Here is a 230,686-nt window from a genome sequence, read left to right as displayed (position 1 = left end):
CCCCATCCTCGGTTTCATCGGAACGGTGCAGGGTCTGTCGGTTGCGGTCAGTTCCCTTTCCGCGGGCGGAACGGATCCGGAAGCGCTCAAGGCGTCCATCAACAACCTCACGGGCGGTCTTGGGGTCGCGTTCGACACCACCTTGCTCGGCCTCGTTCTGTCGATGATCCTTTCCTTCCCGATGGCGGCGATGCAGAAGGAGGAAGAGGAAACCCTCACCCTCATCGATGCGTTCTGCGCGGAGAAACTGCTGCCCCGCCTGAACGACTCCCGCAACACCGGCGCGGACCAGCTTTTCTCCGATGCGGAGAGCCTGCCTTCCTTCGCGGCCTCGTTGATGAAGGCGCACGAAACCTTCCTGGTGAACCTGAACCAGGCGACGTCCATGCTCACCCAGGCGGGGGATACGCTCCAGAAGCGGCTCGACACCCACCAGACCCACGTGGAGGGCGCGTTCATCCAGTCCATCAACCGGCTGACCACGGAGACACGGGAGACGCTCACCAAGCCTACGGTGGAGATGAGCCACTACCTGGAGACACTCGGGAAAGGCATCGCCTCGTTGGACGAGACGCTGCGGAAACTGGGCGGCGAGACCATCGTCGTGAAAAAGAAAGGGCTCTTCGGCCGCTGACCGGACATGGGCAGGCGCAAGTCATCGGGCGGGGGGGTCTCGCTCTTTCCATTCCTCAGCATCCTCTGCTGTCTGATCGGCCTGCTGACGCTGATGATCAAGATCATCAGCGACATCAAGGCGATGGAGCGCGGGCAGAATCAGGAGGAGATCGCGCTCGCTCTGGAGAACCAGAAGATCAAGAAAGAGGTCGAGAAGAAGCGGGAGGAAATCGCGAAGATCCGTGAGGAACTGAAGGAGAAAGGTGCGGCCACCGTGGAACTCAGCGAGCTGGAGGACAAACGGGTGGTGCTGCGCCGTGAACTGGACAGTTCCAAAAGCCCGGACCCGGCTGAGACGGATGCCGTGCTCCAGCGCCGGATCGAGGCGTTGATCCAGCAGATCGCCGCCATGATCAAGGAGCGGCCGCCGCTCGACCAGAAGATCGTGGAGCTCACCAAGGAACTGGAGGAGCGGAAAATCGACGCGAACGCCAAACCACCGCCGGTGGTCGTGCAGCCACGGGGGATCGGGACGGCGGATGTGAACCTCCGCTTCATCGAGTGCGAGGCGTCCGGCATCGTCATCCGCAAGAAGGATGGCGCGAAAGTGTCGGTCTCAAAGGCATCCATCACCACGGAGCCGGCCCTCGCGGAGTTCCTCAACGAGGCGAAGGCCGACCGCAAATCCATGGTTCTGTTCCTGCTCCGGAATGACGGGAACGAAACCTACAATATCGCCGCGGGCTGGGCCGAACACCAGTTCGGCCTGCGCACCGCGAAACTGCCAATTCCGAACAAGGGGGACATCGACCTCTCCCGCTTTGACCGCTAGGACACGATGGGACGCAGAAAGTCAGAAGACGGGGAGACGAGCATGGATTCGCTCATGGACGCGCTCACCAACGTGGTGGCGGTCCTCATCGTGATCCTGCTGCTGCTCCAGGTGGATGTGGAGAATACCGTGAACAAGATGTTCGACGAGCTGCCTCCCGCCACTCCGGAGGCCGTCGCCCAGTCAAAGCTCCTCCTCGCGGACACCGCGAAGAAGCTGGAGATCGAAAAGGAGATGCTGGAAGCCCCGGCTCCCACCCCTGAAAAGCTCGAGCAGGTCCGCACCGACCTTTCCTTGCTCGAAAAGACCATCGAGGAGAGCAAGGCGAAGCTGCTCGAACTCGCCAAGCTGAAGAAACTCGCGGAGGAAAAGGAAAAGGAAGCCGCCGGGGAAAAGAAGAAAACGGACGAACGGCTGGCGAAAATCCGGGATCTGGAGGCGCTGCTCGACCAAACCCCCAGGGCGAAGCCGCAGGCCGCCAGCGTGGTGAGCATCCCGGACAGCCGTCCTGTGCCGGACAATGCGGATGTTTTCTACTGCTTCATCGTGGAGGATCAGGCGCACCTCGTCGACGCCATCGAGGCGAAGGCGATGGTCATGAAGGTTTTCGATGCGAAGAAAAAGGATCTCAAATCCGAGCGCGACCGCCAGCCCGGCGCGCGGACGCGCTACATCTATGACCAGGAGGAAGTGGTGAAGTTCTTCGAAACCCAGGAGATGAAGGTCCGCAACCAGAAGATCATCGTCCCCTACAACAAGCCGTGGACCCGTTTGTCCTACCGCGTGACGTTCGACCCGAAGAACGGTGATGCTTCCGGCGCGGACATGGACCAGCCCGGAGGGCGCTTCCACCGGATGATGGACTACGTGAACCGCCAGTCACGGAAGCCCGTGCTGATTTTCAAGGTGCACCCCAACGGGTTCGCCACCTACCTGAAGGCCCGTCAGATCGCGGATGAGAAGCAGATCCCGGCCGGCTGGGAGGTGGATGGGAATGCTTTCCTGAGCGCACCTCTGGACGACTTCGGTGTCAACCGCCTTGAGGATCCACCACCGCCGCCAGCCGGAGGGCCGGCCCCGCCACGACCGACCCGGAAGCTGGACTGAGGTCACGCCATCGCCGGATAGTCGGTGTAGCCCTCCGGCCCACTCCCGTAGAAGCTCGCGGGATTCGGTGGATTGAGAGGGGAGCCGTCGGCAAATCGTGCCACCAGATCCGGATTGGCGATGGCAGGTACGCCGAACGCCACGGCATCGGCGGTGCCGGACGCGATGATGGCATCAGCGGATTCGCGGGTGAACTTTTCGTTGGCGATATAAGGCCCACCGAATGCGGCCTTCAGCGCCGGGCTGATGCTGTCAGCCCCCTCCGCCTCCCGGGCGCAGATGAAGGCGATGCCACGCTTCCCGAGTTCCGTGGCGACGTGGGTGAAAGTGGCGAGCCGGTCGGAGTCACCCATGTCATGGGCATCCGCGCGCGGGGCCAGATGCATTCCCACCCGGTCAGCCCCCCATACGGACACCACGGCGTCGGTGACCTCCAGCATGAGCCGGGCCCGGTTCCCGATGGAGCCGCCGTAGCTGTCGGTCCGCCGGTTGGTGGAATCCTGGAGGAACTGGTCGAGCAGGTAGCCGTTGGCGCCATGGATCTCCACGCCGTCGAAGCCCGCTTGCTTTGCGTTTTCCGCGCCCTTGCGGTAGGCTTCGATGATGCCCGGGATCTCCTCCAACTCCAGCGCGCGCGGGGTGACAAAGGCTTTCTCCGGACGCACCAGGCTGACATGGCCGGCGGGCTGGACGGCACTGGGGGCGACAGGGAGGTCGCCGTTGAGGTAGATGGGGTCGGAAACCCGGCCCACGTGCCAGAGCTGGAGGATGATCCTGCCGCCCGCCGCGTGGACGGAATCCGTCACTTTCTTCCAGCCGGCCACCTGTTCCTCGGACCAGATGCCGGGAGTGTCCGGATAACCGACACCCTGCGGCGTGACGGAAGTCGCCTCGGAAATGATGAGGCCGAACCCGGCGCGCTGGGTATAGTATTCCGCCATCAGGTCGTTCGGCACCCGGCCCGCGCTGGCGCGGCAGCGGGTGAGGGGAGCCATGATCACGCGGTTCGGAAGGTTCCAAGCGCCGATTTGGATGGGAGTCAGGAGGTCAGACATGGTTTGTTCGATTTGTGTCGAACCATAGGCGAAATCATCCAGCCGTCAAAAAGAAAACTTCGATGATTGTCGAACTTGATGGACGATGTATATTCGGGGCGGACATGAAAGTGTATGAGCATCCGGATCTCACCTCCATCAGCCTTCCAGTGGTGATGCAGGCGCTTTCCGATCCGTGCCGACTTTCAATTCTGAGGGAGTTGCTCGATCAGGGGCGTCCGATGGCCTGCAACCAGGTTCCGCTGGAGATATCCAAGGCGACCCGCTCCCATCATTTCGAGGTTCTGCGCAATGCCGGCCTGATCCGCACCGAAGTCGAAGGCACGAAGTGCATGACCTCCCTGCGGAAAGAGGAGGTGGAGGGGCGTTTCCCGGGACTGTTGGAGCTGGTTTCCTCCTCTGAAGCCGACTCTGAATCCTGATCCAGCCGGCAGCCGGAGGTGTGGGAAGCCTGTATTTCCTAGGAATAGGGGCGTTTTTATCAAATTTTCCGGATGAATCGGAAAATTTCTGAAAAAGTTCCAAATTAGGGCTTGCAGGGTCGTCCGCGGTACCTATCTTCGCCGCCCCCACGCGGCCTGCTGACGTTTTGACGAAGCTTGCCTCCACATCGGGAACATTATCGGGTGCAGCTCCGGAAAAAAGCTACTTCAAGGTTGCCTTGTCGTCGCTCCGGATTGTCCTCCGAAAGGAAAATCTGAAACCACCGCAAGGAAATCATGCCGACCATCAACCAGCTCGTTCGCAAGGGACGCCTCACTCCGGCCGAGAAGTCGAAGTCCCCCGCTCTCGTGAACTGCCCCCAGCGCCGGGGCGTTTGCCTCCAGGTTATGACCCGGACGCCCAAGAAGCCGAACTCCGCGCTTCGTAAGGTCGCCAAGGTTCGCCTCACCAATGGCTTCGAAGTCATCGCCTACATCGGTGGTGAAGGCCACAACCTCCAGGAGCACTCCATCGTTCTGGTCCGTGGTGGCCGGGTGAAGGACCTTCCGGGTGTCCGCTACCACATCGTCCGTGGCTCCCTCGACACCCTCGGTGTCGACAAGCGCCGCCAAGGCCGTTCCAAGTACGGCGCCAAGCGTCCGAAGCCGGGCCAAGCAGCCGCTCCAGCCAAGAAGCGGTAATTTTCACGTCCTCAACCTTACCTTTTTACTGCCATGCCACGCCGCAAGCGCATCTTCACCAAGCCCGACCGCAGCGATGCCCGCTACGCCAGCCCGCTCGTTGGTCACCTCATCAGCAAAATCATGCGCGACGGGAAGCGTTCCCTCGCACAACGCATCGTTTACGCTGCGATCGACCGTGCGAACGAAGGCATCGACACCGTCGATCCGCTTGAAGTCATCACCCGTGCCGTCGAAAACGCCAAGCCACGCGTTGAGGTCAAGTCCCGCCGTGTCGGTGGTGCGACCTACCAGGTGCCGCTTGAGGTTGCCGCTGACCGCTCCGAGTCCCTCGCCATGCGCTGGCTCGTCCAATACGCCCGCAACCGCAAAGGCACCCCGATGCACGTTGCTCTGGCGAACGAGATCAAGGACGCCGCGAACAACCAGGGCTCCGCAGTCCGCAAGCGTGACGACGTCCACAAGATGGCACAGGCCAACCGCGCCTTCGCCCACTTCCGCTTCTGATCTGACTGACAAGCGCTCCAGCGAAATCCCGTCGTGAACCCCAACAGTCCAAACCGCCAATACGTGCTCGAGCGCACCCGGAATATCGGGATCGCCGCGCACATTGACGCGGGCAAGACGACCCTCACCGAGCGGATCCTGTTCTACACGGGCATGATCCACAAGCTGGGTGAGGTGCACGACGGTGCGGCAACGACCGATTGGATGGAGCAGGAGCGCGAGCGCGGCATCACCATCACCTCCGCCGCCGTCACCACCGAGTGGTGGCAGCACGAGGAGGCTGGTGTGACCAAGCTCTTCCCGGGGCAGAAACACCGGGTGAACATCATCGACACCCCCGGCCACGTGGACTTCACCGCCGAGGTGGAACGCTCACTCCGGGTGCTTGATGGTGCGATCGTCGTCTTTGACGCCGTCGCCGGTGTCCAGCCCCAGACCGAAACCGTCTGGCGCCAAGCCACCAAGTACAACGTCCCACGCCTGGTGTTCGTCAACAAGATGGACCGCGTGGGGGCTGACTTCGAAAATGTCGTCAAGGAAGTCCGCGAGAAACTGGGAGCCAATGCCGTCCGCATCCTGATCCCGATCGGTTCCGAAGAGAACCTCAAGGGCCAGATCGACGTGGTGAACCAGAAGGCCGTCTACTTCTCCGACGACGACAAGTTCGGCTCCACCTACACCGTCAAGGATCTGGAAGGCGACCAGATCGGACTCTGTAAAGAGGCCTACGACGAACTCCTCAACGCCGTCGCCGATGTCGATGATTCCATCGGTGAAAAATTCCTGAGCGAGGAAGCCATCTCGCTCGAAGATCTCAAGAACGGCATCCGCCGCGCCACCATCGCCAACAAGCTCGTTCCCGTTGCCGGTGGCTCCGCCTTCAAGAACAAAGGCGTCCAATACCTGCTCGACGCCGTTGTCGACTACCTCCCGAGCCCGCTTGATATCCCCGCCGCCATCGGCATGGATCCGGACAACGAGGAGCACAAGATCGAGGTTATCACCTCCGACAACGAGAAGTTCGTCTCCCTCGCCTTCAAGCTGTGGGCTGACAAGTTCGTCGGAAAACTGGTTTTCTTCCGTGTCTATTCCGGCGTCGTCAAGAAAGGCGACACGGTCTACAACCCCCGCACCCGCCGGTCGGAGCGCGTCGGCCGCCTGATCCAGATCCAGGCCAACGAACACAAGGACATCGAGGCCTGCTACTCCGGCGACATCGCCGCCATGGTGGGCATCAAGAACGTCACCACCGGTGACACGCTCGCCGCTGAGAAGCACGACGTGGTTCTCGAACCCCCCACTTTCCCGGAACCGGTCATCTCGATGGCCGTCGAGCCGAAAACCAAGGCTGACCAGGAGAAGCTCGCCCTCGCTCTCGGCCGCCTCTCCGAAGAGGATCCAACCTTCATGGTCAAGACCGACGAGGAGACGGGTCAGACCATCATTTCCGGCATGGGTGAACTCCACCTGGAGATCATCGTCGACCGCCTCCGCCGCGAGTTCAAGGTTGAGGCGAACACCGGCGCCCCGCAGATCGCCTACCGCGAAACCATCACCGCCGCCGCCGGTGGCGAAGGCAAGCTGGTCAAGCAATCCGGCGGCCGCGGCCAATACGGCCACGTCGTCCTTTCCATCGCCCCCAACGAAAAGGGCAAGGGCCTCACGATCGACAACAAGGTCGTCGGTGGCACCATCCCGAAGGAATACATCGGCGCCGTGATGAAGGGCGTGAACGAGGCCATGACCAACGGCGTCGTCGCAGGCTACCCGGTCATCGACGTGCATGTGGAGATCCTCGACGGTTCCTACCACGACGTTGATTCCAACGAAAACGCTTTCACCATGGCGGCCATCTTCGCCATGAAGGACGCCTTCAAGAAGGCGAAGCCGATCCTCCTCGAGCCGGTCATGGCCGTGGAAGTCTCCACTCCGGACGACTACCAGGGCGATGTCATGGGCGACCTCAGCCGCCGCCGGGGACAGATCCAGAACACGGAGTCGAAGGGAAAGTTGTCCATCGTCCATGCCAACGTCCCCCTCAAGGAGATGTTCGGCTACTCCACCGCCGTCCGCACCCTTTCTTCGGGGCGTGCCTCGTATGCGATGACCCCATCGCACTTCGAGCAGGTCCCGAACAATATCGTCGAAGAGATCGCCAGCGACCGCCTTGGTTGAACCGATCACTCGCCCTGAAAACTGACAGTTAATCAACACACGCACCAACATCTCCTCATGGAAAACCAGAAGATCCGCATCCGCCTCCGCGCCTATGACCACCGCGCCATCGACCGCTCCGCCGCGGAGATCGTGGAGACCGCCAAGCGTACCGGTGCCCGCGTCGCCGGCCCGATCCCGCTGCCGACCCGCATCGAGAAATTCTCCGTCAACCGTTCCGTCCACGTGAACAAGAAGTCCGCCGAGCAGTTCGAGATCCGCACCCACAAGCGCCTCCTCGACATCGTCGATCCAACCGCCCGCACCGTTGATGAGCTGAAGAAGCTCAACCTGCCAGCCGGTGTCGACATCACCATCCGCATCTGATTTCCGGTTCCTCCGTTCCGAAATCTCCAATTCCTAATCTCCAATTTCCTTTTCGCAATGTCACTCGGCCTTCTTGGTAAAAAACTCGGTATGACCCGCCTGTTCGACTCGAACACGCAGGCCATGATCCCCGTCACCGTCATCGACGTCGCCGGCAACACCCTCCTCCAGTCCAAAACCGTCGAGACCGACGGCTACACCGCCGTTCAGGTCGGCTTCGACGACCAGAAGGAACAGCGCGTTTCCAAGCCGGATCTCGGCCGCTTCAAGAAAGCCGGTTCCGCTCCGAAGCGCTTCGTGCAGGAGTTCCGTTTCGAGCGCGGCGCTGAGCTGCCGACCGAGCTTCCCGGCCTGGACACCTTCAGCGAAGGCCAGTGGGTTGACGTCATCGGCACCAGCAAGGGCCGTGGCTTCCAAGGCGCCGTGCGCCGCCACGGATTCGGCGGTCTCCGCATGACCCACGGTTCCATGATGCACCGCCGGACCGGTGCGATCGGCTGCCGCTCCACCCCGGGCCGCGTCTGGAAGAACCAGAAGATGCCCGGCCACATGGGCAACGTGCCACGCACGGTGCAGAACCTCAAAGTTGTCGCCGTCCGCAAGGACGACGGAGTCATCCTCGTCTCCGGAGCTGTTCCGGGCGCGAAGGGCGGCTACCTCACCATCCGCCCCGCCAAGAAGAAGTCCGCGTGATCCGGACATTCCCCTGAACATTCACCAGCCTTTTAAGTCATGTCAGCCAAGACCTTTACCGAAGCAGACGCCCAGGCCGCCAACGTCGTCCTCGTCGGCCAGGAGCGCGGACGCCAGGCCGTCCACGACCTCGTGACCGCCTACCGCGCCAACCGCCGCACCGGCTCCGCCAACACCAAGACGCGTGGCGAAGTTTCCGGCAACAACAAGAAAATCTACAAGCAGAAGGGCACCGGCAACGCCCGTCACGGTGACAAACGCGCTCCGATCTTTGTCGGTGGTGGCGTTGTCTTCGGCCCACGCCCGCGTGATTATTCGAAGGATGTGCCGAAGTCGGTCCGCAAGCTCGCCCTGCGCCGCGTGCTGGGTGACTCCGTCCGCGCCGGCAAGGTGTCCACCGTCGAAAGCTTCAGCATCGGCGGCAAGACCAAGGACTTCGTGGCCGCCGTCGAGGCGATCACCCCGAACGACAAAGTGCTCATCGTCGGCAACTTCGACGACAAGACCCGCCTCGCCGCCCGCAACGTGGGTTGGACCCAGCTTGTGAGCGCTTCCGACCTCAACGTCGAGCAGCTCCTCCTCGCCCGCAGCATCATCCTCGTGGGTGACGCTGTCAGCACCCTCGCATTCCGCACCGCCTGAACCCCGGACCAGAAACCGAGACCATGAAAGACATTTACCAGGTTATTAAAAACGTCCGCCTCAGCGAGAAGGCCACCATGTTGCAGGAGTCCAACAACGAGATCACCCTCGAAGTGGACCGCAGCGCGAACAAGGTGGAGATCAAGCAGGCTGTGAAGGAACTGCTCGGCAAGACCGCCGTCTCCGTCCGCACCGCCAACTACGACGGCAAGGAGCGCCGCAAGCGCCGCGCCGACGCAGGTCGCACCAGCAGCTGGAAAAAAGCCATCGTCCGCCTCAAGGAAGGCGAAACCCTCGATCTCATCTGATCCGGGCTACTTCTAACCGCAACACTCAACCGTTCAGCGAGTCATGCCACTCAAGACTTTCAAGCCAAACACCCCGCCGGAGCGTTACAAGCAGCTTCCTTCGTTCGATGAGATCACGAAGAAGTCCCCGGAGAAAAGCCTCCTCACGCCCCTGAAGCGCAGCGGTGGCCGCAACAACACCGGCCGCATCACCACCCGCCACATCGGCGGTGGCCACAAGCGCCACTACCGGATCGTTGATTTCCGCCGCACCAAGCGCGACGTGGAGGCAACCGTGCTCGGCATCGAGTATGATCCGAACCGCACCTGCCGCATCGCCCTCATCCAATACACCGACGGACAGAAGTCCTACATCCTCGCCCCTATCGGCCTGGAAGTTGGTGGCAAGGTGTCCGCCGGCCAGAACGCCGCTCCAAAGGCAGGCAACGCCCTTCCGCTCAAGTCCATCCCGCTCGGCACCTCGATCCACAACATCGAGCTGACCCCAGGCACCGGTGGCAAGCTCGTGCGTGCCGCAGGCCAGTTCGCCGTCCTCTCCAACCGTGACGACGAGTGGGCGCTGGTGAAGCTCCCATCCGGTGAGATCCGCCGCTTCCATCTGGACGTGTTCGCAACCGTCGGCCAGGTCGGCAACCGCGACCACATGAACGAAGTTTCCGGCAAAGCGGGCCGCACCCGCTGGCAGGGTGTCCGTCCGACCGTCCGCGGTATGACCATGAACCCGGTTGATCACCCGAACGGTGGTGGCGAAGGCCGCTCCAAGTCCGGTGGTGGCCGCCAGCACCTTCTTTCCCCATGGGGCCACGCCAAGGGCGAAAAGACCCGCAAGCCGAAGAAGGGCACCAGCGTGTTCATCGTCGAGTCCCGCCACAAGAAGAAGTAATCCACTTCCCGAACCTTCAACCACAGCACGTTTCCCATGCCACGCTCACTCAAGAAAGGCCCGTTCGTCGATCAGAAGCTTCTCGCGAAGATCGACGCCGTTGCCGAAGCCGGATCCGACCGCAAGCCCATCAAAACCTGGAGCCGCAAGTCGATGATCACCCCGGACTTCGTCAGCCACAACTTCGCCGTCCACAACGGCAAGACCTTCGTCCCGGTGTATGTCACCGAGAACATGGTCGGCCACAAGCTCGGCGAATTCGCTCCTACCCGCATCTTCCGCCAGCACGGCGGTATCGGTAAGAAGTAATCCGTCTTCCTGTCAGAATCCTCCACGACCATGTTCGCCGTCCGCCAACTTCCGACACTTGCCGCCGCCCTCGGGCTGCTGGCCGGGACGGGTGTTGCCGCGGCCCAGCGGCAGGCCACCGTGGAGGAACTCCAGGAAACCATCCTCGACCTGCGGGAGCAGAATGTCGCCCTCCAGCGCGCCCTCGCCGAATCAAACAAAGGCGAGAAGCAGGCGTCGGAGCAACTCTCCCAGGTCCGCGACCGTCTGGAAGCCCTCGGCAAGAACCTCCTCGACGGCGGGAATGACCGCCTCGTCCAGGCCGCCGCGGATCTCCAGATCGCAAACGAACGCACCACCCGGCTCGAAAGTGCCGTGATGCGCCTCGTCTCAACCATCACCGACTACCGCAGCAAGGCGGTGGTCTCAGACCCGGACGCACTGCTTCGTCTGGAAACTTCGCTAAGAGAGCTTGACGACGTCCTCGGACTACGCCAGAAGCCCCGCCCCGATGTCCGCACCGGGTCACTTCAGGAAGCCCGCGTTGTCAGCCTCGACCAGGAAAGTGGCATGCTCGTTCTCAACCTCGGGGAGACCCAGGGTGCGAAAATCGGCATGACTTTCCGACTCAGCCGGGGACAGCAGCCCTACGGCCAAGCCATCATCGCCGACGTCCGCAAGGGCGTCTGCGGCGCGTTCGTCGAAAGACTGGACACGCCAAACGAAACTCCCCGCCCCGGCGACCTCGCCATTCTCGAACTACAAGCATCCGCGCAGTAACCACTCACCGTTGACACGACCATGGAAGTCAAGAGCACCACTAAATTCGTTCGTCTCTCGCCTCAGAAAGCGCGTGACGTAGCCCGTGAAATTCAAGGCCTCCCCGTGTCGAGCGCCCTCGATATCCTCACCTACACCCCGAAGAAGGCGGCGACCCTCATCGGCAAGACCCTCAAAACCGCCATCGCCGATGCTGAGAACAACTTCTCGCTCGACACCAACTCCCTGGTCATCAAGGAAGCCGTCATCGGCGCCGGCCCGACGCTCCGCCGCTTCAGCCCACGGGCGAAGGGTTCCGCCGGCCCGATCCTGAAGCGCACCAGCCACATTTCCATCACGCTCGTGGGTTCCGCCCCTGAGAAGAAAAAGAAACCCGCCCGCAAGGCGGCCGCCAAAAAAACCGAAAAAGCTCCCGAAGCCGCTGAAGCCGCCGCGGAAGAGCAAGCCTGATCCCCTTTAATCTTATCCATCACCGACCATGGGCCAGAAAGTAAATCCGATCGCATTCCGTCTCGCCGTCAGCAAAGACTGGCGCTCCAAGTGGTATGCCAGTGGCAAGGACTTCACTGACAAACTCCACGAGGACCTCGCGATCCGTGGTTACCTCAAGAACAAGCTCCAGAACGCCGGTCTTTCCCGCGTCGTGATCGAGCGTGCTTGGAACAGTGTCCGCGTGACCCTCCACACCTCCCGTCCGGGCCTCATCATCGGCCGCCAGGGCAAGGAGATCGAGGTCATGACCAAGGACATCACCGACCTCGCAAAAGGTGCCCAGGTCAAGATCGACATCGTGGAGATCCGCAAGCCGGAACTCGACGCCCAGCTCGTCGCCGAGCAGATCGCCGTCCAGCTTGAGCGCCGGATCAGCTTCCGCCGCGCCATGAAGCGTGCCCTGCAGACCGCCATGGACTTCGGTGCGGAAGGCATCCGCCTCCGCGTCGCAGGCCGTCTCGGTGGTGCTGACATCGCCCGTGCCGAAGGTTACCGTGAAGGCAAGGTGCCTCTCCAGACCCTCCGCGTGCCTCTCGACTACGGCTTCGCCGAAGCCCGCACCGTCTATGGCATCATCGGCGTCAAGTGCTGGATCAACAAGAAGGAAGACGACGGCAGCCGCCCTGGCGGTGAGCGTGGTGAGCGCCGCGAACGCGGCGACCGTGGCGGTGACCGCCGTGGTGGTGGTGACCGTGGCGACCGCCGTGGTGCCCCCCAGAACCGCAACTGATTCCTGTTCCGACGAACCAATTTCCAACAACACATCACACTTTTAGGAGGACCGAGCCATGCCTTTGATGCCCAAACGAACCAAGTTCCGCAAGAGCCACCGCGGAAGCCGCGCAGGTAACGCCCAGCGCGGAACCACCGTCGCCTTCGGTGACTTCGGCCTTCAGACGCTCGACCGCGGCTGGATGACCAACCGCCAGATCGAAGCCTGCCGTATCGCGATCAACCGCTCCCTGAAGCGGAAGGGCAAGGTCTGGATCCGGATCTTCCCGCACAAGTCCATCACCGCCCGCCCGCCGGAAACCCGGATGGGTAAAGGTAAGGGTGCCGTGGACGGCTGGGTGGCCGTCGTCCGCCCTGGCAACATCCTCTTCGAGGTCGGTGGCGTGACCGAGTCCGCTGCCAAGGAAGCGATGCGCCTCGCCTCCTACAAGCTGGGCCTCCGCACCCGCCTCATCGCCCGCAATCCGCACGCCTGATCCGGCAGCCAACCACCAACCAACGTCCGACCATGGCCAAGAACAAAGGCAAAGAAATCAACCAGCTCTCCGCTGACGAGCTCGCCAAAAACCTCCGCGACCTCAAGCAGGAAGCCCTCAACCTCCGCCTCCAGCGCGCCACCGGCCAACTGGAGAACCCGGCCCGCATCACGCAGGTCCGCCGTGACACCGCCCGGATCCTCACCGCCCAGAACGCCAAGAAAGGCGCCTGATTCCACCAAGCCCCTTAAATTGAACGCACCATGAGCGAGAACACTCAGGAATCCCAACCGCACCTTCGCAAGACCCGTGTCGGCGTCGTCGTCTCCGACAAAATGGAGAAGACCCTCGTCGTCGAGCACGTCGCCCGCGTCCCGCACCCGAAGTTCAACAAGATCGTCAAACGGTCCAAGAAGTACTACGTGCACGACGAGAGCGGCCAGGCCAAAATCGGCGACCGCGTCCGCATCGTTGAAACCAAGCCGCTTTCCAAGCTGAAGCGCTGGGCCCTTGCCGAAGTTCTTTCCCACTGATCCGGGATCCGCGGCGCTCCGCTCCGCATCTTCACCTTCCTACACAACCAATTCCTTAGATTTACTGCCATGATCCAGATGGAAACCATGCTCGACGTCGCCGACAACACCGGCGCCCGCAGCGCAAAAATGATCGGCGTGCTCGGCAAACGCACCCGTACCGCCCAGGTTGGTGATGTCATCACCGCCCACATCCGCGATTCCATCCCGACCGCTTCGGTCAAGAAAGGCAGCGTCGTCAAGGCTGTGGTGGTCCGCACCGCCTACCCCATCCGCCGCCCGGATGGCTCCATCCTCCGCTTCGATTCCAACGCGATCGTCGTGATCGACAAGGACAACAACCCGCGTGGTACCCGGATCTTCGGACCCGTCGCCCGTGAGCTCCGCGAAAAACAATTCATGAAAATTGTTTCCCTCGCGCCCGAAGTGCTCTAAGACGCCGCCCCGCGCCGCACGAATCCCAACCGAAACCATCTCCACATGAGCAAGACTCACGTAAAAAAAGGTGACCAAGTCCAGGTCATCGCCGGAAGCCACAAGGGCAAGACCGGCACCGTCACCCTTGTCAACGCGGCCAAGAACACCGTCGTTGTCGAAGGCGTCCGTCCCGTCAAGAAGGCGATCCGCCGTTCCGAACAAGAGCCCGATGGTGGTCTGAAGACCATCGACGGTTCCATCCACATCTCCAACGTCAAGAAACTGGGCTGAGACGGAAACGTCCCTGCCCGCGCTTAAGCGTCGCGCAGACGCTGACCCGCTGAAAACATGAGCACCAACGCACTACAGAAGCACTACAAGGATAAGGTGGTGCCGGCTTTGACCAAGAAGCACGGCTACGCCAATCCACACCAGGTCCCGCGTCTCGAGAAGATCGTCGTGACCTCCTGCATGGGCAAGGCCCCCGACCGCAAGGTCGCCGTGGACGACGCCGTGAACGAGATCGCCAAGATCACCGGCCAACGCCCGTCCATCACCTTCTCGAAGAAGGCCGTCGCGAACTTCAAGCTCCGTGAGGGTGAAGCCCTCGGCGCGCGTGCCACCCTCCGTGGCCAGCGCATGTGGGAGTTCCTGCACCGCTTCATCAACATCACCTCCCCGAACATCCGGGACTTCCGTGGTATCTCCTCCAAGTCCTTCGACGGACGCGGCAACTATGCCGTCGGCATCGCTGACCAGAGCATCTTCCCGGAAATCGAGATCGACCAGATCAAGCGCCAGATCGGTTTTGACCTGATCTTCGTCACCTCCGCCCCGACCGATGCAGAAGGACGCTCCCTTCTCACCGAGCTCGGACTGCCTTTCCGCGACGCCAAGAAGGCCGAAGAGGCCGTCGCAGCCGCCGAGTAATCGGATAACCCCACAACATTTCAAAGGAATCCATTACCATGGCAGTTCTCTCCGATCCAATCGCTGACTTCCTCACCCGTTTCAAGAACGCGGCCCGTGCCGGCAACGAGGAATTCACCGCTCCCTACTCCCGCATCAAGGCGGACATCGCCAAGATCCTCCAGGAGGAAGGCTACATCTGGAACTATGAAGTCGTCACCGGCGAGCGCACCGAGCTCAAGGTGAAACCGAAGTTCGTCGATGGCCGTCCGGTCCTCACCGATCTCAAGCGTGTTTCCAAGCCTGGCCGCCGCCAGTATGTCGGTGCCGGTGAGGTCCCACGTGTCATGTCCGGCCTCGGCATCTCGATCCTTTCGACCCCGAAAGGCGTGCTGTCCGGCGGATCCGCCAAGCGTCAGAATGTCGGCGGCGAGCTGCTCGCCACCGTCTGGTAACCCCTAACTCGCGAAAGGAACCAATACCATGTCACGAGTCGGTCTCAAGCCAATCACTCTTCCAGAAAAAGTCGCCGTCAAGCTGGACGGCCGCAACGTCACCGTCGAAGGCCCGAAGGGCAAACTCGACTTCACCCTCCCGGAAGGCATCAGCCTGAAGAATGAGGACAACAGCGTTGTCGTTTCCCGCGCTTCGGAGCAGCGTCAGGTCCGTGCCCTCCACGGCACCGCCCGCAGCCTGATCAACAACATGATCCACGGCGTCTCCCAGGGCTTCGTCAAGGACCTTGAAATCCACGGTGTCGGTCTCCGGGCCGCCGTCAAGGGCAAGGACCTGGACCTTTCCCTCGGTCGCTCCCACCCGCTTCTCCACCCCATCCCGGCCGGTCTGACCGTGACGGTGAACGAGAACACCAAGATCAAGGTGGAAGGCATCGACAAGCAGCTCGTCGGCCAGTTCGCCGCCGAGGTCCGTGGCTACTATCCGCCGGAGCCATACAAGGGCAAGGGCGTCCGGTATGCCGGTGAACACATCCGCCGCAAGGAAGGCAAGAGCGTCGGTAAATAACATAAGCCCGCCGCAACCAACACCAACCCCATTCCGGCCATATGAGCACCATCAATCGCAAGGGCATCCGCCAACGCATCCACAAGCGGATCCGCCGCAAGGTCACCGGCACCGCCGACCGTCCTCGCCTCGCCATCTACTATTCGAACCAGCACATCTACGTCCAGGTCATCGACGACTCCGCGGGCAAGACTCTCATCTCCGCGTCCACCATGGACAAGTCGATCGAGAACGCTTCCTCGAACGTCGCCAGCGCCCAGAAAGTCGGCGCCCTGATCGCGGAGCGCGCGAAGGGATCGAACATCAGCGCCGTCGTCTTCGACCGCGGCGGTCACCTCTACCACGGAAAAGTCAAAGCCCTCGCCGATGCAGCGCGTGAAGGCGGCCTCCAATTCTAAGCTTCCCACGTAAATGGCAATTACTCCAGACAACGCTCCATCCGGCGGTGCCGCACCGGCACCCCAACAATCCGGTGGCTATCAAGGCAATCGCGGCCAAGGCGGCTACGGTGGCGGCCAAGGTGGCTTCGGCGGTGGCAACCGCGGTCCACGCGGCCCACGCCGTGAAGAACGCCAGGCTCCGACGGACGCCGACGGCAACGAACTTTCCGAAAAGGTCGTCTTCATCAACCGTTGCGCCAAGGTCGTCAAAGGCGGCCGTCGCTTCAGCTTCTCCGCTCTTGTCGTCTCCGGCGACAAGGGTGGCAAGGTTGGCCTCGGTTTCGGCAAGGCCAACGAAGTCGCCGACGCGATCAAGAAGGCCAGCGAGAGCGCCCGCAAGCAGCTCAAGAGAATGAGCATCGTCGATGGCACGATCCCTCACGAGATCTACGCCGAGTTCGGCGGTGGCAAGGTGCTCCTGAAGCCCGCCTCCCCCGGTACCGGAATCATTGCCGGTGGTGGTGTCCGTGCCGTCTGCGAAGCGGTCGGCATCCGTGACGTCCTCGCCAAGTCGATGGGTTCCTCCAACCACGCCAACGTGGTCAAGGCGACCCTCAAGGCCCTCACCTCCCTCCGCACCCGCGACCAGATCCTCTCCGGACGTGGCAAGGCGAAGAAGGAGAAGGCAATTTGAGATGAGACATTGGAGATTGGGGTGACCGCCCCGATCTCCGATCAACCAATCACCAATATCTTTTGAATCTTATGGAACTTCACAATCTCAAGCCCAACCCGGGTGCGAAACACCGCAACAAGCGTCTTGGCTGCGGTGAGAGCTCCGGCCACGGCAAGACCTCCTGCAAAGGGAACAAAGGTCAGAAAGCACGCTCCGGCTCCGGCACCCGTGTCGGCTTCGAAGGTGGCCAGATGCCACTTCACCGTCGTCTGCCGAAGCGTGGTTTCAACAACTACGACTTCCGCGACAAAACCGGCGTGATCAACGTCGGTGATCTGGATCGTTGCTTCGAGACGGGTGCCACCGTCGATGAAGCGGCCCTCCGCGCTGCTGGTCTCCTCAACAACCGCTGTGACATCGTCAAGGTGCTCGGCGACGGCGAAATCGAAAAGGCCCTGACCCTCGTGGTTGGCAAGGCCAGCGCTTCCGCCCGCGAGAAGATCGAAAAAGCCGGTGGTTCCGTCCAGGTCCCCGCTTGATATCCTTCGGGATCAGTCTTGTTTTCCGGCGAGGAAGCGCTTGCGCGCTTCCTCGTCGTCTTTATAACGCCCGCGTCATTTCTTCTCCTACCTCCCTATGATCTCTGCCTTTGCGAACACCTGGAAAATTCCGGAACTCCGTGACCGGATCCTTTTCACCCTCGCGCTCATCGTCATCATCCGTCTGGGTGTCCACATCACCCTTCCTGGGGTGGATGCCTCCGTCATCAAGGCCTATCTGGACAGTGTCCAGAACGCCGATCCGACGAATCCGGCGGGTGGCATCACCGCGATGCTCCAGGTGTTCTCCGGTGGTGGTCTCCAGCAGGCGGGTATCTTCGCCCTCGGCATCATGCCTTACATTTCCGCATCCATCATGGTCCAGCTCATGACCGCGGTGGTGCCGAAGCTTTCCCGTCTCGCCCGTGAGGACGGCGGACGTCAGAAGATCACGCAATACACGCGTTACATCACCATCGCCATCGCCCTTGTTCAGGGCTTCTTCGTCGCCAAGACGCTGACGGATCCGGGGAATATCCCCTACATGCAGGGCATCGAGAAGTTCGGTACGCTGGTGCCGAACCCCGACATCTGGTGGTTCACCCTGACCATCATCACCATCGTCGCGGGAACCGTCCTCCTCATGTGGATCGGTGACCAGATCACGGAAAAAGGCATCGGCAACGGCACCTCCATCATCATCACGGTCAACATCATCGCCGCACTTCCTGGCGCGCTGATCCAAGCCTGGAACTATTTCGTCAAAGGCAACAGCGCCTACCTCTCCATCATGATGGTGGTGATGATCGCTCTCCTGCTGTTTGTCATCGCCGCCACCATCGCCCTCACGCAGGCCCAGCGCCGCATCGCGGTGCAGTATGCGAAGCGCGTGGTAGGCCGGAAACAGTTCGGCGGCCAGACCCAGTATCTCCCTCTCAAGGTCAACTATGCCGGCGTGATGCCCATCATTTTCGCTACGGCTGTCCTTTCCCTTCCGCCGATGATGCTGCAGTGGTTCTTCCCGGACGCGGCCTGGGCGAAGAACCTCTATGCCCAGCTCTCCGGCGGCGGTACGGGTTACTACATCCTCGGGGGTGTGGGTATCTTCCTGTTCTCCTATTTCTGGGTGGCCATGATGTTCCAGCCTTCGCAGATCGCGGAGGACCTGAAGCGCAACGGCGGGTATATCCCGGGCGTCCGTCCCGGCAAGCCGACAGCAGACTTCCTCGATTTCACCATGGCACGCCTTACCTTCGCGGGCGCCATTTTCCTCGCCATCGTCTTCGTCCTTCCTGTGGGCGTCGGCAAGGCCGTCGGCCTGCCGCCCGGCTCGCTGGTTCTCCAGTTCTTCGGCGGCACCTCGCTGCTCATCATGGTGGGTGTCGTTCTTGACGTGATGCGCCAGGTTGAAACCCAACTCCTGCAGAAGCACTACGACGGCTTCCTCCGGAAGGGCAAACTCAAGGGCCGCTATGACCGCCTCGCCAATGCGGGTGGTGGCAGCGCTCCGAAGACCGCCATCGTCTTCCTCTGGGTCGTCATCGCCATCATCATCGTGGTCGGCGGCACCATCGTCATCTACAACAAGACGCATTGAGCGCCCCCGCCCCCAGACCTTCCCGCATCGTCCTCCTGGGTCCTCCCGCCTCCGGCAAAGGCACCCAGGGCAGGCGGCTGGCGGAGGCCTTCGGGCTTGGCTATCTGAGCACCGGGGCCTTGCTCCGGGAGCAGGTGGAGAATGGCACGGAGCTTGGCAGGCAGGCAGAGCCGATCCTCGCCCGCGGCGGCTATCTGCCGGACGATCTCATGAATCCGATTCTGGCCGACTGGCTGGAGCGGAAAAACGATGCCGGATGGGTGCTGGACGGTTTTCCCCGCAGTCTCCCGCAGGCCCTGTTCCTGGAAGAATGGTTGGCGGACCACGGGCACTCCCTGGATGCCGCGGTCTCCCTTGAAGTCCCGTTCGGAGATCTGCTGGAACGCACCCGGAACCGGGTGGAGTGTCCCGCATGCCGTTGGTCCGGCCAGAAATCGCAGCTCGTCTCCGGGGAACTGTGCCCGAAGTGCGGATCCCCCGCCGGTCCGCGTGCGGACGACGACGAGGAGAACTTCCGCAACCGGCACTCCGAGTTCACAACCCTGACCGGTCCGGCCATCGAACACTTCCGCCGCGCGGGCATCCTGCATGCCGTTGACGCCACCGCTCCGCAGGACCAGGTTGCTGCGGACATCCTCGCCTCTTTCGCCTCTGCGGAGGCCCCGAACTGAACATTTTTCCCATCGTGTCATTCCGTCAGCGCATTCCCATCAAGACCGCCAAGGAGATCGAGCGCATGCGGGTGGCCGGCTCCATCGCGGCGAAGATCCTGCATGAAGTCGCCATGGCGGCGAAGCCCGGTGTGACCACCGGTGATCTGGATGCGCTTTCCCGGGAGTTGATGCGCCAGCATGACTGCAAGAGCGCGTTCCTCGGCTACCGTGGTTACACGGGGAACATGTGCATCTCCGTGAATGAGGAAGTCGTGCACGGCATCGGTGGCCCGCGCCGCCTCCTGCCGGGTGATATCATCAGCCTTGATGTGGGTGTGGTGAAGAGCGGCTTCATCGGGGACAATGCGACGACCGTCGCGGTGGGGGACATTCCTCTGGAAACCAAGCGCCTCCTCGCCGTCACCGAGCAATCGCTCTACGAAGCCATTAAGTTCGCCCGCGCAGGCACGAAGCTGGCGGATCTCTGCGGTGCCGTCGAAGAGTTCGTGAAGCCCCGCGGGTTCACCATTGTCCGCGAATTCGTGGGCCATGGCGTCGGCCGCAGACTGCATGAGGAACCGCAGGTCCCCAACTACCGTCCGCAGGGAAAGTCTCCGACGCTGATGCCGGGGATGACGCTCGCCATCGAGCCGATGGTGAATGCAGGCGTCGCTGGTGTCCGGATCCTGGACGACGGCTGGACCGTCATCACTGAGGACCGGAAACCGAGCGCGCACTTCGAGCATACCGTGCTCATCACCGCCGGCGAGCCGGAGATCCTCACCGACCGGCCCCGCCTCGCGGAGCCGGAGATGCTGGGTCTACCTGCCTGGTGAGTGACGCTGCGGGTCAGCCGATCCTGGGTTGTCCGGCGGACATGCAGCGACAGGTCAGTTCATTCCGGTCCTGATCCCGTCTGGATGCCCGTTCCAGCCATCCGCTGAACGCACCCAGCGCCACCCCGGAGAGCCCGCCCCACACATGGGCGCTGACATCCGTGTTTTCACCCGCCGTGCCGAACATGCTGAAGATCAGGGAACCTGAGATCAATGGGACCGCGAGCGATCTCAGCCTCAGATAGCGTCCTTTCAGTGTTTCGTTGGCGAGTGCCAGTCCGACCAGAAGTCCGAGCGCGGCAAAAGTCGCGGTCGAAGCACCGATGGACGAAAAGGATTCTCCCTGGTGGAAGAGTGCATTGACAAGGTTTCCGACGGTCCCGCCCAGCAGGATCAGCGGCCATGATTTCCATGCTCCCAGTGACTTCGCAGCCATGATGCAGAAAAGTCCCCCGATCAGGAGATTCCCGAGAAGGTGGGCCAGATCACCGTGGAGAAAGAGAGCGGTGAACGGCCTCCACCATTCTCCCTGTTCCAGAAGAGGGACGGTGGAGTTGCTGAACCGGTCCGTCAGGGCGGGATCCGCCAGTTGCCTGGAGAAGACCGCGGTCAGGATGATCCCCCATGCCAGAAGCCACATGATGCCAGCGGGATGATCCGCGACCGCCGGTTCCGGCAGGGGAGTTTCGCGGGACTGTTCTGCCGCATATAGTCCGAGTTCTCGCGAGGCATGCTCCGCGTCACCGGCCGCGGTGAACAAAGCATAGCCGTCCGACACAGGATGGACGCTGCAGTCCCATCCCATGGCCAGAAGCACCAGCGCATGTTCGTGGGCCTCGTGGATGGAAGTCCAGACACCCACTTCGCACAGGGCTGGGAGAGTTTCATTCCACGGCGTCAGCGCTTCCATGATGGGGCAGACTCGGCGTGGAACGGCCCCATTGCAAATCCCCGGTCGTTTCCTCTTTTCTCTGGAATGTCCGGCGGTGCGTTCCAGTATCAACGTCATGAAACGGAGAACCTTCCTTACCCTGGCGGCCGCCTGTTCCGGAATCCCGCAACTCGGCGCGATCGAGCCTATCTCCCGCAAGGGCAAGCCGAGGCTGGTGCTGGGCCTGGCCGCCTATTCATTCCGCAAGAGCATGAAGTGGATGAAGGGGAAGGCGGTCACCGCACCGGAGGGCTGGCCATCCTGGGGTCTCTTCGACTTCATCGACTTCTGCGCGGACCACGGCTTCCAGGGTGCGGAGCTGACCAGTTACTTCTTCCCTCCGGATGTGGATGAAAAATACCTGCTGGAGATCAAGCGCCACGCATACCTGCGCGGGGTTGCCATCGCGGGAACGGCGGTGGGCAACGTCTTCACCCACCCGGAAGGGCCCAAACGCCGGGAGCAGGTGGAGTATGTGAAAACCTGGATCCGCCACGCATCCGTGATGGGCGCGCCGCACATCCGGATCTTCGCCGGTGACGTGCAGAAGGGCAGCACGCAGGAAGAAGCGGAGAAGAATTTCCTCGAGTGCTATGCGGAGTGCCTGGAGCTCGCCTCGGAAAAAGGCGTGTTCCTCGGGCTGGAGAATCACCACGGCATCGTCGCGGAGGCGGATGCCATCGTGCGGCTGGTCCGCGCGGCGGACAGCAAGTGGGCGGGCGTCAATCTGGACAGCGGCAACTTCAAGACGGAGGACCCCTATGCGGATCTGGAGAAGATCGCCCCCTATGCGGTGAACGTGCAGTTGAAGATGATGCTCCAAAAGAAGGGCGCGCCGAAGAAGGAGGAGACGGACATCCCGCGCGTGCTCGATATCCTGAAGAAAGCGAACTACCAGGGATGGTTCACCCTCGAATACGAAGAAGAGGAGAACCCGCACGAGGAAGTGCCGAAGATCCTCACCCGTCTGAAGCCGCTGCTGGATGCGTAGCGAATTTCGTGAGAAATTCGGCTGGGGGGAAGTCCACCGAAGGCCGGAGCTTGTTTGCCCATGGTGGGATCACCCCGCCCAAACTCTCACAGTCTTCGCTATCTCTCCGGTTGGAGCAGCAGCAGGCGGCCGGGTGTTCCCATGCCGGCGGCGAGGGTGGTGGCCCGGTTGTACTCCGCGACGAGCAGGCGTTGGCCGGGCAACTTCAGGATGTCCACCGGTCTGCCCAGCGGGGACAGGATGCGCTTCGAGGTGAAGCTGCGGTCCTTGAAATCGACATGGAGCTGCAACAGGTCGAAGCCGACATCCCCGCCGTCCAGCTTGAGCAGGTTGCCGAACCGGGTCGTCAAAAAGCTGCCGCCGAATGGCGCGGGCCACTCTTCCCCCAGCCAGACGATGCCGCTGGGGCAGGAGTGCGGGTCGAAGCTGGCAAGCCCGCTGCCACCGTGCGGTCCCTTGTTCCTGAAAGGATGGGTGATCTCCAGCCCCTGAGGCACGTCAGCGGTGTGGGGGTAGGCTTTTTCCGTCCAGTCGGAGAACTGGTAGGGAAAGCCATAGTGCCTGCCCTTTTCGATCAGGTTCAGTTCCTCCGGCGCATGGGCATCCGGCCCGTTCTCGGTGGCGACCATGTGGCCGTCATCATCCCAGCAGAAGCCGTAGTTGTTGCGGAGGCCGCTGGCCAGGATTTCGATCTCCGGCTTCTCCGCCTCCGGGTCCATCTTCCAGATCACCGCGGTGGTGGGCTCCTCGCCGGTTGTCGCGTAGTTCGGTTGGGTGCCAGCTTCGCCGCTGTCCGTGCGCGCACCGCTGTTCACATAGAGGAAACCATCCGGTCCTTGGGCGAGGTGGGACAGGCCATGGTTGTAGGGTCCGATGCCGTAGGGTGCCTGGGTTTTGAACCACGGCTTGGGTGCCGCCCATTCCTTGGCGGAGGACCAGGCCTCCGTGCGGAAGATGGTCATCTCATTCCGCACCGGGGAGGCGTTCTTGTTGCACTGGTTGCTGGCGATGTAGAGCCGTCCCTTCGTGTCCATCGCCATGCCCATCACCAGTTGGTCGCCCAGGTTTGCGTCGATGTAGGTCTCGTTCCGGAAAAGCGGGGTGAGGTCCGTGGTGCCCGGCTTCCACAGCCAGACATCGCCACGGGTGGAGAGGACGATGACCTGGTGGCCATCCGGATGGAGCGCGAGCCGGGAAGGGGAGAAGGACAACTCGCCGCCCACCGCCAGCTTCCATCCGGCAGGGGGATCGGGCAGTTTGTCCCCGACCATGGATGCCTTCAGCGCGTCCAGGGTGGGGAACTTGCCCGTCGCCCGGATGGCGGTGATTTCCTCCGGGCTCGTCTGCTTCACCACGTTGCCCCAGGAGGTGAAGACATGGTTGAAGACGGCGCTGAGCTGCTCGTCATCCAGAAAGGCGGGTGGCATCGCTCCGTTGTATTCCTGCCCGTTGACGGTGATCTTTCCGCTTAGGCCCTCCAGCGGTCCTTTCAACGCCCTTTCCCGCTCGTTCACCAGGAAGTCGGCCTTCGCCAGCGGAGGAAAGACACCAGGCATCCCCAGTCCCTCCTGGCCATGGCACATCGCGCAGTGCTGCTGGTAGAGGGCGGCGCCATCCGGGCCTGCATTCAGCGGGGTCGCCAGGATGGAAAGGAGAAATGCGGGAAGTCGCATGGGTTGGATCGATGATTGTGGAAAGTTCCGCACGGATGAAGCGTTTAGTTCATATGTTTCCGAAAGCCCTCTTGTTCTCGCTGGCCCTCGTTCCGCTCCAGATCCACGCGCAGGCTCCCGCGCCCGCAGCTCCGGAAAAGCCGGTGAAGCCGCTGGCCTATGACAACCCCTCCGCCACGGACGAGGATTTTCCTTTTCAGGGCGAATACGTGGGTGAGATGGATGGTTCGAAATTCGGCGTGCAGATCATCGCATTGGGCCGGGGCGAGTTCGAGGCAGTGGGATATCCCGGCGGACTGCCGGGCGACGGATGGGACGGTGACCGGGCGAAGATCGTCCGGAGCAAGGGACAGCGCGGCGAAGGGGCGGTTTCCGTCAGGTTCGAACACGATGACGTGGTGGGTGAAGCGGATGGGGTGAAGATCCATGTTTCCAAAAAAGACGCGGGTCAGGTCGCGGAACTGGAGCGCGTGGACCGCAAGTCGCCGACGCTGGGCGCCGCCCCTCCGGCAGGTGCGGTGGTGCTGTTCGACGGGAAGGAAAACAATTTCCCGGGAGCGATGGTGACGCCTGACGGACTGCTGACGCAGGGTGCGACGAGTTCGGAAAAGTTCGGCGACTGTTCGATCCACATCGAGTTCCGGTTGCCCTACATGCCATCCGCCCGGGGGCAGGGACGGGGGAACAGCGGCCTCTACGTGCAGGGCCGCTACGAGATCCAGATGCTCGACAGCTTTGGTCTGGAGGGAAAAGACAACGAATGCGGCGGACTCTACAAGATCGCCGCGCCGAAGCTGAACATGTGCTTTTCTCCACTGACCTGGCAGACCTATGACATCGACTTCACCGCCGCGAAGTTCGATGCGGAGGGCAAGAAGACCTCCAACGCGAAACTCACCGCGAAGCTCAACGGCGTGGTCATCCATGAAAATCTCGACCTGCCCGGAACCACCGGCGGCGCACAGTTGAAGGAAACCGCGGAGCCGGGTCCGTTCCATCTCCAGAACCATGGAAACCCGGTCCGCTACCGGAACATCTGGGTGGTGAGGAAGTGATCGCCGCGTCATCACCGGCCCGCCGAACAAATGCTTTCGATGCGGAGCTCCGCATCCGGATCCGCGCCATCCCACACCGGTTCGATGCGGAGCGTGTGTTTTCCATCCGGCAGATCCCTCGCGATGGGCTGCCACACGAAAAGGTTCCCGCTGCCCTTCTTCGGCGGGGCGAAGCGCGACGTGTCGAGACGCCAGAGGGTATCCCCATCCTTTGCCTGCGGTGGCAGGACCGGCTGGCCGTCGATCCAGATCCGGACAGGGGGAGTGAGGCCGTTCCGTTCACCGAAAAACCCCACCATCGATCCCTCGAAACCAATTTCGAGCGCTCCGGACTTTTCCTTGGCTGAAGCCGTGGCCACATCCCCCATCCAGCGGCTCGACAGACCGTCGTACCACAGGGCGGTCCGCCAGGTTTTCTTCATCCTCCAGCCGGAAGGAAGATGTCCGGCGAGAAGCCCGCGGTTGTGTTTCGGGTAGAGGTCGTCAAAGATGGTCGAAGGTGGGGCCGACTGCGGTCTCCGGTCCTTGATGGCGGCTTCAAAGGTGTCCCTTACGATCCCAAAGAAGAGGCGGTAGCCTTCGTCCCCGGGGTGGGCGCCGTCCCCGAGGTTCCAGATTTCGGCCGGATTCATTCCCGCTTTTGCCATTTTTTGGATGGCACCGCAGACATCCGCAACCGGCAACCCATATGCCTCCGCGAGCCTGCGATGGTCCGCGTGCCGGGGAGAAATGATGTCCGGTTTCTCAGCGTGCCACCTGAACAACATGAGAACCGGCACCACCGTCACCTCTTTTTCCACCAGGGTGCGGACGATCCGCTCATAGGAAGCGAGCGTTTGGACATCGGTGCCTTCGGCATCATCGTTGACCGTGAAATCCAGGAAAACCAGATCCGGATTGTGGCGCAGGACATCCCTTTCGAGCCGGAACATCCCGAGCTGGGAACCTGTTCCCCCGACGGAGGCATCGTGGAAGGTGAAGGGTGTGGAGGAATGGCGCGAACGCAACCATTCCATCATCAGCCCCCTGTAGCTGGTCGTTCCAGGGTCGCTTGCATTCGCGCCGAAGGTCAATGAACCTCCGAAAAAGACGACGGAGATCGGTTCACCACGTTCCGCCTTCCCGAGAAGCTGGCTGAGACCGGCCCTCGCTTGGGAACCGACGGAGAGGGCAAACGCGAACAGGATGCTGATGAACTGGCACATTGACTTGCCAATGATTGGTCGCCCATTGCCATTTTCAGCCAGTTGTCGCAGATTTCCGGGCAATCGAGGGCATTTTTGGCTTCCTGTTATAATTGCAGGCAACTAGGCTCGTGGCGAGCCGTCATTCGTTATGAAAATCACCTCACAGATCCTTGGACTCCTTGTTCTCTCCCTTCCCATGGCAGGGGCGGCAATCATCGCCGATGATTTCTCCACGATGCCGGCAAATCCCAACGATTTGGGATGGTACTCATCCTCAGGTGGAGCGAGCGTTTTTTCCGCCTCGAGCGGTGGCCTCCAATTCACGGCATCGACGGCGAATACCAACCAGTCGGTATTCAAGCAATTCTCCCAGACCCAGATTCCCGTGGGGCAGGTGATGACTCTCACCCTTCAGATCACTGCGCTGAGTTCGGTTCCGAACAGCTCCGCGATCTGGAGAATCGGCATGTACGATACCAACAATACATTCACCTCCAATCAGAATGCGGCTCCATGGTCGACGACGAACGAGGGCTACATCCTTGGGATTTCCACGGCACCATCCGACGGGGGTGGCACGTTGCTGACAAATATCTACCACAAGGCGAACAGCTCCGGCATCGTTTCCACCAGTGGAGCGAATTCGGTGACTGTTGTGGACCGTAGGATGCCACCTTCGGGGGTAACACCGGTCACCATGTCGATGTCGGTGGAAAGACTTTCATCCAGCGAGGTTCGTGTCTCAGGTTACTGGCTTGAGAATGGAGCGGCCGCAGGGACATTGCCGGCGGTCATCCTGAATTCCGCGAACAGCAACTACATCGATACGTTCGACACGATCTACGTTGCCTACGGTGCGGGAGGCACCGGACAGGGCTTTACCATCGACGACGTGAACCTGTCAGTCGATCTGGTTCCGGAGCCATCCACCTTCGCCCTGTCACTGCTCGGCGCGTTTGGCCTGCTCCGCCGCCGTCGTTGATCACTTTCCGGTGATCTCCAGATAGGCGGCCGCGTAACCCTGTGCGAACCGGCGCAGTGTCGGTGTGTCGAAGTGGAGATGGTCGCCGATGGACTCCGGATCCGGGATTTCGACAAAGCGGACGTTCTTCACCTTGGCCGCCACCTCGCGCTGTGCGGCATCGACGGCTTCGCGGTTCTTGTCCCACGGCTTCGCCGGGAAGCGGCCGAGCTGGCCGATGATGAAGGGGAGATCCGGCGCATCCAGTTCCTTGCGGAAGCGCGTGATCATGTCCTCCAGATTCTTCGCGTAGTCCGGGGCCTTCTCCGCGTTGGAGTCGCTTTCGCCCTGGTGCCAGAGGATGGCTTTGAGCGTCCCGCTTTTCATGGCCAGCTTCGCCCGGGCGATAGAGTCGTCCCATGGGTGGCTCTTGGTCTGTCCCCAGTGCTGCCCCGGCTTCCAGGTGCTGATAGGGGAGCCGCCGCAGGCGGAGGGAATGAGGCCGATGGTGGCTCCGGGATTCTTCCCGGCGATGATCTCCGCGAACGGCTTTCCGATCCCGGTTCCCGCCGCTGGCTTGTCCCAGTGCAGGGGATCCATCGCCACCTGCCACGCGTTCTGTTTGTTGAGCGCCAGGATCCGGGGATCCGCCTCGCGGGCCTTGGCATCCAGCTTGCCCCGGCCCGCCATGTTTGACTGGCCCGCGAGCAGGAAGAGTTGGAAATCCTTCTTCTCCGGCAGCTTCACCTCATCGGCGTGGGAGAGCATGGGGAAAAGGGCGGCGAGCAACAGGCAGAGCGGGCGGATCTTCATGGGCTTACCTTCTTATGGGAAGGTAGTTCACCTTCCCCCAGCAAGGCCCGTTTTGGAAAAAGATGTAGGGCGGGATGCCATCGATGGCCGCCGGATCCGGATTGGTCACGTCCACGAGCTGTCCGCGGCAGACCCGCCCGGCTTCATCGCTCCAGTGCGCCATCCATAGCCCCGCGAGCTGGTCGCCTGCCTGCGGGGGATCTTCCCCGCAGTTGAGGAGCGTCCACGGGATGCGGTACTCCAGGGTGTAACCATGGCCGTCCGGATGTTTCCGGAAGACACCCTCCCAACCAGGAGGATTGATCTGCCTGCCCGCCGAGCCGAATCCGGAGAGAATCTGGATCTGCGGCTGGCCGGACTTCGCGTCATACCACATCACGATGCTGGAGATTTTCCCGCTGGTGGAATCCGGCGATGGCTCGGGCGAGCGGGCGTCCGCCTGCGTCCCTTCCAACGGCCAGCCCATGGCGCGGTCCGCGCAGATCCGGACGATGACACTGCCTCCCGCGAATTCGGCCCCGGCCCGCGACGTGTTCCTCATGGGGATAGGATCCCCCACCTCCGCGGAGAGATAAAGGTTCCGCTTATCATGCATCATCATGCCGTTGACGAAGTAGGTTTTGTCATACGGTGGCTGGCACGCGCTGAGAAAGGCGACGGACCGGTCCCACTCCATGAGGCTGCCGTCGATGGTGACGGAGGGTGGGGCGGCGGCGGCATCCACTTCATGGAGGGTGCTGCGGTTGTACAGCGGACCGCCTTCCTGGTAGTTCGGTGCCACCGGCGGGAAGGTGCGGATGAAGCGGTCTTCCTGGAACTCCGCGAAGGCCATCCGGCCATCCGTGGAGCAACTCACGGTCTCGCCTGCGGCCAGTTCCTTGCGCGGGGATTCCTTCGATTCCGCGCGGACCTTCCCGTCGTACACCTGCACGCGGGACTCACCGTCGGAGGAAACGCTGACGCCGAACTCCGTGCCCAGGTCGGTGATTTTCATCTTCGGTAGATCCACCACGAAGCCAGATCTGCCCTTTGGCATCCGGACCACCAAGTTGCCGGAGATCAACCGGGCATGGAGCTTGTCATTGAGGCGGATGCTGGCCGGGCCTTCCAGCAGCAGCGTGGTGCCGGTGGAGGTTTCCAGTTCGACGAGGCCGCTCTGCAGCTCCCAGATACCGGCGGTCAGCACCGCCTCCATCCTCACCGGGGAGCCATCCGCCCACAGGCCGTGGAGATTCGCCCTGACCGTTGCGATGCCGGTCGGGGAAGGAGCGCTCCTCAGGAAGAGGAACGAAAGCACGGCCAACAAGGTGACCAGCGCCGCCACCGGCAGTGCCCATGCCCGGAAACGCGACCTGACGGCGGTGGGGAAGGGGATGACGCTTTCCTGTGAGCCGCGGCTTTCCCAAGCCAGGCTGGAATGAATCTCCAGGTAGGAAAGGAAAGCCAGCCGATCCTCTTCGGATGCGGCGAGACGTTGCTCAAGGTGGGCGAGCTGGCTGTCATCGAGGGTGTCCGAGATGTAGCCTTCCGCGAGGTCGTGGAGTTCCTGGTCCATCAGATGTTCCCTCCGGTGACGGATTTGCGGATGCAGTCATGCAGCAGGGAGCGGATGCCGCGGAGGATCTTGTAGAGTGCGTTCGGCGTGCGCCCGCGGTCCATGGCCGCATCCTTGATTTTGCCATCCCCTCCGTAGCAATCCTCCACGATGGTACGCTGATGCGGGGTGAGCCGCTGCATGCAGAGCCCCAGCGCCCGGTGCCATTCATCCATGAGGGATGAATGGACCGCCCGCGTCTCGATCAACATTCGCTCGATCTCCCCGCTCAGGATGTTGCGGCGGGTCGATTCCTTGCGGCGGAAATTCCGCACATGGTTGTGGGCGATCGCGCACGCCCAGCTCGTGAAATCCCCCGCTGCCGGATCATACTTCGCGCGGCTGCGCCACAGCGTGATGCTGGTCTGCTGGAAAAGGTCCTCCGCATCCTCCCGGCGCGGCACCAGTGTCATCAGGAACCGGAAGATGCGGTTCTGATTGGCGATCAGGAGGGCCACGAAGGCCTCATCGTTGGATTCCCCGGACATGGTTCTCTTTCCTGATTGGTCGGCGGTCCGGGGAATCAGCCGGAGAATTTTTCCGGAGTCCGGATTATTTCCGGCGGCGGCAGGCGAGTCCACAGGCGCTTGCGAGATCCAGCGGGGCAGCGAAGATGGCGCTCACTTCCCGATGGAAGCCGCGTAGGCGGACGGAAGCATGAAGGTCCAGCCTTCCGCTTTCAGGAAATCGACGATGGAGGCGAAATCCTTGAAACCTTGCTCGCTGAACGCGGCCGGGTGGAACTGGATGGATGAAAGGGTCAGGTTGGGATCGGCCTTCTTCTTCTCATACTCCTCCTTGAACTTCGCGAAGTTCGGCTTTCCTGTGCCGTCGTTTTCGCCGCGCAGGACCATCGGCAGGAGGATCTTGTCCTTCATCTCCTTGGTCGGCTTCGCTCCGGGGTAACAGAAGATCATCTTCAGTTCGGGGATCTCGTTGAGCGCCTTGGCCGTGTCGGAATCCATGGCGTTGAAACCGCTGCCGAAGGTGTTGAACGGCTTGCCGAGCGCTTCCTTCGACGCGGCCTGCACCTTGGTCAGGTGGCTTTTCTGGTGATCGTAGCCGGAGCCGCCGAACTCGGATTTCTTTTTCCCTTCCTCTTCCCACATCCTGTGGTCCCAGCCGTGGTTCCAGAACTCCACCTTGCCGGTGGCTTCCCACTTCTTCAGCCACTCATCGTATTTTTCGTCCTGCTTCTCGAAGGAAACGGCGATCACCCCGGCGGATACCGGCACATCGTGCTCCGCCGCCAACTTGAAGAAGCGCTCCCACTTCGGGTTCACACTGGTGACGTCATCGGCCTTGATGATGGCGATGCGTTTGGTCTGGGCTCCGGCGGGGAGCACCAGGGCGGCGAGCGAAAGGAGGATGAGTTTCTTTACGGACATGGGGTAATAAGAGCGCAGCCGCCCGGTGGCTCCAGTCAATTCTGGAGGCGCACCGGCCCCCACTGGGAGGGCGTCAGCTTCGACTCGCTCGGGACGTCGGAAACCAAGCCGGTCGATTTGGAATGCCAGTAAAGGCGCGCGGCGCGGTTCGTCCCGCTGGGATCGGAAAAAATCACGCCGATGATGCCCTTGAGGTCCGCGGCCTGTGTGGGGTCGATCCCAAGATCGGAGAGGGGGATGGTCATCAGCGCGGAGTAGCCTCGCATGCCGGGTTTCACCGAGAGCTTCGCGTCGGGCAGGCGCTTCACCACGTCGAATTGCTGGGCGTTGGCCTCGTTGTTGGACACCACGTAGGTGGTGGGGTTTTCCGGCTTGTCCGCCTTCCGTTGCCAATAGGCCACCGTGTCCTTGCCGGAAACGGTAGCGCCGAGAATGCGGATGGGGCCGCGCCCCGGCACGTCGAGCTGGAGATCGACCGCGTCCCCGCCGATGAAAGCGTGGGTGAAGCGTCCCTCTCCGTTCTTCCACGGGCTGGTGTCGCTGACCTGGTACATCACCGCCAGGTTCTTGCCATCATGGGAAAGGGCGGCGCGGAACCAGCGGAGCGGATCTCCCGATTCCTGCACGCGGAGGGTCTCGACGCCATCGACCAGCGGCGTCTTCCGGTTGGTGTCCGGTTCCACGGGCTGGCTGGGATTTCTGGAAATCTTCGCGACCGTCAGGCTCTCCGGCTCTTTGCCGGAGGCGGCGAGCCGGGACTGTGCCAGCTTCAGTCCCTCCGCGATCTGGCTGTCGGTGAGCGTCACCGGAACCGTCTGCTTGCGGGTGGAGTCCAATCCCTTGATCTCCATGATGCGGTAGGAAGCCCCGCCCAACTGCGCCAGGATGCGGCCCTTCTCATCCCGCCACATGAAGCCGCCGAACGACTCCTGTCCCACATAGGTCTCATCGAGCGTCACATCGCCCTTCGAGTCCTGGAGGATGGAGGAAAGGAAAAGCCCGTCCATGGTCATGAGGAACCACTCCCCGCGGTCCCCTCCGATGGCGGTGACGGCCCCCACGCCGGGGACGCCCTCCACCACGCCATTGGTCCGGAAGGGGGCGATGAGCAGCCCGCGCCGCGCGGCGGGTGCATCATGTCTGCCGAAGGGATTCGGGTAACTGCCGGTGCGGCCGTCCGTGGTGGCGTAGTTGATGCCGTCGGAGACATTCCCCGCCATGTCCAGCGCGACCGTGCCGGAGCGGTTCGAGCGGTAGTCCGGCGCGAAGTGGTTCGGCAGTTTCTCCGGCTTGGTGAAATCATACAGCGGCACACCCCCGGGAGTGAACTTCTCCGGACGGAACACCTGTTGGTCGGGGGTGATGAAGGTCAGGTCCGGCCGCATCCAGCCGTTGCTCCAGTAGTGGGCGCGGGAGGAGAAGCCGGTGGTGGTCTCATCCGCATCCACGGTGCCGTTGTCATTCCGGTCCACCCACGTGCCGCCTGGTGTCGGGTTCTTTCCTGACTTCGGATAGACCACCCGGACCACGGTCCGGAACACGCCTTCCGCATCCCGCTTCGCGACGATCATTTCCTCCGGCTTGTTGTAGCCGGGAACGGACACCGCGTATTCATGGCCGTTGTGGCGATAGACCAACCCGCGGGTCTCGCTGAGCTCCGGATGGAAATACAACGGCTTCTCCGCCGTCGGGCGGTTGAAGACATCCGGTTGTGGATCGAGCTGGAACTCCACACCGTGGGCGATGAAGCGGGACGAGTCGTAGGTCAGCGGAAAGCCCGCCATCGCCCCGTAGTCCGCCCCACCCCAGAACTGCTTGTCGAGGGAGCCATCCTGCTTCCAGCAGGTGATGCGGCGGCACGTGCCGGCGGCCTCCGCCAGCCAGAGGCGGCCTTGCTGGTCGAAGGCCAGGCCGAGCGGATTGATGAGATCGGTGTCGATGAATTTTCCGGCGGGACGCTTTCCATCCCCGGTGGCGTGGGGTTTGCCGAAGACCTGATGGGCGGATCCCGTCTTGCTGAAAAGAATGAACACCTGGTGGGTTTCCTGGTCACTGACCGCGATGTTCATGCCGTCCTGGCTGAATGCGAACCGCACCGGCTTCCGGAGGCCTTCCGCGGTAATGACGGTGCGGGTCGCCCTGCCTTCGCTGTCTAGTTCGGCAATGGTGCCGTCATTGAAGAGACCGAAAAGCTTGTCGTCATGATTTTCGATGGCCAGCAAACCGGGAGTACCGCCGGAGAACTCCACGGCACCGGTGGCAGGAGTCATCCGGTAAAAGAGATCGCCGGGAATGAAGGCATACACCTTGCCCTTGCTGATGGCGATGGTGGAGGCGTCCGGCACCTTGGTGTTTTCCACGGGCAGGATCGCGTTGGGGCTTTTCGCCTCGTCCTCGAAGGTTTGGATCACCCCGTCGGCCACCTTGTAGCGGCGCATCACCGTCTGCTTGATCCAACTGTCGCGCGACAACGCATAGACATATTGGTCATCCAGCGTCACGTCGATCAGCTCATACTGGTCCGCCCAGCGGATGATGCCATCCGGTTGGATGCGGATGAGGCCGGAGCCACCCTCCGTCCCGGTGAAGCCGATGAGGGTCACATCCCCCCGTGTGGCGGCGGTGGTGGGGTGGCCGTGGTTGCTGCCCCAGTATTTGCGGCCGTCCTTGGTCGCCCACGGTGGGGTGGATGCGTTGTAGGCGCTGTTCACGAACTCCAGTTGCACCGGCAGATGGTCCACGATGCGGGCGTGGTACTCTCCGGCAGACACCGGGTTCCCTTGGTCATCCATACCGTCCCAGCGGTCCGTGTTCTCACCCTTGGTACGGGGATATTGTCCGAAGAGATTGCGGACACGGCGCCCCTGTGCGTTGTCGATGGCGATGGTCACGTCCCGGTCGTCCGGCAGCGTGTAGCGGATATCGACGGGGCCTGCCGTGTCGTAGTTGACGAACTGCTTCAGGCGCTGGGCCTGCAAAGCTTTCTGCCCGGCGGTGACCTCCAGGTTTCCTTTTGAGGAAATGACCGCCCGTCCCCAACCGTCGCGGGCGCGGAAGAAGAAGATGCGGTTCACCTTGTCATCCTTCAGGTTGTCGGCGAGGCGGTGGGTCATCTCCGAGCCATCCTCGTTGCCCCACATGGCCTCCAGTCCGAAGACGAAGCTGTCACCCGCCTTCAGGGATGTGCCATTGGTCCGCACGTAGGACCATGGCCAGAACGCCTCCATGTTGTAGCCCCGGCCGTCATCCCACGGACTGAAGGCGATCTTTCCGCCCGCCTTCTCCATGGTGGTGCCGTATTTCTCCTGTTGGTCCGGACGGTCCGGGCCGGTGGCATCGTAGGGCGGCTTCGCCTTGAAGCCGCCATGCTTCACGATCATGTAGGAGGAGTTCTCGGAGGAGGAGTGGAACAGGTTGATGTGCATCTGGTGTTCCTCCGGCGTCCGGTCGTCGAGGATGATCCGCGCCTGCATCGCGTCCGCTTTCCAGCTCAGCATGAAGTCTTTCCCCCGCGTGGCGTTCTTCATGGGGGAGGGGTCGCTGTAGCGGCCCAGGACATAGATGCCCTTCGCATCCCACATCAAATGCGTCCACAGCGAGTGCTTCCCGACCAGCGTGGGATCATTGTAGCTCCAGATGCCCGCGCTGAGATCCCAGTCGTTGTCCTTGCCGTCGATCACCACTTCACCTGGCGCCGGGAGCACCTGGATCTCGGCGTTGTTGGACGTCGGGCTTTCCGGATCATTCTGGGCGAAGGAAAGGACGGAGAGGGCCAGCAGGGACAGGATGGGTTTCATGGAAGGCGGAAGGGATTATTTGAACTCGAATGTCCCCCAGAGGGCGGGGTTGAGCATGGCTTCATCGGGAACATCGGAGACGATGCCGGTTGCCTTGTTGCTCCAGTAGACGCGGGCGGTGGTTTCACCGCCGGTGCCACGGAGGACGCCTATGTCGCCGCGGATCTTCGCTCCCAGGGACGGCTTGAAGCCGAGCGATGCAAGCGGGATGGACACCTCATAGTTGCCCCCGCTGCCGGAGAACTCGATCAGCGACGAAACGTCCTCCACCTTGTCAAAGGTGATGGTCCGCCATGGCGAGGAGAACGGCACCTTGTCCGCGTCCTTCGTGCCGGGCACCACGGCGCGATAGAGCAAGGCCAGAGGCTTTCCGTCCACCAGCGTGACGAGCAGCCGCATGTCCCCGGCCACGGGCTTCTTCCGGTCGCCGCCCGGTCCCAGCATCAGGTCCAGCGCGTCGCCGGTCTTGAACGGGGCCATGGGCGTTTCGCCGCTGTTTTTGAGCGGCTCCGTCGCGCCGGTCTTCCATGCGGCATAGAGCCGGTCACCGGACACAGCCACCGCGCCGGTGATGTCGTAGGGCTTCGTGTTCGCGTTGAAGTAGGCTTTCACCCCGCTCTTGTCGATGTCCACCCAGTCTGCGGATGTCCACTCGCCGATGTCGCCATCGACCACCGGCTTGTCCGGACGGATGGCGACTTTCATGATGCCGCTGCCATGCACCTTCTGCCGCGCCAGCTCCACTTCCGACCTCCAGGCGCGGCCCTTTTCGAGATCATCGGCGGAAACACTGATGTCGGATGCAGGCAGTCGCTTGATGGACTCCAGGCCGTCCAGCCGGACGATCGCGCTGCGGGCGCCGTCCACCAGATAGACTTTCCCGTCAGATGCGTGGGTGAGCGTCGGCCAGAAATTCTCCTCGCCCAGCGTGATGCCCTCCAGGTCGGTGTTGCGGATGGCCACCGGCATCTTCCAGCTTTTGCCGCCGCGCATGTCCTCGAACAGGTTGGCGACGAAAATGCCGTCCTGGGTGAAGACCGCCATGCGGCCATGGTTGGTATGCAGCGCCCACAGCGGGCCTGCTTCGGATCCCTTGATCTCGAAGAACGAGCCGGGCAGGCGTGTGGTGCCGATCAGTTGGCCCGGCGCGCCTGGACGCGGCGCGCGGTGGGAGGCGTGGAGGCCCGGCCACGGGCTGGGGTAGCTCCATTTCGCGATGCCGTCCTTCGCTCCGGAAATGGACAGTCCGTCGAACGAGCCGATGCCCAGCGTCACCACCGACCATCCATCCGTCCCGGCGAGCGCCTGGTCTCCGCCGGATGATTTCGGCGGCTGGACATCCGCCGCCAGAACCTTGCTGGTGGCGAAATCATATAGAGGCACACCGGATGGGGTGAATCCCTTCACCGGGAACTGGACGGCCTTCCCATCCAGACGGGAGACACAGATGGAAAGGTCCTGCATCACCGTGAGTCCGCCGCTCTTGCCTTTGTGAATCGTTACCTCCTCCGGCTGCGCGGTCGCATCGTCGTTGAGATCGGTCCAGATGAAGAACGCCTCGGGTTCCTTCTTTGAGCCGGGGTTCAGACCTTCCGGCCAGCGGGTGAGGAACGCTCCGGATTCCAGCAAATCCCAGCGGATCGGGTTGCCCATCGCGGCGGAGGGCCGGGCGATGCCGTCCTTCTCCGCGAAGATGAACACGGTGCCATGCCCGCCGGTGGGGCTGGAGTTGTAGGCATTGGTGAAATAGCGGCGGCCATCCCGGTACACCGCTTGTTCCGGCCCGCCCGCGCGGAAGGACAACTTCATCTCATCCGGCACCCGGCGGTAGAGCACATTCTCCAGCGACCAGCTTCCTTTCTGCCAATCCAGCTTGAACTCCAAGGTGCCGTGGCCCTCGTCCGCGTAGTAGAACTTCGACTTGTCCACCGGGTCGAGCGCTCCGCCCCCACCGTATTTGCCCGGCCCGTAGAACGCGTTCACCAGCTTGCCATCCAGGGTCCAGACGCTGACCCGCTTCGGCATGAAGTCGTGTTCCGTCACCCATACCTGGCCGCGGTCATCCACCGCGATGCCATGGGGGTGGTTCATGTGCAGCGGGTCATATTTTCCCGCCGCCGGCTTTCCGGCTTTGCCGATGATGCCGGTGGCTTTTCCATCGGCGGTGAAGACCTTCACCTGGTGGCTGCCACCCCAGTCGCTGACGAGGATGTTGCCCTTTGCATCCGCGGTGATGCCCTGCGGATCTTCAAGGCCCGCACCGACGATGATCGCAGGTTCCCCCTGCCCCTGGGAAAAGCGGAGCAGCCGGTTCCCGGAGATGACGAGCAGGTCACCTTTCGCGTCGAAGATGATGCCCTTCGGATCGGCCACGGAAAGCGTGCGCGCTTCCTTGCCGTCGGAAACGCCGAAAAAGCGCAGCTTGTTCTCCTGCCTCATCGCGGCCACGACGATGCCGTTGTGAACGGCGATGCCACCGAGCAGATCCTCCTTTCTCTCCCCCGCGCCGGGGGACTGCTCTGCCAGCTTGCCGAGTTGGAGCTTCACGATCGGCTTGTCACCTTTTCCCGTGAGCGCGGTGATGCGCAGCTCGCCGATGCCGGAACCTTTCTCCGTTTCCCAAGTGGAGCCGACATAGACGTGGGTTCCGGGTTCCGCATCCGGTCCGGCGTCCCGTGCGAGGAAAGGGGCGGCGGTCCAGTGCCCGCCCACCCATTTCTTGCCGCCGAGTTTTTTGCCATCCGCCGGGTCCACCCACGCGAGGCCGGAAGGGCCTTCCGTGACATAGCAACCGAGATAGACTACGGGCTTTCCAGTAGGAGATTGCGCCGCGGGTACGAACGCCGCCGCCTGGGGTGGGGAGTGGTTGGCGAGCCACGCACCCGTGCTGTCCTCCGTGTTCCATGGCGGGTTGCCGGTGGTATAGACGGAGAATTCGTAGTGCGGCCGGATCTGATCCCTCACAATGCCCCGGACGCGGTAGGAGCCAGGTTCGATGAAATGGACGGGGATGTTGAAAACACCGTGCATGGCCGCATCGACATCCCGTTCGAGATCATCGGAGCCATCCCACCAGACGACATTCTCCCCTGCCGGAAAGTGCGTCTCGGACACCAGGTTGCGGACACGGAAACCATCCGGCTTCTCCACCACCAACGAGACGTAGCCCGGCTTCGCGAGGGTGAAGCGGATGGGGATGGGTGCTTTGGGAAGAGTCTCCGCTGCCATCTGTGGCGCCGCTTTGAGCGGTTCCCCACCCAGGTTCCTCAATGCCATCAGTTCACCGAGCCAGGCGCGCTTTCCGCCGTTGTTGTTCGCATGGGAAAGGTTCGCCCCCGCTCCGGTGATCCGCAGGCGGATGGCGCGGGTCTTCACTTCCATGGGGAAGGAAAGCAGGTTCGGCCAGAACTGGGCCGGGTAGCTGTGCCGGAGATTCCCATAGGTGGCGACGGGCTTCCAGTCGGTGTCGGAAGCATCCTTCGGATGGCGGTCGGCGGGGCCTTGGAATGACTGGACCTCGGCATCGGAGATGCCCGCCCAGATGGCTGCGAGTCCGTTGAGGGAAACCGGCTGCCGCCAGCTCAGGGTGATCCACTCCGGTTGATCCGCGGAGATGACCGCCGCATCCGCCGGTGCCTTTCCCTTTTCCTGCGTCTCCCAGGCCCCCCACCCGTCATGCTCCCCGTTGAGCACCTTTCCCGCATGCTGGCTCTGGATGCTGGCGGCGGCGGTGGCGTTCCACGCCTCATTGATGAACCGGGTGGGGCTGACCACCACGCCGGACAAGGCGCCCCGGTAGTCCGTATCGGTGGTTTTCGCATTATGGGTGAAACGCAGCGCCCGGGTGCTGGTACCCGGAGGAAGGATCCACAGGGAGAGATTTCCTTTCTCCGGCCCGGCCGCGACCGGAGCGCCATTGTCGTACCTTTGCGCGGGCAGCCATTGGGAATCATCCGCCGGATCGCCCGGGTACGTTGCGCCCGGCTTCAGCACGCTGACCGTGCCACCGTCCTTGGCCAGGATGCTGCCGACCGGAAGACTCTCTTTGAAGCCGATCCGCAGATGCCGCGGACCCGGGTTTCTGGAGTCCCCGAAGTAGAGGGTGGCGTGCCCGGGATTCGAAGTGGGCGTGCAGAGGATCGCCAGCGCTCCCTGATCCTGCTTTCCCGGAGCAGCCTCCATTTTCCGGATGGAACCGTCCACCCACTCCGCGAAGGCATCCGCATCCAGGTTCCCTGCGTTGGCTGGACTGGCGAAGGCCTCGCCGGGAAATTTCGGGAGCTGGATGACATCCGCGTGCAGGGCAGTGACGGACAGGATGGCGACGGACAGCGGGTGGCGGATCATGGGTTTGCGGGCGGATGGTACCGGAAAGGAAATCGTTCCGGGATCGGGCAGGTTATCAGGAGAAGGAAAAAATATCAGCGGCGTTCCTCCCGGCGTCGCTGGCGGGTGAGCAAGGCCAGCCCCGGCAGCATCAGCGCCAGGCTGGATGTCTCCGGAATGGGGGAGGCGGTTCCCTCCAGGCTCACGTCATCGATGGCCATCCAGCGGGTTTCCGAATTGCTGTTGTCGTAGAGGTAGATGCGGAAGGTGACGTCGGACATGATGTCCTGGTAGATCGCCGCGGACAAATCCAGCACATGCTCCGTGAAGGCGGGGTCCGTGCTGTTGACGTGGGTTTCCGAAAAGACGCTGCCGATGTTCGCCGCGAAGCCGTCCCGGCTGGAACGGACGAAATACCAACCCGTCAGGTTGAAGGTGCCGCTGCTGTGGAACGCGGTGGAGAACTTCAGTTGCGTCAGGCTGAGTGCGAATCCGGAGGCCGGCGTGACGGTGAAGGAAAAATGATCATTCCCGGAAAAGGAAGTGGCCTCCGTCCCGGGAACCCCGCCCGTCCCGACGATTTCGGAAGTCGGGGCCGCAGCCCAGCCATTGGTTCCGGAGTTCGGATAGATGACCGGGCGGTTGATGTGGTTGATGCTTCCGTGGGGGATGATCGGCCCGGTCAACACATCTGGATCGGATGCGGTCGCGGTGTTGTTGCCACCATTGAAATCATAGGCCACGAGGATGGCGGCGTGGGCAGGCAAGGTCAGGATGGTGGCGAGGCATGCGAGGAGGGTTTTCATGAATCGTGTCGGATTGGGTTCCGATACGATTGGTGGGCTGCTCCGGGAATTGGCCGGAAAATTTTGGGATCCTGCGGTCAGCGGGCGGCCGCGGACCTTGTCGTGCGCCAGCCACCTGTCCGGGACTTGCGGGCGGCGGATTGAAGGGCCTCCAGATGCCGGCGGTGGCTGGCCGCTTTCGTGCCATCGGGCAGGTCCGCGGGTTTCGTCTTCAGGCGGGCGAATCCCTTTTCCAGCAACACCTCGTGCAACCAGCGCGGCCTGCCACCGTCCTCCACCTCGATGAACGCGTGATAGCGCTGGTCCCGGAACGGGCTGTCCCACTCCGTGTGGAGCGTGAATGGACGCTTGCCGAGGAGTCCGAGGACAAACTGCTTTCCATCCTTGCCGACTTCGACCGCTTCTTCGGAAGTGATTCCGAAGTGTTCCGCCTGCTCCCGGATCCGCTGGTGGTTGTTCTCCCCGTTGCGGTAGGATTTGAAGGCACTCTCCGGTGTGTCCACGAAGTAGAGGCGGAAGATCTCGCGCCTGCCGTCCGGCAGCAGCACGCGGAAGCTGTCGCCGTCATTGCTGTTGTCCGCAGCCAGCTTGCAGTTGCGGTGGAGTTCGTAGCGGCCCTCGCGGTGGCCTGTCCCAGGGCGGCCCGCGGTCTTGCCGGACGGGAGCGGCTTGGAGGAAGGAGGAGGGTTGGCGGAAACCTTCTCATTCCGTTGGGGGCGCGGGCCTTCCTCGGGGCCGGACTTCCGCTGGTCCAGCGCCCACATCACCACCGCCGCGACGATGATCAGGAGGACAAACCACGGGCTCTGTTTCTTCGCTCGGACCGCCATACCTCACAACCCCTTGCGGCCCGCGTACTCCTGGTAGGTCCTAGTGGGGACCTCGACGGCGCGCCATTCGCGGTTCAGCCGCCGGTATTTGTTGATGAACTGTGTGGGATCCGCCCAGTGCTGAAGGGTGGCGGGGACCGAGCTCCGCTGCATGCCGATGGTGATGTTGTGGCGGATCTCGAAATGGAGGTGGGCCGGATACATGCCCCGGTTGCTGCCGATGGTGCCGATCTGCTGACCCCGCTTCACCTTGCTGCCCACCGTCGTCATGATCTTCTGCAGGTGGCCGTAGAGGGCGTCGCAGTATTTCACCTGCCCGTTCGCCGGATCCCGGTAGGCATGGCGGATGATCACCACGTTGCCCCAGCCCTGCGCGACGTCGTAGGCGAACGTCACGATACCCTCCCCGATGTTATAGACGGGGTCACCCAGATCACTGTCGCCGCCACTCCGGCCGTTCCAGTCCTCACCGAAGTGCTGGGGGGAGCCAAGGCGCAGCCCCCGCGCCTTGTAGTAGCCGGACGCATCCGGCTTCCCAACGGGGAAGTCGAACCCGTCCGCCAGGTTCACCTTCACCTGTGCCGACACGCACATCGCGCCCGAAAACAGCGTGAAAAGCAGCAGGAGAAGGAGTTTCGGAAAATTGGAACCACCATGGGTCATCGCTCCACAGTCCACTCCCGGAAACCCACCGTCGCAAGTGCAAAAAGAAACGGCCCGCCGGGATGGCGGGCCGTTGGATGATCAGGATTTCCGAAGGAATCAGGTCAGTTCTGCTCGTCCACGGTGAGTGGACGGTAACCGCCGATGGCCTTGAAGTAGAGGAGCAGGAGGAGATAGCCGACCGCCATGGCGGCGGGGATCAAGGAGTCCACCTTGAGCAATTTGCGGTTACCCTTCACGTCCGCCTCTACCACCGTTTGCTTTTCAGCCGTATGAGTGGCAGCCAACGCGGCTACCGCTGGGTCTTTCGAGCCTGCATCAACCTGCTTCTTTGCCAAGGCGGATGCTTTCGCCTCGCCGAGGCGCGCAGGATCGATCGATTGCACCGGTTCGAAGACCGCGAATTGGCTCGGGTTGCCAGTGCTCTTCCAGGATTCATAGAGAGCTGCATCCTTGGCTTTCAGTTCTTCCGCAGCGAAACGGTCGCGGCCATAGCCCAAGCCAGGACCACCGAAGAGGCCAACGGACATCATGCCGATACCGCCCATGAGGCTCATTGCCACCGCACCTGTGCGGGGGAAACGGTCACCGACCACGGCCAGCATGGTTGGCCAGAAGAAGGTCTTGGCGAAACCGTAGACCAACAGTGCACCAACCGCGGCACCGAAGCTGGAGACGGCGCTGACGAGGTTCAGGCCAAGGACGCCCAGCATAGCGCAGACCAGCAGCAGGCCGATTGGCTTGAGGCCGATGCGGGTTTCGATGAAGTGGGCGCAGAAGCGCAGACCGAACATCACCAGAGAGGTAAAGACGAATAGGATCTTCCCTTCAGTCGGGTTGAGAATCGTGCCGGTGATATTCTGGATCCAGCCGTCGGTGCCCAGTTCGACGCTGCCGACCAGGGCATGGATGATGAAGAGAACAAAGAGCAGCCAGTGACCGATTGCGAACTTCGTGATGGATGCGACCCAACCCAAGAGAGCAAGGGCGACAACGAGTGCGGCACCGTTTGCTGCGATGGCGTTACCACCGAAGAGAGGAGTGAAGACATCGCGGCGCAGGAAGAGGAAAAGCATGGCAGACACGATGAGCGTGCCGAGAAGGCCGATGTCCTTGAACATCTCGCCGAGCTTGAGGCCCTTGGCAGAGGCTTCTGATTTTGGGAAGGATTGGCCGAGGAACATCACACCGTAAACCAGCGTCGGGATAAGATAAAGGGCGAGCTGGGCCTTCCAGGACCAGGCGAAGGTGCCACCGAGGAACCAGCCGATCAGGCCGCCGAACACCATTCCGAGCGGCCAGCTAGCATGTAGAATGTTGAGGTAGTGGGTTCGGTTTTTCGGGAACAGCGTGGCCACCAGTGGGTTGGCAACGGCTTCCAGCGTTCCGTTCGCCAGACCGAAGAGGAAGGTGCCCCAGTAGAGGAGCTGGAATGCGGCGTCCGTGGACATGCCGGGCTTGGCGGCGAAGGTCACAAATGCGGACAGGACATGAAGTAGGAAGGCGGCGATGACCAGTTTGCCGTAACCGATCTTGTCGACCACGATACCGCCGATGATGATGCCGAAACAGAAGCTGATGAAGCCTGCTCCGAGACTGATGGCACCAAGCTGGGAGCCATTGAAGTTGAACTGGGTTGCCCAGGTGTCGAAGAGGCCGCCCCGGACGCCGAAGCCCACGCCAGCGGCGAGGATGGCGGTGAAGCCGGCCCATAAGAGCCGTTTGGCGTTTGGTGCGATTGCGTCGTCTGCTGTACTCATAGGGGTTTGTCGGATCTAAACGTGGAGAAGGGGATTATCGGTTGGGGCGGGTGATGGCAAGGAGAAGAAAATCGCGATTGCAAACGGTTTTTTGATAGAAACCGCCAACTGCAGCGAATGCGGGGGGATAGCGATCTCGTGAGAGATTCGGCGGGGAGGACGTTCCCATGCCATGACCACTCCGGTCCTTCATGGACTGCCCCCCAGCCGAAGGTCTCACGACCTCCGCTACCCCAAAAAAAAACGCCCGCGTCCCTTGCGGGAGCGGGCGTCTCGGAAACAGGAAGCGGGATTACTTCGAGGAGGAAACGTAGGATGCCTGGGAGGCGCCCTTCTTGAGTTTCTTCTGTTTGATCCAGCTCATGGTGGACCGGAGTTTCTCACCGGTCTTCTCGATCTGGTGGGCGGCTTCCTCCTTGCGGATCTTGTTGAAGCGTGGGTAGCCGTTCTTGTACTCGGCAATCCAGTCCTTGGCGAACTTGCCGTTCTCGATGTCCTTGAGCTGCTTGGCCATGCGCTTCTTGACGCCGGCGTCGATGATCTTCGGTCCGACGGAAACGTCGCCCCACTCGGCGGTCTCGGAGATGGAGAAACGCATGCCGGCCAGGCCGGACTCGTTCATGAGGTCCACGATGAGCTTCAGCTCGTGGAGGCACTCGAAATAGGCCATCTCAGGCTGGTAGCCAGCCTCGACGAGCACTTCGAAACCGGCCTTCACCAGGGCGGAGGCACCACCGCAAAGGACGGTCTGCTCACCGAAGAGGTCGGTCACGGTTTCTTCGCGGAAGTTGGTCTCGAACACACCGGCACGGGTGCAGCCGACGCCGCGTGCCCATGCGAGAGCGGTTTCCTTCGCCTTGCCGGAAGCGTTCTGCTCGACGGCGATGAGGCCGGGAACACCCTTGCCGTCCACGAACTGGGAGCGGACGGTGTGGCCAGGTCCCTTTGGCGCGACGAGGATCACGTCGATGTCCTTCGGCAGTTTCAGGCCGCCGAAGAGAACGGCGAAGCCGTGGGAGAACAGGAGGGTCTTGCCCTTGGTCAGGTTGGCGGCGATGTCCTTCGCGTAGATGTCAGGGATCGCAGTGTCCGGGGTGGCGATGAAGATGACGTCCGCTGCCTTGACCGCATCCGCGGTGTCCATGACTTCGAAGCCCAGCTTCTTGGCGACTTCGCGGGACTTCGACTTCTTGTAGAGGCCGATGATGACCTTCAGGCCACTGTCCTTGAGGTTCAGCGCGTGGGCGTGGCCTTGGGAGCCGAAGCCGATCACGGCGAGTGTTTTCTTTTTCAGCGGAGCGAGCGAGGCGTCCTTGTTGGTGTAGATCTTCGCGGCCATGGCGGATCGTTGGATATGTTTCGGTTTGCACGCCGCGGCCATCGGGGACGCAGGCGGGCGGACAAGCTGTGGGGAGGGGGAAAGAGAGTCAAGAATCAAGAATAAAGAACGGGTCCCGCAGGATCACGCCTCCGTTCCGTATTCCGCGCAGCGTTCCACGAAGGTTTTCTGGCACGCCGCCTTCACACCAGCCACATGCGCCGCGACCCTGTCCTCCAGCGCGCTGCTGCTGGGAGTCTCGAACGTGAAGGAATGTGGGCAGCCTTTCTTGATCAGGTAGATGGCTTCCGGCCAGCCTTCCGGGATATCCGGCTCCGACGCGTGGTAGATCCAGCCCGGCTCGTAGGACTCGTGGCCGTCGATCATCGGCCCTGGCTCGGGTTTGAACCACGGCTCCACCGCCCGCAGGATGCTGGCGGCATGGCTGGTGGGGCCGCCTGTCAGGTTCAGCTCGTAGAAATAGAAGCCGGACGTCTCCCAGTCCTCATGTAGGGAGACGAAAAGCACCGGCTTGCCGATGGAGTCCAGCCAGCGGACATGCGCGTCCGCCTCCCTGGACTCCCGGGTGAAGTAGTCGCGGTTCAGGTCGATGCCATCCGCATTCCCGCGCGTGTGCGCCGCCAGTCCGTCGGGATTCAGCGCGGGGCAGATGATCCAGTGGATGGACGGGCAGAAAAAGTCCGCCCGCATCAGCTCCAGGACCGCCAGAGGCCCGGCGGGTTCGTCACCGTGGATGCCCGCGGAGAGATAGACCAGCGGGCCGTCCGCCTTCCGCTCCCATGCCTCGATCGGGCCGGTTTCCGTTTCGAGGATCACCGTGGGGGTGAAACCACGGGCCTGCGCCTCACGGAAGAAATCCGCGTGGAATGGGGTCCAGTGGAACGCGTCGCTCATGCGTGGGGAAGGTGGGGCAGTTCCGCAGGAAGGGCAACCGTGGAAAGCGGCCGGAATCCCAGGGCCGCCACCTTGACCCCGCAGGTGAGGGATGCCATGGTGACTGCCAATGAAACCGATGCTGCTGGCGGCCATTTCCGCCCTGGTCCTTCCGCTTTCCGCCCAACAACCGGTGTCGCCTGAGGCACTGCTGGACAAGATCGTCACCTATCCGGGTTCCTACGCCCAGGTTTGCGATGTGATGACCGCCCCCGCGGACATCCCCTACCGCGCCTATCAGGTCACCAGCTTCGCAGGGGCGTCATTTTCCAAGGCGAACCTCGCGCAGATGGAGGGCAACCGCGATGGATTGGTAAAGGCGTTGCGGAAGCGTCTGCTGGAGATCGACTTCGTGAGGCAGGCGGCGGAGCCGAAGAAGGATCCCGCGCCGGAGGAAAGCCACGATGGTGAGGATGTCGGTTGTGATCCCCATGTGCTCAGCCCGCTCCTGCTGGAAATCATCCTCCATCTGAAGGCGACCGAGGCCCTGCCGGAGTTGCTTGTGCTGGAGGAAAAACTGGTGAAAGGCATCGCCGTCGCAAAGGACAGTGTGAAGGCCGCGCCGCCCGTTGTGACCGGCTGGTGGGTAGGTCAGGAAAACTTCGACTATGATGAGAACGAGCCGGAAGCGAAGCGGGACCGCCGTGTGAACCTGTTCCAGGCCCGTGTCGCGCAGCGTGATCTGGTGCTGACCATGGGCCGCCTGTTGCGGGAGGCCGGATATGAACCCTACCGCACCACCGCGATCGAGAATGCCTACGTTGTGGGACTCAAGAAGGAAGCGAAGGCGGAGGGTTACCTCGACTACAAGCCGGGCGGCAAACTGCCGGCGGGGAAGGAATACCTGGAACTGGTCATCGACCCCTTCAGCAACGTGCCGCGGGATATCTTCGCTTCCGTCGCGATTCCCTACTCCCGTGAGTCCCGGGATGAAGTGAGGGCGATTGCCTCGAAGTGGATCTCCGAACATTGATGTCGCCACCCATGTTCGTTAGGACGCTGGCATCGGTCCTGGCCTGCGCGGCCATTTCCTCCGCTGCGGAAAAAGGGCCGAACGGGCATGTCCTGATCGCCGTGCCAGCGGGGGAATACGCACTCGGCTCCACGGACCACAAGCTGAACCGCCCGCACCGTTTCAAGACGGAGGGCTTCCGGATCTCAGATGCGGAGACGACCAATACCCAGTTCGCGGAGTTCGTGAAAGCGACCGGCTACCGCACCTTTGCAGAGCGTGCGGGGTGGAGTCTCTCCGGAGGCGAAGGTAGTGCGGAGTGGGAATGGAAAAGGGTGGAAGGAGCGAACTGGCGGCATCCGTTCGGCCCGGATGGTCCTTCTGCGGAAACCTTGCCGGACCACCCTGTCACCCAGATTTCAGGTGAAGACGCACGCGCCTACTGCCAGTGGGTGGGGGGAAGGCTTCCGACGCTCGATGAATGGGAAACGGCGGCCCGTGCCGGATCCACCACCGCCTATCCATGGGGAGCCGCATTTTCCCCAAAGGCCTGCAACATCTGGAACGGTGCCAGCCACCTGAAGAACACCCGTGAGGATGGCTTCGTGCTCACCTCCCCGGTCCGCTCCTTTCCGCCGAACGCATGGGGTCTCCATGACGTCATCGGCAACGTCTTCGAATACTGCGAGGGATCACCCCCGTGGATGACCAGCGACCTCCCGAAAAAACGCATCTGCGGCCGCGGCGGCTCCTGGTGGTGCTCCGCCCACTCCTGTGACTTCTTCAACCTGCTTGATATAGGAAGCATGGTCAAAACCGCCTCCCTTCCGAATCAGGGCTTCAGGGTGGTGTTCTGAGTAAGGAGGGGGGACACTCTTGTTCCCCGGCTGCATTGGCAGAGAAATTTTCAGTGTTCAGTTTTCAGGGAAGAAGGAAAGCTGACCGCGAATCTTACAAATCTTGAAGGAATCAATTTGCCTTTGCGCTTTCTTTGCGACCTCTGCGGCTTCGCGGTAGGTTTTTCACATTTTGCCAATGCCGCCGGTGGACAGGAGTGTCCACCCTCCTTACTCGGTTGCAACGGAACGCAGAGCAGAGGCGACCGACGGACTGGGTCACCCTACGGCCTCTTTCCCTTCGGCAGCGACGCCACCACCAGGTCATACGAATGCCGGATCAAGTCCTGCAGGAGCGCGCCTGGCACCGAGCGGTCGATCCTTACCGTGTTCCAGTGCCGCTTGTTCATGTGGTAGCCGGGGATGATCGACTCGTATTCCTCCCGCAGCGTGACCGCCCGTGCGGGATCACACTTCAGGTTCATCCTCGGCGGGTAATCCCCGGGATCCGTGAGCGCGAACACTTTTCCGGCCACCTTGTAGACCAGCACATCGGGGCCGAAGGGAGTGGTCTCTTCGGCCCCGGGAAGTGAAAGGCAGAGGTCGATGGCCTCCGGGAGATCCATGCCTGTCGGATTATTTGAAGATCTCGGCGAAGAACACCTTCATCGCCTCCCAGGAGCGGGCATCCGCCTTCGCATTGTAGGCGGAGCCTTTCGATGGATCGTCACCGGCCATTTTTTGGGTGAAACTGTGGACCGCGCCGGAGTAGGCGGTGAGCTGCCAATCCGCCTCCGCTTCGTTGAATTCCTTCTCGAATCCGGCGACCTCCTCCGGCTTCACGTGCGGGTCGATCGCTCCGTGGAGCACCAGCACCTTCGCTCCCACCTTGCCCTTCTCCGCGGCGAAGCCGGGTGTGGATGCCAGGCCGCCGTGGAAGCTGACCACCCCGGCGATATCCGCTCCGGAGCGCGCCAGTTCCAGCACGCCCGTGCCGCCGAAGCAGTAGCCGATCGCGGCGATTTTCGAGCCATCGGTGCGCTCGTCTTTCTTCAGTTGCTCCAGCGCGGCATCAAGCCGGGCGCGGAACAGCTTGCGGTCGGACTTGTATTTGCCCGCTTCCTTGCCGGATTCCGGCGGCACCGGGCGCACGCCCTGGCCGTAGATGTCCGCGACGAAGACATTGTAGCCCAGCTCCGCCAACTGGCGGGCGCGGCCTTTCTCATAGTTGCCCGGTCCCGTCCACTGGTGGATCACCAGAACGGAGGGCCGCTTGCCGGAGGTGGCATCGTCATAGACATGGAACCCTTCGAGGGTGACGCCGCCCTGTTCGTAGGTGACGGTCTTTTCGACCGGCGCGCCGTGGGCAACGGACAGGAGGAGGGAAGAGAGGAGAAGGAGGCGTTTCATCATGACTATCAAAGCGTGGAACGCGGCGGAGTCAAATGCGCGATCACCTGCCGCTGGGAGCGCCACCAGGCTTGTATCCCGCTCCGCCCCGGCAGACGCTCCCCGCGGATGAGTGCGAATGTTTCCTGGTTCCGGGCGAATGGTTTCCTGCTGGCTCTCATCGGCGCGGTGATCCTGGCCTTCCTTTTCCCGGCGGGGGGAGGGAGCGGGGCATGGATTCCGCCCGTGATCGTGACAAACGGCGGCATCGCCCTGATCCTGTTTTTCCAGGGCCTTTCGTTGGCATTCGGGAAAGTGAAGGCGGGCGCGGGGAACTGGCGGCTGCACTTGGTCATCCAGGCGTTCACCTTCGGCGTGTTTCCGCTGCTGGGCATTCTGCTGGATCACATCGTGCCGTGGTTCTGGTCCTCCCAGCCGCGGGCCATCCGGCACGGACTGCTGTTCCTCTGCGTGCTGCCGTCCACCATCTCCTCCTCGGTGGTGTTCACCGCCATCGCCCGGGGCAACACCGCCGGCGCGTTGTTCAACGCAGCGCTTTCCAACATCATCGGCGTGGTGCTCACGCCCCTGTTGGTCTTCCTGCTCATGCGTGGGACGGGTAGTCCGGTCACCACGGAGTTCGGCCCGCTGTTGCTGAAGATCACCTCGCTCACACTATTTCCCTTCAGCCTCGGCATGGCGTTGCGGTCCTTTGTGCGGGACTGGGCGGACCGCTCGAAGCCTTGGTTCACCCGCATCAGCAACGCGGTCATCGTCTACATCGTCTATGCCGCGTTCTGCGATTCGGTGCAGGGCGACATCTGGCAGAAATATGGCGCCGCCATCACCTGGCCGGTCATCATCATCGTGGTGCTGCTTTTCGTGGGGGTGTCATGGCTCACCCATGGTTCCTGCCGCTTGCTGCGCATGAACCGGGAGGACCGCATCGCCGCCTACTTCTGCGCCGTGAAAAAGACCCTGGCGATGGGCGTGCCGCTGGCGGCCATGATCTTCGGCCGCGGCTCGGAACTTTCGCTGATCCTCCTGCCCACCATGCTCTACCACCCCCTCCAGCTCCTGGTGAACGGCGTGCTGGCAAACCACTGGGCGAAACAGCGCCCATGAAAAGAAAAACGCCCGGCCGCATACGCAGCCGGGCGTCCTGAAAGGGTGGGTCGATTACTCGCCGAGTCCGAAGCGGACGAAGCGGGTCACGGTGATGGTGTCACCCAGGGACTTGCCGGTTTCTTCGACCAGCTTGTTGATGGTGACCTTGTCATCCTTCACGAAGCCTTGCTCCAGGAAGCAGCTTTCGGCGAAGAACTTGTTCATCTGGCCGACGAGGATGTTCTCGATGATGTTGGCAGGCTTGCCGCTTTCCGCCAGGCGGGCGCGGTAGATTTCCTTCTCGGCGTCAGCCACTTCAGCCGGGATATCCGCGCGGGACAGGCCCTTCGGTGCGGCGGCGGCGATGTGGAGGGTGAGGTCCTTGATGAGTTCCTTGAAGGCGTCCTGGGAAGCGGTTTCTTCCTTGGTGGTGCCCACTTCGAGAAGCACGCCGACCTTGCCACCCATGTGGATGTAGGAAACCACGACTCCGCCGGGAGCGGCGTCGAAGCGGACGTACTTGCGGAACTGGATGTTTTCGCCCAGCTCGAGAACCTTGGTCTTCACGTAGTCACCCACGTTGATGTCACCCTTCTGGACTTCCAGAGCGGCGTCGAGATCGGCGGCCTTCGACGAAGCGACGGCGTCGGCGACTTCGGCGACGAAGGCCTGGAAGTTCTCGTTGCGGGAGACGAAGTCGGTCTCGCAGTTGATTTCGAGCAGGACGCCGGACTTGCTGTCGGAGGCGACGCGGGAGGTGATGATGCCTTCGGTGGCGGCGCGGTCGCTTTTCGAGGCGGCCTTCACGATGCCACGCTCACGGAGGAGCTTGATGGCGGCTTCGATGTCGCCGTTGGTTTCGTTGAGGACCTTCTTGCAGTCCATCATGCCGGCGTTGGTTTTGTCGCGAAGTTCTTTGACGGTGGCAGCGGTGATCATGTGATGAAAAATGTGAGCGGTTGGTGGGAAGAAAAACGGGCGGCGTGCCGGATCGACAGGCCGCCCGTGTGACAGATTCGGTTAGTTCTTGCGGGCTGCGACCATGCCATCGACCAGATTCTGGAGGATGATGCGGATCGAGCGGATCGCGTCGTCGTTGCCGGGGATCGGGTAGTCCACCACGGCCGGGTCGGCGTTGGTGTCCACGATGGCGACGATCGGGATGTTCAGGCGGCGGGCTTCAGCCACGGCGATGGTTTCGCGGGCGGAGTCCACGATGACCACGGCGTCAGGCTTCTTGTCCAGGTCGCGGACGCCGCGCAGGTTGCGCAGCAGCTTCTCGCGCTCGCGGCCGAGGGCGGCGAGTTCCTTCTTGGACATCGCCTTGAACTCAGGCTGCTTCTCGATGTTTTCGAGATACTTGAGGCGCTCGATGGATTTGCGGACGGTGGCGCTGTTGGTCAGCATGCCGCCGAGCCAGCGGTGGTTGACGTAGTGTTGGCCGGTCGCTTCCGCGGCTTCGCGGATGGCGTCCTGTGCCTGGCGCTTGCAGCCGACGAAGAGGATCTTTTTGCCCTTGCCGACGAGGTCAGCGAGGAAATCGGAGGCCTTGTCCAGTTGTTGGACGGTCTTTTCCAGGTTGATGATGTAGATTCCGCCTTTGTCCTTCATGAGGAAGGGCTTCATGCGCGGGTTCCATTTTTTGGTCTGGTGGCCGTAGTGGACGCCGGCGTCCACCATCTCGGAGATGAGTTCGTTGATCATTGGTATTTAGTGGTTTCCCGTCTTGATTCAGAGCGGGCGATGCTGAAAACTGGCCGCGTATGAGGTCCCTCCGGGTCTTCGTTGGTGCGTAAGGCGGCCTGAAGAGGGGCGGGGAAACTCGGAAAATCCCCCCGTCTTGGCAAGGGAAATCCTTCCAGAAAAGGGGAACAATTGCGCTATTGGAGGGACATCACCTTGAGAGGCTTGCGGAATCGGTGGGAAAAGATGTAAAGTCCAGGCATGAAGTACGCTCCGGCGACCGTCGATGCGATCTGGCTGGCGAAAGTACGCCAAGCCCGCTCCATGAGCGGAGAGGAGCGCGTTCTGGCAGGTCCGCGATTGTTTGCCGGGGTTTGCGAGAGGATGAAAGAGGGTCTGAGGGATGAGAACCCTGCGGCGACGGAGGAGGAGATCCACGGGCTTTTGCTTCGCCGGTTGAGAAAGCTCAGGAAAATCGAACCGTCAGCCCCTCCGATTCCGTGAAGCAGGGAGAGGAGGCGGTTGCGATCCTGCTGGATGCGCTGAATGAGTGCGGCGTGGATTATATGGTTGTGGGTTCATTTTCGTCGAACCGTTACGGGGTTCCGAGGGCGACGAAGGATGCGGATTTTGTGCTGAATGTCCGGCGGGAGGATCGGGAGAGGCTGTTTGCACGGTTGCCGGAATCATTCAAAATCGATCCGCAGGTTTCTTTCGAGATGATCACCGGCACGTGGCGGCAGATCATCAATGTGCCGGAAATCCCGTTCATGATCGAGTTATTCGAGTTGAGTGCTGACCCGCATGACCAGGAGAGGTTTCGGAGGCGGAGAATGATGGGGTTGGTGGGAAGGAAAGCGTGGCTTCCTTCCCCCGAGGATGTGGTGATCCAGAAGCTACGATGGTGCGTGGGGGGGAAACGGACAAAGGATTTCGAGGATGCAGTGGCAGTACTCGGGGTGCAGGGGAAGGAGGCGCTGGATTGGGACTATATCGTGAAGTGGTGCAAGGAGCACGGCACCCTGGCGGTGCTGGAAGAGGCAACCGAACAATCGGAGCCTGCGTGGGACGAGGACTGAACGTAAGGAGTTGGGCGGAAAAGGCGAACCACGGAAGGCAGGGAAATTGGCCGCCTGGGAAAAGCGCATCAGGCGGGGCCTTGCCGGGGATGCGGCCGCTACGGAACATCTCCAGCCAGCGGAGCGGAATTCTCCTGCGCCCATCCCGGATCTCCGGATGCCTTCCGCCGGTTCGTGAGCCACGCCCCGGCACCTGCCAGCAGAACGCACGACATGGAGATCAGGTTCGCCTTTGAATTACGTTTTTCGGGTTCCCGGTTCTCATCCACGAAGCGCGCTTCGAAGATCACATCCGGAGCGGACGTCAGCGGGGCACCCGGCACACCTTCCAGTCCCAGCGATACCGACAGCTCCTCATAACGGCGGAATCTCCGGCTGAAATCCTCATCCTCCACGACCGTCTTTGCTTTGGCGGATCCGTTCACGGCTTTCGGCAGGATCTGGAGAAAGTCAACGTAGCCCGCACGGGCCGCCTGGTCGTGGAGCAGCCCCTTCAGCTTGCGGGCGTCGATCGCCAGCTTCCGGTCCTGCGGCGAGAAAGGAGGGATGTCCACCGGGACCGCGGCCACTTCCTTTTCCCGGGCGACTCCCCGGTAGATCCGGGCAATCTCCCGGGCCAACCCCCGGTTCTCATCGATTTCCGGAACGTCCACGGTGATGCGGGTGCCGTCCTTCTCCGCCTGGATGCGCACATGCTTTATCAGCTTCTCCGGCTGGTCCCGGATTTTGTCCGGCAGCGGATGGAGGAAAAAGCTCCGCAGGACGATGGCGGCATGGGTGGACGAAAGACGGGTTTCCTCACCGGGCCTGTCTCCGGCCGCCACCAGGATCTCAGCGGCACGCGGTCTCTTCACCTCGGGCCTTTTCACCGAGTCCGTGATTTCTCCGGTGATCGCGCCGAGCGCGATCCCTCCAACCATCCAGCAGGCGATGCGGATCCAGCGTGCGGCTTGTCCCGGATCGCTCATGGCGGGTCAGACGGGTCTGAGGAGATATCCGGCCACCCATCCCTCGTTTCCGGCTTCATTCCGGCACCAGTGCCAGCCATGGATCTGCTTGAGGGAATCAATCTTGTCCCCGCGTTTGATGGTCAGCACCGTCGGGTTGAAGTCCTCCATCAGTGCGAAGCGGCCTTCGCCGGTCGGCTCCAGGATTTCCTCCGGGACGTAGCCATGGCGGCCCTCGTTGTCCTCCGCCCATACCCAGCCGGGCCAGGCGCGGTCCGCCGGGCCGACGGTGATCTCGTCGCCCGCCGCGAGTACGAGCGGATTGCGGTCTTTTTCTTCATAGTCGGCGTTTGCGGTGAAAGCGGGCATTGGCGTGAAGCTAACAAAGCCGCCGGGAAATGCCACGAATTTGCTCTCCGGGTTTTTGTGCCGCCATCAGGCGGGCGGACGGATTTCCATTGGCCCCGCCGGAGTTCCTGTTAGGGATGTCATCCCTCATGAAAGCGTTGCGGATTCTTCCCTTCCTGCTGCCCATCGGATCGTTGGCTGCCGTTCCTCTCCCGGAGGCCCGCGTGGTCACCACGGACTACCACGGCGTGAAAGTCGATGATCCCTACCGCTACTTCGAGGACAAGGATAACCCGGAGGTGGCCGCGTGGGCGCGGGCGCTGACGGAGAAATCCCTTGCAGCGCTCTCGCAGGTCCCTGAGCGGGCCAAGATCATGAAGATCATCGAGGAAGCGGACAAGGTGCAGGGTGACCGCGTGGGCTGGACGGCCCAGCCGCGGCCCGGAGAGTATTTCTTCCTCATGCGGCGGCAGGGGGAACAGGTGGAGCAGCTTTTCCACCAGAAGCCCGGCGGAAAGCCGGAGCTGGTGCTGGACCCGCGGAAGATCGTCGATGGAAAGGGATCCCCGGTGACCATCAAACACTTCAGCATCTCGCCGGATCTGAAGCACCTGGCCGTCGGGATCACCTCGGGCGGTGGTGAGGATGCGGACCTGTATGTCGTTTCCCTCACGGACGGAAAAGTCATCGAAGGACCGTTCGACCGCTCCCGCTGGGGGCCGGCGGAGTGGCTGCCGGACAGCTCCGGCTTTCTCCACACCCGCCTCCAGGATCTCGGCCCGGACGCGGATCCATTGCAGAAGTTCCAGAAATCCCGGGTGTACCACCACCGGCTGGGGACCCCGGAAAAGGATGACCGGGCCGTATTCGGCTTTGGCACGGAGGATGGCACCGGTGTGAAGCCAGCGGACATCGTTTCACTTTCCCCCATGGGAGCCAGTGGCTGGGTCCTGTCGTCGAATGGAACCGGCGTTTCCTCAGATGACATCCACCACATCGCCCGGCTGGACGAGGTGCTCGCGGGCACCGCGAAGTGGCGGAAAATCTGCGACCGCTCCCATCTCGTCGGCTCCATGGGCGGCGGTGCGGTGGAGCTTCACGGCGACCACCTCTACATCCTCAGCCGGAAGGATGCGCCCAACGGCCGTGTTCTCCGCATGAGCCTGGACAACCTGGATTTCGCGAAAGCGGAAACCATCTACATGGCTCCGAGTGGTGCGATCCAGGGGATCAAGGTGGCGCGGGAGGGTCTGTATGTCCGCTATCTGGATGGGGGTCCCAGCCGCCTCGTCCGCCTGCGCTGGGGCGCGCTGGACAAGCCGGAATCCATCACCATGCCCGATGACGGCAGGATTTCGCTGCACGGGAACATCGGCGCCTATCCGGACCTGGCGGGCATCAACGTCTCGTTCAGCTCATGGACCGGACCCACGCGGCTCATGCGGGTCCCGGCGGACGGGGCCGTGGCGCAACCGCTGGATCTGCCGCAGGTGGCGGAGCCTCCGATTTCAAAGGAACTCACCAGCCGGGAGATCACCATGCCGGGGCATGACGGCGTGGCGATCCCGGTGTCCATCATCCACCGGAAGGATCTGCCGAAGGATGGCAGGCGTCCCGTCCTCCTGGGGGCCTATGGGGCCTATGGCATCAGCATCGAGCCGGGATTCCGCCCTTCGGACGCCGCCATCTATGACATGGGTGGCATCCGCGTGGTGGCCCATGTCCGCGGGGGAGGGGAGCTGGGGGATGAATGGCGTCTCGCCGGTTTCCAGAAAACCAAGCCGAACACCTGGAAGGATGTGATCTCCGTCGCGGAGGGACTTGTCCGCGAAGGTTACACCACGCCCGGGCGCATCTGCATCCAGGGCGGCAGCGCGGGCGGCATCACGGTTGGCAGGGCGATGACCGAAAAGCCGGCGGCGGTCGGCGCGGTCCTCTGTGGTGTGGGCTGCATGGATGCCATCCGCATGGAGAACTCACCCAACGGGATCCCGAACCTCGCGGAGTTCGGCAGCGTGAAAACCAAGGAAGGCTTCGAGGCATTGCTCGCGATGAGTGCCTACGCCCACGTCAAGCCGGGGGTGAAGTACCCGCCCATCCTGCTCTATCACGGCGCGAACGACACACGGGTCGAACTCTGGCAGTCGCTCAAGATGACCGCGCGCCTCATTTCCGCCCAAGGGCCGGACGCGCCGGTCCTCCTGCGCGTGGACTACCACCTGGGCCATGGCAGCGGGTCTTCCCGGAAGCAGGAGAACGAGCAGCAGGCCGACCTTCTCACTTTCTTCTTCTCCCGGTGCAAATGACCGCTGGGGCTTGAAAAAGGAAATGGCCATGACCGCAGGATGCGGCCATGGCCCGGGAAACGGGGCTCCGGCCGTTATCTCCGGCGGCGGAACGCCAGGGAGGCGAGGGACAGTCCCAGCAACGCCGCACCGGAAGGTTCCGGGACAGGCAGTGTGCCTTGGAACTTGTAGTTATGGTACTCCCCTTGGCCGGTCACGTTGTTGGCGATGAGGGTTCCTTCCACGTTGCCGTTGCTGAAGGTCACGTTCGCCAGCGGGGCGAGGACGCTGCCCTGCACGCTGATGCCGGCGATGGTGAGCGCGGTTGCCTCGTAGAAGTTGTAGAGGACCCGCTGCTTGTCGGTGTTGGCGATGGAGATGCCGAAGTTGTCGAAGAAGATGTTATCGCCTCCGATGTTGATGACCACCGTCGAATTCGCCGGTGCGTTGATCTGGATGCCGTTCGCCGAGTTCACCGAGGGGGCGGTGACCGTGAAGGTGTTCAGGGATGGGTCCGAACCCACGAACTGGAGGGTGCCGTAGTAGTCGTTGAACGAACCGTTGGCTGCCATTCCGGCGAGACTTCCGGAAAGTTGGGTGAGCTGGGATTGGGCGGCGGAGAAGTCGATGGGGCTGCCTTTGACCAGGCTTCCGTCCGGGATGCCGAAGTTCGAGGTGGAGGCGGTGTTGCCATACACCGCGTCGCCTTTGTTCACCTGGCCGCTGGTGAACGTCAGGTTGTTGCCAACCACCAGGGTGTTTCCTCCGCTGGTGGGCAGTGAGGAACCGACGCTGTAGTTGGTGAGGTCGGCGTTGCCACCGACGGCGAGCCTTCCTTCCGTGTCCGAACCGGACGAGGTGAAGTTGCCGAAGATGAAGACATTGTAGTCGCTCGCCGCTCCCAGTGACTGGGCGCTGGCGGAGGGAGTGAACGCCGTGAATACGGCACATGCGGTGGATACGGCCGCGAGCGTACGTGCTGCGACCTTGCTGGATGCGAGGTACATTTCGGTTGGGGGGGTGAAATGTCCGGGGGGGACGGCGGGAACCTGCATCCAACAGGCCGTCCGCGCAATTGGAATCTTCAGTGACTACGTGAATGCGTGGGATCGATTCATAACACCTGGAGATATATAATATTTGTTAATTAAATCGAATCCCCCGGGGGCCCGGATGGGGAGCGGCTTTCGCCCGTTGCTTGTCACGGGGATTTCCTCCGGGCGGGGAGGTGGATCCCTTTACATCCCCCCTGCGCCATGTACGATCGGTGCGCTGTTCCCCCCAAGCATGTTCCGCCAAGCCCGGCCCCCCGACCCCGACGAAGATCTTGTCTCCCGTGCCAAACATGGGGACACGCGTGCCTTCGACGCCCTCATTCTCAAGTATGGCGACAAATTGTATGGCCTCGTCTACAACATGACCCACCACAAGGAGGACACCCATGACCTCCTGCAGGACATCTTCGCGAAGGCCTACCATTCCCTCCGGAAATTCAAGGGGCACTCCACCTTCTACACGTGGATCTACCAGATCGCCGTCAACCAGACGCTGAACTTCCTCAAGAAGCGGAAACGGCGCTCCGCCTACAGCCTGAATGACGAGGAATCCGGCATCCAGCAGGACCCGGCGATGATCGACACCACCCATGCGGCGAACCCGGAGGAAACGACCCGCATCGCTGAACTTCAGAAAAAATTGAACGATGCGATGATGAAGCTGTCTGAATCCCACAGAATGGTGGTCACCATGCATGACATCCAGGGAATTGCCCACGGCGAGATTGCCAAGGTCCTCGGGGTTTCGGAAGGAACCGTCAGGTCCCGCCTGCATTATGCCCACCAACATCTCCAGTCATGTCTTCAGGACAGTTGGGATGAAAGATTTTGAAATTCTTCTTGCTGATCTCCCTGATTTTTTGTAAATCCTAACCATCAACTGAGGTGAAACCGACTCTCGAACAACTTGAGAATCTGATGGCCCTCCGGCGCGAAGAGCGGCCGGATGAGGGTTATTGGAAGGAGTTTCTCTCCGAGTTTCACCAGCGCCAGCGCGAGGAAGCGGTGATGAAGTCCGGTTTGCTTGGCAAGCTGGAGGATGCCAGAAGCTGGTTCACGAATCTCGGACCCTCCAAGTGGGCGTATGGTGCCGGGCTGGCGTATGCCGCGGTTACGATTGGTTTCCTGACCCTTCCACGTGGAACGGACTATCATGCTCCTGCACCCACACCGGTGAACCGCCAGGTCACTCCGGATTCCGCGCTCCCCACCGAACAGCTTGACCAGTTGGATCTCAGTCCGGCGGGCCAGGGATCGGCAGGTGAGCAAGTATTCTAACCCGGGAGGAGATCCGCGGTGGACTCTTCGGGCGTACGTGGGGGTACGATTTTTGTGAAATTGGCCGTTGTGCTGGCCGTGTTCCATGGATTTTGCCTGTTGGCGTCTGCGGAAGAGGCGCGCTGGAAGGTTAGCTTTCAGAAGGGGGATCGGAATGTGGAATCGGCCGCCGTTGCCATGGCGACGCCGGATGGCCCTGTTCTGGTGGCGGTCGCGCTGCAGGGGGCGGATTTTTCAGCCACTTCCCTCGTTCTCGGCGGGAAGGCCGTGGCGGCCAGATTCATCGGTTATGATGCCGTGTCCCGGCTTTGTGTTTTCAAGCCGTCGGAACCTATCCGCGAAGGCATTCTCACATGGGCTGACAAGGCTCCGGAGCAGGGTGGGACCCGCATCGGGGTGGGAGCCGGGGCTGTCCGGAGAACGGGAACCTTGAAAGGAAAGGTGAATCGCATCGGTGAAAAAGTCCTCCCGTTCGCTCTCCTGGAAGCGGAAGCCGCGGGAAAGAACCCCGAGGCTGGTGCGTCTGTCACCAGTTCGGACGGCAAGGTGATCGGAATCGTTTTCCATCCAGCGGATGATGGTGGGGGAGTGTACGTGATCCCGGCACAGGCAGTGCATCGGGTGGTGAAGGACATCATGGCAAACGGAAGGCTGATCAGGGGATGGCTGGGGATTTCCCTGATGGTGGGGAACTCAGAGCCGCGGATCACCAAAGTGTGGCCGGGCTCCCCTGCGGCGGATGCCGGACTGCGGGAAGGGGATCTGATCAACCGCATCGGCAACACCGATGTCGGTGGCTACGAGGACGTCGCGGACACGTTCTTTTATTTGATTCCGGGTAACCCGGTTGAAGTGACGCTCACCAGAGAGGGCAAAGCTTTCCGTTTTTCCCTCACACCGACAGCCGCCCGGCCGAATTGATCCTCATTGGCGATTGAAGATCGCGGGCAGGCGGGGGACTGTCGGGGATGAGAATTTTGCTGGCTTCTTCTTCCCCCCGGCGGCGTGAACTGCTGGAGCGTGCCGGACTGGTGTTCCAGGTGGCGGCCTCCCCGGCGGAGGAGATCCATGATGAGACGATGGAGCCCTGGCGGTTGTGCGAGGAGAACGCGCTGCTGAAAGCCAGGGCGGTGGCTCCGGATCACCCGGAAGAAACCATCATCGGTGCGGATACCCTCGTCTTCAGTGATGGCCGGGCATTGGGAAAACCCCGGGATATGGAGGAGGCCCGGGCCATGTTGCGGGCGCTGTCCGGAAAGACCCACCGGGTGTGTACCGGCGTCTGCCTCATTTTCCCAGGAGGCGTTGAAGAGGTGTTCCATGACCTCACGGAAGTCATTTTCCGGGAGTTCGGGGACGACGTGATCGGAGAATACTTCGCGGAGGTGAACCCGTTGGACAAGGCGGGCGCCTATGGGATCCAGGAGCATGGGGAGATGCTGGTCTCGGAGATCCGCGGAAGCTTTGAGAACGTGATGGGGCTGCCCGTCGGAATGGTGGTGGAGCGGCTGATGTCCTCCAGCCCGGGCTTGCGGACGACGGAGGGATGACGGATGATCCCGGCATGGAGCCTCTCCACCGTTATCCCCTGATTTTTAACCCGAAGGCGAAAAGCCAGAAGGGGGAGAGGACCCTGCGCTTTCTCATGGAACACGCGAACCGCTTCGCGCTGTATGCGACGAACCATGGGGATGAAGCGCGTGAGCTGGCCGCCAGATTCGCCGCGGAGGGTGAGCCCGTCGTGGTCGCCGCAGGGGGGGATGGCACGCTCAACGCGGTGGTGAAGGGCTTGGCCGGGAGTGGGACGGCGCTGGGGGTGATCCCCGCCGGAACCATGAACGTTTTCGCCAGGGAGCTGGGCATCCCGTTCGACAACCTGCCCCGCTGCTTCGATGTCATCGAGCGCGGTCATGTCCGTGAAATCGACTTGTTCGAGGCGAACCGCGCGCCGTTCATCCAGATGGCCGGCGTGGGCTTCGATGCCATGGTCATCGAGGAAACGACGTGGGAGTCGAAGAAGATGCTCGGCCCATTGGCCTACCTGCTGGCCGCTGTGAAAGTGCTGGGGGAGAAGCCTCGCAAGATGGAGATCATCTGCTCCGACGGTCGCCGGGAGGAGGGCGTGGCGGTGTTGGCTGGGAACGGCTCCCTTTATGGCGGGCAGTTCAGGCTTTTCCGGGCCGCGGACAACCAGGACTCGAAGCTCGACGTGTTGGTCTTCAAGGAGGCCGGCTACAAGCTGGTGCTGGATTCCATCAAGGGTCTCGCCCTTGGCGGGGTGGATCTCGCGGCATCCACCAGCTATTTCCAGGCGGCTGCCTTCACCGTGAAGGCGGAGGGTGAGGTGCCCGTGGAGGTGGATGGTGACCTCCTGGGCCGCTTCACCGAGGTAAGGTTCGCCGCCGCCAGCCGGAAGCTCCGGGTCATCGCGCCGGAGGTTGTCACCGGCAGCCGTTTCGTGGATGCGGTGAAGGCATTGCTCCAGTGGACCCGCCGTCCTCCGGAGCTGATGGAATCCCCGCGTGCATGAAGAAGAAGGTTCACAGGAGCGCTTTCGCCAGATGGTTCCGGCGGGTGGTGATCACCGGCATCCTGCTCGTTTTCGCGGGAGGTGGGTTCGTCGCGTATGTGAACCTCATCCCCATGTGGGTCTCACGGGGTCAGCTTTTCACGGACGTCACCTCGCTCCCGAAGGCCCGGGTCGGCCTGATATTCGGGACCACGGACAGGGTTGACGGGCGGGAGAACCTGTATTTCCGCTACCGGATCGACGCTGCGGAGAAGGTCTGGAAGGCGGGGAAGCTCGAAACCATCATCGTCTCCGGAGACAACCGGGAGAAGAACTACAACGAACCCCGCAAGATGAAGGCCGCGCTCGTCGCACGCGGCGTTCCCGCCGACCGCATCGTTTCGGACTACGCCGGCCTGCGGACCTTGGACTCCGTCGTCCGGGCAAAGGAAATTTTCGGCGCGGATCCCGTCATGTTCATCAGCCAAAGATTCCAGAACGAGCGCGCCATCTACCTCGCGGAGGCCCATGGGATCGGAGCGTTCGGGTTCGATGCCGAGGACGTCCAGGGCAGGGGTGGTCTCAAGACAAAGGCACGTGAAGTCGCCGCCCGCGTCCAGATGTGGCTGGATGTCCATTTCCTGAACACCCGGCCGAGGCATCTGGGGGAAAAGGTCGAACTTCCCGAATGAACGGACGCCTTCCGGCGGCTCAGGCATTCCGCCTGCGGCGGAGCGACAGGCCCAGCGCCGCGGCCAGCAGGGTGGCGGTACCAGGTTCCGGAATCGGGGTGAAGTTCAGGAAGACATTGCCCGAGGCATCCGCCAGCGTGGTGAAGGAACCCGTGGTGTAGTCCGCGTTGGTGATCTGGCTGAAGTTGGTGGCTCCGGAATTGGTGCCCGTGCCCGTGCTGTTCACGATCTTCCAGCTCCGTGCGGTGGTCCAGAAGGCATCCGCCGAATTGGGGTCCGCCGCCCCTCCGCTGAAGGAGAGCGTCAGGCTGGATGTTCCTCCCAGAGTGAGGCCCATGGCTCCGGCCAGCGTCAACTCATCGTAGTCCGTCCCCGCTGCGGACTCCAGATCCGTCAGGGCGGTGATGCTCCATTGGAGGTTGCCCCCGGTGCTGAAGTCCGCCGTGCTGACCACGGAACTGTTGAACGTCATCTTGCCTGCCGCGCCGTTGAGGGCACCCGGGGCTACGGTTCCCGAAATGGCCAGCGCATTGTTGATGGTGCCGGTCCCTGCCAGCGTCCCCGCCGCTTGGACGATTGTGGTGGGAACCGTGGCGGTGCTCGCCGCGATGGAGCCATTCACGACCAGAGTCCCGGCCTCGATGGTGGTCGTTCCCGTGTAGGTGTTCGTTCCCCCCAGGGTCCAGATGCTGGTGCCGCTTTTGATGATGGAGGTGCGGTTCGTCACCGTCGCGTTCGGGTTCGCCACGGTGCCGCTGATCACGTTGCCTGAGCTGGTGCCGGACAACCTGAGTGTGGGACTCGCGGTCTGCGAACCTCCGGACACTCCGTTCAAAAGGAGGTTCGCGGTGGTCGGATTCATTGTCATCACCGAGTTCGCAGTTCCACCGCCGCCGAGTTGGAGCTGGTTGAGGCTGAGCGAATAACCGTTGCCTCCGGTGAGGTTCATCGTCGTGTTGGCGCCGATGTTATGGCTGCCGAAGGCGATGATTTTGTTTGTGCCGCCGGTCGCCGAAGCCTGGTCCACGTTGATGTTGTAGGTCGCCCCCGTGGAGGAAACCTGGACCTGGTTTCCGTAGGTCAGGGTCTGGGAGGAACTGTCATTGAGTCCGTCGGCACGGGCATCCAGCGTCGCGTTGTTGCCGACCTGGACCGTCCCGGTGCCGAAGATTTTCTGGAGGGTGTTGCTGCTGGCGGTGTAGGCGGTGGAATCCACCCCGCGGAGCGTGCCCGCGCTGATGTTGGTGACGACCGATCCATTCGTCATCGTGCTGGCGGCAGTCAGGATCAGCGTGCCGGACCCGGTCTTCGAGAGCGTGCCCGTGGAACTGTTGATCCCACTGGCGAAAGTGACCGTCTGGCCGTTGGTGTCGATGATCACCTGGTTGCCCGCCGCCGTGCTGAAGCGGGAGGAGTAGTCCGTGGTGTTGGCCGAGGAGTATTGGAGCGTTCCGCCGTTGAAATGGATCGTCCCGGCGGGGAGGCTGGCTGTGCCCCCGCCCAGGGGTCCGCTGGTTTCCCCCTGGGCCGCGCTGAGCCGCAGGGTTCCTCCGGAGATCAGGGTGTTGCCGGTATAGGTGTTCGCCCCGGTGAGGATCAACGTGCCCGCGCCGAGCTTCACGAAGCCGGTCACATTCGCCCCGGCGTTCGCGTTGGCGATGACCTCGGCGTAGGTTCCCGTGTTTCCAGAGGCGACCTCGATCCCCAGCCGGGAGCCCGCGGTCAGGAATGCCCCATCGTTGAATGCCTTGATTTCGGCCTCAGAGAAACTTCCTGTCCCTCCGTAGCCCAGCCCCAGGATGCCCGCTGCCGCCACCTGGATGTTCGCCGGTGTCCATTGGGTGGTGTTCGCGTTGTAGAGGGCGGTCCGTGTGGCGAAGGAAAGGGCGCCAGAAGTGATGGTATAGGCACCGGCGTAGTCGTTCGCACCCGAGAGGATCAGCCGGGAGTTCGTGCTGTTCTGCACCACCGAGCCGACGAAAGTCCCCAGGTTTCCGGAAATGACCACCGCTCCCGTTCCGTTCGTACCGAGGTTGGAAATGTTGATCAGCCCTCCGGTGACTCCCGTCACGCCGATGGAACTGCCGATGTTCATGTTCCCCGTCCCGGCGTTCAGGCGGAAATTCAGCGCACGGGCGGTGCTGTCCGCGTTGGTGATGGTGTTTTCGTTGGCCGTGGCGGCCCCGATGTTGATGGCTGCGGCTCCGGACCCGGTCATGCCGATGTCCAGGTTCGTGTTCGTCATGATCAGGTTCGGCCGCACCGTGAGCGTGCCTCCGGGACTCGAGTTGACAATGGATGCGGTGCCGGCGTTGGAGAACCGGTTGTTCGCCGCGCTGATTCCCGTCCCGTCCATGGTGAAGGCGATGCTTCCGGAGGAGGAGATGCCCCAGGTGGAGGTGTTCGACATCGCCCCCCTCAGCACACCGATGGTGACCGCGCTGCCCAGGGAAACCGTGGAGTTCGACCCGCCGCTGTAGGTGGCGATATCACCCGGGTTCACGGAAGGTGTCCCGTTGGTCCAGGTTGCTGCCGCCCATGTGCCGCTGGTGGACGAAAGGACGTGATCCACGTCTGCGGAGAAGGCCGCTGGACCGGTGAGGCAGATGGCCGTGACGAGCCCGGGGCGAAGGCCGCGGGAAAACATGCGGAGGATGGAGGGTTTCATGGGTTTGGGGGCCTGTTACGAATGCCAAGGCGGAAAACAGGATCTAATCCATCAGGTGAATATCCTGAATCCCGGCGGTGGCAAGCATCATTGCTGGCGGTTGCCGCTCACTCCCGGGCGTGCCCGCTTTCGTTCAGGATGACCAGGCCCTGGCGGACATACGCGACCGTGGACCACACCGTGAACACCGCGGCGATGACGCAGGGATAGATGGGAGGCAGCAGGTAGATTCTCAGCATCACCCAACCCAGCGCGAACATCTGCGCCACCGTGCAGACCTTGCCGCTCCAGTGCGGCTTGATCTGGATCTTGTGGTGGGTGAAGTGGAGGAACGCCAGCCCGGCCACGATGATGACATCCCGCACGATGACCAACGCGCTGAACCACACCGGCAGGCTCCAGCCGTCCGGACCCCAGTCCACCGCGGCCAGTACCGTGATGCCCGTCAGCAGCAGCGTCTTGTCCGCCAGCGGGTCGATGAACGCGCCGAATTTCGAGCGTTGGTTGAAGCGTCGCGCCACCCAGCCGTCGATGCCGTCGCTCGCGGCCGCTGTCACGAAGGTCGCCAGTGCCGCGATGCGCAGCCATTCCACCGGTTCTCCCGCCGCGATGGTTTTGCCGTAGTAGATCGCCAGAACCGCGAAGACCGGCACCAGCAACAAGCGGGTGAGCGTGATCTTGCTGGCCAGGTTCATGGAACGAATTATCGGTGGAAAGTGATTGGTTTGAAAGGTGAAAACACCGACAGTCCGGAGCATGAAACCTGCACCGGGCGCCCCCGCCCCCGACTTTGAAGCGACCGTGGTGGAAGGCACCCGTGAAGGCCGTGTGAAACTCTCCGACCTGCGGGGGGAGAAGGTGGTGCTGGTATTCTACCCGAAGGACAGCACCCCTGGCTGCACCCTCCAGGCCTGCGCCCTGAGGGACGGCTGGGAGGAGATCCGTGGGAAGGCCCGCATCTTCGGCGTGAGCGCGGACGGGGTGAAGAGCCACCAGAATTTCATCCGCAAGCGGGAGCTGCCCTATCCCCTCATCGCGGATGAGGACCGCGGCATCTGCGGAGCCTACGGCGTATGGGTGGAAAAGTCGTTCATGGGCAGGAAATTCATGGGCATCGAGCGCACCACCTTCGTCATCGGCGCGGACGGCCGGATCTCCGCCGTGCTGGAAAAAGTTTCACCCCCCAAACACCTGGCGCTCCTGAAGGAAGCGCTTGCTTGAACCGATGAAAGAGTCCGCTAGTTTCAAGCCATTCATGAGTTCGTACCGTGAGAGCGAGGGGCATGTCCTGATGCCCGGGCTGGCCATCGGCAGCCTCGCGCTCGTCCTCGCCGCGGGCTTCGGTTCCGTCGGCATCATGGACCGCGCGAACGACGGCATCGCCGGGATCATCCAGGTCGGGGGAGGTGTGGCGAAATCCCTGCCCGTCTGGGCGGTGTGGGCTTCCGCCGCCGTGGGGGCGTTCAGCCTGTCTTTCCTCATCCTCTCCGTGCCGGGTACCTGGAGGCGGGTGGTGCTGTGGATTTCCGCGCTGGTGCTGGTCGCCGGGTGGGGGCCGGTGCTTGTCCTTGCCGGTCGTTTCCCGGTTGTGGCGGTTCCGCTGCTGGCCACCTTCTGGGCCGGGCTCTGCGCCTTGGTCTATGCTTCCCGGCACCGCATGGCGGCGGACAAATAACCAATCTCATGGGCAGAGCGGATTTTCCAGAGCCGGTGAAGGCATTGGTCGCGGAGCTGAAGCGCCTTCCCGGCGTCGGTCCCCGCAGCGCGGAACGGATGGCCGTCTGGCTGCTCCGGAACAAGAAGGCGGATCCCGTTTCGCTCGCCGCCGCCTTGGTCAAAGCGGAGGAGGAGATCATCTCCTGCCCGGTCTGCGGCTTCTTCGCCACCCGGGACGGGTGCGGCATCTGTGATGACCCCCGGCGCGACGATCACCTCCTCTGCGTGGTGGAGCAGGCCACGGATGTCCTCCCCCTGGAGCGCTCCGGGGCGTTCAATGGCAGATACCACTGTCTCGGCGGAAAACTCTCCCCGCTGGACAGGGTATCCCCGGAGGATCTGGAAATCCCATCCCTGCTCAAGCGCATCGGCGATGGGGAGATCGAGGTGATTCTGGCCCTGGGCTCGGATGTCGAGGGAGAGGCCACGGCCAACTACCTGGCGGATCTCCTGCGAGGCCGGAACTGCCGCATCACCCGCATCGCCCAAGGGCTCCCTGCCGGTGGTGGCCTGGAACATGCCGACGAGCTCACCTTGCTGCGCGCCCTCCAGGGCCGCCGCAGCTTTTAAGGAGGGAGTACACTCCTGTCCTCCGGCGGCATTGGCGAATCAGAAAAAGGCATTGCGACAAGGATCAGGCGAGAGGGCCCAAAAGATTTCAGCAAAGATAAGAGATCTATCCTTTCTCTGCGCTTCTCCGCGATCTTTGCGTCTTGGCGGTGAATCTTACGTGATCCGCCAATGCCGCCGGAGGACAGGAGTGTCCACCCTCCAAAAAAAGAAGGGCCGCCGGAGCACCCACTCCGACGGCCCAAGTTGAAAACTTCAAATCGCAGAGCGACTGAGGCTAACAACTGCTGTTCACCCTTACATGAAAACACAAACTAAGTTGCAGTTTTCATGGGTTCAGACATTGCAGCCTGCCGGATCGTTCAAAGATTTCCGGGAAAATTTTCCCGCCGGATCCCGTGGTTTTCCAATTTGTTTGAAATCAGTGGGGTGAGCCGCGGAAGTTATGGTGCGGGAACGGCTTTTTCTTCGGGCCGGGGCCGATGATCACCGCCCGGGGACTCTTGCCCGCCTTGTCCGACACCGGAATGACGTCCGGTGGGGGGAGAACTCCGGGACCGTTGCCCAATTTGAGGACGTCATCGGAGACCTTGTAGCGGGAGTTCATGTCATCCTGGGCGAGATCCAGCGTATTCTGGCCGCTGACAATGCTGGGCTGGATGAAGATCAGCAGCTCGGAGCGGGACTTGTCCTTTTCGGTCCGGGAAAACAGTCGTCCGAGTCCCGGGATGCTGCTCAGGACGGGAATCCCGCTTACAGACTTGGTATCCCGATCAATGATCAAGCCTCCGAGGACGATCGTCTCGTTGTTGGGAACCGTGACCTGGGTGAGGATCTCCCGGGTGGTGATCCGCGGGACGGAAAGAGCCGAACCATTCGGCCCCGCTCCCGCGAGGATCTGATTTCCATTCAGTTCGTCGTTGAGAAGGGCGATCTGGAGGGTGATCTCGTTGGGGGAGTTCACCAGCGGGATCACTTCGAGCTTCAGGACGACGTCCTGGTATTCGATGTTCGTGCTTTGTCCGCCTGATGAAAAGCTGTTGCTGTTCGTGGGAATCGCCACCCGCTCGCCACTGGAGATGATCCCCTTCTGGTTGTTGGAGGTGAAGATGCTGGGGCGTGAGAGGATCGTGAAGTTCGAGTCGTTCTGCAGGGCGTTGAGGTAGATGTGCAGGTTGTTGCCGATCTTGCCGTAGAGCGACAGTCCGGTGCCCGCTGCAATGTCACCTGGGTCAAAGGTCGCACCGGAAGGGAGGGGAATGGTGGTGCCACTGCCGCCGGAACCTCCTTGGCCCGCGATCCTGTCACCACCGAGCGCTTTCACGTAGTCCACTCCGAGATCGAACTCATCGGTCAGCGTAAGCTGGCCGAACACCGTCGAGATCATCACCTGGTCCGCCTTCACGTCGATCTGGTCGAGCAGGTTCTCGATGATTTCCACGCCTGCGGGTGGTCCCTGGACCACGATGGAGTTGGTGATCTGGTCCGCGACGAGAAGGGTCCGTCCGACGAGGAGGGAGACCGGTGCGGTATCCACATCCGGATCGTCCAGACCGACGGATCCGCCGCTGCCACCACCGCTGCCACCCCCTCCGAAGCCGGATGAACCGCCGGTGCCGAAGCCGCCGCTGGAAGCCGCGGTCCGGCTGTTGCTGTTGGTGCGGGAGTTTTGGTTGGTGCGGGATTGGGCGCCGGTCCTCTGCGCGCCTTGTTGGCCACCCGCGGCACCACCGGCCGCCCCCCCTTCGGTGGCGGTTCCCGCCGAGTAGGCCCGGGTCAGAGCGTTCTCCGCGATGCCCAGAAAGTCGGCGACCTTCACGAAGCTCAGCTTCCTGCGCATGAAGTTCCGCTGGTCCGTCTGGACGTCGAACTCGCGGACCAGGCTTTCGATGAACACCAGGTCATTCGGCCGGCCCATGACAAAGATGCGGTTGGTGCGCGGTTCCGGAACGATCTGCGGGGGATTCTCCTCACCGCCTGTTCCTCCGCCACCGCCACCGTCGCCCACTGGCATTCCGGGAACGGCGGGCGCATTCTGCTGGCCGCCGGTGCGTTGCACGCCTGCGGTGCGCTGGGCTTGCTGCTGGGCGGTGAAAAGCTCGTTGAGCGTGGTGGCCAGCTCGGTCACATCCGCGTATTCCACTTTGATGAAGCGGGTGGCCACCTTGCCACCAGGAACGTCGATCTCCTTTTTCAGCTCGATGAGCCTGCGGATGAGGGAGGTGTTCTCCGTGATGATGACGGAGGAGGCGTTCGCCACAGGGGCGATGGATCCGTAGGCCCCGAACTGCCCGACCACCTGGTTGAAAGTGGTGACGGCGGCTTCCGGCTTCAGATACTGCAGGTTCATCACGTAGGTGATGACCGCATCCCCATCAGGCAGTGTGGAACCCTCGGTATAAACTGGTACACCGCGGCTCTTCGGGGTGATCGTGCCGGCGGAAAAGGTGAGGATGTCCAGATTCGGGTCCGTGCTATCCGGAACGAAGACGAAGTTTTCGATGGTGGCGGCCTTTTTCAACAGCTCCGCGACCTGGGCATACGTCAGTGGATCGGTGGGGCTGGCGTCCTGCACGAAGGCGAACTCCGCCAGAGCGGCTTGGGCGGAGACGATCACACGCCGCCCCGTGTATTTCCGGTAGAGACCCGCAAGGGCGGTGCCGGAAAGCTTCGGCTCGATGATCGCCTCGGTCACCTTCTGCTCCGCGAGCGGAATCTCCCCGGCGGCGGGAGGAGCCGGAGGAGGCACCGGTTGGCCTGGAGCCGCGGGGACTGCCGGACGGGCAGGGGGCTGTGGTGTGACGAGCGGTTGTTCCGGAGGCTGTGCGAGCCCGGTGGTGATTCCGGCGAGGCCGAGGGCGGCAATGGGGCGGAGGAAGCTCATGGGAAAATCAGGGAAAGTGGATGAGGCGGACGGGGTGCGGGAAATGGAGGGTCAGCGGCGCTGGATGCGCTGGTTCGGTTGGGACGTTCCTTGCTGGGTGTTGGGGGCGACCCCTGGCGGAAGCGTGCCTGAGCCCTGGTTGGCGGCGGGCTGGTTTCCGGGTCCCGCCGGAGGCACCACCCGGGGGCGGGGCGCGCGGGGTGGTTCAGTCCCCGGTGCGGCGGCCGGCTGGCCGGGGACCGGCTGCGGAGGCTGGCCCTGTTGCGGTGGCGGAGGCGCGGGCGCCGCCTTGAGGGTCAGCAGCTTCTCGTCGAAGGCCACCGTGCCGCTCTTCGAGCCGGTGGAAACACGGACGGTGGTCCCCAGCGGATTGCCCGGCGCATACTGGACGGAGAGAACTTTGAAATCCTGGTTCTCCGGCAGGATGATGCGTTCCTCCGGATTTTTGCGGTTCAGCAGGGTGACGCGGTAGCCACCGGGGATGGGTGAGATGCCGCCCAGCGCGTAGTCCTCCAGGGGATTGGCCACTTCCGGGGGCGGTGGGGGCGGCGGTTTCGTGGTGAATGGAGAGTCCGTCCACAGCCGGGTGTATTTCGTCGTCGGCACCACCCGTGGCGGCTTGGCCAGGGCGGTGGCGGCGAGGGCGATGAAGAGGATGATGACGGTTTTCATGGCCGGGGCTATTGGACAACCGGGACGAACCATTGCTCGATGATGGCGGTGCAGTCGATCTTGGTGTCGTCCGTGTTGTCGGGTTTGAGGAGGAGGTTGGTGGCGGCGCGGAACTGTTCCGGGTTGTTCAGGCGGCCCAGCCAGGCGTCGAAGAGGGCCTTTTCGGTGCCGGTGACGGTCACCTGGATCTTCACCCGGTGGTAGTGGTTGCCGTCGGTCTGGTCGGTGGGAAGGAGTTTCTGGGAGTTGGGCTTGATGGTCAGTCCGGCGATCTGCGCCTCACGCTCGACGAGCTGCTGCAGGCTGGACTGGACGTCCTGGTAGGCGGCGGGGGCCGGTTCGTGCTTGGCCAGCCATTCCACGTCATCCAGCACTTCGTCGCGGCGATCGCTGATGATGTGCGCCTGTTCGAGCGCTTGCTCCGCCACCACCCGGTTGGCGGTGATTTCGTTCCGTTTCTTGGTGTAGAGTTTGAAGGCGAGGACGTTGAGGATGATGAACCCTGCGGCGCCGAAGATCAGGAGCAGGTTTTTTTCGCGGGGTGACATTGTGTGGGCGGAAAGTCGGAAAAAAGGGATGATGGAGCGGAACCGGCTGGCGTTGGGAGCGTGGAGGTGTGCGGGTTCTTCCTGTTGAATGCCGGCCGGGGGGGAATTTGTCGGTTCAGCGGGCGGTGCCGTTGAAGGTGAACTCCCAGCCGCGGGTGGAGGTCTGTGGCGCGGGTGTCTCCCAGTCAAAGCCGATCAGCTCGTTCTTCTTCTTGATGTTGAGGTTGAACTGGTTGACGGGGCCGGGCTGGGGGGCCTCGCCGATGAGCTTGACCTCCGCGGCGGAAATCTCCGCCGTGCGGAGCCGGAGGCCGGTGTTCGGCGGGATGGAATTGGCGATATGGAGCAGCAGTTCCACCGGGGAGTTTTCCTCCCGGGTCATGGCCAGTTCGTCCCATTTCTGGCTGTGGATGGTGAAGGCGGCGGCGTCCGGTGCGGCTTCCGCCGCCTGGGCACGGAGATACTTGGTGCGGGAGACGTCCTTCCAGATGCCGTAGCCGAACCAGCCGATGGCACCCAGGTAGGCCAGCACCACCGCGGCGACCGCGAGGGTGATGTTGCGCTTTTTCTCCGCCGCCTTGCGCGCGGCGCGGACGTCGGCCGGGAGCAGCTTGCTGCGGGTGGCCGGCAGCACGGGGGCGGGGCGGGGGGCGACTTCCGCCGCCACACGGAACTCCCCGGTCAGTTCCGCAGCGGAAGTTTCACCGTCGGAGGTCCAGACGAAAATCTTCGATGGCTGGATCTCGATGCCCTGGATGGAAAGCTGGATCAGCGCCAGGCGGATCTCCCGGGCCAGCGCCTGGTCCGGCGCGTGGGTGGAGATGGAGGTGGCCTGGCAGTAGGCAGTGTTCCCGCCGGAGGAGAGGGAGAAAACCCAGCGTCCCAGTTCCTTCCAGACGGCGAGGCTGTCTCCTGCCAGGGGAAATGCCCGGGCGGAAAGGTCGAACTCCTTCGGCGTGCGTGCCGGGATCTCCCCTTCTCCGGGAGAACGTAGGAAGACGGAGAGCAGTGCGGTGCCTTCCGTTTCCTTTTCGATCACGAACAGGTCCGTGAGCTGCCCGGCCATCGGGTCCGGGCGGATGCCCAGACGTTCCGCGTGGAGCAGGGCCAGATCGGGAAACAACGCTTCATCGTCGCTGGTGACCCGCATGGGGATGGCGGTCACGGACTTGACCGGGAAAAGCTGGATGAGGTCCGTCCCGGGCAGGTCAGGGATGTCCCCGGCGAGCTGGGCGTCGGTCGCCTGCTTCAGTGTGAAGCCGGCGGTGGCGGTGCCGGTCCAGATTTCCCAACCGGATTCTCCGGGAACGATGAGGGTGGTTTCGGCGGCCTTACTCACTGGGCAGGATTTCTACGGATTTTTCTAACAGGGCGGGTCTTCCGGAGCGGTTGCGGAGGATGGCATTCACGCGCCGGCGCGCGCCGTCCGCGGAGCCGGTGCTTTCGACGCGGACGGTCGAGTCATTCGCGCTGAAGCGCGCAGCTATATCGGGTCTGCTTTCCGCGTCGATACCTAAAAGCAGCAACGCGGCCGGTGCGTTCTGGAAAGGGGCGTCATCATCCGTGTCCCGGATGCCGTCAGGACCGCGCACGGTCTCCACGATGGTCTTCGCCTGGTCCACGTTCACCTCCGCCGCCGCCGCGATGAGTTCAACCTCCGCGTCGTTCACATCCAGCCCGCCGCCGGAATAGATGGTGAACCAGTCCCGCCAGTCCGGCCGGACGGCCTCCACCAGCTCCATCCCGCGCACCAGGCGCACTTCATCCAAGTTGTAGAACGGACGGTTGAACGGCTGGTTGATCCGTCCCTGCTGCTCATACCATTCCCTTTCCGCTCCGTTGAGCGCCGCGTTGTCGTCGGAGTCAACCCAGTCCCCGAGCGCGTCCGAGATCGCTCCGGCCGTGTCGATGTCCAGACCCCAGTCGATGAAGATGGAGCGCAGCAGCGCCTTGTCGTCCCGCAGGATGATCGAGTTGATGTTGAAGCGGCCCGCTTCGGAAATGATCCGCACGTCATACCGTTCCCCGGTTTCCTCGTTGAAGTAGTGGAGCAGTGGATCACTCCGTTTCACCGAAGGATTCGAGCCGATGGCGATGCCCATCTCTGCGACCTGCTTCGCTCGGGAGCCATGGATCTTCGCGGTGGCGATCTCCATGTCGAACGACACGACCCGCAGGGTGGTCATGGTCGCCATCGCAAGGATGGCGATGAGCAGGATGACGGCGAGCAGGGAAGCGCCGCGGGGATGTCTGCGGCGGCGGGTCATTGGGGGTTCTGTGATCCTCCGGAGTTTCCTCCACCGGAGTTGTTGTTATTGTTTCCTCCGCCGTTGCCGTTGTTGTTTCCCCCGCCATTGCCGCCGGGGTTGACGATGGTCCCACCGCCGGAGTTCTGCATCATCTCCCGGGCGAGGATCTCCGGGTTCTGCTTCGGTGGGAGCCAGAACACCTGGCGGATTTCCTCCCCGCTGGCGCCGATGGCGAAAACCAGCTCGATCTGCAGTGGCAGGCGGCCCTGCAGGTCCCAGTCGTAACGCCACTCCAGGTTCGTCCCGTCGAGGAAGCGCCATTCGAAGTAGCGGAGGTTGGAAAGCAGGACGATCTGGGCGAAAGGTTCCTTCGACAGCGCGACCGAGCCGCTGGTGCCACCGGTTCCCCTGGAACTGGCGTCGTCCAGGATTTCGTTCTCATAGTAGCTGAGGACGATGTCGAAGTAGCCGCTGCGGGTGCGGACCGTGCTCAGCGTCACCGCCTTCGCCACCCGTTCCTGGTTGCCCCAGGCGAAACTGAGCGGGACCTTCTGGAGGGTGATGGTGGACTCATACTGGCTGCCATTGTCCGTTACCTTCACATCGAAGCGGGTGTTCCCCGGCAGTGACGTCAGCCGGCGGTCCAGCAGCTCGATGAACGACTGGCGGAGCATTTCCTCGTTCTGGCTCTTCACCACGGAGTTCCCCAGTTGCAGGGAAGTGTTCGCCGTCTGCACGACCATGCCGATGAGCAGCGCGCTCATCGCGATGGAGATCACAAGTTCCAGCAGCGTGAAGCCCTGCTTCCGGGAAATGGAGGGGTGGCGTTTCACGGCTGGTACATCCTCCCGTAGCGCCAGGTTTCCGCGGACCGCTGCTGCCAGGCGTTGTCCGCGAACCAATGGGCGGTGACATTCACCCGGTACATCTCCTGCAGGAACTGGCCGTCCTGATTCTCGATTTCCTTCAGCAGCTCGACCGTGGTGTCGATCTCGATGTCGGTGCCCGGTACCTTGGCGCTGGTCACCCCTTCCTCAAGGGTGGGCATGGATACGGCCTCATCCAGCGCGCTTTCCAGAACGCGGGTGATGCGCAGGCCCTGGCGGGCCGTTTCCGCGGCCTTTGCCGTCTGGTTGATGGCGACGGCGAAGCCGGTGGCGGCGATGCCGAACACCAACAGGGCGAGGATGATCTCCAGCAGGAGAAATCCGCGTCGGTGGGTGGTTCGGGCCGTGGGTTTCATCGGACTTCGAGGAGGAAATCGCTGACCGTGGCGGTCAACGGGTGGAAGGTGCTCTCCGCCACGCCTTTCTCGATGGCATAGCGGACGGTGACAGGTTCGCAGAGGCCGTCGGGATCGAAGCGCCAGATCTGGATCACATCCCGCACCAGCGGGACCCACGCCGTGGTGTTCCAGCGGAGGACGGAAACCTCCATCTCGTCCGGAAGGAGGAACTCCTCCCTCACCGGCGCGATCTTGTCAGGATCCTCGACTTCGACGGTCCGTCCGCCGATTTCGTTGCCCATGCCGGTTGTCCGTTCGATGCCGCCCGCCTCCGCCAGCGGCAGCAGGCGCACACGTTCCTTGCGGAACTCCAGGGCGTAGGGGGTTTGCTGGAGGATGGCCAGCGTCCGTGCCCGCTTTGCCAGCAGCTCCACCTCGCCGGAGGTGTTGCGCAGCACGCGTTCATCCGACGAATAGACCATGTAGGTGACCGCGCCGCCCGCGATGAGGGCGGCGAGACCGAGAACCAGGACGATCTCGATGAGGGTGAACCCCCGTTTCAGATCATTCCGGATCCTGGCTGCTGAGGTCATCTGGGGTGTTTGGAATGCCGTCAGGTCCGTTGCTGAGGAGCTCGAACTCGGCAGGGTCCTTGCTGCCGGGGAACTTGTAGAGATAGGCGTTCTGCCACGGATCGACGGGGATTTTCTTGGAAATCCGGACCCAGTCGCGCGGAACCGGCGTGGAGGTGGGCTTGTCCACCAGGGCGGCCAGGCCTTGCTGGGTGGTCGGGTACCTGCCGGCGTTGACGCGGTAGGTGTTCAGGGCGGAGCCCACGCTCTGGAAGTCGGCGCGCACCCGCTGGAGCTTGGCACCGTCACCCACACCACCGATCAGGGCGATGGAACCGCCGAGCAGGATGGCGATGATGCCGAGCACGATGACCATTTCGAGAAGGGTGAAACCGGCGGCAAGGCGGTGGCGGATGGATGGATGTTGGTTTTTCATCAAGGGGAGTCGGAGAGTTGTCGGGCGGATGCTTTCAAAGATGAAAACGCCGGGCGACTGAAAAGTTGTCGGGAAAATTTTGGATTTCAGGGGCATCGTCACGGGGAATTTCTTGCCAGAAGGGAGAGATTTCCCCACCCCTTGTCGCTCGTCATCATGAACAAAGTCCTGATCATCGGAGCCGGCGGAGTCGGCAGTGTCGTCGCCCACAAATGTGCCATGGTGCCGGAGGTGTTCGGCGAGATCACCCTTGCCTCCCGCACGGTGTCGAAGTGCGACGCCATCGCGGAAGAGGTGAAGCGCCGCACCGGCCGGGACATCGCCACCGCCGCCATTGATGCGGACGATCCGGTCCAGACCGCCGCGCTGATCCGGAAGACCGGCGCGAAGCTGGTGATCAACGTGGCCCTGCCCTACCAGGACCTCACCATCATGGACGCCTGCCTGGATGCGGGTGTCGATTACCTGGACACTGCGAACTACGAGCCGAAGGACGTGGCGAAGTTCGAGTATTCCTGGCAGTGGGCCTATCACGAGAAGTTCGTGGCCGCAGGGCTTTCCGCGCTTCTGGGTTCCGGATTCGACCCCGGCGTTACCAACGTGTTCACCGCCTGGGCGCTCAAGCACCACTTCGATGAGATCCATACGCTCGACATCATCGACGTGAACGGCGGCAACCACGGCAAGGCATTCGCCACCAACTTCAATCCGGAGATCAACATCCGCGAGGTCACCGCGCCCTGCCGCCACTTCGAGGACGGTGACTTCGTCGAAACGCCGGCCATGTCCCTCCACCAGGCGTTCACCTGCCCGGACGGCGTGGGGACCTACGAAATCTACCGCATGTACCATGAGGAGCTGGAGTCCCTCGTGAAACACATCCCGACGATCAAGCGGGCCCAGTTCTGGATGTCATTCTCCCCGAACTACCTGAAGCACCTGGAGGTGCTCCAGAATGTCGGCATGACCCGCATCGATCCGGTGGCGTACAACGGGGTGGAAATCATCCCGCTGCAGTTCCTCAAGGCCGTTCTCCCAAATCCAGGGGACCTTGGTCAGACCACCAAAGGCAGGACTTGTATCGGTAATGTGATCACGGGTGTCAAAAACGGCCAGCCGAAGGCCATTTACATCTACAATATCTGCGACCACGAAGCCTGCTTCGCAGAGGTGGGATCCCAAGCGATTTCCTACACCACGGGGGTCCCGGCGATGATTGGCGCCAAGCAGGTTCTGGAAGGGAAGTGGCAGCATCCTGGGGTCTGGAACATGGAGCAGTATGATCCGGATCCTTTCATGGCGGACCTCAATGTCCACGGCCTCCCATGGCAGTGGGTGGAGCTTTCTCCGGAAGCCGCCCGTAGTTTCAAAGTGGTCTAAATTGCGGTGAATTGGCCGGATCATGTAAATACTTTGCCAATTTTTTAAATTCCGCTTGTCACCCACAAGACTCTTTTCCATCTTTTGACCGTGAACTTAAAAACCCTCTCATTCACAACCCTCACCCTTGCCGCGGCATTGCTGCCCGCGGACGCCTACTTCCGGGCAGGTTTCAAAATCGACAAGGAATACCGCCAATTTGGTTCAGAACCTCCCACTTTCCGATCCGGTGAGGGGTTCATGTACATTGTTGACGGTACCTTCACCCAGACCGGATGTGCGCTCAATGACATCTCGCCCAATCCATTCCCGATCGACACCCAGCTCGGCTGCAACATCGGTTCGAATGCGGTGAGGTTCATCGGTTCCTCCCTGGTGCCCCAGTTCTTCGAGCTGGTTGGCGTGGAGGCGGCGACTGTGATCGAGCCGGGTCGGCACGATCTGGTCAGCCTCTACGCGCGCCCGAGTTATGAATTCCCGGTGAACGGGCTGAACATCGCTAGCCGGACCACGGTCATCTTCTACAACCTTCAGTCCACCACTGGTGACGTGAAGGAGTACCGCCTGGCGGGAACCGGTCTGAGGGGGAATACCTTCGATCCGGGTTATGCCTTCAGGAGGTTGTATGGGCCGACTGATCGTTCCCGCATGGAACGGGAGATCACCAACGGGATCTACCAGTTCAGGGTTCCTTCCCTCGGGCGTCCGGAGAGACCTCTCTATCTGAATTTCCCGGTCACACCGACGGTCGAAGGTTACGTGGAGGGGCCGATCCGCGGAGGATTCCGTTTCATCAATGTCGGACCGATGAATACCACCGGGTTCGCGCAATACGACATCAATCTCATCGCCCAGTTCCGTTGGGAGGGGCTTACCAGTGGTGTCAGCAGCGGGGACCGGCTCTACATCGGCTTCCGCAGGCTTGATACCGCGCTCGATCCGGATTCGACCCTGATGGTGAATGGCCGTGGTGAGCCGGTGTTTGATTTCCCGCCTCCCGGGGCTGACATCAACCTGTTCCCTGGCACCCGCATCCGTCTGGACTCTCCGGTCCAGAGCTTTTACAACCTTCCTCCGGGATTCTTCACTCCTGCACGGAGCACCACCATGCTGGAGCTGACGCTGGAGCGTGACCCGGGTGTCGGCCTTTCCTCGGTGAGCACCAGGCGCTTCCAGTTGCCGATCCGCTTTGTGGCTGGATTCCCGGGAGCGATGGCGGCTGCCTTCCCCAAGGATACGCCTGCGGCCTTGATGGACAAGAATGCCGACCCTGATGGTGACGGTGTTTCCAACTGGCTTGAGTGGCTTTCCGGAACGGATCCATATACGGCGAATGCTCCTGCGGCTCTGAGCCAGCTTGCCTATGTTCCTGCTTCCACCCGCCGCTCCGGCCAGACCATTCCAGGCTACTGGCACATGTCCATTGATCGCAGGGCGAATCTTCCTGCGGGTGTGACCGTGACCGTCGAGTCCAGTACTGATCTTGAAACTTGGGCTCCGGTGAGTGAAAACGACCCGCACTGGATTGTTGAGGACATCAACGAAGAGCCCCGCATCCGCATTCTCAGCCGTACCCCCGAGCTTACCGACAAGCGTTATTTCCGTGTGAAATACAACGATCCGGGTTGATTCTTCCGGGGATCCGGTCCGAGGGGGCCGGATCCCCGAATCAAAGTTCGCGGGGACGGATCTGCCTGTTGCGAAGTTTTCCATGTCTGCGAGCTTGATTGATAGTACTGAAGAGCTTTCCGCTTACCTTGCCGGGCATTCCGGCGGCCAGAATCCCCCGGTTTGCGCGATTGATACGGAGGCTGACAGCCTTCACCGATACCGTGAGTCCCTCTGTCTCATCCAGTTTGCGGATGACTCGGACTGTGTCCTGATCGACCCGCTGGCGATCAAGGACTTGAATCCGTTGGGTGACTACCTTTCCGGATCCGTTGTCTGGATGCATGGAGCGGACTACGACATGACCATGCTGAAGCGGCAGTTCGGCCGCCTGCCTGGAAAGGTCTATGACACCCAGATCGGTGCGCGTCTGCTGGGAGCCCGCAAGTTCGGGTTGGGGGATCTGGTGAGCCATTATTTCGGGATCGAGCTTTCCAAGTCCTCGCAGAAGGCGGACTGGGGCAAGCGTCCGCTGTCCGAGAAGATGGTGGAGTATGCACTCAACGACGTCCGCTATCTGCTGGAAATGGGCCGGCGCATTGTTGCGGAGCTTCAGGAGAAAGGGCGTTTGGAATGGTTTGAGGAGAGCTGTGATGCGGCTCTCCGGAAAGTTCTGGAGCGGGATGATTCCAAGGAAGAGGGATGGCGCGTCCAAGGCTCGGGAAAACTCGAAAGACGGGGGCTGGCCTTCCTGCGTGCGCTGTGGCAGTGGCGCGATGAAGAGGCGAAGGCCTGGGATCGTCCGTCATTCATGGTGGCGCCGAACCGCCAGTTGCTTGAGTGGAGCATTGATTTGTCCGGCGGAAGGTCCGTGACGTTGCCGGGACATTTCCGCGGTGACCGGGTCAAGAGATTCAAGGAAGCGCTGGCGGCTGTTGCCGCGTTGCCTGAGTCGGAGTATCCGGAGCGCCCGCAGGGCAAGCGCCGCAAGCGGGACAGGGACTTTGACCGGAAGTTGGATCAATTTCTGAAGGTGAGGGAAACGGCGGCGGTCAAGCTGGATATCGAAGGCTCGCTCATCGCTCCCCGGGCGGTTTTGGAGAGTCTCGCCGCCGGTGAAGTGGTGGTGGAGGATGTGCTTCTGAAATGGCAGCGGGAATGTCTCCAGCTTCCGTGATTTTCTCCCTGGAGGGCTTCCCTCCATGATCCGGCGCGGCTGCGGTCCGCCCGGAATCGAGGGGATTTCCACAGGGATTCCGCGGTGGTTGGGGAGGGGTTCTCCGGAGTTGGGTTTTTTCTGATTTATCTCATTGGTTTGAAATGGGTTGCGGGATGGCTTCGGGTTCGCTGAAAAGTGCGTTTGCCGGACGAAGTTCCTTGTGTCGGAGGCGGGAATTTCCGACCTTTTCCGGGCACCATGTCAGAGAGTCCGGAAGAGCCGAAAAAAGCCGAAACACAGGTCGGGGCGCAGCAGCAGTACGATGCCGCGCAGATCGATAAATTGGAAGGTCTGGAGGCTGTCCGGAAGCGTCCGGGCATGTACATAGGTGATCCGGACGAACGTGGCCTGCACCATTGTGTGTTCGAGGTTCTCGACAACTCCATCGACGAGCATCTCGCAGGCTATTGCAGCGTCATCAAGGTGTCGATCCACGTGGATGGTTCGGTCTCCGTTGCGGACAACGGCCGGGGCATCCCGGTGGACATGCACCCGAAGTTCGGCATTCCCGCGGTTGAGCTGGTGCTGACGAATCTCCACGCCGGCGGCAAGTTCGGCCAGGGCGCCTACAAATATTCCGGTGGTCTCCATGGTGTCGGCGCGAAGTGCGTGAACGCGCTTTCGGACTGGTTCAAGGCGGAGATCATGCGGAACGGCAAGGTCCACCTCATCGCGTTCGAACGCGGCAAGACCACCCAGCAGCTCCATGTCATCGGCGATGTCGATCCGTCAAAGACCGGCACGATGATCACGTTCTTCCCGGACGCGACGATCTTCGTCGATACCATCGAGTTCAAATTCGACCGCCTCGCCACCCGTCTCAGGGAGCTGGCCTTCCTCAACCCCGGTCTCATCATCGAGCTTGAGGACGAGCGTCCGGAGTCGGCCAAGAAGGCAACCTTCTACTATGCGAAGGGCATCGAGGAATTCGTGATCCAGCTCGGCGAGAACAAGACCGTCATCCACGACGAGCCGGTCGTTCTCAACGGCAAGCGCCAGATCGAACTCGACTACGATGGCAAGAAAACGACGGACGACGTCTTCGCCGACATCGTTTTCCAATACAACGACTCCTACAACGACCAGATCCTCTGCTTCGCCAACTCCATCCCGAACGGCGACGGTGGCACCCACCTCACTGGCTTCCGAACGGCATTGACCCGTGGCATCAACCAGTACGCGAAGGCCAACAAGATCCTGAAGGACAAGGATCCCGCGCTGTCCGGTGACGACGTGCGCGAAGGTCTGGTGTGCGTCATCTCCGTGAAGATGCCGAGTCCTCGCTTCAGCTCCCAGACCAAGGACAAGCTGGTCAACTCGGAGATCGAGGGCGTCGTTTCCTCCATCGTCTATGAGGGTATCATGCAGTATTTCGACGAAAACCCGGCGCTCGCGCGCAAGGTGATCGAGAAATCCGTGAACGCCGCCCGCGCCCGCGAGGCCGCGCGGAAGGCCCGCGAGACGGTCCGCAAGTCCGCCCTCTCCGGCGGTGGTCTGCCCGGCAAGCTGGCGGACTGCTCCGAGCGCGACCCGTCGAAATCCGAGCTCTATATTGTCGAAGGTGACTCCGCAGGTGGTTCCGCCAAGCAGGGCCGCGACCGCCGCACGCAGGCGATCCTGCCGCTGCGGGGCAAGCTCATCAACGTCGAGAAGGCCCGCCTCCACCGCGCCCTCCAGAACAAGGAGATCCAGTCGATGATCACGGCCATCGGCGCCGGCATCGGTGACGGGGAGCAGGAAGGCTCGTTCAACATCGAAAAGGTCCGCTACCACAAGATCATCATCATGACCGACGCGGACGTCGACGGCTCGCACATCCGCACGCTGTTGCTGACGTTCTTCTGCCGCCATATGCCGGACCTGGTGAAGCGCGGCTACCTCTACATCGCCCAGCCGCCGCTTTACCTCGTCAGCCGGAAGAAGCGGCACGAGTACATCCAGGACAACGACCAGCTCAACAAGATCCTGATCGATCTGGGAGCAGGCGAAGTGACCCTGCGCAGCCACGATGGCAGCCACAGCTACAGCGCGGAGGAACTGAAGGACATCCTCGAGATCCTTTCCTCTCTGTTCCGCTTCTCGGACTCCATTGAGGGAAATGGGGGCAATTTCCGCAACTACCTCGAAGCCCGCCTCAACGGCAAACTGCCCGAGTTCATGGTGCGCATCCGCACGGGCAATGATGAACAGGTCACCTATTTCCCGGATGAGGCTTCGCTGCGGAGTTTCGCCGCGGACAACCGCGATCTGCGGCTCTTCGACGAAGTGTTGACTCCAGAGGAACTCGCTGCCTGCTCCGGTCCTTCACGCCGTGCGGTGCTGAAGGAACTCCACGAGTCGAACGCGATCGAGCGCATCTTCTCCCGCCTCAAGGAGCGTGGTTTCGACACGGCGCAGTTCTTCTCCGATGACCGCCCGCTTTACGAAATCGTGGAAGGAGATGGTGAGAAGCAGCATGTCTCTCCGGTCTTCAGCGTGCCGGAAATCCTTTCCCGTGTCCTGGAGATCGGACGCAAGGGTATCCAGATCAAACGATTCAAGGGTCTGGGTGAAATGAATGCCAAGGAGCTTTTCGAAACGACGATGGATCCCGGCAAGCGCCAGTTCCTCCGCGTCCGGCTCGACGAAGACAACGCCGTGGAGGCTGACAAGATGTTCGACGTCCTGATGGGCGACATCGTCGAGCCCCGCAAGCGGTTCATCGAGGACAACGCGCTCAACGTGAGAAACCTCGACGTCTGATCCAACAACCCATTTCCGATTTCAACAACAGATGTCTGACGACCATATCAAGCCGATCAACGTCGCGGAGGAACTCTCGAAGTCCTTCCTCGACTACTCGATGTCGGTGATCATTTCCCGCGCGCTGCCCGATGTGCGCGACGGCCTCAAGCCATCCCAGCGGCGGATCCTTTTCGCCATGCGGGAGTTGAACCTCGCGCCCGGAAAGCAGCACATCAAGTGCGCGAAGATCTGCGGTGACACCTCCGGTAACTACCACCCCCACGGTGAATCCGTCATCTACCCGACGCTGGTCAACATGGGCCAGAAGTGGTCGATGCGCGACACGCTGATCGACGGCCAGGGCAACTTCGGTTCCGTTGAAGGCGACCCTCCTGCAGCGATGCGTTACACGGAGGCCCGCCTCACCCACCTGGGCATGGCGATGATGGACGATCTCGACAAGGAGACCGTCGATTTCGTCCCCAACTACGACGAACGCCTGACGGAGCCGACCGTGCTCCCCTCCGCGTTCCCGAACTTCCTGGTCAACGGTGGTACCGGCATCGCCGTCGGCATGGCGACGAACCTGGCCTCCCACAACCTCGGTGAGGTGGTGGACGCCATCTGTGCCCAGATCGACGAGCCGGACATCGACCTGCCGGGCCTGATGCAGTACATCAAAGGGCCGGACTTCGCCGTTCCGACGGAGATCCGCGGCATCCGCGGCATCGAGGACTACTTCCGCACCGGACGCGGCTCCATGCGGATGCGCGGCAAGATGGAGATCGAGGAGAACGAGAACGGCCGCTCGATGATCATCATCCGCGAGGTGCCGTATGGCGTGAACCGCGCGACCTTGCAGGAGCGCATCGCGGAACTGGTCAACGAGAAGATCCTCACCGGCATCTCCGGCATGCGCGACCTTTCCGACGAGGAAACGCGGATCGAAATCGAACTGAAGCGCGACGCCCGTCCGCAGGTGGTGGTGAACCAGCTCTTCAAGCTGACGGCGATGGAGACCTCGTTCAGCGTGAACATGCTGGCGATCCACCAGAACCGTCCGAAGCAGCTTTCGCTGAAGGAGGCGATCGACGCCTACATCGAGCACCGCCGCGAGGTGGTCATCCGCCGGACCCGCTACTTGCTGGGCAAGGCGGAGGAGCGCGCGGAGTTGCTGGAAGCCTTCCTTCTCGCGCTCGGTCACATCGATGATTTCATCAAGATCATCCGTGAATCCCGGAACCGGGATGAGGCGCGCGAGCGTCTGGCCGCCTATAGTTTCCCGACGAAGACCGCGGAAAACCTCGGCATCCTCATCCGCTCGCAGGCATCCGTGCAGGGTGACCGCTATGTTTTCAGCGAGCGCCAGGTGAACGCCATCCTGGAGCTGCGCCTCTACCAGCTCACCGGCATGGAGCAGGACAAGGTGAAGGGCGAATATGACGGCGTGCTGGCCGACATCACCGACCTGATGGACATCCTCGCCCGCGAGGTCCGCGTGCTCGGCATCATCAAGGATGAGCTGCGCGCGATCAAAGACAAGTACGCGACCCCGCGGAAGTGCCCGATCGTGGCGGAAGCCGGCGAGGTGGCGATGGAGGACCTGATCGCGAATGACGCGATGATCGTCACGCTTTCCCACCGCGGTTACGTGAAGCGCACGCCTTCCTCCGAATACCGCCTGCAAGGCCGCGGCGGCAAGGGCCTGAAGGGGATGGAGACGAAGGCGACGAAGAAGGACGAGGCGGATGATTTCGTCGAGCACCTCTTCAGCGTGCAGGCCCACGACTATCTGCTGTTCTTCACGAACACCGGACGGGTTTATGTGGAGCGCGTGTATGAGCTTCCGGAAGGCTCCCGCACCTCCACCGGTCGCAGCATCAAGAACGTGCTGGATCTGAAACCGGAGGAGAAGATCACCGCGCTGCTCCGCCTGGAGCGCACCGTGGATGAGGACGGCAATGACATCACCTTCCGCGAGGGGGCGGGCTTCGTGTTCTTCGCGACCCGGAACGGCAAGGTGAAGAAGACCGCGCTGAATGATTTCCGCAACTACCGCAAGGCGGGTCTGACCGCCATCAACCTCGAGGAAGGCAACGACCTTATTGGTGTGAAGCTCACCAGCGGTGAGGATGAGATCATCCTTGTCACGAAGAACGGCCTCAGCATCCGCTTCACCGAAGGAGTCTACAAGAAGCCGCAGGGTGAAACGGAAGACGGCGAGGAAACCTCCGATGCGGACACCGCCGCCGAAGGCGCGGAAGCCGAGGACGACGGCACCCCTCAGATCCGCCCGCAAGGCCGTGCGACCGCCGGTGTCACCGGGATCCGCCTCGGCAAGGACGACGAAGTCGTCGGCATGGCGATCGTCACGGAGAACTCCACCCTGCTGGTGGCCGCTGAAAACGGCCTCGGCAAGCGCACTGACTTCAAGAGCTACCCGTACCGCCGCCGTGGCGGAAAGGGTGTGAAGACCATGAACGTCACGGAGAAAACCGGTCTTGTGGTCAGTGCCGTGACCGTGACCGCCGAGGACGAACTCATGCTCATGACCTCATCCGGCCAGAGCATCCGCATCCGTGTGGGCGAGATCCGGGAAACCGGTCGCGTCGCCCAAGGGGTGAAGCTGCTCACGCTGAAGGAGGGTGAGAAGCTCCAGGATGTGTCGCTCGTCATCCCTGATGGAGATGATTCGCAAGGTGGCGATGCCACGGAGGGATCGGGCGATGTTTCCGGCGAGCCGGAAGCGGACGCCGCGGAATGATCCGCTGATCCGAAGATGGGCACCGGCTGATCCAGCCGGTGCCCTTTTTCGTTGGAGGTGGATTGGGCTTGGGAAGGATCACTCCTCCTCCAACCACGCGTCGATGCCGCCTTCGACGTTCTTCACATTGGTGAAGCCGTTGGCCAGCAGCAGATTGACGGCACGGGCGGAGCGGCCGCCAGCTTTGCAGTGAATGATGATTTCCCGGTCTTTCGGCAGGTCGCCGAGTCGGTCCTGCATCGTGCCGAGCGGGATCAAAACCGCTCCGGGGATGCTGGCGATGGCGTATTCATCCGGCTCGCGCACATCGATGAGCAGGGCTTGGAAATTCCCGGCGAGGCGGGTGCGGAGTTCGGCGGTGGTGATGGTTTCCATGTGATCGTTGGGAATGTCGCAGTAGGCGGGTGCGAGGGTTTCGGGATTGGAGACGCCGGAGATCTCCGGAGTGTCGCCGCACAAGCGGCAACCCGGATCGCGGCGGAGTGAGATCGTCCGGAAATTGCTGTTCAAGGCGTCATAGACGGTGAGCTTGCCGAGCGGCGGATTGCCGATACCGAGGATGAGCTTGATCGCCTCCATCGCCTGCAGGGATCCGATCACCCCGGGTAGCACGCCCAGGACCCCGGCTTCATTGCAGGACGGCACGGATCCGGGAGGAGGCAGCTCCGGAAGCAGGCAGCGGTAGCACGGCCCGCCCAGATGGGGGGCGAAGACGGTGGCCTGGCCTTCGAAGCGGTGGATGGCACCGTAGATCAACGGCTTCTTCAGGAAATAGGCCGTGTCGTTGGAGAGAAAGCGGGTGGGAAAATTGTCGCAGCCGTCGAGGATGATGTCGTAGCCTTCCGCCAACTCGAGGGCGTTATCGGGAGTGAAGCGGACGGCATGCCGGTCGATCTGCAGATGCGGGTTGATCTCGCGGAGACGGCTTTCCGCGCTGTCCAGCTTCGGCTTCCCGATCCAGGACTCCCCGTGGAGGATCTGGCGCTGGAGGTTGGAGACATCGACGGTATCCGGATCGATCAGGCCGAGACGGCCCACGCCAGCCGCGGCAAGATAGAGGGCCGCCGGGCAGCCCAGGCCGCCGGTGCCGATCATCAGAACGGAAGCGTTTTTCAGCCGGAGCTGGCCTTCCACACCCACCCCTGGGATCAGGAGGTGGCGGGAGTAACGCAGGAGTTCTTCCTTGGACAGGCCGCTTGCCATGATGGGCGGAAAGATGCCCGGGGACGCCCCCGCGTCAAAGGTGAAAGGGTGTTGCGGGAGGGGATTTTGTGGTAGGTTGGCCGGATGGCCGAGGTGCTCTCCACATTCCAACTGAAACAGGGCGACAGCGCTCCGGAATTCTCGCTCCCGGACGCATGGGGGAAGATTGTTTCCCGGGCTGAAACGGCGGGGAAAAGGGGACTACTGGTGATCTTTGCCTGCAACCATTGCCCGTTCGTCATCCACCTTGCGGATGCGGTGGGTTCCCTCGCGGAGGAGATTTCCGCGGAAGGGGTCGGCACGGTGGCCATCAATTCCAATGATCTGGCGAACTACCCCCAGGATGGGCCGGAATTCATGAAGACCTTCGCTCCTGAACACGGGTGGAAGTTCCCTTACCTGCTGGACGAAAGCCAGGACGTCGCGCGTGCCTATGGTGCGGCTTGCACGCCGGACTTTTTCCTTTTCGATGGGGGAGGGCGGTTGTTCTACGCCGGGCAGTTCGATGACACCCGCCCGAAGAAAGGACAGGAGGCGCATGGAGGGGATCTCCGCGAGGCGGTCCGGCGGATGCTGGCGGGGGAGTCCGCGATGGAGCGGCCGTATCCGAGCAGCGGTTGCAACATCAAGTGGAAGGAAGGAACCCGCCCGGTCTGGTGGAATGCGGGTGATGGTGGCGGGTTGTCTTGACCGTGAGGAACTCCGGAGTCCACGCTCCGCCGTGCGTTCGATCTTGATCACAGGCGGAAATGGCGGGCTGGGGCTCGGCATCGCACGTTACTTTCTCCAGAAGGACGGGGAATGCCGTATCTGGCTGGGTGTGCGGGCGAACCGTGATGCCGCGGATCTCCTGGCCGCGGAGTTTCCGGAGCGTTGCCGGACCGTGGCCCTGGAGGTGACGGACGCCACCGCATGGAAGGACGCCGTGGATGCCATCACGGCGGAAACGGGCCGGATCGACGTGCTGGTGAACAACGCCGGCATGCACCGGGACCACCTGCTGGCGGCCATGCCGGACGAAGCGTGGCACGGCGTCATTTCCTCGAATCTGGATTCCGTTTTCCTCGGCTGCCGGGCCGTGGTCACCCCGATGATGCGGCAGCGTTCCGGGAGGATCATCAACATCGCATCCCTCAGCGCGTTGCTGCCGCCCCTGGGGCAGACGAACTATGCGGCGGCGAAGGCGGGCGTGGTCGCCCTGACCCGCACGCTGGCGAAGGAAACCGCCCGCGCGGGAATTACGGTGAACGCCGTACTTCCCGGATACGTGGAGACGGAGGCGCTCGGCGGCATGGACGACGACGCGAAGAAGCAGGCGAAGGCGGGCATCCCGATGCGCCGGTTCGGAAAGCCGGAGGAGGTGGCCGCGGCCGTCTTTTTCCTGGCATCCGCGGAGGCATCTTATGTCACCGGAGCTTCGCTGAAGATCGACGGTGGAATTTTCTGAAAGATCATCCAAAATATACGACATGCAAGGCGCTGAACTGCGGCAGAAGATCAAGGAAGTGATGGTGGAGGAGCTGATGCTCGACTACGCCCCGGAGGAGATCGGCGACAAAACGTCGATCTTCGGAAACCATGGACTTGGGCTGGATTCCGTGGATGCCCTGCAACTGGTGGTGGCCCTGGAGAAACACTTCGGCCTGAAGATCGGGAACTCATCGGAGGCAAAGGGAATCCTGGAAAGCGTCGAAACGATCGCGGTGGAGATTGAGAAAGCCGCGTGAAGGCGGCCCTGATTTTCCTGCTGAAGCTGGCTTTGACGGTCGCCTGCCTTTGGTGGGCGTTTTCCGGGATCGATGGCAAGGGGACGATCCTCGCCCGGCCCGGTGACATCCACTACGGATGGTTGTCCGTCGGGGTGGGCATAGCCGGAATTTCCATGGTGTTGTCCGCCCTCCGCTGGTGGGTGCTCATGAGGGTGCTGGACATCCGCGTGGGGATTGCGAGGACCATCGAGCTGACGATGATCGGAAATCTTCTCAGTCTTTTTTCGATAGGCAGCTTGGGAGGGGATGCTGCCAAGGTGATCCTGCTGAACCGCGACCATCCGGGGAAAAAGCTGCCGGTCACGATGAGCGTGCTGATCGACCACATGGCGGGGATGGTTTCGATCGGGCTTCTGTTCTTCTTCATGTCGGTGCGTGGGTTCGAGGAACTCACCAGCCGGGAGGTATTGGGCGCGCAGGGCGAGAATATCCTCCGGCTGGCGTGGCTGTATATCGGCGGAGGATTCCTGTTGGTGGCGCTGTTTTTCCTCTGCGCCAGTCCCCCGTTGCACCGGCGGATCCATGCGAACGGCCGGATGGACCGCTGGCCGATCATGAGGCGGATTCCGGAGATCTACGATACTTACCGGAGGAATTGGAAACTCACCCTGGCCGGGCTGGGATTCTCCATGCTGATGATGCTGACCTACTTCGCCTCATTCTGGTGCGGACTGCGCGCGGTGGGCGGAGAGGCGGCGCTGGGACCTTTCATGACCGCCATGCCGGTGATCGATGGCCTCAGCTCGATCCCGGTGTCGATCAGCGGCATCGGCATCCGGGAAAACCTGTTCATGATGCTGATGCCGGCATTGGCGGATGTTTCGAAGGACATCGCGCGGGATTCATCACTGGCTGGCTTTGCCTGCAACGTCTTATGGGCGGTGCTGGGGGCGTTGTTCTTCCTGAAGAGGCGGGACAGGATCTCCGTGAAGGAAATGAAGGAAGTCTGACGGACGGCGGTGCCCCTCAGCGGGTGAGGTAGCGGAGGCGATAGAATGTGCCCGGAGCCGTTGTGGGAAGACGGACGGTGAGGGTCTCGATGCCGCCGGAGTCCACGTTGCGGTTGAGGATGGTGGCGGCGGCGGAGTCGATCTCGATGGAGACCGGCCAGTTGGTGAGGTCGGATGATTGCTCGATGAAAAACCTCACCGCATCAACCGCGGCGAAAGGCCGGCGGAGAGTGATGGAGTCCGTGCCAGCTCCACGGGTGATGAGGGGTGCGGTCGGTTGGTCGGCGGGTGGGGTCGCTGTCGCGTAGTGCAGCAACGCTTTCATTCCGCCGGGGGCCGGGGACGCCGCGCTGGCGAATTGGTGGGACGACAGCCACGAAGCAAAAGAGGCGGCATCCGGGGCGTCCGGGGTGCCGTGGAAGGCGGAAGAAGCCCGCCAACTGTAGGCGGAATCTGCCTGCAGGGTATGGTGGATGCGGACGAGCGAGGGACCGTCGCCATCAGGCGAGGTGGGCCATGGCGGGACGTCGGCGTAGGTGAGGCTCTCGATGATGGAATTGTCAGCGGCCCGCAGTTCGATGGTTTCACCGCTGTTGGCGAGGTTTCCGTCCCATACTCCCGCCACCTTCGGGATCTGGCCGTAGAGGGCGCGGAATACGCCGAGGTTTTTGACCGCCACGATGCGGGCTCCCGGTTGGAGCAGGACCGATGGGAAGGCAAAGGTGATGCCGGTGGTGATGCGGACGCCCGTGAGATCGACGATGGAGGAGGATGGGTTGTGGACTTCGATGAAGTCACGGGTGTCGAGGCCGTCGTCAGGATTGTAGTGGAGTTCGGAGAAGTAGAGGTTTCCCGGTGCGGCGGGGACGGGAGGATGGGTGAAGGTGGCCTCGGTCAGGGTGCTCCACTCGCCGGTGGTGTTGTGCCTGACCCGTGCCTTCACCATGACGGAAGCACTGTCGAGGGGGATGGATCCGGTGTAGGCAACCGCTGTTCCTCCGGAGGGATCCGTGCCATCCAGGGTGTAGAAAATGCCCGTCGATGCGGGGCCGGTGATGGTCAGGCTGGAGCCGGGGGGAACCACTCCGCCGGACAGGGAGAACACCGGGGCGGTGACATCAGTGCTGGGAAAGAGGGCATAGCCGCGGGAGGTGCCGCGCAGCAGGGTGATGAAGCTGTTGGGCCTGCTCACCAGCGTCCCCGAGGAGTTCGTAGGATTGAAGAACACGTTGCAGCCGCTTTCCCAGTTGGCGACCGTCCGCGGCACGTATCCCGCGGTTCCACGGGTCTCACCGTAGGAGTCCCCCCAGCGGGCGGACTCCGCGAGCATCGCCGGGGCCAGCACCGCCCGCATGGCGGTCCAGCGGGCGGTGGAGGCGGAGGCGGTGAGCGCGCCGCTGCCGAAAAGATTCCGCTGCACCCGGTCGCCGAAGCGGCGGAGGTAGTTCGGGTTCTGGACCAACTGGAGGTGGAGCCAGCGCGGGTTGAAATAGACCAGCGTGGCTCCGGCCACGGGATGCTTTCCGTCGGTGGTCAGATGGCCGGTCACGTCGGTGCCGCCGAAGGTGTCCTCGAAATCATGGGCGACGAAACGGAACCCGGCGGAGCCATCCCGCGGGCGGAAGCAGAAGAAATTCTTCGGCACGTTCTTGTCCCCCGGGTTCACCGGTCCGTCGGTGTTGCTGGCGAACATGTTCAGGATCATGTAGTCGATCAGGTTGTCGATCTCGACCAGCGGCTTGAGGGTGGCGGAGGGCGTTCCGTCCGGGTTGCGGCCCTGCACGGCGTAGTAGGCGGCATCGCTGGAGAAGCCCGCCGTGGCGGCGTTGAAAAGCTGGGTCCATGCAACGGCGTCACCGTCCGCGGCCTCCACCCGGTGGGGAAGGGTGTAGGTCTTGATGATGTCGTATTCTTCCTTTTCCCCGCCGAAGTAGGAGGCGGCCCACGCGTTGTCAGCGCGCTCCTGCGTCGCGTAGATGCCCCAGTACTGGCCGTTGATGTAGAGGTGGACGTAGCGGCTGCGGGCATGCGGGTGGCCCATCGCCCCCTGGGTGGCACGCGACCATTCGTCCTGCATGTAGTTGGCTGCGGTCGAGCCGGAGGTATGCCATGACTTGCTGCCCTGGGTGGTGCGCAGGTCGATGCGGTCGAACTCGGCGGCACCGTCGCCGTCGAAGAGCGGGTAGTTGAGTTTCCCTTCCCCGTATTCACTGCGGAAGTAGAAGTGGAAACTGTGCTTCGGGTTGGAGTCATCCCGGCTCACTCCGCCCCGCATCCTCATACCGCAGTCGATCTGGAAAGCGCTGGTCCCGTCCGGCCGGATCATCTCCATGGAGGTGGGGCGCTCCCATTCCTTTTCCCGGCCATAGGCGTTCACATAGATGCCGGTGAGCGGATCGAAGAAATGTTTGCGGTCCGTCACCAGGGAGAAGGTCGGCAGGCTGCGGAGGGCGGCTTTCAATTCCTCCGCCTTTGCCGGGCTGTTGATCACCTCCGGGTCCATCCCGTAGTCCAGCATCTGGCCGTTGACGGAGTTCGTCGGCCAACCTTCGGGCGGCAGGCCGTTGGCGGATTGCGTCACCAGATCGTCCGGAAAAAGGTAGGTATGGGTGACGGCGGGCGACGGCAGATAGCCCGCCTTGAACGCGACGGCGCGGACCACCGAGGAGGTCGGGATGCTGATCGTTCCCGAAGGAAAAGCGGAGGCGTCCGCCGCCGTGATCAGCGTGCCGTTGGTCGCGGTCGGCAGGGAGCCGTCCAGGGTGTAGGAGATGCTCGCTCCGGCCAGGGGAGCTTCCAGGGTGAGGCTCTGCGGGGAGGTGAAAAATCCACGCTGCATGGAGAACGCCGGATTGGCCGCGAACGACACATAACCCTCCGCCGGGTTCGCCGCTCCGGGAGTCGGTGGGGAAAGGTAGCCACGAGACTGGTAGTCACCCCATACACCATAGGACGCGCCTTTCCGCTGGGCGGGATAGTTCGTGTATTCGCTGGCGATGGAATTGTCCGGCCGGACGAGCGCGAGTTGTCCCCCGGCATCCGCGGAAAGCTTGAAGTTGGCGTGCAGTTCCGGGCCGGTGCGGTTCTTGTCGGAAGCGAACACCACCAGATGTCCGAAGGGGGGGAGGACGGTCCCTGCCGGGATGGTCCATGATGTCTTGTCGTCCCTCAACTTCCACCCTCCGAGATCCACTGGGTCTGGATCCGCGTTGAAAATCTCCAGCCAGTCGGAATCGTCGCCGTCCTCATCTTCCAGCGCGCCATTGTTGGAGGCCACGAATTCGCTGATCATCACCCCGGAGATTCCGAGCAACTTGAGGGGGAACTCCTGCACCGCTGGCGCGCCGTTGGAATCGTCGGCCCACACCTTCATCAGGAAAGAGCCGGTGAGTCCGGCGGGAGGTGTGCCGCTGACGGTGGCGGTGCCGTTGTGGTTGTCCGTGAGTGAAAGCCAACCGGGAAGTTCCACCGGAGAGAAACCCACCGTCCCTCCGGAAGTCGAGGTTGCTCCGAAAGTGGAGGAGTAGGGAGAGCCAGACCGGGCGTAGGCGGCGGGAGCGCCGGTGAAGTCCACCAGCGAATAACCTCTCAGGGAAAAGTCATCGAAATCCGCACCGATGGTGGCGGATGTTCCCTCGCTCCTCACGCGGAACCCGAAGAAGGAACCGGTGAGGGGCGTGTCATCGTCGAACGCGTGGATCGACTGGTTCGCGTTCTGGGAGACGATGATCCGCAGCCTGAGGACGGGTCCGTCGTAGGTTCCTTCGACCGACAGTTTGAACGGGGTTGCCGGATCCAGTGTGAAGGCGAGTGCCTCATTGTTGATGAAGAAAACATTTGTTGTGCCCACCTGCACGAGGCGCAGCCTGCTGGTGGCCGGACGCACATCGACCAGGTAGTAGGGAGAAGTGCCGCTGAAGCCCGCCGCCGCACCGAGAAAGCCAAAGCCGCAGGAGTTCGTTCCCCCCGTTCCGGTGACACCGGAGATCGACGTCTCCATCCGGAAGCCGTCCGGAAAAGCGGGGGCTTCGACCGAGCTGCCGGAGGACGTTCCGTTCCCGCTGATGGCACCGCGATATTTCCCGCCCGTGTGGGTCCATCCGGAGCCTCCGGAGAAAACGCTGGAGCCGGAATCAAAGTTCTCCGTGAACGGGATGGCCACCGGTGCGGCCGTGGCCACGGTGAACAGGCATCCGGCGAGGGCACACCGGAACGCGGACCGTATGGACGGCCCGGGGGAGGGTTTTACCATCCCTCCGTTATTGGTCCGAAAGTTTCCGAATCAAGGGGAAAGTGAATTTGCCGGTCGGGGTGATTTGTGGAAGATCGGCGCATGGCACACGTTCCCGGTCTCCTCAGCCCCTATGACCGCACCGGTGGGATGGTCTATTTCCCCCGCATGCTTTCCAAGATCCGGCTGCATGCGGAAGGAAAACTGCCGCAGGACTACGTCGACTTTCTGGGGGCGAAGGAAAACACCTTCGACTGGCGCTGCTCGCTGTTCCTCGGAGTGGACTACGGCGCGGTGGTGGAGAGAACCCTTCAGGGCGGCAGTGATGAGGACGTGCTGGAATGGGTGTTCCTGAACGGCCGGCGACCCACTCCCCAGGACATCGATCTCTGGAACGGCTTCATGACAAAGAGAGGCTGGAAGGACGAGGCGAGCGACCGCCTGAGGTTCCGCTGCGAGGAAGCCGGGTTCGGCCCGGAGGCGGGAATCGAGACCATGTTCCAGTTCCTGGATGCGGACGAGGGGCGGTGAGTTTCGGGCAACAGCCGTCCCCACGCATCCGGTGTGCGACTCCGGCGGGGTTGAATGCAATTTTTGAAATGTGGTGATGCGCGCCACGTATTCCGGGTGTGCGCAACATCCTGCTACCCGCTATTGCTTCGCTTGCCATCCTGATTTCAGGTCCTCTCTCCGCCGCTCCGGAGGGTTTCGGAACAGATACCCCGGGAGGCGTCGGAGGGAAGGTGGTGAAGGTCACCACCCTTGCCGATTCCGGCCCCGGCTCGCTTAGGGACGCACTCCAGAATGTGAAGGAGCCGCGTCTGGTCGTGTTCGAAGTGGCGGGCTACATCGACCTTGAGAGGGATCTCTCGATCCACAGCCCGTTCGTGACCATCGCCGGGCAGACCGCCCCGTCACCGGGTATCTCCCTCCGCAATGCGACCTTGCGCATCCGCACGCATGACGTGGTGGTGGAGCACATCCGCATGCGCGTGGGGAACAAGCCGGGCAAGGAGTCGATGGAGGACCGCGACGGCATCCAGCTCGTGGGCGAGGACAAGGTTCCCGCAGGCCAGTTTCCTGATCCAAAGGTCTACAACGTGGTGATCCGCCATTGCTCGGTCGCTTGGTCCACGGACGAGGGGATCTCGACCTATTTCAAGGGCATCAGGGACGTCACCATCAGCGACTGCATCATCGCGGAGGCGCTGGACAAGGCGGGCCATCCGAAGGGCGGGCACTCGATGGGGCTGCTCGTCGGCGACCACACGCAGAACGTGACCATCCTGAGGAATCTCTTCGCCCACAACCGCTACCGGAACCCGGTCGTGAAGGGGAACACCAGTTCCATCGTGGCGAACAATGTGATGTATGACATCGGCAGCAACGCGCTGCACAGCTATGGCGCGGGTGAGGGGCTGCCGACGAAACTGACTGCCGTGGCGAACGTGCTGCTGGAAAGCCCCACCCGGGCGAGGGAGACCAAGGGCAGGAGCAAGGTGGTGAATTTCTACTCCGACAAGACCACGAAAAACGGCTGGACCAACGAGGGGAGCCAGATTTTCGTGAGCGGCAACCTGGTGCCGGAAGGCAGTGTCGAGGCGGCGAAGCTCCTCGACTATGATGTCTTCGTGAAGGAAGCGCCGGTGAAGATCGACGGCCTGCGGATCATCCCGGTGAACGAGGTGAAGGATGCGGTTCTGGCGAATGTGGGTGCCCGTCCGAAGGACAGGGATCCCGTGGACGAACGCATCATCCGGCAGGTGAAGGAAGGCACCGGACGCATCCCGGACACCCAGGAGGATGTGGGTGGCTGGCCGGAACTGAAACAGGCGGAGCGCAAGCTGGAGGTGCCGGAGAATGGCCGTGCGGAGTGGCTTGCGAAGTTCTAAAGAAGCCGCATGAGATTTGCCGCGGTCCTCTGCCTGGGTTGGGTCACTGTTTCCGCCGCATGGGCGAAGCCGATGAACATCGTCCTGCTCTACGCGGACGACTGGCGGCATGACTCGCTCGGCGTGGCGGGAAATCCGGTGCTGAAAACACCCGTGCTGGACACGCTCTCCGCAAAGGGTGTGCGCTTCACGGAGAACCGTGTGACCACCGCGATCTGCGGGGTGAGCCGCGCCACCCTGCTGACCGGCCAGTGGATGTCCCGGCACGGCAATGAGGCATTCCAGATGTTCCGCACGCCTTGGGAACAGACGTTCCCCGGTGTGCTGCGGGAGAGCGGCTACCATCTCGGCCATGTGGGGAAATGGCACTGCGGGAAATTCCCGGCGAAGCGGTTTGATTTCGCGCGCGCCTATTCCGGCAAACACTGGATGAAGGACGAACAGGGGAATGACATCCATGTGACCGCGAAGAACGAAAAGGACTCACTGGAGTTCCTGCGCGGAAGGCCGAAGGACAAACCCTTCTGCCTCACCGTCGCATTCTTCGCCACCCATGCGGAGGACGCGAACCCGGAACAGTTCCTGCCGCAGAAGGAGAGCATGGGCCTGTATGCGGATCAGGTGATTCCCGTGCCGCCGAACATGACGGATGAATCCTTCCGCAGGCTGCCGCCCTTCATCGCGAATGAAAAAAATGAGGGCCGCGTCCGCTGGCACTGGCGATTCGACGAGCCGGAGAAATACCAGCGGATGATGAGGAACTACTACCGCATGGCCTCCGAGGTGGACGCCACCTGTGGGCGTATCCTTGAGGAACTGGACCGCCAGAACGTGCGCGGGGAGACGCTGGTGATCTTCACCACGGACAACGGATTTTTCCACGGCGAGCATGGCCTGGCGGACAAATGGTATCCGCACCAGGAAAGCATCCGTGTCCCTCTCATCGTGGATGATCCGCGCATGGGTGCGGCGGTCCGTGGAAAGACCAACGTCGCGCTGACACTCAATGTCGATCTCGCTCCCACCATCCTGTCCGCCGCCGGAGCGGAGGTTCCTGAAGGCATGCAGGGCAGGGACATGGCCCCGCTCTACCTTTCGTCCGATCCGGTGGATTGGCGTTCGGAATACTTCTACGAACACGCGACGATCCGGAACACCGACTTCATCCCCGCGTCACAGGCGCTGGTGCGGAAGGACTGGAAGTACTTCCACTGGCCGGACTTCCGGAAAGAGCAGCTCTTCGACCTCACCAACGATCCCCGCGAGGAAAATGACCTCGCGGGGGACCCGGCCCAAGCGGGGCGGCTCGCGGAAATGCGGGAGCGCTTCCGCGAGCTGCGTGAAGCGGCGAAGTGACCCGGATCAGGCGTCGCCGAGGCGCGCCTTCGTACGGTCGATCTCCTCGGACAGCGCGCCCCACCGCGAGTAGCTGGTCTCCAGCGCGGATCCCACCTTCGCGACGTCATTGGTCGCATTGCGGAAAGCGGTCGGATCGCCGCTGACGGCGGGGTCGGAGAGTTTCTCGGTGAGCTTGGCCTGCTCGCTTTCCAGCTCCGCGATCTTGATCTCAAGGGCTTCGAATTCCGTTTCGAGCGGCTTGAGGACCTTGGAGCGCAGTTCGCGTGCCTCGGCTTCCTGTCGGCGTTGTTCCTTGCGGTTCACGCCGGGCTGGGACGCTGGTGGTTGCGAGGCTGCAGCAGCGGCCTCCACCTTCGGCAGGACCGTTGGCGCTGCCTTTGCGGCGGCGGCTCCGGCTTTTGCCGCGGAGAGTTCGAGCGCCTTGTCCTCGGCTGCCTTTTCGATGTAGTAGGTGATGTTGCCGACGTAGGTCTTCGGCGGCTTGCCGGGACGGAACTCCAGCGTCTTCGTCACCACCGGGTCGAGGAAGTCGCGGTTGTGGGAGACGATCAGCACGCTGCCGGGATAGTCGGCGAGGGCGCGCTTGAGGACGTCCTGCGATTGCATGTCGAGGTGGTTCGTCGGCTCGTCGAGGATCAGGAAGTTCGCCGGGCGCAGGAGCATGCAGACCAGTGCGACGCGGGAGCGCTCACCACCGGAAAGGACGCCGACTTTCTTGAAGACGTCGTCACCGCGGAAGAGGAAGCAGCCCAGCAGGTTCCGGGCGTGGGGCATGGACTCGCGGGATGCGGCGGCCTCCACCGTCTCCAGCACCGTGCGGTCAGGGTCCAGTTCGTCCGCGTGGTTCTGGGAGAAGAAGGACGTCGCCACCTTGTGGCCGAAGGTATGCTCGCCGGAGTCCGGTGCTTCCTGCCCGGTGATCAGGCGGCAGAAGGTGGACTTGCCCGCGCCGTTCGGACCCACCACGGCGAACTTCTCGCCCTTGTTGATCTCGAAATCATAGCCGCTGAAAATCTGCAGCGGGCCGTAGGCCTTTGAGACGCCTTCCAGCTTCGCCACCATGTGGCCGGAGTTCGGCGGTGGCGGGAAGCGGAAGTTCATCACCGCGTCCGCTTGCTCGGGAGCCGGGATGCGTTCGATCTTCGCCAGCATCTTCACCCGCGACTGCACCAGCGTCGCTTTGTTGGCGGACGCACGGAAGCGGTCGATGAAGCGCTGGATCTCCGCGATCTCACGCTGCTGGGCGGTGTATTGCTTGAGCTGGATTTCCTTCCGCAGCACGGACTCGCGCTCGAAGTAGGAGAAGTTCCCGGCGTATTCCTCCGCACGGCCGTGGGCGAAGGCGATTGTGCGCGTACAGAGCGTGTCCAGCAGGCCGCGGTCGTGGGAGATCAGCATGATCGCTCCCGGGTAGTTGATCAGGTACTGCTCCACCCAGAGCTGGGTGTCGATGTCCAGGTGGTTCGTCGGCTCATCCAGCAGCAGGACTTCCGGCTCCTGGAGGAACAGCTTCGCCATCGCGATCCGCATCTGCCAGCCGCCGGAAAACTCCGCGCAGTCGCGGGTGAAATCCTTCGTCTGGAAGCCGAGGCCCTTCAGCACGGACTCGATCCGCGGCTTCATGCGGTCCGGGTCCATCGTATCCAGCCGGATCTCCAGGTCGCCGATTTCCTCCAGCAGGTCACCGTAGGGGGAGGAACGTGGGTCGAGCGTTTCCAGCTCCGCGGAAAGGCGCTCGATCTTCTCCTTCATGGCCACGGCCTCGCTGAAGGCGGACTCGGTTTCCTTCCACAGGGTGATGCCCTTCACGTGGATGCCCTCCTGCGGCAGGTAGCCGATGCGGGTGCCCTTCGGCGCGTTGATCTGGCCGCCGGATGGCTTGATGATCCCGGCGATGCATTTCATCAGCGTCGATTTCCCCGCACCGTTGTGCCCGGCGAAGGCGATGCGCTCCCGCGGCTGCACCGAAAAGCCGAGGTCGCTGAAAAGGACGCGGGCGCCATACTCGACGCGCAGGGATTGGACGGAAATCATCGGGGGCGCAGGGTGCATGAACCTGCGCCGGGGTCAAGCCCCGGAGGCGGGTCAGAAGTCTTCGCCAGCGACCGGAACAACGCGGATCTGGCCGGAGTCCGCACCTTTCAAGTCCCTGGGATAAACCGCGTTCCCCAGGGAATGGAGCACGGTCGCTCCGCCGTGGATCTCCTCCCGCTGGATCACATGGGGATGGGAACCGGCGATGACAGCGGCTCCCCGCGCGATGAGCCACCGCGCCCAGCGCCGCTGTTCGTCATTCACCTTTGTGGAGTATTCGTCACCTCCATGCAGCAGGATGATGATCCTCGCGCCCGCCTTTCTGGAGGCGCGTAGGGACTCCTCCAGCAGACGCGAATGATGGGGGAGCATCGCGATGCCCGGTGAATCCGGCCCCGCCGCACCGTCGCCGACGATGGATACCCCGTAGAGCGCGATTTTGGTGCCGTAGGGTTCGATCATCCGCGGCATGCACGCCTCGCGCTCATCCGCTCCGGCACCGACGAACGGAAAACGTCGCTCGCGGAGGGCTCGCATCCCCTCCAGCAGACCATCCAGTCCGGCATCCAGAGCGTGGTTGTTCGCCAGGGAGATCGCGGAAAAATTGTGCTTCTTGAGCAAGGCGATCTTCTCCGGGGCGAAGCGGAAGTCGTAGCGGGGCTTGGCCGCAGGTTCGAGCATCGACGGGATGCCCTCGAGATTGCCGAAGAAGAGATCGAAATCCCGCCGTCCGAAATCCGGATGAAACACCGGATCGTCACCGGCGAGAACGACGTCACCCGCGAACGCCACCCGGAGAGGATAGCTGTTGCGTGGCGTCAGCAGGGAGAACTGTGGGCGGTCGCTCAACAGCTTTCCCAGAGGAAGGATCTCCGGCTTGCCGCCCAGATGGTGCATCACCAGGTCACTCCCGTCGAGCTGCCCCGCGGGCGGACGATCCTCCCACAGCGCGGCCACGTGGGAGCCGAAGTCGATGGCGATGCCGCGACGGACTTCCGCCGGAGTGATGGCGGTCTGCGCTTCGATGACGGTTTTTCCAACCTTTACCGCCAACTGCCGCCGGAGCCTGCCCGGATCCCCCCACGCGAGGGGAACGCCATTCCTCCGCCACGCGTAGATCAGCAGGTTCGCGCAATCGCTGCCCCATCCGGTTTCCACACCGGTCAGGTCGTCCTTTGCCAATCCGGCGATGCCGAAAACGTAGGGCATCCCCAGGCATTCCGAAAGCGCACCGTGGAAGCCTTCCCTGTTGCGGATGCGGATGGTGGTGATGCCGGCGGGGAGCCAACCGGACGGCGTTTCATATTCCGCGGTGATCCGGAAGGAACCGCCGGTCGCTGTCCTCCAAGATGCGGGATCGAGCAGGAAATCTTCCGCGGCATCCAGGCTGACGCTCACCTCATGGATGTGGCGGGCGGCGTTTCCGGAGAAGCCCTTGCCGAGACCGGTTTGTGGCAGCAGGTCGTAAGCGTCGGATACGGGGCGCAGCAACTGCCAGCGGACCCTGCCCGTCGCGTCTCCGGGTGGGCTTAGCCGGAGGATCGGTTCCTGGCCGATGGGAAAACGCCAGACGCCATCGATGTCGATCTCGCCCGCGGTGGGGGCGATGGTTGCGGGACGCGGGAAATCCTCCCCGGACCATTCCCGCTTCCGGTCCGTGATGCGTGCGGCGGGGTGCATCAATGCCAGCTCCGCGGTGATCTGCGCGGGGGCGGTGCCGAGATCCCAGCGGGGAACCGGCCTGCCATCCTGACGGAGTTCAGCCGCGTTCAGGGAATCATCCGGTCGGTCATCCACGGAGGCATCCCACTCGAGGGTGGCACCACGGGTGTGGCGAACCGCCCGCAGCGCCATCCGGACGAGGTGTGAGGCCTGCCCGTCGTCCTTCAGCCACGGACGGGAAATCGCGAAGGCGACCCCGCGGAGATCCGGCAGGGTCATTGCGTGTTTCCAAATCCCTGCGAAATTTTCCTCTGCCTCCGCTGCATCCATCTCCGCGAAGGTGTCGAGGTCGATGGCCAGGATCACCGGCTTCGGTCCCGGCTGCCATGTGGCGAAATCCCCGAGGACGGAGGTCTGCCAGCGTTCCGCGAAAGAACCGGAAGATCTCGGTTCCACCTCCAGCCTGCCATCGAGCGAGGCAACCGCTCCGCTGTTCAGCGTTTGCGGATCACCGGCGGCGGTCGGGAAAAACCACCGGACGCGGTCGAGCGGTCGCGGCATCAGCGGCTCGATCCAGTTGAATGCCTGCAGGCGGTGTTCCTTTCGCCATTTCTCGACCGTCCCCGCACGGCTCGCCAGATCCGGCACCCTCCGGAGCTGCTCGCGCATTTCCTCCGATCGCTCCGCGGCGGACGCATCTGAGTGCGCGTCGATCAGCACCAGGGTGAACGCGTCATCCGGATCGAACGTGCGGGTGATCCAGCCGAACGTCTCCGCATGATTGTCCGCGATGAAAACCGGGAGAGCCCGGGCCAGCGGCAGACACAGGACCCCCAGTGCCGCCAGGCTAGCGGGCAGGCTGGATCTTCGGTGCTTTGTCCAGGGCGACATGGAGGCGGAGGCCGGTGACGCAGAGATCTTCGTGGCGGGAGCCCTTCCATACATTCTGGAAGGTCAGCTTCACCGTGTTCACCGGTTTGTTGTAGCCGGTCACGGGAAACTCGAACAGCTCCGGGGAGTCCGGAATCTCCACGGTGAACTGATGCTCCTCGTTGAGTTCGATGAGGATCTCTCTGGGCCGCGCGTTGGCTTTGAAAAGGTCATCTTCTTTCACATAGCCGGGGATGATGCTGATGGCGGTCAGGGGTTTTGGCACCTGGGGCTTAACCTCCAGCCATTCACCGATGCCAGGCCCTTTGGCGCCCTCACTCCAAGCGTCTTCGCTCCAGAGGTTCTTCAGGTTGCCGGCGGAGTAGTTCGTGTCCCCGCTGGCCGGGAGGGTGGAACTGGCGGCGATGGTGTAGTTCGTATGGGCCATCGACCATTTTTCCGCCCGCTGGATGTAGTCGGCGAGAGGTTCCTCATACTTTCCCGGGTTGGCGGCGGACCGCATGTAGGAGCGTTCCTCCGGAGTCGCCTCCACTTCGAAGTCATCCGCCAGCGTGGGTTCCAGGTCTTTGAAATCCCAAACCCAGGTGTCGCCGTCCTTCTTGAAGCGGTTCGCGGGTTTCAGTACTTTCAGGTCTTCCGCAGGAATCCCGTCCGGTTTGAGGGTGATCTTTCCGTTGCCGATGGTTCCGGCCCATACGGCGGCGGATGACAGACGGTATTTGAAAATGGAGGCGGTCCTGTGGGAGTCATCACTCACGCTCCAGTCTTCCGAGACATAGCCGCTGCGGAACCGGATGGAGACGGGGATTTCCTGATCCGGTTCGAACGTGATTTCAGACACCAACCAACCGGCGATGCCCTTGAACCGCTCGTCCTCGGACTGCTTTTCCTCGCCCTGCCATTTCGCCGTGATCTTCTTGTCGCGCGCGGTGATCACGTAGTCCTGGCAATACTTCGGGGTGACCTGTGCCTTGTTCCCTTCCGGATGGGCGGTCCTCTCCTCGTCGATCATGTCGTTGTCGAACACCTCCTCCACCGGGAAGCCGAAGCGCACCTTGACCTTCTCCTTCGTCTGGTTCCTGAGGAGGTAGTGGATCTCCACCTTGGCTTCCTCCTTGCCGAATCCGATGTTGAGCTTCTCATCCACCATGCGGATGTTGCCCGTCGCCTGCGGCTCGAAGGTGGTGAGGTCACCGGCATGGGTGATGCCGCCACGCAGGTATCCGCCGCCATTTGCCAGCAGCGGAGCGGTCGATGTGAGGAGCAGGGAAAGGACAGCCCATGGTTTCATCGATGGCACTCTCCACCGGATCTCTTCGCGGATCAATTTCGGAAAGTTTGATTGAGGTAAGTTTTTATCAAATGCAAAAAACATACAAAGGTAGTTGACGGACGGTTTTTCGCTGGATGAGAGTCAGCGGCACCACCTCCATGAAGATCTCCCGTTTCCTGATGTTCATCCCCGCCGCGTTCCTGGTGCCCTCGGTGGCATCCGCTCAGACCACCCCGGAAGCTCCGGAACTGGGGGAGATCACGGTGAGTGCCAGCAGGCTCGGGGAAAGCGCGTCCGATCTGGCGCAGCCGGTCACCGTGCTGGAAGGGAGGGACCTTCTCCTCAACCTTGAGGCAACCCTCGGCGAAACGCTGGCGACGCAGCCCGGCGTCCGTTCGACCTACTTCGGCCCGGCGTCCAGCCGCCCGGTGATCCGTGGCCTGGACGGCGACCGCATCCGGGTGCTGCAGAACGGCCTCAACACCATCGATGCCTCCGCGACGAGCTTCGACCATGCGGTGAGCTTCGATCCGGTGAGCGTCTCGAAGATCGAGGTCGTCCGCGGCCCGGCGACCGTGCTTTTCGGGCCGAATGCCATCGGCGGCGTGGTGAATGTCACGGACAACCGCATCCCGTCCGAGAGGATCGGCGAATGGGTGAGGGGCAGCGTGGGCACCCGTGCCAGCTCCGCGGACAACGGCATCGCATCGGACTTCGAACTGGAGGGCGGCGTCGGCGGGTTCGCGTGGCACCTGGAAGGTTACAAACGGAACATCGAGGAACTGGAGATTCCCGGCTACGCCCGCTCGAAGCGTTTCCGTGACGCGAATCCGGGTGCCCCGGAAAACGATGAACGCGGAACGCTGGAAAACAGTTGGTTCAACACGGAAGGCTTCTCCGCGGGGGCGTCCTATGTCTGGGATGGCGGCTACTTCGGCCTGGCCTACTCCGGTTTTGACACGGACTACGGTTCACCGGTGGAGAAGGAAGTGAGCATCGACATGCGCCAGCGCCGCTGGGATTTCCACGGGGCGTTCTATGAGCCGCTCCAGGGCATCCGGGAGATCAAGTACCGCTTCGCCACCTCCAACTACGAACACACCGAGTTCGAAGGACCGGATCCGGGGACGACCTTCACCAACGATGGCTATGATGGCCGGGTCGAGCTTTCCCATGAGAAATGGGGACCGCTGCAAGGCACCTTCGGTTATCAGGTCCAGCGCAGCGACTTCGAGGCGGTGGGCGATGAAAAGTTCCTCCCGCATGTGCTGACGCACGGGCACTCCGCTTTCCTCTTCGAGGAGATGGAGCTTTCGGATCACTGGAGGTTGGAGGGCGGCCTCCGTTACGACCATACCAACGCGAAGGCGAGCGCGGATGTGGACTTCGGCCCGGACCGGGAAAGGAACTTCGACACCCTGAGCGGATCGCTCGGGATCGTCTTCACGCCGAACGACAACTACAAGGTCGCCCTTTCCGCCTCATGGACGGAGCGCGCGCCGACCTATCAGGAACTCTATGCCGGTGGCCCCCATGTCGCGACGGGTGCCTTCGAAGTGGGTGATGACGGACTCCGCACGGAGAAGTCGCTCGGCTTCGATCTTTCCTTCCGCAAGGTCACCGGCAGCGTGACCGGAGCGGTGACCGTGTTCTACAACCGCTTCAACGACTACATCGGCCTGTTCCCGACGGGTGGTGTTTCGCTCGGCGGTCTGCCCATCTACGCCTACCAGGCGACGGATGCGGAGTTCTTCGGCGCGGAGGTGGAGACCACCTTCCATCTGCTGGGACCGGTGATTGCCGGAGAGACCGCGGAGGACCACCTGAATGTGGATCTGCGCGCCGACTATGTGCAGGCCAACGACCGGAAAACGGGCGACCCCCTGCCACGCATCTCCCCCTTCCATGCCAGTGCCGCACTGGACTACAAAAAGGGTGCCTTCGGGGCACGTCTTGAAAGCGTGTTCTCCGCCCACCAGGCGGAAACGGCGGACAACGAGCTGCCCACGGACAGCTACGTGATGTTCAACGCCGTCCTCAGCTACACGATCACCAGCGGTCCGGTGACCACTGACCTTTACATCAAGGGGGTGAACCTCACCGATGAGGAGGCGCGCGAGCACACCTCATTCCTCAAGGACAGTGTTCCGCTCCATGGCCGCGGCGTGGTGGCCGGCGTGAAGGTGAATTTCTGATTGGAACCGTTGCCTGGTTGGCTGGTGGCGGGGCATCGCGGATCGCGGTGCCCCGTTTTCCATTGTCAAGCGGCGAAGGTGTCCCAGCTTTTCAGGAACGCCTCCACCTCCTGGAGCACCGCCTCGCAGCGCTTGTCCCACTTCTTCGCGCTGCGGAGGATCAGCACGCATTCGCGCAGGCCTGTAAAGCGGATCTCTTCCGCGCCGTGGCTGCGCAGTTCCTCCAGCTCCGTGCGGAGTTTCTCGAAAAATGCCAGCTCGTAGCCGGTGCCGGCCTCCATGGCCGCATGGACCAGAGAGATGGTCAGCGGTGGCGCCAGCGGCTGCAGGTGCTCCGCGATGTGGTGGCAGCCGATCTTCACCAGCATCTTGCGCACCTTTTCGAACAGGTCATGCAGGTGCAGCAACCGCAGCTTGCACGCCTCCTCCAGGTATTGGGTGATCCCGCTGCGGATCTCCGTGACAAACGGGAAATCATTCTGGTCCGCCGCCTTCGCCGCGCGGATGATGGCGTCATCCAGCCACGCGGGATCGTAGTCGAACACCTGGTGGCGTCCGATTTGGATGGCTGGGCGGTTGCCAATGAATGAAATCACGGGGAGGAAGCTGTCGTGGTCAGGGAGAGGGGGTGAGAGGTTGGGTGGATGCGGGGGTGAATGTCAGAGGGGGAGACGGCGTTGCATGGTGTCACGTGTCGCGCGACGGGAGAGGGACTGGATTTCCTGGATGAACTCGTTCACATCCTCGAACTGGCGGTAGACCGAAACGTAGCGCACGTAGGCCACGGGATCGATCTGGTGCAGCTTGTCCATCACCTTGGAACCGATGATGTGGGACGGCACCTCGCTCACGTGGTCCTTGTGCAGGTCGGTCAGGATCTCCTCCACGGCGCGGTCCAGCCGGTCCATGGAAACGGGGCGCTTTTCGCAGGCTTTGATCAGGCCACCCATCAGCTTCTCGCGGTTGAGGGCTTCGCGGGTGCCGTCGCGTTTCACGACCCGCAGCTCCGTCCGTTCGATCTGTTCGTAGGTCGTGTAGCGGTAGGTGCAGTTCAGGCACTCGCGGCGGCGGCGGATCGACGTGCCATCCTTCGACGACCGGGAGTCGAGGACTTTGTCTTTGAGAGAACCGCATTGAACGCAACGCATGGAGTACCGGAAGCAACGGGCCGATAATATGACAAGATGTGGTAGGGTCAAACCGAAAACTACGGCTGATTTAGTAGTGGGTCCGGATAGTACGGAGGGCCGTACTAATCCGTTAAAATTTTCCACCCACCCGATTGATCCTCCAATGGCGACTTTGAAAAACGATGCCCTGCGGGTCGGGAAAAATTCAGGATCATCGAAATTTTTTGTCCCTCCGGAAGGGTGACAGGACAGATAACAGGTGAATGGCGAATTCCGAACCCACCGATGGCGAGCTTCTCGCGGACTGGCTGACGACCCGCAGGGAGGCGGCGTTCCGGTCGCTGGTGGAGCGCCATGCCGGGATGGTCCATGCAGCGGCACGGCGGGTGGCAGGGGATGACGGGGCGGCGGCGGAGGTATCCCAGGCGGTCTTCATCCTGCTGGCGCGGCGGGCCGCCTTTCTCCACACACGCCCCACCCTTGCCGGGTGGCTCTACATCACCGCCGTCATGCAGGCGAAGAATCTCATGAGGAGGAACCTCCGTGAGATCAAGAAGCGGCAGCGACTTCTCGATGAAATGAAAACGACCCCGGCACAGGAGGGTGGAGACGGTTGGCGGGAATTGCGCCCCGTCATCGACGACGCGATCGCCTCGCTTCCGGAAAAAGACCGGGAAACCGTGCTGCTCCACTTCTACCACGCCATGAGCGTCGGGGAGATGGCGGCGAGGCTGGGGATCGCCACGGATGCGGCGAGGAAGCGGCTCGAACGGGCGACGGCCCGCCTGCGCTCGAAGCTCGCCCGCCGTGGATATGAGCCGGGCGGGGCTTTCAACATGGTCCTGACGGCTGGATTCGCCGCGGAGCTGAACGCCCCGGTTGGCACTATCCATGCCCTTTCCTCAAAGGCACTGGCAGCCTGTGCCGCACAAGGCCCGGTCTCCACCGCCACACTGGCCACCGCCACCACCGTTATGAAAGCCACGCCATTCGTCCCGCCCGTCATCGCGTTGATCGTGGTAGGTTTCTGGATTTCTCCGAAATGGGAGGCCCTCGCGGCCGTCGGGAAGAAAGAAGTGTCAACTCGTGCGGGCCACCTGCGTGGTTCCGGCGGGACGGCTGGAGATGCCGTCCGGTCATCCCGGAGGAATGTCGTTCCGATGGGTGGAGGGAAGTGCATCGCATGGGAGAAGATCGGAGCGATGATGACGGAAAAGCATATCAGCGGGAGACTCGTGACCATGAGCACGATCGAAGATACCTCTCTGGATTATCTTTTGGGAAAGCTTTCCGTTGAAGGGTTGGTGGCGGAATTGGACGAAGTGGCAAAGGTGGACATGGAGGAGACGGCGCGAATCATGATAGAATCGAGTATCCTTTACCTTCTGATGAAGAAAGATCCTGCTGTCGTGTTGGCCCTGGCGGAGGAAAAGGTGGCCAAGCCCCGGTACAGTTACATGATGAAGGATGCGGTGCTTGCCATGGCGAAGAAAGATCCCGTGGCGGCTGCTGCATGGCTCGACCGGCAGGTGGCGGAAGGCAAACTGGAGACGAAGCGTCTGGACGGGAAGAATCCTCTCAGGATGCGGCTGGAAGTAGCGTTGCTGGAGCAGATGTCTGTGAAGGATCTCGAAGCCGCATCTTCCAGGCTGGAGGGAATGTCCCCGAAGACAAGAATGGAGGTGATGGGGATGATCGGCGAACTGTCGATTTATGATCAGGCCAGTGAGGCTGCCTATGTCGGGCTGGCCCGAAGGCATCTGACGCCTGAGGAATGCCGGAAGACCCTCGGTATTGTCGCTTGGAATATGGAATCCCGGCGGGTGGATTCCTATTTGGAAAGGATCAAGGCGACGCCGGACGAGCGCAAGGTCATCTGTGAGATGGCGGCCATCGGCTCGATTTCGAACAAGCCGTTGAACGGGAAGCTCACCATGGCGGATCTGGCGGAGACCCGCGCATGGTTGGAGCGGACGGCTCCGGTGGAGGCGGACCGGGTGATTGGTGAAGCATTGGGGAAAGCCCTGGAACACGGCCCGGCCAGCTTTTCCGAGATCGCATCCCTGGCGGCGGGGTTCCGTGGGACGGATGGGAATGACGAATTTCTGGTCGCCTTTCTCTGCTCAAAGGGGGCGCGGGGAAAGAAGGATGAGGCGAGGGCAATGGCGGCGGAGATAACGGATCCCGTCCGAAGGGCGGAGGTGTTGGAAGCACTGGAATGAACGTATGGATCATCCGATGAAAGTTTCGCTGCTCGCGGCAGTGGTGATCGTCGCCGGCGGGCTGTTCGCCGGTTGGCGGATCGATTCACTGGCGCACGTAGCCCGGGCAAGTGGGGCGGATTCGCCGGCCAGGTTTTCAAGGTCCGGCGGCCCTGATGATGCCGGGAGGAGAGACGACCGGGGTGAAGTGGCGAAGCGATCGGCAATCGAATCGATGGATTGCTATCGGAAATTCGGTGCTCTTCCGGACGACAGCGCGGATCGGAAGGCGGCATGGTCACACGTGCTGGAGCGGCTCCTGACCATGGATGCGGCAGAAGCGGAGTTCATCGTACGGGAATACATGACGGGAAAGGTCCCACATGAGCACCCATGGGGATTCGTTCTCCAGCAATGCATGTTGAAACTTGCGTCCTACCGACCGGAGCTTGCGATTGGATTTTTGTCGGAGGCGTCCAACCGGGAAGCGGAAAAGTCATGGTCGCTTTTCAGGGATATGGAGGGGCAGGTGATCGGGGACTCATTGATCTCCATGGCGAGGGATGATCCGCGGAAGGCGATCACCTGGTTGAAGTCGGAAAGCGCCCGCTTCGATGATCACATTTCCGGACAGACCAGGCGGGTGGTGCTTTATCAGATCGCGGCCAGGGATCCAGTGCTGGCGTTCCAGTCGATCCGAGACCTCGGGCTCCAGGCGGATGACAAGTCGGTGGCATCCATTGTGCGGGCGGCGCGCACGCCGGAGGAAAGGGATCGCATGCTCGGAGCGCTCCGCGGGTATCTGCAGGGCATGGGCGGAGCGAAACAACGGAACGAGGCGATGGCTGGTGGTTTCGGCGCCTTTGCCGATCAACTGGTGGCTGCGGGAACCTCCGGGGCGCAGCGATGGATGGACGGTGCGCATCTCGACGGTCCCGAACTCGATGCACTGACGGCGGGGATGTTCGGGAAATTGAAGGGAGAAACCGCGGGGAGGTGGATCGGATGGGTGGAGCGGAATATCCCTGTGGTTCAGTCGGAAGCGGAGATCGGCGGGTTGTTCACCTCGTGGGTGGAGGCGGACCACATGGCTGCCGGAGAATGGCTGCAGGAGGCATCCGCAGGAACGATGAAGGACGTCGCGGCGCAGGCGTATGCGGAGGCGGTGGCGCAGTATGACCCTGAAACGGCGTCGCAGTGGGCGGAAACATTACCGGCGGGCGAGCGGAGAGACCGGACGATCCGGAAGGTTTATGAACGCTGGCCGAAGGATGATCCCATCAACGAGAAGGCCGCAGCCTCCTTCGCGGAGTGCCACGGCCTTCATTGAATTTTCCGGAGAGGGAAATCAGCTTTCGAAATACGTGTAGCCATTCAGGCCCTCGCGGTAGCGGTCGAGGATCTCGCGGCGTTCCTTCGGTGAGATGCGGCCTTCGGATACGGCCTTCTCCGCGAAGTTGCGGAAGCGGCTGATCAGTTCCTTCGGGTCGTATTCCACGTAGCTGAGCACATCGGCCACGGTGTCGCCCTCGACTTCGTGGGTGTAGACCGGCTTGCCGTTCTCAAGATGGACGCCGACGACGTTGGTGTCGCCCAGCAGGTTGTGGAGGTCGCCGAGGGTCTCCTGGTAGGCACCGACGAGGAAGATGGCCACGTAGTAAGGCTCATCCGGCTTCAGGTCGTGCAGCGGGAGGATCTTGGCGACGTCTTCCTTGTCGATGAAGCGGTCGATCTTGCCGTCGCAGTCGCAGGTGATGTCGGCCAGCACCGCGCGGTGGCGCGGACGTTCATCGAGACGGTGGATGGGCATCACCGGGAAGAGCTGGTCGATGGCCCAGGAGTCCGGCAGGGATTGGAACAGGGAGAAGTTCCCGTAGTAGTAGTCCACCAGCGTGGAGGACAGCTCACGGAGGTCTTCCGGAATTTCATCCAGATCCGCGATGAGCTTCGAGATGCGGGTGAGGATGTGCCAGAACCAAGCCTCGCCCAGACCGCGTTCGCGCAACGTGGCCGCGCCGTAGAAGAACTGCGCGCGGAGCTGGTCCCGGTAGTAGAGCGCGTCGTTGTAGCTTTCCTGGAGGTTCTTCGTGGAAAGCGTCTTGTTGATGTCGATGATGTTGATCAGGTTTTGCGGCGCTTTTTCCGGGATGGCCGGTGCGGCTTCACTGGTCTGCGCGCTGGTCACATCCAGGATGTTGAACACCAGCACGGAGTAGTAGGCGACGATCGCGCGGCCGGACTCCGAGATGAGGTTCGGGTGGGCGATGCCCGCCTTGTCGCAGACCTGGGAAACCGTTTCCACGATGTCCGTGCAGTATTCGGCGATGGAATAGTTGCAGGACGAGGCGAAGTTGGTGTGGGAGCCATCGTAGTCCACCGCCATGCCGCCGCCGATGTCCAGCACGCCCATCGGCGCGCCTTCCTTCACCAGGTCGCAATAGACGCGGACCGCCTCCGTGCAGCCTTCGCGGATGGCCGCGATGTTCGGGATCTGGGAACCCTGGTGGTAGTGGAGCATCTTCAGGCAGCCGAGGTAGCCCGCATCCTTCAGTTGATCGACCACGTCGATGATCTGGTTGGCGCTGAGGCCGAAGACGGATTTGTCACCCGCGGATTCCTGCCAGTGGCCGGAGCCTTTCGTCGAAAGACGGATGCGCACGCCGAGGTTCGGCAGCACGCCGATCTTGCGGGAGCGCTCGAGGATGAGGCCGAGTTCGGACGGCATCTCCAGCACCAGCATGATCTTCAGGCCCATCTTCTGGGTGGTCAGCGCCAGGTCGATGAATTCCTCATCCTTGTAGCCGTTGCAGATGATGTAGGCCTCCGGATCGTGCATGTGCGCCAGCGCGGCGATCAGCTCCGGCTTCGAGCCCGCTTCCAGGCCATAGTGGTACTTTTTCCCGAACTCGGAGATCTCCTCGATGACCTGCCGCTGTTGGTTCACCTTGATGGGATAGACGCCGCGGTATTCGCCGCGGTACTTCACGTCCTTGATGGCCTTGCGGAAGGACTCGTTGAGTTCGGTGATGCGGGAGTGGAGCAGGTCGCGGAAGCGGAGCAGCACGGGAAGGTGGGTGCCGCGGTCGCGCAGGCCTTCCACGACTTCATGCAGAGAGACTTCCGCAGTGGTGTCTTCATCCGTCAGGTTGACGGTGACATGGCCTGCCTTGTTGACGCCGAAAAACCCGTGTCCCCACGAATCAACGCCGTAGAGGTCGGCGGACTTGTCCGGTGACCACGCCTTTTCAGCGGGACGTTTCGAGGATTTACCGGTGGCGGTGGCAGGAGGCGTCATGGGAAGAAGCGAATCGTTAGCACCGCTGGGCGGTGGATCAATGACGAAGATGTGACTGGAATGGGAAGAAATCCGGCGGAAACGCGCCCGCGAGGCGTCACTTTTTCCCCGCCATCTCATGGGCGGAGAGGATGCTTTCCAGCTCGGCAATCCGTTTCGAGAGACCCCGGCGTTGGAAGGCGGTCATCAGCAATCCCACCGCGAACACCAGGGCGGAGGCGGTGGGAAGCCAGTTCCAGAACGTGAAGTACACGATCTGTGGCAGTTCCAGAGGCTCGTAGCCCTTGTTCGCGTGGTAGTCGATGAACTGCGCGAGCGCCTGCGGGATCATCCCGACCAAGGAAAGGATCGAGCCAGCCAGCATGATGCGGGGGCCGGCACCCTTTTCACGCAGAAATGCCACCGACGCGGAGATGGCACCCGCCAGAGCCAGCAGCAGGACGCAGAAACCCAGCAGCTTGATTTCGGGCGAAGCGAGGTCCATAGGTGGAAATTGACCGGGAGGAGGAAGTGAAGGTCCCAGGCCGGATCAAGGAGCGTTGCCTGGAGGCTTCCAGTTGGGGAACTCCTTCTGGAGCTGCTGGCGGAGCTTGTCCGCTCCAGCTTTGTCGTCGGTGCGTTCGCGGAGCTGGATCAGCTTGTGGAGGGCCAGTGGCTTGAGTTCCGCATCCCCCGCGAACTGGACGATCCTGTTGTAGGCACCGGCGGCACGGTCGAGCGCTCCCTCCTTGTCAAAAAGATCCCCGTTTAGAATCCCGAGCAGAACACTGGTGCGGCCGGTTGGATGGAGATCCTCCGACTCATTCGCAGCCACCCGCGCTTCCGCGATGCGGTCGAGGGCGAGCAGTGCACGTCCCTTGTCCACCAGTCCATCGGCCTTCCAGCTTGCGTTGTCCTCCACGGCCAGCACGTTGTTGGCGGCGGTGAGGGCCCCTTCGTAATCACCGGTCTCAAAGCGCGCTTTGCCCAGATAACGCCAGATTTCCTTGGCGGTTTCCCTGGGCTCCTCAGGGTTGGCGATCAGGTTGAGGAAGCGGGCGGTCGATTTGTAGTCGCCTCCGTTGTAGGCCTGCATGCCTGCCCACTGGATCGTTTGGTCCGCCAGTTCCTCGTTGTATCCACCCTCGATGGCGAGGTTGATTTCGGCGGAGAGTTTCTGTGCGTCCAGCATCGCTCCATAGGCCATGCACAGCAGGAGGCCGGAGTGCTTGCCATAGGTTTTGGCGTCCAGGGCGCGCGCCTTTTCCAGGAAGGCGATAGCCTCGGCGTGGGTGTTCTGTTTCACCAGGCCCCAGCCGATCCGGAAGTTCGCTTCCGCGGACTGGTTGTCATTGATGTTCTTTTTGGCGAGGAGCCCCTTGTAGCGGACGATCATGTCGGGGACATTGTCCTCCGTCCTCCGCAGGCGGGCGGACTCGATCCACGCCGCGGTGGAAAGGTCATCCGGCATGCCTTCGGCGGTGAGCTGGTCGAAGTCGGCGATGGCTTTCGCGTTATCCCCGCTCTGCGCATAGGATTGGGCGCGTTTCATCAGCGCGGATGGCGCGCGTTCGTCCTTGGGATACTTGGCGATGAACTCGCTCAGGGAGCGGATGGCGCCCTGGAGGTCTCCCGCTTCCGCCATGCACCAGCCACGGTTGTAGAGCAGGCCGGGGCGGTTCTGTTCGCTGATGGCGTTGGCGTCGATCTCGGCGAATGCCTTCGCGGCTTCCGCATTCTTGCCGCTGGAGAAAAGGGTCTCCGCTTTCAGCAGCAAGACGGTCTGGATCTTCGGGTCATCCGGGGGGCGGGTCCGGCGGTAGATCTGCAGGAATCCATCCACCTGGTCTGGCACGTGGCGGCCTTCGATCTGGAAGAAGCAGTGGAGGCGGTAATACGCGGCGAGGAAAGCCAGGTTGCTCTCCGGCACGAGTTTCTCCACCTCCCGGAAAAGCTGCATCGCCTCCTGCGGCTGCTTGTTCTCCATGTAGGCGCGCGCGGCCAGCGTCAGCCGTGCCGCTTCACGTTCCCCTTCGGCGGGGGCGCTGTTGCGTTGGTAGATCTCGATGACTTTCTTGTATTCCTTCCGGTCGAAGGCCTGTCTCATCAGCGTGATCTGCGCGTCCGCGCGGAATGCTTCCATGCCCGGCTGGGTGAGGATGAACTGGAGGTACTTGTCCGCCACGTCATGTTGCTCCAGTTTCGCTGCCGCGTCGGACGCCGCCAGTGCGGCATCCCCCCGCAGTTCGTTGGGGTTGCCGCTGTTGCCGGCCACTTCCTCGAAGAGGGGCAGCGCCTGTTTCGCGTCACCGGACTTCAGGAGGATCTTGCCCGTGAAGAACTTCGCTTTCGGGACCATTGGTGCACCCGCCGGGTCGTCGATGACTTTCCTGAAGGCGGCCAGAGCCTCGCGGTCCCGGCCGAGCAGGCGGTAGCAGTCGCCCGCATTGTAGTTTCCCCGCGGACGCTCCGATGGCTTCGCCGCGTTGAGCGCGTAGCGTTCGAAGAGAGGCGCGGCGAAGGCATACTCGCGGCGGTTGTAGTGTTCGAGTCCCAGCTTGTAGGCGGCGAGCGCCGCCCAGGGGCCGTCCGGATAGCGGTTGAGGAGCGTGGAGAACCTTTGCCTTCCCGCGTCAGGCACGCCGCTTTGGTAGAGGGATTCCCCCAGGAAATAGTAGGCGCTCTCCGTGTTCTTGTGGTTCGGAAACTGGCTGATGTAGTTCTCCAGCAACTCCCCGGCATGCTGGAAGATCAGGATGCGGTTTTCCACGTCCGCGGCCTGGACGCCCTGGTTGAAGCGGTTCTTGCATCGCTGGAAGAACGCCTCGCCGGGGTCCTGTTCGAGGACTTCGTTCACCGTTTCGGCACGCGGCGGCTGGGCCGAGAGGGCTCCGGCGGTGAGGAAAAGGAAAGGTAGCGCGCGGTTCAAGGGATGCGAAGGGGTTCGGGGATGCCACCCGGAGGTGGCCTCATTGATTCTCTTTCGGAGCTTGGGAAGCGAACGAAATGTTCCAGATCCCCGCTTTTTGGCAGGTGTCGATGACATCCACCATCCGCTGGTAGGGGACGGTTGCGTCCCCCCGCAGCCGCACCGGCTGGTTTTTGTAGTCTTTGGCCAGGGAGGTGAGTTTTTCCTGCAGCTCGGGGAGGGTCACGGTGCGGCCCTCCACCCGGATCGAAAGGTCCGCGAGGATGTTGATGATGATTTCGCCCCGTTGTTGCTCGGAGTCCGCGCCTTCCTCCGCGGTCGGGACGGAGACGTTCAGTTCCGTCTCGGACTGGGAGAACTGCCAGGAAATGATGAAGAACGCCAGCAGCAGGAACAACACGTCGATCATCGGCACCAGATTCATGGGTGCCGGAGGAGGGAGGTGGCGGTTGAACTTCATGATCGGTGCGGGGTTCAGATGCCGTGCAGGTCCGGACGCTCCGCGCCCAGCGGTGCGGGCGTCGGCATGGCGAAGTCATCACCCCGGCCGCCTCTGGCTGCGGGGGTGGCGTAGGAAGGCCCTGACGGCTGGCGCTCGATCTGGCTGTTCAGGATGGCCATCAGGTGGGCGGAGGCCGCTTCCAGCTCGGAAACGTAGCGGAAAACACGTCCGCGGAAGAAGGAGTAGAACACCAATGCGGGAATCGCGATGATCAGGCCGGATGCGGTGGCGATCAGCGCTTCGGAAACACCGCCCGCCAGCTCCATCTGGCGCACGCCTTGGCCGGCTCCGCCGGAAATGTGGATGAATGACTTGATCATCCCGAGCACCGTTCCCAGCAGACCCACCATCGGCGCGATGGCCGCGATGTCAGCGAGATAGGTGATGCGGGAGGTGAGGGTGCCCGCCTGCCGGGAGCCTTCCGCCTCAGCGAGGCTGCGGACTTCGATGAACGGGGCGTTCGGGTTCTTCGTGAGGAATTCCAGGGACTTCTGGATCACACGGGCGATCGATTCGTTCTGCCGGTGGCAGTAGGCGATGAGACCCAGATAGTCCCGGCGGCGGATCATGGCGTCCGCGGCGCTCATGAACTTGTCACTCACCACGGCGTTGCGGCGGATGGTGGCGAGGAAGACCAGGATGAACAGGACGAGGATCACGGAAATCACCAGCAGGGCGTACATCGTGTATCCGCCGGAGGCGAACAGCTCGATCAGTCCTTTCTCTTGTGGGGCGCCGGTTGCGACGGGAGCAGCGGAAACGGAAAGCGCGGAGATCAACATCCCCGCGATGGTCAGGAGGCGGCACTTCATGAAGTTGTCTGGGAGTTTAGCGACCACGAGGGTCAACGCAAGCCCGGGGTGCAGGTGCGGATTACGGGAAAAACGGTGATTTCTTTCATAGGAAAGGCGTCACCGGATTTACGGTTTGTTTTTTGAATTTCCGGCGGTTGGATGAAGGATCGACCGCGGATGGCAGGGAGTGACTTGAGATCAAGGCTTGGCGAGGTGCCACATCAACCCGGCGTCTACCTGATGAAGGACCGCCTGGGTTCCATCATTTATGTCGGGAAGGCGCGGGATCTCCGGAAGCGGATGTCGAACTATTTCATGGCGTCGCGGAAGACCCGGGCGGACCTGAAGACACGCGCGCTGATCGATTCCATCGCGGATTTCGAGTTCCACGTCGTCCGCAACGAGCAGGAGTCCCTGCTGCTGGAGGGCAAGCTGATCAAGGACTACCGCCCGCGCTACAATGTCGCCTTCCGGGACGACAAGCGGTTCCTGCTGGTGAAGGTCCGGATGGAGGATCCGTGGCCGAAGTTCGCGACCACCCGCCTGAAAAAAGAGGACGGTGCGCGGTATTTCGGGCCATTCCCCCATTCGGGGGCGCTGCGGGAGACCATCTCCTGGATCAACCGGGCCTGCGGGCTGCGGGTCTGCCGCCCGGTGGTGCCGGGGGAAAGCGACTACAAGCACTGCAATGCGGACATCATCCGCAACTGTTCCGCGCCGTGCATCGGGCGGATCGACCGTGCCGCCTATTTGCTGAAAGTGGAGGAGGCCTGCCGGATGCTGGAGGGGAAGGGGCGCAAGGAGATGTTCGACAACCTCCGCGCCGAAATGGAACGCGCCGCCGCGAACCTGGATTTCGAGAAAGCGGCGAACCTCCGTGACGTGATGCTCAACCTGGAGAAGACGCTGAGCCCGACGCGCCAGTTCACCCGTGGCCGCGGGGTGCCCACCACGGTGAAGCCGGTGGAGGATCTGGCGGATCTCGGGGAGGCGTTGCACCTCTCCGGTCCGCCCCGTGTCATGGAGTGCTTTGACATTTCCAACGTCTCCTCCAACCACATCGTCGCTTCGATGGTCCGCTTCACGGATGGCAAGCCGGACAACCAGAACTACCGCCGCTACCGCATCCGCACCGTGGAGGGGCAGGATGACTTCGCCTCCATGGCGGAAGTCATCCGGCGGCGCTACTCCCGCATCCTCATGGAAAATTCCGCCGCGGACCCGGATGCGGACATTTCCCAGGAAGATGTCGTTGAGGCCCAGCGGCGGCTCGCCCGGGAGGGGCGGGCGAAGATCGTGCTGCCGGACCTGGTGATCGTGGACGGCGGCAAGGGGCAGCTCGGCATGGCGGTGAGGGAGTTGGGCAACCTCGGCCTGCATGACCTGCCGGTGATCGGTCTGGCGAAACAGCGGGAGGAAGTGTTCGTCCCCGGCCGCAGCGAACCGATCCTCATCCCGCACGACCGCGGTGCCCTCAAGCTCCTCCAGCGCATCCGGGATGAGGCCCACCGCTTCGCCAACGGCTACAACGCGCTGCTCTACCGCAGGCGGATGAAGGAAAGCCTGCTCGACGAGGTGCCGGGCATGTCACCGCGGAAGAAGAAACTCCTGCTGGAAAAGTTCGGCAGCGTGGAGCGGGTGAAAAAGGCGACTGCCAAACAAATCGCGGAAATCCCCGGTATCTCGGAGAAATCCGCCGCTGCCATTCTCGATTGGCTTTCCTGATGGCGGGGTGCCGGTCGTTCAATTCGGCGCGGGAGGAGCCTTCGCCGCCGCCGCTTGCGCCTTTTTCTTCTCCGCCATTTCCTGCACCTGCGCATGGATGGGGGAGTCCGGATTTTCCTGGAGCCATCGGTCCACCGCCGCGTGGTCCCGCTGGAGCGCGAAATCGACGGCACTGTTCCACTGGCGTTGGCTGAACTCCTTGCCTTTGAAAACCGGTCCCCGCGCGAGCTCGTCGAGAAGCTCGATTCCTCCGGTGACTTTCCTGTCCCGGATCTGTCCCATGCCACGGGTGGTCCAGTCGGCATCATCCGGAAACGTCGTGATCAGGCTTTCCAGATCCCTTGCGAGGGAGGCCGCATTCCGGCGGTTGGCGCCTGACCAGAGGATGCGGTCGAAAAGGGAGGTCGCCGCCCGCCGCACATACGGATCATCTCCACCGCTTGCTTTGAGATCGTGGAGCCACTGCACCCCGCTTTCCTTCCCCGCCACCTGGACGATCTGGTTGGTGAATGTGGCCAGGGCCCGCTCACGGTCTTCCCCCTGGAGGGAACCGTAGAGCCGTGTGGCGGACGCCGGATCATTGATCATCGCTCCGGTGAGGAGAGCGTTGAAGAGTTTGCTCCTGGTGCTTCCATCGAAATCGGGATTCGCTTCCAGCCAGCGTCGCGCGGCTTCAGGATCCACTTGCGCCCAACCCGTGAACGATTTGGAAGCCGCTTCGGTGGTGATGCCGTTTTTCTTCCAATCTTCCATCACCGTCTGACCGGCGATCTGGCCGGCGCGCATGCTCATCAATAGATACTCCTCCGGATACTCCCGTGCCGTGGCATTGGAGACCTCCAGGATCTGGTTCATCATCTCCCGGTAGTTCGTATGGTCCATCCGGGAATAGAGATCGGACATCAGTTGCCTGCGCAGGATGGGATCGCCCGTTTCGAGGGCCCGGAAAACCAGTTGCGGGATCCGGTCGGCCGGTTGCGCCCGGATTTCCTGCCTCAACCGCGCTCCTGGAGTGGAGGGGCGTTCCACCGGTGGGCGTTCCGCCACGCGGGTTTTGAGGGCGGCGGTCCGGTCGGCCGATCCGCCGTCGCCACGATCATGGGCCGTCTCCGATGAGGAAGTGATCCGCCCAACCATGAATCCTGCGGACAGGGTCACGAGCAGCCCGGCGGCGATGGTTCCATTCCTCATGGAACGATATGCCTACCTCAGAAGGCCTCCGGGTGTCAATCGGTCGCCGGGCAGGCGGGGAGAGCCGGAAACTCCCAGCCTCACCTCATCGGGCCGGCATTCATGCCCGCCATGTGGCTGAGGAGCTTTTGGTTGAACTCGTCCGCCATGTTGTAGCCCAGGCGGCGGAGCTGTTGGTCCAGCGCGGCGATGGACACCATCCGGGCGGTGTCCCGGCCGGGGCCGACGGGGATCTCCACGTGGGTGATGTGCTGGCCCAGGATCTCGTGGGTTTTCTGCTGCAGGCCCAGGCGATCCACCTCATTCAGGTCCGCCTGCGGCTTGAGGGTCACGACCAGATCGACCCGCTTCTCCGGACGGATGGAGGCGAGGCCGTAGAGGTTCGCCACGTTGATCACGCCGATGCCGCGGATCTCCATGTAGCCGCGGGAAAGGTCGGGCGCGGTGGCGGTCAGTTCCCCGCCCACCAGCTTGATGCGCACCATGTCATCCGCCACCAGGGATGCCCCGCGTTCCAGCAGGCCGATGGCGGTTTCCGACTTTCCGGAACCGCTCTTGCCGATGATCAGGACGCCGACCCCCCGCATATCAACCATGCAGCCGTGCAGCGTGACGCTTGGCGCGAACTCGTGCTCCAGGCGGATCGTCGCCGCGTTGAGGAACTTCATCGTCACCTGCGAGGTACCGAACACCGGGATGGAATGCTCCCTCGCCACCGCCATCAGGTCTTCCCCGATGGTGGCTCCACGGGCGATGACGATGCATGGGATGTCACGGTCGCACATCCGGCGGAAGCGGTCGGCCCGCATCGCCTCCGGCAGCTTCTTCAGATAGGAAAGTTCGGAGTTCCCCAGCACCTGCACCCGCTTGGGCGCGAAATAGGAAAAGAATCCGGCGAGCGCCAGGCCGGGCCGGTTGATCGCCGGTTCGCTGATCGGGCGGTCAAAGCCGACACTTTCACCGTGGAGGGTGAGGCCGAGGGCTTCGGCGTGGTTCTCGAAGAACTTTCCGACGGTGATGGAGGCAACGGTTTTGACGCGTGGGGTCATGGACTTGCATTCACTGAAGCAAACCGGAGGCAATGCGGCACGCGAAAAGAAACTGCCCCGCCGGACGTATGGATAGGTCGCGGCGGCCGGGAAAAGGCCTTGTGCATCCCCATCCCATTTCCCCTAATCCCCGAAATTCCATGAAAACCCTCCTCACCGCCGCCGCCGTTTGCTTCCAGCTTGTTGGAGCCGGAGTTTCTGAAGCCGCTTCGGTTCTTTACACCACGGACTTCCCCGGGACGGCGACCCAGCCTGCCGACTGGACGGTGATTGCCGGAGGAACCGCCACAGGAACCGGGACAGGCTGGCGCATCGATGACAACGGTGCCTACCGCTACCAGAACCCGAATACCGGGACAAATGCCCTCTCCCATTACACGGGTGCCCTCGAGGGTGGGATCGCCTACAACGCGCTGACGGATTTCACGATTGAGGCAACCGTAAGGAGATCGGCGGGTTCGGTGGTGGGGCTAGCGGGACGAATTTCATCGACCGATACCTTCTATCACGCGCGGATCTTCACGGTGAACGATCTTCCGAGCCTGCAATTGTACAAGTTCGTGAGCGGTACCGCCACGCAACTTGGCTCCACCACCCCCCTGGATCCGGCCTATGTCGCGGATTCGGCGTGGCGGCTGGTGATGGATTTCAACGGGACGACGATCTCCACCTACGCGTATGACGAAAACAACACGTTGGCTGGTTCGATCGTTGCGACTGATACGTCCATCGCATCGGGTTCCGCCGGGGTGAGGACGCAGGCCACCGGTCGTTACGAGAGTTTCACCATCAGCATCGTGCCGGAGCCTTCGTCCGCCCTGCTTGCCGGGCTGGGACTGCTTGCGGCGGCTGCGGTCCGCAGGAGGATCTGAGGCCAAACCGACTCTTCACTTGAAGAGGGCATCCACGCCCATCGCCGATTTGCGGAGGAACTTCGGCATTTTCCGTTTGTCCCGTGGCTTGAACACCCGGAAAGCGAAGCCGAGGAGATTGAGGGTGAAAATGTGGTCGATCAGGCGGTAGCCGCGCTTCCTCCGCAGCAACAGGGAAGTCGCCAGGCCGAGCGTCCGGCCCGTGATCCTGACAGGATCGAAGGAAGTCTTGATGCGGTAGCGTTCGCGGGAGCCTTTCGGCCAGCGTTGCTTGTATGCCTTTTTCGCGGCGCGCAGTTCGGCGGACAGCTCTTCGTCATACGGCAGGAGGTAGTAACGCCGCGCGAGCAGCAGGATGCCGAACAGGTCCCGCATGTGTTCCACATCCTCCACCGGCAGGCCCGCCTCGCGCGCCAATCCGATCATTCTTGGGAAAAGGGAGAACGCACCTTCCGCGGATCTCAAGGCCCGTTCCGGATCCTTCACGAAATGCCGCAGCACCTTGCGGACCGCATGGTTGATGAACAGGGAGTCCCAGTAGGCGTGCAGCAGCGGCGGGATGCGCACCCGCCGGAAGAACAGCTTCTGGCGGGCGAAGTCCTCGATGTAGAGCAGCTCGTGGATCACCGTGTCCGCCAGCGTGAGGAACTCCATGACGGTGGGATTCCCCACGGATTCCTCCACGGATCTGCCATGGCGGAAGATGTCGATGGCGGCGGTGGCGTTCAGCCGGATCCAGGTGTCATCCCCGGTGTTTTCCAGAAATGGCAGCCGGCGGAAGCGGTGCCAGCCGCCCGTCTGGCACCAAACGGAAATGCCCGCCATGTTTTCCGCCGTGGCGAGTTCCCTGGCGAAACGTCCGCAGTCACGGCCGATGTAGGAGGGATATTCCCCGGCCCCCTCGTATTCCCGCCGGGCCTGGAGTTCCAGCAGCTTGCGCTGCGGCAGGTGGAAGAACGCCCGGTTGAGCGGAAGGTAGCGGAAGAAGTCACTCTCGCCGTGTTTCATCGAGACGATGAAGTGCGGAGAGTCGATGCCCTGGAATGTCTCCGCCAGGGTCCGGCGGTGCCAGATGAGATCCCCGATCTTGTGCGCGCCGACGGTCCAGGTGCGGAGGATGAGGGTCCGGTCGCGGGCTTCGAATTCAGGCAGCAGATTTTTCAGGAACCGGTTCGTCTCCGCCGCCCCGCGCAGGTGGAGGCGGGTGCGGATGGGGTCGCGCACGTCGTTGCCATCGCTCTCACCGATGCGGAGGATGAGGCCGTCGAGCTGCGGGAAATCATCGAGGATGCCGCGGACCAGATCCCGGTAGTAGTCTTCCCATGCCACGGCATTCCCTCCGAACGCCGCATCCAGCGCGGGGGTGGACGGGATCACATCCGAGGTCAGGAAAATCTTCAGCCCGTATTCATTCTTCAGGAGGTCGAACAGCTTGGCGAATTCCTGCCGGAACACGGTGATGCGCTCCCGGATCTCCGGCTCATGGAGCGGATGAGGGGCCAGATGGGCCAGATCATCCAAAGTGACCGCATTGTAACCGAGCCGGACGACCTCTGTGGCGAACCGCTCCAGATCCCGTGCGATCTCCTCCCATTGCAACGTCCTGTCATCCCCGGTCCGCAGGTGGGTGAACGGGATCTTCGACCAGTTGATGCGGCGCTTTCCATAGCCCCTGAAAAACGGGCCGATGGCGTCGATGAGGAACAAATCCATGGACGCGGCGATTCTTTCTCCGCCCATGCCATAGGATAGTCCGCCGATGTGGCGGAATCGTCACCGAAGGGGTCCCGCTCAATCCCGGTCTGCGATGAACAGCGTATGGGTGAAGCGTTTCGCCTTCGGGTAGGCCTTGGCGCTGATCGCCTCGACGTTCCTGAACGTCCGGGACAGCGTTTTGACGAAGGATTTGTCCTGGTGGGCGGACCAGAAAATGACGCGGCCCCCGGGCTGGAGGGCGGCCTTGATCCGGACGAGGCCGGAGCCTTGGTAGAGGCGCTCGTTGCCTTTCTGGACGAAGGGATCGGGTCCGTTGTCAACGTCCAGCAGGATGGCGTGGTAGCGGTCGGGGCCGGATGCCTTGCCGATGATGTCATAGACGTCACGGACGAGGGTGGTGACGCGCGGGTCGTCGAGCAGCCTGCCGTTGACCGCGGCCAGATACTCGCGGTTCCAGGCGACGATCTCCGGCATCAGCTCGGAAACGTGGACGGCGGCATCCGGGCCGGTGAGTTCCAGGACGCGCTTCAGCGTGAAGCCGAAACCGAGGCCACCGATGAGGATGCGGGGCCGGGGCGGAAGCGTGGCGCAGGAAAGCTCCGCCATCTGCTCCTCGGACGAGGAGGCGGTGGTGCTCATCAGTTGCAGGCCGGCCACCTTGAGGAAGTGTTGTCCGTCGTGCTCGTGGAGGGTCATGGTCGCCCCGTCCGGGGTGCGGGTGGTGGCGAGGGTGACGGTCGGCTTCATGGCGACGCTAGGTAAAGTCTGGGAGCGGTGCGGCCAATCCTTATCGGGCAATTCGCAGAATTGCTCTCCTTTCCCTCACTTCGGGATCTCGTTCAGGGTGTACCATGCCTCCGCGTGCCACAGCGGCGTGCCGGATGCGGACTTCACTCCTTTCGCCTCCAGGTGATGGACATGGCCCTTGGTGAGGCCGTCGATCTTGAGGCGGACGGACTTCTTGTCCGGCGAAAGTGTGGCGGCGGTGATCTTCGGAACCGTCTGATCGACTTCCGGGCTGCCATACTTCGACTGGTAGATGTAGGTCCAGGCGTCCATCGAGTAGCTCGCCGGGTCCCCGGCGGAGTCCCCCGCGGGTTCGGTGAAGTCGAGGGTGAAGCCATCGCTCTCCGCTTTCATCGTACGGATCTCGAACGGCGTGGTGCCGGTCCAGGTGACGCGCTCGAAGGTGAACGGCTTGCCGCCGCGGGACGCCCAGCCCCGGCTGGAACCACCGGCGAACAGGTGGCCTGTTTGCGTATCGAGACGCAGCGGGATGATGCCGGAGCCGAAGCCGGCCAGAAACTTGAAGACCGCCCCTTGGTAGATTCCGTTCACCTGTTCCAAGGCGACGCGCTGGACTTCCGAGTGGGTCTGCTCACCCACGTAAAGTTGGTTTTCCCATGGCCCGAATTTCCCGCCGGAGACATCCGCGGCGATGCCGGTGGGCGATTGGCCTACCTTCGCATGCGGGAAAATGACGGCGGGCGGAACGAACTCCGGGAGGCGTTCCCGCTCGGTGACGATGCGTGATCCATCGGTGGGCTTCGGCGGTTCCGGCAGGTTGGCCAGGGTGTGGTATTTGTTACCCGTGGGATTTCCCTGGAACGAGCCGGGCTTCAGCCATTTGAGGGAGGAGGATCCGTTCCATGGCCCCTGGTTGTCCGTGTAGAACACGTCCCCGGCATGGTTGAAGCCGATTCCGCCGGGAGAGCGGATGCCGGAGCAGGTGGGAATCATCTTCCCATCAGGTGTGATGCGCATGCACCAGCCGCGCCAATCGGAGGCGGCTCCGCCGGAACCGGTCAGGCAGAGGACCACCCAGATGTTGCCCTCCTTGTCCGCCGGACTGCCGAAGGCGTATTCGTGGTAATCCCCGTTGATGCCCCAGCCGGAGTTGATCGTCTCGAAAACATCCGCCGTGCCATCCCCGTCCGTGTCCTGCAGGCGGGTGACCTCCGGGCGCTGCGTGAGGTAGAGGGAACCATCCTTCCAAAACGCACCGAGTGGTTCGTGGAGACCTTCCGCGAATTTCTTCCAGGTGACCTTGGACAGATCTTTTTCATAGGCCCCGGTGCAGATCCAGACGTCACCGCGGCGGGTGGTGACGGCGATCTTTTTCTCCGGCAGGAGGGCGATGGATCCGAGTTCCATGATCCCGCCATCGGGGAGCGGGATGGGTTCGCGGAGATAATAGTCGGCCTGGGCCGCGAAGGCGGAAGCCATGATGGCGAGTCCCGAACCAAGCGGGATGAACGTGCGCGAAGAGAACATGGTGTTTGGCGGGTAAGGAGTCTCAGGGGGCGAACGAGTAGAAGACCCTGCGTGGTTGTCCCGGGTTCAGTTCCACTTCATGGCGGCCTGCGGTTCCCCGGACTCCGTCCTGGGTGCCGCTGATCCGCAGCCGGTCTCCCGGCGGGAGGCTGTTGAGGAGGAAAGGAAGCTTTGCCGGACCACCGTTGAGCGTGAGGGTGCGGATGAGCGTATCCTTTTCCCCCCGCTCCCAGGCATCCGTGAGAATCTGGTCACCGATCTCGATCCGGAATGCCGGATTTCCCGCGGAATCGAGAACGAAGCCTTTGAAGACCGCATCGTCGGGCAACAGGCGTTTGTCCGATAGTTTCACGACCGTTTTGCCGGCAGGTTCCTGGTTGCCCTGGCCACGGTCCGTCCAGTGACGTCCGGCATCGATGAAGTCCCCTTTCCAGACCAGAGCTGGTCCCAGATTATCCGCGGACCAAACGAGATTCACGCCTCCGGGGAAACCCACACCGATCGCGCGGGCGGTGCTGCCCGCGATGAAGTTCCGGTAGATGATGGGGCGGTCCTTCGGGGTCAGCAGGATCTCCTTCCACTTCTTCGTGTTGGAGGCGGTGTCCTTCGACACCCATTTGAAAGTCTTCATTCCCGGCCCTTTCCAGCCGAGCTGGATACCGTCGTTCTGGGTCACTTCGTAGTATTCGATGCGGATGGGGTGCAGGCCCTTCGCCAGCGTGACCTTCACGGTCTTGGAGCGGCTGCCGTTCATCGGGCCGAGGCCTTTGATCTCGGCGATCCTTTTTCCATTGATGACTACCCGGCCGCCGTCGTCCGCGTCGAAGTAGAATTCGTAATCGCCGTCCTTCTCCGCTTCGAAATCCGCCTCCCACACCATGCCGAAGTGCTCGCCGCGCTTGGTGGCCTGGTCGAGGCTGATGATGCCGTCGTGTTCCTCCTCGACATTGGCGGAAGTGAGGGTGGAGAAGTCGGGCTGGTCCCTCCAGTTGCCGAAGTAGGTCCGGGAAATGAGGTTCTTGAGGGCGGACGGCTCCTTTGGCAGCGGGTGGAGCTTGAGGATCTCCGGGGCGGACCAGGCTTTCTCCCGGTTGGATGTCGCGGCACGGATGGATTTCACCAGATCGGCGGACACCGCGGACTCCGCGTTGCCGAAGGAGGACCGGACGTAGGTGAGGATCGCCGCGACCACATCGTCCGGCAGCACCGCACCTTGGGGCGGCATGGTGAGGTTGTAGGATTTGCCGAGGATCTCCACCGGGCCCTCCAGCCCGTGCAGCACCACCTTGACGGCCCGGTCCGGCGGGCCTGCGACCCACGGGCTTTCCGACAGGGGAGGGGAGTTCGCCGCCGGGACGCCTTTCCCGTCAGGGCCATGGCAGGCGGAACAGTAGGTGGCGTAGAGCTGGCCACCGTCCTGGGCATGGAGATGGCCGGCAAAGAGGAGAGAGAGGTAGAAGAAGAGCGGCCGCATGGATTTCACCGGAATGCCTCGGGAATAGGACATGAAACCGGGTCTATGGAGTTCCCGCTGAGCACGCAAGCATCCAGCGCAGGCCAGCAGGGCGGAGTGCGAAATATTCAGGCCGGATGGCCGGATCCGCATAAAATGTGTCCGCTCCCCGATAGGTGGGGAACCTCAATCGGTCTTCGCCCGATTGGCCGAGTAGTGCCGGCGCAGTCCCTCGGCGAGGGCGTCCGCGTATTCCCTGAAGATCGACGGGCGGAACTGGCCTTCGATTTCCTTCACCCCGTCATAGTCGCCGGCCTGGATGCGGGCGTAGTCCAGAGTGGAGTTCATGACGTAGGGCTCCATGTAGATGACCGGGCAGTCGTAGAGGCGGTTGGCGAGGAGATTGCGCGCCCACAGGAATGGATGGCCGTCCACGGAAACCACGCTGCCTCCCGGGGGATAGACGTAGGGAGGGAGCTGGCTGATCTCCGCGAAAGTGTCCGCGACCGTCCGGCCGACGAGGGCTTCCTCCTCATGGGTATGGGAAAGCAGCTTCTTGATCATGGTGAAACGCTGGTCCGCCAGGGCGACTTCCTCATTGTTGTAAGCTCCGTTGAGGATGAGGTGGAGGTGGGTCCGGGGGATGAGCGTCGGGGTGTTCGGATCTCCCCACGCCTCCGCATTGAAATGGAGGCACAACACCAGATCGGGCTTGATCTGGTTGTTGACGATCTCCGCGCGCGAATGGATCTCGGCGGTCCGGTAAAAGAGCCGCTGGGCAAGCCGGGAGATGGACTCCGGCTCCTGCGGGGTGGCCGAGGCGGCCTCCGCATCCTGGACAAGCGCCTCCGGACGTACGGTCGTGACTGGTTCCGGCTTGTCCCGGACGAGGGAGACACGCGCACCGAGCGCCTCCAGCTTCGGTTGCAGCAACTTTGCCACCGCGAGGGTCATGTCGCCCTCGGTGACCGGTGTCCCGCCATTGTGGATAAACCAGCGTTCCTCCATTTTCGCCCATTCTCCGCCGATGTGGCCGGGGTCGATCGCGATGTGGAGATCCTGGAGAGGCTTGTCCGCTGGTGCTGCCGGTAGCTCGGAGGTGCCCTTCCAACTTTTGGGAATGGGGGCGGCTTCTTCGGCGAACTGGAGGATGAAGATCCCGCCGTCCGTTGTCTTGATGACGGCGTTGGTATCGGTGAGGAGGATGAAGTTCTTCCAGTTCTCTCCGATGGTGAAGACGGTGGTCAGCAGCCGCTCGAAGTCCGCGCGGGTGATGCTCCTCTGGAAAGGAGCCAGCGCCTGCCAGTCCGGTGGCTGGGCCAGCGGGGAGAGGGTGTTGCCTTCCGGGACGCTCTTGGTTTCAGCGATTTCCGGTGGCTGTGGCGGTGGTTCCGCGTTCCCCCGCTTGATCTTGAGATAGAGGCTGACCACGGCCACGAACGCCCCGATGAGCAGGAAAAGTGGGAAATAGCGGCGCAGAAAGGACGACATGCGGGAAATAGGATTGAGGCGGGAGGGCCGGGAGTAAAGGATCGGTCGCGGGCCAACAGGCACCGGATTACACCAATGTCATCGATTCGTATTTTATTTCTGGGGGATGTGGTCGGTGAACCCGGCAGGAAAGCGGTCATTGCGCAGCTCCCTGTCTTGAAACAAGAGAAGGGCATCGATTTTATCATCGTCAACGGTGAGAACGCCGCCGGGGGCAGGGGGATCACCCCGAGGATCACGATCGATCTTCTGAGGGCGGGGGCGGCGGTCGTGACGACCGGCGACCACGTCTGGGACCAGCAGGAAATCGTGGAGTATTTCCCCACGGAGCCCCGTCTTCTGCGCCCCATCAACTATCCGGAAGGAACTCCCGGGCAGGGCAGCGTCGTTCTGGAAACCGCGAAGGGAAAGGTGGCTGTCATTCAGGTCCAGGGTCGCTCTTTCATGCAGCCGCCGCTGGAAAATCCGTTCCTGGCGATGGAGGCGGAAGTCGAACGCCTCCAGGGATTGGGTGTGAAGGTGATTGTCGCGGAAATCCACGCGGAAACCACGAGCGAGAAAATCGCCATGGGCCGCATGTTGGACGGAAAAGTTTCCTTGGTCGTTGGAACTCATACCCATGTGCAGACAGCGGACGACGTGATCTTCCCGGGCGGTACTGGATACCTCACGGATGCCGGGATGTGTGGGCCGGAGGAGTCGATCCTGGGGCGCAGCATCGAATCGGTCGTCTGGCGCTTCAAATCGAATATGCCCACGCGATTCCCTGTGGCCAAAGGAGTTGTGAGGATCTGTGGCGTGATCGTCGAAGTGGATGTGGAGGCTGGAACCTGCCAGCACATCGAAAGATTGTCGCTTCTGCTGAAAGATGAAGTGGATGAATCCGCTTCAGCGAATGCGTAATGTTCTCATTTCCAACGATTTTCCAAGAAGGTGGAAATAGACGATATTTTTTTTGACAGAGGGGCGGGCTTTGTTACTGTCCGCCCGCTCTTCCCCACATGAAGTCAGGGGTGCCGCGGTCAGTCCGGAGCGGACAGGTCGCGGTTCTTTTGTCGGAAGTAGGAAGGGCGGACATCGTCATATTGCTCGTGTAGCTCAGGGGTAGAGCGCATCCTTGGTAAGGATGAGGTCGGGGGTTCAATTCCCCCCACGAGCTCCATGATGATCGGATACTCTCAGAACTCACGCGAAACCACAACCACCATGGCCAAAGAAGCATTCAAGCGCAACAAGCCGCACGTTAACATCGGAACCATCGGTCACGTTGACCACGGCAAGACCACCCTCACCGCAGCGATCACCAACACGCTGGCGGACAAAGGCTTTGCTGAGAAGAAAAGCTATGCGGACATCGATGCCGCTCCGGAAGAGCGCGAGCGTGGTATCACCATCAACACCGCCCACGTCGAATACGAAACCGACAAGCGCCACTACGCCCACGTTGACTGCCCCGGCCACGCCGACTACGTGAAGAACATGATCACCGGTGCCGCCCAGATGGACGGTGCGATCCTTGTGGTTTCCGCTGCTGACGGCCCGATGCCGCAGACCCGTGAGCACATCCTCCTCGCCCGCCAGGTCGGCGTGCCTGCTCTGGTTGTCTTCATGAACAAGGTTGACCTTGTTGATGACGAAGAACTCCTCGAGCTGGTTGAGATGGAAGTCCGCGACCTCCTTTCCTCCTACGAGTTCCCAGGCGACGACATCCCGATCGTCAAGGGTTCCGCCAAGGCCGCCCTCGAAGGCGACGCCGCCCAGAAGGAGAACATCTTCAAGCTCATGGACGCTGTGGATTCCTACATCCCTGAGCCGGAGCGCCCGATCGACAAGACCTTCCTCATGCCGATCGAAGACGTGTTCTCCATCGAAGGTCGCGGAACCGTCTGCACCGGCCGTGTCGAGCGTGGTATCATCAAGAAGATGGAAGAAGTCGAGATCGTCGGCATCCGCGACACCCAGAAGACCACCGTCACCGACATCGAAATGTTCCGCAAGCTGCTCGACGAAGGTCGTGCAGGTGACAACGTGGGTCTCCTGATCCGCGGTCTGAAGAAGGACCAGGTCGAGCGTGGCCAGGTCATCGCCAAGCCGGGCACCGTGAAGGGCCACACCGTCTTCAAGTCGGAGATCTACGTTCTCTCGAAGGAAGAAGGCGGCCGCCACACCCCGTTCTTCTCCAACTATCGTCCTCAGTTCTACTTCCGCACCACCGACGTGACCGGCAGCATCAAGCTCCCGGAAGGTGTCGAAATGGTGATGCCAGGTGACAACATCAACCTGGAAGTCGAACTCATCACGCCGATCGCCATGGAGCAGACCATGCGCTTCGCGATCCGTGAAGGTGGCCGCACCGTTGGCGCAGGCCGCGTCGGTGAGATCATCAAGTAATTCAAAGCAGTGAGGCATCCGGCGGGTCCGCCCGCCGGAATGCTGGACCCCGGGGCATCCCGCTCTTCAAAAAGCGAGATGCCCCTTGGTCGCCTCTAAAACGGCAGTAGTTCAATTGGTAGAGCATCGGTCTCCAAAACCGAGTGTTGGGGGTTCGAGTCCCTCCTGCCGTGCCACTTTCCCTAGATTCCCGCCAAACGAAACCATCGATGCAGTTCCTGGAGTACATCAAGATTGCCGACAGTTGGGTCGCAACCGGAATTGTGTACGCGATCCTCATCGCGGCCGTCGTCCTCCTTGCCAAAAACTTCGCCAAGGTTGGCACCTTCGTCAACGAGGTGAAGGGCGAACTGAAGAAGGCGAGCTGGCCATGGGAGTCCGACCCGAAGATCAAGGGCTTCCGCAAGTACAAGGAGCTGGTCGATTCCACCGTCGTCGTGCTGATCGCCATGATCCTGCTCGCCGGCTTCGTCCAGCTCTTCGACTTCATCCACGTTGCGGTGATCACCTTCCTCACCAACCTTGGCCGCTGAGGCCGCTTTTCTTTTCCCATTTTCCTGATCCATGCCCGATACAGCGCCATTCAAAGACCAGTGGTATGTCGTCCAGGTTCTCTCCGGCCAGGAGCAGCGGGTCCGTGACCGGATCCAGCGCCAGGCGAAGGAAGAGGAGATGACGGACTACATCCGCGAGGTGCTGGTTCCGACGGAAATGGTTTCCGAAATCCGCCGCGGCAAGAAGACCGAAACGAAGCGGAAGTTCTTCCCGGGTTACATCATCGTCAACATGCACCTCATTTCCGAGGACAACCAGCTCGTCGAGAAGACCTGGTTCTTCATCAAGGAAATGGAAGGCGTGATCGGCTTCGCCGGCACCAAGGATCGTCCGATCCCGATGCGTCCGCGCGAGGTGGAGGCGATGCTTTCCCAGATCCAGGAGCGGGAGCAGAACGTCCGCCCCGCCATCAGCTTCGAAGTCGGCGATACCGTCAAGGTGGCGGATGGTCCGTTCCAAAGCCAGAACGGCATCGTCGAGGAAATCGACCCGGAGCGCGGCAAGCTGCGTGTCTCGGTCACCATCTTCGGCCGCAGCACGCCGGTCGAACTCGAATACTGGCAGGTCGAGCGCGCCTGATCCACCCACCCCAATCCCTCTCATCTAGTCTCAACACCGCATCACTATGGCCAAGGAAGTCGTAAAAATCATCAAGCTCCAGATCAAGGCAGGAGCCGCCAACCCTTCACCACCCGTCGGTCCCGCTCTTGGTCAAGCCGGTGTGAACATCATGGGTTTCTGTAAGGAATTCAACGCCGCCACCCAGGCCCAGGCGGGCGATGTGCTTCCGGTCGTGATTTCCGTCTACAAGGACAAGTCCTTCTCGTTCGTCACCAAGAAACCCCCGGCCGGCAACTTGCTGAAGAAAGCCGCTGGTCTGGCTTCCGGTTCGAAGGAGCCGCACAAGATCAAGGTCGGCAAGATCTCCAAGGAGAAGCTCATGGAGGTTGTCGCGATCAAGATGCCCGACCTCAACACCAAGGACCCTGAAGCGGCCGCCCGCATCCTCGCAGGCACCGCCCGCCAGATGGGCCTCGAAGTCGAGGGTTACTGAGAATCTCGGCCGAGGGGTCATTGATCCCGGAGCCCGCAGGAGGGAGCCAGCCGCTTCCGCCAGAACTGCAAACCAAAACAACAAATGGCCAAACACCGCAGCAAACGCTACAAAAAGGCAGCCGCCCTTGTCTTCACCGGCAAGAGCTATTCCCTCACCGATGCGATCAGCACCCTGAAGGAATTTCCGGCTCCAAAGTTCACCCCGACCGTCACCCTTTCGTTCCACCTCGGCGTGGATCCCCGGAAGAGCGACCAGATGGTCCGTGGTTCCGTCTCCCTTCCCCACGGCACCGGCAAGAACGTCCGTGTCGCCGTGTTCGCCTCCGGCGCGGCCGCTGAAGCAGCCATTGCCGCTGGTGCGGAGCACGTCGGCTTCGAAGACCTCATCAAAAAGGTCCAGGAAGGTTTCACGGACTTCGACTCCGCGATCGCCACTCCTGATGCGATGACCGAAGTCCGGAAGATCGCCCGGGTCCTGGGACCTCGCGGCCTCATGCCGAACCCGAAGACCGGCACCGTCACCGACGACGTCGCGAAAGCCGTCAAGGAAGTGAAGGCCGGCCGGATCGACTTCAAGCTCGACAAGAACGGCAACGTCGCCGGTTCCATCGGCAAGTCCAGCTTCAGCCCCGCCGAGCTCGCTGAGAACGCCCGCGCCTTCGTTGACGGCGTGGTCCGCGCGAAGCCTGCTTCCGCAAAGGGCAACTACATCCAGTCCGTGACCCTGGCCGGCACCATGCTGCCAGGCCTGCCGCTGGAAGCAGCCACCTACACCAAAGTCACCGCCTAATCCTCACGCCCTGTAACATGAGCAATCCCGATAAGAAAATCATCATCGACGGTGTGCTGGAGCGCGTGAATGCGTCCCCTTATCTCATCGTTGTGGACTACACCGGCCTGACCGTGACCCAGTTCACGGAGCTGCGCAACCGCCTCGGTTCCGCTGGTGCCAAGGCCCTCGTCGCCAAGAACAGCTATGTCAAGAAGGCGCTCGCCGAAGCGGGTCTCCCGGACATCGCCGAAAGCCTGGTCGGCCAGACCGCTTTCATCACCGGTGACAGCGAAGTCTTCGCCGCCGCCAAGGTGGTGAAAAACTTCGAAAAGGAGTTCAAGAAGCCGGAATTCAAGGTTGGTATCCTCGACGGTGCCATCCTCTCCGCTGAAAAGCTCCAGTCCATCGCCGACATTCCTTCCCGCGAAGCGGTTCTTGCGCAACTCCTCGGCCTCATCAACGAGCCGGCGACCCGCATCGCCCGCGTCCTCAACGCGAAGTTCAACCCGGATGCCAACGAGGCGAAAGCCGACGAAGAGGCAGCCGCGGAATAATCCGAAACAATCTGAATCGACGGCGTCCGCGTCTCCGCGCGGGCGCCTGAACACATAATGGTTCCTCGTCGGGGCGGCGGCTGCCGCACTGAAATCTCCGGAGGCTCCGGAGGCGACGATACCGAACAGGAGAAAACAAAATGGCCAACATCGAAACACTCGTAGAAGAACTCGGCAAGCTCACCGTTCTGGAAGCTGTCGACCTCGTTAAGAAACTTGAAGAAACCTGGGGCGTGTCCGCCGCTGCTGCTGTCGCAGCCGCCGGTCCAGCCGCTGGTCCAGCCGAAGCAGTCGAAGAGAAGACTGAATTCGACGTCGTCCTCACCGACGCCGGTGGCAACAAGATCGCTGTCATCAAGGCAGTCCGTGAAGTTGCTCCAGGCCTTGGTCTTGCCGATGCGAAGAAGCTCGTCGAAAGCGCCCCCGCGAAGATCGTGGAAGGTGTCGCCAAGGACGCTGCCGAAGCCGCCAAGAAGAAACTCGAAGAGGCTGGCGCCAAAATCGAGCTCAAGTAACTTATTTTTGGATTTCTTCCCGGAGCGGACCTACGTTCGCTCCGGGAAGCTCCAGAAACACCGCCGGAACCGGCGGGAGATTCCACGAAAACTCCGGGCTTTCCCGCCGATTCCGACCTCCATTTCACATTCCTGAAACTCCACTCGCCTGAGACCGTTCGCGGCTCGGGCTTCACTTGTCATTAGCAGAACACGAAAACACCATGGCTGAACGTCTCTATTTCGGTAAATTTGAGGAAGTCATTGAACCCCCGAACCTCATCGAGGTCCAAAGCCGCTCCTATGACGAGTTCCTTCAGAAGGATGTCACGCCAAGCGAGCGCACCGATACCGGTCTCCAGGCCGTGTTCCGTGAAGTGTTCCCGATCAAGAGCTACGATGAAGCGATCGAGCTCGACTTCGTCGCGTACGACATCGAGGACCCGAAGATCACCTCCTTGGACTCCCTCCGTAACAGCGAGAGCTTCAGCGCCGCCCTCTACGTGACCTTCAAGCTGAAGGACGAGACGGGTAACAAGAAAGAGCGCGTCTACATGGGCGAGCTGCCGATGATGACCCGCCGCGGTACCTTCATCATCAACGGTGCGGAGCGTGTCATCGTTTCCCAGCTCCACCGTTCCCCGGGTATCTGTTTCGAGACTTCCCAGCACCTCAACGGCAAGCTGCTGCACTCCTTCCGCATCATCCCGGACCGTGGTTCCTGGCTGGAAGTCCAGTTCGACACCAACGACCTGCTCTACGTCTATCTCGACCGCCGCCGCCGCCGCCGGAAGTTCCTTGCGACCACGTTCCTGCGTGTTCTGGGCTACCCGACGGACCGCGACATCGTCGGTCACTTCTACTCCCCTGAAGCGCTCGCGCTGAGCGACAGCATGGACGAAGGCGAACTCGGCCACAAGGTGCCGTTCGAGGACGTCCTCGACGGTGAGCTGGTCGTCGCCAAAGCCTATGAGCCGCTGACCATCGGCATCGTCCGCCAGCTGCTCGCCCTCGGCCACAAGTCGATCGAAGTCATCGACGGCCGCGAGGATGAAATCCTGCTCAAGTCGCTCCGCAAGGACCCGGCGAAGGACGAGGAATCCGCCCTCAAGGACATCTACCGCAAGCTGCGCCCCGGCGACCCGCCGACCGCCGCCAACGCCCGCGCCCTCCTGAAGCGCCTCTTCTTCGACGCGAAGAAGTACGACCTCACCCGCGTCGGACGTTACAAGATCAACCAGAAGCTCGGCATCCAGGTGGATTCCGACCAGCGGATCATGGTTCCCGAGGACTTCCTCGCCGCCGTCCGCTACATCCTGAAGCTGAAGAAGGGTGACGGTGTCATCGACGACATCGACCACCTTGGCTCCCGCCGTGTCCGTGCGGTGGGTGAACTCCTTGCCAACCAGTGCCGCGTGGGCCTCGCCCGCACGGAGCGTCTGGTCAAGGAGCGCATGACCCTGTTCGACGTGAACATCGAGGGCATGACCCCGCAGAAGCTGATCAACCCGAAGGCACTCTCCGCCGTCGTGCGTGACTTCTTCGGCCGGTCCCAGCTTTCCCAGTTCATGGACCAGACCAACCCGCTCGCGGAGCTGACCCACAAGCGCCGTCTGTCGGCCCTTGGACCGGGCGGTCTGAACCGCGACCGCGCAGGCTTCGAAGTCCGCGACGTCCATCCGTCCCACTACGGCCGGATCTGCCCGATCGAGACTCCGGAAGGTCCGAACATCGGTCTGATCAACTCGATGTGCACTTACGCCCGGATCAACGAGTTCGGCTTCATCGAGACCCCTTACCGCCGCGTCGTGAAGGGCAAGGTCACCAACGAGATCGAATACCTCACCGCCGACCAGGAGGAAAACTTCCTCATCGCCCAGGCGAACAACCCGATCACCAAGGACGGCTCCTTCACCACCGAGCGCATCACTGCCCGTGAAAAAGGCGGCGAGTTCATCGAGTCCCTTCCGGTCGAGGTCCACTACATGGACGTTTCGCCGAAGCAGCTCGTCTCCGTGGCTGCGGGTCTGATCCCGTTCCTCGAGCACGACGACGCCAACCGCGCGCTCATGGGTTCGAACATGCAGCGCCAGGGCGTGCCGCTCCTCGTTTCCGAGGCGCCGCTCGTTGGCACCGGCCTGGAAGGCAAGGCCGCCCGTGACTCCCGCGCCGTGGTTGTCGCCGAGGCTGACGGCATCGTTGCCGCCGCCACCGCGGAAATCATCATCACCACCCCGGACGGCAAGCTCCCTGTTTCCGATGAGAAGTTCCTCTCCGACGCCGAGTCGGTGAAGACCAACATCGAAAAGGGCATCCTCGCCTACCCGCTGCGTAAGTTCATGCGCTCGAACGCCGGCACCTGCATCAACCAGAAGCCGATCATCAAGAAGGGCCAGAAGATCAAGAAGGGCCAGGTGCTCGCCGACGGTCCGAACACGGAGGATGGCGAACTCGCCATCGGCCGCAACGTGCTGGTCGCGTTCATGCCTTGGAACGGCTACAACTTCGAGGACGCCATCGTCATCTCGGAGCGCGTGGTGAAAGAGGACGTCTACACCTCCATCCACATCTCCGAGTTCGATGTCGCCGCCCGTGACACCAAGCTGGGACCTGAGGAAATCACCCGTGACATCCCGAACGTCGGTGAGGAAGCGCTCCGCAACCTCGACCACGACGGCATCATCCGCATCGGTGCGGAAGTGAAGCCCGGCGACATCCTCGTCGGCAAGATCACTCCGAAGTCCGAGACGGAGCTGGCTCCGGAAGAGCGCCTCCTGCGCGCCATCTTCGGTGAAAAGGCCGCCGACGTGAAGGATACCTCCCTGCGCGTCCCTTCCGGTTGTATCGGCATCGTCCAGGACGTCCGCGTTTCCTCCCACGGCTTCGCCAAGAAGCGCGCGGAGAAGGTGGATCCGGTCGAGCTGAAAAAGCAGCTCAAGAAGATCAACGACGAGCACAAGAAGAAGGCCGACAAGCTGACCGACGACCTCACGGAGCGTCTGTCGGACATCCTCCTCGGCGAGAAGATCCCGCTCGACGTGGTCAACGCGCAGACCGGTGAGATCATCATCCCGGCGAACCGCAAGATCACCAAGACCCTGCTCCGCAAGCTCGCTTCGGTGCACGACCACATCGAGATTGACCCATCCCCGATCCGCAACAAGATCCTGGAGATCATCGGTTCCTTCGAGGGGCGCTTCCAGGAGCTGGACACCGAGCGCGAGCGCAAGCTCGACTCCCTCGAGTCCGGTGACGAGGTCGATCCCGGCGTCATCAAGGAAGTGAAGGTCTTCATCGCCGCCAAACGGAAACTCTCCGTGGGTGACAAGATGGCGGGCCGCCACGGTAACAAAGGTGTCGTCGCCACCATCGTTCCGGAAGAAGACATGCCGTTCCTCCATGACGGAACGCCGGTCGATATCTGCCTCAACCCGCTCGGCGTGCCGTCGCGGATGAACGTCGGACAGGTTCTCGAGACCCACCTCGGTGTCGCCGCCAAGGCGCTCGGCTTCAAGGTTGCCACCCCGATTTTCGACGGCATCAAGGAAGAGGTCATCTGGGACTTCATGTCGAAGGCCAAGAAGGTCGACGGCGTCAAGTTCGTCGGCGACAACGGCGACCTCCGCGAGCGGAAGAAGGACGAGAAGGAAGGCCGCGGCTACACCTGGATCGGTGACGGCAAGGACGGCACCACCGGTGGCAAGTCGACCCTCTATGATGGTCGCACCGGTGAGGCGTTCCACAACCCGGTCGTGGTTGGCTACATCTACATCCTGAAGCTCGGTCACTTGGTCGCTGACAAGATCCACGCCCGTGCCGTCGGTCCATACTCCCTCGTCACCCAGCAGCCGCTCGGTGGTAAGGCACAATACGGTGGTCAGCGCTTTGGGGAAATGGAGGTCTGGGCCCTCGAAGCCTACGGCGCCGCCTACACCCTGCAGGAGCTCCTCACCGTCAAGTCGGACGACGTCCAGGGCCGTACCCGGATCTACGAGGCGATCGTCAAGGGCGACAACAACCTCGAGGCAGGCACGCCGGAATCCTTCAACGTGCTCATCAAGGAAATGCAATCCCTCGGACTCGACGTCCGTCCGGGGCGCAAGGGATCTGGCCATGGCTCCGGCATGACCGGTGGTCTGGACGACTTCTCCCTCGATGACCTCACCCTCTGATCACGTAACGCGAACCCAACTACTGACCTAATTTACTACCCTATATGAGTGTCGATAACAACCTTCGCGAACTTTTCGGCGTGGACGAACGCCCCGAGGCATTCGATCAGGTCTCCATCACCGTTGCCTCCCCGGACGTCATCCGTTCGTGGTCCAAGGGCGAGGTGAAGAACCCCGAAACCATCAACTACCGGACCTTCAAGCCGGAGAAAGGCGGTCTCTTCTGCGAGCGGATCTTCGGACCGACCCGCGACTGGGAGTGCGCCTGCGGCAAGTACAAGCGCATCAAGCACAAGGGCGTCGTCTGCGACCGCTGCGGTGTTGAGGTGACCCTCAGCCGCGTGCGCCGCGAGCGCATGGGCCACATCGAGCTGGCCGTGCCCGTCTCCCACATCTGGTTCTACAAGTGCATGCCATCCCGCATCGGCCTCATGCTCGACATGAGCGCCCGCCAGCTGGAGCGCGTGATCTACTATGAAGACTACGTTGTGACCGAGGCCGGTAACACCGCCCTCGAAGTCGGACAACTCCTCACCGAGACCGAGCTGCGCGAGGCGGAGGACACCTACGGTGACGGATCTTTCCGCGCCGGCATGGGTGCCGAGGCCGTGCAGGACCTGCTCAAGCAACTGGACCTCGCCGAACTGGCCGTCGTCCTGGAAGGCGAGCTCGCCACCACCCGCTCCAAGCAGAACAAGAAGAAGCTCAGCAAGCGCCTCAAGATCACCCAGGGCTTCGCGAAGTCCAAGTCGCGCCCGGAGTGGATGATCCAGACCGTTCTTCCCGTGATCCCGCCGGACCTCCGTCCGCTGGTTCCCCTGGAAGGCGGCCGCTTCGCCACCTCCGACCTGAACGACCTCTATCGCCGCGTCATCAACCGGAACAACCGTCTCAAGAACCTCCTGCTCCTCAAGACCCCGGAAGTCATCATCCGGAACGAGAAGCGGATGCTCCAGGAGGCCGTTGACGCCCTCTTCGACAACGGCCGCCACGGCCGTGCCGTCACCGGCGCCGGCAACCGTCCGCTCAAGTCCCTCAGCGACATGCTCAAGGGCAAAGGCGGCCGTTTCCGTCAGAACCTTCTCGGCAAGCGGGTCGACTACTCCGGACGTTCCGTCATCGTCATCGGTCCGGACCTCAAGCTCGGCCAGTGCGGTCTTCCGAAGAAGATGGCCCTGACCTTGTTCGAGCCATTCATCATCCGCCGCCTGAAGGAGCTGGGCTACTGCCACACCGTCCGTTCGGCCAAGAAGATGATCGACCGCAAGACCACCGAAGTGTGGGACATCCTCGCGGAAGTCACCAAGGGCCACCCGATCCTCCTGAACCGCGCTCCGACCCTCCACCGCCTGTCGATCCAGGCGTTCGAGCCGAAGCTCATCGAAGGTGAGGCCATCCGCGTCCACCCGCTCGTCTGTACCGCCTACAACGCGGACTTCGACGGTGACCAGATGGCCGTGCACGTCCCGCTCTCCGTGGAAGCCCAGATGGAAGCGCGCCAGCTCATGCTCGCGCCGAACAACATCTTCTCCCCGGCGTCCGGCCGTCCGATCACGGTTCCTTCCCAGGACATCATTCTCGGCACCTACTACCTCACCTGGGCCGGCGTCCGCACCCAGGTGGACCGCGAAAAGCAGGAGCACCTCCCGCTGTTCGAAAACTCCTCCGAGGTCGAGTTCGCCATCGCTTCCCGCAAGATCTCCTACCACTCCTGGATCCGCATCCGGAATCAGGACTTCGGCAAGAAGACCACCTTCGGCGACAGCGAGGTGCGCATCCTCGAAACCACCCCGGGCCGCGTCCGTTTCAACGAAATCTGGCCGTCCGAGCTGGGCTTCATCAACCGCACCGTCGGCAAGAAGCAGATCGGTGACATCATCTGGCGCTGCACTCAGGTGTCCGGCAAGAAGAAGACCGTCGAGGTCCTCGACAAGCTGAAGGCACTCGGCTTCATGGAAGCCATGCGCTCCGGTATCTCCATCGGTATCGTTGACATGCTCATCCCCGAGGAGAAGCCGGAAGTCATCGCCAAGGCCTACGAGGAAGTCGAGAAGGTCACCAAGCAGTACCGCAACGGTGTCATCACCGACGGCGAGCGCTACCAGAAGGTCGTCGACGTCTGGACCCAGGCGACCGACACCATCGCGAACGCGCTCTACCGCAAGATCGAGTTCAACGAGGGCAAGAACACCGCGTCCCCGCTGTTCATGATGGTGGACTCCGGTGCACGGGGTAACAAATCCCAGATCAAGCAGCTCGGTGGTATGCGCGGTCTGATGGCCAAGCCGTCCGGCGAGATCATCGAACGCCCCATCATTTCGAACTTCCGCGAGGGTCTCTCCGTGCTCGAGTACTTCATCTCGACCCACGGCGCCCGGAAGGGTCTGTCCGACACCGCGCTCAAGACCGCGGACTCCGGATACATGACCCGGAAGCTCGTGGACGTGGCCCAGGACGTCATCATCACCCAGCAGGATTGCGGTACCGTCAATGGTATCTCCGTGGCCGCCATCTATGACGGCGACGAGGAAGCCGCCTCCCTCGCGACCCGCGTCTACGGCCGCGTGTCCTGTGAGCAGATCAAGGATCCGATCACCGGGGATGTCATCGTCAACATCGACGACGTCATCAACGAGAACCAGGCGAATGCCATGGAGCGCATCGGCGTCCTCAAGCTGAAGATCCGTTCCGTCCTCACCTGCGAAAGCGACCGCGGTTGCTGTGCGAACTGCTACGGCCTCAACCTCGCGACCGGTTTTCCGGTCAAGATCGGTGAAGCGGTCGGCATCATCGCCGCCCAGTCGATCGGCGAGCCCGGCACGCAGCTCACCATGCGGACGTTCCACGTCGGTGGTGTTGCGGCGGCGACCTTCAAGCAGCCGATCATCAAGGCGAAGAACGGCGGCCGCCTGGTCTACAAGGACCTCCGCACCGTCCAGTCCGCCGATGGCACCTGGGTCGTCCTCAACAAGAACGGCTCCATCTCCATCCGTGACAAGGGCGGCCTCGAGCTCGAGAGCCACAACATCGTCATCGGATCCATCATCTCCACCAAGGACGGTGAAGAGGTCAAGAAGGGCGACACCGTCGTCACCTGGGACCCCTACAACGTGCCGATTCTCACCGAGAAGGGTGGTAAGGTCGAGTTCCGCGACATGATCTCCGGCATCACCGTTGCTTCGGAGACCGACAAGGAAACCGGCAAGAAGGGCATGGTCGTCACCGAGCACAAGGAAGACCTCCATCCGCAGGTCGTCATCGTGGACGAGAAGACCAAGGAAATCCGCGCCAGCTACTCCATCCCTGTCGGCGCCCACCTTTCCGTCAAGGAAGGCGATGTCGTCACCGGAGGTACCCAGCTTGCCAAGACCCCACGGAAAGTGGCCCGCACGAAGGACATCACCGGTGGTCTTCCACGGGTGGCGGAACTCTTCGAGGCCCGCAAGCCGAAGGACGCCTGCGTCATCGCGAAGATCGAGGGTGAAGTCTCCTTCGGCGGCAACGTCCGCGGCAAGAAGAAGGTCATCATCACCGACTCCCAGACCGGCGAGCAGATCGACCACCTTGTCCCGATGGGCAAGCACATCGTCGTCACCGACGGCGACGTCGTGAAGCGTGGTGACCAGATCACGGAAGGCCCTGTCTCCCCGGAAGACCTCCTCGAGGCTTGCGGCGCGCAGGAACTCCAGGAACACCTCGTCAACGAAGTGCAGTCCGTCTACCGCGTCCAGGGCGTGGAGATCAATGACAAGCACATCGAAGTCATCATCCGTCAGATGCTCCGCAAGGTGAAGATCACCGACCCGGGCGACGCGGAGGACATGGACGGCTCCGGCTGGCTGTGGGGTGACCAGGTGGACCGCACCGCCTTCAAGCGCGAGAATGCCCGCATCCTCGCACAAGGTGGCAAGCCCGCCGAAGGCGAGCCGGTTCTCCTTGGCATCACGAAGGCCTCGCTCGAGACCGACTCGTTCATCTCCGCAGCTTCCTTCCAGGACACCACCCGTGTCCTTACGGAAGCCGCGACCCTCGGCCGCGTGGACTACCTCACCGGCTTCAAGGAGAACGTCATCATGGGTCACCTCATCCCCGCCGGCACCGGCTTCGACACGCACCGCGATTCGGAGTTCGAGTTCACCGTCGAGGAGCCTGAGCCGATCGTCGAGGAAACCGAAAGCTTCGACGACGACGAAGACGCCGCCTCCGCGTAAGCGCCGGTAGCAACCAACTCAAACGGAACACCCCGTCCCGCGAAAGCAGGACGGGGTGTTTTGTTTGGAATGTTTCCCAATGGAGCGCGGACTTCAGTCCGCCCCCCGGGAGAATCCGGACTTCACGGGCAGGTGCCTCGAAGTCCTCGCCCCGTTCCGGCAGTCACCTACGGGCAAGGGGATAGATCAGTTGCCTGTTCGGAGACGTCTTCTCGGGGAGATCACTTGTCCTTGTTGAACTGCATCTCATTCCGCTTCCCGTCCGGCAGCCGGTTGCCGGGCACGGTGGCTTCCTTCATCCAGCGCATGGCCTCCAGGATCACCTCCGGGGGCGCGACCACATGCCCTCCCGGGAACGGGAAGTCTTTCACGTTCGCCTTCGCTTTTCTGAAAACTCCATCCTCTGCCTCGATCCACGCATTGGCATTGGTGTCCTTGTCGCCATTCACCCGGGCCACTGCCATCTTCGCCGGGCTGCCAAGAGCTTCCTTGCGGCCGAGCCAGCCACCAAAGGCGAGCACGCCTTTCCATGGCCGGACGGTCAATTCCGAGTAGTCATAGGATCGAAGCGCGCCGCCCGACATTCCCCCCATGTAAAGGAGATCCGGATCATGGAGGACGGTCTTCTCGATGGCAGGCAGGACTTCCGCCCACTTGGGATCCAGCACCGAATCATCGACCCCATTCTTGAATTCATTGCAGCCGACACCGATCCACCCCAACTCCTCGCAGGCCGCGCGAACGGATGCCAGGATGTCTTTGCCATCTCCGCCGGGACTGAACATGATGATCATGGCGGGCGGCTTCGATGGGTCGAAAGACGTGGGATAATACACATGATAGGCGACGGCCTCCGGTCCTTCCGATTTCAAACTCACCGTCTTTCCGGCGTTCTTCCGCAGCTCGGTGACCCGTTCCTCCTGCTGGCGGAGGTGATCGGTGACCCATGTCCGGTCGGCCTCGCTGAGCTTCGCCAGATCGATGAAGGGTTCGCTGCCGTTCGCCAGGCGGACCTTCACCTTGGAGGCCGCGGCGTCGAATGAGACGAACTCCGCCTCGATCGTTCGTCCCTGCACATCTGTCCAGGATCTGGCCGAAGCGCTTTCTCCGGAAAAGATCAGGATTGTGGAGAACGTGACAATCGTGCGGCGGATGGCGAACGGGAGATCCATCAAGCATCGTTTGCATGAATGCCTCCTGATGTTAAGTCGGAAATGAGAAGACCTTAAGCGGTGCTAGGTTGGGCCGTTGCCGGATCAAAGCCTGAGGATCGCTTCGGCGATGGCTTCCTCCGTGCCGGGCTCGGTCCGGATGAAAAGCTCCTGCAGTCCCTTGGTGGACTGGGTGACGGCCTTGATGCCGCCGGGCACCTTCCGCTGGATCTTGAGCGAGCCGGTGCTGCTGCCCGCGCCCAGGGATTTCCCGCCATACGATCGGCCGATGATGACACCGATCACGCCGTCGAGCGCCTCGATCCGCCGCATGATGCGATGGCATTCCTTCGATGAACTCTGGTGGCGGCCGCGGGATGGCATGGCAGGAGGCTCAATGGGATGCACCCCATCCGCCGCCGCCCGGCGTGCGGATGATGATGCGTTCATGGGCGCTGGCTTCATAGGTCACGGCACCGGGGAGGGGCAGGGTGGTGCCGTCCGGCAAGATCCGGATCTGCCCGCCGCTCTCACCGTCCGTGCCGCCGGCCATTCCTTCCGGACGGGTGCCGCGGCGTTCCGTCAGGAGCGAGACGGTCATGGGGGTGAGGAACTCCACTTCCCGGACCACTCCGTCACCGCCGTGGTGGACGCCCTTTCCGCCGGATTCCCTCCGGATGGAAAACCGGTGCAGGCGCACGGGGAAGCGGTGTTCGAGGATCTCCGGATCGGTGATGGCGGTGTTCGTCATGTGGACGTGGCGTCCGCTTCCACCGTGGAAGGAAGGCCCGGCACCGGCTCCTCCGGCGATGGTTTCGTAGTAGCCGAAGGCTCCGTTGCCGAAGAGGAAGTTGTTCATCGTGCCCTGGCCGTTGGCGCAGAGGCCCAGCGCCGCCAGCAGCAGGTCGGTGAGGCGCTGGCTCGTCTCCACATTGCCACCGACCACGGCGGGACATTTCTCCGGATCATCCGGAAAATCCGGGTTGAGGAAACACGGCGGCAGGATCACCCGGGTGGAGTCCAGTAGGCCTTCGTTGAGCGGGATGTCCTCATCCAGCCAGAGGCGCAGGACGTAGAGCAACACGCTGCGGACGATGGCCGGGGTGGCGTTGAGGTTCCGCGGATGGACGGGACCGCTGCCCGTGAAATCCACCGTCATGCTTCCGCCCCCGACGGTGATGGCCACCACGATGGCGGTGCCATCATCCAGCGTGCCGGAGCGGTGGAACGTCCGGCCCTCATGGTGCCGCAGCAGGCTTTCCATGAGCGTGGCGGAGCGGGAAAGGATACCCTCCATTTCGGATCGCACGCGGTCACCTCCATGGGAAGCGGCCAGAGCTTCCAGCGTGCGGATGCCATGCGCGACGGAGGCGGCCTGTGCTTCCAGATCGGCGAGGTTTTCCTCGGGCCGCCGCGATGGATGGGGGGAGTGGCGGAGGAGATCCTCCAGTCCGGATGGATCAGGCGTGCCCGCCGTGATCCATTTCATCGGGGGGATGACCACGCCTTCCTCCGCGAGGTTGCGTGCGGCGGCTGGCATGGATCCCGGCGCGATGCCGCCGATCTCCGCGTGGTGGGCGCGGTTCGCCACGTAGCCGATCCGCGTTCCGTCTTCATCAAAAGCGGCGGCGATCACCGTGATGTCCGGCAGATGGGAGCCGCCCGCAGCAGGATGGTTGGTCACCACGACATCCCCAGGGCCGAGATCGATCCTCGCGGCGACCTCCCGCACGCACACACCCAGCGCACCCAGATGGACGGGGACGTGCGGGGCGTTCACCACCAGCCGCCCTTCGGCATCCAACAACGCGCAGGAGTAGTCCAGCCGCTCGCGGATATTCGGGGAGATGGCCGTCCGGCGGAGCAGCGCACCCATCTCCGTCACCAGTCCTTCGAAGCGGTTGCGGAAGAGCGCCGCGCGGATCTCTGGGTTGCCGTTCTCCATCGGTCCTCCGGAAGCCGCGGTGATTTTCTCCAGCAGAAGCGTGCGCCGTGTCCCTCGTTTCATCTCCCATCCCGGGGGGATGAGGCAGGTGCTGAACCGGTCCTGGAGCAGGTGGGGGCCGGTGAGTTCCACCGCGCCGAATGTCTCCGCATCCAGCAAGGTTTCCGGCTCCTCCGCGATTACCCGCAGCGTCACGCACTCGATGGTGCGGGCGGTGGATGGATCATAGCCATAGAGTTTGCGATAGGCGTTCCGGAAGCGGTCGGTCAGGAAATCCCCGCCCGCATCGGCGGATGGAGCCTCCACTTCGATGGGCGTGTCCTGCCCGGCAAGCCGCAGCTCGGCCAGCCAGCGGAAGGATGGCGCGGGGATGGACAAGGCGGATGACGCATCCACCGCTAGCGCGTTCCAAATCTCCCGTGTCGTGATCTCCGCCAGCGGTCTGAGGATCTGCCGCACTGCCTGTTCCTGCCGCCGGGCCTGGTGCAGTCCCCACGCGCTCAGCAGGCCGGCATCACCGGGCACCAGCACGGTGCGGATGCCCAGATTTTCCGCCACGGCGCAGGCATGCTGGGGCCCCGCCCCGCCGAATGCGAACAGCGCGAAATTCTCCGGATGGTGGCCTTCGGAAAATGAGATGGCACGGATCGCCTCCGCCATCTTTCCGACGGCGATGTTCCGCAGTCCTTCCAGCAAATCCTGGATCTGAGGCGGGATCACGCCGTCCGCTTCCATCGCGTTCATCAGCTTGCGGAGTTCCGTGCGGGCGGAGGCTGGGTCAATGGGAATGCCCGCACCCTCCGGGCGCATGTGCCCGAGGAGGAGATTCACATCCGTGACGGTCAGCGGGCCGCCACGGCCATAGCACGCCGGACCGGGATCGGAGCCCGCGCTTTCCGGACCCACTTCCAGCCTGCCGAGGTGCCAGCGGCAGATCGATCCGCCGCCTGCGGCCACCGTTTCGATTTTCATCGCGGGAGCCAACACCCGGGCCGGTCCCACCTCCTGTTCATAGCGGAATGAAAATGGTCCGTCGATGCGCGCCACATCCGTGCTGGTGCCCCCCATGTCGAAGGTCAGTACCTTGGGGAATCCCGCCGCCCGGGCGATGGCGGCCGAGCCGACCAGTCCACCCGCAGGACCGGAAAGCAGCGAGTCCTTCGGCTGGTAGGCGGAGGCGGCGGACAGGCCTCCCGCGCTGGTCATCATCCACGGTTCTCCGGTTTCCATGGCTGCGGCCACCTTCGCGGTGAAGTCCCGCATGATGGGGGCGAGCCAAGCGTCCGCCAGCGCCGTCTCCAGCCGGGGAAGGAAACGGATCACCGGTGAGACGCCGGAGGAGGTCGTCACATGGCTGAAGCCCTCCTCCAGCAGCCAGGCGGCGACCTTCCGCTCCAGGGATGGATCCCTCCAGGAGTGGATGATGGCGACAGCGGCCACCCGGATGCCTGCCACCACGCAACGGCGTGCCTCTTTCCTGACCGTTTCTTCGCCGGGGGCATCTACTGTCTTTCCAGTAGATGAAAGGCGGGCGGAAATTTCCACCACCTCCTCGCAGAGGATCTCCGTATCCGGTTGCGCGAGGGAGAACAGCAGCGCCCGGCGTTGGTCGCGGATCTTCGGCAGATCACCGAAGCCCTCCGTGATGAAAAGGGCGGTGGGTGCGCCCTTCCGCTCCAGCAGGGCGTTCGTTCCCCGGGTGGTGGCGACCCGGAAGTCCATTGGCGGGAGCTTCCTGTCGGCCGGGGTTCCCGTCAGCAGGCGTGCCGCCAGCACCGGGGCTTCCTCGCCGCTGCGCAGGATAAGCCGGCCGCCGGGAAAGGGGCGGGAAAGCCGGATGAAGCGTCCGTTCTCCCGGTCGGCGGTCACGGTCAGCCCGTCTCTGGCGGAGAAGCCCGTGAGCACACCATCCTCAGATGCGGGTGCGCGGCCCAGAGCATGCCATCCCTCCGCATCCGGTGGGCTGATGTCGAAGACCAGCGAGCCGTCGGAGAGGACCTTGCACCGGCGTTCCTCCCCGGAGGGGGTGAGTGCCCACGCGTCGGTGAATGTGCCGCCGGTATCCACCCGGACTTTCCATGTTCCTGCCACGCGGGCAGTGTGTCCCTTGCGGGACAAAAAGAAAAGCCGGCGGATTAGGCCGGCTTTCCATCAACAAGATGCGATGCAGGAAAACATTCAGGAACGGCTCAGCTCGCGCGCGACGATCATGAGCGTTTCACGCACACCCGGGGCGAAGCCACCGTCCGTCTGGACAGCGAGCAGCACGCCGGATTCGCGGATGAACTCGATCGGCACGGAGCCTGCGTAGAGTTTCAGTCCACCGGAGCCGAAGCCGAGGTTGGCCACCACTTGCTTGAGCGCGTCCACGGCGGCGACGTCAGCCGCGCAGACGCGTGCGATGTGGCGGATGCCTGGCAGGGCGCGGGCGCGCTGGAGGATCTCATCTGTGCTCATTTCGCGGTCCACACCGAAGATCGCGCGAAGCTCCAGTTGGCGGATGGAGGAGGAATCCGATTCGCTGGCGGCGGGAGCCGGAGCCGGGGCAGGTGCCGGAGCGATGGATGGGGCTGCGGCTGGTGCCTGGACGGGAGCGGGAGCTGGCGGAGCGGCGACCGCGGCCGGAGAAGGTGCCGGAGCGAATGAGCCGAAGGCGCTGGAAGCAGCCGCAGGAGCTTGCTGCCAGGAGGGCGCCGGAGAGGACTCAACCGAGAACGGAGAGGGAGTTGCGGCGGGACGGGCCACCGGCTCGGCGGGTGCGATGGCGAACGGGGATGGAGCAGGCTCGGGTGCCGCTGCGAATGGAGATGGTGCCGGTTCGGATGGAACGGCGGCGAAGGGAGATGCCTGTGGAGCCGCCTCAAACGGTGCCGCGGCGAAGGGGGATGCCGTCGGCTCGAAGCCGAAGCCTTCACTGTCGTCGGCAACCTGGAAAGGGGAGTCATTTCTCCGGCGCTCCGGGATTTTCACGCCTTTGGAGGCGGAGCCATCATCCGCCACGCTGAACGGAGAGCTTTGGCGCGGCGCTGCGGCGAACGGGCTGTTCGCTGCGGACGGTGCAGGCGCGGCCGGATCCTGGACGACGGAGAATGGACTCGCGGATGGTTTGCCAGGGAGATTCTCGAAAATGCCTCGATTATTGCTCATGATGAAGGAGTACCTGCTGTGGCACCGCAGTCATGAATGCCGGATATTCTAAAAAAGTCGAGCCACAATCGATTGAAAATCTACATTCCCGTATTTTCCGCCAGCAGCTTTTTCAGGCGGTTCTTGAGCGCGACCTTGCTCGCCGCTGAAAGTCGCTCCGTGAACAGGATGCCGTTGAGGTGATCCGTTTCATGTTGGATGGCGCGGGAAAGGAGTCCATCGGACTCGATGACCAGGACGGATCCGTCCAGTTGGGGGAGGGTGGCCTTCACATCCATCGGGCGGCGGACTTCCGCGCGGATGCCCTGGATGCTCAGGCATCCTTCCTGGCCCCATTCCTTTTCCTGGCCGAATTCCAGCTCCGGATTGATGAACACCAGCGGCATGTAGTCCTCCAGGTTCGCGTCCTCCCCGTTCACGCGGAAGTAGGAGATGCTCTCCGGGTCGTGGGAAATATCCACCACCGCCAGACGGAGATCGATGCCCACCTGCGGGGCGGCCAGGCCGACACCGTTGGCATCCACCATGGTTTCGAGCATGTCGTTCACCAGTTCGACCAGGGAATCGTCAACCACGGTGACAGGTTGGCAGCGCTGACGGAGGACGGGGTGGCCGTATTGGACGATTTCACGGATCATGGGCGGACACCAGAGTATGAGGCAACGGCAGTGCAGGTCAAACCCCGCTTTGGAAATGGCCCTCTGCCACCACCCCGGGGGCCGGAATCATTTTTTGACAGCACTCCATATTGTTCTATAATCATCGAACTATGGAATACAGACAGCTTGGCGGATCGGGATTGATGGTGCCTGCCCTGACCTTCGGGGCGGGGACGTTCGGAGGAACCACGGAGTTCTTCAAAGCGTGGGGTTCTTCCGATGTGAAGGAGGCCACCCGCCTGGTGGACATCTGCCTGGAGGCGGGCCTCAACATGTTCGACACGGCGGACATCTATTCAAAGGGCGACTCCGAATCGATCCTTGGCGAGGCGCTCAAAGGCCGCCGCGACCAGGTGCTCATCTCGACCAAGGCAACCTTCCGGTTCGATGACGGAGTGAATAATGTGGGCTCCTCCCGCCACCATCTCACCCGCACCATCGACGCTTCATTGAAGCGTCTCCAGACGGACTACATCGACCTTTTCCAGCTCCACGGATTCGACGCGATGACGCCTGTTGAGGAGGTGCTTTCCACCCTGGATGGCTTCGTGAAAGCCGGGAAGATCCGTTACCTGGGTGTCTCGAACTTCTCCGGCTGGCACCTGATGAAATCCCTCTCGGTGGCGGACCGCTACGGCTGGACCCGCTACGTCGCGAACCAGTCCTACTACTCCCTCATCGGCCGTGACTATGAGTGGGAGCTGATGCCGCTGGGTGTGGACCAGAAAGTCGGCGCGATGGTGTGGAGCCCGCTCGGCTGGGGCCGCCTGACCGGGAAGATCCGCCGTGGCAAGCCGTTGCCGGAGGGCAGCCGCCTGAACTCGCAGACCATTGTCGATGCGGGGCCGCAGGTGGATGACGAGTTCCTCTATCAGGTCGTGGACGCGCTGGATCAGGTGGCTGGGGAAACCGGAAAATCCGTGCCCCAGGTGGCACTGAACTGGCTGCTCCAGCGGCCGACCGTTTCCAGCGTGATCATCGGCGCGCGGAATGAGGAGCAACTGAAGCAGAACCTCGGCGCGGTCGGCTGGAACCTCACCAAGGAACAGGTCGCGAAGCTGGATGAAGCCAGCAAGCGCCCCTTTGCCTACCCCTATTTCCACCAGCAGGGATTCGCGGAACGGAATCCGTTCCCGGCCTGACGGCTCACGCCTCCAGCACGTCGGAGTAGGAGTCGATCACATGGTCGGCCCCTGCTTCGAAAAGCGCTTCGCGGGGGAACGTCGTCGTGAGGGCGATGACCGTGCAGCCCGCCGCGTGGCCGGAGCGCACGCCGTTGATGGAGTCCTCGATGACGATGCAGTCCGCGGGATCAAGCCCCAGCTTCACCGCGGTCAGGAGGAACGGTTCCGGGTCCGGCTTTCCTTTGGTGATGTCCTCACCGGTGATGATGGTGTCGAAGTATTGGCCGAAGCCGAAGGTTTCGAAGGACAACCTCTGCGTCGCGCGGGAAGCGGAGGTGGTCAGGCCATGCAGCCGTCCCGCTGCCCGGGATGCCTTCAGGAAGTCGATGGCCTGCGGGATGAGTGTCACGTGTTCCTCGAAGAGGGCGGCATAGAGTTCCACCTTGCGTGCGATGAGTTCCGGCGAAGTCCGCGTCTGTCCCGGATAGATTTCCATCAGCCGCTTCGCCATGAACTTCTCCGGCGCGCCTTTGAACGACTGGATGGTCGCGTCGTCGGTCAGTTCGTCGCCCAGCTCCCGGGACAGCGCGATGATCGCCTTCTCATGGGTTGGCTCGGAGTCGATCAGCACGCCATCCATGTCGAATAGGATGCCACGGGCATTCCGGAGGGCGTCGCGGGGAGTCGTCATGATTCTTTGTTGGTGATGGTCGTACCGAGGAAGCGGTTTCCGAAGGCGGCGATGAAGAAGGCGAAGGCGACGACCAGCGCGAAGGCCGCCGGCAGTCCCGCCTGGTGGCTGATGCCGCCGACGAGCGGTGGGCCGATGAGGAATCCAAAGTAGCCCATGATGGACACGGTGGCGATGCCATTTCCCGCGCCGCCTTCATGCGCCCGTCCACCCGCTCCGAACAGGATGGGCACCAGGTTCGCCAGTCCGAAGCCGGTCAGCGCCAGGCCCAGGAAGGTGGCGGGCCAGTGGTGGATGCCGGTCACAACGGCGAGGCCCACGGTGGTGAAGATCCCGCCCACCGTCAGCATGCCGGAGGATCCCAGCCGGGAGATCAGCGGGCCGCCGAACAAACGCCCGAGCGCCATGCAGCCGGAGAACACGCCATAGGCCACGGGGGCCAGCCAGGCCTCCGCTCCGGAGATGGTGCGCGCATAGACCACGCTCCAGTCCATCATCACCCCTTCCGCGAACAATACCATGAAGGTGACGATGCCGATGCGCAGGAGCTTCCCATCCGGAAAGCGGAACTTTCCTTCCGGGGCGGCCTGCGGCGTGGCATCCCCGCCCAGCAGGTGGGAATGGAATATGGTGACCACCACCAGCAGCACCGCCGCGGTGCCGATGGCGATGGATGCCGGGGACAGCCCGGCTTTCAGGGCCGCGCCCACCACCAGCGCGGCGGACATGCCGCCCAGGCTCCACAGCGCGTGGAAGGAGGAAATGATCGGCTTCTTCGCCGCATTCTCGATCGCGATGGCCTGCGAGTTCACCGACACGTTGAAGGCTCCCTTCACCGCGCCGAAAAGAAACGCTGCGGCAATGAACAGCGCGAAGTGCGGGCTGAGGACCAGCAGTGCCAGCGAGACGCAGAATGCCGGGGCGTAGATCCGCAGGTTCGCCCGGCTGCCGTGGCGGGCGACGGTCCGTCCCGTGGCGGGCATCGAGACGATGGCTCCGGCGGCGATGGCCAGCAGCACCACGCTCAGTTGAGCCTCGGACAAGGCGAATTTCGATTTGAAGGAAGGGATCAGCGCCGCCCACGTTCCGAACACCATGCCGTCGGTGAGGAAGTAGAGGGACGCGGCCAGCCGGGGATTGCGCGGCTTCCCGGCGACGTCCTGGATTTCGTCGAACCGGAGATCGGTGGCTTCCGCAACGGGTGGTGGCATGCGGGGAGATTCCCATTTTCGTGAAAATTCTTCCAATGGTATGAATTCATGAGTGTGATAACTTCCGGTTATGGACATCCGCGAACTGAGATCCTTCGTGCTGCTGGGGGAGCAGCTCCATTTCAGCCGGGCCGCCCGGTTGATGAACCTGAGCCAGCCCGCCCTCACCAAGCAGATCCGGCGGATGGAGGAGGAGCTGGGCACCCCATTGTTCGAGCGGAACAAGCAGGGAACGAAGCTCAGCGCTTTCGGCGAGCGGTTCCTGCAGGAGGCGCGGGTGACCGTCCGCTCCTTCGAGGAACTGATGGACCGTGGGAAGCGCGCCGCTATCGGGGAGACCGGGCGTCTCAGCATCGGCTTCGGCTTTCCCGCCTTCGAGCTGGTGCCACGGCTGGTCGTGAAGTTGCGGGAGGTCGCGCCGGGCATCGAGGTGAGCCTGCGGGACATGTCCACGGCGGAGCAGATGGATGGCCTCGCTTCGCGCGTGGTGGACCTCGGTTTCATGCGCCTGCCGGTGCCGAAGCATTTCAACAGCCTGCCGGTGGTCGGAGACCGGCTGGCGCTGGTATCTTCCTCACTCTCCCGCTTGCCTGCGGACGCGGGTCTGGCGGATTGCCGGGATGAGCCGTTCGTGGCGCTTTCGGAGAAGCGTGCCCCCGGCTTCCACCATCACGTCCTGGCCATGTGCGGGAAACACGGCTTTCACCCGAAGGTGGTCCAGCAGGTGCCGGAACTACCCACCGCCATGGCCCTGGTCCGTGCCGGACTGGGTGTCGCGGTCATCCCGGAGTCATTCTGGAACAGCCGCCTTGAAGGCGTGCGGCTCCACCGGCTGAAGGAAAAGGATGCCGGGTGGAAGGTCGGTGCCGTCTGGCATGCCGGGGACACCAATCCCGCGCTGGCCCGCTTCCTCGGCCTGCTCCGGCAGGACATGAAACGGAAATGATCCACTCAGAAGGAAAGCCGCAGCCCGACCAGCGTGGTGAAACCCTCATAGTCCCCGCCATCCCCGCCGCCATCCATCGACTGGTATTCCGTCCCGGCCATCACCTTCAGCTTGTGGCCGTGGACGTAGTAGTTGAGTCCGAGGTAGGCGGCATCGAATGAGGAACCCCTGCCGCCGTCGGTCAGGTCCGGAGCCAGCCGCTCGTAGCGGGACAGCAGTTGCAGCGCGTCGTCCTCGCCGTTCGCGTGCTGGTAGCGGAACACCAGCTCCAGCTTTTCCGTGAGGCGGTAGGAAGGCGTGAGCGTGAAGCCGATGACGTCGCCCTGCCCCTCATGGCCCATCCCCGCGAGCAGGTCCGTGTAGAGGCTCCAGCGGTCTTTCTGGATCAGGATATTGATGGAGTCGGCGTGCTTGAACCGGCCTGCTCCCGCCGAGTTCTTCGTGCTGTCGCTGAACTGGTGGTCGAACTTCACGATCGCGCGGTCCACGTCGAGGTAGCGCCCGAAGTCATAGGCGAAGCTGAACTGGACGATCACCCCGGCATCGAATTCCGTGAACTCCGCCTGGTGGTCACCGGCGTAGACCGCCAGCGCGTAGAGCCGGTTGTCGCGGGAGCCGCTCGCCCAGATGCCGGTGATCTCCCGCGGCACCAGCGCGTCCACCAGCAGGCTGCGCTCGAAGACGATGAGATCCGTGGACGATTGGTAATACTCCGCGCTGAAGAACTTCGGCGTGATCTTGCCGATGCCCATGTGGAATGCCGGGGAGTAGGTATAGACCAGCGAGAACTGCTGGATGTCCCGGTAGAACCCGTGGCTGAAGGAGTCATCATAGCTGGGGTCCAGCCGCCCGTCCGGGTTGATGTTGAATTTCACCTGCAACCGCCACTCGTCGGAATACTGGGCGCGGAAGCCGACATCCATCCGCCGCACCTCGATGCCGTCCCAGGTGCTTTCGTCCGTGCGGTCGCGGGAGCCGAAGGAACCGCGGTCACTGTCGCCCTCCGCCCAGTTCCACTGAAAGTTTCCCGCCAGCGTGAACTCGCGGAATCCGTCATGGGACGTATTCTTGTAAAGCAAGGGGAGCTTCCACAGTTCCTCCAGCGTCTCCGCGGCGGTGGCCGCCTGGAGCAGGAGGAGGGGAAGGAGAAATCTCATGGCCGAAGGGGGGGGCGGCGCGGAACCGGGTCAACGACGCGAGCGGATCTGGAGGAGCTTTTCCCCCGCCGCGTGCAGCGTGGATGCGTTCTTCGCGAAGTGGAACCGGAGCAAATGCTTCACCGGTTCCCGGAAAAAGCTCGAGCCCGCCACGCCCGCCACGCCGAGTTCCTTGATGAACCACTCGGAGGCCTCCGTGTCGTCCTTGAAGCCCAGCGGCGAGATGTCCACCAGCACATAATAGGCGCCCTGCGGTTCCGTGAAGGACAGGCCGGTGCGGCGCAGGTAGTCCAGGAAGATGTCCCGCTTCGCGGTGTAGAGATCCCGCAAGCCGGTGTAGTAGCTGTCCGGCAGTTCCAGTCCGGCGACGGCCGCCTCCTGCAGCGGGGCCGCGGCACCGACGGTCAGGAAATCATGGACCTTTTTCGCTTGGGTGATGACCTCCGGCGCGGCATGCACGTAGCCCAGCCGCCAACCGGTGATGGAGTAGGTCTTCGACAGGGAGTTGCAGGTGATCGTCCGCTCCGCGGCACCGGGCAGCGCGCACATATAGGTATGCACCTCCGGGTCATAGACGATGTGTTCGTAAGGCTCATCCATGATGATGAACGCATCGTGCCGTTCCGCGAAGTGGAGGATCTCCAGCAGCTCGGAGTGCGTGAAAACCTTGCCCGTTGGGTTCGAAGGGTTGCAAACGATGATCGCCTTCGGATTCTGGGCGAAGGCGGCGGCCAGCTCCTTCGAGTCGTAGTTGAAGTAGGGTGGGTGGAGCGGGACGTAGATCGGCTCCGCGCCGGACAGGATCGCGTCCGCGGCGTAGTTCTCGTAGAATGGGGAGAAGATGATGACCTTGTCCCCCGGGTTGCAGGCCGTCATCATCGCCACCATCATCGCCTCCGTGCTGCCGCAGGTGACCACCAGATGGCGGTCCGGCTCCACGGTCAGTCCGGTGAAGCGGTGGATCTTCTGTGCCAGTGCCTCGCGGAACCGGGGTGCGCCCCAGGTCACGGCATACTGGTGGTGCGGCCCGCGGGTGGCCCCCTCCAGTGCGGAAAGCAGCTCCTCCGGCGGATCGAAATCGGGGAAACCCTGTGACAGGTTGATCGCCCCGTGGAGGTTCGCCAGGCGGGTCGTCCCCCGGATCACGGACTCGGTGAAGACGGACAGGCGGCTGGCAGTGGCTGGCATGAGGATGCCGCGCAGGTTACATCAAATGGTCGGGATTTGTCGAGGATGGCGGTTTGTCCGCTTGCCAGCCGCCCGATGGGGGCCAGACTCCCCCCTGTGAACGTGCTAGTCACCGCCGGCCCCACCCGGGAGCCGATCGATCCCGTCCGTTTCCTGACGAACCGTTCGTCCGGAAAGATGGGCTATGCGCTGGCGCATGCCTTCATCCACGCGGGCCATCATGTCCTGCTCGTTTCCGGTCCCACCGACCTCGATGTCCCGGACTATGTGGACTTCATCCCGGTGACCACCGCCGCGGAGATGAATGAGGTGGTCGCCCAGCACATCGGCCGCATGGACATCGCCGTTTTCGTCGCCGCCGTCGCCGACTACACGCCCGTGCTGACGGAGGCCCAGAAGATCAAGAAGGACGGCGACCGGATGACCATCGAGCTGGTGAAGACCCCGGACATCCTTGGCTCCGCGAGGAACACCTTCGGTTTCGGTGGAACTCTCGTAGGCTTCGCGGCGGAGACGGAGAACCTTGAGGAAAACGCCCGTAAAAAACTCGTGGGAAAAAGCTGCGACCTGGTCATCGGCAACGACGTTTCCTCGCCTGCCCACGGCTTCGACTCCGACCGCAACGAGGTCGTGCTGGTCTATCCGGACCGGACCGAGTTCATCTCGTCCGCTCCGAAGTCCGAGATCGCGCATGACCTGGTGGATGTGATCCTGGAGATCCACCGCACAAAGGAATCATCCTGAAATTTTCGAAACATGACTGATCTTGAACTCGCCACCCATGCCGCCCTTGAGGCCGGCAAACTGCTCCGTGAACATTTCGGTGTGGAAGCCGCCGTCGATGAGGCGACCCACCACGACATCAAGCTGGCCCTCGACAAGGAATCCCAGACCCTGATCACCAAGATCCTCCTCGAACAGCGCCCGGGAGACGCCCTCTACGGCGAGGAAGGCCTTGCGGGCAACCTGGACTCGGAGCGCCAGTGGATCGTCGATCCCATCGACGGCACGGTGAACTACTACTACGCCATCCCGCACTTCTGCGTCTCCATCGCCCTGCGCGTCGCCGGTGAGATCACCGTCGGCGTCATCCATGACCCGATGGTGGGCGAAACCTGGACCGTCGAGCGCGGCGGCCCGGCCATGCTGAATGGCAAGCCCATCCAGGCGAGCAAGCGGGAGCGTCTGGAGGAATCCATCCTGTTCGTCGGTTGCGGCAAGGATGAGGAAGCCCTGAAGACGGGCATCGAGCGTTTCCGCAAGGCATCCCTCAGGGCGCGCAAGATGCGCATGATGGGTTCCGCCGCACTGGGCATGGCCTACATCGCCAGCGGACGGCTGGATGCCTATGTCGAGTCACGGATCTCCCTCTGGGACATCGCCGCGGGCAAGCTGCTGGTGGAGACCGCAGGCGGAAAGGTCGATCTCGTCTCCAACGGGGAGAGCGACACCTGGGCCATCGTCGCCACCAACGGCCGCATCCCCATCCAGGAGATCCTCTGACCATGACCGGCATCGGATACGACGTCCATCGGTTCGCGGAGGGGCGCCCGCTCGTTCTCGGCGGGGTCACCATCCCGCACACCCACGGTCTTGATGGTCACTCGGATGCGGACGTGCTCAGCCACGCCATCGCCGACGCCGTACTGGGGGCGATGGGCAAGCCGGACATCGGCTATTATTTCCCTCCCGGAGATGCTTCCTGCGCGGGGATTTCCTCGCTCAAGATCCTCGAAAAATGCCGTGAACTGGCGGCGGAGGAAGGGCTGCGCATCATCAATGTCGATTCCAGTCTGGTCGCGGAGGCTCCCAAGGTGCTGCCTCACCGCGAAGCCATGCGGAAAAACATCGGTGAAGCGCTGGGCATCCCGCCGGAACGGGTGGGCGTGAAAGCCACCACCAACGAGCTGATGGGCTTCATCGGCCGCCGTGAAGGCATCGCCGCCATGGCCGTCGCCCAGCTTGAGTAAATTCTTACCCTTCCCAAAAGAAACGGCCGTGATCATCGATCACGACCGGCTTCTTCCTCAGGGTGCGTCTGACTCAGAGTACCACGTCCTTCATTTCTTCCTCCTGGGCAGGCTCCTCGGCCGGCACCGGTGCCGGGATGCCAAGCAGATCGCGCACCCGTCCGGCGATGATTTCCGCCAGTGCGACATCCCCTTCGGAAGCGAGGAATGAACAATAGTTGTCCGCCACCGCTTCCAGGTCGTCCGCATAGGCAGGTCCCAGCGCTTCGTAACCGGCGAGGGCCTTTTCGAAATGGCGGCGCGCCCAGGCACGGTCGCCGGTCGCCAGCAGGGCCAGCGCCAGATTGTTGTGGGACTGCGCGGTGTCCGGATCTTCCTCGCCCAGCAGGGAGCGGCGGGTTTCCAGGGCCATCATGTGCATCTCGCGTGCCTGTTCGTGGAACCCGGCGGTGTGGTAGAGTGCGCCCAGGTTGTTCGATACGGAGGCCGTTTCCTCATGGTTCTGGCCGAGCTGCGAGTGGAGGATCTCCAATGCTTTCAGGAAGTGGGATTCAGCACCATCGATGTCGCCGCCTGCTTTCTTCAGGAAGCCGAGATTGTTCTCAAGCCCGGCCACATCCAGCAGCAGTGGCGGAGTGTGCTTCTCGAAATGCTGGATCGCATTCTCCCAATAAACGGCGGCCCGCTCGGGTTGGTCGAGGGCATCCACCGCAGCTCCCAGGCCCGCGTACAGGCGGCCGATCTGGTCGTGGCGGTCCGGACGGTTGTCGAGCTGATCGATCGCCTGGCGGTAGTCATCCCGCGCCGCGTCATGGCGGCCCAGTTCACGGAGGATCTCCGCGCGGAGCTCGAGGGCGGACGCGAATGCGTCGATGCTGTCCAGATCGGTCCCGAGCGACTGCTGGGTCTTCTCAATGGCAGCACCAGCCGCGTGCAGGGCTTCTTCCAGGTTGCCGGCAGCGCGGAGCGTCTCGATCCGTTCGCGGAGGATGCTGATGAGGGTGGCGGTCGGAGAGTCCATTTGTAATATCTATGAATCTATCAACCGGATTCTGGAAAAGACTAGCGGAAAGATGGATGTTTCGTGAGAAAAATGTATGGACGGTGTATTCTCATGTCTGTGGCAGGCGATCCAGCAGTTCCGCCCGTGCGGGGGGTAGGTTCCCCAATGACTCTTTGAGCGAAAATTCCGCCGAGTGCTGGTGGTGTGCGATTCCCAGCAGTCGGACGAGTTCCGACTCGAAATGGAGCAGCGCCCGCCTGCTCGCCCCGGCTTCATCCACGTGATTGAGCGCGCGGTTCAGCAGGTCATGGAGCGGAGGGTCCGGGTGGGCGGGCTCGACCGCCGCTTCGATGAGCTGGCAGCAGTAGGCGGCGAGCAGTGTGGACAGATAGTTCTTCCGCAGCCCTTCCCGCCAATGGCTGATGGAAACCTCGCGCAGGCTGTGGAGTTCCCCGCGCCTTGCCGCGGTGAAATCGATCTCGCCGCTGAAAAAAAGGTCCAGTTTTCCAGCGAAGGCACTCTTCGGGCGGAAGGCTCCCTTTGCCACCGTCTTGATCAATCCGTGGTCCGCCGTGAACCAGTGGACGATCAGGCTGGTGTCCGTCAGACGGGTCAGGCGTGTGATGATGGCAGGCACCGGCGAGAGGATGAAGCACACCGCAAATCCTGTCCAAGAGGGAATCTCCTGCCAGGGTGTCAGATTTTAATTGCTATTGAGAATCGTTCGCAATAAATGTTCCGGCATGCGAGGCGAATCCGATTACATGAGCGGCTTTGAGACTCCGCGTGTCGGAGAGAGCTGGTGGGGTGAAGCCGGTGGCCTGCGGTGTGGCCGAGTGAAGGGCAGGACGATCTCCGGTGGATGGAGATGGAAGGTGGCCTCGCAGGGATCGGTGTGGCTGTGGCTGAACCGCGAGGGGAGCGGACTGCTGTGGGGGGATCAGGATCGTTTCATGCTGAAGCCGGGGATGTATGCCATGACCGGCGGCGGTGGCCCCGGCGAGTGGTCCTGCATGCGCTATCCCGGTTCCCACCTGGTGGAGGTGGTGGTGCTTTCAAAAGCATGGTTGACGGAACGTCTCAAGCGCGGTGGCGAATGGCTGCACCCTGACCTGGGGAAATGGCTGGAAGAAGGCGGCTCCGTGGCGTTCTGCGGACTCATGGGCGTGTGGGAGAAGGATCTTTGCGATGCCCTGCAGAAAGCGGCGGAGGAAAAAGGCTCCACCCGCCTGCTGGCGGAGGCTCGCGTTCTGGAATGGGCGGCGGTCAGATTTTTCAGAGGGCATGGGGAGGGTGCTGTCTCCGGCGGGATCCGCGGGCGGGACCCGGTGCGCCGCGCGCTCGATCTGCTGCGCTCCCGGCTGGACCAGCCGCTGGACCTGGTTCCTTTGGCAAAGGAGGTCGGCGTTGCACCGCACCATCTTTCCCGCCGCGTCAGTGCGGAAACCGGGCGCACGCTCCAACGGCACCTCCGCCGCCTGCGCGTGGAGCGCGCCTGCGAGGCACTGGACTCCCGCAGGATGAATGTGACGGAAGCCGCCCTCGAAGTCGGCTACCAGAGCCTCAGTCATTTTGCGAAAGCCTTCCGCGAGGAAACCGGCAAAAGCCCCAGCGAGTGGCTGGCGGAGAGCAGGAAGTGATCTGTTGCTGATCCGTGCAGGGTTCGGTGGGTCTTGCTATTGGACACGATTTTGGATCATGATCTCCCATGCATTTGGGTCCGGGTGTCCTTGTGGGAATCCTCATGGTTTTCTTTTCGATCCATGCGATGGGCTATCCGTTAGTGGCCGATCACAAAGCATCGCGACCGATGCCCGGACCGTATCGCGAGATTTGGCTTCGCTTTTACAATGCCGGTGAGGAACCGTTGATCTCACCAGCGCTGCAGGCGGGAGGGCGTGCGATGGTGCCGCATATTTGCCGTGCCGTTCGTGATTCGCGGATGCACCTCCGCCGCTATGCGGTCCACGCCTTGGGACATCTCAAGGACCGCCGGGCTCTGGTGACTTTGGAATCGATTTATTCCGACCGCGATGAGGAGTCACTGTTCAGGGGAGATGCCCTTGAGGCAATTTTTGTGATCGATCAGAACTTGGGTCGTTACTATGCGGAACGGGTGCTGGCGTCCGGTTTGCCGGATGGGCATTTCTTGCATGCGGCGGCGAGCCGTATTTTCGCTGAACCCCATCTTATTTTGGTCCCGCCGGTTGCATCATGACCCGGTTCCTTGATTCATCTCCTTTTCGGTGTTCGATGTTGGACGTTCGATGTTCGATGTTCATGTTCTCGCCATGATTCTGGGCATTGACCTCGGTACGACGAATTCAGCGGTAGGCGTGGTGGATTCCGGCTTCCCCATCCTGCTTGCGGATGAGGACGGTCGGAGGATCACGCCGAGCGCGGTTTGGCTCGGTCAGGACGGTTCCATCGAGGTGGGGAGAAAGGCGCTCCGCCGCCGGGCGGTGGACCCGGAGCGGGTGCTGACCAGTGTGAAGCGGCTGATGGGACGGCGGTGGGAGGAAGTTTCCACGGAATCCAGTGTCAGCCGTGGGGTGGATGGCTTGCCGCGGATTTTGGGCAAGCGTCCGGAAGAGGTCAGCGCGGAGATCCTGAAGGAACTGAAACGCATCGCGGATTGGCGGATGGGAACCTCCATTACGAAAGCGGTCATCACTGTCCCCGCCTATTTCAACGACGGCCAGCGGGCGGCAACGAAGCGGGCCGGTGAGTTGGCGGGGCTGGAGGTGGTGCGCATCCTCAACGAGCCGACCGCGGCGGCACTGGCCTATGGTTTGGACAAGCTGCAGGAAAAGTCCCGTGTTGCCGTCTATGACCTCGGCGGTGGTACCTTCGATCTTTCGATTCTCGAAATGCAGGAGGGCGTGTTCCAGGTGTTGGCGACCCATGGGGATACCCGCCTGGGAGGGGATGATCTGGATGCCATCATCCTTGCATGGGTGGCGGAGCGGGAGTCGCTGGATGTCGCCCAGCTTTCCCCGGATGCCCTGGTCCGCCTGACCGTCGAATCCGAGCGGGTCAAAATCGCCTTGGCCGGGGAGGAGGAAACCGTGTTCCAGGTGCCGTTCTTCGATGGCAGCCGCAGTCTGGAAATCCCCGTGACCCGGGGGGATCTGGAAACGCTGGCCTCCCCATGGATCAACCGGACCCTGCGCCATTGCCGCCAGGCCATGGCGGATGCCGGGGTGATGCCGGAAGACCTGGATGCGGTGGTGCTGGTTGGCGGATCCACCCGGATGCCGGCCGTGAGAAGGGCGGTGTCAGGGTTTTTCGGGAAAGAACCGGACGTTTCCCAGCACCCGGACGAAGCCATCGCCCTGGGAGCCACGGTGCAGGCCGGAGTGCTGGACGGCAGCCTCCGCCGGGTGGTGCTGCTGGACGTCACTCCGCTGAGTCTCGGCATCGAGACCTTCGGCGGACTGATGAACGTGCTCATCCCCCGGAACACGACCATCCCCTGCAAGGCCGGTGAAATGTTCACGAACGCCGCGGACGGGCAGCGTTCGATGAAGGTCAGGGTGCTCCAGGGGGAACGGGAGATGGCGCGGGACAACTGGGAACTGGGCGTCTTCGAAGTTGCCTTTGACGCCGCCGCGAAGGGGCAGGCCCGGGTCGGGGTGCAGTTCCGGATCGATGAGAACGGGATCCTTGAGGTATTGGCGCGGGATGTTTCCACCGGCACGGACACCGTCGTGACCATCGGCAGTGCGGCGGTGGATGTGGATGACGAGGCGGTGGGAAAGATGGTCGGCGAGTCCGTCGAACATGCCTTCGAGGACATGGCGGAGCGGATCTTCACCGAGGCGAGGATGAAGGCGGAGGAACTCCTTCCCGCCGTCCGCATGGTGCTGGGCCAGGGGCTCGCCACTCCAGAGGAGAAAGGCGAGATCGAGGCTGCCGTGACGGAGGTGGAGGAGGCCATGGCGAACGGGGCGGCCAATCCTCTCAAGGCCGCGGTCAAGCGTCTGGACACCGCCACCGAAGCCCTTGCAGCAAGGTTGGTTGAGAAGGCGATGGAAGAGGCGCTGGAGAAGCGCCTGGGCATCGGTTGAGCCGTTCTGCTTGCATCAAGCCCGGACGCCTCCTAGTTTCCGCAACCCTGCCGATGAATTCTGATTTTGAGGATCCCAACAACCATGTGCCGGAGGTGACTCCGGACGACGGCTGGGGGGAGGACGCACCGGCTGAACAGTCCGCCAAGCGTATCCCCGCGAAGAAATCCGCCGCCAAGGGCAGGACCAAGGATGCCGAGTTCGAAGTGAGGGAGCTCGCTCCTGGCGCGGATGTCGGATCGGAGCAGGAAGAACCTTTGGCGGAAGATCACGAGGTGGAGTCCTCTGTGTTTGAGGATCCCAACAACCATGTGCCGAAACTGACGGCAGTGGATGACTGGGGGGACCAGGATTCATCCTTCATTCCCAGAAGGCGTGCGGCGGATGAAAGGCCGGCTGGCTACGCCGCGAAGGCGGATGATCAGGACGACAAGGGAATCGAGATCGGCCTCAGGGAGATCGAGCGCGTGCAGGACCAGGAAGTGCGTGGACCTGTCCAGCGCCTCGAAGTTCTGGAGCACACACCGAAACTTGCCATTCCGGAAGCGGGCGCATTGCCGCTGATCGTTCCCAAACAGGTCATCGAAAAGCAGGAAATCCCTGCCGAGGAGCAAGGCCAGGAAACCTGGCATGGACGGAATCCGGAGATCGAAACGTGGGGCAGGCAAAAGTCCGTACAGGTGCGCTGGATCGTGATGTCCGGCCTGGCGCTCGCCGTGGTGCTCATTGCCGGGGTTCTCATTCTGCCCCGTCTGGGTTGGAAGAACGAACGTGGTGTCCGGACGGACTTTTCCAATCTCGAGGTGATTGAAACCCCGATGCTGGAGATCGAAGCCGGTGACAGGTCGGAACTGAGCGAAGGCATCGAGACCAAGGCAAAGGTGCTGGTCGAGGCGTATGCGAAGGCGGCCGGCCCGGATGATGTGATTCCCCTGGTGAGGGACCGGGAGCGCGTGGAGAAAATGATCCGCGAACGCTGGACCCCGATGAATGTTCCCAAGGACTGGCATGTCCCGGATGAGTCCAAATGGGAGATCCTGCGGAGCGGGGACCGTGAATATGGATTCCTTACCGGCCTGTTGCCGGACATCACTCCTTTCCGCTTCTACATCGTCCAGCAGGGTGACAAGGCGCTTCTGGACTGGGAGGCATCCAGCGGCTTCTCCGAGACGAAGTTCGGGGATCTTTCCAAAAGGCAGGGTGATGGAGGGATCGTGCGGGGCTATGTATCCGCCGGAGATCTCTACACGTTTCCGTTGCCCGAGGCGGACTACCAGTGTTTCCGGATCATTTCCGCGGATGGTGAGACTTTCGTCTGGGGCTATGCGAAGCGGACGGATCCCGTGGCGGAAAAGATGGCCGAGCCGTTCCTGCCCGGTGTCATTCCCAGGGAGGTCCGCTCGGAGTATCCGATGACTTTGAAACTGGTGAAAGGCCCTGCAGATTCGCTGCCCAACCAATGGATCATCACGGAGCTGGTCCATATGGAGTGGGTTACCCCATGATATCCGCGCATGAATGACGATTTGACGGCATGGTTCCATTGCGGGCGTTGCGCCTCGTTGTTCCGGACGGCGGCGGGTCCCCACCTTGCCCGTCGCTGCACGGTTTGTGGTGAGGATCCGGCGATCGGGCTGGATCCGGACGCCGCGGCCGGTTCCCCGAAGGCAGGCGGTGGGGGGAAGGATCCCATGTTGCGCCTGAAGATGGCGGAGGTGGAGAAGCCGAAGTTCCACAAACGCGAGGTGAGGCGCCAGAAAGGCCGCTATTTCGCCATGAAGCTTGTTCTGGTATGGATGCTTCTGATGGTGGCCCTGGCCGTTGGCGGGCATTTTCTCTGGCGGGAACAACCGCGGGAAGAACCGACGGAAATGGTGGAGAAGGCCGCCAGAAACTCATTGGCGGATGAAGATTTTGCCTACGTCAACCGGGCCTATGGCAAATGTGTGGCGAATTTGAGCGGGTTCCTTGCCGCAGGCACCCCTGAGGTCAGAAACCAGTTCGTCCGCACCCCCTTGGACACCGCGCGGAGGATGGCCCGGTTCTACCAGTCGAATCCCTTCGGGACCTTCGATGTGAAGTCCATCAAGGGGACGGGCTCCGGCGTCATCCATCTGAAGGATGGCCGCAAGTTGGTGGAAACACGCTGGGCCGCCGCGGATGGCCGCTCGTTCGACGCGGTGTTCTTTGATGAGCAGGGGGACTGGCGGTTGGACTGGGAGGAGTTCGTCCGTTTCAGCGAGCATCCGTGGTTGCTGTTCCTGTCCGAGCCGGGGGACGGGGTGGGGGAGTTCAGGCTCTTCGCCCGTGAGCGGCTTTCCGACCAGCGGAATGAGGTCGGGGATCTCCGGATCGCCCTTCATGCCCCGCGTTTCGGCCACCCCGGTGAAGCGGGGGAAGCATCCACCGAGTTCACGGTGGACCAGCAATCCGAGTCCGGCAAACTGCTGCTGGAAGCGTTCAGGATCCGGAAAGATGGCGGGCGCGTGTATGGCTCGACCCTGCCGAACCAAGACCCGGAAGGAATGATCCGGGTGAGGGTGAAAATCCGGCGTGCCGACGGAACCCTTGGACGAAGCTTCACCATCGAGGAGGTGAAGGCCTGTCACTGGCTGTCGATCGACGACCCCGGTCTGCCCCGCTGAGCCGGATACCCGCGGGGCGCGGGGGAGCGGCGGAAATCAGTCCGCCATCGCCTGCCTCATGATCGACAGTGGATCCGTCTGCGGGAACCAGTGCTGGAAGGCCAGCACCCCTTGGTGGATCAGCAGGGAGAGTCCGTTCGCCGTCCGGCAGTTCATCGACTGTCCCGATGAGATCAGAGGGGTCACCGCCGGTTGGTAGATGGTGTCGTAGATCAGGTGGCCTGCCTTCAGGCACGAAGACGGCAGGATGGAAGCATCCCCCTTCTTCAGGCCGAGCGAAGACGTGTTGACGATCAGGTCAACACTGTGGGCCTCCATGGCGAGAAGTGGATCGTCGAACGAAAGCGCGATGATTTCCGTGGTCGGTCCCAGTGCCACCAGGCGGTTGAGCAGCGGCTCCAGCTTGTCCACCGTCCGGTTCACGATCACCAGCTTCTCGATGCCCTGGAGGGCGCATTGGGTCGCGATCGCCTGCCCTGCGCCGCCGCCCGCACCGGCGATGAGGACTTTCATGGTCGAAAGCGGCTGGCCGAACTCGTCGTCGATGGCGCGGACGAAGCCGGGGCCGTCGGTGTTGAATCCCCGCGTGTGGTCCGCGTCGAAGCGCACCGTGTTCACCGCACCCAGCGACCGGGCTTCCGGGTGGACCTCGCTGCAGGCTTCCAGAGCCTCGAACTTGTGCGGAACGGTGACGTTGCAGCCGATGAAACCGAGCGCCCGCATCCGGTCGAACGCGTCCCGCAGGTGGCCCGGTTCGATCTCGACACGGATATACCGGGCGTCGATCCCCACCGCATCGAGCGCGGGTTGCTGGAGTCTGGGGGAGGCGGAATGGGCGACGGGGTGGCCGATGACCGCGAGTTTCGCCGGTTTGTCCTCGCCTGCGTCCAGACGTTCACGGGAAATCAAGTCATTGAGGGTGAAAACATCGGGCATTTCGTCAGCTTGTGAGGAGGTTGGTGAAACGGTTGAGGCGCGCGACGCAGCGTTCGCGACCCAGCAAATTGAGGATGTCCCCCAGGTCGGGGCCGTGGGGACGCCCGGAAAGTGCCACACGCAGCGGAAACATCAACTGGCCGGCTTTCGCCCCCGCTTCTTTCGCCACTTCCCCCAGAGCCTGCTTCGCCGCATCGGCGGACCAGTCCGACAGGACGCTGAAGGTGGCACCCAGCATGATCAGGATGGTGGGGAGCTGGGCATTTGCCCGCACCTTTGCAACCGCCTCCTCATCATAGGAAAACTCATCGAGGATGAGGAAATCGACCGCGGAAGGCACCTCCTGCAGCAGGCGAACCTTTTCCTTCACCGAACCGGCAATGGCTTCGAAATTCTCCGGAACCGGCAGCCCCGCTTTCTCCACGAACGGCCTTGCCGCCGCGGCGAATGTGGCGGTGTCCAACTTGGCGATGTGCTGGAGGTTGACCCACGCGCATTTCTCGATGTCGAACCGGGCCGGGGCGCGGTTCACGCCCTCCAGGGAGAAGCGCTGGACCAGTTCCTGCGGGGTGAAAATCTCCTCATCGGTCTTCGAGTTCCAGCCGACCAGCGCGAGGAAGTTGACCACCGCATCCGGCAGGAACCCCTGGCGTGGATAGTCGCCCACGGCGGCACCGGCGTCGCGCTTCGACATCTTCGAGCCATCCTGGTTCAGGATCAGCGGGATGTGCGCGTATTGCGGTGCCTTCCCGCCGAACGCTTCGATGAGCTGGAGGTGCTTCGGCGTGTTCATCAGGTGATCCTCGCCGCGGATCACGTGGGTGATTTCCATTTCCAGGTCATCCACCACGTTGACGAAGTGGAAGACATAGGAACCGTCGGAGCGCTTCACCACCATGTCGGGCGTGTTCGATTCGTCACGGTAGTCGATGGTGACTTCCCCGCAGACCAGATCGGTCATCGTGATGGGTTTGCGCTCGAAGCGGAAGCGCCACGCGCCGCCGTCCTCATAGACGCGGTCCGCCTCCACCAGCTTCTGGAACCAGGCGTCATAGATGCTTTTCCTTTCGCTTTGGAAGTAAGGACCGTGCTGGCCGCCTTTGCCCGGGCCTTCGTCCCAGTCCAGCCCGAGCCAGTCCATGCCGTCGAAGATCGCCTGCTTCGCCTCATCCGTGTTGCGCGCTTCGTCCGTGTCCTCCACCCGGAGGACGAAGGTGCCGCCGTGCTTGCGGGCGAAGAGCCAGTTGAACAAGGCGGTGCGTGCCCCCCCGACGTGCAGATAGCCGGTTGGAGAAGGAGCGAAACGGGTGCGGACGGTCATGGGGCGCGGAGTATGGGAACTGCACGCCCATCCTCCAAATGAAAAAGTTCCGGCGGGAGTGCCGGGATATTCACTCTCCGCCGGACTTGAAGGTGAAATCCACCCGCTTGGAGCCCCAGGCTTTCTTGATGTCCTGCTCGAGCTGCTCGAAGGTGCGTCCGTCCAGCAGGACCGCCAGCGCTTCCTCCTCCTCCTTGCCCTCGCGGAGGGCCTTGAGGAATGCCTTCAGCCGTGCGCCGTCCCCCTTGCCATCCAGGTGGATGAAGTAGGTGGTGATGAGCATGGCGCAGCCGTAGTTGATCTGGGTGGTCGATGGGTTCCCGACGAAGTCCTCGTAGGGCATCAGCATCCATTTTTTCAGGGAAGGGAGCGTGATCTCGGTGCCGAGCGCGCGGCCTCCGCGGCCGTCCTCACCGTAACCGGTGGCGTACTGGACGAGGTCGCGGAAATTGTTCCGGACATTGTAGGAACCGGCGCGGTAGGGGGTGACGGAGATGTATTCCGCGATGCCCTCGGTGAACCAGCCGCGCGCGCCCCCGCTGTAGTAAGGGCGCGGGGTGAGCTGGTGGACCAGCTCGTGCGGCAGGGTCTTGTTGCTCTTGTCCCGGTCCAGCATGTAGCCGCTGCCCACGGGACGGACGCCCAGGCTTTCCAGCGGCACCATGACGATGTTCTTCCCGCCGATGAAGACGCCGGCGCTGGAGGGAGGGCCGCCGGCTTTCACGTAGTCTTCCTTGTTCTCGAACAGCAGGATCTCGTGCTTGCCCTTCGCGGACTTGCCGCCGTTGAGAGCGAGCGGAACCGTCGCGCAGTAAAGGTTGGTCGCCTCGAACATGACGGCGAAGCCCTTCACCACCATCTTCGAGAGGCGCACGTCGCAGACGTAGCGGTAGTTCGCGCTTTCATAGATGAAGCGCTTTTCCGTGGGGCTTTCCTCCACCGTGGTGATCTCCGGGTCTTCCGTGAAGGTGATCCGTTCCGGCCATGGCGCGCTGAAGTTGAGCACCTTCCCCGCCACCTCCAGGTCATCGGACGTCCCGCCTTCCGGCATGTTCTCCGGCTTTTCCACCGGCACGGAGGCGACGAAATCCCGGTCAGCCTGGGAAAGCTTCGCCAGCGGGTAGGGGACTTCCCTGCCGTCCTTGAGTTTCAGCAGCACATTGTCCCCGTCCACGCGGACCAGGGAGGCTTCGATCTTCCGGTTGAGGGAGTCCGTCCAGGTGCGTGGTTCCGCGGCGACGGCGGAAGCAATGGCGAGCAGTGAGATGAGAAGGGGACGCATTGGGTAGAAAGGGACCATTATCGTTCTTTTTCATGGGAGTCCAGCGAATGCGGGCGGGTGGAAACTCCGGCTTGGAATGCGGGGATGGGCGGGGCATGGTGGCCGCCCCGCGATGGAGCAACCGGAGAAAACACAGGAAATCGGACAGGAAGATCAGGCACTTCCGGAGAACCCCGGCCTGCGCCAGGACCTCATGGTCCTCATGAAGGTCCGGCTCAACTTCTTCGTCCTGATCACCACCTTCTTCGGCTTCCTGCTGGCTTCCAAGGGCGCGTCGCTGGACTGGTTGAAGCTGCTGAACACCCTGCTGGGCACCGCTGCGGCGGCCTTCGGTTCGGCGGCGTTCAACCAATTGATGGAGATCGAGCTGGACGCGCGCATGCAGCGGACGGCGAACCGCCCGCTGCCGTCCCGCCGGATGAACCCGATGACGGCGTTCGGCGTGGGCTGGGTGCTTTCCGCCCTGGGCATCATCCACCTTTCGGCGAGCGTCGGGCATCTCGCCGCTTATCTCGCCGCCGCCACGGTGGCCGTCTATGTGTTCGTCTACACGCCCCTGAAACGGGCCAGCTCCACCAATACCCTCGTCGGCGCCATTCCCGGTGCCATCCCGCCGATGATCGGCTGGGCCGGCGCGGGCGGCTCCATGGGGCTGGAGGCATGGTTCCTTTTCGGGCTCATGTTCCTCTGGCAGCTCCCCCATTTCGTGGCGATCAACTGGCTCTGCCGGGAGGAATACGAAGAGGCGGGCTACAAGATGTGGTCGAACGGCGATGTCAGCGGGCGCCGCAGCGGCATCCTCTCCGCCATTTTCGCCGTCGGACTAGCCGCCTTTTCGCTGCTGCCGATGGTGACCGGCTTCGCGAATCTGCGGTGGCTCATCATCGGGCCGCTGCTAGGCTTCCTGATGGCGGGGCTGGCGCTGAAGTTCGCAAAGGATGGCGAGCGGACCTCCGCCCGCCGGCTGTTCTTTTCCACGCTGCTTTATCTGCCGGTGGCGTTTGTGGTGTTGCTGATCGCGTGGCGGAACGCTTGAGTTCCGCCCGTGAGCGGATTGATCGAACCGGCGCGGAAACTTTCGGAAAACCTGGCGGGACTGCATTTCAGTCCGCCCGTGGAGTTCACCTACCGTCCCCTGGAGTACGCCTGGGCGGCGCATGAGGCGTACCTGCGGAGATTCGCCGGGGGCACGAAGCGGGTGCTGTTCCTCGGGATGAATCCGGGACCGTTCGGCATGACCCAGACCGGCGTGCCCTTCGGGGAGATCGCCGCGGTGCGCGACTGGATGGGGATCGAGACGGCGGTCGGCAAGCCGGCGGTGGAGCACCGGAAGCGTCCGGTCGAGGGATTCGCCTGCGGAAAGTCGGAGGTCAGTGGAAGGCGGTTGTGGGGCTTGTTCGCGGAACGCTTCGGAGCGGCGGACGCGTTCTTCAAGGACCACTTCGTGCTGAACTACTGCCCGTTGGTCTGGATGAGCCAGACCGGGGCGAATCTCACGCCCGACAAGATCTCCGCCGCTGAGATGGCTCCGGTTGAGGAGGCCTGCCAGATACATCTCGCGGAGGTGATCCGCGTGCTCCGGCCGGAGTTCCTCATCGGCGTCGGCGCGTTTGCTGAGGAGCGCCTGCGGCGTGCCGCACCGGCCGCGGAGAGCGGGGCGTTCATCGGGAAGGTGCTGCACCCTTCCCCGGCATCGCCCGCCGCCAACCGGGGTTGGTCGGAAGCCGCGACGAAGCAACTGCTCGCGCAGGGCGTCTGGTGAATCCCGTCAGAGGGTTTTCAGCAGGGAGGCGACCAGGTCCGCGTCCTCCCGGCGGCCGGTGTTCTCCAGCGCGGCACTGAGATTGTTCAGCAGACGGATCAGGATGGTGCCCGGATCGGTGGCCTCCCGCAGGCTGGACCGTTGCTGGCGGGTCAGTTCCGCGGCGCTCTCGATGAGGGCGGCCTGCGCATGCACGCGCCCATGGTCGAAGCAGTCGATGATGAGTGGGAAGCCGTCCTCGAAGATCCTGGAAAGGAAATGGCCGGGGAAATTCACCCCTTCCACCTCCAGATCGAGCCTGCGCGCCACCAGCATGAAGATGAGGCACAGGCCGAGAGGATTCGACCGTCCCTCTGAGATGCTCCAGGCCAGGTCCGAGTTGCGCGGATCATAGTAATCCGCGCGGTTCCCCTGGAGCCGCCCGCTTTCGAACAGGAATTCACGGAGATCGTTCCCGGTGATGACGCTGTCCTCTCCGGCCTCTTCGGCGAGCAGGTCCAGCGCGTCGGACAGCGGTTGGCGCAGGGTGATGCCATCGTGGAGGAAGTCGGAAAGGGTGCGCAGCAGCGCTTCGAAGGAATCCCAATCCTCCCGCAGCGCGGCCGCCCCGCCGGTGGGCACGATCCAGTCCCGCGTGAGGGCCTTCCTCCGGCCCGGGCTGAGCATCTGCTCCAGCAGCGTTTTTTCACTTCGCGACAGCTCCTGTGGCCGTGCGGCCAGCCATTCGCTCAGGTCGCCGTTGCTTTCGCCCAGACGTTGCGAGACCTGGCTCCGGACTTCCGGAGTGTCATCATCAAGGAGGCGGATGAGTGCATCCAGCTCATCCACCGCGGGAGGAGCGGCTCGCATGCCCGGAGAATAACGCATCAGAAGAACAAATCCAGTCCCCATGCGACGCCCAGACCGGTGATGCCGATCAAGGTTTCCGTCACCGTCCAGGTGCGGAGGGTCTGGGGAACGGTGAGGCCGAGGGACTCCTTCACGATCCAGAATCCGGCGTCGTTGACGTGGGACAGGACCATCGCCCCACAGCCGATGGCGACCACCAGCAACTCGGGGTTGGTGGCAAGCGCGGGATTGGCCGCCCATTCCGGATGGGCGGCTGCTGCGGCTGCCAACACCGGTTTCACCAATCCGATGGCGGCGATGATGGCGACAGTGGCCGAACCGGTGGCGATCCGGATGAGCGCCGCGCAGACCCATGCGAACAACATGGTGGGCATGTCCAGCTTGGCGGCCATCGCCCCGATGGCCTCGGCGGCTCCGCTGGCCTGGAGGACATTGTTGAATCCGCCGCCGCCGCCAACCAGCAGCAAGGTCATGCCGACGGGGCCGAGGGATTTTTCCACGACCTTCAAGGCGTCGTTGCGGGTGAACCGGAACGCCCATGCGGCGAACAGGACGGCCAGAGCGAGCGCGAGGATCGGGTTGCCGATGATTTCCGTGAGTTGGTAAAGGGCAGGTTTCCGGCCGGAGGCGAGGTCCTCCTTGAATATCAGTTCGGAGATGGTGTGGGAAAGGATCAGGATCACCGGCAGGGCGAGGGCCGCGACCGTGCGGAAAAGGGTAGGACGTTCGCGTGCGAAGATGGAAGGGTCCGGGGCCGGTGGCTCGGGGGCGGTCACAGCGACATGGCGGACCGCCCAGTGGGCGAAGAACGGACCGGAAACCGCGGCAATGGGAATGGCGGCGACCAGTCCCCACAGCACCACCTTGCCCAGACTGGCGCCCAGTTCATCCAAGGCGTAAAGTGGGCCGGGGTGGGGAGGCATGACCCCGTGCATGATGGAGAGCACGGCGAGCATTGGCAGGGCCAGTTTCAGGAAGGGCTGCTTCGTTTCCTTTGTCAGTGTAAGCAGGATGGGCAGAAGCATGATGAGGCCCACTGCGAACCAAGTGGTAAAGCCCACGGCCAGCGCCACGATCATCAGTACGAGGTTCACCCGTTTCGCTCCGAAAAAGCCGACCAGGCGTTGTGAGAGGACTTCCGCCCCGCCGGATGCGGCCAGCAGTCCGCCCAACATGGTGCCCAGACCGAGAACCGCCGCAATGCCACCCAGGCTTTTCCCCATGCCATCCTGGAAGGCCATCGCGACTCCCGCAGGGCTGATGGGGACTCCCCCGCCTTTCGACGGAGCATCGATGAGGCCCGCGCCCAGTCCCACCACCAGCGCCGCGAACAGCAGGGCGAGGAAGGCATGGATGCGGAGCCATGCCACCAGGACGATGAGGGAGACCACCGCACCCGCGGTCAGGTAGAGGAGTTTGATCGATTCAGGAGTCACTCCGGCTAAACGAACAGAAACCCCCGGACCGGTCAACCTCCCGGAATCGCCCCGTTTGGTTAGGGAATCCGGACAGATGGCGGAGGTTGGCGCGGTATCATCCGGAATGATTGTCAGGATCGTCCTCGGCCTGCTGGCCCTGAAAATGTCCGCCATCGTCTCCGCCGGGGAGGGGATGGAGCAGGTTATTGTCCACCACCGGGAGGAGGAATTCACCGGCTGGCCCGCCAATGAGGGGATGTGGAGCTGGGGGGACGAAATCCTGGTGTCCTTCAATGTGGCTGCGTTCGAGGAGCGGGGGGAGAAGCACAGCTTCACCGGCAGGCAGCGGGTCGGCTTTGCCCGCAGCATGGATGGTGGCCGCACTTGGGCGGCGGAGAGCCATGACAACGTGGTGGTCCCCGCGCTGGTGAAGGACGCCGCGGAGTCTCCGGGAGATGTGGATTTCTCCCATCCGGATTTCGCGATGAAGGTTCGGGGCCGGTATTTCCATGTTTCCGCCGACCGTGGCAGGCACTGGCGCGGGCCGTTCCGGCTCCCGGACATCGGGCAGCGGACGGACGCACGGACCAGCTACCTCGCCACCGGGAAGTCTTCGTGTCTGTTCTTCATCCCCTGCCGGGTGGACGACGGTCGCGGCGGGCGCATCCGCTCCTGCACCGCGGAGACCACGGACGGCGGGAAGACCCTGCGCTTCCTTTCCTGGATCAGCCCGGACCCCATGGATCTGGCTTCGCCCGGAACCCTGCCGAAAGGGGATGACATGAGCGGCACCATGCCCTCGGTCGTCCGGCTGGATGACGGGCGGCTGGTCTGCGCGTTGCGCAACCGCATCAAGAGCCGCAAGTGGAGCAGCGTCCACGAGTCCACGGACGGTGGGCGGACCTGGCGTCAGATCGCGGAACTGGAAAAAGGAGCCACCAATCCCGTCGCCCTCGTCCGCACCGGAGGGGAGAATCTCGCCGCCATCTATGGCAACCGCAGGGGGAAGCCCTTCGGGATGTCCGCGAAACAAAGCCCCGACGGCGGGAGGACCTGGGGGGAGGAGGTCATGCTGAGGACCGACGGGCGGAAATGGGACCTGGGCTACCCACGTGCCATCGTCCGTCCGGACGGAACGGTGGTGGCCACCTACTATTTCTCCACGGAGGAGCGGCCACAGCAGCACATCGCGGCCACCCTGTGGCGGCCTTGATGGCGAAATCGGCCTTATTTCATCCGATCTTCATTGGATTTTCACGGAGATCCTCTGGAATGCCCTCATGCTTCGAATTCTGCTTGTGGAGGACGAACCCGCGATCGCGGACACGCTGGTCTATGCCCTGGAAACGGAATGCTTCGAAGTGAGGCACGTTCTCACCGGTGGTGACGCGCTGGCTGCGTTCGCGGACAGGCCCTTTGATCTGGCCATCCTCGACATCGGCCTGCCGGACATGAGCGGGCTGGATGTCTGCGGGCAACTGCGCGCGGGCAGCCAGGTTCCGGTGCTGTTCCTCACCGCACGGAATTCGGAGGTGGACCGCGTGCTGGGGCTGGAACTGGGAGGAGATGACTACGTGACGAAACCCTTCTCCCCGCGGGAGATCGTGGCGAGGGTACGGGCCATCCTGCGGCGTGCCAGACCGCAGCCGGTGGCGGAGGCCGCCACCGTTCCGGAGGAACCCGCGACCCTCCACCATGACCACCACGCCATGCGCATCCGCTGCCACGGCCAGGCCCTTGATCTGACGGCCCACGAGTACAAGCTGATGCTCGTCCTGCTGGAGCGTCCCGGTCGCGTCTACACGCGGGACCAGTTGCTCGACAAGGCATGGTCGGACCCGGGGGCGGTCACGGACCGCACCATCGACGCCCACGTGAAATCCATCCGTTCCAAGCTGCGCTCGGTGCGCGAGGGTGCGGAGGAATACATCCAGACCCGCCGCGGCCTGGGCTATCTGCTGTCCCTCGACTGAACCCGCCCTCCCGTGCGTTTCACCCGCGTCACCCTCTTTTTCATCGCCTTTATCATCACGCTGGGGTTCTACCAGCTCACCCGGCACTTCCTCGCGGATGTGGAGCCGCAGATCTTCCAGGCCACGGAGGAGGTGCTGGTGGACATCGCCCACCTGTTGGCGGAGTCCGTGGAGAAGGACGTGGCGCGCGGCGAACTGCGCGCGGACGACCTGCGGGAAACCTTCTCGGAAGCCCACAAGCGGAGGTTCAAGGCGGAGATCTTCGAGCACGTGAAATCGAGGATCGGCATCAACGTCTATCTCACGGACCGGGAGGGCATGGTCATTTTCGATTCCGACGGAGGAAAGCGCGAGGGACAGGATTTCTCCTCGAAACGTGACGTCGCATTGACCATGGCGGGCAGCTATGGCGCGCGCAGCAGCCGGGATGACGATAAGGACCCGACCTCATCCATTCTCTACGTGGCCGCGCCGGTGGGGGATCCGGAGTCCCCGCACGGCGTGCTCACCGTCTTCAAGCCGCAGGCGGACGTCCTGCCGCTGGTGAAGGAACGCAGACGGATCATCTACACCGCGTGCGGGCTCATCGGTGGTGGTGTCCTTTTTCTCATCGGGGCGGTTTTCCTGTGGCTCTTCCATCCCATCGGGAAGATCACCGACTATGCGAATGCCGTGGAGCGGGGGGAACGGCCGATGAAACCGAAGATCGGCATCGGCAGGGAAGTCAACACGCTGGCCAAGGCGCTCGATTCCATGCGGGACGCGCTGGAAGGCAGGCAGTATGCGGAACGCTACATCCAGACCCTCACCCATGAGATGAAAAGCCCGCTCGCCGCCATCCGTGGTGCGGCGGAACTGCTGGATGAGGAGATGCCCCCGGAAACCCGACAGCGCTTTCTGAACAACATCATCGAGGAGACCGCCCGCAGCGAGCGCCTGATCAACCGCCTGCTTGAGCTTTCCGCCATCGAAAGCCGGACCAGCCTCGAAAAACCGGAAGACCTGGATTTCAACACCATCCTCCAGGCCGCCATCGACCAAGCGAAGGCCCACGCGGAGATCGCCCGCGTCTCGCTGGACATCACCATGCCTGACCAGCCGGTGAGAATTCGTGGAGATGCGTTCATCCTCCGTGCCGCCATCCTGAACCTGCTGGAGAACGCCATCGACTTCTCACCGAAGGGCAGTTCGATCCGCATCGATCTCCAGGCGGTGGAGGGACTCGTCACCCTGTCCATCCGTGACCATGGACCGGGCATCCCGGACTATGCGCGGGAGAGGATCTTCGACCGGTTCTATTCGCTGCGCCACCATACGGTCGGCAGGAAGGGGACGGGCCTCGGGCTGACTCTGGTGAAGGAAGCGGCGGAACTCCACGGCGGGACTATCCGCCTGGAGGCACCCGAAGATGGGGGCACACTGGCCATTCTCACGCTTGCCGCCAGTTGAGCCGGAGGGGGGTACAAACCAAGCATTTATTCAAGTTCTGGCTTGGCGGGAGACAGCGGACCTGAGATAGTCGGAAGATCTCAATAAATATTATGTTAAAGGAATTTCGCGAATTTGCCCTGAAAGGGAACCTGGTCGATATGGCGGTCGCTTTCGTGATGGGTGCCGCTTTCACCAAGCTCTCCACCTCATTCATCGAAGATCTGTTCATGCCTCTTCTGGGGTCGGTCATGCCGGGGGGCATGGACTTCTCGAACATGTTCATCGCCCTTTCCGACAAGGTGACCGCCACCGCCCTCGTGGAAGCGAAGAAACAGGGTGCGGTGTTCGCCTACGGTAATTTTGTGTCAGTGGGCCTGAATTTCCTCATCGTGGCGTTCGCCATGTTCCTCGTCGTCAAGGGCATCAACAAAGCGAAATCCTTCGCCGAGAAGCCGAAGCCGGAAGAAGCCCCTCCGGAACCTTCGAAAGAGGAGAAACTCCTGGCCGAGATCCGCGACCTGTTGAAGGCGAAAGTCTGATCCGGGCGTTGACGGTGGCCCATTTTCGCTGACTCCGCACTGGCGCAACCCCGCGCTTCGTGCTGTTTTTCCCGGGTGTCCGCCGTCACGAACATCGCCGCCTACCGCTTCGCTCCCCTGTCCGGCCTCAAGGAATTGAGGGAACGGCTCATCGCCGATTGCAAGGCGTGGGGGCTGAAGGGGACGATCTTGCTCAGCACGGAGGGGATCAACCTTTTCGTCGCCGGAGCAGGCGGCTCCATCGCTCGGCTGATGGAACTGCTGCGGTCCGTACCGGGCCTGGAGACGCTGGAGCCGAAGGTCAGCGAAAGCGACACGCAGCCGTTCAACCGGATGCTGGTCCGCATCAAGAAGGAGATCATTTCCTTCGGTTTCGAGAGCATCCGCCCGGCGGAATACACGTCGCGGAAGATCGCTGCGAAGGAACTGAAGCAGTGGCTGGACGAAGGAAAGCCGGTGACCCTGCTCGATACCCGCAACGACTATGAGGTGAAGCTGGGGACGTTCCGCAACGCCATCATCCCCCACATCGACACCTTCCGCCAGTTCCCGGATGCCGTGCGGAAACTGCCGGAGGAACTGAAGGGCCAGCCGGTTGTCATGTTCTGCACCGGTGGCATCCGCTGTGAGAAGGCCGGACCCTTCATGGAGATGGAGGGTTACAAGGACATCTACCAGCTCGACGGCGGTATCCTGAAATACTTTGAGGAAGTGGGCGGCGACCACTACGACGGCGAGTGCTTTGTTTTCGACCAGCGCGTGGGCGTGGACCCCGCCCTGAAGGAGACGGACACCGCGGTGTGCTACGCCTGCCAGGCTCCGCTGGATGCCGCTGAGCAGGAGGATCCCCGTCATGTGCCGGGCGTGAGCTGCCCTCATTGCTTCAAGAGCGAGCCGGAGAAAATGGCCCGCCGCATCGCGGAGAAGGAAGCGGCGCTGAAAGAAGCGTCCACCCCGTTGCCCGGATCCATCGCGATGGAGAACCGCCGCCCGGTGAATGTGCCGGCCGCCCATGACCGCCGGGAGCTGGTCGAGGTGCTGGTGGATCTTTTCCCCCAGATCCCGCGCGACGAATGGGAGCGACGTTGTGATGAAGGCAGGTTCGTGAGCTACGGCGGTGCCGTCCGCGGTCGCCACCACATCGTCCGGGCGGGCGAGCGCATCCTCCAGATCTTCCCCGGTGAGGTGGAACCGGAGGTTTCAACGGACATCCGCATCGTGCATGAGGATGAAGCCATCATCGTGATCCACAAGCCGGCCCCACTGCCAATGCACGCCAGCGGCCGCTTCCACCGCAACACGCTCCAGTATCTCCTCAATCAGGTCTATGGGCCGAAGTATCCCCGGCCGGTCCACCGTCTGGACGCGAATACGTCCGGTCTGGTGGTCTTCGCCCGCACCCGCCACTTCTGCAGGCTGCTCCAGCGCCAGTTCATCGAAGGCACGGTGGACAAGCGCTATCTCGTCCGGGTCGATGGCGCACCGGCGGATGATTCCTTTTTCTCGGAAGCCCCCATCTCCCAGGAGTCAGGCGCGATGGGAACGCGCGGCGTTGATGAGGAGGACGGCTTGCACGCCCGCACCGACTTCGCCGTGCTCGACCGCTCCGGAGATGGCACCACCCTTCTCGAAGCGAAGCTGGGCACCGGCCGGACGAACCAGATCCGCATCCACCTATGGGAGATGGGCCATCCGGTGACGGGGGACCAGGCGTACCTCGCCGGTGGCCGGATCGGCGCCGTCCAGACCCTCGACCCGGAGATCGAGCCGCTGTGCCTCCACGCGTGGAAGCTGGCGTTCGACCATCCCATCAGCGGCGAACGGATGACCTTTGAAACGGATCGGCCATTCTGGGCGGTCTGATCATTTCACGACGTCGATCGCCGAGAGCTTCTCCGTGGAGTTCCGCTCGCTGACGGTCAGCTTGAGAAGACCGTTGGGCGATTGGGCGGTGACCTCCGTGCGGGTGCTGTCGTGGAAGCTGACGGTCCAGTTGGTGAAATTGTCCACACTGCCGCCGGTCTGGCGGAATGACGTCGCGAAGCCGGTCACATATTCGCCGCGGAACTGTGCCTTCTCCGTTTCAGTGGGGATCGCGTTGTATTTGGCGGCCACATTCTCGCCCGGGGCGGTAAAGACCGGCCAGTCGATCATGTCCTGGGCTTTGGTGTCACCTTTCGCCAGAGCGACAAAGGCGGAGCGGGCGAAGGAAACGTCACCGGTCGCCTCGGATTTCGTCTTATCGCAACTGGTGATTGAAAGAACGGCGACCAAAGGCATGGAAAGTAGGAGGTACTTCATGCTAGGAGTCCCGCATTCGGCGTGCCTCACGCAGTTGCGGGACTTTGCACGCCTTTCCCGCAGATGCTCATCTGCGTTTTGCGATTGGATCGTGCCATTTGCGTTGGGTTACTGCTAACGATCAAACCGGAACACCCCGGCGTAGCGGTGCTTTTTCCCTTTCAGGTGGCTGCGGATGATTTCCGCGGCGATGACGCTGTAGGTGATGCCGTTCCCACCGAATCCGAGGGCAAACAGGCAGTCGGGATGTTTGTTGTAGGGGCCGATGTAGGCAAGACCATCCTCGGTCTCGCCGAACGTCCCGGCCCATTCGAAAGCGGGTTCCATCCGGATCGCGGGGAAAAAGTCACGGAAGCGGGCGGCCAGCTTGTCCGCCTTCGCGGGCAGCACGCGGTCACGCGCTTTCGCGTTGCGGAAGGGGACGTCCTCCCCGCCGAAGATCGCCCGGCCCCCTGCTCCGCCGCGCAGGTAGAAATACGGACGGGCGCTCTCCCACAGCAGACAGCGCCTCCACCACGGTTCCGCATCCGGGATCGGTTCGGAGGCGATGGCGAAGGAACTGTTCAGATTCACGAACCGGCCGGTATCGAAAAGTTCGGACGCCTCGTAGCCCGTGGCCACGACAACCTTGCGCGCGCGGACCGAGGTCCCCCGGTCCGTCGTGACGGTGACACCGCCGGCATGGTGGTTGATTTCCGTGGCGGCGGTGCGGTCGAAAATGCGGCCACCCCTGGCGGTCGCCGCCTGCAGCAGGCCGTGGGTCAGCCGGTAGGCATCCACCTCCGCGGCTTGGACGGAGTGCAGCGCCCCGGGCCGGTAGAAGCCGAACTTTGCGGCGACTTCCGTGGCGTCCCACTCCGCCACCTGGATGCCGATCTTGCGCCGTGCCTCGCCTTCTTCCCGCAGGACCGGCCAGTCCTTTTCCCGGGACGCGAGGTAGACGCTGTCCTTGCGGAGGAAGTCACAGTCGATGGACGACGCCTGGATGCGCCGCTCTAGGATGTCGATGCTTTCATGGCAGGCCATGTAGGCCAGTTCCCCCATCCGGCGGCCATGCCGTGCGATGAGATCCACCAGATGGGTATCGACCTCATATTGCAGGAGCGCGGTGCTGGCGCTGGTGCTGCCACGTCCGACGTCCCGCGCATCCAGCGTGATGACATCATGGCCATCAGCGGCCAGCGCCTCCGTCACCAGCGCACCGGTGATGCCCGCTCCCAGCACGAGGACTTCGCATGACCCATTCTCCAGTAATGGCGGATAGGTGGATAGGATTCCGTTCCTCACCGACCAGAAGGGATGCTCCGATGTCAGATTCATGCAGTGCCTCCAAGATCATCCCATTGTGGCGGGTTTCAACTGATGGATGGTTCATTGCAGATCGCTCCGCGTTCATTCGGAATGCACGGAGGATTCGTGCAGGCATCCACCGGCAGTCATTGGAAATCATTGGCTGCCCTGTTAGGTATGGAACGCGCTGGACGGAGCGGCCTATGCAAACAGCGACGATGGAGAAGAAGCCCGCCAGCAAACCCCAGCCCGCCGCCCAGCCTGCGATGGGTGCCGTGGTCATGGAACAGGGAGTGGATTTCCGCGTGTGGGCGCCGAATGCGGCGAAGGTCCATGTGACCGGTGATTTCAACGGCTGGGCGGACCCGGGAGTGCGGCTGGAAAAGGAGGACAACGGGAACTGGAGCGGTCACTGTGCGGAGGCAAAGGTGGGCGACAAATACCGCTTCCGCCTTTCCTGGGATGGCGGAGAGGCGCTGCGGGTCGATCCCCGGGCGAGGATGATCGACACCGCCACCGGTGACGGCGTCATCTATCAGGACACCTTCGACTGGGGGGATCTGGAGTTCGAAGCCCCGCCGCTCAACGAGGTCGTCCTGTATGAGCTGCATGTGGGAACCTTCGGCGGATCCGGGAAAACCGGGCGGCCCGGGACTTTCGCGGATGTCATCCGCCGGTTGCCCTACCTGCGGGATCTGGGGGTCAACGTGATCGAGCTGCTGCCGCCCACCGAGTTTCCGGGTGAAACCTCATGGGGCTACAACCCGAACCATCCCTTCGCGGTGGAGATGGACTACGGCGGGCCGGACAAGCTCAAGGAACTCATCCGTGAGGCCCACGCCCATGGCATCGCCGTGATCCTGGATATCGTTTACAACCACTTCGGTCCGGACCAACTCGACCTCTGGCAGTTCGACGGATGGTCCCAGGACGGCATGGGCGGCATCTATTTCTACAATGACTGGCGGGCGGAGACCCCGTGGGGACAGACCCGGCCAGACTATGGCCGCCATGAGGTGCGCCAGTATCTGAGGGACAATGCCGTGATGTGGGCGACGGAGTTCCGGGCGGATGGACTGCGGCTGGACGCTGTCAGCTACATCCGTCGGACGAAGGGGATCGAGAACCACGAGTCCGTGGATCTCCCGGAGGGCTGGCAGTTGCTTCAATGGATCAACAAGGACCTGAAGCTGGTGTCCCCCCGCGTCTATGCCATCGCGGAGGATCTCGGCTGCAATGCCGCGCTGACCTCCTGGGTGGAGGAGGGCGGGGCGGGCTTCGACACCCAGTGGGATGCCGCATTCGTCCATCCGCTGCGCGCCGTGCTGGAGAACCCGTCTGATGATCACCGGGACGTCGGTGCCATCGCATCCGCGGTGACTCCGCTGCTGGCAGGGGACGCATTCCGCAGGGTGATCTATACCGAGTCCCACGACGAGGTGGCCAACGGCCGCCAGCGGCTGGTATCGGAAATCGACGGAGAGAATCCGTCCGGCATCTGGGCCAGACGCAGGGCGCTGCAGGCGGCCGGGGTGGTCCTCACCTCACCCGGTGTGCCGATGATTTTCCAGGGGCAGGAGATCCTGGAAGACGGCTGGTTCGACGATCGGACGATGATGGACTGGCAGAAGCTGCGCGACTTCCGCGGGATCCAGATGGCGTTCCGGGATCTCATGCGTCTGCGGAGAAATCTCGACGGCTTCTGCCGCGGGCTGACCGGCCAGAACGTGGACGTCTTCCACAGGAACCAGGATGCGAAGGTCATTGCCTGGCACCGCTGGTATGACGGTGGCCCTGGGGACAGCACCGTGGTCGTCATGAACCTGACCGGAAAAACCTACGAGGGATATGAACTGTCCCTGCCTGCCGGAGGCGCGTGGAGGGTCCGGTTCAATGCGGACTGGGAAGGATACAGCGGGGATTTCGACAACACGCTGCTGACGGAGATCGAGGCGGGGGAAGGCGCGGAAGGTCACCCGCATCCTCTGGGCGCGCTCACTCTTCCTCCCTACGCGTTGTTGGTCCTCAGCCAGGATCAGTAACCGTCCCCGTCCTCCGGATACTCCCGTTCGCAGCGGCCCTTGCAGATGGCATACACGCCGAATGCGACGAGCCCGGCGAGCAGGAGTCCTCCGGCGAGGCCGACGGCCTCCCGCTGTGGCGTTGAGCGGAGCGCCCTGAGGCGGGCGGCCGCATAGGCTCCTCCGCTTTCCAGTTGGTGTCTCGCTGTGTCAGCCAGTTGCCGGGCGCCGTCAGGAACCGTGCGGTGCGCGGTGTGGGAGATGAGGGGCGCCACATCCTGGCGGAGTTGGGAAAGATCGTCACCCACCCGGGAAAGCAGGTTCAGGGCACGGCGGTCGTTGAATGGGGATTGGGACATGATGGTTTCTGGATGATCCTGCCAAGTAACGTCCCATATTCCGAAACTTCAAGGGACTTCGTGAAGGCATGGGAGATGGGGCGGCCATTGCCTTGTGCAACCGGAATCATCGCCTTCTGCAATTCGATCCGCACTTCAGCGGGAGGATGTGAAGGCCGCAGGCGGTTGAATCCACCGATTTGCGGAGGTTTTTCAACGGGTCTGAATTGGGGCGTTGGAATGGCACAATTTCCGCTCAGACGCAGTGCGTTATCCAGGTAACGGGGGGTTCACACTGTACGCCGGCAGAGCGGTCAGGCCCCATGTCCTGCATGCCGTCCTCAAACCGTTTCCCATGTCCACTTTGGAGCTGCGCGTACAATCCATGGCTGACTCGACGAACTCGAAAAACGCCGGCCGCCTTTTGTCGTCTGGGCGGGGACGAAAGCGCCCTCGGATTCTCATCGTGACTCCGGAGCTGAACAGCAGCAGCTCGCTCTGGCTGCGCGGGGGGAAAGCGCCGAGGGCGAAGGCGGGCGGGCTGGCGGACATGTGCACCCTGCTGGTGGATTCCCTTTCGGAACGCGGGGCGGATGTCCATGTGGCGATGCCCCATTTCCGGAGTCTTTTCCGGGAGGAGCCCATGCTTTCGCGGCGGTTGCACCTTTGCCAGGACCGGGAGTTCTACTACCGGCGGTCCGTGTATGAAGGCGGTGCCAGCGACAACCGCAGGGCGGCGCTCGTTTTCCAGCGGGACGTCATCCACCATGTCCTTCCCCAGGTCCGTCCGGACATCGTCCATTGCCATGACTGGATGACCGGCTTGGTCCCTGCGGCCGCCAGGAAGATGGGGATGAAAAGCATTTTCACCATCCACAACCTGCATGACGAGCAGGCGACGCTCGCTGAGATCGAGGACCGCGGCATCGACGCCGCGCGCTTCTGGGATGGACTCCATTACCAGCAGTATCCGGAATCCTACGTTCAGAGCCGGTCATGGAACCAGGTCTCCTTCCTGCCGTCCGCCGTCCATGCGGCCGACCATGTGAACACGGTCAGCCGGTCGTTCCTCCATGAGCTCATGGACGGACGGCACGCCGGGACTGAACGGCTCAATGAGGTGCTGCGGGCGAAGCACTCCGCCGGCTGCGCTTCAGGCATCATCAACGCCCCGGACGCCACCTGGAATCCTGAGTCCGATCCCGCGCTGGTGGAGCGGTATGGTGCATCCACCCATGCGGGGGCAAAGGCGGCGAACAAGGCCGCCCTCCAGAAGGCCTGCGGGCTGGAGGTGAATCCCTCCGCGCCGCTGCTTTTCTGGCCCTCCCGCCTGGACCCGGTGCAAAAGGGCTGCCAGTTGCTGGCGGACATCCTCTATCAGGTGACGAGTGACCATGCCGCGAGCGGCCTGCAGGTGGTTTTCGTGGCCGACGGACCGTACAAACGCCACTTCGAGCACATCGCGGACTTCCACGGTCTCCGCCACCGGATTGCCGTCTGCCAGTTTGATGAGACGTTGTCGCGGCTTGCCTTCGGAGCTTCGGATTTCGTCATGATGCCATCATCCTATGAACCCTGCGGACTGGCGCAGATGGTGGGACTGAAGTATGGAAGCCTGCCCATCGTCCACCGGACCGGAGGACTGCAGGACACCGTCGAGCATCTGTCGCCGGACTCAGGGGCCGGAAATGGATTCGTCTTCGAGAATCACGACGCCGGCGGACTCCGGTGGGCCATCCAGGAAGCCATGCGGTTCCACCGCCAGCCTGACGGACAACGCCATGGGGCTGTGGAACGGATCATGCGGCAGAGCCAGGAGCGTTTTGCCCCTGCCTCCGCGGTCGATTCCTACGTCGGCTTGTTCGAGAAACTGCTCGGAAGATCCCTGCAGGGAGAAACCAACCTCCGCTACGCCGGGAAATGAGAACTCAGCTTCAGGATCGACTCGAGCGGAATCGCCCGTTCAAGGCTGTTGGGAAGCGGCACGGAGGAATTCACCTGATAGGTGTTATTCCGGCCGGTTTTATGAATATTGAGCAGGTTGCTTCGATGCAAGGAGCCCACCAGCAATCTGGCGGATCGTTCGCTGATTCCCAGCGTGCGCGCCAGATCGGTCATTCTCAAACGCGGGTTACCCGCCAGCAAAATCAGCACCTGACCATGACGGCTGAGCAGAGACCAAGGTTTTTTCGTGGATGGCATGTGCGGATGATGTATATACATTAGAATGAGGGGAAGTAAAAATCGGGATTTTTTTTGCATTTCTCCGCCTCACAAATGAAAAAACACTCTCTATAAAAAGCACCGCGTTCTCCCCGAAATACAGGTTTATGAACTCCGAACAGCAAAAGATCACCTCCTTGGAAGAACCCACTTCCCTCTCGGCGCTCAACTCCTACATCGCCGCGTTGGAGTATCTTGCCCCCGGGGCGATCATCTGCACCAAAAAGGAGTTCAGCCTGGATGCGGTGCGCTCGACGTTGGACCGCACCAGTGTGCTGGTTCCGGTGCGCAGGGAACGGGTATGCATCCTGGTCCGCGTGGATGAGACGCTGGCGATGGAGTCCGGCCTGCCACCCGCGTTCTGGAGGAAGCCGGTGGTGTTCCGGATGCTGGAAGCCATGCACGACAATCTTTGCGGAAGGGCTCCGATCCAGAAGTGGCCGGACGCGGTGAAGTCCGCCTGGGCCCTCATCACCCAGCACCCCTGCCAGTCGATGAGCCTTGGCGAGGTTGCGGGTGTCCTGAAGCTTTCCCCGGGGTATCTCGGCGAGCGTCTGGAAAAGATCCTGGGCAGCACCTTCCGCTCCCTGTTGAGGGATGAACGGGTGGCCGTCGCCGCCCACCAACTGCTGACGACCAACCTGCGGATTTCCGAGATTTCCGATCAGCTCGGCGGCCAGTCGTTGTCCCAGTTCAACCGCAATTTCTTCGCGGCCATGGGCATGAGCCCGCGCACCTACCGCAACCGCTACAGTGCCCGCCGCAGGGCGATGGAGCGCCGCGTCGACTGATCCTTTGCTTCCATCCGGCGGGGGGATTCCGGCTCAGTGGTGGTGGGCGTTCATTTCCGAGAGGATCCTGCCGGTCACCTCGTCCAGCGAGCCGCCGGTGGGGATCACCCGGGTGAAGGGTTCATCCGCCAGGGAAAGGAACACGTTCCGGCAGTATTCGAGATTCTCGCGCTTTTCGAATTCATTCGCAGTGTCACCACGTACGCCGATGCGGGTGAGGGCCTGGTCCACTTCCAGATCCAGAATGAGCAGAAGGTCCGGCCGCGGTGCGAACGCTTCATTCCGTTCCCGGATGGAGGCGGGATCGAATCCCCGGGCGCCTTGGTAAGCCATGGTGGAAAAATAATAGCGGTCCAGGATCACCACCTTTCCGGCGGAGAGGGCGGGTTTGATGAGTTCCTCCACGTGCTGGCGGCGGTCGTTGAGGAAATACTCCAGTTCCTCTTCCGGAGCCAGCCGTCCGGTGGCGGCGGACTCGCGGACTTTCGCACCCCACGGGCCATCGGTTGGCTCGCGGCTCAGCACGACCTCCCGTCCCTGGCTGCGGAACCATTCCGCCAACCGCTTTGCCTGGGTGGATTTACCGGTGCCGTCGATGCCCTCGATGACGATGAAGAGTCCCGTGCCCATGTTCATAGATAGCGTGCGGTGAGGTGGGCCAGGTAATCTTCCGGAGAGGGGAGCTTGCCGGTGGCGGCTTCCATGAGATCCGCGGGATCGAGGGTGGCTCCCTTCGAATGGACGGCACTGCGGAGCCAGGTCAGGAGGGGCGCGTAGTCCGCCTTTGCGAAGGCGGAGGCGACCACGGGATCCGCCTTTGCCGCGGCCATCAACTGGGCGGAGTTGAGGTTTCCGAGGGAGTAGGTGGCGAAGTAGCCGAGACCGCCCATGGACCAGTGGATGTCCTGCAGGCAGCCGTGGCGGTCATCCGGAGGGGCGAAGCCGAACAGCCCCTTGAATGCCTCATTCCACGCTTCCGGCACATCCTTCACCGCCAGCGAGCCGCTGACGAGCCGCCGCTCCAGGCCGAAGCGCAGGAGGATGTGCATGTCATACGTCGCCTCATCCGCCTCCACGCGGATGGGGGAGAACTCCGCGCGGCGGATGTGGTGGAGGAAGGATTCCAGAGGGAACCCGGAGAGCTGGGGGAAGGCGGCGACGGCCTCCGGGTACCAGGCCTCCCAGAACTCATCCGATCGGCCGACGTGGTTTTCCCACAGGCGGGATTGCGATTCGTGGATGCCGAGGGAGACGGCAGAGCCGGACGGCAGGCCGAAGTCGTCCTCCGGCAGTCCGAGTTCATACAGGCCATGGCCGGCCTCATGGAGGACACCGAAGAGTGAGGAGGTGAAATCGTCCTCGTCGTAGCGCGTCGTCAGCCGCACGTCCCGTGGGCCGAGCGTGGTGCAGAAAGGATGCGTGGTGGTGTCGATGCGGCCTGCGGTGAAATCGAAACCGATGGCTTCCGCGATGCGCTGGTTCAGCCTCTGCTGGGCTTCGATCGGGTACGGACCGGCGGGAATGCTGACCGCATGGCGGCGGGAGTTTTCCACGGCGGAAGCGGCGATGTCCTTCAGCGACGGGGCGATGCGGTCGAAAAGCCCGGCCACCGCCGCGGTGCTGGTGGCACGTTCATACCCTTCCAGCAGCGCGTCATATGGCTCCGTCCCGTAGCCCCAGAGGTCCGCCTTTTCGCGGGCGATGCCCAGCAGCTTGTCCAGGTGCGGGGCGAAGGCGGGAAAGTCGGATTGCTTCCTGGCCTCCGCCCAGGCGTGCATGGCCAGGGAGGTCGCCGCGGATTCCCGAGCGACCAGTTCGACGGGAAGCTTCGTCGCACGGTCGAACTGGCGGCGCAGTTCGCGCAGGTTGGCGGCCCTCTTCACGTCGGTGCCGTCATCAGCGTCTTCGGCGGCTTCCAGGTCCTTCTTCCATCCGTCGGAGACGGCCAGTTCATGGGCACGGGAAGCCAGCCATGAGAGCTGGTCGGCGCGGTGACCGGCAGCGGCGGGCGGCAGGTAGGTTTCCTGGTCCCAGCCCAGCGTGTCCCCCGCGGAGCGGATGATGGCATGCTCCCTCGCTTTCTCGAAGATCGACATGCGGAAAGGGGACATGATCCCGGGTCCGAACGCAAAGCGGGAAATGCCCGGCGGTCGATTTTGCTCCGGCGGGAAAAAACAAAAACCCGCCGGAGGATGTCCGGCGGGTTCGGGGAAATCAGCCAGTCGGCGGGGATCTCAGTTCGCGGCCTTGATCACGATGGAGTGTTCAACCGGCTGTTTCACCGCGGCGATGGCGGCGACTTTCTCCGCGCGCACCTTTTCGGTTTTTTCGAAGGTGCCTTCCATGTCGGCTTTCCCTTCGGCTCCGTGGACCAGTTTCTTGATCTGCTCGGTCTCGTAGGCCTGCTTGTCCGTGACCGCTTCCCAGATCTTCCTGAACGGTGCGGACAGGGGGTGGACGGGGAAGTCCTTGGCCAGGTTAACGCCGGTGGTGAGTTCCGCGGCGGTGTAGCGCTTGGTGGTTTCACCCCAAGTCACATCGTAGGACGCTGCCTTCGGCTTGTTCAGCTTCAGGGTCAGCCGGTTCAGCTCGTCGTCGAACGGGATGAGGGCGCGGGCGGCGGTGATGGAGTCGTCGCTGTTCAGTTCCTTGAGGGCGCAGGCGAATGGCAGCTTGGTGCTGCGGACCGTCACCTTGCCGTCACCGGAGGAAAGGATCTCATGGCCGTTCACCGCGATGGCTTTGCCGGAGGTCTCGTCGTAGGTGATGGTGCCCAGGTCGCCATCCACGCCCAGTCCCTTGAGGAAGGCATAGGCCATGATCGTGTGGCCGGCCCACAGGGGATGGACGCCGTCCTTGCCGGCCACCATGAAGGTGCCGCCGTATTTCTTCTGCGCCACCTGGTTGGCGATGAGCATGGGCTGATAGACGTCGGCGAAGCCCACGTCCTCCGCCTTGGCCACTTCCAGCGCCACGTTGCGGAACTTCGACAGGCTCAGGTTGAGGTCCTTCTTCGTGCCGCTGGCGGTCTTCACCCAGTGCGGGACGGAGTCGATGATGCCGGGGGAGCCGACCACGAAGCGGGAGCCGGCTTTCTTGAATGCCTGGACGATGGTGGTCTGGTTCCTGCGGTATTCGTCCGCGATCTTCTGGTCGAACGGCACATAGCGGAAATCGTTCATCCCATAGCAGCTCGTGGCGATGGTCGGTTTGAAGCGCAGCACGTCATTCTCCATCCGCTTGATGAACCCTTCGGCCCGTTCCCCGCTCCAGCCGTACTGGCGGACGGACACTTCCAGTTCCGGAAGGCAGCCGGTGATGTACGTTTCGACGATGACGGAGTAGCGCTTCTGCTCCGTGATCGAGTCGCCGATGATGGCGAGCCGGTCACCTTTCTTCAGAAGCGGTTCCTTTGCCTCCGGCGCGGCGTCGAGCACGTAGTCGGAAAGTTCCGGAGGGAGGGTGGGGGCTTCGCGGGCGGTGAGTGGCAGCGCGAAAACGATCGGCAGAATCCAGGAGAGGCGGGTCATCCCCCTGAGGTGATCCTGTGTTGGGGCCGGTTTCAAGAAAATGCGCTTCAGCGCCGGTGGGGATGCGGGGTGAGGCGGGCGGAGATCCAGACCGCCGCGAAGGCGATGGCGGCGGAAACGCCGGCCAGCCAGAGCGCGCGGGCGTCGTTCCCGATCTGGACGTTCCGGTAGATGGCGAGGGGCAGCGTCTCCGTGACACCGGGGATGAACCCCGCGACCATCACGGTGGCTCCGAACTCTCCCAGCGCCCTCGCGAAGGACAGCAGGATCCCGGCGATGATCCCGCGGCGGGCGAGTGGCAGGGTGATCAGGAAGAAGACCTTGATGGGCCGTCTCCCCAAGTTCGATCCCGCTTCCTCATAGATCCTGGGCACCTCCTCGAAGGCGGTGCGGATGGAGCGGACCAGCAGCGGGAAAACCATCACCGCCAGGGCGATCACCACGGCCTTTGCGGTGAAGACGATCTCGATGCCGAAGTGCCCGTGGAGCCAGGAGCCGATCATGCCTTTTTTGCCGAGCAGCTTCAGCAGGAGCAGGCCGGTGGCCACCGGCGGGACGACCAGCGGCAGCGTGGCGACGGTCTCCACCAGGGACTTCCCGAACCATTCCTTCCGCACCAGCAGCCATGCCAGCCACATGGCGGCGGGGAGAGCGAAGATGACCGCCAGTCCGGCGGTGACCAGTGTGAAGAGGATGATCTGCCAGTCCCCCTCGCTCATTTTCCGCCGGTTGGAAAAGTGCGGAAGCCGTGCTTCCCGAAGATGGACAAGGACGGTTCGGATCTGAGAAAGGCAATGAAACGGATGGCCCTGCCGGGATCTGGAGACGACTTCGTGGCGGCCGCCGGATAGATGATGGGCGGTGTTTGGTCGGTGGGAACTTCGTAGGCGACTTTGACCTGCCTGGAGATCATCGCGTCGGTCCGGTAGACGATGCCCGCCCCGGCATTGGTGGAGGCCACGGCGGCCAGTGCGGCGCGGACATTCTCCGTTGCCACCACTTTTCCGGCCACGGCGTCCCACTGCTGCCGGCCCTCCAGCCACTTGCGGGCATAAACGCCCGCCGGGACTGCAGCGGGATCCCCCAGAGCCAGGCGCTTGATGGACGGTGAGGCGAGGTCCGCGGCGGAAGAGATCACCAGCGGGCTGGAAACCGGCGTGATCACCACCAGGGAGTTGCCCAGCAGCTTTGTGACGGAGTTTTCATGCAGGAGCTTATCCTCCAGGAGTTGGTTGAGGGTCGCTTCGTCGGCGGAAAAAAAGACATCACAGGGGGCACCCGCCCTGATCTGGCGGGCGAGGGCGTTGGACCCTCCGAAGTTGAGCTGCGGCTTCTCTCCGTGTTCCTTTTCGTAGAGGGCCGCGATCTCCGTCATCGCCTCGCTCAGGCTGGCGGCGGCGGATATTTTCAGTTCCGCCCCCAACGCGGGAAGCGCGGTGAACACGACCGCCAGGAGGCGGATCACGGGCAGACGGAGATTCATGGCCGGATTACTTCGCCGTCGGCCGCCAATCGGTGGCCTTGATGGAGAGGATTTCGAGGTAGCTCTGCTTGTCGCCCGCGTTCCGTTTGGCGACTTCCAGCACGGGGGTGAAGATCCGGCCATCCGCGGTGGCTTCCTTCAGTTGCTGGTAGGCGGGGCTGGTCTTTCTGACGAAGGCGGTGCGCTGCCGGTCAGGCAGGGGAGGGGCGAGGGTGAACCCGGCGAAATTTTCGTTCTCCTGGGCGGTTCCGGGAGGGCCTTGTGGGGCGGTGACGATGAGATGGAAGTCGCCCTTGAGATCAACCGGACCTTCGGTGAAGTGCTTGAACTGGTCGTCCCGGAACTCGACGAAGGACTCCCAATCGACCAGCCAACCTTTCGGGGTCTCCAGAATCGCCACGGGGATGCCGCCGGGAGTTCCGGGAGCTTCCACCTGGAAGACAAAGAGGGTGGATCCGGTTTCCTCGTCCACCTGGGAATGTTTCACGGCGAAGGATTCGAAGGGGGTGGGGCCATCGGGATTGTCCTTCGCATAGGCTTCCATCTTCGGGCGGACACTCTCGGGGGCCAGTACGTAGGTGCTGCGGCTGGCCCAGTCCGGGGCTTCGAGGAAGGCGCGGAGGGTGGTTTCCGCGGCGGTGATGACTTTCGTGGGTTCCTTCGGAGCCGGAGCATCGGCTGACGGTGGGGATTCCTTTGGCGGAGGCTCGGCCGCCGCTTTCCCGGCTGGGGCCGCCGGAGGAGCGGGATCCGCGGTGGGAGTTGGATTCGGGTCGGAGGCGGGCGGGTTGATGGAAGGGATGGACGGTGGCGGCGGGACGCGGGGAGGTGGCACCGCCAGCGGGGCATCCAGCTCGGCGGACCGGAAAAGTTCGTCTTTCAAGAAGAAGGCCGCACCTGCCACGGCGACCATCAGGATCACCAGTGCTCCGAAGATGAGGCCTTTCCTGCTGCCCGTCGGGGCTGCCTGAGCGGGGGGCAGATCATCAAAGTGGGAAGGGCGCGGCGTGGATGGGGATTGGGTTGGCTCCCGGTGTGGAACAATCAGACGGTCCGGGAAAGGTTGGTTTTCCGGCGATGGGACGGGAAGGTGTTCCGTCTCCGCAAACCGGGGTGGTGGTTCGGGCTCGATCCGGGCGGCAGGATCGAACTGGGGCTCGAACGGTGGCAGAGGCTGCGGCTCCGGAGCGAATGGAGGCTCCGATTGGGGCAGGGGATCAAACTGGGGTTCCGGCTGTGGTTCCAGCCGGACCACGGGATCAAACGACGGCTCGGAAGGAGGTTGCGGCAGGGGATCGAGCTGCAGCCTCTGCGGTGGCTGGGGATCCGCGAATGCAGGAGCATAGGGATCGGACTCCGGTTCCGGAGGTCCCTGGGGCACCGGATTCAACACCGCCACCGCCAGATAGGCTCCGATGCCGGTGTAGGGATTCGGGGCGACGATGACCTGCTGGCAGGTCGGGCACGGACCATCCAGGCCGGCCAGCTCGATCGGGATGCGCAAGGTGCAGGCGCAGGAGGGGCATTCGAACTGGATCAAGTCTGGCATGTTGGTCGGGCGGTGCAGCCCTTTTGCCAGAAGCCTTGGCAAATGTCCACCTTACGGGGCTTCGATCTCCATGTGGTAGATGATGCCGGGGTACGGATGCTGCGATGAGATGAAGGCGGAGTGGTGCCGCAATGCCGGGTGGATCAGGCGCTGGATATGCTGGGTGGAAAGCTCGGGATGGAAATACGTCCTGGCGGAAGGATCGGCGAAGCTCACCGCGAAGGACTGCGGTGGTGTCAGCAGGCCGGTGCCGTGGGCTTTCAGAACCGCTTCCTTGGCATTCCAAATTTCCAGCAAGCCCACGGCACGCATGGATTCATCCTCCGGCAGTCCGGCGATCTCCTGCGGATGGCAGAAGCTTTCCTCACAGCCCAGGAGGTCGCGCGCCCGGCTCTCCGGCTCCACGTCGATGCCCACGGGAAAAGTCGCGACGGCGACCAGCGCGAGGTCCCGGCAATGGGAAAGATTGAAGTGCGTGTCGGCGAAGGGAGGCGCAAGGCACGGCTTTCCGCCGGGGCCGGTCACCAACGGGACCTCCGCCGGTGGCAGTGACAGCACCCGGCCGAGGATGGCACGCAGGCCGCTGCGGCAGGCGGTCCAGTGGCGGGCGTCATTCTCGAAGCGGAAGGAGGCGGCACGTGTTTGTTCCGCTTCATTCAGTGAGCGGATGTCCGCCCGGATCTCTCCGGGATGGAGCATGTGGATGTGGATGGTCATCCTCCTTTGCCGGTGATCCGCGGAGTGAGTTTTTCCGCCAGATGGCGGACATTCTCCGGGTCGAACAACGTCAGATGCTTCCCGGCAACCGGAACGATCTCAAAGCCGCCGAGCGCGTGTTCCCGCCAGCCGTAGTCCTCCGGCCACTCGATGTTGTCGCCCTGCTCCTTCGCCTTGAAGAGACTGATCTTTCCGGCGAAGGGCCGTGGCTGGTAGGCCTGCATCGCCCTCCAGTTCTCCTGGCGTACCTGCACCCGGCGGAGGTCGCCATGGGCTTCGGCAGGTGCGGTGCTGGCCGCCTCTTCTTCCTTCCTGACCCTACGATTGGTGCTCACCCCATCCGCGAAGCGTGCCGCCAGCTTCACCACCCGTGGTGCGAGCGGGGTGTCGCTGTTGTTCTTCCAGAACGTGGCGATGCGCCTGGGGATGTTGTTCTCCACATGCGGGGCGGCGGGGTTGTGCGTGTCCAGCAGGCCGAGGAACTCCACCGTGTGCCCCATGTCCTGCAGCAGGCAGGCCATTTCGTGCGCCACCACGCCCCCGAAGGAATATCCCGCGAGCCGGAACGGCCCCTGCGGGTGGGCGGCGAGCAAGGTCCGCACATAGGCGGTGGCCGTCTCCCCGATGCTCATGGGAGTGATGGGGCCGCTGTTGCTCAGCTCCATCGACTCGATGGCATACACCGGGATGTCGGCAGGGAGCAGCGCCGCCAGCTCCCGGTAGAACAACACGCCGCCGTCACCTCCGTGGATGCAGACCAGCGGAGGCTGGGAGCCCTCCTGAGAAAGCGGAACCAACAATCCGGTGCCGGGCATCTCCGGGACTGGGGCGGGGCGGTCAGGTTCCAGCAGAACGGCCAGCTCGCCCACCGTGGGATGGCTGATGAGGGCGGACAGCGGCAGGCTGCGGTCGAACTCCCGGTTCAAGCGGGAAAACATCCGCAACGCCATCAGCGAATGGCCGCCCAGCGCGAAGAACTCATCATTGCGGCTGATGTCCGGGATGCCGAGCAGGTCGCTCCAGATGCGGGCGAGCCGTTGTTCCGTACCGCCGGTGGGAGGGGCATGTTCCCTGGCCGGCTGCTTCTCCGCCTGTGGATCCGGGAGCGTGCGGCTGTCGATCTTGCCGTTCGCTGTGATCGGGAAACGATCGATGAGGCCGATGGCGTCCGGGCACATGAAAGCGGGCAGCACACCGGCGAGGTAGGTCCGGAGGACGGCGGGTGTGGGGCTGGCGCCCGGTGCGGGCTGGACCCAGGCGAGGATGCGTTTCGATCCGGAGTCATCCCCGCGCACGGCGACTTTCGCCAGCCGGACTTCCGGATGCGAACCGAGAACGGCCTCGATCTCACCCGGCTCGATGCGGAAACCGCGCACCTTGACCTGATGATCGGTGCGGCCGATGAACTCCAGGACACCACCCACCGTCCAGCGGCAGCGGTCGCCGGTCCGGTACAAGCGTCCGAAGCGTGGATGCGTGATGAACTTTTCCGCAGTCAGTGCGGCATCCCTGTGGTAGCCGATGGCCAGTCCGTCGCCACCCGTGTGGAGCTCGCCGGGGATGCCGGGAGGCACGGGGTTGCCGGATGCATCCAGGACGAAAACGGTGGTGTTCGAGACCGGCCTGCCGATGGGGATCGACGCGCGGTTGAGGTCCCCCCGGGTGATGGTATGGCAGGTGGTGAAGGTGGTATTCTCCGTCGGTCCGTAGCCGTTGACCAGCGTGGTCAGCGGCAGGGCGGCCATCGCTTTCCGCACATGTGGCATCGAAAGGACGTCACCGCCCGCGAGGAGATACTTCAGGCCGGACAATGCCTCCGCGTGTTCCTCGACCATCAGGTTGAAGAGACCGGAGGTGAGCCAGAGGATGGTCACACCCTGGTTGCGGACACAGGACGCGATCTGGTCCAGGCTGGTTCCTCCACCCGGCAGAACGAGGCTGGCTCCATTCAGCAGCGGCCCCCAGATTTCCAGGGTGGAGGCATCGAACGATGCGGGTGCGGCATGGAGGAAGACGTCCTCTTCTCCGATGGGCAGGAAATTGGCGTCCTTCACCAGCCGGACGATGGCACGGTGGGGCACCAGCACCCCTTTCGGCGTTCCGGTGGAGCCGGACGTGAACATCAGGTAAGCCGCATCGCCCGCCCGCCCGCCTGGCTCCATCCCGGCATCCGCGTTGGAAGAGACAGCCTCCGCCAGCGGAAGCCACGTGCCGCTGGAAAGAAGGCCGTCGTTTGTATCAGAGAGCAGGAACCTCGCGCCGCATTCCTCGAGCAGGAGCTTGCTCCGCTCCGCGGGGTCGGCGGGATTGAGTGGGACGTAGGCCCCACCTGCCATCAGGATGCCCAGCAGCGCAGCGATCATGTCAGCGGTGGGTGGCGATGATACGGCAACCAGATCCCCCGCTGCCAGACCGGATGCGCGGAGCTTCGAGGCGACGGCCAGAGCCCGCCGGTCGAGTTCACCGTAGGTCGTCGACTTGTCGCCGTGGATGAGGGCCACCTTGGCCGGGTGTTGCCCGGCGATGCCATGGAACAGTCCGGCGACGGTTTCATCCCGTGGGTAGACGGAGGGTGCGGCGCTCCAGTCCCCCAGGATACGTGAGGACTCCGCCTCCGTCAGCAGCTCCAGGCGGCTGATCCGTTCATCCGGATTGCGGGAGATCTGTTCGAGAAGGTGGAGGTAGTGTTGCAGCAGCCGCTCTATCGTGGAGCGGTCGAACAGGTCGGTGCTGAAATCGCACCCGGCCTGCCATGCTCCATCCCGTTCCGCCATGAACAGATGGAGGTCGAAGATGCAGCCGGGGGACGCGGATGAGATGTGGGAGATCGTCACCGGCCCGGAGCGCACCGGCTTCGGTGAGAAGCGGTCCTGGCTGAAATTGATCTGGAAGAGCGGATTGCGGCCGGGATCCCGTTCCGGCTTGAGCGCCCGGACGATGTTTTCGAAGGGCAGGTCTTGGTGCTCGATCGCCTGGACGGCGGTGTCACGCACGCGGCCGAGCAGTTCGTCGAAGGTCGGATCACCGGAGAGATCGCTCCGCAGGATCAGCGAGTTGATGAAGACGCCGATCAGCGGTTCCAGTTCCCCGCGCGTGCGCCCGCTGACAGGCGTGCCGACGGGGATGTCCGTGGCTCCGGTGTAGCGGTGCAGCAGCACCTTGAATGCGGCCAACTGGAGATGGAAAAGGGTCGCGCTCCGGCGGTTGGCGATGGCCTGGAGTTTTTCCGTCAGGCCTGCGGGAACCGGGGCCTTGATGATGGAGCCTTTCCATGACTTGCGGGATGGCCGCGGCCGGTCGGTGGGCAGCTCCGGCTCCGTCATCCCCGCGAGTTTTTCCTTCCACCAGTCGAGCTGCCTGGCGATGGCTGCCGATGGCAGGGCCTCCTTCTGCCAGACGCTGAAATCGCCGTATTGGATGGGCAGGGGCGGGAGATCATCCGTCGTTCCGGACACCAGCGCCTCATAGCCGTGGCGCAGCTCGTTGACGAAGTTGCCGATGGAGAGGCCGTCGAAGATCGCGTGATGGAAGGTGACGTGGAGATGGTGGCGTTGCTCTGCCAGCCGGATGAGTTCAGCACGGAACAGCGGTCCTTTTCCCAGGTTGAAGTGGCGGTTGCCCTCGATGTCACCGAGACGATCCGCCTTCGCCTCCCGCTCGTTTTCCGGAAGCCCGCTGATGTCCTCGCGGGTCAGATGGAAGGAGGAGACGCCCTCCACCACCTGCAGCAGCTCGCCTTCCTCCTCCTCGAAGTGGGTCCGCAGGATCTCATGCCGGTCCGCGATGTTGAGCAGCGCCTTTTCCAGCAATGTGGCATCCAGCGGACCGTCGATGCGGTAGCGCAGAGGGACGTTGAAGGCGCTGACATTCTTGTCCAGCAGCTCCAGATACCAGAACGACTGCTGCGCGACGGAGGCGGGGAACGCCAGGATCTCCTCGGTGGTGGACGGTTCTGTCATGCGGTCAGTTTTTCCGTCGGTAAGCATCACGGTTGACCCGCTGGATGGGAAGCGGGATGTCGCCTTCCACGGGGGATTCCACGGAAGATAATCCGGCGATGGTGCGCTGGCGGAACACCTGGGCGGGGGTGATGGAGATGCCCGCACGGGTGGCCCGGGTCGTGATCTGGAAGATCAGGATCGAGTCGCCGCCGAGGTCGAAGATGTCGTCCCCGATGCCGACATCCGTCTTGCCGAGCACCTGCTTCCAGATCTCGACAAGCTGGCGTTCGGTGTCGGTGCGCGGTGGCAGGACCTCGCGGGCGGAGGACGCGTCATCAGCGTGGGATGGCGTGGGCAGGGCCTTGCGGTCGATCTTTCCGTTCGGCGTCAGCGGCAGGCTTTCCAGTACGGTGAAGGAGGACGGGACCATGTACTCCGGGAGACGCTCGCCCAGATAGCCGCGGAGGATGGATGACAGCTCGGCATTCGCCTTGTTCCCGGCGGAGGCGGGTTGGTTTGCTGACGCTTCGGCGGATCTCTCCGGCGCGCGTTCCGGCCATGCGGGCAGCGAGGTGTCCGCCTTCGGGATGAGGATGGCTTCCAGCAGGCCCGCCGTGCCATCGCTCTGCCAGCGGACATGGGCGCGGAAGCCCAGGTTTTCCGCCACGGAGGAAAGATCCTCCGCGCTCACCGCGGAGGGCGGCACAGGAGATGCCTGCGGCAGCGGGGCGTCCGCCGGTCCCTGTTCCAGCGCCTGGTGGAAGGCGAGGGCGGAGGCGAGGCGCGCGTCCGGGATGCCGGTGAGGTGGAGCGGCTCGCGGGAGTCCATCAGCAGGGCCTCCAGTTGCTCCAGATTCAGGTTCTTCCACGGCGTCGCGGCAGGGGCTGGGAGAAGGGACGGTGCCTGGCCGACGTGCAGCACCACGTCGTAGTGGTAGACGTTCGTCTCGTTGGTGACCTTGCCGCGGCGCAGCAGGATCTCCGTGTGGGCGAGGTCAGGAAGCTGGCCGCGGAGATGGGTGAACCAATCCGGATCCAGCGAAAGCTCGGTCTCCCCGGCCAGACGCTGGGTCACCTTTTCCCGGAGCTGTTCGCTGGTGGTCCCGGCCGGTGCGCGGGCGGCCAGGGCCTCCGCATGGTGGACCGGGAGCAGGGCGTTGCTCTGGATGTCACCGAGGAAGATCCTGCCACCCGGACGCAGGGTGAGTGCGGCTTTTTCAAGGACATCCGTGAGGTATTCCGCGGAAGGGAAATACTGCGCCACGGAGTTGATGATGACCGTGTCGAAATATCCGTCCGGGATGTCACTGAAATCATCCGCCGGGCGGTGGAACAGGGTTACCTGTGGCTGCGGGTGGTTCTTCCGCAGCGCCTCGATGGCGACCTGGGAAATGTCCGCCGCCCAGTAGGCCTCCGCATCCGGAGCCAGGCGGGACAGGATCTGACCGGTGCCGCAACCGATCTCGAAAATACGGCGTCCCTCGTAGCCGCGGATGCGGTCGATGGTGGTGTCGATCCATTCCGTGACCTGGGCATCCAGGTTCTCGACACCCGCCCAGCCCGCGATGACGGAGTCCAGGCGGTCGAGCTGCGCGCCGCCGCTCTGTTCCAGTGCGGAGGTGTAGAGCAGATCCCACTGGTTTTCCCAGATGGTCGTGCCCTCTCCGGACGCGTTGCCGGATGTCCTGAGATAGGCGGCGATCTTTCCTTCATGCACCGTCGCCACCGCCTGCTCGACGGAGGGATGGGATGCCAGCAGCGACTCGATTTCCCCCAGTTCGATGCGGTAGCCGCGCAGCTTCACCTGATGGTCCAGGCGGCCGAGGAACTGCAGCTCGCCGTTGTCGAAGTGGCGCACCAGATCCCCCGTCTTGTAGAGGCGGGCGGACGGATCCGTGGAAAATGGATTGCGGATGAACTTGGCGTCGGTCAGCTCCGGGCGGTGCAGGTAGCCGCGGGCCAGTCCAGCGCCGCCGAGGTGCAGCTCCCCGGGCACGCCGGGAGGCAGCAGCTTGCCGTTCGGGTCCAGCACGTAGGCGCGGGTGTTGGAGATCGGGCGGCCGATGCTCGCGGTTTCACCCGCCTTGCGCAGCGTGTAGGTGGAGTAGGTAGTGTCCTCGGACGGGCCGTAGAGGTCATGGACCTTCGCCACGGAGGTCTCCCCGTAGATGCGGTCCACCAGTGCGGTGGGCAGCGCCTCGCCCGCCAGGTTGACCACCTTGACGGACGGTGGCACCAGCTTCGCGTCCACCAGCTCGCTGATGGCGGACGGCACGGTGTTGATGAGCGTGATGTCCGCCAGGTGCGGATGGTTTTTCAGGTCCAGCGCGTTGGCTGCCAGGATCACCGCGCCTCCGGAAGAAAGCGTCACGAACATCTCGAAGACCGAGAGGTCGAAGCAGATGGAGGTGGAGAACAGCACGCCGGAAAGTTCCTCCGCGGTGTGGACCGTCTTCGCCCAGTCGATGAACGTCGTCGCGTTGCGGTGCTCGATCGCCACGCCCTTCGGCTGGCCGGTGGAGCCGGAGGTGTAGATCACGTAGGCGAGGTCCGCCGGTTGCGTTCCTGACGGTTCCCGCCATGCGGACTGCGTGAGGCAGTCGTCGATGAACAGGCTGCGGGTCCCCTCCGTCTGTGGCAGGGAGCCGGAAAGAGCGCGCTGCGTCAGGAGCAGCGGTGCCTTTGAATCCTGGAGGATGTAGGCGATGCGCTCCGCCGGATATTTCGGATCGATGGGCACGTAGGCGGCACCGGATTTCAGCACCGCGAGGATGGCGACGAGCATCTCCGGCGAGCGGTCCGCGCAGACACCGACGAGTGTCTCGCGTGCGGCTCCGTTCTCGCGCAGCGTTTTGGCAAGTGCGTTGGCATGGCCGTCCAGTTGGCCGTAGGTGAAGGTCCGGCCATACGCACGGAGGGCGATGGCGTCCGGCGTGCGATCCACCTGTTCCTCGATCATCCGGTTGATGGACGGCTGGGCGGGAAGGGGGGCGTCGGTGGCGTTCCAGTCCTCCAGCAGCTTGCGGCGTTCATCGCCGCCGACGATCTCGAGATCGCCCAGCGTCGCGGAGTGGTCGCTGATGGCGGACTCGATCAGTTGCTCATAGGCGGCCAGCCAGCCGAGGATGGTGGTGCGGTCGTGGAGGTCCGTGTTGTATTCGCACTCCACCACCAGCCTGTCGTCCGTCTGGACCAGATTGAAAAACAGGTCGAAGTTCACGAACTGCTTCGGATTGGTGGAAACATCGACCTCCAGACTATCGAACTTCACGTGGTCGATGCCCGTCTTGTCGATGTTGAAGATGACGGAGACCAGCGGCACGCGGCTCGCATCGCGGGTGATCCGGATCTTCCGCAGCAGGCTGCCGAAGGTGTAGTTCTGGTGGTCGTAGGCCTCCAGCACCTGTTCCTTCACCTCCTCAGCGAAGCGGTCGAACGGCGTGGCGGTGGAGGGCTTCAGGCGGAGTGGCAGGAAGTTGAGGCAGTGGCCGACCAGTTCGTCACGGCCGATGCGCGTCTGGCCGGCGGCAGGCACGCCGATCACGATGTCCTCCTGCGTCGTAAGGCGGTGCAGCAGCGTGGCGAAGGAGGCCAGCAGCGTTGAGAAAAGCGTGCCTCCCAGTTTCGGCGCGGCCTTCTTCAGACGCGCGTAGCGGTCCGCGCAGAGAGTGATGGATTCCATCGACCCGCGGTAGCTCTTCATCAGCGGGCGCGGGTGGTCCGTGGGGAGTTCCAACACTGGCGCGGGTTCGGAAAACTTGTCGATCCAGAACGCCTCGGCGGTCTCCCTTTCACTGGAGAGATGCTGGGAGACTTCCATCCGCGCGTAGTTGGCGAAGGACATGGCCGGTGCCAGCATCGGCAGACGGCCTGCCTTCCGCGCGTTGTAAGCCGCACCCAGCTCCGCGATGATCATGCCGAAGGACCAGCCGTCGCAGATGATGTGGTGTGCGGTGAAGATCAGCTCGTGGCGGACGGAGGAAAGATGGACCAGTTGGAACCTGACCAACGGGCCGTTGGCCAGGTCGAACGGGGTGGAGCTTTCCGCTTCCTTCAGCAGGCTGAGCGGCAGCGTTGCGGACCGTGATTCGGCGCCGCCGGGTCCGGCGAAGTTGTGTTCGGTGATCTCCACCGTCTTCGCCGACGGATGGAAGAACTGGGTGGCTCCGTCCGCGGAGATGGTGCTGCGCAGCGCGGCGTGGCGCACCACGATGTCCGCCAGTGCGGCCTTCATGGCGGACACGTCCAGCTCGCCGGACAGGCGGATGACGTTGGACTCGTTGAAGGAGCAGTTAGCCTCGTCGCCCATCTGCACCGCGTGGAAGATCTCGCGCTGGGCCTCGGTCGTCGGCGCGGAATCGGAGCGCGGGAAACCGGCGGGTGGTTGCGCGTCCGTGGAGGTGGAGGCGGGCAGGAAGCCGGCGGCCTGCATTTCGTGGACCGCTTCTACGAATGCGGTGACCATGTGGTCGAGGTCCGCGTCCGTGTGGGCGCTGGTGAAATAGAGCGGCCGTCCCTCCCAGATGTGCACGCCCTTTTCCCGCAGGAAGTACCAGAGCAGGCTGGCATACTTCAGGTCCGGCGCGTGTTCGATCACCGCGTGCGCGCTGAAGTGTGGGATGCGGATCGGCACGCCGATGGCGGCGAAGTGGTCGTTGAGCGTGCGGCAGAAGCGGGCGACCCGCTCCTCCACCTCGATCTGCAGGCGCGGGCCTTCGCCCTTCAGGTGTTCCATCACGCGCCATGCGGCGGCGAGGGCCAGCGGGTGGCGCACGAAGGTTCCGGCGAAGAAGGTGACGCCCACCTCCGGGAAACTGTCGTCACCGTAGTTCCACGCGCCGCCGTCCAGCGCGTCCATGTATTCCCGCTTTCCGGCGAGCACGCCGATGGGCATGCCGCCGCCGATGACCTTGCCGTAGGTGGAAAGGTCCGCCTCCACGCCGAAGTACGCCTGCGCACCGCCGGGGTGGCAGCGGAAGCCGGTGACCACTTCATCGAAGATCAGGGCCGTGCCCGCTTCCTTCGTGATGGCACGCACCTGGTGCATGAACTCCCGCGGCTGCAGGCCCGGGGCGCGGCTCTGCACCGGCTCCACCATCACCGCCGCCAGCTCATGGGCATACGCTTTCAGGATCTCCAGCGAGGCAGGGTCCGCGTAGTCCAGCACCAGCATGTTCTCCACCAGTGACTGCGGGATGCCGGGGGCGATGGGCTGCGCCTTGTAAACGCCGTCCACCCACGCGCCACGGACCAGCACTTCCTCGAACATGCCGTGGTAGTCGCCGGTGAAGTAGGCGATCCGCTGGCGTCCGGTGATCGTGCGGGCGAGCCGCATGGCCGCCATCACCGCTTCGGAGCCGGTGTTGCAGAACGTCACGCGGTCCATGTTCGTCAGCTCCGCGATGGCCGCCGCCAGCTTGCCGGCGATGGGCGACTGTGGCCCGATCTCGATGCCGGTCTTCAGTTGTTCCTCGATCGCCGGGATCAGCCAATCCGGGGAATGGCCGAAGAAATAGGTGCCGAAGCCCATGGTGATATCGACGTATTCGTTGCCGTCGATGTCCCAGATCCTGCCGCCCTTCGAGCGTGCGGAGACGATGGGATAGACCATTTCCTTCCACAGTGACTTGAAGCCCGCCACCGCGCGCGGGTCCGCATAGTGGGCGCGGTGCTCCGCGGCATAGACCTTCGATCCCGGGGTCTTCCGGACGTAGCGGGAAACCAGTTCCAGCAGGCCCTTCTGCTGCTGCTGGGTGAGGCCGCCGTTCTCGCCTTTCTCGATCGGCTTGTAGGGGCCGAAGCGTGAGTTGGCCGCCGCGCCGGACCGTGGGAAGCGCTCCGGCCATTTCACCGGAGTGAGGTTGCCCGCCTGGGTGGCCGCCGGTTGTGGCGCGCGTTGTTGGGCGATCAGATTCTGGATGAGGGCGATCTGCTGGTTGAGCGCGTTCTCCAGCGCGGTGCCGCCGCCGGTGGGGGCGGAGAGGGTTGGAGCTGCCGCTGCAACGGGCGCAGGGGCCGCCGCTTGCACCGGCTGCGGCGCCACTTCCTGGATGTGCTTGGAGATCGCCGCCACGGACGAAAGTTCGCCCAGCATCTGGCGGAAGGTGATCTTCACCCCGAATGCGGAGTGGATCGCCTGGCTGGCCTGGGTGAGGAACAGCGAATCGAAGCCGAGTTCGGTGAACGTCGCCGAGTCGTCCTCCACCGGCACGCCGGAAAGCTCGAGGATCAGAGCGCGCAGTTTCTCGCTGGGATCGGGAAGGGTCATGGGCGTGGGGGCGGGGAGAGGTGGGGAAAGGGGTTGCGGAACAGATGCGGGATTCACAGCGGCGGCACGCGCCGAGTTGTCGATCCAGAAGCTCTTCCGGTCGAAGGCATAGGTGGGAAGATGGATGCGCGCGCGCTTTTCGTTCCCGTAGTAGGTGGTCCAGTCCGGCGTGACACCGTGGCTCCAGAGCGCGCCGAGAGCGGCATGGAGATCACCGGCGTCTTCCGTGGAGGACGGGAGGCTGGCAATGACGGCGCTGCTCCCACGCTGCGGATGCTGGCGGGCGAACTGGGCGAGTGCCTGGCCCGGGCCGATTTCAAGGAAGACGTATTCACCCGATGCGAAAGCGGTGGCGAGCGCATCGGAGAAAAGTACCGGCTGGCGGAGCTGGCGCGACCAGTAGGATGGATCGCCAACCACGGCACCATCGATGAAGCCACCGGTGCAGGTGGAGATCCACGGGATGGCCGGAGCGCTGGCAGGAACGCGGGATGCCTCATCGCGGAAAATGCCGGTGATCGGCTCCATCGCCACGGAATGGAAGGCATGGGATGTTTTCAGCACACGGGAGGCGATTTCGGAAGCTTCGAGTGATTGCTGGAAAGCGAGGATCGCCCCGCTTTCTCCGGAGACGGTGCAGAGCTTCGGGCTGTTCACCGCCGCGAGGTCGATGCCCTCCGGCAGGGTGATCTCCTCCGCACCGGCACGGATGGCCAACATGGAGCCGCCCGGCAGATCCTGCATCAGCGCGGCGCGCCGCGAAAGGAGCTGCAGCGCACCGCCGAGGGTGAAGGTGCCCGCCAGCACCGCCGCGACATACTCACCGATGCTGTGGCCGATGAACAGCGACGGCTGGATGCCCCAGGACATGAACAGCCGGGCGAGAGAGTATTCCACCGCGAAGATGCACGGCTGGGTGATGGCCGTCTGGTCCAGCCGGGCGAGCGCGGATTCCTCCTGCCCTGAGGCCGGATAAAGGATGGTGCGGATGTCCTCGTTTATGAGGCCGGAAAGGAGGGTAGCGCACTCGTCCATCGCGGCGCGGAAGACCGGCTCTGAGTCATAGGCTCCCCGGGTCATGCCGCCGTATTGGGAACCCTGCCCGGGGAAGAGGAAGGCGATCTTCTTTCCTTCTCCGGAAACCGTGGTCGCACCGCTGGAGGAGCGGAGTTTCACAACCGCGTCTTCCAGGTTTTCCGCGGCGACGGAACGGCGCACGGGAAAAGCACGGCGTGCGGTGGCAAGGGTGAAGCCGGTGTCGGAAAGCGATGGGCGGTGGGCATCGAGATGATCCGCCAACTGTTTCGCCGCGAGATCGAGCGAGGCTTCGGTTTTCGCGGAAAGCGTCAGCAGGACAGGACGCGTGGACTCCGTCGTCGCTGCGGCTGCCGGTGGTTCCTGCACGACCACGTGGGCATTCGTCCCTCCCACGCCGAACGCGCTGACCCCTGCGATGCGCGGGGCGTTTCCTCTGGTCCATTCCCGTTCCTCAGAGACCGGGGAGAACGGGCTGCCCGCGAAGTCGATGTGGGGACTCGGCGACTGGAAATGCAGCAGCGCCGGGATCTTTCCATGGCGGAACTGGAGGATGGTCTTGATCAGGCCCGTCACTCCGGCTGCCACGTCGAGGTGGCCGATGTGGGTCTTTCCAGTGCCGATCGCGCAGAACTGGTTGGCCGAGGCACCTCCATCACGGAAGGCTTTCGTGAGCGCCGCGACTTCGATGGGGTCACCCAGAGGGGTGCCGGTGCCGTGGGCCTCGACATAGGAGATATCCCACGGATTCACTCCCGCGGCGGCTTGTGCCATCGAGATGACCTCCGCCTGTGCGTTCACTCCCGGAGCGGCGAAGCCGATCTTGTCGGAGCCGTCGTTGTTGACCGCCCAGCCCTTGATGACTGCGAGGATGGGGTCCCCATCCGCAACGGCTTCGCTGAGGCGCTTCAGCAGCACCACGCCACAGCCGTGGCCGAAGACGGTGCCCGCCGCCTGCGCGTCAAAGGCGCGGCAGGTTCCGTCGGGCGAGACCATGCCTTCCTCCGTGAAAAGATAGTGGCGTTCCTGCGGAAAGCTGACGGAAACACCGCCCGCAAGAGCGAGGTCGGTCTGGTAGGTGAGCAGTGCGGTCGCCGCCTGGCAGATGGCCACCAGCGAGGTGGAGCAGGCGGTCTGGATGGCCATGCTGGGGCCACGCAGGTTCAGCTTGTAGGACACCCGCACGGGCAGGAAGTCCTTGTCGTTGCCGAGCATCTTCTGGTACTCGCCGACTTGGTAGTTCTCCGCCAGGTGCGCCGCGTCGCCGATGTTGTGGAGCAGGTAGGTGTTCAGGCTCAGGCCGGCATAGACGCCGATCATTCCGGAGTAGGCCGCAGGGTCGCAGCCTCCGTCTTCCAGCGCTTCCCACGCGCACTCCAGGAAGATGCGGTGCTGCGGGTCCATCAGCTCCGCTTCCTTCGGGTAGATGCCGAAGAAGGCGGCGTCGAACAGGTCAGGCCGGTCGAGGATGCTGCGCGCGCCGACATGGCGTCTGCCTTCCGCATCCGTGCGGTCGCCGAAGCGGGTCACGCAGTCCCGCCCTGAAATGAGATTGCTCCAGAACTCCTCCGGGTTCCCCGCATCGGGGAACCGTCCGGACATGCCGATGATTGCGATGGCTTCAGGCTCTTGCTGGGGATCGTTCATGGCTGGGTGGGACGGCGGAATCTTGAAAAACCGGCCTGTTGGAGCCGGGCGCGGTTCTGGGTGGAGGAAAGATCGGTTCCGGCGGAGGCCGGGGAAAGATGGGACGCCAGCGCGCGGGCGCTGGGGTGGGCGAACAGCTCCGTGATGTTGAGATCACGGCCGGTCAGCTCGCGGAGGCGGACATGCACCACCGCAAGATGGATGGAAGTCCCGCCCAGGTCGAAGAAGTTCGCCGTCGGATCCACCAGGGTGCGCCCCAGCAGCTCCGACCAGATGGCGAGTATCCGCTGCTCCAGCGTGCCGCCCGCTTCCTGTGCGGGTGCCGGTTTCTCCGGTGCGGGCTGTGTGAGCGCCTTGCGGTCCACCTTTCCGTTCGGAGTCAGCGGGAACTCGTCGATGGAAATGAATTCGGCGGGCACCATGTAGGCCGGCAGCTTCGCGGCCAGGTGCTCCCGCAGGATGCGGGCGTCCGCGTCTCCCTGCACATGGGCGATGAGGCGTTCGCCGTCGAAAACGACCACTGCCTCCCGCACGCCGGGGTGGGTGGAAAGGGCGATTTCGATTTCCCCCAGCTCGATCCGGAAACCATTCACCTTCACCTGGTGGTCGGCGCGACCCCGGAACTCGATCACGCCGTCCGGCAGCCGCCGGGCGAGGTCGCCGCTGCGGTAGATGCCGCCGGTGAAACGCTCCGCCGTACGGGCGGGGTCATGGAGATAGCCCCCACCTACACCGATGCCGCCGATGCAGAGCTCGCCGGTCTCGCCATCCGGTAGTTCGCGGAGGTCCTCATCGCGGATGGTCACGATGGTGTTAGGCACGTCACGTCCGGTGGGGACGAACGGGTAGGCGTCGAGGTTTCCCGCGTGCAGGCGGTGGAACGCGCAGATGTCCGCGCACTCCGTGGGGCCGTAGCTGTTCACCACCTCCGCCCGGCAGGACGGGTGGGTCAGCCAGCCGCGCAGCCGGGGCACGGAGATGGGTTCCCCGCCCAACACCGCGAAGCGGAGCGTGGAAAGGTCGCTGAAGCCGCCGCCCGCCGCCGCATCGACCAACGGGTAGAATGCGCTGGGCGTGCAGTTCACCAGCGTCACGCCGTTCGCGCGCACCAGCGTGGAAATACGATGGATATCGTAGTGGTCGCCGTGGTCGAGGATCATCGTTCCGCCGGTCACCAGCGGGGCGAAGAAATTCTTCTGCGTCAGGTCGAAGCTGGGCGAGCTGATCACCAGTGTGACGTCCTCCGGACCCAGCGCGAGTTCATCGACATACCAGCCGACCAGGTTCCGGAAACCCCTATGGAAGACCGAGGCCGCCTTCGGCACTCCCGTCGAGCCGGAGGTGAAGATGGCGTAGATGAAATCATCCGCTGTGGACTCCCCGGGGGCCGTGGCGTTTCCGCCGGCCGCGTCCACAGGGATCACACGCACGCCGCCGAAGCTTCCTGCGGAGTCCTCCCGGCTGATGATCCGTGTCAGCTTCGCGGACGCGATCATGTGCGCGATCCGCTCCGCAGGATAGGAAGGATCGAGAGGAATATAGGCCGCGCCCGCTTTCAGCACCGCCAGGATGGCCACCACCAGATCGATCGAACGTGGCAGACCGATGCCGATGAAATCCCCGCGTCCGGCGCCGTCAGCGGCCAGCGCGGCGGCCAGCCGGGAGGAACGGTCTTCCAACTCGGCGTAGGTGACACTTTCCCCGCCGCAGCGGATAGCGGTCTTGCCGGGATGCAGGCGTGCTTGAAACGAGATGCTTCCGGTCAACCCGGAGGAAACTTCGGAAATGGTGGGGGAAAGGTTCACGATGGAGGGGGACATCGGTTCGGCACGTTCCGGAGCTGCCGGTGTGCCAAGTGGAAATGATCAGGAAAGGTGGGGGATCAAGGAATGGAAAAATCCAATGATTAATAACGGTTCGTGAATAACAGGATAAAAACAGTTAATTGTTAAGATATGTAAAACAATGGCGCCGAGGCTGCCTGAATGCTTGAATTTGTTATATACCTCTAGGGCTCGGCGTGCATTACGTGATCACGTATTAACTCGAAACCTGAATCTCCTTGAACGCATGGCATATGGGAGGGACCGTCGTCGTGTCGCCTCCCCCCGACAATGCGTCCCCTTCACCCACAGATCACAGGGCGTGCTCCTGCCGTGGCCATATTCAGCGTGGCTGCAGGCTTGGCATGTGCCCAGGAAGCCTCACCGGTGTCCCAACCGGTGATGCGGGGTTCCATTGACGATCCGCCGCCATCCCCGCTGGTCGCTCCCCGCGATCCGATGATGGGCGAGACGAGATCCCAGGGGCTCGATCTCGGGGTGATCATCTCCGGAGCCTACGACGACAACATTTTCCTCAGCGCCAACGACGCGAAGTCCGACTTCATCGGCAAGGTGACGCCGGAGATCGGTTACTCGAAGGGCGACCGGGACTCCCAGGAGGGCGGCTACCTCAAGATCGCCTACCGTCCGACCGGCGTGGTCTACGCGCAGGGCAGTGCGGACAACCGGATCGACCACGAGGCGAAGGCCGCCATCGGGGTGGTCGGGAACAAGGCCGCCGTCGATTACTCCGTCGCCTATGCCAAGCTGGGCGATGCGACGCCGGACACCGGACGCCAGGCGGACCGGCAGCTTTTCGAGCATGTCGTGAGGATCGCGTGGGTGCCACGGGAGAAGCTCGCGCTGGAAGTGGCGGCGGGTCAGTCCATCGCGGACTACGCGGACAAGGTGCTGCTCGATTCGCGGGAGGCCTTCGGCGAAGTCGCCCTCCGTTACGCCTATTCCCCGAAGACCCGCCTGGGCCTCGCCTACCGTGGCGGACGGTTCGAGGTGGAGGATATGCAGGACCAGCGCTTCCAGCGCCTGACGGGCAAGATCGAGTGGCAGCCGCGGGAAAAGATCCGCGTCGAGCTGGAGGCAGGTGCTGAAAAGCGGAAGTACGCCAACGGCTCCAGCGTCACCCCGGTGTTGGAGGGACGCATCGACTGGAGTCCTTCGGAGAAGACGAACTATTTCCTGACCGCCTACCGCCGCGAAACCGCTTCCGCGTTTTCCGCCGGGCAGAACTATCGCCTCACTGGTGCCACCGCCGGGGTCTCGCAGAAGATCGGCGAGAAATGGACCGCCCATCTGGAAGGTGGGGTGGAGAGCGCTTCCTACCGGCAGGTCGAAGGCATCGGTGGGGACGCGGGCAAGGACACCCTGTGGTTCGTCCGTCCGGCGATCTCTTACCGTTTCACCGAGGAACTCGGCCTCGAGATTTTCTATCGTGTTTCCAGCAACGACTCCAACCGCGCCGGTTTCGGATATGACCAGCAGAGCGCGGGTGTCCTCCTCGAATACAAGTTCTGACCCAGCAATACGCCATGTGGAAGAAACTCATGCTCCTGACCACCCTCCTCGCTCCGGTTCTCCCGGCGCAAGTGAGGGAAGGCACCTCCGGTGTCATCGGGCGGATGGATTCCGTCGAGATCCGGGTGTTCCGTGAAGAGGAACTGACCACGCGCGGCCAGCTTTCCTCGGACGGCACCATTTCCATGCCGCTCATCGGCGCGGTGCGCATCGAGGGTCTCACCACGGACCAGGCCGCCGCCGCCATCTCCCGCCGCCTGAAGGACGGCTACCTGGTCCGCCCGGAAGTCAGTGTCGCCATCGAAGCACGCATCCGTCGCACGGTCACCATCCTCGGCCAGGCCCAGCGTCCGGGTGTGTTCGAGATCCCCGCTCACCGTCGCCTCACGCTGGTGGAAGTCGTCGGCATGGCGGGTGGCACCACGCGCATCGCCAACGAGAAGAAAGTCACCCTCAAGCGCGGTGGGCAGGTCTTCTCCGTGAACCTGAGGGACATCACCAACGGCAAAGGCGAGGACATCGCTCTCCGCGACGGAGACACCATCACCATTCCTGAAAGCCTCTTCTGATCCGAATGAACCGAAGGGACAACCAACATGCCCAGCTCACCGTCCGTCAGGCCGGGGGGCTCGCCGTGCCTGCGGCTCCGCCCGCCCCGGTGCAGGATCCCGCAGCGTACCTGCCGACGGTGGAGATCGGGCGTGTCTTCGGCACCTTGCTGCGCCGTGGCTGGCTGGTGGCCGTGCTGGGTGCGCTTGGCATCGCCTGCTCGCTGCTCTACATCAAGAACGCGACCAAGGTTTATCGCTCCTATGGCTCCGTCTACGTGGGCACCCAGGCACCCCAGGTGCTGAACATCCAGGCGGTCGCTCCGGAAGAGTCACGTGACCTCGAGCAGATGCGCTCCGTCGAGCAGGGGATGCTTTCCTCAACCATGCTGATGCGTCTGATCGAGAAGCACGGCCTCGCTTCCGATCCGGATTTCGCAGCCCCGGGCACCGGCCAGGAAAGGCTCGTCCAGACTCTGGGCCGCCGGGTGCGCGTGGAGCTGCGTCGCGGTACGCGTCTCATCGACATCGCCGTGGATGACACCAACCCGGGTCGCGCGAAGGAACTGGTCCAGTCGATCGTCGACGAATACGAGAAATCCAGCGCCGAGCGCCAGCAGTCGATCACCCGCCGGGCGAGCGAAGGCCTGGCCCGCGAGGAACAACGGCTGCGTGGAAAGATGGATGATTCCGCCCGCAAGCTGCAGGAGTTCCGCGAAAGCCACCGCGTCCCGGGGCTGGAAGCGACCCCGGGTGCCGTGGCGCCGGATGACAATGTGACATCGCTCACCACCCAACTCGGGCAGGCGAAGTCCGAGCGGCTGCGCCTGGAAGCCGAATACGAATCCTTCAGGAAATTCGACCCGAAAGACCCCGGCGCGCTGGCCGGTGCGGGGAATTCGGAGCAGGCGACGGAGGTGATCTCACAGGTCCGTGCGATCCAGGAAAAAGAGGCGGAATTCGCAGCGATCAAGGAACGATATCTGGAGAAGCACCCCACCTACATCGCGATTTCCAGCGAGCTGGCGTTGCTCAAAAAGAATCTGGAGGATAGTTCCGCCGCTGCGGGCAATGCGTTGGAGAAGAAATACCGCATCGCCGTGGAGAATGAAGGGAAGCTCACCGCCGCACTTTCCGTCGCGAAGGTGGATGCCGTGGAGGTCGAAGGCCTGCGCGAGAAGTTCCGCACGCTGGACCGTGAGGCGGATGCCGACCGCACCCTGCATGACGCGGTGGCCGCCCGCCTGCGTGAGACGAATCTGACAGCCTCCGTTCCCGCCTCCGTCCTCCGCTGGGAGGACTCGCCGATGACTCCGGAAAAGCCGCACAGCCCGCGCAAGATCGTGGCGCTGGGACTCGGTGCGGGCACCGGATTTTTCATGGGTCTGTTCCTCATGGTCGGGCTGGAGCTGGCGGACGGACGCATCCGGGATGCCGCGGCCGCCGCGCGTGCCGCCGGTGTGCCGTTGCTCGCCCGCATCCCCGCGGCCAGCGCGGCGGATGCTTTCCGCCAGTTGCGGACCATCCTTTCCCCGCAGGAAGGATCCCAGACCGCACGGACCATCCTTTTCGCCAGCGCACGGGCAGGCGAGGGCCGCTCGTTCTGCGCCCTGAACTACGCCACCTCACTCGCCATCCAGGGGCACCGGACCTTGCTGCTGGATGCGGACCTGCGTTCCGCCGGCATCAGCGCGGAACACATGAGCCGCAGGGGGCTGGGGGATTTTCTCTCCGGGGATGTCGCGCCTGCGGAGGCCTGCCACGCCACTGAGCAACCGAACCTCTACCTGCTTTCCTCCGGCTCACCCCGTCCTGACTCCGGCGACCTGCTGGCCGGCTCCCGCTTCGCGGCCCTGCTGGAGGATGCCTACCGCTGGTTCGACCGTGTGGTGATCGACACACCGCCGCTGATGGATTCGGCGGATGCCGCGGTCATCGCCCGCTACGCGGACCGTTGCTGCCTGGTGGTCTCGGACCAGGGCGGTCATCGCCGCGGACTCCGGCAGGCATCGGAGATGATCCGCTCCGCCGGTGGCAGCCTCGTCGGATTCGTCTGGAACGAGATCCCACGCGGGCGGAACAGCCGCACCGCAGGCCCGTCCGTCCGGGCCTCCCATCCGCTCATCGGCAGTGGTTCGCCACGCCGTCCTGAACCACCCAAGGGTTTGGCATCATGAATACTTTCCTGTCCCAAGTTGTTAACGCCGCAGGCTCATCCGTGAGCCGGGCGATATCGTTTGTTCCCCCCACCCCCCCGACAAATGATTTCCACCCCCCGACTGAAATCGTTCGAACCCGACACTGTCCGGGTTTCAGCCCCCCCGATTGAGCCAGCCCCCCGCTTCAACCTCCGCCACCGGCACCGGCCGTGGGTGGCGAACCAGAAACTCGTCGCAGCCAGCTTCCTGGGAGATGCCGTTGTCATCTTCCTGGCGCTGGTGATCGCGTACATCATCCGGTTCGAGACCAGCATGAGCGGATTCGGCGTGCCCGATCCCGTTGTGGATGTGCGCAGCTACCTCGGCCACGTATCGGTGGGCACGCTGTTGCTGGTGTTCCTGCTTGCGAACTTCCGCCTCCATGATCCGCGGAACTTCCTGGCGATCCGGAAATGCGGGCTCATCATCGTGAAGTCCTGCGCCATCTGGTGCGCCGGATTCCTGGCGATCTCGCTGATGCTGAAGATCGACCCCGCCATCAGCCGCCTCTACTGCGTGATCGGCGCCCTCACCGCCATGGCCATGATGCTCTTCTGGCGCTGGTTCCTGTTCTGCATCCTGCGTGGGGACAGCTACGTGGAGAAGCTCCAGCAGAAGGCGATCTTCGTCGGCTGGAACGACGAGTGCTCGCGCGCGTTGGCCCGCTCGAAGAAAGGCCGCATCCAGCCCATCGCGATTGCCGGAGTGGTCCTTCCTCCGGGCGGCACGCTGCCGGCGAACCTGCCAGCCGACGTGCCGGTGCTCGGCACATGGCCTCAGTTCCGGAACCTCCTGCGTTCCTCCGGATCGGATCTGGTGATGGTCGTGGACGGGACGCTCGACCGGAATGACATGCTGTCGCTGGCGGAAACCTGCGGCAAGGAGTTCGCGGACTTCAAGCTGGTGCCGAGCTGCTTCCAGATCCTGGTGTCCGGCCTGAACCTGGAGAACTTCCATGGCATGCCGGTGCTGGGTGTCGGCAGCCTTCCGCTCCATCATGCGTTCAACAACGTCTTCAAGCGTTGCATCGACATCATCGGCAGCATCGTCGGGCTCATCGTCTTCGCCCCGCTGATGGCGTTGTTCATGGCGTGGGTCTATATCGAGTCGCCCGGTTCCGTGCTCTACCGCCAGCGCCGCATCGGCCTGAACGGAAAGCCGTTCGACATCCTGAAGATCCGCAGCATGCGCCTGGATGCGGAGGCACCGGGCAAGGTCGGCTGGACCGTGAAGGATGACCCGCGCCGCCTGAAGATCGGCGCGCTGATCCGGAAATGGAACATCGATGAGCTGCCACAGTTCTGGAACGTGCTGCGCGGCGACATGAGTCTTGTCGGGCCGCGCCCGGAACGCCCGGAGCTGATCGAGAACTTCAAGGAGGACATCCCCCACTACAACGTCCGCCACAACATCAAGCCCGGCGTCACCGGTTGGGCGCAGGTGAACGGCCTGCGGGGCGATACCTGCCTGCGCGAGCGGGTGAAGTTCGACCTCGACTACATCGAGAACTGGAACTTCATGCTCGACTTCCAGATCATGGTCATGACCTTCCTTAACCGCCGGGGCGCCTGTTGATGGACGCGGCGGTCATCGAAGGCATGCCAGATTCCACGACTGCTGAGAACTCCATCCGCCGTGACCGGTCGATCCGGCTGGCGGTGGTCACTTCTCTGGTCTCGAAACTGGGGACGGTCCTGCTGCAGTTGATCTCGATCCCTCTTGCCGTGCGGGTGCTGGGGAGGGAGGAGTTCGGCCTTTTCACCATGGTGAACCTCACGCTGGGGACGGTATCCCTGCTGGAGATCGGCGTGGGTCCCGCGCTCGCCCACGGGCTTTCCAAGGCACGGGCGAATGGGGATGTGGAAAGCCAGCGTGCCCTGGTTTCCACATCGTTGATGCTGATGCTGGGGGTGGCCCTGCTGACGGGTGCGCTCATGGCCTCCGTGCTGGCCTTGGTTCCCTTCGACTCCTTGTTCGGCGCGAAGTTCGCCGGAAAGGAGACGCTGCTGCGTCCCGCCATGTGGGTGGGCCTGGGGCTGTTCCTCATGTTTTTCGTGGTGAACCTCACGGAGCGCGTCCGGGAGGGCTACCTGGAGGTGGCTTCCAACAACCTGTGGGGGGCGGTCGGGAATGTCCTCGGCGCGGTTTTCGTCGGCGTTGGCATCTGGTTCGTCCCGGAAGTCTGGTTCCTGGTGCTGGCGGTCCAGGGTGCGATGATCCTCGCCAAGCTGGGGAACATGGTCTCCTGCTGGAAAAAGCACCCCGCCACCGTCCCCTCACCGGCCGCGTTCAATCCTTCCCTGGTCCGCCCGTTGCTCACGGATGGACTTTCCTTCTCCGCGTGTTTCATCCTCACCGGCTTCGTGGAGGCGAACTTCTGCGGCTGGCTCATCGGCCGTATGGGGGGCGGCCCCTCGGAGGTGGCACTGTGGGGGGTGTTCGTCACGCTGACGGTGATGCAGCTCGGCTTCGTGGTGATGCTCAGCACCCCCACCTGGCCCGCCGTCGCGGAGGCACTGGCCCGGGGCGACATCGACTGGGCGAGGAAGGCCGCACGGCGTCTCTATTTCTTCGGCCTGGGCTTCGCCTCGCTCTCCAGCCTGGGGCTGGTCGTCCTCGGTCCATGGGCACTCGGCGTCTGGCTGGGGAAATCTTTCGCGGACACGGACCGCGCCGTGCTCGCCTGCTACGCCGCTTATTTCATCATGCACGTCTGGCGTCACCTCAACCACGCCATGATGATCGGCACCGGCCAGGTGAAACGCCTGGCCGTCATCCAGATCCTCGAAACGCTCGTCATGATCGCGGTGGTTTGTGTTTCTCTTTCCATGGGTTCCCTCAACCTGATGCTACTGTCCATGGCCGCCACCATCCTGTTAGGCACCGGCTGGATCCTTCCAAAGATGGTCCACCGGGCATTGCACCGGGTCCATCAAGGGTAGCGGAAGTCGTGAGACTTCCGGTGGTGGGGAAGTCCGCCGGAAGCCATAGTTTGTTTCGCCGACGGAAGCCCACCCCGCCGAATCTCTCACGAGATTCGCTACACCATATGAAGCCGCCACTTCGCCACTTTGACGCTTGGAACCTCCGGACCTCCCGTCCAGACTGGCGGGCATGCGTGAGAAGGCGATTTCGTTGCTGAAGGAACTGACCGAGGCCCATTCCGTTCCGGGTCATGAGGATGAGGTGCGGGCCATCTTCGTGGATGAGCTGGGCGAGTGTGGCGATCTCTCGACGGACCGCAACGGCTCGGTTTTCTGTGAGACGGGCGGAGCCGGGCCACGGGTGCTCATCGCGGGGCACATGGATGAGGTCGGCTTCATGGTGCAGAACATCACGGCGGATGGGTTCATCCAGTTCGTGACGCTCGGCGGGTGGTGGGAGCACACGTTGCTGTCGCAGCGGGTGGAGATCCGCACGCGGGAAGGGGAGAAGGTCATCGGCGTCATCGGCTCGAAGCCGCCCCATTTCCTCCCGGAAGCGTCGCGGAAGCAGGTGATGGGCATCGACCAGATGTTCATCGACATCGGCGCCGGATCACGGCGGGAGGTGACCGAGGTGTTCGGCATCGCGCTCGGGGACCCCATCGCACCGCTGTCCGCCTTCACCCCGCTGGGCAGGGGGGATCTGCTGATGGCGAAGGCGTTCGACAACCGCGCGGGCATGGCCGGGGCCATCCAGGCCGGGCAGATCCTTTCGGCATCCGGGCATCCCAACCGCCTGATCTTCGGCGGGACGGTGCAGGAGGAGGTCGGCTGCCGCGGCGCGAAGACCTCAGCGAACTTCATCCAGCCGGATGTCACCATCGTCCTCGAAGGCCCGCCCGCGGATGACACGCCGGGCTTCATGAAATCCGACAGCCAGGGAAGCCTCGGCGGCGGCGTGCAGATCCGGCTTTTCGATCCCACGGCGATCACCAACCCACGGCTCGCGCGCCTGGCGATCGAGACCGCGGAGGCGGAAAACATCCCGCACCAGGTGACCGTGCGGCGCAGCGGGGGGACGGACGCGGGGTCATTCCACATCGGCGGTACCGGCATCCCGAGCATCGTGCTGGGTGTCCCGGCACGCTACATCCACTCCCACAACGCCATCATCGATGTGAACGACCATCTGGCGATGGTCGCGCTCACCGTCGCGCTGGCGAAGCGGTTGGATGAGGCGACCGTCGAAGGTCTGGCGAACTACCTCTGAGGCTCACCGCAGGCCGAGCGCGGCTTCCGCCTTTGCGGTCGTCTCGTGGAAGTAGGCGGCATTTTCCGGCAGCTTGATGTCCACGTCGTGGATGGGGATCAGTTCCTTCATCCGCGCCTTGCCTTCCGGTGACTCCAGAAGTTGGGGGAAGCAGAGCTTCACCACCTCCAGCACGATGTGGACGCAGACGGATGCCCCCGGGGAGGCTCCCAGCAGCGCGGAGATGCTGCGGTCTTCATCCGTAATGACCTCGGTGCCGTAGTGGACGATGCCTGCTTCGCCGTCGGTCTTCTTGATCGCCTGCACGCGGATGCCCGCGTCGATGAGTTTCCAGTCCTCCGCCTTCGCCCCCGGATAGAAGACATGCAGCACTTCCATCCGGTCGGCCATGCTCTGGGTGCCTTGCTGGACGAGGTATTGCACCAGATCCAGGTTGTGGATGCCGATTTTGACCAGCGTGGCGAGGTTGTGCGGCTTCACCGACAGCGGCAGGTCGAGGTAGCTGCCTTCCTTGTGGAGGAACTTCGTCGTCCACGCGGCGAAGGGGCCGAAAAGCAGCGTCTTCTTTCCGTCGAGGATGCGGGTGTCGAGGTGGGGAACGGCCATCGTCGGAGCGGCCTCCAGCGCCTGGCCATAGACCTTCGCCTGGTGCTTTTCCACGATCTCCGGATTCTCACAGACCAGCCATTGTCCGCCGATGGGGAATCCGCCCAGGCCCTTGCTCTCCGGGATACCGGCTTTCTGCAGCAGCGGCAGGCTGCCGCCCCCCGCGCCGACGAACACGAACTTCGCCGTGTTGGTCCGCTTCTTCCCGGTGACCAGGTCCTTGATGGTGACGGTCCACCGGTCGCCCTTCTTTTCCAGATCCGTGACACGGTGGCTGGCGGCGATGCCGCAGCCCGGTTGGTCCGCCAACCAGCCCAGCAGCTTGCGGGAGATGTTGCCGAAATTGACGTCCGTTCCGCTGTCCATCCGCGTCGCGGCAATGGGGATCTGCCCCCGCTCCTCCGTCAGCAGCGGCGACCAGCTCCCGATGGTGGCGGGATCCGTCGAATAGACCATGTCACTGAAGAAATGGTGGGCGGCCAGACCGGCGTGGCGCGCTTTCAGGTAGTCCACCTGCTCCTGTCCGTGGACGAAGCTGATGTGCGGCACCGGGTTGATGAATTCACGCGGCGCGTCCACCATCCCGCTGGCGACCGCGTGGCCCCAGAACTGTTTGGTGTATTCGAACTGCTCGAAGATCTTGATCGCGTTGGCGACGTTGACGCTGCCGTCCTTCTCACGGTGGGGGGTGTAGCTCAGCTCGCAGATGCCCGCGTGGCCAGTTCCCGCGTTGTTCCAGCCGTGGGAGCTTTCCTGCGCCAGCTCCGCCGTCACCTCATAGACCTGGATGGAAAGTTCCGGCTTCAGGCGCTTCAGCAGCGCGCCGAGGTTCGCGGACATGACGCCGCTGCCGATGAGGATGACATCCGGGTTTTCGATGTGTTGGGACTGCATGGGGTGTCGGAAAATGGAAAAGGAAAGCGCGTTTGCGCGGAGGCACGGGATTACGCCCCGGCCGGTGTGCAGCTTGCAAGTTTTCTCCGTTCCCTGACTGCTGCCGCCAGCTCCTCCAGCACTTCCACCGTGGTCTCCCACCCGATGCAGGCGTCCGTGACGGACTGGCCGTGCGTCATCTCCTCCCGTGCGGCGAGTTTCTGGCTTCCTTCGACCAGGTTGGACTCCAGCATCACCCCGGAGATGACGGTGGAACCAGCGGCGATCTGCGCGCAGAGTTCCTGCGCCACCACGGGCTGGTTGCGGTAGTTCTTCCGGGAGTTCCCGTGGGAGCAGTCCACCATCAGGTGGCGGGGGAAACACTGCGTCGCCAGGATGCCGGCGGTCTCCGAAATACTGTCCGCATCGTAGTTCGGGCCGCCCTGCCCGCCGCGCAGGATCAGGTGGCAGTCTTCGTTGCCGGTGGTGGAGACGATCGCGGAGATGCCCTGCTTCGTCACCCCCAGAAAATGATGGGGCCGGGAGGCGGACTGGATGGCGTCCAGCGCGATCTGGATGGAGCCGCCCGTTCCATTCTTGAAGCCGATGGGCATGGAAAGCCCGGACGCCAGCTCACGATGGATCTGTGACTCCGTGGTGCGCGCGCCGATGGCCCCCCATGAGATCAGGTCGGCCACATATTGCGGCGAGATGGTATCGAGGAACTCCGTGGCGGCGGGCAGGCCGATGGTGGCCACATCCAGCAGCAGCGCCCTCGCCGCGCGCAGGCCGTGGTTGATGTCGAAGCTGTCATCCAGATGGGGGTCATTGATCAGGCCCTTCCAGCCGACGGTGGTGCGCGGTTTCTCAAAATAGACGCGCATGATCACCAGCAGATCCTCCTCCAGCCGGTCGGAGATCTCCTTCAGCTTCCACGCATACTCGATGGCGGCTTGCGGATCATGGATCGAGCACGGTCCGATGACCACCGCCAGACGATCGGACTCACCCTTGAAGATCGCGGAGATCCCGCTCCGGGAGCGTGAAATGAGGTCGGCGTTTTGGGCTGGGACGGGGAGATCATACTCCAGGATCGCAGGCGAAATGAGCGGTCGCGTGCCGGAAATGCGGAGGTCGGATGTCTGGATCACCCGCGAAGGATAACGGTCCCTGTCTCCCCCACAAGCCGTTGGTGCCAACGATTCCGAATTCGCCCGGTAGGTGCAAATTGCACCAATAATGCGGGATTCTTTGGCGGACTGCACCCTTGTTCCAGTGCGCTTGTTAGATTGGGTGTATCATAAGAAATTTATGGTAAGATGGTTGTGGTGTTGTGTCTTGGGTGGTCGGATTCCTGCAATGTCAGGAGGGAACTCAAGAAAGGAGTAACCAATGTTACAGTGGACCATTACATTTCTCATCCTCGCGCTGATCGCGGGACTCTTAGGATTTGGTGGCGTGGCGGGTACCGCCGCCTCGATCGCCCAAGTGCTCTTTGTCATATTCCTGATCCTGTTGGTGGTTTCGGCACTCAGCCGGGCACTGCGGGGCAAGAATCCATGAGGCCGTCTCCAGGACGAACCTCATCCCAAACCCATGGAAAATTCACGGCATCATCAGGGAGATGCCTGACACAAGGGGAGTGAACGATTCGGGAGGATTCGTTCACTCCCTCTTCCCTTTTCTGCTACCATTACCTCCTGCACCCACCCCGATGAAACTCCTGCCCAGCATCGCCACCGCCATCGTCTGCACCGCCGCCGCCACCAAGGCCCAAGGGCTTTATTCCCTGGATTACCTGAATCCCTTTCCTGACAAGGACAGCGGCTACACCACCCTCTATTTCGACAACGATCTTTTCGGAGGCGATGACAAGGACTACACCAACGGCATCCGCCTTTCGTGGATCTCGGAAGACCGTCCGGTCGAGCGCCTCGGCCTGCAGCGGAACCTGCGGCGCTTTTCCGGTGATGAGGAAAGCTATGGTGTTTTCAGAAGGATCACAGGGTTCAAGGATCCGTCGAAGGTGCATTACAACTATGGCTTTTCCCTCACGCAGTTGATGTTCACGCCGGAAGATGCCGGACCTGCCTTCCAACCACCCGGGCAGCGTCGCTACGCTGGTTGGCTTGGTCTTGGCTTCTCCCTTCACGTGAAGGACGAACACATCCTCAACTCCATCGAGTTCACGGTTGGCATGATCGGGCCGAACTCGCTAGCGGAGGAATCCCAGGACACCATCCATGATCTCCGGGATCTGGAGAAATTCAATGGCTGGGACGACCAGGTGCCGAACGAGGTCACGGCGGACATCAGCTTCGTGCAGAAGCGCAGGGCGGATTTCATCGAAATGGAGCGGGGGGCGTTCCGCATCGACGGTCTGACGGAGTGGGGCGTGCGGCTCGGCACGTTCCGGACGGAGGCCCACCTGGGCGGCTTCTTCCGTGCGGGTTACAACCTTCCGCCGGACTTCTCGGATCCGCGGCTTTCATCGACCGCTTATTCCCACCGCTACTTCGGTGGCGGCGGAGACTACCAAGGGCACTGGTCCATTTACACGCTGTTCGGCGCCACGGTCCGGGGTGTGGCGCATGATGCCACCTTGGACGGCCCCGTGTTCCGCGACTTCAACACCGGCAACCACCGCGAGCCATTCATCGCAGAGGCGTTCTGCGGCCTGGGCATCCGCTATCGTCTGGTCGAACTGAGCTACGTCCATACCTGGAGGACGAAGGAGTACCGCGAACAGGACGGACATGCCGACTTCGGGACGGTGGCTGTCCGGGTGAAATTCTGACGGTTTCATCCATGATTCCGTGAGAGGATGCCGCAGGGCATCCCCTTTTTCATGCCTCCGGTGCAGAATGCAAATGCAGGCTGCGCGATTGTTCTTTCGCCGGCTTGGCTGCCCGGAATCGGGGGGATTGGAATGGCCTGGATCAGAGGTGGTTAGGGGATCGTCACCGGCGATGGCACAGTGCCTGCGAAAATGGAGGATGATTCCCCGATGATGCCATGAAAACGAATACAGCAGAACAACAAGCCCGTTGGATCGCAGCGACCATGATCAGCACAACGGCTTTTGCTTTCGCCACTCCGGAGATGGCTCCGGGAACGCCAGGCGAGATTTCCGACCACATCAAGATGGAGATCAGCTCCGACACCCGCATGGACGGGACCAAGGTTTCCGCCAGCCTGCGGGATGGCATCGCCATCCTCACCGGGCATGTCGCGACGCTGGACCAGGCGGAGCGCGCCGCGGAGCGGGCCATGTCCGTCGTCAAGGTGCGCGCCGTGGTGAACGAGCTTGAGATCGGCGGAGGGAGTATCCCGGACGAGTCCGTGAAGACCGCTGTCCGCGCCGCGCTCGACAAGAACAAGGCGCTCGATGCGGGCCGCATCACCGTGAATGTCGAAGGAGGGAAAGCCGTCCTCGGCGGGGCGGTTGGCACTTGGGACGAACAGGAGATCGCCCGTGAGGCGGTGTCCAGGGTTCCCGGAGTGAAACTGATCGAGAACAAAACCGAGGTGACCTTCGACGGCATCCGCAGCGACGATCAGATCGCGGAGCAACTCCGCCAGTTGATTGCGAATGACCCGCTCTGCGACGGTCTCAGCCTTTCGGTTTCCGTGAAAGAAGGGGCCGTCAGACTGAAAGGTGAACTGGGCAGCCGGGGCGAATACGACCGCTTGGTGCGCCGTTCGTCCGTCACCGGTGTGTTCGAAGTGAACTCGGACCGCCTCACGATCAATTCCGACCTCAAGATGGAGGCGGTGGAGGACAAGGACTTCACTCCGGACCAGATGATGGCCGCCCTCGGTGACGCCATGAAGGCGGACCGCCGGATCGACCCTGGCATGATCCGCAGTGAACTCGCGGAAGGTGTCGTGACGCTTTCCGGCCAGGTTCCGGCGGACGAAATGAAGGCTGCCGCCGAATCCACCGCACGGGGCGTCCCCGGTGTCATGGCCGTGAGCAACCAGATCCAGGTTGGCGGGGAAACGCAGCGCCCGCTCGTTTCCGTGAACGCCCCGTTGGTCACTCCGCGCCGTTGAGCGCGGCTTCCGCCGCGGATGCCCATGCCTCCACCAGGGTGGGATGGTAGTGGGGCACCGCGGCGTATTCTTCCAGGGTCATGCCACGGGAGATCGCAAGCTGGATGACATGGGAGGTTTCCAGCACCTCCGGCCCTGCGGCCGCGGCGCCGATGATCCGGTGTGAATCCGCCTCCGCAATGATTTTGACGAAGCCGTGGCGCGATCCGGAGATCATTCCTTTTCCCTGGTCGTTGTAGTTGATCCTGCCGGTGAGGATCCTGACGCGCTTCTCCGCCGCTTCCTTCACCCCCATCCCGATCTCCACGCATTGCGGTTCGGTGAACAGCCCGGTCATGGCGGTTTCCGGACTCCACTCATGGGAAAGCTCGGAGTGGCCATCCCGGATGATGCGCTCCGCATTGCGGGCGGCGACCGCTCCCTGGATGACGGCCAGATGCACCACGGGGACGGGGCTGGCGCAGTCGCCGACGGCGAAAATATGTGGGAGCGAAGTCGAGCACCGGTCGTCGATGAGAATCCGTTTCCGGTCCATGGCGATGCCCGCTTTCTGGAAGCCGAAACCGATCGTGTTCGGAGTCCGTCCGGTGGCGACCAACAAGGCGTCCGCCACCAGCTTTTCCCGTCCGGTCAGGGACAAGTGGAATTTCCCGTCCTTATGCTCCACGTGGAAAATCTCCGTCTTCTTCAGGAATGTGATGCCGCGGTCGATGCTCTCCGCTTCGATGGCCTCCGCGATGTCATCGTCAAAATGGCTGAGGATCCGCTCGCCGCGCACCAGGACGGTCACGGAACTGCCGAGCCCCTCGAAAAGGTGGGCTGCCTCCATCCCGATGGCGCCATGCCCGACGATGGCAATGGTCTCCGGCAGCTCCGGCAGACCGATCATATCATCGCTGGTCCAGTAGGGTGTTCCCTCCAGGCCCTCGATCTCCGGGATCTCCGGTTTTGAGCCGGTGGCGATGATGATGGCCTTTGCCTGGTGGCGCTCCTTGCTTTCCGCCAGTTCCACTTCATGGGTGGATGTCAGGTTCGCCGTGCCGCGGAGCAGCTCGTAGCCGGCGGTTCCCATTTCCTCCCTGCGGTAGTCGCGGAAGTCCTTGAGGAGGACTCCGGCACGTTCGCGGAGGCGCGGGAGGTCCAGTACCGGTGTCCCCACGGTGATTCCGAAGCGATCCGCCTCACGGATGACCCGCATCCGGTTGGCGGTTTCGATGATCGTTTTCGATGGCATGCAGCCGCGCAGGATGCAGAGGCCGCCGAGCGGGCCGGGAGCCTCCACCAAGGCGCAGCGCAGGCCCAGCTTCGCTGCGGTGGATGCCGCGGAATGGCCGGCGCTTCCGCCGCCGATGACGATGAGATCGTATTTCATTCGGTTTCTTCAGGTGGGATGACGGCAATCTCGTCCGTAACGAAGTCCCCGCAATCCTTCCATCCATCCTCATCCCGTTCGAAGCGGGAAGTCGATGTGGGAATGAAGCTCCCATCAATGAATCTCCAGACGGTGATCTCCACCACTGCCGCCGTGAAGCGGATCTCATGGAACCCCTGCGGCTCTCCCTGGAGGCGGGTGGAGCAGACGGTGGGTGCCTGGGACACGACACATTTCCACCCCTCCAGCACTCCCGCCGTGGCGAGCTGCGAGCGGTGGAAGTGCCCGCAGAGAATGAGGTCCACCTTCGCATCATCCACTGCCTGGAGAAGATCAGGCAACGGTTTCACCACAGCCCTGTTGTATCCCGGAGGGGCCAGCAACGGGTGGTGGAGCGTGAGGATGCGGAACGCTTCCCCACCCGGTTGGTTGAAAAGGGAAACACAGCGGGCCAGTTGCTCCTTGGAAAGGATGCCCTCCGACCAGTCCGCGTGGAAACCGAAAGCACGGGTGCTGTTCAGGCTGACCAGGTGGAAGTCCTCCGTGCGGTGGACCGGTTCCAGGTCCGCGCCGAACCACCGTGAGTAGCGCCGGAACGGGCGGAAGAATCGGTCGAACGGTTGGTTGGTCGCGGGGATGTCATGATTCCCCGGAATCAGCAGCAGGGGGCCGGGGATGGTTGAGACGAAGTTGTAGGCCGCCTCCAGTTCGGTGCGCCGGGCGCGCATGGTGAGATCCCCGCTGAGAACGGTGAAGTCGTGGGCGTGCGAGCGGGCATGGCTCAGGAAAGCTTCCGCAGCCGCCGTATTCACCGCGCCGAAGTGGGGGTCGGAAAGGTGGAGCAGCCGTGTCATGCGGTGGATTCACTGGTTTCCGCGGGATGTTCCGGGGTGGTGAGCACGACCAGCCGTTCCGGCAGGATGTCCAGCCGGATGGGTAGTGGCATCCGGATGATCTCCCCGTCCAGCATGACGGTACAGTGCTTCCTTCCCCGGGCATTCAGCTCCAGCGAGCGCGCCTTGATGATCCGCAGCTCCGCATTCTCCTCATGCCTGCCCAGCAGGTAGTCCAGCATCGCCTTCACCGCCGCGGATGCTTTCCGATGGGTGCCGATGTAGCCGGTCATGGCGCCCGACCGGAAGTCCGTGCGCGAAGGGACGATGCCGGTGGTGGATCGGTATTTCCCCGGGACGAAGGCGGAGAATTTCGTGCGTGCATGACCGGTGGCGTCCTCGCCCTTCCACTCCAGGGAGAGCGGGCGCGCGCGGGCGAAGATCTTCGGCACCCCGGCGGCCAGTTTGAGTGTCTTCCTCCACCACCGTCCGCCATGGTCCCGCTTCTCGAAGAAGCTGGAGAACTCCGGATAGAAGCCGAAGACGGTGGTGCAGAGGCAGGCACGGCCTGACACCATCAGCACGTCGATGGGGACGGGCTGCGCCTGCGCGAGGAATTCCGCCGCTTCCTTGATGTCCAGCGGCACCCCGAGATCCCTGGCCGCAAGATTGAAGGTCCCCATGGGCAGGACGCCGAGGGCGATGCCCGTTCCCCCGAGCAACCCGGCGGCGGTCGATACCGTTCCATCCCCGCCGCCGACGATGATCGCGTCCGGCCGCTCCGCGGCGGCTTTTTTGATCTCCTCCTCCACCCGTTCCGGATCGATCACGTGGGCGAGGAGTTGGTGCCCTTGCTCGCGGAAGATCTCCTGGACGGTGTGGCATACTTCCGATGCGACCAGACCGCGCTCATTGCCGCCGGCGGCCCGGTTGAGAAGGAGGATACATTTCATCATGCCTGAGCGATGGTGGAGCGGAAGGCGAGCGCGGCGAGCGAGGAACGGATGAGGCCCTCCCCGGCACCCGCTGAATCGTCGTCCGGAGGATGGAGGACGTATTCCAGGACCTTCACCCAGACGGTTGTACCGTGGTTGTGGGATGGATCGGACTGGGCGTGGTTCAGGGCGGCCGGGACATTCCCCCTGCGGATGGCGGCGACGGTGCGGGAGACGGGCGTGTCCGGCGGCGCCAGAACATAATCGACCACCTCCCGCAGATCGACCGGGCGGACGGGCTTCAGCAGGAAATCCGGCACGCGGTGCTGGATCGCACGGAGCACGGCCAGAGGGGTGAGGGCCGCGCTGCACAGTACGATGGGGACGGTATTGCCCGCTTGGCGGAGGATCTCGATGACCCCCAGACCGTCGATGTCAGGCATGCGGAGATCGAGGATGAGCAGGTCGTAGGCCGCGTTGTTCAGTTTCTCCAGTGCCTGCCTCCCGGTGGATGCGGTGTCCACCTGTGTGGCGCGGCTGGAAAGCGCATAGGAAAACCCGAGCCGCAGCGTCGGCTCGTCGTCAACGACGAGCAGCCGTCGTTGCGGCGGGCCGCTGGCTGTCTGCTGCTCAGGCGATGGGGACATCCAGATAGAATTCCGTTTGATTTTCGGTGCGTTCCATCAGGCCGATCCGGCCTTCGTGGGCACGCATGATTTCCCGTGAAATGAAAAGACCGAGGCCCACGCCTTCGTGCGGCTGGCCCGGTGCGCGGAAGAACCGCTCGAAGATCCTCCCTTGGCTCGCCTCCGGTACGCCCGGTCCGCGGTCGATCACGGACACCCTGAGGAACTCCGCCCCCTGTTTCACGCAGCGCAGCGTGATGCCGCCACCCGGAGGGCTGTGCTTGATGGCGTTGGAGACCAGGTTGTTCATCACCTCATCAAGGCGGATCGGGTCGGCCAGTGCGTCCGGTAGTGCGGGTTCCGTCGGTTCCACCTCGATGACGCAACCTTTCGCGGCCGCCGCACCGTGGTAGAGGCGGGCGGAGCGTTCCATGGTTTCCTGCATCCGGACAGGGATCCGGGAGAGGTGGGTGGTTCCACCCTCCGCACGGGACAGGTCGAGCAGGGTGTTGAGGGTGACCAGCAGCCGTTCGCAGTCCTCGTTGGCGGACTCCACCATCGTGTGCTGCATGTCGTTGAGAGACCTGCCGTTTTCCTCCAGCAAAAGGTGCAGCACCATGCGGATGCCGGTGAGCGGGGTCTTGATCTCGTGGCTGACGGTGGAAAGCAGGTTGGTCTTCATGTCGTCCAGCCAGCGGATGCGGCTGACGTTGTGCAGCAGGACCGCCCATCCGGAACCTCCCTTGCCATCATCTTCGGAAACGAAGCGGAAGATACGGGGAAGGTAGTAGAACTCCTCCTCATGGATCCGGAAGAGAAGGGCCTCCCGCGGGTCCTCCGGCAGCAGGTGGGTTCCTGTCTTGCGGCATTCATCGAGGATGCGCTGGATCTTCAGCGGCAGCCGCCCGGATACGCCCAGATCCTCGGTCAGCTCCTCGGCCGCAGGGTTGATCTGCACGATGTTCGTGTCATCCCCGAGCACGAAGACGGGTGAGGGGATGGCCTCCAGGATCGCGCGGTTCACCAGGTTTGTCCGCATCAGGTGGTCGTCCATCACCGAACGCCGCTGCTTCAGTTCCGCGGCCATGTCATTGAAGGCGGCGACCACGGAGCGGAACTCGCTGCCGTGGCCGGGCGCGGGCAGGTTCAGCTCGAAGTTGCCGTTCCGGACTTCATCGATCGATAGCTGGAGCCGGCTGACCGGATCCACCAGGTGCCGCATGAGCTGGAAGTAGATGATGAAGGCGATAGCCGTGCCCAACAGCACCAGTGTGGACACGAACAGGTAGTTCTGGGTCGCGGTTTCCTTCGCCTCGCGGCCCACGGAGAGCAGCTTTGTCTCCGCCAGCTTGGAGATGCTGTCCGCCAGATCGGTGATCCGCTGGGTCTGGCTGCTGATGGAAGTGAGGACGCGGTCCCGGCTCTCGTGGTCCCGCGGCGGATTGGCGAGAAGGCGGTCATAGGTCTCCACATAGGCGGTTACCGCCGCGGCGAGTGCCTCAACCTTCACGTCCGCCTCGCGCAGGATCTTGAGGCGTGTTGACAATTCCGCCGAATAGGCGTCGTAAATCGAGCGGTCGGGGATTTCCGGTTCGACCCGGATGGGTCCCGTGAAGATCGGGATGTAGGTGGAATTCAGCGTGGAGGTGACGGACCTGAACCCGTTGGCCGTGCTGACGACCATGTAGTCCGAAGCCAGGCGCTTGTCGAAGCGCTTGTTGGAATCACGCATCAGCAACAGTGCCGCGGCCCCCACCCCCCAGAGGAGGATGATGAGCGTCAGCAAGCCGAAGAAGAGACGGAATCTTAACATTGCCGTGAGATGTCATTCGATCCCGTAACGCTTCCGCTTCCGGTAGAGCGTGGCTTTGTCGATGCCAAGGATCGACGCGGCATCCTGGAGGGACGGTGCCCATTCCAGAACGCGCAGCAGGTGGGCCTGCTCGATCTCGTCGATGGTGTGTTCGCCGCCGATGCAGAGACCGGAGGCTGGGTCGCGGCTCGCCGTGTTCGCCGAGACCGGGGTGGGGCGGGGAAGATCCTCCGCCTCGATTTTGTTGCCGCGGGCAAGGATGGCCGCCCTTTCGATGGCGTTGCGGAGTTCCCGCAGGTTGCCCGGCCAACCGTGCCTCATCAGCGACGAGCGGCCATTCTCGCTGAAGCCCTCCACCTTGCGTCCCATCTGGCCCGCGAAGAAAGAGAGATAGTCACAGGCGAAGCGGTAGAGGTCGATGGGGCGGTCGCGCAGCGACGGCACTGTGATGCTGATGACATTGAGGCGGTAATACAGATCTTCCCGGAAGTGGCCTGCGGCGATCTGTGCGGGAAGGTCGCGGTTGGTGGCGGCGATGACGCGCACGTTGGACTGCCGGACCTTGTTTTCCCCCAGGCGCTCGTACTCACGCTCCTGGAGCAGGCGCAGCAACTTCGGCTGGATCTCCATCGGCAGTTCGCCGATCTCGTCGAGGAACAAGGTGCCTCCTTCCGCGGCGTGGACCTTGCCCCAGGTGTCCTTCACCGCGCCGGTGAACGATCCCTTCATGTGGCCGAAGAGGACGCTCTCCAGAAGTTCCTTGGAAAGGCTGGGGCAACTCACGGTGACGAACGGCTTGTCCCGCAGGTGGCTCCGTTCATGCACTTCGCGGGCGATCACGCTTTTGCCGGTGCCGCTCTCGCCGAGGATCAGGACGGAGGCATTGGTCGCCGCCGCGCGGAAGAGGATGTCGAACTCCTCATGCGTCCTCTTGTCTTCCGAGGTGAACCGCAGTGGAGGCGAGGAATGTTTCGCCTCGGACTTCAGTTCCTGCACCGTTTCCTGGAGGCGCACCACCTCACCTTGCGTCTGCAGGGCCTTCTTCGCCTTGATCAGGATGGCCCGGAGCTGGTCAGGGGTGAATGGCTTCTCCAGATAGTCGAATGCCCCCAGTTGGGTGGCCTTCACCGCCGTGGCGACCGATGCGTGGGCCGTAAAAATGGTGACCAACTGCCGCGGCTTGATCCCGAGTATTTTCTGGAGGATCTCCAGTCCGTCCTCGTCGCCGAGGCGGAGGTCGAGGAAGACCAGATCGAAATTCTCTTCTTTGACTCTCCGCAGGCAGGAATCGCCGTCTTCGGCGGTTTCGACGTAGTGGCCTTCGGCTTCGAGGGCCAGAGAGGTGGTCAGGCGGATTGATTTTTGGTCATCGACGATCAGGATATCCATGCAAGGAGGGGCTTCTTCTGTTGGGGTTCTTTACCAGATTCCATGCCGTTGATGATATTCAATGCAACTGCTAGGAAATGAATGACATAAGTTTTATTCAGGAGGTCATTTCTGATAGGTTTCACTGCATAATGCAACTAAATGATCCCGCCTCAGCATAATGCAATGGACTGCGAATCTCACCAAGTTACTGCAAATTGCAATTAAGTGGTTTCTTTTTCAACGTTGATAAATTTAGTAAAAATATTGATTTTAAGAGACTTGTGATCGTCGGGTTGGGTTGGCCTGCTCAATGCAATAAAGGAGGTCACTATGAATCCTGTAGTCATCTCCAAAACCGCCGCAAACCACTTCAATCGTATCCTTCTCTGCGGTTCCGCACTGATGGTGACGGCTGCGCTCGCGCTTTCCACGACCTCCTGCGCCACGTCAAAGGGCTTCGGTCGTGACGTGAAAAAAGTGGGTAACAAGATCGAAAACGCGGCTGACCGCACCGGCGGCGCCAACTGATTCACGGGTGGCATGGCTCGAGCCCCGACGTAAGATCACGGACGATTCCGTCCGCGCTTCTTACCCTTTCCCGCCACTCAAAAGTGGCGGGAAATTTTTTCGACCGCAGCCTCCGCGGTCAGTCCATGGAGGGCGCGGAGGGTCTCCGGCTTGCCATGTTCGACAAACTCATCCGGCCAACCGATCCGCTCCACGGGAGTGTGGATCCCGGCACCGTGGAGATGTTCGATGACGGATGCGCCGAATCCGTTGAGCAGCACATGGTCTTCAAAGGTGCAGAGCACCTTGCAGCGTGAGGCGAACTGCTCCAGCACCGCGGCGTCCAGCGGCTTGATGAAGCGAGGATTGATGAGCGCGACCGAGAGGCCCTTGGCCTCCAGCGCCAGCTTGGTGCGTTCCGCCATCTCGAACATGGTGCCCAGTCCGATGAGGGCGACGTCCGTGCCGTCCGCCACGACTTCCGCCTTGCCGATGGGAAGGATCTCCGGCGTCGCGGAGATGGGGGTGCCCTTGATCACGCCCCGCGGGTAGCGGATCGCGGACGGGCCGGCGTCATACGCGGCCATCGTGTGGAGCATGTTGACGAGTTCGTTCTCATCCTTCGGCTGCATGTGGATGAGGCCGGGAATGTGGCGCAGGTAGCCGATGTCAAAAAGCCCGTGGTGGGTGGGGCCGTCATCTCCGGACAGTCCGCCGCGATCCATGCACAGGCGGACCGGCAGTCCCTGCAGCGCCATGTCGTGGATGATCATGTCATAGGCCCGTTGCATGAAGGTGGAGTAGATCGCCAGGAAGGGCCGCAGCCCCTCCGTCGCCATGCCGCAGGCGAACAATGCCGCGTGTTCCTCCGCGATGCCCACGTCGTAATACCGCTCCGGCAGCTCGTTCTTGAAAATGTCCAGCTTCGTTCCGCCCGGCATTGCCGCGGTGATGGCGACGACCTTCGGATCTTTTTTCGCAATGTCCGTCACCGTCCGCCCGAAGATCTCGGAGCAGGTGGGGGAGGTCGTCACGTCGGTGGAGCCGTCCTCGATCTTGTACGCGCCGAGTCCGTGGAACTTCCCGGGGTTGTCGAGGGCGGGCTGGTAGCCGCGGCCTTTCTCTGTGATGATGTGCAGGACCACGGGTTCCTGCAGCGTCTTCAGATGCTCGAAGGTTTTGACCAGCAGCGGCAGGTCATGGCCATCGATCGGGCCGAAGTAGCGCAGGCCGAATTTCTCGAAAAGGACGTTGGGGAACAGCAGGTTCTTCGCCCCTTCCTCGACCTTGTGGGCGAGCGAACGGATGGCCCGGCCGGCGACTTTCTCCACGAAGTCCGCCGCTTTGCCACGGATTTCGGAATAGGTCGGATGAGTCTGCAGGGCGTTGAAATAGCGGGCGATGGCACCGACGTTCTTGTCGATCGACCATTCGTTGTCGTTGAGGACGACGATGAACTTCCGGGTGGTCTCCGCGATGTTGTTGAGCGCCTCCAGGGTCGGTCCGCAGGTGAACGCGGCGTCTCCGGCCACGGCAACCACGTGGTTGCCCCCGCCGGTGAGGTCCCGCGCGGCGGCCATCCCCAGTGCGGCGGAGAGGGCGGTGCCGGCATGTCCGGCGCCATAGGCGTCATGCTCGGACTCCGAGCGCAGAAGGAATCCATTCAGCCCCTTGTAGGTACGGATGGTGTGGATCTGGTCCGCCCTTCCGGTGAGCATCTTGTGGACATAGCCCTGGTGGGCCACATCGAAGACGAATTTGTCCTCCGGGGTGGAGAACACCCGGTGCAGGGCGATGGACAACTCCACCACCCCCAGGTTGGGGCCCAGGTGGCCGCCGGTCTTCGAGAGCGAGGTGATCAGCGAGTGCCGGATTTCCTCCGCCAGGAGGGGCAGCTCGTCATCCGCCAGATGCTTGACGTCATCAGGCGAATGGATCGAGGAAAGCAGCGGTCCGAGTGCCGGAGGTTGGTCGGGCTTAGAAGAGGCGGATGTCGTCATCGTCGTCGGGATCGGCCGCGGGGCGGGCGGCGCTGGCGGGCCCGGGAATGTGCGCGGGATCAGTGTCGGTTTCCAGCCCGATTTCCGTCTGATTTCGGAGGGTGATCAGTTCGATCCGGGATTTGGCTTCCTTGAGGAGGGATTCGCACGTGTTGAGGAGGGTCGTCCCCTTTTCATAGTGTTCCACGAGCTCGCCCAGGGGGAGCTGATCGTGCTCCATGGCCTCCACGATGGCTTCCAGATTGCTGATGGCCTCCTCGAAGCTGGGGCCGCCCTTGGGGGTGGATGCTGGATTCTGCTTTGCCATCGGTTCAGCGGCCGGGTTCTGAGGTGGAGCGGATCGCACGGTCGCTGTAGAAGATCATGTCCACGCCGAACAGTGGCAGGGGATAGGGATAGCGTTTGGCGATGCCTTCCAGCTTCGGATCCTTGTCAAAGGTGCGCAGGCCGGAGGTGGAGGCATAGGTCCGGCCGTCGATGACCAGCGAGGTGAAGTCCTGG

General features: G+C 62.8%; 197 protein-coding genes, 2 tRNA genes and 1 pseudogene (2 of these 200 running past the window's edge). 106 read left to right on the top strand and 94 right to left on the bottom strand.

Going from position 1 to position 230,686, the window contains the following annotated elements:
- The 3 genes in view from OVA24_RS20160 to OVA24_RS20150 are tightly spaced (at most 42 nt apart) and all read left to right on the top strand, a layout consistent with a single transcriptional unit that may run on beyond the window.
- Nucleotides 1–634, top strand: the end of a protein-coding gene (locus OVA24_RS20160; RefSeq protein ID WP_267671960.1) for a MotA/TolQ/ExbB proton channel family protein. It extends 653 nt beyond the left edge of the window; only the last 634 of its 1,287 coding nucleotides appear in the window; the start codon falls outside the window, past its left edge; its stop codon occupies nt 632–634.
- Between the two features lie 6 nt (nt 635–640).
- The gene (locus tag OVA24_RS20155) at nt 641–1,447 is read left to right on the top strand and encodes a hypothetical protein (protein WP_267671958.1); all 807 of its coding nucleotides are present in this window, start codon (nt 641–643) and stop codon (nt 1,445–1,447) included.
- A 42-nt stretch (nt 1,448–1,489) separates the two neighbouring features.
- Nucleotides 1,490–2,554, top strand: a complete 1,065-nt coding sequence (locus OVA24_RS20150) for a hypothetical protein (protein WP_267671957.1) — start codon at nt 1,490–1,492, stop codon at nt 2,552–2,554.
- Nucleotides 2,555–2,556: 2 nt separating this feature from the next.
- Here the strand turns inward: OVA24_RS20150 and OVA24_RS20145 are convergent, their stop codons facing one another.
- Complete coding sequence (locus OVA24_RS20145) at nt 2,557–3,609, bottom strand: alkene reductase (protein WP_267671956.1); 1,053 nt, start codon at nt 3,607–3,609, stop codon at nt 2,557–2,559.
- A 104-nt stretch (nt 3,610–3,713) separates the two neighbouring features.
- Here OVA24_RS20145 and OVA24_RS20140 point away from each other — a divergent pair, with 104 nt between their 5' ends.
- From OVA24_RS20140 to map, 27 genes and pseudogenes are all read left to right on the top strand, one after another.
- Nucleotides 3,714–4,031 (top strand): ArsR/SmtB family transcription factor, encoded by a 318-nt coding sequence (locus tag OVA24_RS20140; RefSeq protein ID WP_267671955.1) that lies wholly within the window; start codon nt 3,714–3,716, stop codon nt 4,029–4,031.
- A gap of 297 nt (nt 4,032–4,328) precedes the next feature.
- The gene (rpsL, locus tag OVA24_RS20135) at nt 4,329–4,733 is read left to right on the top strand and encodes a 30S ribosomal protein S12 (RefSeq protein WP_267671954.1); all 405 of its coding nucleotides are present in this window, start codon (nt 4,329–4,331) and stop codon (nt 4,731–4,733) included.
- Nucleotides 4,734–4,766: 33 nt separating this feature from the next.
- Entirely contained in the window at nt 4,767–5,240 is a 474-nt protein-coding gene (gene rpsG, locus OVA24_RS20130; protein WP_267671953.1) for a 30S ribosomal protein S7, read from the top strand.
- Nucleotides 5,241–5,273: 33 nt separating this feature from the next.
- Complete coding sequence (gene fusA / locus OVA24_RS20125) at nt 5,274–7,415, top strand: elongation factor G (RefSeq protein WP_324287878.1); 2,142 nt, start codon at nt 5,274–5,276, stop codon at nt 7,413–7,415.
- Nucleotides 7,416–7,472: 57 nt separating this feature from the next.
- On the top strand, nt 7,473–7,781 hold the full coding sequence (rpsJ, locus tag OVA24_RS20120; RefSeq protein ID WP_200270320.1) for a 30S ribosomal protein S10: 309 nt from the start codon (nt 7,473–7,475) through the stop codon (nt 7,779–7,781).
- A 57-nt stretch (nt 7,782–7,838) separates the two neighbouring features.
- Nucleotides 7,839–8,474, top strand: coding sequence for a 50S ribosomal protein L3 (gene rplC / locus OVA24_RS20115; RefSeq protein ID WP_267671951.1), 636 nt, complete (start codon nt 7,839–7,841; stop codon nt 8,472–8,474).
- A 39-nt stretch (nt 8,475–8,513) separates the two neighbouring features.
- Nucleotides 8,514–9,116: a 50S ribosomal protein L4 gene (gene rplD / locus OVA24_RS20110; protein ID WP_267671949.1), complete on the top strand. Its 603-nt coding sequence runs from the start codon at nt 8,514–8,516 to the stop codon at nt 9,114–9,116.
- Between the two features lie 23 nt (nt 9,117–9,139).
- A complete protein-coding gene (gene rplW / locus OVA24_RS20105; RefSeq protein WP_267671947.1) occupies nt 9,140–9,424 on the top strand; it encodes a 50S ribosomal protein L23 in 285 nt (94 codons plus the stop codon).
- Between the two features lie 43 nt (nt 9,425–9,467).
- The gene (rplB, locus tag OVA24_RS20100; RefSeq protein WP_267671946.1) at nt 9,468–10,307 is read left to right on the top strand and encodes a 50S ribosomal protein L2; all 840 of its coding nucleotides are present in this window, start codon (nt 9,468–9,470) and stop codon (nt 10,305–10,307) included.
- Between the two features lie 36 nt (nt 10,308–10,343).
- Nucleotides 10,344–10,616 carry a 30S ribosomal protein S19 gene (gene rpsS / locus OVA24_RS20095; RefSeq protein ID WP_267671945.1) on the top strand — a complete coding sequence of 91 codons (273 nt, stop codon included), beginning with the start codon at nt 10,344–10,346 and terminating at the stop codon, nt 10,614–10,616.
- A 30-nt stretch (nt 10,617–10,646) separates the two neighbouring features.
- Entirely contained in the window at nt 10,647–11,375 is a 729-nt protein-coding gene (locus OVA24_RS20090; protein WP_267671944.1) for a hypothetical protein, read from the top strand.
- Nucleotides 11,376–11,396: 21 nt separating this feature from the next.
- Nucleotides 11,397–11,729: pseudogene (gene rplV, locus OVA24_RS20085) on the top strand (50S ribosomal protein L22); the annotation flags it as partial.
- 124 nt (nt 11,730–11,853) lie between these two features.
- Entirely contained in the window at nt 11,854–12,597 is a 744-nt protein-coding gene (rpsC, locus tag OVA24_RS20080) for a 30S ribosomal protein S3 (protein ID WP_267671942.1), read from the top strand.
- Between the two features lie 58 nt (nt 12,598–12,655).
- Nucleotides 12,656–13,075, top strand: coding sequence for a 50S ribosomal protein L16 (gene rplP, locus OVA24_RS20075; RefSeq protein ID WP_267671941.1), 420 nt, complete (start codon nt 12,656–12,658; stop codon nt 13,073–13,075).
- A 32-nt stretch (nt 13,076–13,107) separates the two neighbouring features.
- Complete coding sequence (rpmC, locus tag OVA24_RS20070) at nt 13,108–13,308, top strand: 50S ribosomal protein L29 (protein ID WP_267671939.1); 201 nt, start codon at nt 13,108–13,110, stop codon at nt 13,306–13,308.
- 30 nt (nt 13,309–13,338) lie between these two features.
- The gene (rpsQ, locus tag OVA24_RS20065; protein ID WP_267671937.1) at nt 13,339–13,608 is read left to right on the top strand and encodes a 30S ribosomal protein S17; all 270 of its coding nucleotides are present in this window, start codon (nt 13,339–13,341) and stop codon (nt 13,606–13,608) included.
- Between the two features lie 69 nt (nt 13,609–13,677).
- Nucleotides 13,678–14,043, top strand: a complete 366-nt coding sequence (gene rplN / locus OVA24_RS20060; protein WP_267671936.1) for a 50S ribosomal protein L14 — start codon at nt 13,678–13,680, stop codon at nt 14,041–14,043.
- Nucleotides 14,044–14,088: 45 nt separating this feature from the next.
- Nucleotides 14,089–14,316 (top strand): 50S ribosomal protein L24, encoded by a 228-nt coding sequence (gene rplX, locus OVA24_RS20055; protein WP_267671935.1) that lies wholly within the window; start codon nt 14,089–14,091, stop codon nt 14,314–14,316.
- Between the two features lie 57 nt (nt 14,317–14,373).
- On the top strand, nt 14,374–14,955 hold the full coding sequence (rplE, locus tag OVA24_RS20050; protein ID WP_267671933.1) for a 50S ribosomal protein L5: 582 nt from the start codon (nt 14,374–14,376) through the stop codon (nt 14,953–14,955).
- Nucleotides 14,956–14,993: 38 nt separating this feature from the next.
- The gene (gene rpsH / locus OVA24_RS20045; protein ID WP_267671931.1) at nt 14,994–15,389 is read left to right on the top strand and encodes a 30S ribosomal protein S8; all 396 of its coding nucleotides are present in this window, start codon (nt 14,994–14,996) and stop codon (nt 15,387–15,389) included.
- 28 nt (nt 15,390–15,417) lie between these two features.
- A complete protein-coding gene (gene rplF, locus OVA24_RS20040) occupies nt 15,418–15,957 on the top strand; it encodes a 50S ribosomal protein L6 (protein ID WP_267671930.1) in 540 nt (179 codons plus the stop codon).
- Between the two features lie 41 nt (nt 15,958–15,998).
- Nucleotides 15,999–16,355, top strand: coding sequence for a 50S ribosomal protein L18 (gene rplR / locus OVA24_RS20035; RefSeq protein WP_267671929.1), 357 nt, complete (start codon nt 15,999–16,001; stop codon nt 16,353–16,355).
- A 13-nt stretch (nt 16,356–16,368) separates the two neighbouring features.
- Complete coding sequence (gene rpsE / locus OVA24_RS20030; RefSeq protein ID WP_345783390.1) at nt 16,369–17,031, top strand: 30S ribosomal protein S5; 663 nt, start codon at nt 16,369–16,371, stop codon at nt 17,029–17,031.
- Between the two features lie 71 nt (nt 17,032–17,102).
- Nucleotides 17,103–17,552 (top strand): 50S ribosomal protein L15, encoded by a 450-nt coding sequence (gene rplO / locus OVA24_RS20025; protein ID WP_267671928.1) that lies wholly within the window; start codon nt 17,103–17,105, stop codon nt 17,550–17,552.
- Between the two features lie 97 nt (nt 17,553–17,649).
- Nucleotides 17,650–19,149 (top strand): preprotein translocase subunit SecY, encoded by a 1,500-nt coding sequence (gene secY / locus OVA24_RS20020; RefSeq protein WP_267671927.1) that lies wholly within the window; start codon nt 17,650–17,652, stop codon nt 19,147–19,149.
- Nucleotides 19,146–19,820, top strand: coding sequence for an adenylate kinase family protein (locus tag OVA24_RS20015; protein ID WP_267671925.1), 675 nt, complete (start codon nt 19,146–19,148; stop codon nt 19,818–19,820). Before secY ends, OVA24_RS20015 begins: the two co-directional genes overlap by 4 nt.
- 14 nt (nt 19,821–19,834) lie before the next feature.
- Nucleotides 19,835–20,638 carry a type I methionyl aminopeptidase gene (gene map, locus OVA24_RS20010; RefSeq protein ID WP_267671924.1) on the top strand — a complete coding sequence of 268 codons (804 nt, stop codon included), beginning with the start codon at nt 19,835–19,837 and terminating at the stop codon, nt 20,636–20,638.
- A 13-nt stretch (nt 20,639–20,651) separates the two neighbouring features.
- Here the strand turns inward: map and OVA24_RS20005 are convergent, their stop codons facing one another.
- Nucleotides 20,652–21,548 (bottom strand): rhomboid family intramembrane serine protease, encoded by an 897-nt coding sequence (locus tag OVA24_RS20005; RefSeq protein ID WP_267671923.1) that lies wholly within the window; start codon nt 21,546–21,548, stop codon nt 20,652–20,654.
- Between the two features lie 97 nt (nt 21,549–21,645).
- On the opposite strand from OVA24_RS20005, the gene OVA24_RS20000 reads away from it, so the two are divergent.
- Entirely contained in the window at nt 21,646–22,560 is a 915-nt protein-coding gene (locus OVA24_RS20000) for a sugar phosphate isomerase/epimerase family protein (protein WP_267671922.1), read from the top strand.
- 98 nt (nt 22,561–22,658) lie between these two features.
- On the opposite strand, the gene OVA24_RS19995 is transcribed toward OVA24_RS20000, so the two are convergent.
- Complete coding sequence (locus OVA24_RS19995; RefSeq protein WP_267671921.1) at nt 22,659–24,233, bottom strand: PQQ-dependent sugar dehydrogenase; 1,575 nt, start codon at nt 24,231–24,233, stop codon at nt 22,659–22,661.
- Nucleotides 24,234–24,286: 53 nt separating this feature from the next.
- Between OVA24_RS19995 and OVA24_RS19990 the strand changes: the two genes are divergently transcribed.
- Nucleotides 24,287–25,288 (top strand): 3-keto-disaccharide hydrolase, encoded by a 1,002-nt coding sequence (locus OVA24_RS19990; RefSeq protein WP_267671920.1) that lies wholly within the window; start codon nt 24,287–24,289, stop codon nt 25,286–25,288.
- Between the two features lie 11 nt (nt 25,289–25,299).
- Here OVA24_RS19990 and OVA24_RS19985 read toward each other — a convergent pair whose 3' ends face one another.
- Complete coding sequence (locus tag OVA24_RS19985) at nt 25,300–26,493, bottom strand: SGNH/GDSL hydrolase family protein (RefSeq protein ID WP_267671919.1); 1,194 nt, start codon at nt 26,491–26,493, stop codon at nt 25,300–25,302.
- Between the two features lie 379 nt (nt 26,494–26,872).
- On the opposite strand from OVA24_RS19985, the gene OVA24_RS19980 reads away from it, so the two are divergent.
- Nucleotides 26,873–27,457, top strand: coding sequence for a PEP-CTERM sorting domain-containing protein (locus OVA24_RS19980; RefSeq protein WP_267671918.1), 585 nt, complete (start codon nt 26,873–26,875; stop codon nt 27,455–27,457).
- Here the strand turns inward: OVA24_RS19980 and OVA24_RS19975 are convergent, their stop codons facing one another.
- The 12 genes from OVA24_RS19975 to OVA24_RS19920 form a co-directional block, all read right to left on the bottom strand.
- Nucleotides 27,458–28,249: a sialate O-acetylesterase gene (locus tag OVA24_RS19975; protein WP_267671916.1), complete on the bottom strand. Its 792-nt coding sequence runs from the start codon at nt 28,247–28,249 to the stop codon at nt 27,458–27,460.
- Between the two features lie 4 nt (nt 28,250–28,253).
- Nucleotides 28,254–29,804 (bottom strand): FecR domain-containing protein, encoded by a 1,551-nt coding sequence (locus OVA24_RS19970; protein WP_267671915.1) that lies wholly within the window; start codon nt 29,802–29,804, stop codon nt 28,254–28,256.
- Complete coding sequence (locus OVA24_RS19965) at nt 29,804–30,331, bottom strand: sigma-70 family RNA polymerase sigma factor (protein ID WP_267671914.1); 528 nt, start codon at nt 30,329–30,331, stop codon at nt 29,804–29,806. The genes OVA24_RS19970 and OVA24_RS19965 overlap by 1 nt, the downstream gene beginning before the upstream one ends.
- Before the next feature lie 132 nt (nt 30,332–30,463).
- On the bottom strand, nt 30,464–31,231 hold the full coding sequence (locus OVA24_RS19960) for a DUF2334 domain-containing protein (protein ID WP_267671913.1): 768 nt from the start codon (nt 31,229–31,231) through the stop codon (nt 30,464–30,466).
- Between the two features lie 35 nt (nt 31,232–31,266).
- A complete protein-coding gene (locus OVA24_RS19955; protein WP_267671912.1) occupies nt 31,267–35,028 on the bottom strand; it encodes a FlgD immunoglobulin-like domain containing protein in 3,762 nt (1,253 codons plus the stop codon).
- A 15-nt stretch (nt 35,029–35,043) separates the two neighbouring features.
- Nucleotides 35,044–39,375, bottom strand: coding sequence for an NHL repeat-containing protein (locus OVA24_RS19950; protein WP_267671911.1), 4,332 nt, complete (start codon nt 39,373–39,375; stop codon nt 35,044–35,046).
- Nucleotides 39,376–39,449: 74 nt separating this feature from the next.
- Nucleotides 39,450–40,160 carry a hypothetical protein gene (locus OVA24_RS19945; protein WP_267671910.1) on the bottom strand — a complete coding sequence of 237 codons (711 nt, stop codon included), beginning with the start codon at nt 40,158–40,160 and terminating at the stop codon, nt 39,450–39,452.
- A 77-nt stretch (nt 40,161–40,237) separates the two neighbouring features.
- Complete coding sequence (locus OVA24_RS19940) at nt 40,238–40,990, bottom strand: thermonuclease family protein (RefSeq protein WP_267671909.1); 753 nt, start codon at nt 40,988–40,990, stop codon at nt 40,238–40,240.
- Between the two features lie 3 nt (nt 40,991–40,993).
- Nucleotides 40,994–41,668 carry a murein hydrolase activator EnvC family protein gene (locus tag OVA24_RS19935; protein ID WP_267671907.1) on the bottom strand — a complete coding sequence of 225 codons (675 nt, stop codon included), beginning with the start codon at nt 41,666–41,668 and terminating at the stop codon, nt 40,994–40,996.
- An 89-nt stretch (nt 41,669–41,757) separates the two neighbouring features.
- On the bottom strand, nt 41,758–43,413 hold the full coding sequence (locus OVA24_RS19930; protein ID WP_267671906.1) for an MFS transporter: 1,656 nt from the start codon (nt 43,411–43,413) through the stop codon (nt 41,758–41,760).
- Between the two features lie 292 nt (nt 43,414–43,705).
- Nucleotides 43,706–44,794 carry a ketol-acid reductoisomerase gene (gene ilvC / locus OVA24_RS19925; RefSeq protein WP_324287876.1) on the bottom strand — a complete coding sequence of 363 codons (1,089 nt, stop codon included), beginning with the start codon at nt 44,792–44,794 and terminating at the stop codon, nt 43,706–43,708.
- Nucleotides 44,795–44,875: 81 nt separating this feature from the next.
- Nucleotides 44,876–45,646 carry a M14 family metallopeptidase gene (locus tag OVA24_RS19920; RefSeq protein ID WP_267671904.1) on the bottom strand — a complete coding sequence of 257 codons (771 nt, stop codon included), beginning with the start codon at nt 45,644–45,646 and terminating at the stop codon, nt 44,876–44,878.
- 109 nt (nt 45,647–45,755) lie between these two features.
- Between OVA24_RS19920 and OVA24_RS19915 the strand changes: the two genes are divergently transcribed.
- A complete protein-coding gene (locus OVA24_RS19915) occupies nt 45,756–46,658 on the top strand; it encodes a hypothetical protein (RefSeq protein ID WP_267671903.1) in 903 nt (300 codons plus the stop codon).
- 11 nt (nt 46,659–46,669) lie between these two features.
- Nucleotides 46,670–47,494 carry an SUMF1/EgtB/PvdO family nonheme iron enzyme gene (locus OVA24_RS19910; protein ID WP_267671902.1) on the top strand — a complete coding sequence of 275 codons (825 nt, stop codon included), beginning with the start codon at nt 46,670–46,672 and terminating at the stop codon, nt 47,492–47,494.
- Nucleotides 47,495–47,757: 263 nt separating this feature from the next.
- On the opposite strand, the gene OVA24_RS19905 is transcribed toward OVA24_RS19910, so the two are convergent.
- Together OVA24_RS19905 and OVA24_RS19900 are read right to left on the bottom strand one after the other, a co-directional pair.
- Entirely contained in the window at nt 47,758–48,099 is a 342-nt protein-coding gene (locus OVA24_RS19905; protein ID WP_267671901.1) for an MmcQ/YjbR family DNA-binding protein, read from the bottom strand.
- Between the two features lie 10 nt (nt 48,100–48,109).
- Nucleotides 48,110–48,886, bottom strand: coding sequence for a dienelactone hydrolase family protein (locus OVA24_RS19900; RefSeq protein ID WP_267671900.1), 777 nt, complete (start codon nt 48,884–48,886; stop codon nt 48,110–48,112).
- Between the two features lie 105 nt (nt 48,887–48,991).
- Between OVA24_RS19900 and OVA24_RS19895 the strand changes: the two genes are divergently transcribed.
- Nucleotides 48,992–49,987, top strand: a complete 996-nt coding sequence (locus OVA24_RS19895; RefSeq protein WP_267671898.1) for a bile acid:sodium symporter family protein — start codon at nt 48,992–48,994, stop codon at nt 49,985–49,987.
- A 54-nt stretch (nt 49,988–50,041) separates the two neighbouring features.
- Here OVA24_RS19895 and tsf read toward each other — a convergent pair whose 3' ends face one another.
- Complete coding sequence (tsf, locus tag OVA24_RS19890) at nt 50,042–50,908, bottom strand: translation elongation factor Ts (protein ID WP_267671897.1); 867 nt, start codon at nt 50,906–50,908, stop codon at nt 50,042–50,044.
- A gap of 81 nt (nt 50,909–50,989) precedes the next feature.
- Nucleotides 50,990–51,673 (bottom strand): 30S ribosomal protein S2, encoded by a 684-nt coding sequence (rpsB, locus tag OVA24_RS19885; RefSeq protein ID WP_267671896.1) that lies wholly within the window; start codon nt 51,671–51,673, stop codon nt 50,990–50,992.
- A gap of 479 nt (nt 51,674–52,152) precedes the next feature.
- Here rpsB and OVA24_RS19880 point away from each other — a divergent pair, with 479 nt between their 5' ends.
- Nucleotides 52,153–52,731: a hypothetical protein gene (locus tag OVA24_RS19880; protein WP_267671895.1), complete on the top strand. Its 579-nt coding sequence runs from the start codon at nt 52,153–52,155 to the stop codon at nt 52,729–52,731.
- Between the two features lie 98 nt (nt 52,732–52,829).
- Here the strand turns inward: OVA24_RS19880 and OVA24_RS19875 are convergent, their stop codons facing one another.
- Together OVA24_RS19875 and OVA24_RS19870 are read right to left on the bottom strand one after the other, a co-directional pair.
- On the bottom strand, nt 52,830–53,699 hold the full coding sequence (locus OVA24_RS19875) for a hypothetical protein (RefSeq protein ID WP_267671894.1): 870 nt from the start codon (nt 53,697–53,699) through the stop codon (nt 52,830–52,832).
- Between the two features lie 6 nt (nt 53,700–53,705).
- The gene (locus OVA24_RS19870; RefSeq protein ID WP_267671892.1) at nt 53,706–54,047 is read right to left on the bottom strand and encodes an SH3 domain-containing protein; all 342 of its coding nucleotides are present in this window, start codon (nt 54,045–54,047) and stop codon (nt 53,706–53,708) included.
- A gap of 116 nt (nt 54,048–54,163) precedes the next feature.
- Between OVA24_RS19870 and OVA24_RS19865 the strand changes: the two genes are divergently transcribed.
- Nucleotides 54,164–56,332, top strand: a complete 2,169-nt coding sequence (locus OVA24_RS19865) for a prolyl oligopeptidase family serine peptidase (protein ID WP_267671891.1) — start codon at nt 54,164–54,166, stop codon at nt 56,330–56,332.
- 74 nt (nt 56,333–56,406) lie between these two features.
- On the opposite strand, the gene OVA24_RS19860 is transcribed toward OVA24_RS19865, so the two are convergent.
- Nucleotides 56,407–57,318 (bottom strand): choice-of-anchor A family protein, encoded by a 912-nt coding sequence (locus OVA24_RS19860; RefSeq protein WP_267671890.1) that lies wholly within the window; start codon nt 57,316–57,318, stop codon nt 56,407–56,409.
- A gap of 280 nt (nt 57,319–57,598) precedes the next feature.
- Between OVA24_RS19860 and OVA24_RS19855 the strand changes: the two genes are divergently transcribed.
- From OVA24_RS19855 to OVA24_RS19830, 6 genes are all read left to right on the top strand, one after another.
- Complete coding sequence (locus OVA24_RS19855) at nt 57,599–58,198, top strand: RNA polymerase sigma factor (RefSeq protein WP_267671889.1); 600 nt, start codon at nt 57,599–57,601, stop codon at nt 58,196–58,198.
- 53 nt (nt 58,199–58,251) lie between these two features.
- Nucleotides 58,252–58,644, top strand: a complete 393-nt coding sequence (locus OVA24_RS19850) for a hypothetical protein (RefSeq protein ID WP_267671888.1) — start codon at nt 58,252–58,254, stop codon at nt 58,642–58,644.
- A gap of 177 nt (nt 58,645–58,821) precedes the next feature.
- A complete protein-coding gene (locus tag OVA24_RS19845; protein ID WP_267671887.1) occupies nt 58,822–59,565 on the top strand; it encodes a S1C family serine protease in 744 nt (247 codons plus the stop codon).
- Between the two features lie 47 nt (nt 59,566–59,612).
- Nucleotides 59,613–60,194: a Maf family protein gene (locus OVA24_RS19840; RefSeq protein ID WP_267671886.1), complete on the top strand. Its 582-nt coding sequence runs from the start codon at nt 59,613–59,615 to the stop codon at nt 60,192–60,194.
- Between the two features lie 14 nt (nt 60,195–60,208).
- Complete coding sequence (locus OVA24_RS19835; protein WP_267671885.1) at nt 60,209–61,174, top strand: diacylglycerol/lipid kinase family protein; 966 nt, start codon at nt 60,209–60,211, stop codon at nt 61,172–61,174.
- The gene (locus OVA24_RS19830; RefSeq protein WP_267671884.1) at nt 61,171–61,845 is read left to right on the top strand and encodes a SanA/YdcF family protein; all 675 of its coding nucleotides are present in this window, start codon (nt 61,171–61,173) and stop codon (nt 61,843–61,845) included. Before OVA24_RS19835 ends, OVA24_RS19830 begins: the two co-directional genes overlap by 4 nt.
- 19 nt (nt 61,846–61,864) lie before the next feature.
- Here OVA24_RS19830 and OVA24_RS19825 read toward each other — a convergent pair whose 3' ends face one another.
- Both OVA24_RS19825 and OVA24_RS19820 read right to left on the bottom strand, forming a co-directional pair.
- Complete coding sequence (locus OVA24_RS19825; RefSeq protein WP_267671883.1) at nt 61,865–64,513, bottom strand: beta strand repeat-containing protein; 2,649 nt, start codon at nt 64,511–64,513, stop codon at nt 61,865–61,867.
- Nucleotides 64,514–64,620: 107 nt separating this feature from the next.
- A complete protein-coding gene (locus tag OVA24_RS19820) occupies nt 64,621–65,208 on the bottom strand; it encodes a CDP-alcohol phosphatidyltransferase family protein (protein WP_267671882.1) in 588 nt (195 codons plus the stop codon).
- Between the two features lie 61 nt (nt 65,209–65,269).
- Between OVA24_RS19820 and OVA24_RS19815 the strand changes: the two genes are divergently transcribed.
- The 3 genes from OVA24_RS19815 to recR are packed head-to-tail and all read left to right on the top strand — an operon-like array spanning nt 65,270 to nt 66,799.
- Nucleotides 65,270–65,734 carry a peroxiredoxin gene (locus OVA24_RS19815; RefSeq protein WP_267671881.1) on the top strand — a complete coding sequence of 155 codons (465 nt, stop codon included), beginning with the start codon at nt 65,270–65,272 and terminating at the stop codon, nt 65,732–65,734.
- 34 nt (nt 65,735–65,768) lie between these two features.
- Nucleotides 65,769–66,188 (top strand): hypothetical protein, encoded by a 420-nt coding sequence (locus OVA24_RS19810; RefSeq protein WP_267671880.1) that lies wholly within the window; start codon nt 65,769–65,771, stop codon nt 66,186–66,188.
- A gap of 8 nt (nt 66,189–66,196) precedes the next feature.
- Complete coding sequence (gene recR, locus OVA24_RS19805; protein WP_267671879.1) at nt 66,197–66,799, top strand: recombination mediator RecR; 603 nt, start codon at nt 66,197–66,199, stop codon at nt 66,797–66,799.
- Between the two features lie 421 nt (nt 66,800–67,220).
- Here the strand turns inward: recR and OVA24_RS19800 are convergent, their stop codons facing one another.
- The 9 genes from OVA24_RS19800 to gspG all read right to left on the bottom strand — a co-directional run bounded on the left by OVA24_RS19800 (nt 67,221) and on the right by gspG (nt 75,385).
- Nucleotides 67,221–69,683 (bottom strand): secretin GspD/PilQ domain-containing protein, encoded by a 2,463-nt coding sequence (locus OVA24_RS19800; protein ID WP_267671877.1) that lies wholly within the window; start codon nt 69,681–69,683, stop codon nt 67,221–67,223.
- A gap of 51 nt (nt 69,684–69,734) precedes the next feature.
- Entirely contained in the window at nt 69,735–70,355 is a 621-nt protein-coding gene (locus tag OVA24_RS19795) for a hypothetical protein (RefSeq protein WP_267671876.1), read from the bottom strand.
- An 8-nt stretch (nt 70,356–70,363) separates the two neighbouring features.
- The gene (locus OVA24_RS19790) at nt 70,364–70,903 is read right to left on the bottom strand and encodes a hypothetical protein (RefSeq protein WP_267671875.1); all 540 of its coding nucleotides are present in this window, start codon (nt 70,901–70,903) and stop codon (nt 70,364–70,366) included.
- 115 nt (nt 70,904–71,018) lie between these two features.
- On the bottom strand, nt 71,019–72,242 hold the full coding sequence (locus OVA24_RS19785) for a hypothetical protein (protein ID WP_267671873.1): 1,224 nt from the start codon (nt 72,240–72,242) through the stop codon (nt 71,019–71,021).
- On the bottom strand, nt 72,235–73,170 hold the full coding sequence (locus tag OVA24_RS19780; protein WP_267671872.1) for a type II secretion system minor pseudopilin: 936 nt from the start codon (nt 73,168–73,170) through the stop codon (nt 72,235–72,237). The genes OVA24_RS19785 and OVA24_RS19780 overlap by 8 nt, the downstream gene beginning before the upstream one ends.
- A complete protein-coding gene (locus tag OVA24_RS19775; protein WP_267671871.1) occupies nt 73,167–73,985 on the bottom strand; it encodes a prepilin-type N-terminal cleavage/methylation domain-containing protein in 819 nt (272 codons plus the stop codon). The genes OVA24_RS19780 and OVA24_RS19775 overlap by 4 nt, the downstream gene beginning before the upstream one ends.
- Nucleotides 73,982–74,395 carry a hypothetical protein gene (locus OVA24_RS19770; RefSeq protein ID WP_267671870.1) on the bottom strand — a complete coding sequence of 138 codons (414 nt, stop codon included), beginning with the start codon at nt 74,393–74,395 and terminating at the stop codon, nt 73,982–73,984. The genes OVA24_RS19775 and OVA24_RS19770 overlap by 4 nt, the downstream gene beginning before the upstream one ends.
- A complete protein-coding gene (locus OVA24_RS19765) occupies nt 74,392–74,970 on the bottom strand; it encodes a pilus assembly FimT family protein (protein ID WP_267671869.1) in 579 nt (192 codons plus the stop codon). The genes OVA24_RS19770 and OVA24_RS19765 overlap by 4 nt, the downstream gene beginning before the upstream one ends.
- On the bottom strand, nt 74,942–75,385 hold the full coding sequence (gene gspG / locus OVA24_RS19760) for a type II secretion system major pseudopilin GspG (protein WP_267671868.1): 444 nt from the start codon (nt 75,383–75,385) through the stop codon (nt 74,942–74,944). The genes OVA24_RS19765 and gspG overlap by 29 nt, the downstream gene beginning before the upstream one ends.
- A gap of 156 nt (nt 75,386–75,541) precedes the next feature.
- On the opposite strand from gspG, the gene OVA24_RS19755 reads away from it, so the two are divergent.
- The 5 genes from OVA24_RS19755 to gyrA all read left to right on the top strand — a co-directional run bounded on the left by OVA24_RS19755 (nt 75,542) and on the right by gyrA (nt 85,080).
- On the top strand, nt 75,542–76,765 hold the full coding sequence (locus OVA24_RS19755; protein ID WP_267671867.1) for a saccharopine dehydrogenase family protein: 1,224 nt from the start codon (nt 75,542–75,544) through the stop codon (nt 76,763–76,765).
- Between the two features lie 90 nt (nt 76,766–76,855).
- Nucleotides 76,856–78,394 carry a hypothetical protein gene (locus tag OVA24_RS19750; RefSeq protein WP_267671866.1) on the top strand — a complete coding sequence of 513 codons (1,539 nt, stop codon included), beginning with the start codon at nt 76,856–76,858 and terminating at the stop codon, nt 78,392–78,394.
- A gap of 82 nt (nt 78,395–78,476) precedes the next feature.
- The gene (locus tag OVA24_RS19745) at nt 78,477–79,550 is read left to right on the top strand and encodes a ribonuclease D (protein WP_267671864.1); all 1,074 of its coding nucleotides are present in this window, start codon (nt 78,477–78,479) and stop codon (nt 79,548–79,550) included.
- A gap of 240 nt (nt 79,551–79,790) precedes the next feature.
- Nucleotides 79,791–82,334, top strand: a complete 2,544-nt coding sequence (gene gyrB / locus OVA24_RS19740; RefSeq protein WP_267671863.1) for a DNA topoisomerase (ATP-hydrolyzing) subunit B — start codon at nt 79,791–79,793, stop codon at nt 82,332–82,334.
- A gap of 31 nt (nt 82,335–82,365) precedes the next feature.
- Nucleotides 82,366–85,080 (top strand): DNA gyrase subunit A, encoded by a 2,715-nt coding sequence (gene gyrA / locus OVA24_RS19735; protein WP_267671862.1) that lies wholly within the window; start codon nt 82,366–82,368, stop codon nt 85,078–85,080.
- A 78-nt stretch (nt 85,081–85,158) separates the two neighbouring features.
- Here gyrA and moeB read toward each other — a convergent pair whose 3' ends face one another.
- Complete coding sequence (gene moeB, locus OVA24_RS19730) at nt 85,159–86,283, bottom strand: molybdopterin-synthase adenylyltransferase MoeB (RefSeq protein ID WP_267671861.1); 1,125 nt, start codon at nt 86,281–86,283, stop codon at nt 85,159–85,161.
- 84 nt (nt 86,284–86,367) lie between these two features.
- Between moeB and OVA24_RS19725 the strand changes: the two genes are divergently transcribed.
- The 4 genes from OVA24_RS19725 to OVA24_RS19710 are packed head-to-tail and all read left to right on the top strand — an operon-like array spanning nt 86,368 to nt 89,002.
- Nucleotides 86,368–86,973, top strand: coding sequence for a thioredoxin family protein (locus tag OVA24_RS19725; protein ID WP_267671860.1), 606 nt, complete (start codon nt 86,368–86,370; stop codon nt 86,971–86,973).
- 31 nt (nt 86,974–87,004) lie between these two features.
- A complete protein-coding gene (locus OVA24_RS19720; RefSeq protein WP_267671859.1) occupies nt 87,005–87,730 on the top strand; it encodes an SDR family oxidoreductase in 726 nt (241 codons plus the stop codon).
- A 22-nt stretch (nt 87,731–87,752) separates the two neighbouring features.
- On the top strand, nt 87,753–88,010 hold the full coding sequence (locus OVA24_RS19715) for an ApeE family acyl carrier protein (RefSeq protein ID WP_267671858.1): 258 nt from the start codon (nt 87,753–87,755) through the stop codon (nt 88,008–88,010).
- Nucleotides 88,007–89,002, top strand: coding sequence for a lysylphosphatidylglycerol synthase transmembrane domain-containing protein (locus OVA24_RS19710; RefSeq protein ID WP_267671857.1), 996 nt, complete (start codon nt 88,007–88,009; stop codon nt 89,000–89,002). Before OVA24_RS19715 ends, OVA24_RS19710 begins: the two co-directional genes overlap by 4 nt.
- Before the next feature lie 16 nt (nt 89,003–89,018).
- Here OVA24_RS19710 and OVA24_RS19705 read toward each other — a convergent pair whose 3' ends face one another.
- Nucleotides 89,019–93,182 carry a lamin tail domain-containing protein gene (locus OVA24_RS19705; protein ID WP_267671856.1) on the bottom strand — a complete coding sequence of 1,388 codons (4,164 nt, stop codon included), beginning with the start codon at nt 93,180–93,182 and terminating at the stop codon, nt 89,019–89,021.
- A gap of 153 nt (nt 93,183–93,335) precedes the next feature.
- Here OVA24_RS19705 and OVA24_RS19700 point away from each other — a divergent pair, with 153 nt between their 5' ends.
- The 3 genes from OVA24_RS19700 (at nt 93,336) to OVA24_RS19690 (ending at nt 96,481) form a co-directional block, all read left to right on the top strand.
- The gene (locus OVA24_RS19700) at nt 93,336–93,764 is read left to right on the top strand and encodes a DUF5069 domain-containing protein (RefSeq protein WP_267671855.1); all 429 of its coding nucleotides are present in this window, start codon (nt 93,336–93,338) and stop codon (nt 93,762–93,764) included.
- A 98-nt stretch (nt 93,765–93,862) separates the two neighbouring features.
- Nucleotides 93,863–95,125 (top strand): hypothetical protein, encoded by a 1,263-nt coding sequence (locus OVA24_RS19695; protein ID WP_267671854.1) that lies wholly within the window; start codon nt 93,863–93,865, stop codon nt 95,123–95,125.
- A gap of 9 nt (nt 95,126–95,134) precedes the next feature.
- Nucleotides 95,135–96,481, top strand: a complete 1,347-nt coding sequence (locus tag OVA24_RS19690) for a sulfatase family protein (protein ID WP_267671853.1) — start codon at nt 95,135–95,137, stop codon at nt 96,479–96,481.
- 6 nt (nt 96,482–96,487) lie between these two features.
- On the opposite strand, the gene OVA24_RS19685 is transcribed toward OVA24_RS19690, so the two are convergent.
- Genes OVA24_RS19685 through OVA24_RS19670 form a run of 3 tightly spaced genes read right to left on the bottom strand, consistent with a single transcriptional unit; the run spans nt 96,488 to nt 102,362 of the window.
- Nucleotides 96,488–98,518: an ABC-F family ATP-binding cassette domain-containing protein gene (locus OVA24_RS19685; protein WP_324287875.1), complete on the bottom strand. Its 2,031-nt coding sequence runs from the start codon at nt 98,516–98,518 to the stop codon at nt 96,488–96,490.
- Between the two features lie 51 nt (nt 98,519–98,569).
- Entirely contained in the window at nt 98,570–101,071 is a 2,502-nt protein-coding gene (locus OVA24_RS19675) for a CapA family protein (RefSeq protein WP_267671852.1), read from the bottom strand.
- Nucleotides 101,028–102,362 carry an NADase-type glycan-binding domain-containing protein gene (locus OVA24_RS19670; protein ID WP_267671851.1) on the bottom strand — a complete coding sequence of 445 codons (1,335 nt, stop codon included), beginning with the start codon at nt 102,360–102,362 and terminating at the stop codon, nt 101,028–101,030. Before OVA24_RS19670 ends, OVA24_RS19675 begins: the two co-directional genes overlap by 44 nt.
- 116 nt (nt 102,363–102,478) lie before the next feature.
- On the opposite strand from OVA24_RS19670, the gene OVA24_RS19665 reads away from it, so the two are divergent.
- Entirely contained in the window at nt 102,479–104,539 is a 2,061-nt protein-coding gene (locus OVA24_RS19665; RefSeq protein WP_267671850.1) for a TonB-dependent receptor, read from the top strand.
- A 65-nt stretch (nt 104,540–104,604) separates the two neighbouring features.
- Here OVA24_RS19665 and OVA24_RS19660 read toward each other — a convergent pair whose 3' ends face one another.
- Together OVA24_RS19660 and nrdR are read right to left on the bottom strand one after the other, a co-directional pair.
- Entirely contained in the window at nt 104,605–105,135 is a 531-nt protein-coding gene (locus tag OVA24_RS19660) for a hypothetical protein (protein ID WP_267671849.1), read from the bottom strand.
- A gap of 63 nt (nt 105,136–105,198) precedes the next feature.
- Nucleotides 105,199–105,687: a transcriptional regulator NrdR gene (gene nrdR, locus OVA24_RS19655; RefSeq protein ID WP_267671848.1), complete on the bottom strand. Its 489-nt coding sequence runs from the start codon at nt 105,685–105,687 to the stop codon at nt 105,199–105,201.
- Between the two features lie 245 nt (nt 105,688–105,932).
- Between nrdR and OVA24_RS19650 the strand changes: the two genes are divergently transcribed.
- Nucleotides 105,933–107,891, top strand: a complete 1,959-nt coding sequence (locus tag OVA24_RS19650) for an RNA polymerase sigma factor (protein WP_267671845.1) — start codon at nt 105,933–105,935, stop codon at nt 107,889–107,891.
- Nucleotides 107,892–108,288: 397 nt separating this feature from the next.
- The gene (locus tag OVA24_RS19645) at nt 108,289–109,200 is read left to right on the top strand and encodes a hypothetical protein (RefSeq protein WP_267671844.1); all 912 of its coding nucleotides are present in this window, start codon (nt 108,289–108,291) and stop codon (nt 109,198–109,200) included.
- 18 nt (nt 109,201–109,218) lie between these two features.
- On the opposite strand, the gene speA is transcribed toward OVA24_RS19645, so the two are convergent.
- The 5 genes from speA to OVA24_RS19620 form a co-directional block, all read right to left on the bottom strand.
- Nucleotides 109,219–111,165: a biosynthetic arginine decarboxylase gene (gene speA / locus OVA24_RS19640; RefSeq protein WP_267671843.1), complete on the bottom strand. Its 1,947-nt coding sequence runs from the start codon at nt 111,163–111,165 to the stop codon at nt 109,219–109,221.
- Nucleotides 111,166–111,262: 97 nt separating this feature from the next.
- Nucleotides 111,263–111,649, bottom strand: a complete 387-nt coding sequence (locus OVA24_RS19635) for a hypothetical protein (protein ID WP_267671841.1) — start codon at nt 111,647–111,649, stop codon at nt 111,263–111,265.
- Nucleotides 111,650–111,694: 45 nt separating this feature from the next.
- On the bottom strand, nt 111,695–114,073 hold the full coding sequence (locus tag OVA24_RS19630; RefSeq protein ID WP_267671840.1) for a tetratricopeptide repeat protein: 2,379 nt from the start codon (nt 114,071–114,073) through the stop codon (nt 111,695–111,697).
- Nucleotides 114,074–114,113: 40 nt separating this feature from the next.
- Nucleotides 114,114–114,533, bottom strand: coding sequence for an ExbD/TolR family protein (locus OVA24_RS19625; RefSeq protein WP_267671839.1), 420 nt, complete (start codon nt 114,531–114,533; stop codon nt 114,114–114,116).
- Between the two features lie 14 nt (nt 114,534–114,547).
- The gene (locus OVA24_RS19620) at nt 114,548–115,387 is read right to left on the bottom strand and encodes a MotA/TolQ/ExbB proton channel family protein (protein WP_267671837.1); all 840 of its coding nucleotides are present in this window, start codon (nt 115,385–115,387) and stop codon (nt 114,548–114,550) included.
- A 141-nt stretch (nt 115,388–115,528) separates the two neighbouring features.
- On the opposite strand from OVA24_RS19620, the gene OVA24_RS19615 reads away from it, so the two are divergent.
- Nucleotides 115,529–117,094, top strand: coding sequence for an excinuclease ABC subunit UvrC (locus tag OVA24_RS19615; protein ID WP_324287874.1), 1,566 nt, complete (start codon nt 115,529–115,531; stop codon nt 117,092–117,094).
- 18 nt (nt 117,095–117,112) lie between these two features.
- Here the strand turns inward: OVA24_RS19615 and OVA24_RS19610 are convergent, their stop codons facing one another.
- On the bottom strand, nt 117,113–118,285 hold the full coding sequence (locus OVA24_RS19610) for a hypothetical protein (protein WP_267671836.1): 1,173 nt from the start codon (nt 118,283–118,285) through the stop codon (nt 117,113–117,115).
- An 80-nt stretch (nt 118,286–118,365) separates the two neighbouring features.
- A complete protein-coding gene (gene hprK / locus OVA24_RS19605; RefSeq protein WP_267671835.1) occupies nt 118,366–119,334 on the bottom strand; it encodes an HPr(Ser) kinase/phosphatase in 969 nt (322 codons plus the stop codon).
- Between the two features lie 140 nt (nt 119,335–119,474).
- On the opposite strand from hprK, the gene OVA24_RS19600 reads away from it, so the two are divergent.
- Entirely contained in the window at nt 119,475–120,206 is a 732-nt protein-coding gene (locus OVA24_RS19600; protein WP_267671833.1) for a PEP-CTERM sorting domain-containing protein, read from the top strand.
- A gap of 15 nt (nt 120,207–120,221) precedes the next feature.
- Here the strand turns inward: OVA24_RS19600 and OVA24_RS19595 are convergent, their stop codons facing one another.
- The 5 genes from OVA24_RS19595 to OVA24_RS19575 all read right to left on the bottom strand — a co-directional run bounded on the left by OVA24_RS19595 (nt 120,222) and on the right by OVA24_RS19575 (nt 127,140).
- Nucleotides 120,222–121,919, bottom strand: a complete 1,698-nt coding sequence (locus OVA24_RS19595) for a hypothetical protein (protein WP_267671832.1) — start codon at nt 121,917–121,919, stop codon at nt 120,222–120,224.
- A 78-nt stretch (nt 121,920–121,997) separates the two neighbouring features.
- Nucleotides 121,998–122,669: a spermidine synthase family protein gene (locus OVA24_RS19590; RefSeq protein ID WP_267671831.1), complete on the bottom strand. Its 672-nt coding sequence runs from the start codon at nt 122,667–122,669 to the stop codon at nt 121,998–122,000.
- Nucleotides 122,670–122,744: 75 nt separating this feature from the next.
- The gene (locus tag OVA24_RS19585) at nt 122,745–124,196 is read right to left on the bottom strand and encodes a DUF7133 domain-containing protein (RefSeq protein WP_267671830.1); all 1,452 of its coding nucleotides are present in this window, start codon (nt 124,194–124,196) and stop codon (nt 122,745–122,747) included.
- Nucleotides 124,197–124,218: 22 nt separating this feature from the next.
- Nucleotides 124,219–125,703: a PA14 domain-containing protein gene (locus OVA24_RS19580; protein WP_267671829.1), complete on the bottom strand. Its 1,485-nt coding sequence runs from the start codon at nt 125,701–125,703 to the stop codon at nt 124,219–124,221.
- A gap of 132 nt (nt 125,704–125,835) precedes the next feature.
- Complete coding sequence (locus OVA24_RS19575) at nt 125,836–127,140, bottom strand: N-acetylmuramoyl-L-alanine amidase (protein WP_267671828.1); 1,305 nt, start codon at nt 127,138–127,140, stop codon at nt 125,836–125,838.
- 75 nt (nt 127,141–127,215) lie between these two features.
- On the opposite strand from OVA24_RS19575, the gene OVA24_RS19570 reads away from it, so the two are divergent.
- From OVA24_RS19570 to rpoC, 12 genes are all read left to right on the top strand, one after another.
- Nucleotides 127,216–128,043 carry a TIGR00282 family metallophosphoesterase gene (locus OVA24_RS19570; protein WP_267671827.1) on the top strand — a complete coding sequence of 276 codons (828 nt, stop codon included), beginning with the start codon at nt 127,216–127,218 and terminating at the stop codon, nt 128,041–128,043.
- 184 nt (nt 128,044–128,227) lie between these two features.
- Nucleotides 128,228–128,302: transfer RNA gene (locus OVA24_RS19565), tRNA-Thr, on the top strand.
- A 44-nt stretch (nt 128,303–128,346) separates the two neighbouring features.
- Nucleotides 128,347–129,531, top strand: coding sequence for an elongation factor Tu (gene tuf / locus OVA24_RS19560; RefSeq protein WP_267671825.1), 1,185 nt, complete (start codon nt 128,347–128,349; stop codon nt 129,529–129,531).
- Between the two features lie 100 nt (nt 129,532–129,631).
- A tRNA-Trp gene (locus OVA24_RS19555) sits at nt 129,632–129,707 on the top strand.
- Nucleotides 129,702–130,064 carry a preprotein translocase subunit SecE gene (locus OVA24_RS19550; RefSeq protein WP_267671824.1) on the top strand — a complete coding sequence of 121 codons (363 nt, stop codon included), beginning with the start codon at nt 129,702–129,704 and terminating at the stop codon, nt 130,062–130,064. Before OVA24_RS19555 ends, OVA24_RS19550 begins: the two co-directional genes overlap by 6 nt.
- A 31-nt stretch (nt 130,065–130,095) precedes the next feature.
- Nucleotides 130,096–130,665, top strand: coding sequence for a transcription termination/antitermination protein NusG (nusG, locus tag OVA24_RS19545; protein ID WP_267671823.1), 570 nt, complete (start codon nt 130,096–130,098; stop codon nt 130,663–130,665).
- A gap of 46 nt (nt 130,666–130,711) precedes the next feature.
- Nucleotides 130,712–131,140 carry a 50S ribosomal protein L11 gene (rplK, locus tag OVA24_RS19540; protein ID WP_267671822.1) on the top strand — a complete coding sequence of 143 codons (429 nt, stop codon included), beginning with the start codon at nt 130,712–130,714 and terminating at the stop codon, nt 131,138–131,140.
- 84 nt (nt 131,141–131,224) lie between these two features.
- A complete protein-coding gene (rplA, locus tag OVA24_RS19535; protein WP_267671821.1) occupies nt 131,225–131,932 on the top strand; it encodes a 50S ribosomal protein L1 in 708 nt (235 codons plus the stop codon).
- Between the two features lie 17 nt (nt 131,933–131,949).
- Nucleotides 131,950–132,468, top strand: coding sequence for a 50S ribosomal protein L10 (gene rplJ, locus OVA24_RS19530; protein WP_267671820.1), 519 nt, complete (start codon nt 131,950–131,952; stop codon nt 132,466–132,468).
- A 140-nt stretch (nt 132,469–132,608) separates the two neighbouring features.
- Nucleotides 132,609–132,983: a 50S ribosomal protein L7/L12 gene (rplL, locus tag OVA24_RS19525; protein ID WP_267671819.1), complete on the top strand. Its 375-nt coding sequence runs from the start codon at nt 132,609–132,611 to the stop codon at nt 132,981–132,983.
- A 203-nt stretch (nt 132,984–133,186) separates the two neighbouring features.
- Nucleotides 133,187–137,134 (top strand): DNA-directed RNA polymerase subunit beta, encoded by a 3,948-nt coding sequence (rpoB, locus tag OVA24_RS19520; RefSeq protein WP_267671818.1) that lies wholly within the window; start codon nt 133,187–133,189, stop codon nt 137,132–137,134.
- Nucleotides 137,135–137,178: 44 nt separating this feature from the next.
- The gene (rpoC, locus tag OVA24_RS19515) at nt 137,179–141,345 is read left to right on the top strand and encodes a DNA-directed RNA polymerase subunit beta' (RefSeq protein ID WP_267671817.1); all 4,167 of its coding nucleotides are present in this window, start codon (nt 137,179–137,181) and stop codon (nt 141,343–141,345) included.
- 221 nt (nt 141,346–141,566) lie between these two features.
- On the opposite strand, the gene OVA24_RS19510 is transcribed toward rpoC, so the two are convergent.
- The 5 genes from OVA24_RS19510 to def all read right to left on the bottom strand — a co-directional run bounded on the left by OVA24_RS19510 (nt 141,567) and on the right by def (nt 148,226).
- Nucleotides 141,567–142,421 carry an alpha/beta hydrolase gene (locus OVA24_RS19510; protein WP_267671816.1) on the bottom strand — a complete coding sequence of 285 codons (855 nt, stop codon included), beginning with the start codon at nt 142,419–142,421 and terminating at the stop codon, nt 141,567–141,569.
- Between the two features lie 180 nt (nt 142,422–142,601).
- Nucleotides 142,602–142,880 carry a hypothetical protein gene (locus tag OVA24_RS19505; protein WP_267671815.1) on the bottom strand — a complete coding sequence of 93 codons (279 nt, stop codon included), beginning with the start codon at nt 142,878–142,880 and terminating at the stop codon, nt 142,602–142,604.
- A gap of 10 nt (nt 142,881–142,890) precedes the next feature.
- Nucleotides 142,891–146,532 (bottom strand): hydantoinase B/oxoprolinase family protein, encoded by a 3,642-nt coding sequence (locus OVA24_RS19500; protein WP_267671814.1) that lies wholly within the window; start codon nt 146,530–146,532, stop codon nt 142,891–142,893.
- Between the two features lie 87 nt (nt 146,533–146,619).
- Nucleotides 146,620–147,588, bottom strand: a complete 969-nt coding sequence (locus tag OVA24_RS19495) for a hypothetical protein (RefSeq protein WP_267671813.1) — start codon at nt 147,586–147,588, stop codon at nt 146,620–146,622.
- Between the two features lie 80 nt (nt 147,589–147,668).
- The gene (def, locus tag OVA24_RS19490; protein WP_267671812.1) at nt 147,669–148,226 is read right to left on the bottom strand and encodes a peptide deformylase; all 558 of its coding nucleotides are present in this window, start codon (nt 148,224–148,226) and stop codon (nt 147,669–147,671) included.
- Nucleotides 148,227–148,357: 131 nt separating this feature from the next.
- On the opposite strand from def, the gene OVA24_RS19485 reads away from it, so the two are divergent.
- A complete protein-coding gene (locus tag OVA24_RS19485; protein WP_267671811.1) occupies nt 148,358–149,389 on the top strand; it encodes an aldo/keto reductase in 1,032 nt (343 codons plus the stop codon).
- A 4-nt stretch (nt 149,390–149,393) separates the two neighbouring features.
- On the opposite strand, the gene OVA24_RS19480 is transcribed toward OVA24_RS19485, so the two are convergent.
- Both OVA24_RS19480 and OVA24_RS19475 read right to left on the bottom strand, forming a co-directional pair.
- Nucleotides 149,394–150,062, bottom strand: coding sequence for an HAD family hydrolase (locus OVA24_RS19480; RefSeq protein WP_267671810.1), 669 nt, complete (start codon nt 150,060–150,062; stop codon nt 149,394–149,396).
- Nucleotides 150,059–151,273: an MFS transporter gene (locus OVA24_RS19475; protein ID WP_267671809.1), complete on the bottom strand. Its 1,215-nt coding sequence runs from the start codon at nt 151,271–151,273 to the stop codon at nt 150,059–150,061. The genes OVA24_RS19480 and OVA24_RS19475 overlap by 4 nt, the downstream gene beginning before the upstream one ends.
- A gap of 70 nt (nt 151,274–151,343) precedes the next feature.
- Here OVA24_RS19475 and OVA24_RS19470 point away from each other — a divergent pair, with 70 nt between their 5' ends.
- Nucleotides 151,344–152,219: a LysR family transcriptional regulator gene (locus tag OVA24_RS19470; RefSeq protein WP_267671808.1), complete on the top strand. Its 876-nt coding sequence runs from the start codon at nt 151,344–151,346 to the stop codon at nt 152,217–152,219.
- Between the two features lie 5 nt (nt 152,220–152,224).
- Here OVA24_RS19470 and OVA24_RS19465 read toward each other — a convergent pair whose 3' ends face one another.
- Together OVA24_RS19465 and OVA24_RS19460 are read right to left on the bottom strand one after the other, a co-directional pair.
- Nucleotides 152,225–153,376, bottom strand: a complete 1,152-nt coding sequence (locus tag OVA24_RS19465) for a putative porin (protein WP_267671807.1) — start codon at nt 153,374–153,376, stop codon at nt 152,225–152,227.
- Between the two features lie 30 nt (nt 153,377–153,406).
- Nucleotides 153,407–154,564, bottom strand: coding sequence for a pyridoxal phosphate-dependent aminotransferase (locus OVA24_RS19460; protein ID WP_267671806.1), 1,158 nt, complete (start codon nt 154,562–154,564; stop codon nt 153,407–153,409).
- Nucleotides 154,565–154,660: 96 nt separating this feature from the next.
- Here OVA24_RS19460 and OVA24_RS19455 point away from each other — a divergent pair, with 96 nt between their 5' ends.
- The 3 genes from OVA24_RS19455 to ispF are packed head-to-tail and all read left to right on the top strand — an operon-like array spanning nt 154,661 to nt 156,534.
- Nucleotides 154,661–155,308, top strand: a complete 648-nt coding sequence (locus OVA24_RS19455; protein WP_267671805.1) for a phosphopantothenoylcysteine decarboxylase domain-containing protein — start codon at nt 154,661–154,663, stop codon at nt 155,306–155,308.
- A gap of 12 nt (nt 155,309–155,320) precedes the next feature.
- On the top strand, nt 155,321–156,067 hold the full coding sequence (locus OVA24_RS19450; RefSeq protein ID WP_267671804.1) for an inositol monophosphatase family protein: 747 nt from the start codon (nt 155,321–155,323) through the stop codon (nt 156,065–156,067).
- 2 nt (nt 156,068–156,069) lie between these two features.
- On the top strand, nt 156,070–156,534 hold the full coding sequence (gene ispF, locus OVA24_RS19445; RefSeq protein WP_324287873.1) for a 2-C-methyl-D-erythritol 2,4-cyclodiphosphate synthase: 465 nt from the start codon (nt 156,070–156,072) through the stop codon (nt 156,532–156,534).
- 73 nt (nt 156,535–156,607) lie between these two features.
- On the opposite strand, the gene OVA24_RS19440 is transcribed toward ispF, so the two are convergent.
- On the bottom strand, nt 156,608–157,555 hold the full coding sequence (locus tag OVA24_RS19440) for a tetratricopeptide repeat protein (protein WP_267671803.1): 948 nt from the start codon (nt 157,553–157,555) through the stop codon (nt 156,608–156,610).
- Between the two features lie 91 nt (nt 157,556–157,646).
- Nucleotides 157,647–158,174, bottom strand: coding sequence for a DNA repair protein RecO (gene recO / locus OVA24_RS19435; protein ID WP_267671802.1), 528 nt, complete (start codon nt 158,172–158,174; stop codon nt 157,647–157,649).
- 106 nt (nt 158,175–158,280) lie between these two features.
- Between recO and OVA24_RS19430 the strand changes: the two genes are divergently transcribed.
- The 5 genes from OVA24_RS19430 to OVA24_RS19410 all read left to right on the top strand — a co-directional run bounded on the left by OVA24_RS19430 (nt 158,281) and on the right by OVA24_RS19410 (nt 164,252).
- A complete protein-coding gene (locus OVA24_RS19430; RefSeq protein WP_267671801.1) occupies nt 158,281–159,177 on the top strand; it encodes a helix-turn-helix domain-containing protein in 897 nt (298 codons plus the stop codon).
- Nucleotides 159,178–159,281: 104 nt separating this feature from the next.
- Entirely contained in the window at nt 159,282–159,755 is a 474-nt protein-coding gene (locus OVA24_RS19425; RefSeq protein WP_267671799.1) for a HEAT repeat domain-containing protein, read from the top strand.
- Between the two features lie 73 nt (nt 159,756–159,828).
- A complete protein-coding gene (locus tag OVA24_RS19420; RefSeq protein WP_267671797.1) occupies nt 159,829–161,607 on the top strand; it encodes an Hsp70 family protein in 1,779 nt (592 codons plus the stop codon).
- Between the two features lie 53 nt (nt 161,608–161,660).
- Nucleotides 161,661–163,112: a hypothetical protein gene (locus tag OVA24_RS19415; protein WP_267671796.1), complete on the top strand. Its 1,452-nt coding sequence runs from the start codon at nt 161,661–161,663 to the stop codon at nt 163,110–163,112.
- A 9-nt stretch (nt 163,113–163,121) separates the two neighbouring features.
- A complete protein-coding gene (locus tag OVA24_RS19410) occupies nt 163,122–164,252 on the top strand; it encodes a hypothetical protein (RefSeq protein WP_267671795.1) in 1,131 nt (376 codons plus the stop codon).
- 36 nt (nt 164,253–164,288) lie between these two features.
- Here OVA24_RS19410 and aroE read toward each other — a convergent pair whose 3' ends face one another.
- The 3 genes from aroE to OVA24_RS19395 form a co-directional block, all read right to left on the bottom strand.
- A complete protein-coding gene (aroE, locus tag OVA24_RS19405; RefSeq protein WP_267671794.1) occupies nt 164,289–165,188 on the bottom strand; it encodes a shikimate dehydrogenase in 900 nt (299 codons plus the stop codon).
- A 4-nt stretch (nt 165,189–165,192) separates the two neighbouring features.
- Nucleotides 165,193–166,509, bottom strand: a complete 1,317-nt coding sequence (locus OVA24_RS19400; RefSeq protein WP_267671793.1) for a glutamate--tRNA ligase — start codon at nt 166,507–166,509, stop codon at nt 165,193–165,195.
- A 70-nt stretch (nt 166,510–166,579) separates the two neighbouring features.
- Nucleotides 166,580–167,791, bottom strand: coding sequence for an SHD1 domain-containing protein (locus tag OVA24_RS19395; protein WP_267671792.1), 1,212 nt, complete (start codon nt 167,789–167,791; stop codon nt 166,580–166,582).
- 76 nt (nt 167,792–167,867) lie between these two features.
- Between OVA24_RS19395 and cyoE the strand changes: the two genes are divergently transcribed.
- Nucleotides 167,868–168,827, top strand: coding sequence for a heme o synthase (gene cyoE / locus OVA24_RS19390; RefSeq protein ID WP_267671791.1), 960 nt, complete (start codon nt 167,868–167,870; stop codon nt 168,825–168,827).
- A gap of 9 nt (nt 168,828–168,836) precedes the next feature.
- Nucleotides 168,837–169,553: a single-strand selective monofunctional uracil-DNA glycosylase gene (locus tag OVA24_RS19385; protein WP_267671790.1), complete on the top strand. Its 717-nt coding sequence runs from the start codon at nt 168,837–168,839 to the stop codon at nt 169,551–169,553.
- Nucleotides 169,554–169,559: 6 nt separating this feature from the next.
- Here the strand turns inward: OVA24_RS19385 and OVA24_RS19380 are convergent, their stop codons facing one another.
- Nucleotides 169,560–170,402 (bottom strand): transglutaminase-like domain-containing protein, encoded by an 843-nt coding sequence (locus OVA24_RS19380; RefSeq protein WP_267671789.1) that lies wholly within the window; start codon nt 170,400–170,402, stop codon nt 169,560–169,562.
- Nucleotides 170,403–170,419: 17 nt separating this feature from the next.
- Nucleotides 170,420–171,838 carry a GntP family permease gene (locus OVA24_RS19375; RefSeq protein WP_267671788.1) on the bottom strand — a complete coding sequence of 473 codons (1,419 nt, stop codon included), beginning with the start codon at nt 171,836–171,838 and terminating at the stop codon, nt 170,420–170,422.
- Nucleotides 171,839–171,944: 106 nt separating this feature from the next.
- Here OVA24_RS19375 and OVA24_RS19370 point away from each other — a divergent pair, with 106 nt between their 5' ends.
- From OVA24_RS19370 to OVA24_RS19350, 5 genes are all read left to right on the top strand, one after another.
- A complete protein-coding gene (locus OVA24_RS19370; protein ID WP_267671787.1) occupies nt 171,945–173,033 on the top strand; it encodes a sialidase family protein in 1,089 nt (362 codons plus the stop codon).
- Nucleotides 173,034–173,100: 67 nt separating this feature from the next.
- Nucleotides 173,101–173,793 (top strand): two-component system response regulator CreB, encoded by a 693-nt coding sequence (creB, locus tag OVA24_RS19365; protein WP_267671786.1) that lies wholly within the window; start codon nt 173,101–173,103, stop codon nt 173,791–173,793.
- Between the two features lie 12 nt (nt 173,794–173,805).
- A complete protein-coding gene (gene creC / locus OVA24_RS19360) occupies nt 173,806–175,242 on the top strand; it encodes a two-component system sensor histidine kinase CreC (protein WP_267671785.1) in 1,437 nt (478 codons plus the stop codon).
- Nucleotides 175,243–175,334: 92 nt separating this feature from the next.
- Nucleotides 175,335–175,763: a large conductance mechanosensitive channel protein MscL gene (mscL, locus tag OVA24_RS19355; RefSeq protein ID WP_267671784.1), complete on the top strand. Its 429-nt coding sequence runs from the start codon at nt 175,335–175,337 to the stop codon at nt 175,761–175,763.
- Between the two features lie 75 nt (nt 175,764–175,838).
- Nucleotides 175,839–177,626, top strand: coding sequence for an oxygen-dependent tRNA uridine(34) hydroxylase TrhO (locus OVA24_RS19350; RefSeq protein ID WP_267671783.1), 1,788 nt, complete (start codon nt 175,839–175,841; stop codon nt 177,624–177,626).
- Here OVA24_RS19350 and OVA24_RS19345 read toward each other — a convergent pair whose 3' ends face one another.
- Both OVA24_RS19345 and OVA24_RS19340 read right to left on the bottom strand, forming a co-directional pair.
- Entirely contained in the window at nt 177,627–178,043 is a 417-nt protein-coding gene (locus tag OVA24_RS19345; protein WP_267671782.1) for a hypothetical protein, read from the bottom strand.
- A gap of 135 nt (nt 178,044–178,178) precedes the next feature.
- Nucleotides 178,179–179,384 (bottom strand): NAD(P)/FAD-dependent oxidoreductase, encoded by a 1,206-nt coding sequence (locus OVA24_RS19340; RefSeq protein WP_267671781.1) that lies wholly within the window; start codon nt 179,382–179,384, stop codon nt 178,179–178,181.
- A gap of 173 nt (nt 179,385–179,557) precedes the next feature.
- Here OVA24_RS19340 and OVA24_RS19335 point away from each other — a divergent pair, with 173 nt between their 5' ends.
- On the top strand, nt 179,558–181,396 hold the full coding sequence (locus OVA24_RS19335) for an alpha-amylase family glycosyl hydrolase (protein WP_267671779.1): 1,839 nt from the start codon (nt 179,558–179,560) through the stop codon (nt 181,394–181,396).
- On the opposite strand, the gene OVA24_RS19330 is transcribed toward OVA24_RS19335, so the two are convergent.
- The gene (locus OVA24_RS19330) at nt 181,390–181,734 is read right to left on the bottom strand and encodes a hypothetical protein (RefSeq protein WP_267671778.1); all 345 of its coding nucleotides are present in this window, start codon (nt 181,732–181,734) and stop codon (nt 181,390–181,392) included. The genes OVA24_RS19335 and OVA24_RS19330 overlap by 7 nt on opposite strands.
- A gap of 445 nt (nt 181,735–182,179) precedes the next feature.
- Between OVA24_RS19330 and OVA24_RS19325 the strand changes: the two genes are divergently transcribed.
- Entirely contained in the window at nt 182,180–183,637 is a 1,458-nt protein-coding gene (locus tag OVA24_RS19325; protein ID WP_267671777.1) for a glycogen synthase, read from the top strand.
- Here the strand turns inward: OVA24_RS19325 and OVA24_RS19320 are convergent.
- Nucleotides 183,622–183,915: a hypothetical protein gene (locus OVA24_RS19320; RefSeq protein ID WP_267671776.1), complete on the bottom strand. Its 294-nt coding sequence runs from the start codon at nt 183,913–183,915 to the stop codon at nt 183,622–183,624. The two genes, OVA24_RS19325 and OVA24_RS19320, sit on opposite strands and share 16 nt — an antisense overlap.
- A gap of 128 nt (nt 183,916–184,043) precedes the next feature.
- Between OVA24_RS19320 and OVA24_RS19315 the strand changes: the two genes are divergently transcribed.
- Nucleotides 184,044–184,727 carry a helix-turn-helix domain-containing protein gene (locus OVA24_RS19315; protein ID WP_267671775.1) on the top strand — a complete coding sequence of 228 codons (684 nt, stop codon included), beginning with the start codon at nt 184,044–184,046 and terminating at the stop codon, nt 184,725–184,727.
- A gap of 33 nt (nt 184,728–184,760) precedes the next feature.
- Here the strand turns inward: OVA24_RS19315 and tmk are convergent, their stop codons facing one another.
- The 10 genes from tmk to OVA24_RS19265 form a co-directional block, all read right to left on the bottom strand.
- Nucleotides 184,761–185,357, bottom strand: coding sequence for a dTMP kinase (tmk, locus tag OVA24_RS19310; protein ID WP_267671774.1), 597 nt, complete (start codon nt 185,355–185,357; stop codon nt 184,761–184,763).
- Nucleotides 185,358–185,359: 2 nt separating this feature from the next.
- Entirely contained in the window at nt 185,360–186,838 is a 1,479-nt protein-coding gene (locus OVA24_RS19305) for a carboxypeptidase M32 (RefSeq protein ID WP_267671773.1), read from the bottom strand.
- Nucleotides 186,839–186,961: 123 nt separating this feature from the next.
- Nucleotides 186,962–188,257: an SGNH/GDSL hydrolase family protein gene (locus tag OVA24_RS19300; RefSeq protein ID WP_267671771.1), complete on the bottom strand. Its 1,296-nt coding sequence runs from the start codon at nt 188,255–188,257 to the stop codon at nt 186,962–186,964.
- Between the two features lie 47 nt (nt 188,258–188,304).
- Nucleotides 188,305–188,976, bottom strand: a complete 672-nt coding sequence (gene modB, locus OVA24_RS19295) for a molybdate ABC transporter permease subunit (protein ID WP_267671770.1) — start codon at nt 188,974–188,976, stop codon at nt 188,305–188,307.
- Nucleotides 188,973–189,740: a molybdate ABC transporter substrate-binding protein gene (modA, locus tag OVA24_RS19290; protein ID WP_267671769.1), complete on the bottom strand. Its 768-nt coding sequence runs from the start codon at nt 189,738–189,740 to the stop codon at nt 188,973–188,975. Before modA ends, modB begins: the two co-directional genes overlap by 4 nt.
- 7 nt (nt 189,741–189,747) lie before the next feature.
- Nucleotides 189,748–191,289, bottom strand: coding sequence for a hypothetical protein (locus OVA24_RS19285; RefSeq protein WP_267671768.1), 1,542 nt, complete (start codon nt 191,287–191,289; stop codon nt 189,748–189,750).
- A gap of 51 nt (nt 191,290–191,340) precedes the next feature.
- Nucleotides 191,341–191,988, bottom strand: coding sequence for a 4'-phosphopantetheinyl transferase family protein (locus OVA24_RS19280; protein WP_267671767.1), 648 nt, complete (start codon nt 191,986–191,988; stop codon nt 191,341–191,343).
- A 14-nt stretch (nt 191,989–192,002) separates the two neighbouring features.
- Complete coding sequence (locus OVA24_RS19275; protein WP_267671766.1) at nt 192,003–195,965, bottom strand: non-ribosomal peptide synthetase; 3,963 nt, start codon at nt 195,963–195,965, stop codon at nt 192,003–192,005.
- Between the two features lie 4 nt (nt 195,966–195,969).
- The gene (locus OVA24_RS19270) at nt 195,970–204,897 is read right to left on the bottom strand and encodes a hybrid non-ribosomal peptide synthetase/type I polyketide synthase (RefSeq protein WP_267671765.1); all 8,928 of its coding nucleotides are present in this window, start codon (nt 204,895–204,897) and stop codon (nt 195,970–195,972) included.
- Nucleotides 204,894–206,717, bottom strand: a complete 1,824-nt coding sequence (locus tag OVA24_RS19265; RefSeq protein ID WP_267671764.1) for an amino acid adenylation domain-containing protein — start codon at nt 206,715–206,717, stop codon at nt 204,894–204,896. The genes OVA24_RS19270 and OVA24_RS19265 overlap by 4 nt, the downstream gene beginning before the upstream one ends.
- 336 nt (nt 206,718–207,053) lie before the next feature.
- Here OVA24_RS19265 and OVA24_RS19260 point away from each other — a divergent pair, with 336 nt between their 5' ends.
- The 6 genes from OVA24_RS19260 to OVA24_RS19235 all read left to right on the top strand — a co-directional run bounded on the left by OVA24_RS19260 (nt 207,054) and on the right by OVA24_RS19235 (nt 215,193).
- Nucleotides 207,054–208,253: an outer membrane beta-barrel protein gene (locus OVA24_RS19260; RefSeq protein ID WP_267671763.1), complete on the top strand. Its 1,200-nt coding sequence runs from the start codon at nt 207,054–207,056 to the stop codon at nt 208,251–208,253.
- A gap of 14 nt (nt 208,254–208,267) precedes the next feature.
- A complete protein-coding gene (locus tag OVA24_RS19255) occupies nt 208,268–208,822 on the top strand; it encodes a polysaccharide biosynthesis/export family protein (protein WP_267671762.1) in 555 nt (184 codons plus the stop codon).
- A 5-nt stretch (nt 208,823–208,827) separates the two neighbouring features.
- Nucleotides 208,828–210,978 carry a GumC family protein gene (locus tag OVA24_RS19250; RefSeq protein WP_267671761.1) on the top strand — a complete coding sequence of 717 codons (2,151 nt, stop codon included), beginning with the start codon at nt 208,828–208,830 and terminating at the stop codon, nt 210,976–210,978.
- Between the two features lie 84 nt (nt 210,979–211,062).
- Complete coding sequence (locus OVA24_RS19245; RefSeq protein WP_267671759.1) at nt 211,063–212,574, top strand: exopolysaccharide biosynthesis polyprenyl glycosylphosphotransferase; 1,512 nt, start codon at nt 211,063–211,065, stop codon at nt 212,572–212,574.
- A gap of 23 nt (nt 212,575–212,597) precedes the next feature.
- Nucleotides 212,598–213,941 carry a lipopolysaccharide biosynthesis protein gene (locus OVA24_RS19240; protein ID WP_267671758.1) on the top strand — a complete coding sequence of 448 codons (1,344 nt, stop codon included), beginning with the start codon at nt 212,598–212,600 and terminating at the stop codon, nt 213,939–213,941.
- Between the two features lie 172 nt (nt 213,942–214,113).
- Nucleotides 214,114–215,193, top strand: a complete 1,080-nt coding sequence (locus OVA24_RS19235; RefSeq protein WP_267671757.1) for a M42 family metallopeptidase — start codon at nt 214,114–214,116, stop codon at nt 215,191–215,193.
- A gap of 3 nt (nt 215,194–215,196) precedes the next feature.
- Here OVA24_RS19235 and mqo read toward each other — a convergent pair whose 3' ends face one another.
- Complete coding sequence (mqo, locus tag OVA24_RS19230; protein ID WP_267671756.1) at nt 215,197–216,693, bottom strand: malate dehydrogenase (quinone); 1,497 nt, start codon at nt 216,691–216,693, stop codon at nt 215,197–215,199.
- 50 nt (nt 216,694–216,743) lie between these two features.
- Nucleotides 216,744–217,823: a 3-deoxy-7-phosphoheptulonate synthase gene (locus tag OVA24_RS19225; RefSeq protein ID WP_267671755.1), complete on the bottom strand. Its 1,080-nt coding sequence runs from the start codon at nt 217,821–217,823 to the stop codon at nt 216,744–216,746.
- Between the two features lie 241 nt (nt 217,824–218,064).
- Between OVA24_RS19225 and OVA24_RS19220 the strand changes: the two genes are divergently transcribed.
- The 3 genes from OVA24_RS19220 (at nt 218,065) to OVA24_RS19210 (ending at nt 220,728) form a co-directional block, all read left to right on the top strand.
- Nucleotides 218,065–218,235 (top strand): DUF1328 domain-containing protein, encoded by a 171-nt coding sequence (locus OVA24_RS19220; protein ID WP_267671753.1) that lies wholly within the window; start codon nt 218,065–218,067, stop codon nt 218,233–218,235.
- 151 nt (nt 218,236–218,386) lie between these two features.
- Nucleotides 218,387–219,469 carry a lipid A deacylase LpxR family protein gene (locus tag OVA24_RS19215; protein ID WP_267671752.1) on the top strand — a complete coding sequence of 361 codons (1,083 nt, stop codon included), beginning with the start codon at nt 218,387–218,389 and terminating at the stop codon, nt 219,467–219,469.
- A 266-nt stretch (nt 219,470–219,735) separates the two neighbouring features.
- The gene (locus OVA24_RS19210; RefSeq protein WP_267671751.1) at nt 219,736–220,728 is read left to right on the top strand and encodes a BON domain-containing protein; all 993 of its coding nucleotides are present in this window, start codon (nt 219,736–219,738) and stop codon (nt 220,726–220,728) included.
- Here OVA24_RS19210 and OVA24_RS19205 read toward each other — a convergent pair.
- From OVA24_RS19205 to OVA24_RS19180, 6 genes are read right to left on the bottom strand one after another with little or no spacing between them, the layout of a single operon-like run.
- Entirely contained in the window at nt 220,712–222,100 is a 1,389-nt protein-coding gene (locus OVA24_RS19205) for a dihydrolipoyl dehydrogenase family protein (protein ID WP_267671750.1), read from the bottom strand. The two genes, OVA24_RS19210 and OVA24_RS19205, sit on opposite strands and share 17 nt — an antisense overlap.
- Nucleotides 222,097–222,954: a metallophosphoesterase family protein gene (locus OVA24_RS19200; RefSeq protein WP_267671749.1), complete on the bottom strand. Its 858-nt coding sequence runs from the start codon at nt 222,952–222,954 to the stop codon at nt 222,097–222,099. The genes OVA24_RS19205 and OVA24_RS19200 overlap by 4 nt, the downstream gene beginning before the upstream one ends.
- Nucleotides 222,951–223,889: a diacylglycerol/lipid kinase family protein gene (locus OVA24_RS19195; protein WP_267671748.1), complete on the bottom strand. Its 939-nt coding sequence runs from the start codon at nt 223,887–223,889 to the stop codon at nt 222,951–222,953. Before OVA24_RS19195 ends, OVA24_RS19200 begins: the two co-directional genes overlap by 4 nt.
- On the bottom strand, nt 223,886–224,515 hold the full coding sequence (locus tag OVA24_RS19190) for a response regulator (protein ID WP_267671747.1): 630 nt from the start codon (nt 224,513–224,515) through the stop codon (nt 223,886–223,888). Before OVA24_RS19190 ends, OVA24_RS19195 begins: the two co-directional genes overlap by 4 nt.
- The gene (locus OVA24_RS19185) at nt 224,499–226,307 is read right to left on the bottom strand and encodes a sensor histidine kinase (protein ID WP_267671746.1); all 1,809 of its coding nucleotides are present in this window, start codon (nt 226,305–226,307) and stop codon (nt 224,499–224,501) included. Before OVA24_RS19185 ends, OVA24_RS19190 begins: the two co-directional genes overlap by 17 nt.
- Nucleotides 226,308–226,319: 12 nt before the next feature.
- A complete protein-coding gene (locus OVA24_RS19180; RefSeq protein WP_267671745.1) occupies nt 226,320–227,696 on the bottom strand; it encodes a sigma-54-dependent transcriptional regulator in 1,377 nt (458 codons plus the stop codon).
- A gap of 312 nt (nt 227,697–228,008) precedes the next feature.
- On the opposite strand from OVA24_RS19180, the gene OVA24_RS19175 reads away from it, so the two are divergent.
- Complete coding sequence (locus tag OVA24_RS19175) at nt 228,009–228,206, top strand: entericidin A/B family lipoprotein (protein WP_267671744.1); 198 nt, start codon at nt 228,009–228,011, stop codon at nt 228,204–228,206.
- A 77-nt stretch (nt 228,207–228,283) separates the two neighbouring features.
- On the opposite strand, the gene dxs is transcribed toward OVA24_RS19175, so the two are convergent.
- The 3 genes in view from dxs to OVA24_RS19160 are tightly spaced (at most 4 nt apart) and all read right to left on the bottom strand, a layout consistent with a single transcriptional unit that may run on beyond the window.
- Nucleotides 228,284–230,185 carry a 1-deoxy-D-xylulose-5-phosphate synthase gene (gene dxs, locus OVA24_RS19170; RefSeq protein WP_267671743.1) on the bottom strand — a complete coding sequence of 634 codons (1,902 nt, stop codon included), beginning with the start codon at nt 230,183–230,185 and terminating at the stop codon, nt 228,284–228,286.
- The gene (gene xseB / locus OVA24_RS19165; protein ID WP_267671742.1) at nt 230,163–230,492 is read right to left on the bottom strand and encodes an exodeoxyribonuclease VII small subunit; all 330 of its coding nucleotides are present in this window, start codon (nt 230,490–230,492) and stop codon (nt 230,163–230,165) included. Before xseB ends, dxs begins: the two co-directional genes overlap by 23 nt.
- A gap of 4 nt (nt 230,493–230,496) precedes the next feature.
- Nucleotides 230,497–230,686, bottom strand: partial view of an ArnT family glycosyltransferase gene (locus OVA24_RS19160; RefSeq protein ID WP_267671741.1) — the 3' portion only. Its footprint extends 1,613 nt past the window's final position; only the last 190 of its 1,803 coding nucleotides appear in the window; the start codon falls outside the window, past its right edge; its stop codon occupies nt 230,497–230,499.

It is taken from the genome of Luteolibacter sp. SL250, from assembly GCF_026625605.1.
Taxonomy (GTDB): Bacteria; Verrucomicrobiota; Verrucomicrobiia; order Verrucomicrobiales; family Akkermansiaceae; genus Luteolibacter.
The sequence above is the reverse complement of the archived record's forward strand: the minus strand, read 5'-3'. Positions and strand labels throughout refer to the sequence as shown.

Excerpts from the sequence above, each read along its gene's own strand:
- OVA24_RS20155 (WP_267671958.1), top strand. The coding sequence starts at position 641 with ATGGGCAGGCGCAAGTCATCGGGCGGGGGGGTCTCGCTCTTTCCATTC.
- OVA24_RS20150 (WP_267671957.1), top strand. The coding sequence starts at position 1,490 with ATGGATTCGCTCATGGACGCGCTCACCAACGTGGTGGCGGTCCTCATC.
- OVA24_RS20145 (WP_267671956.1), bottom strand. The coding sequence starts at position 3,609 with ATGTCTGACCTCCTGACTCCCATCCAAATCGGCGCTTGGAACCTTCCG.
- OVA24_RS20140 (WP_267671955.1), top strand. The coding sequence starts at position 3,714 with ATGAAAGTGTATGAGCATCCGGATCTCACCTCCATCAGCCTTCCAGTG.
- rpsL (WP_267671954.1), top strand. The coding sequence starts at position 4,329 with ATGCCGACCATCAACCAGCTCGTTCGCAAGGGACGCCTCACTCCGGCC.
- rpsG (WP_267671953.1), top strand. The coding sequence starts at position 4,767 with ATGCCACGCCGCAAGCGCATCTTCACCAAGCCCGACCGCAGCGATGCC.
- rpsJ (WP_200270320.1), top strand. The coding sequence starts at position 7,473 with ATGGAAAACCAGAAGATCCGCATCCGCCTCCGCGCCTATGACCACCGC.
- rplC (WP_267671951.1), top strand. The coding sequence starts at position 7,839 with ATGTCACTCGGCCTTCTTGGTAAAAAACTCGGTATGACCCGCCTGTTC.
- rplD (WP_267671949.1), top strand. The coding sequence starts at position 8,514 with ATGTCAGCCAAGACCTTTACCGAAGCAGACGCCCAGGCCGCCAACGTC.
- rplW (WP_267671947.1), top strand. The coding sequence starts at position 9,140 with ATGAAAGACATTTACCAGGTTATTAAAAACGTCCGCCTCAGCGAGAAG.
- rplB (WP_267671946.1), top strand. The coding sequence starts at position 9,468 with ATGCCACTCAAGACTTTCAAGCCAAACACCCCGCCGGAGCGTTACAAG.
- rpsS (WP_267671945.1), top strand. The coding sequence starts at position 10,344 with ATGCCACGCTCACTCAAGAAAGGCCCGTTCGTCGATCAGAAGCTTCTC.
- OVA24_RS20090 (WP_267671944.1), top strand. The coding sequence starts at position 10,647 with ATGTTCGCCGTCCGCCAACTTCCGACACTTGCCGCCGCCCTCGGGCTG.
- rpsC (WP_267671942.1), top strand. The coding sequence starts at position 11,854 with ATGGGCCAGAAAGTAAATCCGATCGCATTCCGTCTCGCCGTCAGCAAA.
- rplP (WP_267671941.1), top strand. The coding sequence starts at position 12,656 with ATGCCTTTGATGCCCAAACGAACCAAGTTCCGCAAGAGCCACCGCGGA.
- rpmC (WP_267671939.1), top strand. The coding sequence starts at position 13,108 with ATGGCCAAGAACAAAGGCAAAGAAATCAACCAGCTCTCCGCTGACGAG.
- rpsQ (WP_267671937.1), top strand. The coding sequence starts at position 13,339 with ATGAGCGAGAACACTCAGGAATCCCAACCGCACCTTCGCAAGACCCGT.
- rplN (WP_267671936.1), top strand. The coding sequence starts at position 13,678 with ATGATCCAGATGGAAACCATGCTCGACGTCGCCGACAACACCGGCGCC.
- rplX (WP_267671935.1), top strand. The coding sequence starts at position 14,089 with ATGAGCAAGACTCACGTAAAAAAAGGTGACCAAGTCCAGGTCATCGCC.
- rplE (WP_267671933.1), top strand. The coding sequence starts at position 14,374 with ATGAGCACCAACGCACTACAGAAGCACTACAAGGATAAGGTGGTGCCG.
- rpsH (WP_267671931.1), top strand. The coding sequence starts at position 14,994 with ATGGCAGTTCTCTCCGATCCAATCGCTGACTTCCTCACCCGTTTCAAG.
- rplF (WP_267671930.1), top strand. The coding sequence starts at position 15,418 with ATGTCACGAGTCGGTCTCAAGCCAATCACTCTTCCAGAAAAAGTCGCC.
- rplR (WP_267671929.1), top strand. The coding sequence starts at position 15,999 with ATGAGCACCATCAATCGCAAGGGCATCCGCCAACGCATCCACAAGCGG.
- rpsE (WP_345783390.1), top strand. The coding sequence starts at position 16,369 with ATGGCAATTACTCCAGACAACGCTCCATCCGGCGGTGCCGCACCGGCA.
- rplO (WP_267671928.1), top strand. The coding sequence starts at position 17,103 with ATGGAACTTCACAATCTCAAGCCCAACCCGGGTGCGAAACACCGCAAC.
- secY (WP_267671927.1), top strand. The coding sequence starts at position 17,650 with ATGATCTCTGCCTTTGCGAACACCTGGAAAATTCCGGAACTCCGTGAC.
- OVA24_RS20005 (WP_267671923.1), bottom strand. The coding sequence starts at position 21,548 with ATGGAAGCGCTGACGCCGTGGAATGAAACTCTCCCAGCCCTGTGCGAA.
- OVA24_RS20000 (WP_267671922.1), top strand. The coding sequence starts at position 21,646 with ATGAAACGGAGAACCTTCCTTACCCTGGCGGCCGCCTGTTCCGGAATC.
- OVA24_RS19995 (WP_267671921.1), bottom strand. The coding sequence starts at position 24,233 with ATGCGACTTCCCGCATTTCTCCTTTCCATCCTGGCGACCCCGCTGAAT.
- OVA24_RS19990 (WP_267671920.1), top strand. The coding sequence starts at position 24,287 with ATGTTTCCGAAAGCCCTCTTGTTCTCGCTGGCCCTCGTTCCGCTCCAG.
- OVA24_RS19985 (WP_267671919.1), bottom strand. The coding sequence starts at position 26,493 with ATGTGCCAGTTCATCAGCATCCTGTTCGCGTTTGCCCTCTCCGTCGGT.
- OVA24_RS19980 (WP_267671918.1), top strand. The coding sequence starts at position 26,873 with ATGACTCTCACCCTTCAGATCACTGCGCTGAGTTCGGTTCCGAACAGC.
- OVA24_RS19975 (WP_267671916.1), bottom strand. The coding sequence starts at position 28,249 with ATGAAGATCCGCCCGCTCTGCCTGTTGCTCGCCGCCCTTTTCCCCATG.
- OVA24_RS19970 (WP_267671915.1), bottom strand. The coding sequence starts at position 29,804 with ATGGACCAGGAACTCCACGACCTCGCGGAAGGCTACATCTCGGACACC.
- OVA24_RS19965 (WP_267671914.1), bottom strand. The coding sequence starts at position 30,331 with ATGTCCGGGGAATCCAACGATGAGGCCTTCGTGGCCCTCCTGATCGCC.
- OVA24_RS19960 (WP_267671913.1), bottom strand. The coding sequence starts at position 31,231 with ATGTCCGTAAAGAAACTCATCCTCCTTTCGCTCGCCGCCCTGGTGCTC.
- OVA24_RS19955 (WP_267671912.1), bottom strand. The coding sequence starts at position 35,028 with ATGAAACCCATCCTGTCCCTGCTGGCCCTCTCCGTCCTTTCCTTCGCC.
- OVA24_RS19950 (WP_267671911.1), bottom strand. The coding sequence starts at position 39,375 with ATGATCCGCCACCCGCTGTCCGTCGCCATCCTGTCCGTCACTGCCCTG.
- OVA24_RS19945 (WP_267671910.1), bottom strand. The coding sequence starts at position 40,160 with ATGAAAACCCTCCTCGCATGCCTCGCCACCATCCTGACCTTGCCTGCC.
- OVA24_RS19940 (WP_267671909.1), bottom strand. The coding sequence starts at position 40,990 with ATGGCGGTCCGAGCGAAGAAACAGAGCCCGTGGTTTGTCCTCCTGATC.
- OVA24_RS19930 (WP_267671906.1), bottom strand. The coding sequence starts at position 43,413 with ATGAGTACAGCAGACGACGCAATCGCACCAAACGCCAAACGGCTCTTA.
- ilvC (WP_324287876.1), bottom strand. The coding sequence starts at position 44,794 with ATGGCCGCGGCGTGCAAACCGAAACATATCCAACGATCCGCCATGGCC.
- OVA24_RS19920 (WP_267671904.1), bottom strand. The coding sequence starts at position 45,646 with ATGAGCGACGCGTTCCACTGGACCCCATTCCACGCGGATTTCTTCCGT.
- OVA24_RS19915 (WP_267671903.1), top strand. The coding sequence starts at position 45,756 with ATGAAACCGATGCTGCTGGCGGCCATTTCCGCCCTGGTCCTTCCGCTT.
- OVA24_RS19910 (WP_267671902.1), top strand. The coding sequence starts at position 46,670 with ATGTTCGTTAGGACGCTGGCATCGGTCCTGGCCTGCGCGGCCATTTCC.
- OVA24_RS19905 (WP_267671901.1), bottom strand. The coding sequence starts at position 48,099 with ATGGATCTCCCGGAGGCCATCGACCTCTGCCTTTCACTTCCCGGGGCC.
- OVA24_RS19900 (WP_267671900.1), bottom strand. The coding sequence starts at position 48,886 with ATGATGAAACGCCTCCTTCTCCTCTCTTCCCTCCTCCTGTCCGTTGCC.
- OVA24_RS19895 (WP_267671898.1), top strand. The coding sequence starts at position 48,992 with ATGAGTGCGAATGTTTCCTGGTTCCGGGCGAATGGTTTCCTGCTGGCT.
- tsf (WP_267671897.1), bottom strand. The coding sequence starts at position 50,908 with ATGATCACCGCTGCCACCGTCAAAGAACTTCGCGACAAAACCAACGCC.
- rpsB (WP_267671896.1), bottom strand. The coding sequence starts at position 51,673 with ATGATCAACGAACTCATCTCCGAGATGGTGGACGCCGGCGTCCACTAC.
- OVA24_RS19875 (WP_267671894.1), bottom strand. The coding sequence starts at position 53,699 with ATGAGCGATCCGGGACAAGCCGCACGCTGGATCCGCATCGCCTGCTGG.
- OVA24_RS19870 (WP_267671892.1), bottom strand. The coding sequence starts at position 54,047 with ATGCCCGCTTTCACCGCAAACGCCGACTATGAAGAAAAAGACCGCAAT.
- OVA24_RS19865 (WP_267671891.1), top strand. The coding sequence starts at position 54,164 with ATGTCATCCCTCATGAAAGCGTTGCGGATTCTTCCCTTCCTGCTGCCC.
- OVA24_RS19860 (WP_267671890.1), bottom strand. The coding sequence starts at position 57,318 with ATGTACCTCGCATCCAGCAAGGTCGCAGCACGTACGCTCGCGGCCGTA.
- OVA24_RS19855 (WP_267671889.1), top strand. The coding sequence starts at position 57,599 with ATGTTCCGCCAAGCCCGGCCCCCCGACCCCGACGAAGATCTTGTCTCC.
- OVA24_RS19845 (WP_267671887.1), top strand. The coding sequence starts at position 58,822 with ATGGCGACGCCGGATGGCCCTGTTCTGGTGGCGGTCGCGCTGCAGGGG.
- OVA24_RS19840 (WP_267671886.1), top strand. The coding sequence starts at position 59,613 with ATGAGAATTTTGCTGGCTTCTTCTTCCCCCCGGCGGCGTGAACTGCTG.
- OVA24_RS19835 (WP_267671885.1), top strand. The coding sequence starts at position 60,209 with ATGGAGCCTCTCCACCGTTATCCCCTGATTTTTAACCCGAAGGCGAAA.
- OVA24_RS19830 (WP_267671884.1), top strand. The coding sequence starts at position 61,171 with ATGAAGAAGAAGGTTCACAGGAGCGCTTTCGCCAGATGGTTCCGGCGG.
- OVA24_RS19825 (WP_267671883.1), bottom strand. The coding sequence starts at position 64,513 with ATGAAACCCTCCATCCTCCGCATGTTTTCCCGCGGCCTTCGCCCCGGG.
- OVA24_RS19820 (WP_267671882.1), bottom strand. The coding sequence starts at position 65,208 with ATGAACCTGGCCAGCAAGATCACGCTCACCCGCTTGTTGCTGGTGCCG.
- OVA24_RS19815 (WP_267671881.1), top strand. The coding sequence starts at position 65,270 with ATGAAACCTGCACCGGGCGCCCCCGCCCCCGACTTTGAAGCGACCGTG.
- OVA24_RS19810 (WP_267671880.1), top strand. The coding sequence starts at position 65,769 with ATGAGTTCGTACCGTGAGAGCGAGGGGCATGTCCTGATGCCCGGGCTG.
- recR (WP_267671879.1), top strand. The coding sequence starts at position 66,197 with ATGGGCAGAGCGGATTTTCCAGAGCCGGTGAAGGCATTGGTCGCGGAG.
- OVA24_RS19800 (WP_267671877.1), bottom strand. The coding sequence starts at position 69,683 with ATGAGCTTCCTCCGCCCCATTGCCGCCCTCGGCCTCGCCGGAATCACC.
- OVA24_RS19795 (WP_267671876.1), bottom strand. The coding sequence starts at position 70,355 with ATGAAAACCGTCATCATCCTCTTCATCGCCCTCGCCGCCACCGCCCTG.
- OVA24_RS19790 (WP_267671875.1), bottom strand. The coding sequence starts at position 70,903 with ATGTCACCCCGCGAAAAAAACCTGCTCCTGATCTTCGGCGCCGCAGGG.
- OVA24_RS19780 (WP_267671872.1), bottom strand. The coding sequence starts at position 73,170 with ATGACCCGCCGCCGCAGACATCCCCGCGGCGCTTCCCTGCTCGCCGTC.
- OVA24_RS19770 (WP_267671870.1), bottom strand. The coding sequence starts at position 74,395 with ATGAAACCCACGGCCCGAACCACCCACCGACGCGGATTTCTCCTGCTG.
- OVA24_RS19765 (WP_267671869.1), bottom strand. The coding sequence starts at position 74,970 with ATGACCTCAGCAGCCAGGATCCGGAATGATCTGAAACGGGGGTTCACC.
- gspG (WP_267671868.1), bottom strand. The coding sequence starts at position 75,385 with ATGAAAAACCAACATCCATCCATCCGCCACCGCCTTGCCGCCGGTTTC.
- OVA24_RS19755 (WP_267671867.1), top strand. The coding sequence starts at position 75,542 with ATGAACAAAGTCCTGATCATCGGAGCCGGCGGAGTCGGCAGTGTCGTC.
- OVA24_RS19745 (WP_267671864.1), top strand. The coding sequence starts at position 78,477 with ATGTCTGCGAGCTTGATTGATAGTACTGAAGAGCTTTCCGCTTACCTT.
- gyrB (WP_267671863.1), top strand. The coding sequence starts at position 79,791 with ATGTCAGAGAGTCCGGAAGAGCCGAAAAAAGCCGAAACACAGGTCGGG.
- gyrA (WP_267671862.1), top strand. The coding sequence starts at position 82,366 with ATGTCTGACGACCATATCAAGCCGATCAACGTCGCGGAGGAACTCTCG.
- moeB (WP_267671861.1), bottom strand. The coding sequence starts at position 86,283 with ATGGCAAGCGGCCTGTCCAAGGAAGAACTCCTGCGTTACTCCCGCCAC.
- OVA24_RS19725 (WP_267671860.1), top strand. The coding sequence starts at position 86,368 with ATGGCCGAGGTGCTCTCCACATTCCAACTGAAACAGGGCGACAGCGCT.
- OVA24_RS19715 (WP_267671858.1), top strand. The coding sequence starts at position 87,753 with ATGCAAGGCGCTGAACTGCGGCAGAAGATCAAGGAAGTGATGGTGGAG.
- OVA24_RS19700 (WP_267671855.1), top strand. The coding sequence starts at position 93,336 with ATGGCACACGTTCCCGGTCTCCTCAGCCCCTATGACCGCACCGGTGGG.
- OVA24_RS19690 (WP_267671853.1), top strand. The coding sequence starts at position 95,135 with ATGAGATTTGCCGCGGTCCTCTGCCTGGGTTGGGTCACTGTTTCCGCC.
- OVA24_RS19685 (WP_324287875.1), bottom strand. The coding sequence starts at position 98,518 with ATGATTTCCGTCCAATCCCTGCGCGTCGAGTATGGCGCCCGCGTCCTT.
- OVA24_RS19675 (WP_267671852.1), bottom strand. The coding sequence starts at position 101,071 with ATGTCGCCCTGGACAAAGCACCGAAGATCCAGCCTGCCCGCTAGCCTG.
- OVA24_RS19670 (WP_267671851.1), bottom strand. The coding sequence starts at position 102,362 with ATGAAACCATGGGCTGTCCTTTCCCTGCTCCTCACATCGACCGCTCCG.
- OVA24_RS19665 (WP_267671850.1), top strand. The coding sequence starts at position 102,479 with ATGAGAGTCAGCGGCACCACCTCCATGAAGATCTCCCGTTTCCTGATG.
- nrdR (WP_267671848.1), bottom strand. The coding sequence starts at position 105,687 with ATGCGTTGCGTTCAATGCGGTTCTCTCAAAGACAAAGTCCTCGACTCC.
- OVA24_RS19650 (WP_267671845.1), top strand. The coding sequence starts at position 105,933 with ATGGCGAATTCCGAACCCACCGATGGCGAGCTTCTCGCGGACTGGCTG.
- OVA24_RS19645 (WP_267671844.1), top strand. The coding sequence starts at position 108,289 with ATGTTGAAACTTGCGTCCTACCGACCGGAGCTTGCGATTGGATTTTTG.
- speA (WP_267671843.1), bottom strand. The coding sequence starts at position 111,165 with ATGACGCCTCCTGCCACCGCCACCGGTAAATCCTCGAAACGTCCCGCT.
- OVA24_RS19635 (WP_267671841.1), bottom strand. The coding sequence starts at position 111,649 with ATGGACCTCGCTTCGCCCGAAATCAAGCTGCTGGGTTTCTGCGTCCTG.
- OVA24_RS19625 (WP_267671839.1), bottom strand. The coding sequence starts at position 114,533 with ATGAAGTTCAACCGCCACCTCCCTCCTCCGGCACCCATGAATCTGGTG.
- OVA24_RS19620 (WP_267671837.1), bottom strand. The coding sequence starts at position 115,387 with ATGAAGTGCCGCCTCCTGACCATCGCGGGGATGTTGATCTCCGCGCTT.
- OVA24_RS19615 (WP_324287874.1), top strand. The coding sequence starts at position 115,529 with ATGAAGGATCGACCGCGGATGGCAGGGAGTGACTTGAGATCAAGGCTT.
- OVA24_RS19610 (WP_267671836.1), bottom strand. The coding sequence starts at position 118,285 with ATGAGGAATGGAACCATCGCCGCCGGGCTGCTCGTGACCCTGTCCGCA.
- hprK (WP_267671835.1), bottom strand. The coding sequence starts at position 119,334 with ATGACCCCACGCGTCAAAACCGTTGCCTCCATCACCGTCGGAAAGTTC.
- OVA24_RS19600 (WP_267671833.1), top strand. The coding sequence starts at position 119,475 with ATGAAAACCCTCCTCACCGCCGCCGCCGTTTGCTTCCAGCTTGTTGGA.
- OVA24_RS19595 (WP_267671832.1), bottom strand. The coding sequence starts at position 121,919 with ATGGATTTGTTCCTCATCGACGCCATCGGCCCGTTTTTCAGGGGCTAT.
- OVA24_RS19590 (WP_267671831.1), bottom strand. The coding sequence starts at position 122,669 with ATGAAGCCGACCGTCACCCTCGCCACCACCCGCACCCCGGACGGGGCG.
- OVA24_RS19585 (WP_267671830.1), bottom strand. The coding sequence starts at position 124,196 with ATGTTCTCTTCGCGCACGTTCATCCCGCTTGGTTCGGGACTCGCCATC.
- OVA24_RS19580 (WP_267671829.1), bottom strand. The coding sequence starts at position 125,703 with ATGTCCTATTCCCGAGGCATTCCGGTGAAATCCATGCGGCCGCTCTTC.
- OVA24_RS19575 (WP_267671828.1), bottom strand. The coding sequence starts at position 127,140 with ATGTCGTCCTTTCTGCGCCGCTATTTCCCACTTTTCCTGCTCATCGGG.
- OVA24_RS19570 (WP_267671827.1), top strand. The coding sequence starts at position 127,216 with ATGTCATCGATTCGTATTTTATTTCTGGGGGATGTGGTCGGTGAACCC.
- tuf (WP_267671825.1), top strand. The coding sequence starts at position 128,347 with ATGGCCAAAGAAGCATTCAAGCGCAACAAGCCGCACGTTAACATCGGA.
- nusG (WP_267671823.1), top strand. The coding sequence starts at position 130,096 with ATGCCCGATACAGCGCCATTCAAAGACCAGTGGTATGTCGTCCAGGTT.
- rplK (WP_267671822.1), top strand. The coding sequence starts at position 130,712 with ATGGCCAAGGAAGTCGTAAAAATCATCAAGCTCCAGATCAAGGCAGGA.
- rplA (WP_267671821.1), top strand. The coding sequence starts at position 131,225 with ATGGCCAAACACCGCAGCAAACGCTACAAAAAGGCAGCCGCCCTTGTC.
- rplJ (WP_267671820.1), top strand. The coding sequence starts at position 131,950 with ATGAGCAATCCCGATAAGAAAATCATCATCGACGGTGTGCTGGAGCGC.
- rplL (WP_267671819.1), top strand. The coding sequence starts at position 132,609 with ATGGCCAACATCGAAACACTCGTAGAAGAACTCGGCAAGCTCACCGTT.
- rpoB (WP_267671818.1), top strand. The coding sequence starts at position 133,187 with ATGGCTGAACGTCTCTATTTCGGTAAATTTGAGGAAGTCATTGAACCC.
- rpoC (WP_267671817.1), top strand. The coding sequence starts at position 137,179 with ATGAGTGTCGATAACAACCTTCGCGAACTTTTCGGCGTGGACGAACGC.
- OVA24_RS19505 (WP_267671815.1), bottom strand. The coding sequence starts at position 142,880 with ATGCCATCCCGCGGCCGCCACCAGAGTTCATCGAAGGAATGCCATCGC.
- OVA24_RS19495 (WP_267671813.1), bottom strand. The coding sequence starts at position 147,588 with ATGAGCAATAATCGAGGCATTTTCGAGAATCTCCCTGGCAAACCATCC.
- def (WP_267671812.1), bottom strand. The coding sequence starts at position 148,226 with ATGATCCGTGAAATCGTCCAATACGGCCACCCCGTCCTCCGTCAGCGC.
- OVA24_RS19485 (WP_267671811.1), top strand. The coding sequence starts at position 148,358 with ATGGAATACAGACAGCTTGGCGGATCGGGATTGATGGTGCCTGCCCTG.
- OVA24_RS19480 (WP_267671810.1), bottom strand. The coding sequence starts at position 150,062 with ATGACGACTCCCCGCGACGCCCTCCGGAATGCCCGTGGCATCCTATTC.
- OVA24_RS19475 (WP_267671809.1), bottom strand. The coding sequence starts at position 151,273 with ATGCCACCACCCGTTGCGGAAGCCACCGATCTCCGGTTCGACGAAATC.
- OVA24_RS19470 (WP_267671808.1), top strand. The coding sequence starts at position 151,344 with ATGGACATCCGCGAACTGAGATCCTTCGTGCTGCTGGGGGAGCAGCTC.
- OVA24_RS19465 (WP_267671807.1), bottom strand. The coding sequence starts at position 153,376 with ATGAGATTTCTCCTTCCCCTCCTCCTGCTCCAGGCGGCCACCGCCGCG.
- OVA24_RS19460 (WP_267671806.1), bottom strand. The coding sequence starts at position 154,564 with ATGCCAGCCACTGCCAGCCGCCTGTCCGTCTTCACCGAGTCCGTGATC.
- OVA24_RS19450 (WP_267671804.1), top strand. The coding sequence starts at position 155,321 with ATGACTGATCTTGAACTCGCCACCCATGCCGCCCTTGAGGCCGGCAAA.
- ispF (WP_324287873.1), top strand. The coding sequence starts at position 156,070 with ATGACCGGCATCGGATACGACGTCCATCGGTTCGCGGAGGGGCGCCCG.
- OVA24_RS19440 (WP_267671803.1), bottom strand. The coding sequence starts at position 157,555 with ATGGACTCTCCGACCGCCACCCTCATCAGCATCCTCCGCGAACGGATC.
- OVA24_RS19430 (WP_267671801.1), top strand. The coding sequence starts at position 158,281 with ATGCGAGGCGAATCCGATTACATGAGCGGCTTTGAGACTCCGCGTGTC.
- OVA24_RS19425 (WP_267671799.1), top strand. The coding sequence starts at position 159,282 with ATGGTTTTCTTTTCGATCCATGCGATGGGCTATCCGTTAGTGGCCGAT.
- OVA24_RS19420 (WP_267671797.1), top strand. The coding sequence starts at position 159,829 with ATGATTCTGGGCATTGACCTCGGTACGACGAATTCAGCGGTAGGCGTG.
- OVA24_RS19415 (WP_267671796.1), top strand. The coding sequence starts at position 161,661 with ATGAATTCTGATTTTGAGGATCCCAACAACCATGTGCCGGAGGTGACT.
- OVA24_RS19410 (WP_267671795.1), top strand. The coding sequence starts at position 163,122 with ATGAATGACGATTTGACGGCATGGTTCCATTGCGGGCGTTGCGCCTCG.
- aroE (WP_267671794.1), bottom strand. The coding sequence starts at position 165,188 with ATGCCCGATGTTTTCACCCTCAATGACTTGATTTCCCGTGAACGTCTG.
- OVA24_RS19400 (WP_267671793.1), bottom strand. The coding sequence starts at position 166,509 with ATGACCGTCCGCACCCGTTTCGCTCCTTCTCCAACCGGCTATCTGCAC.
- OVA24_RS19395 (WP_267671792.1), bottom strand. The coding sequence starts at position 167,791 with ATGCGTCCCCTTCTCATCTCACTGCTCGCCATTGCTTCCGCCGTCGCC.
- cyoE (WP_267671791.1), top strand. The coding sequence starts at position 167,868 with ATGCGGGGATGGGCGGGGCATGGTGGCCGCCCCGCGATGGAGCAACCG.
- OVA24_RS19380 (WP_267671789.1), bottom strand. The coding sequence starts at position 170,402 with ATGCGAGCCGCTCCTCCCGCGGTGGATGAGCTGGATGCACTCATCCGC.
- OVA24_RS19370 (WP_267671787.1), top strand. The coding sequence starts at position 171,945 with ATGATTGTCAGGATCGTCCTCGGCCTGCTGGCCCTGAAAATGTCCGCC.
- creB (WP_267671786.1), top strand. The coding sequence starts at position 173,101 with ATGCTTCGAATTCTGCTTGTGGAGGACGAACCCGCGATCGCGGACACG.
- mscL (WP_267671784.1), top strand. The coding sequence starts at position 175,335 with ATGTTAAAGGAATTTCGCGAATTTGCCCTGAAAGGGAACCTGGTCGAT.
- OVA24_RS19345 (WP_267671782.1), bottom strand. The coding sequence starts at position 178,043 with ATGCCTTTGGTCGCCGTTCTTTCAATCACCAGTTGCGATAAGACGAAA.
- OVA24_RS19340 (WP_267671781.1), bottom strand. The coding sequence starts at position 179,384 with ATGAATCTGACATCGGAGCATCCCTTCTGGTCGGTGAGGAACGGAATC.
- OVA24_RS19335 (WP_267671779.1), top strand. The coding sequence starts at position 179,558 with ATGCAAACAGCGACGATGGAGAAGAAGCCCGCCAGCAAACCCCAGCCC.
- OVA24_RS19330 (WP_267671778.1), bottom strand. The coding sequence starts at position 181,734 with ATGTCCCAATCCCCATTCAACGACCGCCGTGCCCTGAACCTGCTTTCC.
- OVA24_RS19320 (WP_267671776.1), bottom strand. The coding sequence starts at position 183,915 with ATGCCATCCACGAAAAAACCTTGGTCTCTGCTCAGCCGTCATGGTCAG.
- OVA24_RS19315 (WP_267671775.1), top strand. The coding sequence starts at position 184,044 with ATGAACTCCGAACAGCAAAAGATCACCTCCTTGGAAGAACCCACTTCC.
- tmk (WP_267671774.1), bottom strand. The coding sequence starts at position 185,357 with ATGGGCACGGGACTCTTCATCGTCATCGAGGGCATCGACGGCACCGGT.
- OVA24_RS19305 (WP_267671773.1), bottom strand. The coding sequence starts at position 186,838 with ATGTCCCCTTTCCGCATGTCGATCTTCGAGAAAGCGAGGGAGCATGCC.
- OVA24_RS19300 (WP_267671771.1), bottom strand. The coding sequence starts at position 188,257 with ATGACCCGCCTCTCCTGGATTCTGCCGATCGTTTTCGCGCTGCCACTC.
- modB (WP_267671770.1), bottom strand. The coding sequence starts at position 188,976 with ATGAGCGAGGGGGACTGGCAGATCATCCTCTTCACACTGGTCACCGCC.
- modA (WP_267671769.1), bottom strand. The coding sequence starts at position 189,740 with ATGAATCTCCGTCTGCCCGTGATCCGCCTCCTGGCGGTCGTGTTCACC.
- OVA24_RS19285 (WP_267671768.1), bottom strand. The coding sequence starts at position 191,289 with ATGCCAGACTTGATCCAGTTCGAATGCCCCTCCTGCGCCTGCACCTTG.
- OVA24_RS19280 (WP_267671767.1), bottom strand. The coding sequence starts at position 191,988 with ATGCTCCATCCCGGAGAGATCCGGGCGGACATCCGCTCACTGAATGAA.
- OVA24_RS19275 (WP_267671766.1), bottom strand. The coding sequence starts at position 195,965 with ATGACAGAACCGTCCACCACCGAGGAGATCCTGGCGTTCCCCGCCTCC.
- OVA24_RS19270 (WP_267671765.1), bottom strand. The coding sequence starts at position 204,897 with ATGAACGATCCCCAGCAAGAGCCTGAAGCCATCGCAATCATCGGCATG.
- OVA24_RS19265 (WP_267671764.1), bottom strand. The coding sequence starts at position 206,717 with ATGTCCCCCTCCATCGTGAACCTTTCCCCCACCATTTCCGAAGTTTCC.
- OVA24_RS19255 (WP_267671762.1), top strand. The coding sequence starts at position 208,268 with ATGTGGAAGAAACTCATGCTCCTGACCACCCTCCTCGCTCCGGTTCTC.
- OVA24_RS19250 (WP_267671761.1), top strand. The coding sequence starts at position 208,828 with ATGAACCGAAGGGACAACCAACATGCCCAGCTCACCGTCCGTCAGGCC.
- OVA24_RS19245 (WP_267671759.1), top strand. The coding sequence starts at position 211,063 with ATGATTTCCACCCCCCGACTGAAATCGTTCGAACCCGACACTGTCCGG.
- OVA24_RS19240 (WP_267671758.1), top strand. The coding sequence starts at position 212,598 with ATGCCAGATTCCACGACTGCTGAGAACTCCATCCGCCGTGACCGGTCG.
- OVA24_RS19235 (WP_267671757.1), top strand. The coding sequence starts at position 214,114 with ATGCGTGAGAAGGCGATTTCGTTGCTGAAGGAACTGACCGAGGCCCAT.
- mqo (WP_267671756.1), bottom strand. The coding sequence starts at position 216,693 with ATGCAGTCCCAACACATCGAAAACCCGGATGTCATCCTCATCGGCAGC.
- OVA24_RS19220 (WP_267671753.1), top strand. The coding sequence starts at position 218,065 with ATGTTACAGTGGACCATTACATTTCTCATCCTCGCGCTGATCGCGGGA.
- OVA24_RS19215 (WP_267671752.1), top strand. The coding sequence starts at position 218,387 with ATGAAACTCCTGCCCAGCATCGCCACCGCCATCGTCTGCACCGCCGCC.
- OVA24_RS19210 (WP_267671751.1), top strand. The coding sequence starts at position 219,736 with ATGATCAGCACAACGGCTTTTGCTTTCGCCACTCCGGAGATGGCTCCG.
- OVA24_RS19205 (WP_267671750.1), bottom strand. The coding sequence starts at position 222,100 with ATGAAATACGATCTCATCGTCATCGGCGGCGGAAGCGCCGGCCATTCC.
- OVA24_RS19200 (WP_267671749.1), bottom strand. The coding sequence starts at position 222,954 with ATGACACGGCTGCTCCACCTTTCCGACCCCCACTTCGGCGCGGTGAAT.
- OVA24_RS19195 (WP_267671748.1), bottom strand. The coding sequence starts at position 223,889 with ATGATGAAATGTATCCTCCTTCTCAACCGGGCCGCCGGCGGCAATGAG.
- OVA24_RS19190 (WP_267671747.1), bottom strand. The coding sequence starts at position 224,515 with ATGTCCCCATCGCCTGAGCAGCAGACAGCCAGCGGCCCGCCGCAACGA.
- OVA24_RS19185 (WP_267671746.1), bottom strand. The coding sequence starts at position 226,307 with ATGTTAAGATTCCGTCTCTTCTTCGGCTTGCTGACGCTCATCATCCTC.
- OVA24_RS19180 (WP_267671745.1), bottom strand. The coding sequence starts at position 227,696 with ATGGATATCCTGATCGTCGATGACCAAAAATCAATCCGCCTGACCACC.
- OVA24_RS19175 (WP_267671744.1), top strand. The coding sequence starts at position 228,009 with ATGAATCCTGTAGTCATCTCCAAAACCGCCGCAAACCACTTCAATCGT.
- dxs (WP_267671743.1), bottom strand. The coding sequence starts at position 230,185 with ATGACGACATCCGCCTCTTCTAAGCCCGACCAACCTCCGGCACTCGGA.
- xseB (WP_267671742.1), bottom strand. The coding sequence starts at position 230,492 with ATGGCAAAGCAGAATCCAGCATCCACCCCCAAGGGCGGCCCCAGCTTC.